Raw genomic sequence first — 221,320 nt, 5'->3', positions numbered from 1 at the left:
CGGACACCCAGCTCTACACCAGCCGCGGCACCGGTTACTGGGGTCCGCCGATGCGGGTGTTCGCACCGAGCGAGATCACCGTGCTGGTCCTGCATCCGCAGCGGTGAACGCCTGCGGCACAGTGTGTTTCGCGGGCGGCGTTCAGTTGTCGAGTCCGAGCCGGACGACGCGGTCGTCTCCGGCGGCAGGGTCGCCGCGGCCGTCGGTGTTGTTCGTCAGCAGCCACAGCGACCTGTCCGGCGCGACGGCGACATCGCGAAGGCGCCCGTACTCGCCGACGAGGAGCTCGGTCGAGTGGGCGAGGTCGTCGAGCGGGATGCGGCGTAGTCGCTCACCGCGCAGATTCGCGAGGTAGACGAACCCGTCGATATTCGTCATCCCGCTCGGGCTGGCCTCGGACGGTTTCCACTGCTGAACAGGGTCGATGAAACCGGCCCGCCCGGCGATGCCTTCGACCTCGGGCCACCCGTAATTGCCGCCGGGTTCGATGAGATTGAGTTCGTCCCAGGTGTTCTGGCCGAATTCGCTGGCGAACATGCGCCCGTCCGGGGCCCAGGTGAGGCCCTGCGGGTTCCGGTGGCCGTAGCTGTAGACGAGTGATCCCGGGGTGGGGTTGTCGGCGGGTGCCCGCCCGTCCGGTGTCATGCGCAGGATCTTTCCACCGAGGGACGCCCGATCCTGGGCCGTCGTGCGGTTGCCCGCGTCGCCGACCGTGGCATACAGCATTCCGTCGGGTCCGAAGGCGATCCGGCCACCGTTGTGGTTGGTGGCTGCGGGCAGGCCGGTGAGAATCGGTGTGCCGCCGCTCAATTCAAGGTTGCCGGGCGGTCCGGTGAGGTTGAATCGTTCGATGCGATTGTCATCGGCGGTGGTGTAATAGGCGAACAGGTGTCCCTCGCGCACCGCGATGCCGAGCAGCCCGCCCTCGCCGGACGGCTCGACATCATCGATGACCCCCACCTCGTATTGCGTTCCGTCGGGACCGATTTCGAGGATGCGGCCGCTGTCGCGTTCACTCACCAGTGCGGTGGAGCCGTGGAAGGCGATCGACCACGGGGCGTCGAGCTCCTCGGTGACGGTGGAGTCGCCGCCGGATACGCCCGTCCGGGTGGTTGCCTGCTCGGACCGCTCGCCGGGGGCGCAGCCGCACATCAGACCGATGGCCAAGCCGGACGCCACGAGAAACGCTCTGGTGCGGAACTCCATGTCTTCGAGACTAAACCCGCTCGTCGATCACCGGCCAGATGTCGCCGAGCCCGCCGAAGCCGGTGGAACCGTACCTCATCAGGCGAAGACCGTGCGAACAACAGCCTCGTCGCCCTCGATCGCGACCAGCCCGAGTGCGAGGGCATCGCCGAGAGTGATCGCGCCTGCGGCGAGGCCGAGAAGGTAGCCGGGGTCAGCGCGCACCGTGGCGTCGAGTGGGCAGCCGTCGTGCGGGCCGACCTCGAAGCCCGAGCGCGACGCGCGGAGCTGGAACAGCGAGTCGCCGATCTCGAGGCCGATCGTCGCCGAGGGACGAACCTCGACCCGGGCGTCGAGCAGGGCGGGGACGGCGAGGGCGAGCCGCCCGGGGCGGAAGGCGTCGCCGTCGGCGGGACCGCGAACCATCAACGGGGTGGACCAGCGAATCAGGCCCTCGATCGGCCGGCGCAGCTCGGCACCCCACGGCGTCAGGGCATACTCGACCACGCTGCCCTCGCCGGTCAGCCGCCGTTCGACCACGCCCGCGCGCGCGTCTGACCACGCTCGACAGCGGCGACACTGTGGCGGTCGGGAATGCCGATCGCCATCGCGCTGAATCCGCTCGATCGCTGACTACGGTCGATCAGCCGCGGCGTCGCCCGGTGCCCGGAAACAGGCTGTCCCACAGTCTCGTCGGGGTTCGCTCGGGATCCATCAAGTCGTTCTCGGCCAGGGGACTGTCCTCGTTCTCGACGGTCTCGGGTTCGAATCGCCTCAGGGTCCGGCCGTCGCCGCGCAATGCCTCGACGGTGCGCACGAGCGAGGAGGTCTCGGCGAGCGTGGCGTCGAACTTCGCGGGGTCGGTATCGAGATGTTCGCAGAGCAGCTTGCGCCGGATGCCGAGGATGGTGTCGCGCAGGAGCTCACCGTCGGCGGTGGCGCCAGTGACCTCGACGGCCAGATCGCACTCGGTGTCGAATCCCATCGAACGATTGTTGAGATTCGACGATCCCACCCGCAGCAGACGGTCGTCCATCACCAGCACCTTGGCATGGACGTAGATGGGCGCACCGGCGGCGGTGACGGGGTAGTAGACAGCGAACCGATTCTCGATGTCGGCCTCCCACAGCAGGTGCAGCAGGCGGCGCCGGGCACCGTCCATGGCCTGCTGCTCGAGCCAGCCGTCGGCGTTGCGGGGGAGCACCAACACGACCTCCGGGCCGTTCGGCTCGCGCAGGCGGGCCGCGATCGCCTCGGCGAGGGTGCGGGAGGCGAGGTACTGGCTCTCGATATAGAGGCACCTGGTGGCGCCCGCGATCGCCGCCAGATACAGCGCCTCGATCTCGCGAACTTCGGCGCGATCGGCGAGTTCGGGCAGAGTGCGCGCGATACCGACATCGACGGACCGCATCGTCGGCTCCAGACCTTCGGGCCACGGGGTGTCCCCGGCGATCTCACCGACCGCGTCCAGTTCCCGGCCGGTGGCCGCTTTCCACCTCGCCCGAGCCAACTCACCGATGGCCTTCGCCGCGTCCCCGTCGACAGCGGTGGTCGCATCGTGCCAGGGACCGTAGCTGTTGCCGTTCGGCGCGGTGCGGAAACCGTTGTCGTCGCGGTGGTCGCTGGTGTCCCAGCGATCGACCGTCATGTCGATGCCGCCGCAGAACGCGAGGCGGTCATCGATCACCACGATCTTTTGATGATGTGCCGACCCGATCGGGTGCGCGGCGTCCATTTCGAAGTGCAGCCTGCGGTCGGTCAGCCAGTTGACGATGAAGATCGGGGTCATCCCGCGGCTCATCGCCGTAAACGCGCCGATGTTCCACTTCAGCAGATAGATCTCGAGGTCCGGTCGATGCCGTGGCAGCCAGGACAGGAATGCGCCCAGCCGATCGGGTCCTTCGAGGGTTTTCCCGTGTGGTTCGAATTTTATCCGGGTGTCGAAATCCCAGCCGATCAGCACGATGCGCTGGCGGGCTTGCAACATCGCCGACTTGGCATGGCGGAAGTAGTCGGCCGCATCGACGATGCAGGCCAGCCGATCCGCCTCGGCGATCTGCCAGCAGGTTTCGCCGGGAGACAGGATCGGTTGCTCGTCGCGCATGGGTAGTCAGTTCTTTCGTCCGTCCGGCCACCCGTCCCCGCAGGTGAACGATTCACACTACTGCGTGGTCCCCCAGGTCGTGGGCCGCGGCGACTGCGGCGTTGGTGAGGGTGCCCGCGTGGGTGTTCAGGCCCAGCGCGAGACTGCGATCCTGCGCGCAGGCACGTTCCCAGCCGTTGTCGGCCAAGGCCACCACATAGGGCAGGGTGGCGTTGGTGAGTGCGTAGGTCGAGGTGTGCGGTACGGAGCCCGGCATGTTCGCCACGCAGTAGAACGTCGATTCGTGCACCGGATAGGTCGGTTCCGCGTGGGTGGTCGGGTGGGTGTCCGCGAAGCAGCCGCCCTGGTCGACTGCGATATCGACTAGCACCGAACCCGGTTTCATCTGCGCGACGAGGTCGTTGCTCACCAGCTTCGGGGCGGCGGCGCCGGGGATCAGCACAGCGCCGATCACCATGTCCGCCGCGCGGACCTGCTCCGCGATCGCCAGCTTCGACGACGCCAGGCCGCGCACACGGTTGTTGTAGCGCCAGAACGACATCCGCAACTTGTCGAGGTCGGTGTCGAGCAATGTCACGTGCGCGCCCATACCCAAGGCGATGTTGGCCGCGTTCTGGCCCGCGACGCCTGCCCCGATGATGACCACCTCGGCCTGGTCCACCCCGCCGACACCACCGAGCAGCACCCCGCGACCACCGTAGGGCTTCATCAGCGCGTGCGCGCCGACCTGTGGCGCCAGACAGCCCGCGACCTCCGACATCGGATAGAGCAACGGCAGCACACCGGACGGCAGCTGCACGGTCTCGTAGGCGATGGCCGTAACCCGTTGCGCCAGTAGCTGTTCGGTCAACGGCCGGTCTGCCGCCAGATGCAGAAAGGTGAACAGGACGAGTCCTTCGCGCAAGCGGTGATACTCCTGCGCGATCGGTTCTTTGACCTTCAACACCAGCTCCGCCCCGGCCCAGACGTCGTCGGCCGCGGCGAGGATCTGTGCTCCGGCCGCGAGGTATTCCGAATCGGGAATCGACGATCCCACTCCGGCCCCGGCTTCGACGATCACGTGATGACCGTTCGACACCAGCTCGTGCACGCCGATCGGCGTGATCGCTACACGAAATTCGTTGTTCTTGACTTCTTTGGGGACACCGATGCGCATGGAAGTTACTCCTCGAGGATATTCGGGTTCTGACAGCAGCATCGGAGATAAACGCGGCAATCAGCGATAACACCTGCACAATCGACGGAATTGCCTGCCGAAGCTGAGTATCCTGCGGTGATGGCGTCGCGACAGCAACACCGACCGCACCCCGTGCAGCCGTTCCGGGGGTCGCCGTCGAGCCTCGACGACATCGATCGTCAGCTGCTCGCCGAACTCGCCGAGGACGCGCGCGTACCCAACAATGTCCTGGCGGCACGGGTGGGTATCGCCGCGTCGACCTGTTCGCTGCGGCTACGCAGGCTCCGCGAACTCGGTGCGATCCGCGGCTTCTACACCGACATCGCCCCGGAGGCGCTGGGGCTGCCCCTGCAGGCGATGATCTCGGTCCAGGTCCAACCGGCGGCGCGGGCGCGAATCGGTGAGCTCAGTGCCAAGCTCGCCGCGCTGCCGGGCGTGGTGAACGTGTACTTCCTCGCCGGGACGGTCGACTTCCTGATCCAGGTATCGGCGGCCTCACCGGACGCGTTGCGCGAGTTCGTCACCCAGGAGCTCAGCGCGACCCGCGAATTCGCCTCGACCGAGACAAGTTTGGTCTTCGAACACCTTCGCAGCCCACAGCCCACCCGCTGAGATCGGATCACGCCGAGCCCGTCCACTGTGTCCGCGCGGACTCTCTGCGACGATGTGCCCATGAGCACCGCCACCCGACCGGGTGTGATCACGGCAGGCACGCTGGTTCTGTTGTCGTCGCTGTATTTCGCGCAAGGGCTGCCGTTCGGCTTCTTCACCCAGGCGCTGCCGGTGGTGTTGCGCGAATCGGGGTATTCGCTGGTGGCGATCAGTGCCTCGGGTGTGCTGTTCCTGCCGTGGGCGCTGAAGTTCCTCTGGGCGCCCTACGTCGATCGCTACGGCACCCGGCGCACCTGGCTGCTGGTGTTGCAACTGCTGTCGGCCGCGGTCGCGATGGTGCTGGCCTGCCTGGATCTGTCGTCCTCGCTGCGGTGGCTGTTCGCGGGCATCGTGGTGGTGAACCTGCTGTCGGCCACCCAGGACGTGGCGACCGACGGTTTGGCCGTGCGGCTGCTCGGGCCGCGTGAGCGTGGGCTCGGTAACGGGATCCAGGTCGGTGCCTATCGCGTCGGGATGATCGTCGGCGGTGGCGCCCTGCTGTGGTTGTTCGCGCTGGCGGGGTGGCGGGCGCTGTTCCTGGCCATGGCGGGGTTGATCGTGCTCACCACGGTGCCGGTGTGGCTGATGCGCGAGCGGGTCGCGGATCGGCTGCCCTCGCCGCCGCCCGCGCGGTTGCTCGGCGCCTGGTTGACCCGATTGCGTCGCCCCGGCATTCTCGCCTTCATCGCGTTGATCGGCGCCTTCAAATTCGGTGACTCGATGGCCGCGGCGCTCACCGGTCCGTTCCTGTCCGACGCCGGACTCGACCTCGGTGAGATCGCGCTGATCAAAGGCGTCCTGTCCTCGGCGGGTGCGCTGGCCGGCGCGGGGATGGGCGGCTGGCTGGCCTACCGCTACGGCCGTCGGCGGGCGCTGCTGATCGGCGGTGTCACCCAGACCGCGAGCATCGCGCTGTACCTGTTCGCCTCCCTCGGCTTCGGTGGCTTCGAGCTGCTCGTCGCGGCGAGTCTCGCCGAGCACGTCTTCGGCGGTGCCGCCACCGTCGCCGTCTTCGCGCTCATGATGGACGCCTCCGAACCCGACCACGCGGGCAGCGACTACACCCTGCTCGCCTGCGCGATCGTCGTCGTCCAAGGCGTGGCCGGGATGGCCGCGGGTCTCATCGGCGACCTGGCCGGATATCCCACGCTCTTCGCCACCGGCCTGCTTCTCTCCGGACTCGGCTGCGCCGCGATGATTCTCGGGCTGTCGCGGGGTCTCGGCCCCGCCGGCCTGCACCGAGCCCTCGCGCCGACCGACGGTGCGCGACACGGCGGGGACCGCAGCGTCGTCCGGTAGTCCGGCGGGTCCACCTGGTCGGGGAAAATCCCGGTCTCGGCATCGGCGCCGATCAGACGCCATATCGGGTTCGCTCGGCTATCTTGAGTCCGATGTGCTCGCCGGAGATCGTTCGTCTCGCCCACGAGAGTGCACCGCAGCCGAGTCGGCGGGCGGTGCTCGGTCTCGCGGGCCTCGCCGCGGTGGCCGCGGTGGCACCCGCCCCTGCCGTCGCCGCACCGCGATCCGGCGTCGTCGACCTCACGCACACGCTCACGCCGCAACTGCCGGTGTGGCCGGGTAATCCGCCGATGGTGATGGTCCCGGTGGCCTGGCACGAGTCGGGTGGATTCGGGCAGTTCGCGCTCGGGTACTGGGAGCACACCGGAACCCATCTCGACGCGCCCGCCCATCGGATCCCCGGCGCCACCACCACCGAGGCCCTCGCCGTCGACGATCTCGTCGCACCGCTGGTCGTCATCGATATCAGCGCCAAAGCCGCCGTCGACGCCGACGCGGTGGTGACCGTCGCCGATATCGACAGTTGGCGGTCGCGGCACGGTGACATCCCGGAGCGGGCATTCGTCGCGATGTATTCCGGCTGGGACCGGCGCCTCGATCGGCCGTCGACCTTCCTCAATCTCGACGAGCGCGGCACACCGCACGCGCCGGGATTCTCCGCCGACGCCGCGCAATACCTCGTCGCGCAGTGCGGGATCGTCGGTGCCGGCGTCGATACGCTCAGCCTGGACTGCGGTGCCGACCCCGAATACGGTGCGCACACAGCCTTTCTCGGTGCCGGCCGTTACGGGGTGGAGATGCTCGCCAATCTCGCCGCGGTGCCCGCGACGGGCGCGACCGTCGTCGTCGGCGCACCGAAACACGCGGGCGGCACGGGCGGACCGTGCCGGGTGCTCGCTCTCACCTGACCGCCGTCACCAGTCCGGCCGACCGATCGACAGTCGATGCTGGAACACATTTCCCGGGTCCACGGCCGTCTTGACTCGAAGCAGCCGCCGATAATTGTCGCCGTAGTAGAAGGCGTGCCACGGCAGACCGGAGGTGTTCCACTCGGCTTCGGCCAGATCCGGGTCCGGGTAGTTGATGTAGCTGCCGCCGTAGTTCTCGTTCGGCACCGGAACACCACCGGTCTCGGCGTGGACGTCGCGATACATCTCGCGCGCCCAGCGCACATACCGGTCGTCGTCGGACGGCAGCCGCCACGATGCGTGGATCAGCATTTTCATGAACGAATCCCGGGCGGGCATCGCCGTCGCGTCACCGGCGACGGCATTGATCGCGCCGCCGAACGGCAGGAATTCCAGCTGGGACTCACCGAGGAAACGGAGATCGGTGATGTATCGGTAGAAGATTCGGAGCTGCTCGGGGGAGTACGCCGTGCGCAGGTAGGCGGCTTTCACCTTGACCCGCGTGGTGTTCACGCCCTTCGCGTAATACACCTGGTTCACGGTGTCCGCGTAGGACAGCTGGGCGATCGGAGTGAGAATGGGCGGCGGGAACACACCGTCGCTCACCGTGGCGACGAATTCGTCGAAACGGGTTCGCGCGCGAGGTGTTTCGGCATCGAACAGGATCAGCATCTCGGCCGCGCCGGTGCCGGTCGTCCGGATCATCAGCGGCGCGTAGAGACCGGCGAAGTCATTACCGGGCGCGCTGTGGCGTTCGAAGAACCCGAGATAGTTGGTGAGCAACCGGACGAACGAATCCTCGGTCGTGACCGGCAGGATCAGTCGCGCGTTCAGCATGCTGCCCGGCGGTTTCGGTAGCGCGTGTGCCGGGTCCGAGCCGTCGGATCCGGGCGATCGGAGCAGAAACCTGGTCACCACACCGAAATTGCCGCCGCCACCACCGGTATGCGCCCACCACAGATCGCGGTCGGGACCATCCGCGGTCGCGACAACGAGGTTCGCCGTGCCCTCGGCATCGACGGTGACGACTTCCACCCCGGCCAGGTGATCGGCGACGAGGCCGAACCGCCGAGACAGCGGACCATAGCCACCACCGCAGACATGACCGCCCATGCCCACGCCGAGGCAGATCCCGCCCGGCACCGTGACGCCCCAGCGGTGCAAGGCGTGGTAGACGGTGCCGATGTCGGCGCCGGCGTCGACGGAGAACGCGCGGTGTCGCTCATCCCAGAACACCGCGTTCATCCGACCGAGGTCGATGATCGAACGGGTCCGGTCGTTGTCGACGAAATCATCGAAGCAGTGCCCGCCCGAGCGGGCCGCGATCGGTGAGTTCTCGGCCACCGCCCCGGCGACCGCGCGACGAACCTCCTCGGCGCTGGTGGGCACGAGGATCTTCGCGGGCCGGGCCACGAAGCGCCGGTTGTAGCCCCGCGCGGCCAGCGACTGGAACTCACCCGCGCCGAGCACCCGCTCCTCGGCGCGGCTCACGGGCATACCGAGCGCGGCCGCTGTGCCACCGGCCGCGGCCGCGGCGATCAACTGTCGACGGGAGAGCACCACCGGGTTCCTTTCGCGCCACGTTGTTCGAGGATCTGCTCGGACAGTAGCGGAATCCCCGGGTCGCGGACGGCGGAAATGCGGTGCAGTCGCCGTGGTTGTGATGTCGAGAGGCAAGCCGGTGGCGTCAGGCCGGCGGATCGGCGGGGCGCAGGTAGACGGGGTGACCACCGGTGAGGCTGTTGTACAGCACACTGAGGTCCAGGGAGTCCGTGGTCGGCTTCGTCTTCGGGGGTGCGCTGCGGTCGACCTGGCGGTGGAGGGCTTCCATCTTCTCGTCGAGCTGGGTGGCGACCTCGGCGGCCTGGGCCAGGTCGGTGCGCAGGTTCGGCGGGACCTCGCCGCGGTACTTGTAGTAGATCTTGTGTTCGAGGCTGGCCCAGAAGTCCATCGCGATCGTGCGGATCTGGATCTCGACCGGAATCCGCTCGGTGCGGTCGGAGCGGAACACCGGGATCGACACGATCAGGTGCATGCTCTGGTAGCCGTTCGGCTTGCGGTGAGTGATGTAGTCGCGCTCTTCGAGGACTGTGATGTCCTCCTGACCGGCCAGCATGTCCCGGATCGTGCCGATATCGGAGATGAAGCTGCACACCACTCTGACCCCGGCGATATCGAGCACGTTCTCGCGGATCGCCGCCAGATTCATCGCGTAGTTCTTGCGGCGGACCTTCTCGAGCACACTCTCGGGCGACTTGAGCCGCGATCCCACATGCTCGATGGGGTTGTACTCGTGGGTGTTGTTGAAGTCCTCGCGCAAGATGTTGATCTTGGTCGTCACCTCGTCGATCGCGAACTTGTAGCCGAGCATGAAGTCGACGAACTGCTCCCTGAGGATCCGCAGGTCATCGATGCCGACGTGGCCTCCGTCGCCGAGCGGGCCGTCATCGGAGCTGGGGTCGCGCTGCCACTGTTTCATCGATATCCATTGTGCCGTTCTTCCCGCGAACACCTCGGCCAGTGCGTGCGGCATCACGTTGGCACCTGTCACAGCTGCCGGGTGTTCGGTTCGTTCGGTGGCCAGAATCCGGAGATATTTCGTTTGCCCACGCGCCGGCGGGCCGAGGATGAGTGCTGGTGCAGTGCCTGACGACGGGCACCGTCACGGCACGGGGGGCCGAGACGAGCGGGCACTACCCGGCAACGTGGCCGGGCTGAGGAAAGCGCGCAGCAATGCCCAGTGATGTCGTCGATGTGTCCGTGGAGTTCTCCATCCCACGCCGGGCCCTGTGGGATGTGTTGCTCGAACCACAGAGCTATCCGCGGTTGTGGGCCGGGATCGGGGGGTGTGACCGGCTGCTCAACCCGGACGGGAGCACCGTGTGGGAGGTCAGGATCGGGGACCGGGCCGCGGGCGTGCGGCGGACGGGGCTGGCGTTGACCATCGGGCGCTGGTACGAGAGTTTCGAACTGCACAATCCCGAATCGGGCAGTTTCGCCCTGGTCCGGCTCACCGGGGATGAGCGGCGTACCCGAGTGAGCGTGACCGTCTTCGCGGCGCCGCGGCTGCACCCGACGCTGGCGCGGGTGACCAACGCGGCAATCATCGGGTGGGTCAAGGACGGGCTGCGGCGCGCCGCCGACGTCGTGGACGGCGCACGGACCTCGGTGGTGGCCAATGGCAACCGGGCGCCGATCCGGCGCAAGTCCGAAATTGTGCGCTGGTGGGTGCAGTCGGGCCAGGTGTCGCCGCCGCTGACCTCGGCAAGGCAGCTGCGCTCGCTGTACCGGTGGGGATTCAATCTGGCGGGCGGATACGCCGCGGGCGCCGCGCACAGCCCCGACCAGGTCGCGCTCATCGACGACACCAGCACCGCCACCTTCGCCGAAACCGACAAGCGGACCACCGCGTTGGCGGGCGCGATGTACGAGGTCGGGCTGCGCGCGGGGGACGCGGTGGGGCTGCTGGCCGGAAATCATTGCGGCATGGTCGAATCCATGGTCGCGGCGGGCAAGCTCGGTGTCGACGTCGCGCTGCTGAACTCGGGACTGTCGGGGCGGCGGATCGAGGACATCGTGCAGCGGCACCGGCTCTCGGCGTTGTTCGTCGATACCGATCTGGCGCATCTGGTGCAGTATCTGCACACCGATCTGCCGCGCTTCTTCACCGACGACGCACCCGCCGACCCGGCGCGGATCACGATCGAAGACCTCATCGCGATCCGCCACTCGCAGTTCCCCGTCCCGACGGTGCCGGGCCGCCAGATCGTGCTCACCTCGGGCACCAGCGGCACCCCGAAGGGAGCGCGGCGCCCGCACCCGAAGGGCTTCGACACGTTGGTGGCGCTGCTGTCGCTGATCCCGATCCACGCGGGCAGCACCATGATGATCCCGGCCCCGCTGTTCCACACCTGGGGGCTCTCGGCGCTGCAATTGAGCACCGCGGTACGGGCCACGGTGGTGCTGTCGCAGGGCTTCGACGCCGAGGAATGTCTGCGCCGCGTCGCCGAACACGGGGTGCACACGCTCATCGCGGTGCCCACGATGGTGCAGCGTCTCGTCGACCTGCCCGAGCAGGTGCGAAACCGGTACGACCTGAGCAGCCTGCGGCAGGTGATCAGTTGCGGCGCACCGCTCGCCGCGGTCACCGTCGACCGGTTCCTCGACGACTACGGCGACGTTCTCTACAACCTCTACGGGTCCACGGAGGTCTCCTGGGCCAGCGTGGCCGGGCCCGACGACCTGCGCGCCGCGCCCACCACGGCCGGGCGCCCGCCGCTGGGCACCAAGATCGCCATCCTCGACGCCGAGCACACCGCAGTGCCGATCGGCGTGGTCGGGCGGATCTTCGTCGGCAATCATATGCTGTTCGACGGCTATGTCAGCGACTCTCCACCCGAAGAAGCCGACGGCATGATGGACACCGGTGACCTCGGCTACCTCGACGCCGAGGGCAGGCTGTTCGTGGCGGGCCGCGACGACGAGATGATCATCTCGGGGGGTGAGAACGTCTTCCCGCGTCCGGTGGAGGAGGCGCTCGCGCACCTGCCGCAGGTCACCGATGTCGCGGTGGTCGGCGTGCCGGATCGCGAATTCGGTCAGCGTCTGGCCGCGTTCCTGGTCAAGCACGAAGGCTCTGGGCTGGACCCGGAGATGGTGCGCACCTATGTCCGAAACCGGCTCAGCCGCTTCTCCGTGCCGCGCGATGTCACCTTCCTCAACGCGCTGCCACGCGGCGAGACCGGCAAGGTACTCAAGCGCTTGCTGGTCGATCCGGAGGGGCTGGCCGGCTGAACCGGAGCGTGGCAGCCAGCCCCTCCGTCGGCCTCGTTACGGACGCGGGTGGTCCTGGAACAACTGCCACATCCGGTTCAGCATCTCGGTGCGCCGCGCGCCCGTCGGCCAGGAATGGCTGCCGCCGTTGTAGACCCGCCACAGCACGTCGGTGCCGGACGCGCAGTCCCAGCGCCGGGAGTCCTTGACGTCGGTGCCGCCGTCGGGCTGTTCGTTCTGGCACGGACGGTTTTCCCAGCTCCAGTACATGACATGGCTGTAGGCGATGGGCTCGATGACGGTGGCGTCGTTCGCCGAGGCGAACACGCCCCACGAGACCGCACGCGCGGGATCGCATCCGGTCGGTGGCGGTGCCGGTGCGTACACCGCGCCCGACGCGAAGACCTCGGGAGCGGTGCAGGCCGCGCGTGAGGCCATCTGACCACCGTTGGAATGACCGGTCAGGTGGATGCGATTCGGTGCCGCACAATATTTCGTGCTGACCTCGGTCACGACCTTCTTGATATGCGTGACGTCGGCCGCGTCGGCGTTCCAGCCCCACCCGGGGGTGCCGTCCGGCTTGTTCTCCGTCTTGATGCCACGCGGGTAGACGACGACGAACTTGTGCTGATCGGCGAGGGCGTTCCAGCCCGACACCGCCTCGATTCCTTCGGGCCGGTCGTAGCCACCGTGGATCGCGACTACCAGCGGCGCGCCCGCGGATACCCCGACGGGTACGTGGACGCGGTAGTACCGGCCGTCGAACGCGACGTTGCCGGGGACCGGCGTTGTCGAACATCCGGTGGCCGGACTTTCGAGAACCGTGTTGCCGGCGGAACCGGGCGCGGCCGCCGGTACCGCGAGTAGTAGGGCTGCGCAGGACGCGCCGAAGAGCGCGGCCAGGCGTTTCGTCAGAGAGGACGCCACGGAAACTCCTTGTGTGCGAACAGAATTGCACGTCGCACACTACGCGGACAGTGGTGTTCTTCGATGCCGATTCACCGACACGGGCGAGGTCCGGCGCGCCGGGAGTCTCGCGCTCAGAGGTCGAGGACCAGGCGTTTTCCCGTGCAGCGCGAGACGCATGCCAGCGTGATGCCCGCGGCGTGTTCCGCAGGGGTCAGCGCGCCGTCGCGATGGTCGGGAGCGCCGTCGGTGACGCGGACGACGCAGGTGCGGCAGAAGCCCTGCCGACACGAGTAGGGCTGGTCGGGGCGGACCGCGAGCAGCGCGTCGAGCATGGTCTGGTCGGCGGCGACGGAGACGATCTCACCGGTGCTCGCCAACTCCACCTCGAAGGCGGTGCCGTCGACAACCGGTGCGGGAGAGAACCTTTCGGAGTGGAACTCGATGCCCGGCATCGTGCGCACCGCGGCGACGAGGGTGGCCGTCATCGGGGTGGGTCCACAGCAGTAGATCGCGGTGTCGTGGTCGACACCGTCGAGAAGATCTGTGGCGCCGGGTGTTCCGTGCTCGTCGTCGGTTCGCACCACGACGTGCCCGGAGAGTTCGGCGAGCTGGTCGAGGAACGGCAGGGTGTCGCGGCTTCGCCCGCAATAGACCAGCGTCCAGTCGATACCGAGCCGGTCGGCGGCGCGCGCCATCGCCAGGATCGGGGTGATACCGATGCCGCCCGCGACGAAGTGCAGGCGTTTCGCCGAAGAACCGTGTCCCGGCGGCGCGAACGGGAACGCGTTGCGCGGTCCCCGGATCATGACCTCGGTGCCGACCGGCAGCTCGTCGTGGACCTCGATCGACCCGCCGCCGCCGTGCGGAATGCGGCGCACCGCGATGCGGTACTCGCCGGTTTCGGCCGGATCGCCGCACAGCGAGTACTGCCGCAGGCGCCCGGACGGGAGTTCGATGTCGATGTGCGCGCCCGGCGCCCATCGGGGCAGCCCGGCACCGTCGGGCGCGCGCAGGCCCAGATTGATGACGGCCTGGTCCTGCGCCACCAGCACCCGGTCGGCGACGGCCACCGGGAAGCGGGCGTCGTCGGCCCTGGTGAGGATCGGGCGGCGATTGATCAACGTCGACCAGCGAACCCGCAGAGTGGCCACGGCGTCGATCACCTTGGTGGTCGGATCGTGATCGTGCTTGCCGTACAGGTCCGGTGGGATCGCCTCGGGCGCGGGATACACCGTCACTGTGCCGCCGCCCTGGCCGCCGGGGACTTGGCGAGGTAGGCGATCGCCTGCTCGGTGGAGCCGACATCGGCCGGGTCGTAGCGCGGATCGAAAGTGGACCCGGCACTGATCAGCAGCGCCGGGATACCCGGCAGCGCACCGCGCCACATCGCCCCGAGGATCTTCCAGATCAGCGTGGGGTAGCCCATCTTCGGCAGTTCGGGGTCCTGATTGACCAGGAACTTGGTGCCGCGCACGAGCAAGCTGAGCAGGATCGGGATGACGATCAGCATCATCGCGGCACGGCGCAGGTAGCCCGCGCCGAAGTAGATCGCGACATCGTGGGCGACGCTGCGGTGTTCGACCTCCTCGGCGCCGTGCCAGCGGAACAGGTCGAGCACGCGCGGCTCGGCGCCGTGTTTTTCCAGGTCGGCGTTGAGAATCCAGTCGCCGAGCCAGGCGAAGAAATGCTCGAGGCTGGCGATGAACGCCAACCGTTCGACCAGACGGGTCTGTGCCTGTTGCGGGCTGCCCTCGCGCGCGCCGAGGGAATGACGGAAGACGTACTCCATCTGGCGGGTGTAGGGCGCGGTGTCGATGTGGTGGGCCGTGAAAACCTGGTCCAGGACCTTGGCATGGGTTTCGGCGTGCATCGACTCCTGGCCGATGAATCCGAGCATGGCCTCGCGCACCTTGGCATCGCGCACGTAGGGCAGCGCGTCGCGGTAGGTGGCGCAGAACATCCGCTCGCCTTCGGGCAGCAGCAGGTTCAGCGAGTTCACCACGTGCGAGGCGATCGGCTCGGACGGCATCCAGTGCAGTGGCGCCGAGGTCCAGTCGAACTTCACATTGCGTGCCTGCAGCGCCACATCGGGTGCGCGCACGGTCCTGGCCGTGCGACGGAACGGGAGCTTCATCGGGTCTCCTGTGCGAGGGGAGCGGAGTTGTCGTGGCCTGCGCGCAGGAACCGCCCGGTTCCCCAGTCCGTGCCGATGCCGGGCGCTACTTCACCCGCGCCGAAAACCCGGCGGCCGTTGACGACGGTGGCCACGACGGCGCGGTCGTTGCGGTTGACCATCCGGTCGAGGCCGAATTCGGGTAGTGCGGCTTCGTGGAGCTGGTGCACCTGCTCGTCGAGTCCGGCCGGATCGATGACCACCAGGTCGGCTCGACCGCCTTCGCGCAGGTGACCGGCGTCGATCTGATACCAGTCGGCGAGCTCACCGGTGAGGCGGTGGACGGCACGTTCCACGCTCAGGAACGGCTTACCGGCTTCCTGCGCCCGCAGCACCCTTTCGAGCAGCCGCAGCGGGAAGTTGTAGAACGACATGTTGCGCAGGTGCGCGCCTGCGTCGCCGAAGCCCATCTGCACGCCGGGGCTGGCGGCGAGCTTGTCGAGGTACTCGGGGCGATCGTTGGCGATCGTGGTGCGCCAGCGCAGTGCGGGACCGTACTCGACCACCATGTCGAGGTAGGCGTCGACGGGGTGCAGCCCACGCTCCTTGCCGACCTGCCCGATCGACTTGCCGACCACCGATTCATCAGGGCAGGCGATGATCTCGGCATCGAAGAAGTTCCGGTGCCAGATGCGCGGGGTGAACTTGTTGTCGTACTGCTTGCGGAACCAGCGCCGGTACGGCTCGCTCTGAAGCAGTTCGTTGCGTTCGACCTGGTCCTTCAGATGCAGGGCCGCGGCGCCGGCGCCGAACTCCTCGAACACCACCAGGTCGACGCCGTCGGCGTAGACGGTGAACGGCACGGGCAGGTGCTGCCAGCGGAAGTCGGTGCGCGCGAAGCGATTCAGCAGCGGCGCGGCGTAGAGCATGAACCACACCAGCGGCGGGTAGGCCTTGGAGTCGGCGGCCGAGAGCAGCGAGGTGCGGAGTCTGGCCCGGCCGATGCCCGCGCTGGCGAGAAAGAACTTGGCGATATTGGGGTTCAGGCTGACCGTCGGGGCACTCTGCAGGACACGGCCGCGCCTGCGCAGCACCTTGTTGAGCGCACGCACCTCCTTGCCGCGGGTGTAGGTCGACGGCAACGACCGCGACCGGTATTGCTCGCCATCGATCTTGTCCAGCTTGTTCGTCATCGACGACAAACCGAGGAATCCGGCGTCGACCGCCGCGTCGAGCAGGGTGGTCATCTGCTCGATTTCGGCGGCCGTCGGCTTGGTGTCGCGAGTGACCGCGCGGCCGAGCCCGAGCACGTGCGTGCGCAGGTCGGAGTGGCCGAGGAAGGCGGCGACATTGGGGCCGAGCGGGAGTTCGTCGAGCGCCTTGGCGTACTCGGCCGGGTCCGACCAGGTGCGGTGCCGGTCGAGAGCGCCGTGCACGGCCTCGCGCGGCACGGCCTCGACCCGGCTGAACAGATCGGCGCAGTCGGCGTTGGACGCCAGCACCGTCGACAGCGAGCAGTTGCCGACCACGACCGTGGTGACGCCGTGGCGCAGCGACTCCGACAGCGCCGGCTTGATGAGCATCTCGGCGTCGTAGTGCGTGTGCACGTCGACGAAGCCGGGCAGTACCCACTTGCCCGCGGCGTCGATCACCTCGGTGTCGGGGCCGATCGGCAGCGGTTCGGTGGAGACGGCCTCGACGATGCCGTCACGGATCCCGATGGTGCGGTGGGCGGACGCGGCTCCGGTGCCGTCGAACCAGAGACCGTCGGTGATGACGATATCGAAGTCGAGCATGGGCTTTTCTCTCCTTCGTGGTTACTTGGGCTGAGCCTGGATGAACGCGTCGGCGTATTCGGCGATCGCGGCGGGGTCGGAATAGGGCAGCCAGTGTCCGCGTGGCAGGTCGTGGCGGGTGAGCTGATCGGCCCACTGCGCGGTGTCGTCGTAGCCCGCGGGGCGCACAGCGATGTCACGGGTGTTGACCAGCAACTGCACCGGCACGGTGGTGCGTCGTTCCCGTGGCCCGACCATGCGGGCGATGATGTTGGCCCGGTAGAAGCGCAGCCCCGAGATCATGTCCTGTTTCAGGGTCGGCGCCAGGGAGATCTGCTCCGCGGAGATGCCCTCGACCACGCGAAGGAACAACTTCCAGATCTTCTCGGTGCCCACGAGCCGGAAGAACAGGTCCGGCACGATCGGCAGCATGAAGAAGGTGGTGTACGCCGAGGACAGGCACTGGCTGAGCGTGCCCCAGATCCCGCGCGGGGTCCCCGACAGCACGCCACGGCGCATCCAGGTGGCCAGGTGGTCGAGGTTGGGGCCCGAGATCGAGGTGAACGACGCGACGTACTGGTCCGCACCCGGCTCGCACACCGCTTCCCAGACCTGGACCGAACCCCAGTCGTGGGCCACGACGTGCACGGGTTCGGTGGGGCTGACGGCCTCCACCACGGCGAAGAAGTCGGTCGCGAGGCGGTTCAGTTCGTAGGCCGATACCTGAGCCGGTGCGCTGGACTGTCCGTACCCGCGGGTGTCGTAGGAGATCACGCGATATTTGTCCGACAGCAGCGCAACGACGCCGTCCCAGAGGTGATGGGTATCGGGCCAACCGTGGACGAGAACCACCGGGATGCCGTCGTGCGGGCCGAATTCGTAGACAGCGAGCGAAATGTCGCCGTTGCGCACCAGATGTGTTCTGGATGACGCTGCCCCGGGGGTGTGGTTGCCGGTTTCGCGCGTCATACGAGACTCCTTCCGGCACGGGGCTTCGTTGCTCCGTGCGCAATCAATAGTACCGCCGGTACCATTTTCTGGTACGCGGAGTACCGGGAATATCTTGAGGATCTCGACGGCCGCTGTCAACACCCGCTCGGAGTCCGCGCGCCCTACGGCGGCGGATCCCTGTCCGAACGCCGCTATCCTGGCCGTACGCGAAGGGCGGATCAGGGAGAACAGTGACTACATCGTCTAGACCGGCTCGCCGGTCGCCCGTACGGTTGCTCACCCGCGAACAGGTCATCGCGGGCGCAGTGCGGTGCGTCGACCGCGACGGACCCCACCTGAGCATGGAGGCGCTCGCCCGCGAGATGGGCGTCGCCAAGCCGCGTCTGTACCGCATGTTCGCCGACAAATCCGAGCTCGACGGCGCGGTCTCGGATTGGCTGGTCGCGCAGATCTACGCGGCCGTCGCGCCGGATCTCTCGCTCATCATGCAGCCGCCAAGGGTCACGATCCATCGGTTCCTCACCGCCTACGCCGGGGTGATCGCCGAACATCCCGACGTGTTCCGGTTCCTCGTCCTCACCCAGAGCGTCTCGGGCGCCGATCCGGCCGCTCGGCCGCTGGACATCGGCCGGCGGCTCTCGCACGATCTGGCCGATCGCAGCCGCAGCGTGCTGTCCTCGGTCGCACTCGATACCGACGGTATCGATCATCTGCTGCGCGGCATCGTCGGCTTCGTCATGGCCGTCACCGACCTGTGGCTCGACACCGATCCCGTCCCGCTGCCGGAACCGACGGCACTGTTCGTCGATCGGACGACCAATGCCGTCGTGCAGTTGTTCGACGGCTTTCTCCGCGAGAAGGGCGTCGTCATCAAGCCCGATATGTCGGTCGCGGCGACCTTGGCCACCATTACCGAGAACGCGCCGCCGCCGGACTGACCCCGGTGGCCTCCGCGAGAGGCGCGGAGGCCACCGCCGGTGCTGGGTCAGGCCTTCATCTCGTAGGTCCCGGCCAGCGCGCGCGCCCTACCGAGAACCTGGTCGAAACGGGATTCGTCGAAGGCAGGCCGGCGAACCAGGTCGAGGGCCCGGCGCTGCTGGGTGGCGGTGGCCGTCGGCTTGTTGTGCAGGTTGAGCGCGTTGGCGGAGAAGGTCCGCACGAAGCCGTCGAAGATCTGGTCGATCACTGCCCGGTCGGTGCCGTCGATGCGCGCCTGCTCCAGCACCAGCTGCGCGTAGGGCACCGCGGTGAACAGCTCACCGAACGCGAACAGGAAGTCCACGTCCTGCTGCTGCGAGGAGGTCGGCGCGGCGACCGCGAGCAGGGCCTGCAGGGCGAGTACCTGCTCGAGGAACACCGCCACATTCGGAACGTCGCGGAAGTTCTCGAACACCGGGCGCCAGTCCGCGAAGCGAATGCGGCCGAGGCCGCTGCTCGGGCCCTGCCGGAACAGGAACTCGTCGTCGGCGGTGTCGTGGCGCGAGGGCACCGGAGCGTAAGCGGCGCTGGCGAATTCGGCACGCAGCGGCTTCACGACCGCGCCCAGACGCGGGGTGATCTTGCGACTCGACCACGTCAGGGCACCCGCGACCGCACGAGTGGCTCCCTTGGGTGCCACCGAGGCGCCCGGCAGTGACTGCATCGCGGCCAGGCCGGCGTCGGCGGGGTGGAACATGTAGTTGGCCATGAACTTCAGCGACAACGCCATGTTCACGTGGACGGTGCCCTCCAGTCGCGGCAGGCCGAACATGGCCGTCATCGCGACCGGGAAGTACATGTCGTTCTCGAACCCGCGCGCGGCGATCACGTCGGCGAGGTCCTCGATCACGCGCTGTCCCTGACGGGTCACCGACATCTTCTCGATGGCGTTGAACAGCAGGTAGCGACGGTCGTCGGGCGAGGCCGAGCGCATGTAATCCACCGCGCGTGCGCTGTAGAGCTTCATCGCGGCGATGCGCGCGTAGGAATCGGTGATCAGCGCCCGCACCTGGGGGAACTCGGTGACCCTGTGCCCGAACAGAATCCGGTTCTCGGCGTGGTCGATCGCCTCGTAGAAGGAGTGCTCACAGGCGCCGACCGCACCGAAGCCGAGGTTGAACTTGCCCACGTTGACCGTGTTCATCGCCGCGTGGAACGCGTCCTCGCCGCGGTGGAGGATGTCCTCCTCGGCGACGGGGTAGTTCTCGAGATCGAAAGCCGCGACATAGATCTGGCTGTTGACGACATTCTTCTTCAGCTTGTATGCGTCGTGCTGGGAATCGGCGACGAAGAAGAGATACCCCTCGTAATCCTCCTGCGTCGGCTTGCCCCGCAATGCCGCGGCGCTGTCGATGATCGGCTTGTCCGAACGGCGCCCGAACACCGAGACCATCGAGGCCAGGTTGCCGTTGCCGATGTAGTGCTTGCCACCGGTCGCGGTGTAACCACCGTCGGGCTGCGGGTCGACGATCATGTCGGTGGAGTACACGTCGGCGCCGTGTTCCTTCTCCGACAGGCCGAACGCGAAGATCTCCCCGGAGTCGAGCTGGGCAGCGGCCTTCTTCTTGGCTACGGCGTTGTCGCTCTGCCAGATCGGGCCAAGGCCCAGGATGGTGACCTGCCAGACGTACCAGTAGGTCATGCCGTAGAAGCCGAAGATCTGGCTCAGCATGGCGTTGCGCGAGGTGTCCCAGCGCTTGTCCGGGTCACCGCCCGCCTCGGCCGCCGGGGTGAGGAAGGTGGCGAACAGCCGCTCCTTCTTGGCGAAGTCGAGGAAGTCCGAGGGCCAGACGCGGGACCGATCGTCGTCGAGCAGCTGGGTTTTGCCGCGGGTCTCGAACCAGTCGACCGTCGCGCGCAACAGCCTGCGCGTCTGCGGATCGAATTGCGCGAAGTCGGCGGTGTTCGGGTTGAAGAAATCCTGGGGCATCGTCGCTCCTCTGGCGGGCGTCCAGCACGGTCGGGCAGTTCATTCGCCACTGTAGCATTTTCGTACATCGGTGTAGGAAAGCCGGGGCGGTTGCTATGGTGGGCTCATGGGTAGCGAGACGGCACTGCAGCGGCGAGGGCGGGCCGCGCACCTCGGCCCCGAGCGGCGCAGGCCGCAGGTGCTCGACGCGGCGCTCGCCATCGCCGCCGACAACGGCATCGCCGCGGTCACCATGGGCGCGGTCGCCGACTACATGAAGGTCACCCGCCCGGTGATCTACGCCTGCTTCCCCGATCGGGTCGAGCTGATCGACGCGCTGATCCAGCGCGAGGAGAGTTTTCTGATCTCCGGAGTGCTCGACGTGCTGCCGCCACGCGCGACCAACGCCGACGAGACGGTGTTCGTCGAGGGCTTCCGCACGCTGCTCGACAAGGCCGTCGAGCGCCCCGATGCCTGGCGGCTGATCTACGGCAACCCCGACCCCGCGGTCGCGGGTTCCTTCGGACGTGGTCGTCAGCTCGCCGTGGAACGCTGCACGGCGCTGCTCCGTCCGACGTTGCTGGCCTGGGGAGTCGACGACGCCGAACGCAAATTGCCCGCGCTGGTGGAGTTATGGGTCTCGGCCGCCGAAAGCGCGGTCCGCACCCTGTTCGCCCATCGCGACGCGTGGAATCCCGATGACCTCGGCGCCTTCGTCGGCTCGGCTGTCTATCGCGCCATGCGCAGCGCGTGACGGCCGGGGCGTAAGAGGCGCATTCCGGCGAGCGAGGGCTCGATTGTTCGGCCCCGGGCCGCCGGTTGTTCGGTCAGTGCGTGGGTGAGGGTGCCCGGGTGGACAACCGCACGCTGTCGAGGAAGTCCGCGATCGTCGCCCATGTGGTGGCGCGAGCGGCCGGTCCCGCGATGATGCCGAGATGACTTCCCGGGACCTCGGTGAAGCGAACGTCCGCCGCGCCGGTGAGGACCCCGATACCCGCCGCGACCGACGCCGACGAGGCCAGCGCGTCCTTGGTGCCGCCGATCAGTTGCGTCGGCGCGGTGAGCCCGGTCAGGTCGATCTCGCGATGCGGTCCCAGATGCACTGTTCCCTTGAACATTTCGTTGCGGATGATCAATTGCCGGTAGGCCTGACGATAGAACCGGCCCGGGTAGCCCGGCATGGTGTCCATGAACCGATCCACCGATTGCATGCGGGCCAGTGCTTCGGTATCGGCGATATTGCGGGCGATGTACCAGGGCTTGGTGAGTTCACGGTCGATCGACTGGATGCGGAAACCGGCCCGCACCCCGTACTTCGGCACGCCGCCTGCCACGCGCACCGGCACGGTGACCTCGCGGCCGCCGGTGAGCTGTCCGAACTTACGGGCCAACGAGATCTGACCGTTGCGGCGCTGATCGAACGGGGTTCCCACCGCGGTGACCGACCCGATCGGCAGGTCGGCGTGCCCGGCGGCGGTGAGCACGCTGATGGTGCCGCCGAAGGACCAGCCGATCAGGTCGACGGGGGAGCCTCCGTTGCCGGCGCTGACCGCCTCGATCGCGGTGGGCACGATGTCGTCGACCCATTCCTCGAAGCCCAGATCGCGGTCCGCGTAGGTGATCTCGCCGTAATCGAGGACATACACCTCGCGCCCCAGCTCGAGCAGGAATCGCACCAGGCTCTGGCTGGGCCGCATGTCGTAGCAGGAGATCGTCACTGCCAGCGGCGGTACGAGCAGCACGGGATCGCCCGTGGCGGGCGTGGAGCGCCGGTAGCGCAGCAGCCTGCGGTGCGGTCCGTCGGAGACGATGTCCGACGGCGTCGGCGCGTACGGCTCGACGCCGTCACTGAAGAGCGCGACCACGTTGCGCAGTGCAACCGACAGGGGGCTCATGTCATTCTCCGGAACGTCGAGACGGCGGGAGAAAACTAACTGTAACTCCCCGTATCACCATATCTTGTCTCGACGTCTCCTCCGAATCCGGAGGTAACTCATCGCTCGGCCGCGGCCGCGCCCCATGCGAGCCGGGCTCGGATGGGGCGTGTCAGGCGGCCGCGTTGATCAGGGTTTGCGGGCGACGGCGCCGTAGGCCGAGATCGGCAGAACCTGGCCGACCTCGGCCACTTCCGGACGCCACTGGGTGATCGAGACGACGCCCGGCTCGACTACTTCCAGACCGTCGAAGACGCCGCGGATCTGGGCCTGCGGGCGCGGGACGTACGGTGTGCCGCCGGTGCCGGTGTAGTTCTCGCACAGGGTGACGTAGGCCTGGCTGTCGTCGGTGCCGTCCCAATAGATGAGGTGGCTGCCCGAGGGCACCGCGCCGACGACGGTGCGCACGATGCGCAGCAGGTCGTCGTAGGTTTTGGCGTGTCCGAGAACGCCCATGAACATCACCGCGATCGGCTCGTTGAAGTTCAGCACGTTGCGTGCGTCGGCGACGATCTGTTCGGGGTCGTGGAAGTCGGCGTCGATATAGGTGGTGACGCCTTCGTCGGTGGTGCTGGTGAGCAGGGCGCGCGCGTGGGCGAGCACCAGTGGGTCGTTGTCCACGTAGACCACCTTGGCCTCCGGGGTGACGCCCTGGGCGACCTCGTGGGTGTTCTGCATCGTGGGCAGGCCGGTGCCGATGTCGAGGAACTGCTTGATGCCGCGTTCCTTCGCCAGAAAGCGGACGGCCCTGATCAGGAACTGCCGCGACTGCACGGCCATGGTCGAGATGTCCGGGTCGACCGCCAGCCCCGCGTCGCCGGCGATCTTGTCGATCTCGTAGTGGTCCTTACCGCCCATCCAGTAGTTCCAGATCCGCGCGGAGTGGGGGATATCGGTCCTGATCACGGGGGTCTGCACGTCGGCCATGAGCCTTGCTCCTCTGCAACTTTGACAGTGGCGCGCCCACCCAGGGGAGAACCACCAGCGACATAGCATCTGATCTGGCTGCGACAGTACAAGATTCACACTGAAACGGTCGGGTCAATCCGTGAACGTTCACCGCTGCGTGCAACGGCCGGAATCGGGTATAGCCCCGCTATGACGACACTGCGCAGGAATGCGGTAGCCACCGCGATCGCCGCCACCGCGATCGCACTGCTCGGCACGGGCTGTGACCAGGTGGAGAAGGCGGTCAACAAGGGCGGCGACACGCCATGTAGCGAGTACACCGCCCAGACGCCGGAAGACCGGCGGACCACGGTGGTCAAGTTCCTCGAGCAGGAGCGCGGCGACAACGCGACGTCGGACCCCAACACCATCGACCTGTCCGTCGCCGCCATCGATCTGATGTGTGGCGCGCAGGCCAATCCTGACACTCCCATCCGGGAAGCCGATCTGACGGGTGTGCTCGTGCCCAAGTGACACCGAAGCCGACCCGCGGGTATCGCTTTCGGCAGCGTCGATAGTTCGATCTCACTGTGTGATCCCCATTCCAAGTGTTCACTGCGACAGAGTCGTTCGGCCGGTAGCATCGCTAACGGCTCGTAAGGGCTAGTCCAGCAAGATGTTTCGCTGCGACCTCGGAAGGCCGTGGTCCGCGAGGCGCCGGGTGATCGAGAGGTTTCACAATGGAAACGGTGACGAATCGGGTCGTAATGGACCCGACTGGGCAAGACATTCAGGGTGAGATCCTCGAGATCAGGTCGCATGGTCCCGCCACCAGGGTCGAGTTGCCGGGCGGGGTGCAGGCATGGTCGATCACCGACGCCGCGCTGCTGGAGAAACTGCTCGTCGATCCCCGGGTCTCCAAGGACGCCAGCCAGCACTGGCCCGCCTTCGTCGCCGGTGAGATCCCCCCGGATTGGCCGCTGTACCTGTGGGTTTCGGCGCCGAACATGTTCACCGCCTACGGCAGCGATCACCGCAGGCTGCGCAAGCTGGTGGCGCCCGCCTTCACCGCGCGGCGCACCGAGGCCATGCGCGCACAGGTCGAGCGCATCACCACCGAACTGCTCGACGAGCTGGCCGCCACCCCGGCCGGTCAGACCGTGGACCTGCGCGAGCAGTTCGCCTACCCGCTGCCGATCCAGGTGATCTCGGAACTGATGGGCGTGCCGGAATCGCTGAACCCCGGCCTGCGCACCTGTGTCGACGGCATCTTCGACACCACGCTCACCCCGGAGCAGTCGCAGGCCAACTACATGGAGATGTACCGGATCCTCGGCGAGCTGGTGGCCCTGCGCCGAGAACAGCCCGGCGACGACATCACGAGCCTGCTGATCGTCCAGCGCGACGAGGACGAGGGCCAGCTCACCGAGGAAGAGCTCGTCGGCACGCTGCTGCTGGTGATCTCGGCGGGTCACGAGACCACGGTGAACCTGCTCGACCAGGCCATCACCGCGCTGCTCACCCGGCCCGATGTGCTCGCGAGCCTGCGTGCGGGCACGATCACCTGGCCCGATCTGGTCGAGGAGACGCTGCGATTCGAATCGCCGGTCGCGCATCTGCCGTTGCGTTTCGCGGTGGACGACATCGACATCGACGGTGTCCAGATCGCCAAGGGCGACCCGATTCTGGCGAGCTACGCCGCGGCCGCGCGTGATCCGAAGCTGCACGGCGAGACCGCGAGCGAGTTCGATCCCACGCGAGAGAAGCAGTCGCACATGGCCTTCGGCTACGGTGCGCATCACTGCCTCGGTGCGCCGCTGGCCCGCCTCGAGGCGCTGGTGTCGCTGCCCGCGCTGTTCGAGCGGTTCACCGAGCTGAAGCTGGCCGCGCCCGTGGCCGAACTCGGCACCGTGCCCAGCTTCATCTCCAACGGCCACCACCACCTGCCGGCCTACATTCACGGCGCATAGCGCACAACTTGCTCGGCCGGCCCGTGCGGTCGGCCGAGCAAGGGGTCCGTCAGTCGCCGGGTACCACGAGCGGCGCGGTGCTCGGGAATACCACCGGCAGCCCCGCCAGCGCCCGGTGGAAAGGCCCCGGCCGCCAGACCAATTCGTCCGCCGGGACCGCGAGCTCGAGTTCGGGCAGCGCGTCGAGGAGCTGGTCGATGGCTTCCTGGGCGATCAGGTAGGCCGGGGACTTCGCCGGGCAGCCGTGCGGGCCGGTGCTCCACGCCAGGTGCGCCCGGTTGTCGAGGAAATCGCCGGTCCCGATCGCGGGATCGTTGTTGCACGCGGCCATGCTGATGACGACCGGCTGATGCGCGGGCAGCCACACATCGTCGACCAGGATCGGCTGCCGGGGATACGTGGTGCAGAAGTTGGCCATCGGCGGATCGGTGTAGAGCACCTCGTCGAGCGCGTCGCGGGTGGACAGGCTGCCGCCGAGCAAGCTGCCCGCGAATCGCTGATCGGTGAGCATCAGCCGCACCGTATTGAGAATCAGGTTGAGCATCGGCTCGATCCCCGCGCCGTACATCGTGAGTACCTGGTTCATCAACTCCTCGTCGGTGAGCCGCTGGGGATGCTGCACCAACCGGGTCGTCACGTCGTCGCCGGGTTCGCTCTGCTTGAGCCGCACCAGGTCGTAGAGCGCGTCCTCCATCATCTGCGTGCCGCTGGCCGCGGTGTCGCCACCCTCGAACATCTGCGCCATGCCGGTCGCGATGTGCCCGCCGATATCGGCGGGCACACCGAGCATCGCGTTGATGGTGGCGAAGATGACAGGAAAGGCGTACTGGCTCAGCAGATCCGCGCGGCCGTCCGCGCAGAAGGAGTTGATCACCGGCATCGCGATCTGCTCGACGGTGCGGTGCAGCTGGTACAGGTCCACGCCCGCCAGGCCCGCGACGGTGACCTGGCGATGGCGTGTGTGCTCCGCGCCGGCGGTGCGAATCGCGTTGGGGCGGTAGCGCATCATCGGAAGCACCGGGCAGTCGGCGGGGATGTCGCGCTGCCACATCTTCGGGTCGGCGGGAAAATGGTCGGGATCGTTGAGAATCTGTACCGCGGTGCGGTAGCCGATCACGAGGGTGGCGGGAACCCCGGGCACCAGATCGACCGGCACCAGCGAACCGAAGCGGTGCCGCATCTCGCGGTAGGTGCTCTGCGGGTCGGCGGCGAATTCCGGCGAGTACAGCGGCACCCGGTCCTGGCCACTGCGCGAGTCCGGCGAAACATCCAGTGTCACAGCGTGTACTCCTGAGTCGAGGATCGGTGCCTCGGCGACGCGCCGAGTTCGTGGCCGACCCTGGCGGCCAGCTCGTTCATGCGGTGGGCGATGAGCGCGAGGTCCACATCGCCGGTGGTGGCGACGCCGAGCAGGGTGCCCGCGCCCGCGGCGGTGATCAGGACCATGCCCTCGTCGTATTCGGTCATGTTCTGGCGCACGGTGTTCGCCAGTCCGCCGCAGAACTCACCGAGCACCTTGCCCAGCGAGCGCAGACCGCACGCGGCGGCCGCGAAACGCTCCGCGTCGTCGGTGCTGATGGTGCCGGAGTGCGCCACGCGTAGTCCGTCCTCGGATAACAACACCGCGAAGCGGACGCCGTCGAGCGCCAGGTCGTCCAGCAGCCACGCGAGGCGGTTGGTGCTGTTCGCGATCGGAGTACTCATCAGCTGTCGTGCCCTTTCGTCGAGCGTGCGGCCGCGGCGCGGCCGTGTCTGGAGCCGCTGTGCCAAGCCGCCGCGAGCTCCGGGCGCGCGAGCACCTCACCGGTGTCGGCGCGCTCGTCGGCCGGGGCGACGGCGCGGCGCGTGCGTTTGGGCAGCCCGCCGGTGGTGCGGTCGAGCTCGGCCATGTCCAGCTCGGGCGCCGACGCGCTGATCTCGGCAACGGGCTGCGGTGGCGCAACCGGTTCCGGCGCCTCGGCGTGCTTGGGCCGGTGCACCTCTGTGGCCGCGACGAGCAGGGCCGCGGGGACGAACACCATCGCCCTGGTGCCGCCGTAGATGTTGGGTCCGTCGACGTAGGCGGCGAAGCCGTAACGGCGCGCGAGCGCGGCGACACCGGGGAACCCGACCCGTGGCGACGGGCCGAGGGCGTTGATGTCGACGACGCGTTCGCCCGAGAGCACCTGGCGCGCCTCCTCCATCTGCTCGTGGCTCATCCGTACGCCCGCGTCATCGATGATCACGGTGACGCCGTGATGGCCCTGCTGATAGGAGATGTCGACGAACGACGACGGCGGCGAGTAGCGCAGGGCGTTGTCGAGCAGGGTCGCGACCGTGTGCACCAGCGGCTCGACCGCGCGGCTCATGACCACCAGTTCGCAGTGGCCCGTGCGCACGCGCAGGTAGTCGCGCACTCGGCCGGTGGCGCCGCCCACCACGTCGCCGACGGTCTGCTGTGGCCAGCGCCTGCCCGGCAGCCCGCCCGAGACGATGACGTAGGCCTGGGCCTGACGGATCATCTGCTGGACCGTGTGGTCGATCCTGGTGAGCGTCGCGTAGACCTCGTCGTTGCGGTTCTCCCGCAGCGCGTTGCTCACGACCTGACCCACGTCGGCGCCGAGGCTGACCACGGTGGTGCCGAACGCGCGCACCGCGTTGCTGGTGGCGGCCCTGGCATCGGCGGCGACCTGGGCGCGCGTCACCTCCTGTGCCGCCTCGACCTGGACCGCGGTGTGCTCCTCGGCGGCCCGGTCAGCGAGTGCTGCCTCGTGCTCACGCACCCGCAGCTCTTCGGCATGGGCGAGCGACATCTGCTCCATGGCTGTGTTCTTGGTGTGTAGGTCGCGCTCTGCCACCGCCAGGCGGGCGCGGATCTGACGTTCGTTGCGCAGGGCCTGCAGTGCCACAGCGACCGCGCCGAGCAGGACCAGTGTTGCGATGGAGAACAAGAAGACCGCGAGCGTCGGAGTCATCGGTTCCTTTGTCGTCTGTACCGACCGAAGAGCCGTGGTGGCCGGGTCCTCGCCGGTCTCTCCGACGAGACTTCTCGCCGCGGCCTGCCCCCACATCGTGTGCGCCGCACCACAATTGGGCACCGCGCGCGTGAGTTCGGTCGAAACCGGACTCGCAGCCCGGCGTTTCGGCGATGCGGGACACGTTAGCAGTGCGAATCGCCGAGTGCACGAAACGGGTTGCTGCAGAACGTGACTCGCATTGTTGTGGAGACCGGTGAATTGATACCGGCGGTTTACCCTCGCCGTGTACGGTTGAACAGATACAGGTCAGCCGTGGACCAGCGGCGACCAACGCGTCGTCGCCGCACTCGGCCTCGAGTCCCGGCTCATTCCTTCTCTCGTCTCCCCGCTGCGGCGCCGTCGATCGATTCGAGGAAGAACCTGCATGACCAGCGATCTCGACGACGACCCGTCCGACGTGCCACCCGCCGACCCCGAGGAAGAGGACCCGACTGTCCATTGGCCCGAGCCGAGCCCACTGCAATCGTGGTGGACCGACATCATGGGCGCGAAGAAACCACGCCGGTTCGGTCAACAGACCTGATCTCGGCAGCACGACCCACCAGGGCCGCACCGTTCTCGGTGCGGCCCTGGTCGTGTTCGAGCCGTATTCGCCGGGGTATTGACCTGGACGCTGTGTCCAACCTAAATTACATGGACACCGTGTCTCAGGTATTCGGGACACACGGCACACGGGAGTGCGTTCATGACACAGAAGGTGTTCGTCGTCGGCGTCGGCATGACGAAGTTCGAGAAGCCGGGCTCGCGGGAGTGGGACTATCCGGACATGGCCCGTGAGGCGGGGACCAAGGCGCTCGCCGATGCCGGAATCGACTACGACCAGATCCAGCAGGCCTACGTCGGCTACGTGTACGGCGAGTCCACCTCGGGTCAGCGCGCTGTCTACGAGCTGGGGCTGACCGGTATCCCGGTCGTCAACGTGAACAACAACTGTTCGACCGGTTCGACCGCGCTCTACCTGGCGGCGCAAGCGGTGCGTGGCGGGCTCGCCGAGTGCACCCTCGCCTTGGGTTTCGAGAAGATGCAGCCCGGCTCGCTTGGTTCGACCTACGACGACCGTGAGCAGCCGATGATGAAGCACCTGCTGGCGCTGGCCGAGCTGCAGGAGTTCGCGATGCCGCCCGCGCCGTACATGTTCGGCGCCGCGGGCAAGGAGCACATGGAGCACTACGGCACCACGGCCGAGCAGTTCGCCAGGATCGGGGTGAAGAACCACAAGCACTCGGTGAACAATCCGTACGCGCAATTCCAGAAGGAATACAGCCTCGAGGAGGTCCTCGAGGCCAAGCAGATCTACGGCCCGCTGACCAAACTGCAGTGCTCGCCGACCTCGGACGGTTCCGGCGCGGTGATCCTGGCGAGCGAGGACTTCGTCGACCGGCACAACCTGGCCGACCGCGCGGTCGAGATCGTCGGGCAGTCGATGGTCACCGACCTCGCCTCGACGTTCACCAGCCCGACCGCGATCGATCTGGTCGGCTCCTCGATGTCGCGTGCGGCCGCCGAAGCGGTGTACGCCGAAGCCGGTTTCGGGCCCGAGGATGTCGATGTCATCGAGCTGCACGACTGCTTCTCCACCAACGAACTGCTGACCTATGAGGCTCTGGGCCTGTGCGCGCCGGGGCAGGGCGGTCGGCTCGTCGACGACAACGCCACCACCTACGGCGGCCAGTGGGTCGTCAACCCGTCGGGCGGTCTGATCTCCAAGGGCCACCCCCTCGGCGCGACCGGTCTGGCCCAGTGCAGCGAACTCACCTGGCAGCTGCGGGGCACGGCGGACGCCCGCCAGGTCGCCGACGCGCGCATCGCCCTGCAGCACAACATCGGTCTCGGTGGCGCGGTCGTGGTGACCGCCTACCGCCCTGCCAACCGCTGACCCTTTCCCTTCCGAATCACACCAGGAGTAACCCCATGGCATCTGTCTCCGTTTCCACCGCACTTCCCGTCGCGCCCGAGCTGGCCTGGGCCCGGCTCAGCGATCTCGCCAACTGGGAGGAATGGCTGACCATCCACCAGGGCTGGCGCGGCGATCTGCCCGCCGAGCTCACCGCGGGCGCGCGCTTCACCGAGGTCGTGTCGGTGATGAACATGGCCAACAAGATCGAGTGGACCGTCGCCGAGGTCGTGCCGAACTCCTTCCTGCGCATCACCGGCGCCGGCATGGCGGGTGTGACCATCGAATTCGCGCTCAAGGTCGACGCCACCGACACCGGCTCGGAGGCCGCGTTCGACGCGAGCTTCAAGGGCGCGATGATCGTCGGCCCGATCGGCAAGGCTGTCGCCAAGCACGCCGAAGCCGACTTGAAGGAGTCGATGGCCAAGTTCACCGAGCTCGTCGGTTCGGCCGCATGACCACCTCGGAATCGGCCGGAGTCGTCTTCGACGGCTCCGCGCTGGGGGAGTGGACCGACGAAGAGCGGTTCTCGGTCACCGCCGAGCGGATCGCGCAATACGCCGCGGCGACCAATGATCCGGTCCCCGCGCACCTCTCGGGCGAGATCGCTCCGCCGGTGTTCGCGGTGGTGCCGGTGTTCACCTCGATGGCGCCCGCCGCGCTGTCGGTCGCGCCGGTGGAGCTGCTGATGAAGCTGGTCCACGGTGAGCAGGACTTCCTGTTCCACCGCCCGATCCGGGCCGGTGACGAACTGGTGGTGCGGGCCAAACCGATCGGCTACGTGGGCCGCCCGAACGGCTCGACCGTGGTCATCTACGCCGAAACCCGTGACGCGGCGGGCGACCTCGTCAACGAACAGTGGATGACCGCGTTCTTCCGCAAGGTCGACGCCGGTCCCGGGGTAGGGGAGCTCGCGCCCGGCCACCGGATCACCGACGAGGACCGGGCAGGTGAACCGGCCGCGACGGTCACCGCCCACATCGACGACGACCAGACCTTCCGCTACTCACCGGCCTCGGGTGACCCGATGCCCATCCACCTCGACGACGAGATCGCCCGCATGGCAGGGCTGCCCGGCATCATCAACCACGGTCTGTGCACCATGGCGTTCACCTCGTGGGCCGCGCTGACCGAACTCGCAGGCGGCGACACCGCGCGTCTGCGCAGGCTGGCCGTGCGTTTCGCCAAGCCGGTGCTGCCCGGTCAGGACATCACCACCACCTTCTGGCCCACCGAATCCGGTGATCCCGGCGTGCGGGCCTACGCCTTCGAAACCGAAGCCGCGGGCCAGATCGCGATCACCGACGGTCGCGTCGAAATCAACTAGGAGACAAGACTCATGGGAAAACTCGACGGTCGTGTCGCGGTCATCACCGGCGCCGGTCGTGGCATCGGCCGCGAACACGCGCTGCTGTTCGCCCGCGAAGGTGCCAAGGTCGTGGTCAATGATCTCGGTGGCGCCAACGACGGCACCGGCACCGACGCGGGCCCGGCCCAGCAGGTGGTCGACGAGATCGTCGCCGCCGGCGGTGCCGCGGTGGCCAACACCGACAACATCGCCACCTGGGACGGCGCGAAAGCGCTCGTCGACCAGGCGGTCAGCGAATACGGCACCCTCGATATCGTGGTGAACAACGCGGGCATCCTGCGCGACGCGTTCATCGCGGGCATGGACGAGTCGCAGTGGGATTCGGTCATCGCGGTGCACCTCAAGGGCCACGCCGCCACCCTGCATCACGCCGCCGCGTACTGGAAGGCGCAGTCCAAGGCCGGAACCCCGGTGTCGGCCTCGGTGATCAACACCGCCTCCGCCTCCGGCACGTTCATGCCCAACGCGGGCCAGGGCAACTACGGTGCGGCCAAGGCCGGCATCGCCGCGCTCACGCTGGTCGCCGCCGACGAACTCGAACGCTACGGCGTGCGCGTCAACGCGATCGCCCCGATCGCGCGCACCCGCCTGACCCTGGCCACTCCCGGCATGGGCGCGCTGTTCGCGGCCGAGGTGCCCGAGGGCGAGTTCGACGCGTTCTCCCCGGCCAACATCTCCCCACTGGTCGCCCACCTCGCCGAGGCCGGCTGCGCGATCACCGGCAAGGTGTTCGCCGTGCAGGGCGGGGCGATCGTCGAACTGGCCGGCTGGCACGACGTGCGCACCGTCGAGACCGACGGACCGTGGACCATCGACGAGGTGGCCGCCCAGCTGAAAGAGACCAACTAGCCATGGCGCGCAACAGTTATGAGCTCGGGGTCGGCGTCAGCGAGGACCACTCGGCCCTGGCCGACGCGGTCGCCGGTTTCGTCGAGCGGACCATCACCGCCGACGTGGTCCGGGCCGCGGTCGAATCCACCGACGCGGGCAAAGTTCTGCCGTTCTGGGATGCTCTCGTCGCCCAGGATCTGCTGAGCCTGCACATCGCCGAGGATCTGGGCGGTCAGGGCGCCGGTCTGCTGACGCTGGCCGTCGCGCTCGAACCGCTCGGGCGTGGTCTGCACACCGGCCCGTTCGTGCCGACCGTGCTCGCCGGTGCGGTGCTGGCCGCCGCGTATGACACTCTCGCCGAGGACAAACCGGCGTCGGCTCGGCTCGCCGGGCTCGCGGACGGGTCGCGCACCGGTGCGGTGGCCCTGACCTCGACCCTGACCGGCACGCTCACCGACGGCACGCTGACCGTCAGCGGAACGGCCGACGGTGTGCTGGGGGCAGTGTCGGCCGATGTCGTCATCGCGCCCGTCGCGGTGGCGGGCGAACAGCGGTGGGTCGTCTTCGAGAACATCGAACTGACCGTCAGCGCGCAGGACAGCATCGACGTGCTGCGCGGTTCGGCACGGCTGCGGGCGGATTCGCTCGAGGTCTCCTTCGATCGGGTACTCGAGGTGAGTTCGGCGCGCGTGCGGTCGGTGGCCGCGGTGGTGCTCGGCGCCGAAGCGGTCGGGGTGATGTCGTGGTGTGTGTCGACCGCGTCGGAATACGCCAAGACCCGGGTGCAGTTCGGTCGGCCGATCGGTCAGTTCCAGGGCGTCAAACACAAGTGTGCCCAGATGGGCATCGCGCTGGAGAAGGCGCGTGCCGTCCTGTGGGACGCCGCTTACGCCCTCGATCGTGACGACGACACCGCCGAGTACGCGGCAGCCGTCGCGGCGCTGATCATCCCGGACGCCGCCGTGCAGGTCGCCCAGGAGTGTATCCAGGTGCACGGCGGTATCGGCTTCACCTGGGAGCACGACGCGCACCTGTACTACCGGCGGGCGCTCGCGCTGCGCGGGCAGCTCGGCGCGCGAGACGAACGGGCCGAGGCGGTGGCCGGCTACGCGCTGTCGGGGCTGACCCTGTCCAGCGAACTGGAACTGCCCGCCGAGGCCGAGCGAATCCGGGCGGCGGTCCGGGCCGAGCTGGCCGAGATCGCGGCGATCGACGACGAGGACGACCAGCTCGTCGCGCTCGGCGACGGCGGCTGGAACCTGCCCCACCTGCCCCGCCCCTACGGGCGTTCGGCCTCGCCGCTCGAGCAGGTGGTGATCGCGCAGGAGATCAAGACCTCCGGTATCCAGATGCCGCAGTTGCTGATGGGCACCTGGGCGGTCGGCGCGCTCGTTCCGCACGGTGACGAACGGCAGAAGCAGGAACTGGTCGTGCCGACGCTGCGCGGCGAACTGGTGTGGTGCCAGCTGTTCAGCGAGCCGGGCGCGGGTTCGGATCTGGCGAGCCTGACCACCAAGGCCACCAGGGTCGACGGTGGCTGGCGGGTGACGGGTCAGAAGATCTGGACCACGGTCGCGCAGTTCTCGGACTGGGCGATGCTGATCGCGCGCACCAGCCCGGACAAGCCCAAGCACGAAGGCATCACCTACTTCGTGCTCGACATGTCGAGTCCCGGGATCACGGTGCGCCCGCTGCGGGAGATGACCGGATCGGCGCTGTTCAACGAGGTGTTCCTCGATGAGGTGTTCATTCCCGACGAGAACGTGGTCGGCGAGGTCGACGACGGCTGGCACGTGGCCCGAACCACATTGGCCGGTGAGCGGGTGGCGCTGAGCCAGAAGATGGAGGCCTACGCCACCGATACCGACCTGCTGCGCTTCGCGATCGGCCGTGATCTCTCGCCGGTGGCGCGCTACCGGCTCGGCGAACTCATGGCCGAGAGCCGCGCGGTGGATGTGATCAGTTCGCGGGTGGTGCTCAAGCAGCTGTCCGGCATCGACGTATCCACCACGTCCAGTGTCGGAAAGCTGTTGGGAATGGCACTGGGACAGGCGATTTCGGAGTACGTCGTCGCCGAACTCGGTGTGGCCGGTGTGGTGTCGGTGCCCGGTGAGCGCAGCGACCACGCGATGGAACAGCTGATCGCGGGTCGTGCCACCACCATCTACGGCGGCACCACCGAGGTCCAGCTCAATGTCATCGGTGAACGGATGCTCGGCCTGCCACGCGACGCCGCGGCACACGGGTGAGCGCCCCGGGCGTCGGGCAACCGCCCGGCGCCCGGGCGATCACCGGTGCCCGTGCGCGGCCGGATCGGTGGAATCGCTCGACTACAGTTCGTCGTTGTATTCAGTACAGCGTTTGCGCCGCCCGGGCCCGGTGAAGGAGATGATGTGACCGCACAGCGCACCGACGGCAGAGCCAGCCGCTGGGACCGTCACCGCGCCGATCGCCGCGAACTCATCCTCGCCGCCGCCCTCGAGGCCGTGCAATCCCAGGGCGCGTCGGTCGGCGTCCAGGAGATCGCCGACCTCGCCGGCGTGCCACGCTCGGTCCTGTACCGCCTGTTCAAGGACCGCCAAGACCTCGACGAACAGCTACGCACCCGCATCATCGACGATCTGATGGCGGTACTCGCCCCCACGCTGAACCCGGAGGGCACTGTCACCGAGGCGATCGCGCGTTCCGTCGACGCCTACGTGGGCTGGATCGCGACCAACCCGCGCCTGCACTACTTCCTCGGCGCCGGGTCCGGTGCCAGCAAGGATCACAACTCGCCGATCGTGTCCGGGACCAAGATCGCCATCGCGGGTACCGTGCGAGAGGTGTTCGAGAGCGCGCTGCGGGCACAGTCCGCGCCGGTGGCGGTCGCCGAACCGATGTCGTTCGGCCTGGTGAGTTTCGTCGACGGCAGTGTGAACCGGTGGCTGAGCCGGTCGATGCAGCCGATGGACGCCGCGGAACTGTCGTCGTACCTGCAAATCGCCATCTGGGCGATCATCGACGCCAGTCTGCGCGAGGTCGGGGTCACCCTCGATCCGCGCACGTCGATCGCCGAACTGACGGCGCAGAATTAGATGTAACACGCGGTAGCGTCAACGCTTGTGTGGTACCGCTGGTACCACTAAACTGGGTGTGGAACCGCACCGAGGAGACACCGATGACGCTGTCCAGCTACCACGAGGTCCTGCAGAGCCTGTCCGAAGGCTCGGTGACCAAACACTTCGATCCCTATGTCGACATCGACTGGGACTCGCCCGAGTTCGCCGTGCACTCCGACGACCCGCGCTGGATCCTGCCCGACGTGGACCCGCTCGGGCGTCACCCCTGGTACAAAGCGCAGCCTGTCGAGAAGCGGATCGCGATGGGATTGTGGCGCCAAGCCTGCATCGCGAAGGTCGGCATCGACTTCGAGCAGCTGCTCATCCGTGGGCTCATGCAGTATCTGCCGTCGGTGCCCAACGGTGACCCGGAATTCCGCTACATCACGCACGAGGCTGCCGAGGAGTGCAACCACACGATGATGTTCCAGGAGATGATCAATCGGATCGGCTATCGCGATGTGATCGGCATGGGCTCGGTCGATCGCAAGCTCACGCTGATCATCTGGCCCGCGGTGAAATTCTTTCCCGGATTCTTCTTCGCCCTGGTGCTCGGTGGCGAGGAGCCGATCGATCACCTGCAGAAGGCGTTGCTGCGCAGCGGTACCGATCCACATCCGATGGTGCACCGGGTGATGGAGATCCATGTGGCCGAGGAGGCCCGGCACATCTCGTTCGCGCACGAATATCTTCGGATCAACGTGCCCACGATGAACGTCGTGTCGAAAACCGTCCTGTCCGTGGCCTTCCCGATCATCATGCGGGTGATGCTGGCGATGATCGCGACACCGCCGAAGGAGTTCGCCGAGAAGTTCGGGATTCCGGGCGAGGTGATACGAGACGCGTACTGGCGCAACACCTACTCGCGCCACATCAAGCGCGACGTGTTCACCGATGTCCGCGCGCTCGCGACCGATATCGGCCTGATGAATCCGGTCGCCAAGCGCGTGTGGCAGCTGCTCGGCATCGACGGACCGGTCTCGCGCTACCGCAGCGAACCCGCGCGCAGGACCGCATGAGGGCCGAAAGCTGGTCCGCGCCCACGTCGATCGTGCTCCCGGACAAGGACCCGTTCTTCGCGCCGCGGCCCGGGTTCGAGAGCCTCGCCGAGGGCACGATCCTGCGTTCGCGGCCGGTCGAGCTCGCCGCGTTCGGTGTGATCGGCATGAAGGTGCGGGCCTGGCAGCTGCTGTATCGCACGACCGACCTCAACGGCATGCCCGAGGCGTGCGTCACCACGGTCGTGACGCCGATGGGCGGCGTCGCGCCCGGCGCTCCACTGCTGTCGTTCCAGTGCGCGATCGACGCCATCTCGCCGCGGTCGTTTCCGTCCTACGTGTTGCGGCGCGGCTCTCGCGCTGTCGGCACCTTCGTCCATGTCGAACAGCTGTGCTTCGCCGATGCGCTGGCCAGGGGTTGGGCGATCTCGATTCCGGATCACGAAGGCATGCTCGGCGCGTGGGGAGCGCCGCGTGAACCGGGCTACCGCGCGCTCGACGGCATCCGCGCGGCACTGGCGTTCGAGCCCGGCGGGCTCGACCCGTCGGCGCAGGTAGGTCTGTGGGGGTACTCCGGCGGCGGGCTGGCCACGGCATGGGCTGCGGAGATGGCGCCTGCCTACGCGCCGGAGCTCGACATCGCCGGTGCCGTGCTCGGCTCCCCGGTGGGCGATCTGGTGTCGACCTTCCATCGACTCAACGGCGGCCTGCACGCGGGCTTGCCGACGCTCGTCGTCGCCGCGCTGCGCCGGGTGTATCCGGCGTTCGAAGAACTCGTCGCCACCCATTTCAGTGACGAGGGTCGCGCGGTGCTCGACAAGGCCGCCCAGTCGACCACCGCCGCCGCGGTCCTGCGGTTGGCCCGCTACAACGTCGACCGGCACAGCGGCACTCCGATCGCCGAGCTGCTCGCCATGGAAGCGATGCTGGCCGTGTTCGCCGATCTCACGCTGGGGGACCGGGCGCCCGCGGTGCCGCTGCTGGTGGTGCAAGCCGTGCACGACCAGATCATCGCGGTGGCCGACATCGACGCGCTCGTGCAGCGCTACCGTGAGCAGGGCGCGCACGTGACCTATCTGCGTGACCGGGCGAGCGAGCACCTCACGCTGCTGCCGCTGTCGACGCCGCTGAGTCTGAACTGGCTCGACGACCGATTCGCGGGTGTGGCGGTGACACCGTCGCACACCCGGACGGTGCGCAGCGTGCTCGCGCTACCCGCGGGCCGTCGAGGTTTCGGCGCCCTCGTGCGGGTCGTGTTCCGGGTCCTCTTCGGGCGACCCATCACGGCCTCGTCGGCCGGTCACGGCGGGGAACGCACGGCGAGCAAGGCTCGTCGCGCAGCCTGAAGCAACAACTTACTCACTGGTAAGATATGACATGGTGGGTCTGCCGGTAGGCAGTGACTGGTGAGGTAAGGGGTTTACCGATGGGGATCGTTGCCGATCTGCCGCGCGCGGTGCGCAATGTGTGGTCGGTGTCGTTCGGCGGTGGACTCGAGTCCTACCGCCCTGCACCGTCGACGACGGTGTACGACGGCGCACACCGGCACCTGAAGCGCTACGACCGCACCACCCAGGCGCGGGGCAATCCGGTGCTGCTGGTGCCGCCGCTCGCGGTGACCACCGCCTGCTTCGACCTGCGGCCGGGGCAGAGTCTGGTGCGCTTTCTGCTCGACCGGGGCAGGCAGCCCTACGTCATCGACTACGGCGAATTCGGTTACGCCGATCGCGATCTCGGCCTCGAGGACTGGACCGACGACATCCTGCCCGAGGCCATCGCCCGGGTCAGTGCCGAACACGACGGGCAAGGCGTCGACATCATCGGCTGGTCGCTGGGTGGTGTGCTCGCGCTGCTCACCGCGGCCTCCCATGCCGACCTGCCGATCGCCTCCATCACCTGCCTGGCCGCACCGATCGACCAGGCCCGCACCGCGTTCCTGATCCCGCTACGCCTGGTCGCCAAGGTCACCGGTGGTCGCGAGATGGCCGTGGCGACCAAGGTGATGGGCGGCATCCCGCAGGAATTCGTGCGGCTCGGTTTCCGGATCCAGGCCTTCGACCGCGAGCTCGCCAAACCGATGTTTTTGGCCCGCAATGCTTTCGACACCGAAGCGCTGGCCAGGATGGAGGCCACCGACCGGTTCATGGCCACCATGCCCGGCTACCCGGGCCGCTCGTACTGGCAGATCTACCGCAGCCTGGTGCTGCGCAACGAACTCGCCGGTGGGTCGATCCGGTTGCGGTCGGATCTGGTGATCGAACTGTCGAAGGTCACCTGCCGGGTCTTGCTGGCGGGCAGCCCCAGCGACGTGGTGGTGCCCGCCGCCTCGGTGCGCCGCGGCCTCGATGTCCTGCCCAACGCCGCCGAGGTGGAGTTCGTGGAGGTGAGCGGCGGACACCTCGGACTGGTTTCCGCCGCCGACACCACCTGGCCCGCGATCGAAGAGTTCCTCAGCCGCTGACCCGCGCGAACATCTGCCCGCGGAATTTCGGCCGCGCCACCAAACCGCGGGCAGGTGCAGTCCGAACCTCTCTTCATGCCGCACGTCCGTCGTGCGGTGACCCGCACTGCCTCGATGCAGTGCATCCGGTAGACGAGAGGTTCCCGCTGGTGAGAAGAACACGCCGATCGATCCGTCCGGCAGCGGTCCGCGCTGCGCTGGTGAGCGCCTTGGCCTCGGCCTGGCTGGCGCTGCCCGCGAGTGTCGCTGCCGCCCAACCCGACACGGCCGGGGTGGTCTCGGCCGTCGATATCGACGACAGACGCCAACTGGTGAGCGTCTTCTCGCCCGCGATGAACAAGCCGATCCCGGTGCAGGTGATCCGGGCCGCCGATACCGAGACCCCGCGGCCGACGATGTATCTGCTCAACGGTTCCCAGGGCGGCCCGAATCAGAGCGGCTGGGACGCGCAGACCGACGCCGTGAGTTTCCTGCGTGACAAGGACGTCAATGTCGTGACCCCGGTCGGCGGCGCCAGCTCCTACTACACCGACTGGGTACGCGACGATGCGGTGCTCGGCCGCAACAAATGGCAGACGTTCCTCAACGAGGAGTTGCCGTCGGTGATCGAGGACTTCCTCGGGGCCGATGGCAATCGCACCATGGTCGGTGTGTCGATGAGTGGGACCTCGGTGCTGAACCTCGCGATCGCCAAGCCCGGCTTCTGGAACAGTGTGGCGTCCTACAGCGGTTGCGCGCAGACCTCGGACCCCATCGGTCAGGAATTCGTCCGGATCACGGTCGAGAACTGGGGCGGCGGGCAGAGCATCGAGAACATGTGGGGACCGCGCAACGGACCCCTGTGGCGAGCCAATGATCCGCTCGTCAACGCCGAAGGACTGCGCGGCACCGAGGTCTATCTGAGCACCGGTACCGGGATCCCCGGCGCACCCCACGACACACCGGCTGACGCGCGCGTCCAGGACGGCAGGATTCCGCTCCCGGTCCAGATCGCGTTCGGCGGCCCCATCGAAGCGGCGGTGCACTTCTGCACTGTCAACCTCGCGAACCGGCTGCGCGAGTTGAACATTCCGGTCACGCTCGACGAACGCCCGGTCGGCACCCACTCCTGGGGATACTGGGAGGACGACCTCCGCTCGTCGTGGCCGTTCCTGGCGAGGTCGGTGGGCAGCCGGACGAGCTGAGCCGACTGCGTCACCGCGCGTCGCGAATCAGGCCTTCGTGGCTACTACCAGCACATTCTTGCCGAACAGCTTGCCGGTGACGGCCTGCAGGAGCTTGCTGAGCGGGAACACCACGCGGTCGTAGAGCTTCAGCGCGCGTGTATTGATCGTGCCGTCGTCGCTACCGGCGAACTTGTAGGCCAAGGTGGCGAAGAAGCCGATCGGGTCGCAGTAGCGCGACTCCACGATCTCCAGACCCGCGTTGCGCAGGATGCGGTTGAGCTGGGTTCGGCGGTAGCGCCGGTAGTGCCCGACTTTGGTATCCATCGAGGTGAACAGCGTCTCCAGCGCGGGCACGTAGATCACCAGCCTGCCGCCGGGCCGCAGCAGCGAGGTGAGGTGTTCGGCGGCTTCCTGATCGTTCTTGATGTGCTCGAAAACGTTGAAAGAATAGATGAGGCCGTACATGTCGGATTCGGACGGCTCGGCCTCGCAATCGACTACCTTGTACCCTTTCGACAGCAGCAACTTCTGCAGATCGGCATCGGGTTCGAGACAATCCGGGATGATCTGCCGCTCGGCCAGCATGTCGGCGTAGGTGCCTCGACCGGCACCGAAGTCCAGAATGCGCAAATCCGGCGACGTGACATGTTTATCTACGCAGTCGATCAGAAATTTGTTGTAATTGACCGCTTCGGTCATCGCCTCCAGGTTGTCGCACCCGGTGTACGCGAATTCACTGCTGGTCACGCTTGATCCCCTCAATGCATCGATGGGCGGCAATGGCGGTCAGCGTAGTCCGACTACATTGCGGTGCCACGACATCGGGCAATATCGTCTGCGCGCCTCGGTCGGCGTCGGTGGCGGTTCCGTCGCGGGGAGAGGCCAGAAGGGTTGAGAGGTAACAGGTTCGGCGCACCGGGTGCGAAGCTCGCGCCCGATGCGCCGAACCTATGTCTGCGCCATCATGGTGGTGTCGTCAATCCGGCTGACCGAACCGTCGGCGGTCGGTCATCGTGGTCAGCGCGACCGGCCCGGTCCACCCGCAGGGCGACTCGCACATACCGGTCACCATCGCGGTGGTCGAGCCGTCGCTGTAATAGACGGTGTGCGTGCTGGCCCGCGCCGGATAGCCGCACGACGGGCACTTCCCGAAGTAATCGAGCACCTCGCGAATCCCGGACGCCGAGACCGGTTTCGGCGTCCACGGCAGTGCTTCTGTGCGTTCGACTGAACTGTTTCGCATTGTCGGTTCTCGAGAAAGGGAGTGTCAGTAGTGCTTGGCTCCCGGCGTGCACGGGCTCGCCGAACCTGTCGCCGTCGCCAGATCGCAGACGCCACCGGTCAGGATTTGAAACGGAGTGACGCCGAGCAGGACGATCAATCCGATGATGTCACCTTGCCCGGCCAGCAGGGCGGCCGAGTTCGCCGCGGCCGAGCCCGCATCGGCTGCCGATGAGCCGGTCTCGGCTACCGCCGTCCCCGCCGCGGTTCCGACGAGGCTTGCCACCGCGACCGAGGCTGCGGCGATTCTGAGGGTGTTGCGCATGTCGTGCTCCTTGCTGGGGAGTGGGAACTCCCTGAAAATGGGTTGGTGCAGAAGTCGCCGACAGATCAGCGCGGTGGCTTGCTCATATCGCGGTTCATCGTCGGGAGTTCGATGCTGATCGGCAGGCGCAATTCGGCCAGATAGATCAGCGCGGCCTTGCGCAGGAATTCGTCGAGGAGCCAGTAGGGATCCTCGAGCGGCGGGACCACGGTGAGCAGTCCTTCACGCACGGCGATGAACGGACCCCAAGCGACTTGGAGCAGGGGATCCCAGACCGGTTCCCTCGGAATCGAGAGCCCGTCAGCGATCTTGTCGCCGAGCAGGAAACGAGTGAATGCGCCGAGCACCGGCTTGCTCAGAATCGACAGATCGATATTGGCGCCCAGGCTGAGGAGCCGATCCGCCAGCTTGGCCCCCTCCGGCGTCGCCGCGATGATGGGATCGAGGATCTGCGCCGCTTGGGAATTGGCGTCGGGCCATGACTTGGGGATGTATTCGTCGCGCACGCCCAGCAGATGCCCGGCGACCTGCCAGGAGTGCAGGAAAGCGTCCGATTCGTGTGCCGGAATCGGCACTTTCCAGGAATTGAGGTGCTTCATCACGGTCGTCGGCAGGCTGTGCCAGGTGACCATGATGTCGTTCTGGCTGATCGGGATGTCCTCCTCCGCGGAGTGCACCCAGTGCGGGGACTGCGGCAACAGGTGACGCACCGCCGCGTGCACCAGCCGGGTTTTGACGCAGGTAACGATCATTTCCCCGTCGGGGGTATAGGCATTCGCGCTACCGATGTCATAACCGAGTTTCGCGGTTTTGGTGATGCGGTCTTTGAGATCGTGGCCGCCCTTGGAGTAATAGACCGCGCGCGCCTCTTTCGGGATGACGGTGCTCATCATGCCGCTGGCGAATCCGTACAGGACACCGAGATACAGCCCGCGCTTCTTGTTGAACGCGATCGCGGTATCCAACTTGCCCTGGTCGGTCCACTGCGGCAGCCGGCGGGCGTACTCCATGAAGTCGCGCAACTCCGACGGCAAGCCGGCGGGCAGTGCCTGACCGTTCTTGGTCCAGGTCCGCAACTGTTCGTTGATCTTGGGAACTTCGCCGCGATCGATGAGTCCGGCGACGAGTTCGTCGGCTTCGGGATCCCATACCGTCAACGGGTCGGCACCAGATCCGGATCCGGCCACCGATCCTTCCGGTGACCACGTCCACGGATCTGCCCGTGCGGTCACACCCAATCCGATGGTGCCGGCAACACCGAGCATTCCGCCGGCCTTCAGCGCATTGCGCCTATTGAGTCTATCCATGACTTTACTCCTCATTGAGCACGATCAGACTCCCAGGCCGCAGCGCGAGCACTCGATCCGCTTCACTGGAACAGCCTAGAATAGGCAGTAACTTAACAGGAGGAGGAGTGTGGTGTCCACGTTATGCGGATCGGCGCTTGATTGCGGTTCGGGTTCGAGGGGTGAGGCGCGGTGTGGAGTGTCGATAAGAATGCTCTGACCTGCTTACTCTTCCGATGTGGCTGGGCGTGTGCCCGGCTCGGTTTCGGTCGCTCCAGTCGCCGACGAATGCGGTCGATACAGCAGGGCTAGTGAGTAACTTAGCTAGACGGCGTGCTGTGGAGCCGGATCGCGGACTCCGGTCCGGCAAGTGTCGAGTCTCGTTGCCTCGGGCAGGTACTGAAGGGAAGCGCCACTGTATAGGGGCGTGTACTGGTGATGGGATGGGTCCCGGGTTGCGTCTCTGGATGGCTGATCTGCCGGAAGTTGCGAGCCAGTGAAGGAAACTATCAGGAATTGTCACTAACATAGTGGCAAAGATGCAACGCTGTGCCGCACATTTCGGATCTTGGACGTCTTACCCGGATGTATGAGAATCATGATTAACTTGTGGGACTTGTCGCCGACCGCAGGCGACAGCGAGTGAGGAGTCACAGATGTCCGCAGCGACGACGTATCGGCGTTGTGCCCTGATCACCGGAGGTTCGCGAGGAATCGGCGCGGAGGTCGCGCGGCGCCTGGCCGAACTCGGCTACGACCTCACGCTCGCTGCCCGCGACCAGGCGGTCCTGGACAGCATCGCCGGAGAGCTGCGCCTGGACCACGGTGTCGACGTAGTGACGGTGATCGCGAACATGAACGACGCCGACCAGTTGCTGCGCCTCGCCGACACTCACGCCGATCGGTTCGGACGCCTGGACGTCTTGGTGCACTGCGCCGGCACCGGCACCGCCGGTCCGGTCGCGACGATGAGCGCCGCCGGCTACCACCGCATGTTCGACATCAACGTTCGCGGCCCCCTGACCCTGGTGCAGCACTGCCTGCCCCTGCTACGCAAGACGGCGAAGGACAACCCCGGCGCTGGCGCGAAAATTATTGCGCTGGCATCGATCACCGGTGTCGCGGGCGAGCCGGGCTTGGCCGCCTACGGAGCATCGAAAGCCGCTCTGGTGTCACTCTGCGAAACCATCTCGCTGGAGGAATCCGCGAACGGCGTCAGCGCGACAGCGATCTCACCCGGCTATGTCGACACCGATATGACGGCGTGGAAGCGCGCGGAACTCGACCGCGCGGCGATGCTCACCACCGGTGACATCGCGGAACTGGTGCTGGCCATCACCCGGCTCTCCGCTAACGCCGTCGTCCCCAATATCGTCGTATCCCGGTCGGGGAGCCAGCTGTGGCGAGCATGATCGAGCGCCTATCGCCTGGTGGGTCCGCGGCAACGAGCGCGGCTCGATGACCGTGATGCGCGGCGACGTGGGAAACGCGCGCTACTTCATCCGCACGGATCGCGGCGACGCCCGTGCGCGTCGCCGCGAGGTCGTCATCGGCGCCGCGCGAGACGTCTTCGTCAGTCACGGTTTCCATGGCGCCAGCATGGAAGAGATCAGCGTCAGAGCTCAGGTGAGCAAACCGGTGCTCTACAACCACTTCACGGGCAAGGTCGACCTGTATGCCACTGTGCTGCAACGCTATCTGGACCGGATGGTGGGTGGCATCCGCGGCGCGCTCCGGACGGCCACCGGGGACGAGAACACGGTCCGGCGCATGGTGGCGGCCTATTTCGACTTCGTCGACGAGGACGACGGTGCCGGATACACGCTCGTCTTCGACACTCCGGTGCCGAGTGAGCCGAGTGTCGAGGCTCGGGTGCGTCTCGCGATGACCGAATGCGCGGCACTGGTCGGCGCCGAACTCGACGCGGCGGGCATGGACCCTTATCGCGCCCGGGCCTGCGCATTCGGTCTCGTCGGCGCCAGCCACCTGGCGGCTCGCTACTGGTTCGACGCCGGTCGCCCGATTCCCAAGATCGACGCGGTCGACACCACCGTCGCCCTGTTCTGGACGGGCCTGTCCGGACTCGGCTGATGCGAATACCGCTAGGGTCGCGGCTAGTGGGATTGCGAGCGCGTCAAAGAATCGGATCGTGTCCCCGGACAACGGCGCGGCACCCGACACCGCGAAACGGACGGCGTCCAGCGTTCCGCGTATCGGATCCCAGCGTTACCGTCTGTTGCCTCTGCTCAGATCAGATTTTTGCCCTGGGATCGACGCTCACGCATATCGTCCAGGTAGCGCTCGAAGGGCTGAGCTCGCCAAGCGTCCGGCAGCACCTCGAGTAGTCGGCCGAGCGTGCGCATCACGATTTCGAACACGCGCTGCCTGCGCGGGCTCCACGGCAGGCCCAACTCGTCACGGAACCGCTGTGGCAGAAACCCGGTGGTGAAGAAGCGATTCGCCCGACCGAACGCCACGCGGACGCCTCGACGCCATGCCGCCAACTCGACCACGTAGTTGAGCAGGTAGGTGCGGACTTCGTCATCGAAGGACAGATCGCCGAGCATCGAATCCCAGTACCGGTCGAAGGCCGCGCGGTCGGCCGGCCACAGTTCGGCCGGCATCTGCAGCGTTGTCCCGAACCTGGCGGCATCGCGATACATCGCGTCGGCATCCTGCTCGTTCATCCCGCCGAAGAGCAGGTTCACCGTATCCAGGACGCCCCGGTACAGGCAGGCTGCCACCCATAGTTGCAGCTGTGGGTCGAAGGCGTTGTACCGAACAGGACTGTGCGGTCCCGAGCGCACCTGCCGGTGCGCGGTGCCCACCGCGGCACGGTATGCCGCCTGATCCTCCTCGGTGCCGATCATCGCCACCGCGAGGTAGGTGAGCGTGGTCCGACCGCGCTTGGCCGGCCGTGTCGCGTAGCTGCCCGATTCGACGACGCTTTCCACCACGCCGCGCCCCACCGGCGGCAGGCTCAGCTGCATGATCACGTTCGCCGGGCCGCCCAGCAACGCGCCGACACCGTTGAGGTAGCGGTGTCGGCGCGCGATGTCGTCGGAGACATCGTGCGGCCGACCAGCCCTTGCTGAACGGGTCATGACCGGCCTCCGGTTCGAAAGAATGAGAGATTCATGCACTCATGTTCTCATCCGAGGTCGGACCTCCACAATGCTTTTCGGTGCTTTCGGTAGGATTAAGTTACTAACTGTTCCTGGGCAGTCTACGATCGTCATCGGCCGTCGGTGCCCAGATTCCGATCGCTTGTCCCGAGTACTCGAACCCTTCGGAGGTATCCATGCCGGTGATCCCGAGCATGCCTACGGCCCTGGTCAGAACGATGGCTGACGGCTTGTCCGCCGCCGCAGTCCTGCGCAGAAGTGGCGCGATCGAGCTGCGACACCCGGTGGAGCTGCTGCGAACCGCCAGGGATGCGACAGTGCTCGGTCCTGTCGCTACCGCGTTCGCGCACGCGGCTCGCCACGACGGTGCCGCCACGGCCATTGTCGACGAGCAGGGGCCGCTGACCTTCGCGGAGCTCGATCGCATGTCGAACGCGGTGGCCAACGGCCTTGCCGCGCGGGGGATCACGAGTGGCACTGTGCTGGGAGCGCTGTGCCGGGACCATCGGGGGATGGTCTTGTCGCTGCTGGCCGCGGGCAAGCTGGGCGCACGAATCGTGTTGCTCAATACGGGAATGGCGGGCCCGCAGTTGGTATCGGTGGCCGAGCGCGAGAACGTGGGTGCGATCCTGCTCGACGCCGAGTTCCTCCATCGCTTCGACGGCCTCCCCGCTAAGTTACTGATGATTCTGACTATGGACGACGGCTGGGTGAACCACGGGCAGCCCACGCTGGACGATGTCCGAGCGGGTCAGCCCACCCGGCCGCCGGCGAGTCCCACGCAGCCCGGCGGAATCGTGGTACTCACCAGCGGCACGACCGGCACGCCGAAAGGTGCACCGCGAGGCAAAGTGTCGCCCTTGCAATCGGCGCAGTTCCTCGACCGGATCCCCTTGCCGAAGGCGAGTACGACCGTGCTCGCGGCACCGGCGTTCCACGGCACCGGTCTCTCGCAGCTGATTCTCGGCTGGGCGCTCGGAAGCACGATCATCTTGCAGCAGCGCAAATTCGACCCACGCCGCACGCTGGCCGATATCGAACGCCATCGCGCGGGCACGCTGGTGCTGGTGCCGACGATGTTGCAGCGCATCGTCGATCTGGGTGAATCCGTACTGGCCGAATACGACACTTCCTCGCTGCGGGTGATCTTCGCGGCCGGATCCGCCATTTCGCCCGACCTGAGCAGGCGTACCGCGCTGGCGTTCGGTGAGGTGCTCTACAACCTGTATGCCTCGACGGAGGTCGCGGTGGCAGCTGTCGCCACGCCCTCCGATATGCGGGAAGCGCCCGGCACTGTGGGCCGCCCACCCGTGGGCTGCCGGGTCGCGATCTTCGATGACAATCGCCGTCGGATCACCGAACCAGGCGTGGTCGGCACCATCTTCGTTGCCAGCGCACTGAGTTTCGGCGGCTATACCGACGGCACCGGTAAGGAGATCGTCGACGGAATGCAGTCCAGTGGCGATGTCGGCCATTTCGATGCGGCGGGAAGACTGTTCATCGATGGTCGCGACGACGACATGATCGTTTCCGGCGGGGAGAACGTCTTTCCGCTCGAGGTCGAGAACCTGCTCGTAGAACGACCGGACATCCTCGAGGCGGCCGTGGTGGGGGTAGACGATCGCGACTTCGGTAAACGCCTGCGCGCGTTCGTCGTGCCCGCGCCCGGTGCGTCGTGCGACGCGCAACAGGTGAAGGACTACGTGAAAGCGACCCTCGCGCGACACAAGGTCCCGCGGGATGTGGTGTTCGTAGACGAGTTGCCACGCAATGCCACTGGCAAACTGCTTCGTCGCAAGCTCGAGAGCGCCGATCCGCAGTGAGATCCGGGCCGCGCCTTCTTCTGTGGGCGCCCTGGGCGCGGTGTGTGTCCACCCGTGGTTCACGGCGGGGTGGGTGACTCTCGGGACGTGGCGATGTCACCGGCCAACGGTGCGACCGCATTGATCACGTGGTCTGTCAGGTCTCGATCGAGCCCGGCTGCGATGAGCGCATCGGTGAGATGGCCTGCGACCAGGGTGAAATGGCCTACGGTGATGCCGCGGCCTCGATGAACGGTTCGCAGGGACGCGCCGACGTAGGGCGCGGGGCCGCCGAGTAGCGCAGCGAAGAACTCGACCTGCCGACCCTTCATTCGGGTGATGTCGGTACCGGCGAAGAACGGCGACAACCGCTCATCGGCGAGGACGCGTCGGTAGAGGTCGTCGACGACCGTCTCCACGGCATCGTGACCGCCGATCCGCTCATAGAGCGGCAGGCTGTCGCGCGATGCATCGGCATCGTTGTCGGACGCAGACGTGCTGCGGCGATCCGGTTCGTCCATGGTGGGAGCCTCGTTTCGCGAACGTCGCCGATGGGGTAGTCGGTGACAGGCGCCGGAGATGTTCAGTAGACAGGAATTGGCAGTAACTTATCTCCGATGGGTCGGCCTGTCTCGGGATTGAAGTAGTCCGCTCAGGAAGCCTGGCACTGTGGGTCTACTGGCGAAAATCTAGCTATCTGCAGCTCAATTAGCTGGATTGAGGCCACTGCCAGCGCCGGCAGTGTGTGGGTGGATGCGTACAGTGGCCGACCTCCAGCGGAGAGCGCTCGCCCGAGTCGATGGAATAGGCATTAACATAATCTTGTGTTGTCGTCTTCGGCGTGGGAGACTGCTTGCCAGCCATCGCTGCCGTGAGGCGACGTTGAACGCAGTGAGGAAGTCAAAGATGACTACCGACTATTCACCCGGAATCGATTCCGCGCGGCCCCGTGTGGCCACGGCGGAGTCCTCCCTCAGGGTCCGGGCACTCGCCGACGAGTTGGTCTCCCGAATGCTCGAGAGCATGGCTGCGCGCCCCGGTGGCGCCAACGGCGGTGTCCTGGCCACACTTCCGGCCCGTGGACGCGGCGACACCGTGCGACATCGCATCGCTGGGTCGTCACGAGCCCGTGCCGAGGTGCCCGGCGAAGTGATCGATCGGGCGATCGATCAGGGCTTCTCCACGAGTCTGGAGCTGATCGCCTCGAGTGTGGCCGGCACCGAAGAGCAGAAGCTCACGGTCGTGCGCCAACTGGCGAACGAAATGCTGGACACCGTGACGGCGGCGATATCACTCGCGTACACCGACCATCTCGAGGCCGAGGTCGTCGAGGATCAACGAGTCAGGAACGCCTTGGCGGTTGCGTTGCTCGCGGGCCGGGATACGTCGACGGTGACGCGGTGCAGTGGTTTCGAGGTCGCCGCGAGCTATTCCGTGCTGGCGGTGCACTTTCCGTCCGGTAGTGACGACAGGTCCGACACCTTTGTTACGCAGATGGATGTCCGGCGAATGATCCGAAATGTCCGGGCGGCCCTGGATCGGCACGGGTCGGTGCGTGCGTTGTCGCGGCTCGATGTGCGCGGTGGAGTCATACTCATTCCGTCGGCCGAAACACGGGATCTCGACACGTTGTTGGCTGTGCTCTCCGCCGCGGCCGGCGTCGACATGACCGCGACCTGCGCGGAGGCGCCGCCGGCGAGAGTCCCGGAAACCGTGGACCACCTGTGCGAACTCTTGGATCTCGTGCAACGAATTCAGCGGCCACCCGGCCTGTTCCGTTTCGCTGATCTGGCGGTCGAATATCAGCTGACCAGACCATCTGCCGTGCGCCGGCATCTCGATGCGATTCTGAATCCACTCGACGATCATCCGATCCTGATGGAAACCTTGTGCACGCACCTCGACAACAACCTGAACCGTCGCCGAACCGCGCGCCAGCTCAGTGTCCATATGAACACCATCGACTACCGGCTGAAGAGTATCCGCAAACTGACGGGCTTCGATCCTGCATCGGCCGATGGGCTCTGGTATCTGCAATCGGCGCTGGTCGTGCGTAAAGCGAATTATCAGGAGAAATAGAGCGGGCCGCCTGTCCAGGTTCCTGCGCTCGCGTGGAATGCGATGTGAGTCGGTTCCCGGTCCAGCATGTCGATATAGGAGGTAATGATGGGTCAGTTCAGCGTCTGGCACTGGTTGATAGTCGCGGCGGTGTTCGTGCTGTTCTTCGGTGCGAAGCGTATGCCGGATGCCGCTCGCGGTCTGGGCCGGTCGCTACGGATCTTCAAGAGTGAGGTGAGTCAAATGCAGTCCGACGACGCGGACGCGGCAAACGAGCGGTCGGCCCGCGAGAACACAGGGCTGCCTCCCTCGGCGCCGGCGCCGACGACGCCTTTCGTCGAGCCGGTGACTCGCCCGACGAAGACGCTCTGATCAAAAGGCCAGTGCCTGGCCGATCCTGACGGCACGATGTCACTGGTCCAGCATCTCCAAGAGGTGCGGGCCAGGCTGCTGATCTCGATGGCCGCTGTCGCGGTCACGACAGCGCTCGGAGTTTTTTGGTGCGTGCATGCGGTTCTCGGAGTGGGTGATGTGTTGCTCGGGCCGTATTGCGCGCTCGACCCTTCGACGCGGGCGGCCCCGGGCCTTTCAGATGTAGTCGGTGGTCTGCCACCCGGGCGGCGACGACCAGAATGATCGTCTCGCTACACCCGATGCTGCTGAACATCTCCGTAGGCTCCATCATTATCTGGGGTTGTCATCGCGGCATTCTCGCGCGACCATCGCCGATCGCAACTGCCACAGATCCGATGCCCGCGCCGGGTTGAGCCCGGTGAGCCGGGCGATTCGGCGAAGCCGGTAGTCGACGGTATTGGTGTGGATATTCAAGATCCGCGCGGTCTGCGCCCGGTTCAGGTTGTTGGCGATGTGCACCCGCAAGGTCTTCCACAATTCGGGATACTCGTCCAGCGGCGCCAGCAACTCACCGAGCAGGGAAAGGCCAAGACCTGGCCGGGAGAGCTGGTACTCCAAGGCGAGTTGATCGAATCGATAGAGGCCCGGTGCGCATTCGAGTCGCTCGACCACATCGAGTATTTCGTGTGCGGTTTTCGCGGCTGAGGCGACGTCGGCGGCAGGCGCGGACACCACCGCCGCGACGAGGTCGACGCGCGCCGCCTCCGCCATCGCGGCGACCAGCGCGTCGAGTTCGTGCTCGGCGACCGCCTCGGTCGGGATGAGCACGGTCCCGCCGTCGATCGACAGCCGTGCCAATCCCTGCCCGTCGCTGTGTTGTGTCAGAGCTTTCCGCAACCTGTGCAGGTAGTGCAAGGCAATCCCCGCGTCCGGGTTCGCGCGCATCGCGATGGCGAGCACCGAGTACGTGTCGGCGATGGATATGCCGCCTGTGCGGGCTGTGGCGGGTGCCCATTGTTCGGCCAGCAGAGCGGACATGAGAGTCCGCTCGGCGTCCTGTCCGCATGTCGCTCCGCCGTGTTCGGCGATGTACGCGTGCGACACTGTCGTGCAGAGTTGATCGTTGATGGCCATGGCGATCCGGAATCCATCGATCACCGTCTCGCGGGTGCAATCCAGGTACTGGACGAACAACTGGCCGACAACGATCCGCACGCCCTCATGGAAACCGTGCAGGACGAGGTCGATGGGTACGCTGTCGCACGCCAATCCCGCGGCGATGATCGCGAGTTCGCCGAGTTCGTGTGCGACATCGCGTCCCTCCAGCATTGCTTGCGCGATCTCGAGGGATATCCGGGTGATCGTTACGATTCTCGATGCCATCGGCGTGCCGGGCGAAATATCGCACTGCGCCACATCGTCGATGAAATGGGTGACCAATTGATCGGTCAACGTTGCCACATCGGGTAGCGATGGCCGCCATTCGGCATTGTCGGAGGGGATTGTCATCGTGGGTATCCCTTTCCGCGCCGATCAGACGCCGCAGCGGCGGCTGCTCTGGAGCAAAGCGATGGGTGGAGCTGTGGCGAATTATCGGGCGCGGTAGGGGAGATGGGTCCGCACGAGCGAACCGGCTACGTCGGCGGCCGCTCGTGCGGGTGCATCATGTTCCCATTCTCGATGCGGAATGAACAGTAACATCATTCGATGTGATGGCTGCAAGGTGAGAATGCGCAGTCGAATTCCGCGATTAATCGACACAAATAGTCGGCAACTTATTGTGATCGAATCAGCGACGGTGTGGGAGTTCATACAAATCGGCGGTGGTCTCCACGGCTCGGCTGCCGAGGAGACCACCGCCGGAATTCGCAGCGGAATCGGGTTGACTCAGCTGGTGGCTGCCGGTGTCAAGCCCGTCGAGCCGTGCAGTTTGCGCAGTTCGTGCTTGACGACCTTGCCGCCCGCATTGCGCGGCAGGGCGTCGACCACCACGAGGTCCTTCGGGTGCTTGTAGCGGGCGAGATGGGTGTTGAGGTGCGGTTCGAGGTCGGCGAGACTGATGTCGTCGGCGTCCTCCACGGCCACGATCGCGACCGGGACCTCACCCCATTTGTCGTCGACGCGGCCGATCACCGCGGCCTCTCTGATCCGCGGGTGCGCGAACAGCACGTTCTCCACCTCGGCGCAGTAGATGTTCTCGCCGCCGGAGATGATCATGTCCTTCTTGCGGTCGACGACGTAGACGAAGCCTTCCTCGTCGAGGCGCACGAGATCACCGGAGTGGAACCAGCCGCCGGCGAACGCGTCAGCGGTCGCGCGCGGGTTGTTCCAGTACTCGCGCATCAAAGTCGGTCCGCGATAGACGATTTCGCCGATCTCGCCCTGGGCGACATCGTTCATCTCGTCGTCGACGACCCGGGTGGCGATGGTGGGGATCGGCTTGCCGACCGAGCCGAGCTTGCGGATCGCGTCCTCGCCGTCGAGGACGCAGGTGATCGGCGACATCTCGGTCTGCCCGAAGACCGCCACATTGAGCGCGTTCGGGAAGGTCTGCGCCATGGCTCGCAGCACGGTGTCGGAGGCCGGGGCCGCGCCCCAGCTGATCACCCGCAGCCGCAGATCGCGCTGTGCGACAGTCGGATCGGCGCACACCACCTGCCATTGGGCGGGCACGAGGAACACCGAGGTCGCGCGCTCGCTCTCCCAGGCATCGAGCACCTCGCCCGCGTCGAACGCCTTGAGCGGATGGATCACCGTCAACGCGCCGAGGACGAAACACGATGCGACGCTGCCCAGTCCGGCGATGTGGAACAGCGGCGACGCGCAGAAGGCGATGTCGTCGGCGCTGTAGCGCATGGCGCGGATACAGGTGAGGGCCTGTGAACTCATGTTCAGGTGGGTCAGGACCGCGCCCTTGGGGTTTCCGGTGGTGCCGGAGGTGTACATGATCAGTGCGGCGGTGTCTTCGGCGATATCGCGTGGCTCGCGCGGTTCGCCGGTCTCGGCGATGAGGTCCTCGTAGCCGAGAGCGCCGTCGCCGCTCGGCGCACCGACCACGATCCGAGTACGCAGGTCAGGGGACTGGGCGGAGACCGCTGCGGCGAGGGGGGCGAGCACCGCGTCGGTGATGATTACCGCGGCGCCGCTGTCGGCGACCAGGAAGGCGATCTCGGGCGGAGTGAGCCGGAAGTTCACCGGCACCGCGATCGCGCCCAGCGTGTTGATCGCGAACACCGATTCGAGGTACTCGGTGTTGTTGAGCATCAAAATCATCACGCGGTCGCCGGGCTTGACGCCGCGGCGATCGAGCGCGTCGGACAACCGTCCCACCCGCCAGTGCAGTTCACCCCAGCTGGTGGTTTTGCCGAGGTAACGCAGGGCGGGAGCGTCCGGGATGGTGGTGGCATGGATCGCGATCTGGTTCATCCAGTGATTGCGGCGCGAGCGCAGGGGTTCTGTGGACATCGTCGTCTCCTCGAAGGCGCGGAAAGGGTTAGGCCGGTTCGGCGATCGGATGCACGGCGCCGGTGAAGTTCGGCGCGCGACGGGTGAGCATCGCGGTCATTCCTTCGAGGAAGTCCGCGGAGGTCAGCAGCTCGATCTGTCCGTCCTTCTCGCGCGCGAGTGCGGCGTCGAGTTCGGTCAGCGTCGCCGCGTTGATGGCAGCTTTCGTCAGTTGCAGCGCGCGACGGGGACCCGCCGCGAGTTGGGCGGCGACAGCCTCGATCTGATCGTCGAGTGCGGCGGCGGGTACGCATCGGGTGATCAAGCCCGCCGCGGCGGCGTCGGCGGCGGGCAGTCGAGCGCCCAGCAGCGCCATTTCCGCGGCCCTGGCACGACCCATGGCGGCGGCGACGACCGCCGTGGCGCCGCCGTCGGGCATCAGGCCGATGGAGGTGAACGGCAGCAGCAGGTAGGCGCTGTCGGCGGCGTAGACGAGATCGGCGGCCAGTGCGATCGAGGCGCCGACACCGGCGGCGGGCCCGTTGATCCGCGCGATCACCGGAGTCGGTGCGGCGATGATCGCGCGGATCAGGGCGTTGGCGGTGTCCATCACGACCTGTGGTGAGGCTTCGTTGCCGCCCGCGGCGGCGGCCGCGGCCAGGTCGGCGCCGGTGCAGAACGCTTTGCCCGCACCGGTCAGCACGATCACCCGAACGGAAGGCCGGGCCGCGGCAGCGCTGATGAGATCGCCCAGTTCGGTCATCGCTTCGAGGTCGATCGCGTTCAGCCGTGCTTGGCGGTCGATCGTCAGGCGCAGGATGCCGCCTTCTTCCTCGACCAGAATGCTCTCGCTCATCGGGCCACCGTTTCGACGATCGACGTGGCCAGGCGTCCCGCGATGAGCGTTTCGGCCTCACGCACGATCCGCGCCACCAGGTCCGCGCAGGTGGGAATGTCGTGGATCAAGCCCTGACACTGGCCGACGCTCCAGATGCCGGCGTCGAGGTCGCCGTCCTCGTAGACCTTGCGGCCGCGAGCGCCTGCGACGAGTTCGCGCACATCGTCGAACGTGCCGCCACCGCGCTCGATCTCGACGACCTGGCGGCTCACGGCGTTGTCGGCGACTCGGGCAGTGTTGTTCAAGGTCCGGAAGATCAGCTTGGTGTCGAGCTCGGTGTTGGCGACGATCTGTTCCTTGACCACGTGCGCGATGGGCGACTCGACCGTGCACAGGAACCTGGTGCCCATATTGACGCCGTCCGCGCCGAGCGCCATCGCGGCGACCAGCCCGCGAGCATCGGCGATGCCGCCAGAGGCGATCATCGGGATCTCGATCTCGCGCGCGGCGGCGGGAATCAGGACCAAGCCCGGTGTGTCGTTCTCGCCGGGATGACCGGCGCATTCGAAGCCGTCGATACTGACGGCGTCGACGCCGACCTGTTGAGCCTTGAGCGCGTGCTTGACGCTGGTGCACTTGTGCAGCACCTTGATGCCCGCGTCTTTGAGGTAGGGCAGGTGGGTCGCCGGGTTGCCGCCCGCGATCTCGACGATCGGGACGCCGCCGTCGATGATCGCCTGGCGGTACTCCGCGTAGGGCGGCGGTGTGATCGACGGCAGGATCGTCAGATTCACGCCGAACGGCTTGTCGGTGAGATCCCTGGTCCGAGCGATTTCCTCGCGCAACGCCTGGGGAGTCGGCTGAGTCAGACCGGTGATGATGCCCAGACCGCCGGCTTCTGAGACCGCGGCCGCGAGTTCGGCACGGCCGACCCACATCATCCCGCCCTGCACGATGGGGTGCTCGACACCGAATGCCTCGGTGAATCGGGTGCGCAGCATTGAGCCTCTCTCCGCTCGGGAGTTCTGCGCCGGTGCAAGGAACCCATGGCCTCTTTGCATCCGGCGAGAATCGTGATTAACTTATTGAGAATGGGTGTTAACTTAACCGAGCTGGAGCGTTCCTGTCAACGAACTCGGGCCGAGCGCGAAAACCGCTGGGTCCGCCCTGGTCGATCCGGTGATCGGGAGTGCGGAGACAGGGCCGATCCGATTCCTTTCGAAAGAAGTCGCCGATGACTGAATCCCTGGTCGCAGAGGCTGTCGACAAGCAGTTTCTCGAGACCCACCATCCTGTGACCGGTGCGGTCCTCGGCCGCTGGCCGGTCGACGACGAGGCCGCCGTGGCCGACGCCGTCGCCCGCGCTCGCGCGGCCGCACCAGGCTGGGCGGGAATGCGAGCCAAGGACAGAAAAGCCGCGCTGCGCCGCTGGGCGAAACATCTGATCGTCAACATCGACGAGTTCTGCGCCCTGATCCACCGGGAGAACGGCAAGCCGCTCGACGACGCGTTCCTCGAGGTGATCACCGCCGTCGAACACCTCGAATGGGCCGCGGGCAACGCGGGCAAGCTGCTGGCTCCCCAGCGCGTGTTCCCCGGGCTGATGATGGCCAACCACGAAGCGGTGATCGAGTATCGACCGCTCGGTGTGGTCGGCGTGATCGGCCCCTGGAACTACCCGGTGTACACCCCCAACGGTTCGATCGCCTACGCGCTGGCCGCGGGCAACACCGTGATCTTCAAGCCGAGCGAGTTCACCGCAGGCGTGGGACGCTGGTACGTCGAAGCCTTCGCTGCCGCCAATCCTGAACTGCCGGAAGGCATTCTGAGCGTGCTCACCGGTTACGGGGCAACCGGAGCGGCGCTGGTGACCTCCGGGGTGGACAAGATCGCCTTCACCGGTTCCACGGCGACCGGCGCGCGGATCATGGCCGCCGCGGCGCCGACACTGACCCCGGTACTGCTCGAATGCGGCGGCAAGGACGCGGCGATCGTGGCCGAGGATGCCGATGTCGCCGCCGCGGCCGACGGTGTCGTGTGGAACGCGATGGCGAACGCGGGCCAGACCTGCGTCGGAACCGAACGGTGCTATGTCGTGGCTTCGGTGCTCGACGAGTTCCTGGCCGAAGTTCGCAAGATCGTCGGTACGCTGGTCCCGGGATCCGACGAGTCGTCGTCCTACGGTCCGATGACCATGCCCGCCCAGATCGACGTGGTCTCCGCGCACATCGAGGACGCGCTCGAGCGCGGCGCGACAGCGGTGTTCGGTGGTCGCGATTCGGTGCGCGCGCCCTTCGTCTCACCGGTGGTGTTGCTCGACGCGCCGGAGGATTCGGCCGCGGTCCGTGAGGAGACCTTCGGGCCGACCCTGACGGTGCGCGCGGTCGCCGATGTCGCGGAAGCGATCGCGCTGACCAACGCCTCACGGTACGGGCTGGCCTCCTCGGTCTATTCGCGTAAGCGCGGCATGGAGATCGCGCGGCAACTGCGCGCCGGCGCGACCTCGGTGAACACGCCCGCTGCCTACGCCGCCATTCCCGCGCTGCCGTTCGGTGGCGTCGGCGAATCCGGGATCGGGCGCATCCACGGTGCGCAGGGGCTGCGCGAATTCACTCGAACGCATTCGATCGCTCGTCAGCGGTTCGCCATCAATTCTGTCGCATTGCAGTCATTTTCCCGGACAGCGTCGACGATGCGACTCATCCGCCGCGTCACCACGATGCGTTACCGCACCGGTAGCTGATCCTCAACCCAACGAAACAAGGGAGAACAATCACTATGGGCGTCGAATTCAGCCCGGAACAGCAGGAATTCGCGGCAGCGGTCGCCGCGTTCGCCAAGCGTGAGGCGGGCACCCGGGAGAAGCGTGACGCGCTCACCGACCACGATGCCGAGCAACACAACGCGGGTGTCTACGCCAAGATGGCCGATCTCGGCTGGCTCGGCCTGACCGTGCCCGAGCAGTACGGCGGCTCCGACGCCACGATGGTCGACATGTGCATCCTGCTCGAGGAGAGCCTGCGCGGCATGCTGCCGATCGGTGCGATCGGGCCGACCCTCATCACCGGTGGCGCCTACGCCAAGTTCGGGACCGAGGCCCAAAAGGACGTCGTCCTGCGCGGCATCGTTCGTGGTGCGTCGCAGTCGATTTCGATGTCGGAACCGGAGGCGGGCTCCGACGTCGGCAACATCACCGCCAAAGCGGAGAAGACCAACGACGGCTGGCTGATCAACGGTCAGAAGACCTGGTGCTCCAACGCGCACATCTCGGAGAACATCCTGCTGGTCGTGCGCACCGATCGCAGTGGCGGCAAACACGAGGGACTCACCATGTTCCATGTGCCCGCCAACACGCCGGGGCTCAAGATCAGCCCGATCGAGCTGATGGGCAACCAGAAGGAGACCAACGACCTGTACTTCACCGACTGTCTGCTCCCCGAGGACGCGGTGGTCGGCGAGGTGGGCAACGGCTGGCGTCAGCTGATGACCGGATTGAACTTCGAGCGGCTCATCCTGGCCGCGATGAGCCTCGGCGCTGCCGAGCGCGCCTTCGAGGACACGCTGCAGTTCATCAGTGAGCGCAAGCAGTTCGGCAGGCCGATCGGCTCCTTCCAGGCGCTGCGGCACCGGGTGGCCGATCTCGCGACCGAGATCGAGTGCACCAAACTGCTGGTCTACAGCGTGGCCGCCGCTGTCGACGCCAATCCCACCAAGACCTTCGCGCGCGAAGCATCGATGGCCAAGCTCAAGGCCACCGAGACGTCCAAGCAGGTCGCACTCGCCGGGATGCAGATGATGGGCGGCTACGGCTACGCCCGCGAGTTCGACATGGAAAAGCATGTCCGTGGTGCCCTGGTGTCCACGATCTTCGGCGGTACGAGCGAGATCCAGCGCGACATCATCGGTAAGACATTCGGTCTCTGACCAGGAGGGGAAAGGGGGCGTCCGGCCGGTCACGGTCGGACGCCCCCTTCGCTGGACGGCGCTGGTCGGCTCGCTGGCTACCGCGGCAGAGGCTGACCGAGCAGAATGGTCTCCAGCAAACGGATCACCGTCTCCTGTGGGCTGATGCCATGGTCGCCGAAGGTGCGCCCGAGGTCGACCACGAGGCTGAAGGCCGCGTGCACGAGGATGCGGGCCTCGCCGATGGACAGGTCCGGCCTCGCCTCCACCACCAACTTCGCCCATTCGGTGATGATCAACTGCTGCAGATGGCGCAGCGTCACCTGATCGGGCTGGTCTACATGGCTGAACTCGGCGTAGTAGACGAAGGTCAGCGCGCGCTCGGCGAACGAGCCCGAGACATAGAGTTCGATCAGTGTGCCGAGCGCTTCGGCAGGGGTGTCCGCGGCGGCCACCGCGGGCGCGATCGCTCCCGATACCCGGTCGGCGGCGCGCCGGAACGCGGCCACCAACAGATCGCTCTTGCTGCGGTAGTAGCGGTACACCGCCGATGCGGCCGACAGGTCCGCGGCGGCGGCGATGTCTTCCATGCTGACATTCGGATAGCCGCGCTCGTGGAACAGCTCGACGGCTTTGCCCAGCAGCAGGTCGTGCTTGAACGGCTGTGGTTGCGCACCCTTCGAACCGGCGGGTTCGGTGCGGTCCGGTCCACTGAGATCAGCGTCGATCAACGTCCAGCTGGTCGTATGGAGCAGCCGGGCGAGCGCTTTCGCCGGTACGGTGGCGTGGTGGTCGCCGATACTGCTGACCACAGCGAAGATCGAGACTGCGCGTACCGCCCGGTCGCGACCGTCCAACTCGGGTCGGACCTCGCCGATCAGCTTGCGCAGCGTGGCGATGGCCGCGGCGAATTGATCGGTGAACTCCTCGAGATCGGCCGGCTCGAGATAGCGGCGCTCCCAGCGGGCCAGTGCCACGGTCGGCCGATTGGCGATGGTCAAGCCGATGACGGCGTCGAGCACATGATCGACGCGCTGGCGTGGCGTCCAGTCGACGGCCTCGCCGGGTAGCTCGACCGCGCCGACCGCGATCCCGGACAACCGCAGAAGTTCCTCCCGGAACAGCGCGTATTTGCTCGGAAAGTGCCGATACAGCGCGGTGGAACTGATATCGAGGCGTCGCGCGATGTCGTCCATGCTGACGCCGTGGTATCCGTGCGCGCCGAAGGCGGCGGCCGATTCCGCCGCGATCTGGGCACGACGATTCTTCGGCCTGCGCCTGACTTGGCGAGTCGGCGCATCCGCGGGGGAGTCGTCTGCCTGGCTGCTCGTCGTCTTACCCTTTGTTCCGCGCGGGGACAGTGAGTTCCCGATGATCTTGCCTGTCATGCTATCGCCTGGTGGCGTGAGGTCGATCCGCCGGACCGGGTCATGGGGCGGGCGGCGAGGTCAACGGGGAGTTCACCTTCTCGACGAGCCAGCGACCGTTGTCATTGTGCAGGTTGAACACCATCGACAGCTGACCCGGCTTGGGCTTGTGCTCGGTTCCCAGACTGGAAATGGTCGTCCCGATCACCACGATCGCCTCGGCGGAGTTCTCGTCGCCGGAGCGCAGCGCGCACTGGGTATCGGTGACTTTCGAGATGACCTCACCCTGGGTGAGGGCGTCGCGCAGCTCGGTACTGGTGGAGTCGAACTGCTTCTTCCAGTCGCCCGTCGCGCCCGCGAGTACAGCCTTGAAATAGGTGTCGAGGTTTTTGCTGTCGTAGTCGGCCAAGGCGGGCGCGTAGCGGCACGCGGCCTCGCGGGCCTGCTGTTGGGCCTCGAGGAGATCGGTGCTGTTCTTGTTCTCCACGAACAGGAACACCGAGGTCGCCACCGAGGCGCCGAGGACGACCGCGGCGGCGCCGCGCAGGCCGAGCGTCTTGCGATCCATCGCCCACCACGTGGCTTTGGCGGAGGCCGGCGCCGCGACCGTCGATCCTTCCGATGGTGTTGTGCTGGTGGTTGTTTCGTCGTTGGGCATCGCTTTTCGTGCTCCTTATCTGGGTGCGGGCACCGAGGGCTGGGACAGTTCGTCACCGGTCACACCGGGCGGCGGTCCCGCACCGTTGTCGGGGCCGGCGGGTCGTGGTGCGTTCGCCGAGCCACGGACCTGCAGCGCGGGGTTGTCGGTGACGCAGTAGTTGTAGAGGCGCACCCTGGTATCGGCGGTGGCCTTGGTGGGCAGGATCGGGACAGTGTCGTAGTCGCAGGTCGGTCGCGGCCATGGATCGACGAGGGTGAAGAAGGCGTTGTCGTGAGCCGGGATGCCGATTGCCTCGGAGAAGCGGCTCAACGTCGGAAACAGCAACTCGATCGCGGGCTGACGCAATTTCGCGGCTCGGGTGATCGCGACGAAGTTCGTCACCAGGTCCGTGATCGGGTCGTGGGTGCTCGAGATGAAGCCCCCGAGAGTGGCCAGCTGCCCCGGTCCCTCCTGGAGCAGGTGCCGCAGTTCGGCATCGGCCGCGGAGAACTGCGTGAAGAGGGCACTGCCCGCGTTGGTGAGGATGCCGAGGTCGGGCTGCGCGTGCGAGGTCGTCGCGGCGATGACCTCGAGATTGCGCAGCAAATGCTCGGTCTGTGGCAGCAGATCGGTGAGACCCGCCATCGCGCGACTGATCCCGGAGATCATGTTGCGCAAGCCGTCCGGTCCGCCCGCGAGCGCTTTGTCGAGTTCGTTGACGATGACATTGAGGCGGTCGGGGTTCAAGCCGCTGACCAGCCCTGACATATTCGACAGTACCGACTGCACCTGCACGGGCACGGCGGTGTCCGCCCGGGCGACGACGGAGCCGTCGCGCAGATACGGTCCGCTGTCGGTCTCGGGGCGGAAATCCAGGTACTGCTCACCCGCGGCCGACAAGCGGGCGACGGCGACCGTACCGCCGAGCGGAATCCGGGTGCCCTCCTCGAGCTCGGCCACGGCCGCGATCCCGTCGCCGGCGACCCGCACATCGTCGACCCGGCCGACCCGGACGCCACGGAACGTCACGTCGCTGCCCTTGGTGAGTCCCCCCGAGGTGGCCAGTTCGACGGTGACGACATAGCGCTTGCTCGTCGGGTCGATCCGCAGGACCGCGCCGCCCAGGTACAGGCTGCCCAGCAGCAGGACGACGACCAGGCCGGCATTGGCGACCGCGATGCGACGGCGAACCAGCCACTCCCACAACGGTGAATTCATCGGGGCCCCTCATGGGTCGGCTGCTGCGGTGGGCTGTTGAGACGCCCGGTCACCTTGGCGATCACGTCGGTGATACTGCCGATGAACGCGGGCACATCGGTGCCGTCGGGCCAGCGGCTGCCGGCCGGATCGGTGATCGCACCGATGTCGAGGTAGGACAGGATCGCTCCGACGGCCAGGGTCGGGCCCTGCATACTGTTCATCACCGAGGGGTAGACCTGGTGGAAGCCCTCGAGCGTGCCGGTGAGGTCATCGCCCATCTGCGCGAAGCCCGACATCAGATTCTGGATGCTCTGGAACAGGCTGACGAACTGCGGCCCGTTGGTCGCGCTGAAGTCGCCGAGGGCGTCCATGGTCACCGCCACCTTGTTGATCAGGTCGACGATGGCCTGGTTGTTCTCGGCGAACAGCCCGATCAGTTGCGGGAAGCTGTCGGCCGCGGCGCCGAGTTCGGCTTTGCGCCGAGCCAATTCGCCGGTCAGCACCGACAAGCCGGTGAGCGTCGCGTCGAGGTCGCCGGTGCGCGCGTTGAGCGCGGTGATGACCGAGGTCATCTCCCCGATCAGGTGCTGCAGTTGTGGTGCCTTGCCCGCGAAGATGGAATCGAGTTCGGAGGTGACCTTGGCCGCCTGATTGAGTCCGCCACCGTTGATCAGCATCGACACCGACATCATCAACTGCTCGACCGAGGCGGCCGAGGCGGTGTGCTCGGCGCCGATGGTCGCGCCCTCACGCAGCGGTGGCCCGGCGGCCTCGGCGCTGGGCAGGGTCACGGCGACGAAGATGTCACCGAGCGGGGTCGCCTGGCGCAGCTCCACGGTGGTGCCCTGGGGCAACTGGATGTCGGTGCGGATCAGCATCTCGACGTCGGCGAGGAACGAGGTGGTCGAAATCCCGGTGACGATGCCGATATCGGTGCCGCCGATCTTGACGTGGGCGCGATCGGGCAGGTTGAGCGCGTCCCGGAAAGTGGCGTGCAAGGTGTAGCCGGGCCCGCCGATACCCGGTTCGGGCATCGGCAGCTCGGCCACCGTCATCGAGCAGCCGCTGCTCGATGCGGCCACGGCGGCGGCGCAGAAGGCCGCGGCCAACGTGGTGCGCAGAGTCATTTCGTCAGTCCCAACAGCGCGGCGGTGAGCCCGAAGTCCGGGCCCATATCGGAGATCTTGCCGGTGCGGCAGCCGTCCAGACGCATCTGGACGCGCTCGCAGAACAGTGAGACCACCTCGCTGTCGAGCACGATCTTGTCGAGCAGACCGTGCAGGCGCAGAGCCTGGTGCTCGCGGCTGATCGCATTGTCGAAGTTCTGGAACATCAGCGGGCCGACATCGATGATCTCGGTCAGATTGCGGGCATTGGCCCGCATCTGGGCGGCGATGGCGACGAACTTGGTGAGCGCGCCCGCGAGCTGATCCTGGTTCTGGCCGACCACCGAGGAGGTATTGGTGATGAAGTCGTCGAGCTGGGTCAGTACCGCCTGCAGACCGGGGGACTGCTGCCCGAACAACGCGACCAGCTCGGTGATGCGACCGCTGAAATCACGGACGGTCTGATCGTTGTCGGCGACGATCTGGGTGATCTCGCCGAGTTCGATGATGGTGTTGGCGATCTGATCCTTGTTGGCGAAAGTCAGCTCGAAGGCGGCCGACAGTTCGTCGAGCGTCTCGCGCAAACGGTCGCCGTTGCCGTCGAGCAGCGGGAAGAGCACCCGGCTCGCCATGGGCCCGCTCTGGCTGTCGCCCTTGAGCGCCTCGCCCAGTTGATCGAAGTTGGCCAGGATCCGGTCCAGCTCGACCGGTGTCCTGGTGCGCGCCAGCGGAAGATGCGCACCGTCGGCGAGCTCGGGCCCCGAACCGGTATAGGCCGGGGCGAGCTCGACATGGCGGTTGGTGATCAGCTGCGGCGACACCAGCGCTGCCATCGCCTCGGCGGGAATGCGCACGTCACGGTCGACCGACATCACCACTTCGACGTAGCTGCCGCGCGGTGTCACCGAATCGACGACACCGACCGGCACGCCGAGCACCGAGACCTCGTTGCCCGCATACAGCCCGGCCACGTTGTCGAAGTCGGCGCTGATGCGCTTCTGCTCGCCCAGCACCTGGTTACCGAGATTGGTCAGGCTGTCGGGCAGCAGGGCGCAGCCCGAGGCGAGCGTTGCGGCGAAGCAGACCGCCGCGAGCTTGCTCGTGCGTTTCGTCCTCATCAGTTGCACCCCTGTACGGCCTGTGCGAAGCACAGCCAGTTGTCCGGAAGGATCCACGGTGCCCAGATCTCGCCGTAGGGACCGTTGCCGAGCAGATTGTTGAACTGGCGCAACGTGACCGGGGCGTACTCGTAGATCCGGTCCAGGTTCTCCTTGTTCTTGGTCAGGCCGTCGGCCATCGTGTTGAGGTTGGCGATCAGCGGCCCGAGTTCACCGTTGTTCTCGATGCCCATGTCCTGAAGCAGTCTCGACATGTCGGCGACGTTGTCGAGCAGCTGGGTGAGCAGGGTCTGGCGCTTCTGCACCGCCGCCCCGATCGCTTCGCCCCTGGTGAGCAGCACCAACACGCTGTTGCGGTTGTCCGAGACCAACTGGGAGACCTGGTCCATGCTCTTGAGCAGTGTGTCGACCTCGTCACGCCTGCTGTTGATCACCTGGGCGAGCGAGCCGATGCTGTCGAGGGCCTGCACCGCCATGGCGGGTGAATCGCCCAGCTGGGCGCTGAACACATCGAGCGCGGTGCGCAGCTTCTGCGGGTCGATCCGCTCGATCCGCTCGAACGAGGAGCTGTACTGCGGATCCTGGATGACCTTGCTCAGGTTGTACGGAACCTCGGTGTTGTCGAGGTGGATCCGGTTGCCGGGTAGCTCCTTTCCGTCACCGGGCCGCAGCACGATGTGCAGCCTGCCGAGGATGGTCGACATCTTGATCGCCGCGTGGGCGTTGGCGCCGAGGCGGATGTCCTTGCGGATCCGCAGCGCCACCTCCACCCGGTCGTTGACCAGCTTCACCGCCTGCACTTCACCGACCTCGATGCCGGAGACGTCGACGGTCGCGCCCGGCCGTAGGCCGGCGGCCTGGGCGAACTCGGCGTGAACGGTCTTGTCGCCGAGTTGGACCTGGTTGATCAGACTCGAACCGCCGAGCAATACCAGTACCGCCAGGGCCGCGATCAGGCCGAGCCGCAGGTTCCGGTTGTGCCGCAGAAATGCTGGGACGCGTGGTTTGATCATCGGCACACTTCCGATTGTGAGGTGCCGCCGACCTGCGAGAACAAGCCCTCGGGCAGGAGAACGCCCCACAGGGAGACGTCGAGGCGACAGATGTAGGCATTGCCGTAGGTGCCGTATTGGGTGAACCGGGCGACACCGTTGAGGAAGTCCGGGAATTCGATTGCCGCGCGATCGAGGGCCGCGCCGTTGTAGAGCAACATCATCACGCCGGTAGTGGCGTTGCGTTGCGCGTCCGCCAATCCCGGCTTGACCTGCTCGATCAGCGAGACGAGCCCGTTCGTCGCTCCTGCCACCCGTTCGACCGAACTCTTCAGCGATTCGCCCTCGGTGTAGAGCCCGTCCATCAGGCTGCGAGTCTGGGTGATCAGGGTTTCCAGCTCGTCGCTGCGGTTGGCCAGACCGGCCATCACCGAGCTGAGATTGCTCAGCACGTCGCCGATGATCTGATCGCGTTCACCGAAGGTGCTGGCCAGCTGGGCGGCCTGGGTGATCAGCGCGGCCAGCGACACCTCGTTGCCTTGCAGTGCCTGGATGAGGGTTTCCGACAGCGAATTGATCTGGTCGGGTTGCAGGACACTGAAGAGCGGCTCGAATCCGGACAACAGCGCCGAGACGTCGAACGACGGCTCGGTCCGCTCGAGCGGGATCTGTGAGCCGGCCGGGACAACGGTGCCCTCGCCGGTGCCCGGCGCCAGCGCCAGATAGCGCTGACCGATCAGATTCTGGTACCGCACCATGGCTTTGGTGGTGTCGGTCAGGTGCTGGCGCGCCTCGATCTGGAAGTCGACCTTGGCGATGTAGTTGTCGGTGAAATCGATCTTGTCGATTCGGCCGACCCGCACACCCGCCATCCGGACGTCGTCGCCGATGCGCAGTCCGAGAACATCGGTGAAGACCGCCGAATAGCTCGTGGTGTTGCCGGGGACGCTGCGTTGCAGGGTCGACCAGATCGTGTAGGTGAGCAACGTCGCCAAGACGGCGAAGAAGCTGAACCCGAGCAGTGCTTTGCTGGATTTCACTGTTGGACACCACCTTCGGTGGCGGGGACGATGGTGATGTTGCCCAGGATCGACCCGAGCAGCAGCAGCTGACTGAACGTCGGCTTACCGCCGACCAGCGCCGACACCGCGGCGATGCCGCTCAGCCGCGGCTGAGCCGCCGGGGTGGCGGCGGGTGCGGGATCGAGGGACGCGGCGGGCGCCGTGATTCCCGGAATGGCGGGCATTCCCGGAAGGGTGGGCAGACCCGGGATCGTCGGCAGCGCGGGAACAGTCGGCACGGTGATGCTCGGCAGCGCGGGCAGCCCGGGAATCGCCGGCACGGGCGCCGGTCCGGCGGACTCGAGTCGCTTCGGCAGCATCTGTGCCGGATACTCCTGCGGCGGTGCGACTTCCGGCACGGTAGGTCCACCGCAGCGAGGTCCGGCCATGTCGCCGTAGTGCGGGCAGTCCTTGGCGGTGTACTGCTGGAACGGTGTGAACGTCACATCCATCCGCCAGGTCATCTGCTTGCTCGGGCCGAAGTTGAACACCGGCTGCAGCCTGCGGAACGAGGCGTTGAGGTTGGCCGCCGTCGACTGCAGCGCGCTGGGATCCTTGGCGATGCCACCGAGCAGCTGGTCCAGGCCGGAGACCAATTCCTTGCCCGAATCGGGATTCGCGGCGAACAGGGCATTGACCGATTCGATGGTGGAGTTGCCCTGGGTGAGCAGCTCTACCATCTGGGTGCGGTGCTCGTTGAGCGTGCGCGCAGAGGTCACCGAATCGGCCAGTACCCCGACCAGTTCCGGTGCCGACTGGCTCAATGCTGTCGCCGCCTGACCGAAGTTGCCGAGCAGATGACCGATCTCGGGGATCTGGTGGATGGTGGTCAGCCAGGTGTCGAGACGCTCCACCGTGGAACCCGGTACACGGCTGCTCGGATCGAGCGCCGCGGACAGGGTGGCCAGCACTCGGCCGAGCTTCTCGGGCTGGATGGTGTCGAGCACATCGCGCAGGGTGTTGAGCGTGGTCTGCAGCTGGATCGTGGCCTCGCTGGTGTCCTCGCGGATGGTCGCACCCTCGCGCAGCCCCTCGGCGGTCCCCCCGTTGTCCACGAGCTGGAGCGAGGAGACGCCGAAGATGTTGTCGGGTATGACGCGCACGGTGACCGTGTTGGGAATGGTCTGTGCCAGACCCGGCTTCAGTTCCAAGGTGGCGTGCTGGCGTTCGCCCTTGGCGACCATCTCCACCGAACCGACCGCGCCGACGAGCATGCCGCGGTATTTCACGTCGGCGCGCTGGGGTAGCCCGTCGCCGGTGCTGGTGAGGTCGGCACCGACCACCACCGTGTCCTCGAACTCGCCGTTGTAGCGCAGTGCGAGCAGATACAGAGCGACCGCGAACGCGGTGATCACCGCCAGTCCCGCGAGCGTGAGCTGCAGGGGTTTGGGGCCGCGGCCGCTGAGATCGAGAATCATTCGATCGACCTATCCCGAGATCCGGAATCCGGGGTCGATGCCCCAGATCGCAAGCGTGAGAAACAGATTGGTGAAGACCATGACGACGATGACCATCTTGATGGCCCGGCCCGCCGCGACGCCGACGCCTTCGGGGCCGCCGGAGGCGACGAAGCCGTAGTAGCACTGGATGAACGCCGCGATGAGGACGAACACCACCACTTTGAAGATCGAGAAGAACACGTCCCCGCCGACCAGGAACTGGAAGAAGTAGTGGTCGTAGGTGCCCGCGGTCGTTCCGCCGAGGAACAGCACCGACAGCTTGGTCGCTATGTAGGCGACCGCGAGGCCCAGCGTGTACAGGGGAATGATGGTGATCGTGGCCGCGATCATCCGGGTGGTCACCAGGTAGGGCAGCGGGCGGATCGCGATGGACTCCAGCGCGTCGATCTCCTCGGAGATCCGCATCGAGCCGAGCTGCGCGGTGAATCGGCAACCGGACTGGATGGCGAAGGCGAGCGTGCCCAGGATCGGCGCGATCTCACGGGTGGTGGCGAAGCCGGAGATGGCACCGGTCAGTGGTCCCATGGTGAGCAGGTTCAACGCGGTGTAGGACTCGACTCCGACGGTGATGCCGCCGAACGCGCACAGCGCGATGACCACGCCCACTGTGCCGCCGCCGACGATGAGCGAGCCGTTGCCCCAGCCGACATCGGCGACCAGGCGGGCGACTTCCTTGCGGTAGTGGCGCAGCGTGAACGGGATGGCGAGCAGGGCCTGGAAGAACACGATGGCCTGGTGCCCGAGGCGCTGATTGGCCTGGACGGGGATCTTGGCGGTAGCGCTGATCGCGCGGACCGGACGCAGTGCCGGTGGGATGTACTCGGCGGCCATCTCACACCACCTTCGCGGGGAAGAAGATGTTGTACAGCTGGGTGACGACGATGTTGGTGGCGAACAGCATCAGGGCCGAGGTGACCACCGCCGAGTTCACCGAGTTCGCGACACCGCCGGGACCGCCTTTGGTGTGCAGGCCGATGTCGCAGGCGATGATCGCGGTGAGCGCACCGAAGATCGCCGCCTTGAACAGCGCGGCCAGGAGGTCGTTCGCGACCGCGAACGAGGCGAACGAGCTGATGAACGATCCCGGCGTGCCCTGCTGGGCGTAGACGTTGAACATGTAGGCGGTGGCGAAGCCGACGAACACGATGAACCCACACAGCAGCATGCTCACCAGGACGGCGGCGGCCAGTCGCGGGGCGACCAGTCGGCGCACCGGGTCGACGCCCATCACCTTCATCGCGTCGATCTCCTCCCTGATCGTGCGCGAGCCCAGATCGGCGCAGATGGCCGAGCCGACCGCGCCCGCGATCATCAGCGAGGTGACCAGCGGTGCGCCCTGGCGGATGATGCCGAGCCCGGCGACCGCGCCGATGAAGGTGGTGGCGCCGACCTGATTGACCAGCGCGCCGACCTGGATCGAGACCACCACCGCGACCGGAATCGCGACGAATACGGTGGGCAACGCCGAGACGTTGGCCATGAACGCGCACTGTTTGATGAACTCCTGGAACGGAAAGCGCCGTTGCACCAGAGAGAGGAACAACTGCGCGATCGTTGCCCGACCGAGGAGGACCTGCCTGCCGAGGGTCTCGATCGACTGCTGGGGATGCCGTCGCCAGAGCCCGGTGGCGCTGTCGATGAGCCGTCCGATCTCGGACGGTTCGGTGGCCGGTTGCGGCGTCACGCTGCACCGATCCTTTCTTGCTGCGGGGGATTGTGTTCCCGGCTGCTCAGAGCGAGCTCAGCCAGTGTTCGAGGAGGACGACGAGTGCGCCGACGACCGCCAGACACAGGGCGATGACGCAGAGCAGCGCGATCCACATGCCCACTCGGAGAACAGGATTGACCTGTGTCCGCCCGCCGAGGATCTTGACGATGATCACGATGATGTCGATGATCCAAACCAGCGCCATCATCAGGTCATCGTCACATTCGCGAAGATGAGCACGGGCCAGCACACGATCGATCCGAGGAACGAGATGATCAGGTCGGCCCCGTGGAGATCACGGAGGTGGCTGGTGTGGGTGAGTGTCCAGATGACCCCCACCAGTCCGTAGGGGATGCCGATGATGATGAGCGTGCCGAGGAATTCGGACACCTTCATCTCGTAGCTGAGAAACCTGTCCAGCCGTCGCAACATGGTGGTTCCGGTGTCCTTCCTCGGGACCTTGGACGACGTCAGGCCTGTCGGCCGCCGTCGTTGGCGGTGCGATGTTGTTGTCGAGCGTTCTTCTGGGAGTGGTCCCGAAGAGCGAGCGAGTTCCCCTGAGTCGTGCGAGAAGTGCTGAGACTTCTGCTGATCGGGAAGCTGACATCGAAGATCAAGTTACTACTGATTCTCGTCGCTGTGATGAGAATTACCGGTAACATATCTCATAGATTAGGGATTGCCTATAGGGCGCCGAATCGAGTGCCGTCGCAGGTCGCGCCCGCGGCGCCCTTCTCGCCGGTCGTCCGCCTACGGGTCGGCGCGGGTCATTGCGAGGGGAGGGGTCATCGCATCGGCACCGGACGCCGCTGAGGGGTGCGTGCTGGTGCCGATGCGGCCCGCGCATCATGCCCCCAACTCACGATGCTGCGGAATCGACAGTAACATAAATCGGCAATGCGGGACCATGGTAACCGTTTAGTTGGCTACCATCTGAGGGGCAAGTGATAAGAATGGGAATTAACTTACGTGATGGATGTCGCCGCGTGGCCGGTGACCGTGCAGGAGGTTCATGATGTCAGCTGTCATCGTCGATGTGGTTCGTACACCGTCGGGTCGAGGGAAGTCCGGCGGCGGACTGTCGTCGGTGCATCCGGCCACCCTGCTGGCCGGTGTGCTGGCAGAGTTGGTCGCGCGCACCGGGATCGATCCGGTCCTCGTCGACGACGTGATCGGCGGCTGCGTCACCCAGAGCGGCGAACAGGCCAACAACATCACCAGGACCGCGGTGCTGGCGGCGGGCTTCCCGGAGTCGGTGCCCGCCACCACCGTTGATCGGCAGTGCGGTTCGAGCCAGCAGGCCGTGCATTTCGCCGCCCAAGGTGTGCTCGCCGGCGCGTACGACGTGGCGATAGCTTGCGGCGTCGAGTCGATGAGCCGCACGCCGATGTTCTCCAACACCCAGGGCAAAGACTCGCTGCGTGGCCCGCTCGCCGCGCGCTATCCGGCCGGCCTGATCGGGCAGGGGATCGCGGCCGAGATCATCGCCGCACGCTGGAAACTGGACCGCGCGGTCCTCGACGAGTTCGCGGCCCGCTCGCATCGACTGGCCGCCGCCACCGCGGCCGCCGGCGGCTTCGACGCCGAGCTCGTTGCCGCAGGCGAGCTCGTCGCCGACGAGACAATCCGCGCCGGCACTACGGTCGAAGGTTTGGCGGGCCTGCGCCCGGCCTTCACCGATCCCGCTCTCCTCGACCGGTTTCCCGAGATCAACTGGTCGGTGACCGCGGGCAACTCCTCGCCGCTCACCGACGGTGCGTCGGCGGCGCTCATCATGAGCGAGGCGATGGCGGCGAAGCTGGGGTTGATCCCCCGAGCCCGCTTCCACTCCTTCGCCGTCGTCGGCGACGATCCCACGCTCATGCTCACCGCCGTGGTCCCGGCGACGCGCAAGGCGCTCGACCGGGTCTCGCTGACGGTGGACGACATCGATACCTTCGAGGTGAACGAGGCGTTCGCCCCGGTTCCACTCGTCTGGCAACACGAGCTCGGCGCCGACCCGGCCAAGGTGAATCCGCGCGGCGGCGCGATCGCGCTCGGGCACCCGCTCGGGGGCTCCGGGACCCGATTGCTCGCGACGATGGTCAACCATCTCGAACAGACCGGTGGTCGCTACGGGCTCCAGACCATGTGTGAGGCAGGTGGACTGGCCAACGCCACGATCATCGAACGGCTCTGAGAACGCATCTGTGGACGCCCCGCCCGCCGGACACGACATGAGTCGGCGGGCGGGGTCATCGCGGAGTGCGGGATCGCGTGTCAGAGCCCGGCCTGGCTCACGAAGCGGACTCGGCGCGGTGCCGTCGCGAACCCTGCTCGGGTCATCGCGGCGACGGCACGCAACGCGGCGTCGTCCGAATCGCGTTGCCGCACACCGAGAAGATGCGCGGCCCGCTCGTGCTGCATCGCCCGTACCGCCGCGGTGGGCAGGCGCCGGACGATCCAGGCGTCGGGGCGCAGGACCTGATCGGCCAGTTCTGTTGCCGCCGGGCTCTTTCGGAGATTGCGCGTGCACGCGTCGGCGAAGTACTCGGTGAACTCGGGCCAGGTGGGCGCTAGGTTCCGATCGCTGATTCCGTAGCCGCGGTACCAATCGCAACATTGCTGGTAGAGCTGTCCGCGGGCCTGCTCCGACAACGGTGGGCCGAACACGTCGGCCGCGGTCATGAGGGTCTCGACGTAGGTGGCGTGCTGGAAGAGGAAGACGTCGGGGTTGAGGGCGTGATAGCGATGGCCGAGGTCGTCGGTTCCCTTGACGTGTTCGTGGGCGAAACGTATCGCGGAGGCGGTGTCGCGGCTGGCGCAGGCCAGGTAGATCATCTGCAGAACGGCGCGCTTCTTGTGTTCCCACAGGCGAGTCGACGCATGCTCGACCAGCGCGGGTGCGATCGACGGGTGCAAGATCTGCAGTCCGACTGCGCGCGGCAGCATCAGTAGGAAACGTCGATCGCCGAGATGTCTGCGCAGGAGTGGACCTGCCGAGGATCCGGTCTGGGATGCCGCGGACTTCATCGCGGGCGGACTCCTTCCCCCTGGGGTGGGCCACAAGGCTCGCGGCAGTGGGGGCTAAGGGCCTGGACATCCCGTGCCGCGAGCCTTGTGCTCCGGGAGCGAACTCCCGGGATGCCGCCTACCGGCGGCGGTCTTGTCCACCTACTGCAGGGCATGCCCGCTCCGCAATATTTGGTGAATGGGCATCAACTTAATGATCAGGGGGAGCGCTGTCAATCGGCTGTTGGTCAGAACTTCTGTTGCCCCTATTTCTCACTCCATTTGCGGGAATGGGCGGTAACATATCGAGTGTGCCGAGGTACTCTTGGCACCGAACCGCGTTCGCGAGGTGCGCCGGGCTGCTGTGCATCGCCTCGGCCGCTCTGTCGCGCGGCACATCTGCGAAAGGATGACGATGAGCACGGCAATCAGGCCTGGCGAACCCAATTACGTCGACCCGCACAGTGATTCCTACGTCGACGAAGGTGCCGGACCCGCGTGGCGCCGGTCGGCCACCCCGGCGGTGGAACCCGCTGCGACGGAGCGTGCGCTGACACTCGATCGGGTTCGCCTCCACATTCCCGACACGCACCGGTCCCCGCGCAAACGGCCAGCCCAGTTGGCCGATGCCCTGGACTTCTGGATGTTCGCGGGTGCTGCCGCGAATGTGGCCATGCAGTTCGCGCACCAGGGAGTCGCGGCCGGTGTGATGGAGAGTCCGGTCGAATCCGGTGCGCTCATGGTGCATCCGTGGAAGCGGTTGCGGACCACCTCCGCCTATCTCGCGGTGGCCGTTCTCGGCACCGACGAGGACAAGCTGGCCATGCGTGAGGCGGTCAATGTCGCGCACCGCCAGGTCAGGTCGCGGCCGGATTCGAAGGTGAAGTACAACGCCTTCGACCGGAACTTGCAGATGTATGTGGCCGCGGCGATCTACATCGGTTTCGAGGACACCCATCAACTGCTGTGCGGCAAGATGACCGCCGACGAGCTCGAGGCATTCTACGAGGGCTCCGACACGTTCGGCACCACGCTCCAGGTACACCCCGATATGTGGCCGAAGACGCGCGCCGAGTTCGACGAGTACTGGCTGGAGGCGTGCAAGGGGGTCGTCTGTGACGACGAATTCCGTGCCTACATCGACGATCTGCTGCACCTGCGGATGGTCCACTGGTCCGTCCGGCTGCCGTTCGGTAGCCTTCTGCAATTCCTGACCGCGGGCTTTCTGCCGCCGCATTTCCGTGAGCAGATGGCGATCGAATGGAGCGCCGCGGATCAGCGCCGATTCGAGAACCTGTTCCTGTTCGTCGGTTTCGTCAACCGCTTCATCCCGAAGTTCATCAGGTTCGCCGGCACCAACGCGATGATGCGTGATGTGCGCCGCCGCATCAGCAAGCATCGGGCGCTGATCTGATCGAACCGGCCGATGGTTCCGGCGACCGCGACGGGTGAGGTGTTCGCGTGGTCCCGAGACTCATCGGAGGCGGGAGCCTGTGGTGCCGAGGGCGGCGGCGATGAGGCAGGCGAGGGCGGCGGTGATCCAGAGGGGAGTGTAGGAGCCGTTGACGTCGCGGATCAGGCCGCCGGTGAGGGCCATCGCGCCCGCACCCAACTGGTGGAAGACGCTGATCCAGCCGAACGTGAGGGCGCTGTCGGCGCCGAAGTAGTGCCGGCACAGGGTCAATGTCGGCGGCACGGTCGCGACATCGAGAATGCCGAACACCACGGCGAAGGCGACGAGGTCGGGGGACCACCCGCTGGTGAACAGGACCGGGAGGAGGGCGAGGGACACGCCGCGGCCGAGGAAGAACACGGCCAGGAGCAGTCGCGGATCGATGCGGTCGGTGAGCCAGCCCGCCGAGACGGTGCCGAGAATATTGGCGACGCCGATGATCGCCAGCAGGCCCGACGCGGCCGTCGCGGCCATGCCGTGATCGTGCGCGGCGGGGGTGAAGTGGCTCCACATCAGGCCGTTCGTGGTCGCCCCGCACAGGGCGAACATCGAGGCCAGCACCCAGAATCGGCTGTCGCGCAGGGCACGGAGCAACGCGGTGATCGTACGGGCGAACGGGTTGACCTGGCGATCGGTGCTGTCTGATTCCGTCTCGGCATCCGCGCCGTAGCGGACGGCGCCGATCGCGGCGGGGCTCTCACGCAGGAAAAGCGCCACGCCGAACAACGCCGCCGACGCCAGGGCGCCGCACGCGAGAACAGGCGCGCGCCAGTCGGCCCGCTCGAGCAGCACCGACAGCAGCGGCAGCATCGCGAACTGACCGAATACGCCGGCCGCGGTGAGTAATCCGGTGGCCAGGCCGATCTTGCGGTAGAACCAGCGATTCGCCACAGTCGCGGCGAACACCGTGGTGATCGACCCGGTCCCGACCCCGACGGCGAAGCCGAACCACAGCACGAACCAGAAGACCGACGGGGTCCAGATCGCGGTGAGGACCGAACTCGCGATCAGCGCGAGCAGTGCGGACGACGTCACCCGGCGGATGCCGTAGCGGTCCATCATGGCCGCGGCGAACGGTCCGACCACCCCGTAGAGCACCATGTTCACCGCCACAGCGGCGCCGATCCCGGTGCGGCTCCACCCCTTCGTCTCGACCAGCGGTTCGGTGATCAGCCCCGCGATGGTGGCGAAACTCCCCGCCGCGACGAGAGCGAGGGCCGCCACGGCGACCATCGTCCACGCGGGATGAAAACGCGGCGCCCGTCGGATCGTGCGCTGCTCGATATCGACTGCGGAAATACCCACCGGAATCCTTCGCGTTGCTCGACGTCCTTATCCTCGTTTCTATCAACCAGCGAACGGGATCGACAGTATGCACAATCTTGTCCATATGGACGAATTGGATACCATCGAGCGTATGGCAACCACGGATGAAGTCCGGGCGCCGATCGTCCGAGCGATGCGGAGCTGCCCCGTCGAAGTGAGCATCGCTGTCCTCGGCGGCGCGTGGAAGATGACCATCGTCAAATACCTGCTCGACGAGCCCCTGCGCTACGGCGAACTACGCCGCAAGGTCGGCGAGGTAACTCCCCGCGTCCTCACCCGTCAACTCCGCGAACTGGAACAGGACGGCATCGTCAGCAGACTCGCCTACGCCGAAGTCCCACCACGCGTGGAGTATTCGCTCACCCCCACCGGGCAGGCGCTGCGCGGTTTCGTGTCCGAGCTGAACCGATGGGGTGCGGAATATGTCGAGGGCCTGCCGGGACGGCGACCGGCCACTGATGGGTCGTCACAGGTGGTGGTCGCGACGGGCCGCAGACTCAGGGCGGGTCGTGAGGCAGAATGTGGACGTGAGCAAGAGTAGTAAGCCGAAGTTCGGGGCGGGTGTCGCGGCGCCTGTCTGCGGTTAGTTCGATGTCGGACCAGGAAACAGGGCCGGGGTTCGCGCGCGGACCCGGCAATAGTCGATTCGATGCGGTGGAACGGCTGCGTCAGAAGCTGGCCGAGTCGAGGGCTGCCGAGACGGGTCCGCGTCAGGGCGAAGACGGGCCGTCGAACGTCGTGCGCCTGCCCAGGCCGCCGCGGCGACGTCAAGAGGATATCGGTCCAGCTCAGCGCTGGTCTCCGGTTCCCGATGGCGCCTACGATCCGGCGGCGACCCGCCCGGTGACCCGAGCGGAATTGCAGCGCGAATCAGGATCGTTGCCGGTCGACGAAGTGGTGCAGGCTGAGGCCGAGTCGGGCAAGAACACCGAGCACGATGCGAATCTCATCGACTTCGACGCGTCGCGCCGTAAACGGGTCGGCGGCGAGAACCGCCCCGCCGGCGCTCGGCGGATGGTGAGGCCGCGCAGGATCGGTTCTACCCGCAGCGATGGCGGTGACGCCGGTTCGTCGCGCCCGGACGAACCCGGCCGCTGAGTCGTTTCGACACGACCTGCGGCACCAGTGCCTCGCGCCCCGGCATCATGGTCTGATGCGAATCAGCGTCACCGGGCACACGAACATCTCTGTCGAAACGATCCCGCTCGTTCGTGCGGCCATCGCCGATCTGATCGCCGACACACCGCCGGGCCTGGTCGGTATTTCCTGCATTGCCCGCGGCGCGGACACCGTGTTCGCGGAGGTGGTCCTCGACGCGGGCGGGCAGCTCGAGGTGGTGGTGCCGTCGCGCGACTACCGGGAAGCGAAAGTGAAGCCGGACCACCTGGCGAAGTTCGACTCGCTCATCGAGCGCGCCACCACGGTTCGGATCATGGATTTCGGCAATGCGGGCCGCGCGGCATACGAAGCCGCCAACGAGGTCCTGGTCGGCGAGGCCGACCGGCTGATCGCGGTGTGGGACGGAAAACTCGGCGAGCGTGCCGGTACCGGGACCGTGGTCGCACTGGCGCGTGAGCGAGGTATTCCGGTCGACGTGGTGTGGCCGAACGGTGCTGTACGGGGATAGCCAGGACTGCAGATGGCGCCACTGTTGGGGATGGCGCGGACCCTATCGAGGTGAATTCGCCGGCTCGCCGAACCAGCGGGACAGCTGGGCGTTCAGGTCCTGCTGATGTTCGCCGATCCAGGCGATGTAGCCGTCGGGGCGTAGCAGCAGCGCTGGAACATCCAGTGCCGCAGTGGGATCGGTGATGATGTCGACCCGGTCGGACCAATGGTCGGCGGTCAGGCGTCCGGTGCGGTCCAAGACCAGGCCGCGGCCCTGACGTAGTCGGTCGTAGAGGCGGCCCTGTTTCAGGTCGAGGTCGGGCAGGCGGCGGCCGAGTAGGTCGGGGCCCGGGCCGAAGTCGTAGCGGATGTCGGTCGCGGTGATCTTCTCGATCAGGTAGCGGTTCACCTCGTCGAAGTCCATCAGTTCGGTGAGCAGTCTGCGCACGGCCTGCGGGCCCGGTTCGGTGGACGCCAGTTCGACCTGGGCGCGGGTGTTGTCGAGTACCTCCGCGGCGACCGGATGCCGTTCGGTCTGGTAGCTGTCGAGCAGTGTCTGCGGCGCCCAGCCGTGGATCTGCCCGGCCAATTTCCAGCCGAGGTTGACGGCGTCCTGAACGCCCAGATTCAGCCCCTGACCGCCGGCGGGCGGGTGGATGTGCGCCGCATCGCCAGCCAACAGCACCCGACCGACCCGATAGCGCTCGACCAACCGGGTGGCATCGCCGAAGCGAGACAGCCAGCGCGGGGAATGCACGCCGAAGTCGGTTCCGGCGATCGCGCGCAACTGCTGCTGGAAATCTTCGAGTGTGGGCGGCTCCGTGCGATCCTCGCGGACACCCGCAGCGGGCACAACGACGCTGTAGACGCCTTCTCCGAAGGGTCTGAGACTGAACACCGCGTTGGTCGCACGGATTTCGGTCACCTTGGCGACGATCTCTTCCTGCGACACACCCACTGCCATCTCGCCCATCAACGTCTCGGTCCGCGCGGGCTCACCGGGGAAACCGACACCGAGCAGTGTGCGAACCGTACTGCGCGCGCCGTCACAGCCGACGAGATACCGCGACCGTACCCGCTCCCCGCCGGCCAGTTCGACGGTCACACCCTCGTCGTCCTGCTCGAAACCGGCCACCGCGCAACCACTCCGGACCTGCGCACCCAGTTCGATCGCGTGCTCTTCGAGCAGACGATCGATGACCGGCTGCGGAATGCCCAGCTGATACGTGTACGCCGAATCCAGTCCCTCGGGCGTAGGCGTGGCGATGGCGGCGAAGACCCCGCCGACCGGACGCTGCCGTCCGCGTTCGAGAATACGGTCCAGCAGCCCACGCATCGCCATCAGCTCCAGACTGCGCACGTGCAGACTGACTACCCGGACGATCGACGACACGGGCTCGGATTCCTTCTCCAGCACGAGAACCCGCACATCGTGCAACCGCAGCTCGGCGGCCAGCATCGCACCGGTCGGCCCACAGCCCGCAATGATCACATCGAACATGAACCACCCTTCGCCCGACTCTCACCAACCCGGTCACCACGCGTCCCCACCACCGCGTACACACATCGCGCTGATTTCGGATTTCCGCAGGTCCTGGCCTCGGCCGCCCATTGTGCGGCACCCCGAGCGCTCGTCGCAAGCGATATATGCCGAGAACGCCGATGCTCACGTCGACGGCCGACGCGGTGAGGGTGTGCCGCGACAGATCTCGCAACTCATCCGGCACAGCGTGGCCTGACCTGCGATGAACACAGATGAGCCCGCGACTCTTGTGCATTGAAGGTGCGCTTCACCCTTTGCGGGTGAGGTGGCGCGACGGCCGAATCATTAGGTTGCCTGGCATGGGGTGCTACTAGCGAAGGAGTCGGTTCGTATGTCCGAGAAGTACTGGCTGGGTTCAGACGACGGCATCACCTTCACCGCCTCGGGCCAGAACCTGGCCTTCACCGAGTACTCCGACACCGTGCCGACGGAGATGAGCGACCATTCGCGCACGATGAACCCCGGTGTTTTCGAGATCGCCGGGAAGAACGTTTACCAGATCTTCGGCTACGCGCTCTCAGCGATGACCGTGGTGGTGGGTGACGACGGAGTGATCCTGATCGACCCGCCCGAAGATGTGGAGAAGGGCCGGCGAATGCTCGAAGAGCTTCGCAAGATCACGGACAAGCCGATCGCGGCGATCGTGTACTCGCACTGGCACACCGATCACTACGCGGGAGTCAAGGCGTTCGCGTCGCAGGAGCAGGTGGATGCCGGTCAGATCCAGATCATCGCCCATCGGGACTTCATGGACAACGTGATCGCCGGTTCGGTGTCCGGTGACGGACCGATCCTGACCGCGCGGGCGGACTACTCGCTCGGCACCCTGCTCGAGGTCGGGCCGCTCGGGCGCGTCAACGGTGGACTCGGCCCCGACTTCATCATGCGCACCATGTCGCTGATCCCGCCGACCGTCCTGGTCGACGACCGACTGGAGCACACCGTCGCAGGGATCCGGATGACGCATTTCTGGGCCCCCTCGGAGGCGATCGACGAGATCGTCACCTGGTTCCCCGACCTCGGCATCTTGCAATCGGCCGAAGTGATCCAGGGCGAGTCCTTCCCGAACCTGCACACCATCCGGGGAAGCCGCTACCGCGACCCGCAAGCCTGGTTCCGCTCCATCGACAAGCACCTGCGACCTCTCCCCGCGGATTTCATGATCCCCTCACACGGGCGCCCAGTCGCTGGGCGCGAACAGGTCGCTACCGTGTTGCGCGATTACCGCGACGCGATTTCCTACGTCTACGACCAGACCCTGCGGCACATGAACAAAGGACTACTGCCCGACGACCTGGTCGAGAAGGTCGCCCTGCCCGCGGCACTCGCCGCCAGCGAATGGCTCGGCGATTTCTACGGCGGAGTACCGCATTCGGTGCGGGAGATCTATGTCGGTGAACTGGGCTGGTTCGACGCGGACCCGACCACGCTGGCGCCGATACACGCGGTGGAAGCCTCCCGCCGCTACCTTGCTCTGATGGGTGGGCGTGACCGCGTTGTCGAGGAAGCGAAAAGTGTTGCCGGACAGGGTGATCACCAGCGGTCGGCGGAACTGTTGCGGCACGTGGTGCGCGTCGATCCCGCCGATGCCGAGGCTCGCCGGCTCAAAGCCGACGCGCTGGAGCAGGTCGGCTACCGGACCCCCAACAGCAACTGGCGAAACTGGTACCTCACCGCCGCCCGCGAGCTCGACGGCACGATCGACTACTCCCTGGCCATCAATATCAACGCTCCCGATCAGATCGGAGCCCTGCCTGCCGCCGCGCTCCTGGAGGGGCTACGGTTCCGGATCGACCCGGTCAAGGCCGAAGGTGCCACCGCCGCAGCGGGATTCGTGGTCACCGACACGGGCGAGACCGTCGGACTCACCATCCGCAACGGAGTCGTCGAACCCACCACAACCATCCCCACCGACACGGACTTCGTCGCCGAACTGCCCAAGCTCGTCGTCATGGGCATGCTGTTCGAAGATTTCACCGCGGTCCTGGCCAACGCCCTCGACGGCGGCAGCGCGAAACTCACCCGCGGATCGCTCGATGACGTCACCCGATTCTTCGGGTATTTCGACCCCAAGGCCACCAGCCGTATCCACCTCAGCGACCGCTGACCACCTGCCCAGGCGCCGAATGGGCTGAAAGACAACCGTGCGCTTATGCTCGAAGGTCCTCGACTCGTCGCTTGGCCGATGTCGTCGAGGTACTGGTGGTCGGTCGTGTGCATCGACCAAACTCGACCAGGACGATGCCCGGTTGCGGCTCGTCGCTGAGCCAATAGACAGCGACGGCAGGCAGTTCACAGCCATCACCTTTTCCCAACATCTCTTTCACTGCGGCAGCGTATCGATCGAACGGTCTGCAATGGGCCTGGTCGAGGCTCGGTCCGGCCGGACGAACCGCGCGAATATCGCACCAATATCTCCACGATCTCACCACATCTGGGGTCACGAGGGTGGCTAGGCTGACGCTCTGTTCGATGTTCAACCGTGTTAGGAAATCCGAATGAGGCAGTGGGGCAATTTAATTCGGAGTGCCGTGGTTGCCATCTTGCCGCTGAGCGTGATGAGGTGCGGTGTGCTGAGCGATCCGCATCCGGCTTTCCAGCCAACCGCGGTCACCTTCGTATCCGCGGACGAGGGCTGGATTCTCGGCCACCGGGAGAGTTGTGGCAAAGCTTCGTGCGGGGAGTTGTTCCACACCACCGACGGCGGGCACAGCTGGCGGAAATCGGCACCGCCGCCGTTCGGCGTGACTCGTCTCGTGTTCGCGGATTCCCGTAACGGGTGGGCTTATTACTCCGGAACGAGCGTAGGACGCGAGCGCGAGTTGTACTCGACTCATGACGGCGGTGGCAGCTGGGACCGGGTCAGCGTGCCGGTGGGTGTGGCATCGACCGAGTGGACCGACCCGGTGATCTCGGACGGCACCGTGCAGATCGCGCTGTTCGACCCGCGCATCAGCGAGGCTCGAATGCTCAGCAGTCCCGTCGGCGTCGATACTTTCACAGCCTCGCAACCGTTCCGGATCGATGTCGCCGCCTCCACTCACCGATCTGTCTACGTCGAACTGGGCCTGACGCGGGCCGGATCGTCGAGCTGGTTCGTAGTCACGGTCAGCAGCCCTGACAATTCCCAATCTCCCGCCGGCGGCGCCCGTTTCGTCGATGGCAACTGGTCGCCGTGGACATTGCCGTGCGTCAATCCGAACCCTCCGCGTCTAGCGGCGGTCTCACCGACCGACTTGTTCGTGTCTTGAGTCAAGACCTTGGCAGGAGTTGGCTGGTCAGATGATTAACGCCACGGTTGGTGAGATCGCCTGAGAACAATCGGTAATGCCGATGAGCGGCGCTGCAGGGAGTCGATGTCGAGGAGTATTAGCTTGTCGGCGCCGAGCAGGCGGTATGGCGCTAGGCGCGGGCCCGGAGTTCGCGGTGGATCCGGGCTGACCGGCGTCGAAGCCGCGATGGCGGGGAGCCGATATCGCGTGTTCAGGCTCAGTGATCGAGGTACAGCCATCGCACCGGCGATGTCTCCCGGACGTGCACGAGAACTTGGAATGCACCGAACAGCGACTCGACAGCGATGTGCTCGTCGGTATCGCGCTGCGGGGAATACATGCCGCTGATGGTCCTGGTGGTCGCCGGGCCGCGCCGCCACCGGTCGCCCGCCTCGGGCACCTCGCCCCGCAGTGCGGGGCGCCGGAAGTTCAACTTGCGGTGAGCATCTGACGCCTGACCGAACGCACCCTCATGCCGCAGACAGTGCTGCTCTACCGGCCCGCACAGGGGGCACTCGCATGCGCGGGCCGTGTCAACGCTGACGGCACCGGTTCAGGCCGGCTCGGGCAACCGGATCGAGGCAAGTTTGGCCGGGTTGATCACGATGTGAAGCGCGGCGATCCGGTCATCGGTGACGGTGAAGGCGATGACCGAGAGCGGGGTTCCGTCAGCACGCCACGACATGTGGCCAGGGATACCGTTGACCAGCACTGGTCGTTGTCGAGCGACTTCGCCGGAGAACATGCGAGCGCCAGAGGCAACCGCGGTCGCGCCCAGGGTGACGACCACACCGTCGGCAGTGTCGACAGTCAACTTCACTTGCGGGTCGAGGACGCGCAGGAGCGCTTCGAAGTCACCGGTTAGGGCTGCGGCGCGGAAGGCTTGGACGACCTCGTGGTGCTCCCGGCCGGGCCCCGCTCGACGTTCCGTGGCTTGAACCTTGCGGCGGGCGCGACTGGCGATCATTTTGCTGGCGTCGGCGGATTTGCCCAGGATCTGCCCGATTTCGGCGAACGAGACCGCGAACATATCGTGGAGGACGAACGCCAGGCGCTCGCTCGGGGTAAGCGTATCGAGCACGACAAGCAGGGCGAGCCCAACCGAATCTGCCAGCGCGACTTGCTCATCCGGTGTGGGGCCGTCGTTGGGCGTTACCACGAACCTCGGAAACTCCTGCCCATATCCGGTTTCGGGGCGGGCTTGGCGGGAGCGCAGCAGATCCAGGCTGATTCGGCCGACCACGGTGGTCAGCCAGCCCGCCAGGTTGTCAATCGCGGCTGTGTCTTGACGGATCAAGCGCAGCCACGCTTCCTGGACCACGTCCTCGGCATCGGCGTGCGAGCCCAGCACGCGATAGGCGACGGTGCGCAGCCGGTCGCGCTGGGCCTCGAACGTCTCGGCCACCAGGCCGAATGGGTGTTCGGTCACGGCTTGCGCTGCTCCCGCAGCGAGATCCGATTGCCGTCTGGGTCTGTGGCCTCGACCCGAATCCCGAACGGATATTCCTCGGGCTCGGATTCCACGAAGGTCACTCCACGACCGCGGAACACTTCGAAATCCTTTCGCAGATCATCGGACTCGAGAATCAGCGGGCCCGGCGCACCGTTTCGGGTCCCAACCACCGGCCCGTCCGCCGATTGTGGCCACAGAATGATCTGCACCGGGCTATCGGCGATTCCTACGGTGAGGAAACGCCCATCGGGCCCAGGGAAGTCGATCCGCTTGTCCAAGCCAAGGCCTTCGGTGTAGAACTCCAGCGCGCGGTCTTGATCGGTGACGTAGATCGTCACGTACATGATGTTGGTCAGCATCGGCTGCTCCACTTCGGTCGTAGATGTGAGACCGTCCGTAATCGGTCGTCGCTTCTATGACGAGTGCGGTCCGCAAAAGGTAACAGGATCGCCCCCCGAAGTGCCTCGAAACCGACAGTCCCTCTGCCGCTCTCAGGGCTTCGAGGTCAGCGAAGGGACCTGGTCCACCAAGGCTGCACCGTGCTGTCAGACCCGCAGCTGCACCGTCGCTTCGGCCAGCGCCAGCTTCAGCTGCTCGTTCTCCATCCGCAACCGCCGCTGCTCCGGCGATCCCTGCGCTCCGGCTGGGCCGCTGGGCGCCTCGTCCAGCGCCTTCGTCCCCGCCTCCAGGAACGCCTGCTTCCACTTCCCAACCGATGCCGTGCTCACCCCGCGCCGCCGCGCGGCCTCCGTGGCACTCATCTCACCGGCCAGCACCGACAACACCACTCGCACCTTGTCACCACGACGAGATCGGGCTGCTTTCGCCTGCCGGTGTTCGCAGCAACGGCTATCGCGTCTACCAGCAGGAACAACTGCTGCGGTTGCAACAGATTCTCGTGTTGCGCGAGTTGGATATGCCGCTCGATGCCATCGCGGCGGTCCTCGACGGACAGACCGACCACCTGCAGGCGCTGCGTGAGCACCACGCCAGGGTGACCCGCAAGCGTGATCGTCTCACCCGGGTGGCACGCGCGCTTGCCCGCACGATCGAGGAACTCGAGAGACAGAAGGGAACAGGATCGATGACCGAAATCAACAGGCCGGAAAACCTTTTCGAAGGTTTCGACCCGAACCAGTACGAGGCGGTACAAAGCGACGATCGGCCCGATCAGGAACAGGTCCAGCAGCGATCGCAACAGTTCATCGACTCGCTCAGTGTCGAGGACATCGAACGGATGCAGCGAGAAACGACCGCGGCGATGATTCGGATGGCGGAATTCATGGCATCCGAGACCGCGGTGGGTGACCCGTCTGTACAGGCGGAGATCGAGGCGGCGTACCAGCTCGTGCGTACCAGCTGGGACCCGGACGCTCGGGGGTTCAAGGCACTGGCTGGTGCATATGATGATCCGGCCAACGCCGAGAATTTCGACCGAATCGCTGCGGGGCTTGCGACGTACTACCGCGACGCGATGGTGGTCTTCGCCGACACCCGACTCACCTGAGGTGGGCGGCATCCGGACAGGTCACCAGCTCACGCGAGTGGCCGCAATTCGGATATTGCCGCTCGTCACGCGGTTCGGGTGTCGTGTCCCCTCGAATGTACTACGCTCGCCGACACAAACTAGAACAGGTTCTCGGGGCGGGGTGTTCGATGCGGGTGGTACAGATCGCGACATGGCGGGCGACGGTTGTCGGCGCAGTTTTCGCGCTGGTCGCGGCGTGCGCGGGTTCGGCTGCGGCAGTGCCGCTGCCGGAACAGGATTCGTTCTACGCCGAGCCCGAGGATCTCGCCGACCTGGCCGATGGGACAGTACTCGCGTCGCGGGTGATCGCCACGGAGTCGTTCGGGCAGCCGCTGCCGGCAGCGGCGTGGCAGGTGCAGTACAAGACGGTCGACAATCACGGGGCACCCCGCGCCTATGTCGCGACAGTTCTTGTACCGCACCAAGAATGGACTGGCGACGGTCCGCGCCCGCTGCTGTCGTACCAGGTTGCCGAAGACGGCGTCGGCTCGAAATGCGCACCCTCGTATGCGCTGCGTGGTGGGATCGACGGAGCCCCCAGCGGCGCGTACGCCGAGACCGGCATGATTCGGTTTGCCTTGCAACAAGGGTGGGCTCTGGTCGTACCGGACTATCAGGGTCCCGATTCCGAGTTGTTCGGCGCCGACGGGTATGTCCACGGCGTGCTGGACGGTATTCGCGCCGCCAGGGCGTTCGCGCCCGCGGCTGTCGACCCGGCGGCGCCGATCGGCATGTGGGGTTACTCCGGTGGTGCACAGGCCACCGCTATTGCCGCGCAATCGCACCCCACTTACGCCCCGGAACTGCGGTTGGCCGGTGTGGTGCTGGGCGGGGTCGTCGCTGACCTGGAAGCCACCATGTCCGGCTTCAGCGGTGGAATCGCCGGTGGGGCGGTCGTGGTCGGCCTGGTGGGGTTGAACCGGTCCTATCCGGAAGCCGATGTGGCCCACTACCTCAACGAATCCGGCCGCAGGATGCTGGCCGAAAGCCGTGCCCATTGCGTGCCCGACGCCGCGCTCGCGTATCCGTTTCTCGATGCGGCGACGCTGGAAGCCTGGCCCGGGTCGATCACGAACAACACCGAATTGAGCACGGTGGTGCGCAAGGCAAGTCCCCTGTTCCGCCCGGGTGCGCCCGCCGTCCCGGTGCTGGTCCATCACGCTGTCGCTGACGAGTTCGCACCTATCGGTGCGGCCCGGGCGCTGGCCGGAAAATACTGCGCCGCTGGGATTCCGGTGCAGCTGGTGGAGAATTCGGTCGGCGAGCACGGTACCGAAGCCATGCTGGGAATGTCGACGGCCCTGACCTATCTGGCCGACCGCTTCGCGGCGAAGCCAGCGGCAAGCACCTGCTGAGCGGCATCAGTTCTCGGCGGTCCATGGGCTCGGCGAGCAGAGCCAGATCCGGAATCTACGGTGTCGGAAACAGCGCGCCCGGCCTCCGCCCGGTCCACCCTCGCGACGCGTATCCTGACCCTCGTGCCGACTGGCGGTAGCAAACAGGTTCGGGCCGCACGCAAGCGCAAGAAGCGGATGGCGGCCGTCGCCCACGATCTCACCGACGCGCAATGGGACGCGCTCAAGACGTCCTGGGGCGGGTGCGCCTACTGCCGATCTCCCGTCACTTCACTGCAGAAGGACTGCGTACAGGCCATCTCGCGCGGCGGCCGCTACACGCTCGGCAACGTCGTGCCCGCGTGTGGGTCGTGCAACGCCAGCAAGTGCAACGCCGAAGTGACCGGCTGGCTGCGCCGCAAGAAGCTGGACGAACGCTCGTTCCTGGTGCGCCACTACGAGATCGCGACCGATCTCACCACACGGTTCGCCTAGTGGAGCGGGAAGTGTCTGGCTGTCATGGGTAGTGGAAGAAGGCCGTTCACGCGCACGCGGCGTCCCCCTCCAGCTCCTTTCCGGTCTGTGCCCGACCGATCGCGTTCGCGCGTTTCGTCGCGTGGCCTCGCGCGGGGTCGTTGTGTCAGTGTCGAATCGGCGAATTGATGTGTGGTTGCCGTCAGCGCAGATGATCGACGAGTGTGCCTTTCTCGCCGAACAGTGTTGCGGTCCAGTGCTCGAGTAGAGCGGTGTTGTCGGTGTCGTCGGGGTGGAAGCCTCGCTCGTTGTATGCCCCGGCCCGGCGCTGGACAGCGCGCGTCAGGAACGGTGAGTGGGGGATAGCGGCAAGGCTGCGTATCAGCCGGACCGGGTTGTAGCTGGCGCGGTCGCCGAGCAGCGACAGTGTTGTATTGATGACGATTGCGGTGAAGAAAGAGGCCGATATGCCGCGCATCGCCCAGATACGTCGGCGTTCTGTGCCGCCGGCGGCGCGGTAGACGTCGAAGGCGACTGCCCGGTGTTCGGATTCCTCGATCGCGTGCCACAGCAGCATCGACCGGACCTCGGTGGCGCCGAGCAGTGCCTGGGCTCGTTTGTCGGAGAGCAGCGTCTCGGCGAACACCGCGGTGAAGTGCTCGAGTGCGGCCGTGATCGCCAGGCAGGTCAGTGGCGAGAAGAAGCGCTCGTACCTGGTCAGGATGCGGCGTGTGGTGCGGTCTCCTCGCCGGGTGGGATAGCCCATGTCCTGGAGGCGCTCGTTCAGGGCGCGATGCTCGCGACCATGGGTGACTTCCTGGCCGATGAAGCCCTGTATCTGCGACTTCAGTTCGTGGTCGGTGACATCGCCGGCGAAACGGCGAACCGAGCGGACGAAGAAGTCCTCGCCTTCGGGAAACGTCGACGAGAGATACGCGATCACGTGGCTCATCACCAGATCTCCGTCGACATAATGCCGGTCGAGTGTTCCGGTGGGATAGGCGAATCGGATGCGGCGCGCACGCACGACACGCTTGATCGGATCGGTGGTGTTCATGGAGGATCCCCCCTCGGTGGTTGCTGATATTCGATTAGTGCTGCGAGACAAAGCTATTCATCGGCCGACGCTGGGCGGCTGTGCTGTGCCGAGGTACGCGCGAATCATCGCCTTGAACGCGTCGAGGACTTCGTCGGTGCGAAACGGTTCGTATCCGGGGAGCGATTGCGCTGTCGCCAGGCCGGTGAGCAGCGCGTAGACAAGATTCAGCCCGACCGCTTTGTCGAGCCGACCGGGGGCGTCGTCGGTGGCAGGGAACAGTTGCGTGTAGAGCAGTTCGCTGGCCACCATGAATTGTCGGTCGATCTCGATCATCGGAGCCGCCAAGTCCGGGTCGGTCCTGGCCGCCACCCACAACTCGTGCCACGCGATGAATGTGGGGCGCGCGTACATCGACCACAGCAGATCGATCGCCGCGTCGAGCTTGTCCGCCGCGGGATCCAGCCCGGCCATCAGCAGCCCGTAATCCTCGATCCGGCGTCCGAAGGAATGCGTCACCGCACCGGTCAGCAGATCGGCCTTCGTCGGAAAGTGGTGCAGCAGCGCACCCAGCGACACCCCGGCACGGTGCGCGACCTCGGTCGTCGTCGTGGCCTTGAATCCCACCTCCACCAAGGCGTCGAAGGTCGCGTCCAGTAGTGCGCGCCGGGTGTCGGCTGTCCGCTCTGCCTGTGTTCGCCGGATACGAGGTGATGGCATGACCTCAGCTTCACACATAAACCGTAAACCGTCTATGTTTCTTGTAAAGGGATGTCTACAGAGGTGGCATACAGGACGCCTGGGGCGGCGAGCGATCTCACCAGTCCTTGCTGACCGAGGGGATGAGCACGATTCTGCCGAACACCTCACCGGCCTCCATCTTCTGGTGCGCCAGCACGGCTTGCTCCAGTGACAGTTCCTCGTGCACAACCGCTTTCAGCTCGCCGCGCACCGCGGCCGCGAAGAGTTCGACCGTTGCGGCGCGTCGATCTGATGTAGGCACGGTGTCGGCACTGAAGGTCGCGAACGACGTCGATTTCCTGAACGCCTTGACCATCTCCACGCCGAAATCCGCCGGTGGCATGCCTGCCATGACACCGACGACCACCATGCGACCGTTGGGCTCGAGCTCGGTGAAAAACGACGGTAGATCCGCACCCGCGGCGATGTCGATGATGACGTCGTAGCCTGCGGGAGCGCTCTCCGCACCCCGGCCGGCGCGGTCGAGCACACGTGTCGCGCCGAGAGCGCGCAGGCGATCGCCGCGTTCCGGTGAGGAGGTCGTGACCGCGACCACACCGGCACCGCCACGGGCGGCGAGCTGAACCGCCACCACTCCGATTCCGCCCGCCGCGCCACGCACCAGCACCGACTCTCCGCGCGCGAAATGCGCATGGCGCAAAGCGAAGTGGGCCACCATGGCCGAGCTGCCGAGTGTCACCGCGTCGACCGCCGAGAGGGCTGCCGGGACGGGAACGAGCGTCTCAAGCGAGGCGACGGCGAGCTCGGTGTAGCCGCCGCCTTCGCCGGTGAACGCCCACACACGCTGACCGATCCATCCTGTGTCGACGCCCTCGCCGACCTCGGTCACGGTGCCTACGACCTCTTGGCCGAGAATGTGACCCGGCGTGATCCCGAAGGCGGCCAGCGCCCCGCTGCGGACAAGGGTGTCGACACCGCCGACGCCGATCGCCTCGGTCGTGATCAACACCTGTCCGGCGGCCGGATTCGGGTGGGGGAGTTCGACCACCGCGAGGACCTCGGGACCTCCGAATGCTCGGACCACTACTGCCTTCATCGGTGTCTCCGTGTTCTGTTCGAGGGGAACTGACCAGTGGGACCGTAACGGACGCCCCCGTCCGTTTAGTTAAAGTGAGAGCGGTGACCACTCGTTTGCCTCACACCCTGCGTTCGGATGCCCGGGACAACCGCGAACGCATCCTCGATGCGGCCCGCGCGGTGTTCGTCATCGATGGCCTGGAAGTGCCGATGCGGGAGATCGCCCGGCGCGCCCAGGTCGGCCCCGCCACCCTCTATCGCCATTTCCCGACCAAGGAGATGCTGGTCGCCGAGGCGTTCACCGACCAGATGCTCGCCTGCCGGACTCTCGTAGACGAGGGGCTCGCCGACCCCGATCCCTGGCACGGCTTCTGCCTCACCGTCGAGAAGCTCTGCGAGCTGCAAGCCCGCGACCACGGATTCGCCGCGGCCTTCATGTCCGCCTACCCGCACGCACTGGACTTCGCCGCGATCCGCAACTCCTCGCTCACCGGCGCCGCCGAATTGATCCGACGCGCCAAGAACACCGGCCACCTGCGCCCCGATGTCGTGGTGGACGATCTCATCCTGATGATCATGGCCAACAACGGCATCCATGCCGGCACCTCGGCAGCACGGATCGCGGCCTCTCGCCGATTCGCCGCGCTCATGATCCAGGCGTTCCGGGCCGCACCGGGGTCTGTACCGCTACCGCCGGTGCCACGATTGATGCCCTCGACGCCCCGACGCAAACCCGGCGGCACAAGCGCGGGCGGGGATGGCTGATGACGTGCGAGAGATCCAGACGCACGCACCGTGGTCGAGCATCGGGAATCCGTGTACGGATCGCGCGTACCGCGAGGTCGCCTTTGGTGGTGTCACGGCAGCCCACTGGCGTGCCGTGCGGAGGTACGGCCTGTTGTTACCTGTCGACCAGGTCGTCGCTATCGTGAACGACAAGGTCACCGTTCAGTCGCGCCTTGGCCGACCTGGCCGAGGCGACTGTTCGATCGGAAAGTGCGGCGTCGGATCATGGCAGAGGACCTGACCGTGACTCGGGGACTGGTGATACCCGCGTCCGAGTTGCGCGAGCGGTTCTCACGGTCGTCCGGCCCGGGAGGGCAACACGTCAACACCACCGACAGCCGGGTAGAGCTATCGTTCGACCTCGCCAACTCGCCCTCGGTGCCCGAGTGGCTGCGCACCCGGATGCTCGACCGACTGGCCACCCGCCTGGTCAACGGGGTGCTCACGATCGCCGCATCGGAACAACGCGCCAACTACAGAACCGCGCGGCCGCCCGCGAACGCCTGGCCTCGCTGCTACGCGACGCCGCCGCAGCCCCGCCACCCGTTCGCCGCGCCACCAAGCCCTCGCGCGGAGCGAAGGAACGACGCATCTCCGCGAAGAAGCGACGCGGCGTCACCAAACGCAACCGCCGTGCGTCCCCCGACGACTAGCCGACAGCAACCCGCAGGTCAGGGTATCGGCGGCACAATCGTTACCGAAGAGGCAGCTCGCCGGATTTGTTGAATCCGATGATCTCCCTGCACCTACTGCTGATGCACCGCGTCGAGAAGTTGTTTGGTCAGTACGGGGCGTACGGCTACGTGAACCGACGGGAGCTGGTTGGTATCAGGGGTCGAGCGGTCGATCGCACAGATGACCGTGTCGACGATCGCCCCCTGCGATCGCAACTGCTCGGTAGCGGCGACTACCGCTCCACCCGTAGTGATGACATCCTCGATCAACACGATGCGACGGCCTCGCACATCGCCGCCTTCGGCAAGTTGTTGCGTGCCATAGGGTTTGGCTGTCTTCCGATGAACAGCGAGGGCAGTCCGGTCAGCTGGCTCAGCATCGTGACGAGTGGGATGCCGCCCAGTTCGAGGCCACCGAGCATCTCGGTGTCTTCCGGTACCAGACTGGCCATCTGTTCGGTGACCCGTCGCAGCAGCTGAGGATCGGCCTCGAACAAGTACTTGTCGAAGTACTCGTCGGCAACAATTCCCGATCGCAGCTGGAAGGACCCACGCAACCGACAACGCTGATCGATGTCATGAGCAAGTGCGGCAAGGACCGGGTCGTTGCGAATATCCAGCACGACATCATGTTCGCAGACCGTCCGGGACCCAACAGCACAGCCTGTCAGCAACCCAGCTCCGCGCTGCCATCGGAGTTGAGTGACCAGGGCGTGGCAGAAGCGGACGTTCGTGGCCGCGCGCCCAGCGGCATTATCGTACGTACGCACTCACTGCCTTCGAGATGCCCGAACACAGTAGTCCCATCAGATCGAGAGTCGCCCCAATGCCCGGACCGTACTACATCACTCATGAATCACCGGCTGACCGTGATAATTCCGATCACATAGCCATGGCCAACCTCGAACCATACGGCTTTCCGCACTCACTCGAACAGCTCTGGCTCACGTCGCGGGGTGAGGATACGTTCGAGGTTGCATGCATTCCCTTCCGCGTCTACGGCCTCGCGCTCGGTGATCGCGTGAGGTTGGATCCGGCCGGTCAGCAGGTGACAGAACTGCTCGAGAAGTCCGGGCACCGCGTCTTCCGCGTCCTCCTGCTGCCGACGCTGTCAGACAACGAGGCCACACAACTGCACGGCGCCATCGACGACGCCACAACGCAATGCCACCTGAAATCGGAATGGAGCGGGGACCGCCATATCGCGATCGACCTGCCTCCCGGCAGCATCATCCATACCGTGTGGGCGCTGATCAAGGACGTTGCTGACGGCGGACGGATCGCGTGGGAGTGGGGCGATGTAGAACAGTTCCAGGCCGGCGACGCGAAGTAGACCCGCCGCCATGACCGTGGTTCGTCACCAGCGGCAGGGCACGCGACCGGACGCCCCGTAAAGCTGTTGTCCGGCTGCCCCATCGGTATGCCTGGGCGTTCGGCCGCCGAGCCACAGCTCCAGCTACCGCGCGGGTCGCGGCAGTTGAGTGCGTCGGCTTGGCCGATGTCGTCGAGGTACTCGCGCCAGCACCATGACAGGCTCGCTCATCGGCATTGCCGCGCTTCCGTGGGCGTGGTCCGTGCACGATGGTGGGGGTGTCACTCGTGGCGGGAGTCGCCGAGGTCAGTGGTCGGGAACGTGCACCGTGATTTCCCCGCCAAGGTGATACCCCTCGGCCAATCGCAGGTTGTCGCCACTCCAAAACCTGCCCGGGTCATACCAATTCGGACGTCTATTCGGCAACAAGCCCATGGCCTCATACGTCATGGCGACGATCTCCGCGCAGTAGGCGTTCTCCAGACCGGCATGATCGGACTCGCGCTCTTTCGACCGCTTCGGTACCGGCACCCGGCCCAGCAGCCAGCGCCCCGCCAGCGCGCCGGTGGAGGGGAACGGCATGCCGTCCAGCCTCGCTACCGCCCGCAGCGCTGCATCCTCCATCTCGCGGGTCACCGGCCGATCCAACTGACGCATCCACGCCTGTTGCCCGTACTCCTGAGTCCATCGGATGACCGCAGCCCGCACATCGTGTAGCTGGGCTCCGCGATGATGGCTACCCGACCAGATATCCGGCAGTGCCCGACCGAGCTCGGCATGCCATATCAGCGCCGGCAGGTCATCGATGACCACTGCCATGCCGACGTGGTTCACCGGGCTGTTGGTCAGCCCCTGTATCGCGCGATCGGCTCGCGAATGCCCGCGAAACAGCCAGAGATCTCCCGTTCGCGTCAGCTCTACTGCTTCGTCCAAGTCGACACTCATCGGCGTTTCGCGTGACACAGCGACTAGCCTAGGCGCATGCGCTGGTGGAAGATATTGGGTCTGGCCGGGACCGCGGGTGTCGCGGCAACCGGGGTGGTCATCGTTCGGGCCGAACGCAAACGTCGCGCATACACCCCGGACCAGGTCCGCGAACGGCTGCACGCGCGCCTCGGCGACGAATCCAGCCGACCGGGCCCCACCCCGCCAGTCGATGACGGCAAGTCCTGATCGAAGATCGTCGGTCGCATCCCCCTATTCGCCGGGTCGGCAACAACCTGCCATCGGCAGAAGAGCGTGTTCAGGCGACCTCATCGAGCCGCCTTGCCGGACAACCGATCAGCGGCAACTGCGGATATCCGGCGACTGTCAGTTCTCGACTCCGTAGCTCGTGAACGCGTAGATCCCAGGGAAGCGCTCCTCGACCTTCGCCGCCACTCGTGCGCCCTCCTGTTCCCAGCTGTGTTCCACGTCGGCTCGGACTTCTTCAGGCATGCCGGCATAGGCATACGAGGAGTACAGCAGGATTCCCAGCGACCTGGCCTCTTCCTCGTCGTAACCGCAGTTCGACGGTTCGACCGGAAACCCCTCACCGTCGGTCATTCTCGAGTCCAGACAAGCAGCTCGAACGAGCTCGAGCACCCGCTCCTGCTCCCGCTCCGACAAATCCGCGCCGTCCTTCCTGGAAACGAAAAGCGCTGGACCATAAGCCGACATAGATACCTCCTGATCATCAAGCCCGCATTGAATCAGAGCGGGACCGACCGAGCCTTCCTCCGCACAGCCCTGCACTCACTCGGCAGGTGCGTACGTTCGTGACCGCGCGCCCAGCGGCAAAGAGTGCGTTTCGTCTTCAGGCGCGTCCCTCAAGGCGGATACGAGCCGATCTCGGCGGTCCAGTCGTTCGCTGCGGCCGATAGGGACTCGGCATCGACCCGGCAGGAGATGACGAACGGATCGTCCGCGCGGTTATGTCGTTGCCACGGCGGCGAGAACTCCAAATCTAGACCGATGCTCAGATCGATCAGGCTCGCCTCCTCCGTGACGTAGGAGAAGGTCAAGTTCGGTTAGGTGAAACTCATTCGCGCACTGCGGGGTTCGTTGTCAGCAGATAGGTCTGTCGCATGGTGAAGCCACTGTGCCAGCGCGACGGCATCCTCCGAAGTCAATGCCGGCCAGCGGAAAGACCATGTTCCTTGTGGAGAGTGCGCAGTCCCTCTGATGATCAGCCAGCTTCGCCGGTGTTCTGGGTCGACTGCATCAGGAAATTGGTAATCCACCACTCCCAACTCCACCCCGTACCCGTCGCTTCCGATCAACTTCATCGGCCCAGCATTCCATAGCGCCCAGCCCGCGATGCGTCCCAAGCAGCGGTGCGCATCGATCGGTAATCGGCATTGCAGAGGGTCAGTGGTCGAATTGGAGGGTGACTTCGCTCGAAGCAGGGTGGGCTCGGCAGGCCAGTACCTTGCCCTCGGCGATGTCGGTACCGGTGATCGCCAAGAGCGGGTCGGGGTCCATGACGACCTGCCCGGATTTCACGGTGGCCACGCAGGTGCCGCAGGAGCCACCCAGGCACGAGTAGGGCAGGTCTTCGCGGTGCTCGATCGCGGTGGTGAGGATGGAACGGTCCCGCGCCATGCTGAACACCAGGTCGTCGCCGTATCCGGTCAAAGTCACCTGCGCGGGAGGGGTTCCCGGTTGCGCCGCAACGGGTCTGCTCTCGATGGTCTCGAACAGTTCGGTGTGGATGTGGTCGTGGTCGATGCCCCGCGAGGTCAGCACATCGACTGTTGCCCGTAGCAGGGGATCGGGTCCGCAGATGAACCAGCGGTCCGCGTCCACGCCGGTGAGGTCTGCCGGGTCGATACGACCGGGCCGATGGGTGGTCGCGTCGGTGTCCTCGGGAAGTTGTCGTTGTTCACGGGACAGGTGGTGGATGACGCGCAACCGTCCGGAGAAGCGGGTGGTCAGTGCGGCGAGGTGGGTGGCCAGCATCATGGTGTGCGCTGTGCGGCTGCCGTAGTAGATGGTGAAGGTGCTCTCGGGTTCACCGGCCAGGAGCGAGGCGATGATCGACAGGATCGGCGTGATACCGCTACCGGCGGCGACCGCGGCGTAGTGACCGGTGTGTCCGGGTTGTGGTGTGGCGGTGAAGGTTCCGGACGGCTCCGATACGTGCAGCAGTGTTCCGGGGGTGAGGTGATCGAGTGCGTAGTCCGAGAACGCCCCGCCCGGTTGGCGTTTCACCCCGATGCGGAGTACGGCGTGATCGGGGGAGTTGTACAGCGAGTAGCTGCGCCGGACCGGCTGATCATGCCGGCGTCCGCGGATGACCACGTGTTGACCCGCGAGGAACCGATACCGCTCGGCCAGCTCCGGCGGCACTGTGAGCTCGACAAGCACGCAATCCGGCCCATCGGGGTGCACCGACGCCACACGCAGCAGGTGGAATCCCCGTGCGGGAATCGCGGGCAGCGGATCGAACTCGCCCCCTGCGCGACCGGGGCTCACAGCAGCACGCAGATGCTCGATGCCCACCGCGGCACCATGGCGCAGGATCCGGCTCAGCAGCGCCGGTCGCAGCGCAGTATGCGGCCGGTCGAGCAGGCCCGCGATGCGGGAGATCTGTTGTCCGACCAGCGGATCCCGGGCGCCGATCGCGACGGCGAGCTGCGTCAGCTCACGGAACACGCGGGTGTGCGGGGGTCCCTGTGAGTCCACGTGCGGCATGGCGAGGTCGAACAGCCGGGTAATCATCCACGCGTCGTCGATGGCCTCGGCCGCGGCCGCGAAAAAGCGGCGAGCCAGATCGTGATCCCCGTGCGCGAGGACCTCACGCAAACGCAGGGCTTGCAGCGAGGAGACCGTCATTCCCTGCCCGAACGCGGGGCTGAAGCTGCACACCCCGTCCCCGAACACCAGCAGCCCCTGCGGGAACCGCGCCAGGCGCTCGTAGCGGCGGCGTTGATTGGCCAGATACCGGTAGGTGCTGATGCCACTGAGCGGTTCGGCCTCGAGTAGAGCCCGCTGCACGTCCGGCGGCGCGACCGATGCCGCGAACCGCCAATAGCCTTCCGGATCCGAGGGCGGGTGGTCGTTGCCGTACCCGATCAAGGTCAGGATGTGCATCCCGTCCTCGATCGCGAACAGCGCCAGCCCGCGTGCGGGGTCCCGGTCGGCGATGATGATCTCTTTGTCCCCACCCACCATCGCGGCGGGCAGGCGTAGGTAGCGGCTGGCGTACAGCATGTCGATGCGCACGCCTTCCTCGGCGGGCCGCTCGTATCCGAGCGCGTCGAGCCAGTCGTTGATCGGCCCGTGCCGACCCATGCAACTCACGACCAGATCGGCAGCCATCTCCAGGTGCGTGCCGTCGCGGTCGTTCTCGACCATCGCGCCGGTCACCGTCGTGCCGGTGGTGTCGGTGCGCAGGCCGTGCACGGTGTGCCGGTCCAGGATCTGCACGTTCGGCAAGGATCGAACACGCTGGCGCACACGCCATTCCAGGAACGGGCGACTGGCCTGTAGCAGTGAGTAGCCGCCGTCGGACTGGTAGAGGGTGTGCCCGGAAACGCTCATCCGCATCTCGGTCAGTGACCGGCACTGCACCGCCCCGTCGGCCATCAGTTCCGCGGTGATGCCGGGAAACAGCGCCTCGAAGTTGCGTTTGCCCCGTGCCAGCAGCGCGTGCACGTGCCTGCCCTGCGGTACCCCACGCCGGTCGCCCGGCGCCGACAGGTCATCGCGCTCGATGATGGTGACGCGGTCGAACTGCTCGCTGAGCACGCGCGCGGCCAGTAGCCCGCCCGTGCTCGCGCCCAGCACGATCGCGTGCACTCGCCGTCTGCACCGGCGGCTTGCCTGTTCGGTCTTCACCCACATCCTCCGACGTCGCTGTCCGGCTGTTCCGCACCCGCTCGAGGTGTTGTCGGCTTCCGACGCTCTCAGTACTGATACATTTGTGGAGATTAGTCTCAGTTTGTGCGACATGGCAACCACCCGATCGCGGGCCGAGAGGGACCGCGCACGTCGTGAAGGTAGAAAGGTTCATGCCCTCCACCACCAGATCCGCCGAAGCGCTCCATGTCGCGGCGCTCGAGCTGATAGCCGAGAGCGGCCTCGACGCGCTGACTCTGGTCGCGGTCGCCGAGCGGGCCGGCGTCTCACGCGCAACGGCGTACCGCGAGTTCAACGACAAGGACGGCCTGGTCGCCGCGCTCGGGCGCGCGGAAATCGCCAAAATGGTCGCGGTGGCATACGGCCAGGTCGACCTGTTCGCACCCTTGCCGCAGGTCGTGCGATCAATCACCCTGTTCGCACTGGCGTACCTGCGCGAGCACCCGGCCTTCGGCTACATCCGCCGGCACGAGCCGGCCTGGCTGCTCGACATCGCCGTCGCTCACGATGGCGCCGAGCTCAATCTCGTCGAGACCGTTGCCGCTCTCGCGGCCCCACTCATCGCGACCCGAGCCGACGCCGACCTCGCCCTGCCTGCCGTCCACGCCGGCGAAGTCGTCGTCCGTATCGTGCTGTCCCACATTCTCATTCAGCACAGCAATCTCACCGATGAGCAGATCGCCGCAACCGCCGTCCGCGCCATTACGCGCACGCCAGGCAACGAATCCGAATCTTACTGAGATCAGATATCAAATATGTCTCATGAAATAGTGCTGATTCGGGGTGTGGGCATGGCTGGAGCAACACTCGAGCCGGTCTAGTTCTCGACCACTCCTGGCAGGTGAGCCGTCCTCGGCAGGAGCGGACCTTGTGACTCGCAAGGGCACGTCACGTTGTGCCGACGGAGCTGTTCTCGCTCATGAGTTGTGTCGCGACTGCCGTCACGTGGCCGGCGAAGGCGTCGCGGTCGGTGCCGAGACTGCCTTCCGTCCACTCGACGAACAGGGAAATCAGGGCGCCGAAGAGTGCGGAAAAGCGCATGCGGACCCGGGGATCGTCGGGTGAACCGGCGACGCGATCACCGAGTACGGCTAGCGTGATAGCCGGAATGGTCTCTCGCACATAGCTTCTCAGCCGCACGTCGGCCACCGGCTCGACCAGGAGGATGCGGCAGATGCGAGGATCGTCCTCCATCAGGCGGGCGGCGGCCTCGAACATCGCATGCAGATCGCCGGATGTCACCGCGGGCGCGAGGGCTTTCTCCAAGCGCGACAGCGCCTCTCGGTAGACCGAGTGCAGTAGCGCGTCCGTGTCGGCGAAGCTCTCGTAGAAGAACCGCTGACTCAACCCCGCCGCCCGGCAGACCGATCGCATGCCGAGGGCGGAAACACCCTGCGTGCCAACTATTTCGACGCCGACGTCGATCAGGCGCGCCCGCCGGTCGGCGGCGCGGCCTTCCGCCGTCTGCCCGCTGTAGTTCCTTGACACGGGACCACTTTACAAGAACCATCATTCATCAGGAAGCACCTGCTTCCGGATGGAGAGGCGATGTTCACCGACGAGCAGTTCCAACACTCACTGCGACTTCCCCGCCTGGCACAACCGATCCCGACGGTGCTGACGAACCGTGCCGAACCGGTCGAAGTCCTGAACGAAGCCGCGCTGACCGCCATGACACAGACGTGGTTCGAGGAATACGAGAAGAAGATCGAGTTCTATGCCGACCATGGCCTCGATATCGCCTGGACCCTCGACTGGGCGAAAAAATATTGGTGGAGCTGGCAGACCCGGGACATGACCCACAACCACGAGCTCTACACTGACGATCTGCGCTACAAGGATGTGACGACACTGGGCGCGAGCATGGTCGGACTCGACGAATTCGTGGCCTACAACTTCGCGTTCTTCGATGCCATCCCCGACTGGCGCTACGACCCGATACCCGGACAGTGCTACGTCGACCTGGCGCCGAACGGTGAGGTCCGGATGGTCGTGCGCTACTACGGCAGCGGTCACCTCGTCGGGCCGCTGAAGCTGCACCCCTACGGAGCAGATGCGGCCGCCATCCCGGGCAACGGCGCGTTTGTCCAGTGCACCGCCGTGGACAGATATCACTTCAACGCCGAACACCTGATGTATGAAGGCGAAACGCTCTACGACCTGCTCGACGGCGTGCAACTAGCGGGAATCGTCCCAGGTCCATCGACCACGGCTTTCAAATGGCTCATGCGCGGCGCAGGTCACGCAACGCGGGCAATCACCCGACTCCGTCCACCCGCTACCAGGCATCGCCCGACAACCATCCGATAGTCGTCATTTCGTCGGGTCGATCCTCAGCCTGGCCGGGCCGCCACACGATAGGCGGCGGTAGTGGACGTCAGGCCAGAATGGAGCCTGTGCTGATCGAGGAGATTGCGGTCAAGATAGCGGAGAGCGTGCCCCGGTTGGGCTCGACCCGACTGGTCGCAGTAGACGGGCCCGGCGGCGCAGGCAAATCCACTCTGGCGGACCGCCTCGCCGTTGCATGCGGTGCTGAGCTGCTCCACACCGATGACTTCGCATCGTGGGACAACCAATTCGACTGGTGGCCGCGGTTGGAAAGGCAGGTGCTGGAACCGCTCGGCCAGGACCGCCCTGCCCGGTACCAGCGCTATGACTGGACAACGCGTGCCTTGTCGGAGTGGCATGAGATAGCGAGCCCGGATGTGCTGATTCTGGAAGGGGTATCGTCCGCGCGTGCGGCCGTACGCAACCGCCTGTCGCTGTCGATCTGGGTGGAAACCCCGCGCGATACGCGACTCACGCGGGGGCTGAACCGCGACGGGCTCGAAGCGCTGCCGTTGTGGCAGTGCTGGATGGCTGCCGAGGACGCCCACTTCGCTGCCGATCGGACGCCAGAGCACGCGGACGTGAAGGTCAACGGCTGGCACACCCAGGGATAAACGCTCATCGGCAGCTGTGCGATTCGCGACCGCGCGTCCAGCGGACGTCCGAGTCGAGACGGCCGTGCGGCAATCTGGAATCGTGTACGGCCAAGTTGTTGTCGCGAGCGGCTTCAGATCGGCTGGATCATGAGTTGTTCAGTGGCGGACAGGCGGTCGGATGAGTCAGTACTACGAGATGGACGGGACCACACTCTGGAATCCCTCGCACGGCGCTTCACGGCTGTTCTTGAACCAGGTGGAATTCTTGGCGGGGGAACTCGGTGTTCCCTCGGGGTTCAGCCCGATGGAATCGGACGTGTGCGCGGTCACTCCTGTTGTGCTGGAAGTGTTTTTGGCAGCCGTTCTAGCCTGGCGGGGCCATACCGGCCACGCTGTTGTGCAAGCGCTGTCTGACGGGCTTCTCGCCACATTGGTGGTCATCGCAGAGAGGGCCGGCATCACAATTTTTTGGGCGGCTCTGGTCGTCCGTGGAAGGGATGAGATGCATGACGTGCGGGTCCGCTTGAGTCCATTGCCGGGTCACGCCGGCGGGTTCGAATGGAGCGCCACTGTTCGAGAGCACGCACGGCAGCTCGACAGCTTCATGGCACGTTAGCGCGTCCGCTCGCACGATAATCGGCATTGTCGTGCGTTGGCCGAGCCGCGGTTTGCCCGACCGAACCGCGCGGGTCGCGGCATGAGAGTGCTTCGGGCCGCTAGCATTACGACCGTGGGCGACCAGGACCGGCCGAGCGAGCGGGTTGTCGAGCAGCGACTGCGAAACCGCGCGATAGAGGCACTGGAGACACTCGCCGAGGGGGACGAGGGTGTTCGTACATGGGGGTACGGGGACTACGTCAACGAGTTCTTCGACACGATTGACGACGGCGGAGCGTGGCGATGGCGCGAATGGTCGACGTTCACACCGGCAGAGGTGACCGCGCTCGACAAAGTGCAGCGAGCACTCGTTGATGCCTGTGCCGCGACACCTCGGATTTGCTCCGATGAGGAGTTCGTCGCTTCGGGGTGGCCCCGGCGTATCAAGCCGGTCGCGGCTGCGGCACTCGAACTGATGCAGTCGAGAGGTCGTTTTCGAGAGGATCGCGAGGAAGATGTGCCTTCGCGTACGAGCTGAAGTGTCGATGGGGGACCCTGGGCAGAGATGCAACCGCGCCCCGGTGTCATCGATTGTGTCGGTGACATCCGGGGCGCGGAAGGGTGTATCAGCCCACGTCCGGGTGGCCGACCCACTCGACAATCGTCCAGCCCTTCTGCGGGCTGCCCTCGAGGACGACGCGGCCGCCGTTGCGCATCGGATCGGTGCCGAGTTTGTTCTTGTCGGCGTTGTCGGCGTTCATCATCGACCAGAACATGATGGTGCCGCCGTGCGAGAAGATCACCGGGTTGGCGCAGCCGCGGCGCTGCACATCGAGCAGTGCCTGATCGACGCGGCTGTCGAACTCGTTGCCGTCGATGGAGCCTGGAATCCGTGCGTTCAGGTCGCCGGAGAGCCACTTGATCGGCGCCTGTAGGTACCCGGACAGCGCCTCGGCCTCCGGGGTGCCCTCGTACTGGCCTGCCTCGATCTCCCGGAAACCGGGCTGAATGTCGAGGCTCAGGTCCTGCTTGGCGATGGTCGGTGCCGCAGTCTGCTCGGTACGCACCATGTTGGACGCGAAGGCGCAGTCATAATTCTTGCCGGCCAGCTGGATAGCCAGATTGTCTGCCTGTGTCCGGCCTCGTGAGGTCAGGTCGGGTCCGGGCACCTTGGTGTCGATCAGGCCGGAGGTGTTACCGAGGGACTCGGCATGGCGCACCAGGGTGATGACCATGTCGCCGCTGCTGCCGGAGCTGCTGCCGGAGCTTCCGAAATCGATATCGGCGGACGCGACGCCGGTGGTAACGGTAGTGGCCGCGACCGCGGCCGCCATCACCGCAATGGACAATCGAAAAGATCGGATTCGCATGGGTGGGAATGCCTTTCATCGTGGAGAACGCCACTTCTGGTATGCCGAAGAACCGGAATTTGGGGTGGCGCGTCTCACAAAAGCAGCTATTTGCCCGAACCAAATACGGCGTATCCCATTCATCGGGATCTTTCGCGCACTGGACCGCGTGCGGGCGAAACCACCGGTAGCGGAGGTGCGAGCGGCATGTCGACTCACGCGACCCGCTCACGCGGCCGTTTCGATGACGCCGATCCTCTCAGGCGACCGAGGAAGATCACTCTGTCCCGCTCAGGCGGATCATGGCTGAACTGGCTGCTGGGCGGCCGCGGCGAGCCTGTCCAGCGGCAGGGTACACATCGACCCTATGCTTCGCGCGGACGCAGCCTGCGCGCGGACTTCACTGCCGAGTCCGACCGCACTTTTCGAGATCGTCGCCCATCGATCAGGTAGCTCGATGAACCATGGTGGCGCGCGACAATGGGCATGCGCAGATGTCTCGAACCGTAGTGAATTTCAACCGTCGGCCGAGTGCTCAGCGGCAGAAGAGGATGTTCGGGGTGGTGGGTGGAGGGACATCCTGAGCGTCACATCCAAGGTGTGGTCGACCAGCCGGATAGGGTCACGTTCATGACCGAAGACAGCCTGGCCGCTCGACTGGGGTGGGGGACTCCGACCACGTTCGTGTTGTACCGAACACTCGAGAGATGGCGGTACGCGACCTACTTCCGCGATCCCACCAGAATTCTGGACGGCGCTGTTCCTGGAGTTCCATCCACCTCGGCACCCGAACTGGCACAGGCCAAGCTACATCAGCAGACCGAGCTCGTACATGAGCGGCAGTACTACGTGAACTGGAAGGCAGCCGATGAACCCGAATGGTGGACCGGCGAGATATGCGACATGGGCCCGCTCCCCGCCAGCAGCGACTAGCGCGACGGCTTGCATAAGGCACTCGGCCTGACCGTGCGTCCCGCCAGACTCGGGCCGGCACGGCCACTTGGCCTTTCGCGGCTTGCGCTGGACGGCTGGGTCAGCGCGCCACTCGGCATTGCAGGGCGTGTTGCAAGCGAAAAGCGCAGCGTACCAACGACTATCCGGCCCAGAGGCCTATGAGGCCCTTATCTGCTGCTTTGGACTGCTGGAGCCACTCGACGATCGACTCGCCATAGCCGTGGCAGTAGTCGGGATCATCGGCAACGTTGCTCTCCTACTCCTCGAGTTTCTCGGCACAACCCTCCTTGCTCAGGGAGCCCCAGCCGTTCCACTTGTTACTGAACCTGAAGCCGACGTCACCGAGGCGTGGACCGAGCTGTCGGCAAATAAGTGTGTGTTCGCGGACGATATCCCCGCGTGCGCAGCCGCGCAGCCGAGCCCGCTCCGGCCGCTCGCGACTACTCATCCTCGGCTGCCTGGCGCTCAATTTCATCCGACCATCGCTGGTACGCGGGACTGACCAGGGAAATATAAACCGAACCAGCGCTGATTGTTGCCTCGAGAAAAAGGCTGGGAAATTCCCAGCTGAGACCTCCGGTCGGTTCGACCCACCAGCCGGTCGGCCGCTGCCGATCAGTTCGAAGATCCGCTGCACGAGCGCGTCGAAACCTCGTCTAGTTCTTGCTCCAGGTCGTCGCGGTCGAGCACCACATCACTGGCACGAAACCAGATCTGATCGATCGGGCGAGACAGCTCCGTTGCTGGTGCGTCAGCGACGTACAGCACCGCATCGGGGCGGTTCACCTCGAGATCGGTGACTATCGGTACTGATCATCGAGACCGCTGAGCGGCCAGTCGACTTGGTCGCTGAACGGTCGCAGATCATCCGTCGTCCACGTCCATTCGTACTCGGTGGCCTTGCGCACTGCCCGGGCCGCGCGTTCGATATCTGCTCGCATAGCGGGCCTACCCTTGCGGATGGCAAACGACCTCCAATCGGCAGTTGAGTGTGTTCGTCGGCTGGTGCCGCGCTCCCTGAATCGCGGGCTGCGGCATGTGCGAATGTTCGTTCAGCGGAGCGTCGTAGACAGTGTGGAGTAAACGTGCCGCCTCCGGCGTTGTGCACTTGTCGTTACAGCGATCACAACAGGCTGGGTGATGGTCCGCCCGGGAAGGAGCGGGAGCCGATGAGCCTTCGTCAGTTCGAGTATGCGCTGGCCGTAGCCGAGGCGGGGTCGGTGACGGCTGCGGCGGAGTTGCTGCATGTCGCGCAACCGTCGATGTCGCAGCAGATCCGCAACCTGGAGCGGGAACTGGGCGTGACGCTGTTCGCCCGGACGCCGACTGGGCTGGTGCCCACCGTGGTGGGTCGTGCGTTTCTGCGGGAGGCGCAGGTGGCGGTGAGCGCGGCGCGGCGGGCGCGGGCGACGGCGCGAGACGGCGCTGAGGAGCTGGTGGGCGAGTTGGTGGTCGCGGCGCAGATGGGCTTCGGCACGCGGCAGCTGCCGGTCGTGCTGAGCGCGCTGCGCCGTCGCTTCCCGCGGCTGGAGGTCACCGTCTTCGAGGAGCCGAGTTCGGCCGAGCTGGAGCGGTTGTGTCGTCAGGGCGTGCTGGACCTCGCCTTGATGGCGGCTTGCGAACGTGGCCCCGCCGACGCCCAGCACCTCGGCTACGAAGAGTTCGTCGTGGTGCTGGGCGCCGGGCACCGGCTGCTCGCCTCGGAGCGGGTCGAGCTGCGCGAGCTGGCGGGAGAATCGTGGGTGCGGTTCGACCGCGACAGCGCGCTCGACGGTGTGCTGACGGGCGTGCTGCGCGATAACGAGCTGTCCTCGGTCACAGCCGCCCGCGTGTCCCAGACTGTGACGGCCGTGCGCTGGGCCGCCCATGGGCTGGGAGTAACGCTCGTCCCCGCCTCCGCGGTGCCCCGGGGAGACGAGCACCTCGCACGCCCGGTGTTCCCGGTCGTGGCCCAGCCCGTCGTCGCCGTGGTCCGCCGAGACGCGGGTCCGGCGGAGGCGGCGCTGCTCGACCTCCTAGGTGCACAGGGCTGGTACAAGCCCTCTCAGAGCTGGGTGACACCTCCGTCCGCGACAAACTCCGTGCCGACTGCGTAAGTGGCATCGAAGGCGAGAAATGCTGCTGCCCTGGCAATCTCGTCCGGAGTGCCGAAACGCCGCATGGGATTGTCCGCGACTCGTTCGGCTTTGAATTGTGCGGCGGCCGCTGCGGTCATCGTATTCTCCAGAATTCCTGTGTCGACGGGGCCGGGGCTGATCGCGTTGACACGAATTCCGCGCGGAAGCAGCTCGCGAGACAGGCTGCGGGACATCGAGTGCAGGGCCGCTTTGCTCGCCGCATACACGCTGGTGTTCGGCAACCCCATGACGTTCGCGTTCGAGGTCGTGAGGACGACGCCCGCGCCAGGGCTGAGCAGCGGGGCGAGCTTCTGCACTGTGAAGAAGGCGCCCTTGACGTTGATCGCGAACAGCTCGTCGAACATCTGCTCGGTCGTCGACTCGAAGGGCGTGAGGGTCGCGATGCCGGCGTTGACGAACAGGGCGTCTATCGTGCCGAGTTCGGCTGTCACCCGCTCCGCCAGAGCATCAAGGTCGGATAGTGCGGCCACATCGCCTCGGACGGCAATCGCGTTCTTGCCCAGCCGCTCCCGTGCGGTGTCGAGGCTGGTGTGCGAGCGACCGGTAATCGCGACACGGGCTCCACCTGCCACCAGCAATTTCGCCAGCGCCAGACCTATGCCGCTGCCGGCACCCGTGATCACCACATTCTTGTCGCTGTATGCACCCATGTCGGGGTTCCTCCGTTCGTTGTTGCGGAACTCGTTCAGCCCCTGGGGAATTCGCCGCCATCGACGACAATGCTGCTTCCGGTCAGCCAGCTTGCCCGGGGCGACACGAGGAAAACCACCGCGTGGGCGATGTCGGCGGGCCGGCCATCACGCCCCAGCGGTGGGGTGGTGTTGTCCTGGCCGGGCCCCGCGTCCAGGCGCGCCCACTGCTCCCGCGTCGCTTCGCCGCCGGGGGTGGCGGTTCTGCCGGGAGACACGGTGTTGACGCGGATTCCGAACGGGGCCAACTCCGCCGCCAACCCGCGGCTGTAGTTCTCCAGCGCCGCCTTGGCCGTCGTGTAGTGCAGGAACGGCGGCGCCACCGTGGGGACCGCGGCCGAGGAGATGTGCACGATCATCCCCGAGCGCCGTTCCCGCATCGCCGGTGCGACCAGCGAGTCCAGCCTCACCGACGCCAGGAAGTTCAAGTCCAGTGCGTCCTGCCACGCTTCGTCCGGGATCGCCAGTGCGCCTTGGTAGGGCCCCGCCCCGCCCGCGTTGTGGACCAGGATGTCCACTCCGCCGAACATCTCCTGCGCGGCTGCGGCGAGCGCCTCCGCACCTGCTCGCGTCCGCACGTCGGCCGCCACGAAGGCGGCCCCCTCCGGCACCGTGTTCGTTTCCGATCGGGCGGTTGTCAGGACCTCGGCACCCGCGTCCAGGAGTTGGCGCACAACGGCGGCGCCGATTCCACGAGTACCACCGGTTACCAGGGCCCGCTTTCCTGCGAGTTCTCGCATTCTTGAGCTGTTCTCGACCGTGCTCATACCAGCTGTCCTCCCGGTTGCATTGTTTGTCGGCTCGACGGAAAAGAGCGCGATGTCTCCCAGCGCATGAACGTCGCGAGAATCGTGGTTGCGCACATCGTCGAGCTGTTTCACGGTATGCCGGAGAAAGAGCGAGAGGCAAAGACGAATATTCAGCAGGCGGCATAGGAATTTCCTATGCCGCCCCGGTCCTTTCGTTCGTGTCGACGCAGAAATCGGATTGTCGGACCAGCAGCTCGGTCGGCACAGCAATCCGCAACTCGGCACTACCGTGCGTTGGGTCTGGCCGAATCGCGCTTGTCGCGGCGGGAGAGTGCGTTTATGAAACAGGCCAGGTCAGTGCTCGGTCCTGGCGATTGCCAATAGGTGTGCGCTTGCGTTGATCAGTAGAGGGTCCTGCTCCAGTAGCCGTGCACACTGCAGTGCTGCTGTCACGAGGGATCGGAAGCTGTGTTGTCCGGCGTGGTCGAGTGTGGGCCAGGCCGGGCCTTCGACGCCGTAGGTCATGACATCAATGAGACCGGCTGCTTCGATCTCGGTGCGGAGCTCGTCTGCTGTATGCCAATGAGTTCGAACGAAACCGACGTGGGCGTCGTAGTCACCCGTGGCGATCACCTCGGCGACCGCGGTTGTCAGTGTGTCGTCGAGGGTGCCGTTGGTGCCGGTCTCCAGAGCCGACAGGTAGCGACTGATCGCGGCCGCGATAAGGATGCCTCCGGGACGAAGCACGCGTACGGCCTCGTACAAAGCTGTTGTCCGGTCGTCGGATTCGGTGAGGTGGTATAGGGGCCCGAGCAGCAGAACAGTGTCGAAGCTGTTGTCGGGCACGGGCAGTCGTCGAGCATCGCCCAGTTCGGCGGTCACCCCAGGTAGTGCTGCAGCCGTCTCGACGTGTTCGGGCACTGGATCGACGAGGTGCACGATGTGACCGTCGTTCGCCAACCATTCGGCGTGGACCCCGGTCCCGCCACCGACATCGAGCACTCTCATCGGAGCCGTGAGGGCGCGACGGATCAGTTCTTGTGTGCGAAGGAACTCCAGTCGGCCGTGAGGGGACCTGGACAGGCGATCGTCCTCCGAAGCGCCGGAGTAGTGCTGTACGAGATCAGAAGTCATGCCGAATACTCGATCAGCGCAGCACACGGCGGCAAGGGATTATCAGTACATGGCCGCTCGGCGTCATCGCACACAATTCGACAGCAGCGGACTTCGCCGGAAACGCGATCTGTGGCATTGCCCGCTCTGGCGAACCGGCAGTCTGGTTTTACGCTCATCGGCAGGTGCGGATATTCGCGACCACCCAGTGGGCGGCATTTGCGGATGCTGGTGGTTAGAGGCTTGTCGCTATACGGACGAGGTCGGCGATGGCTTTTGATCTGCTGTGTGGCGGCCAGGCGATGACGGTCGTGACGGACGGTGCGTCCGGCACCGGCACGGTGGCGTGCGCGTGGCGTAGTTGGGCTCGGAGTGACTCGGGCATCAGGGCGCAGGCTCGACCTAGGGTGATCAGCTGGGTCAGTTGGGTGTGGTCGCGAACCTGTGGGCCGGGGCCGTCCGGGTAACTTCCATCCCGTCGAGGCCATCGCGGCAGGGGCAGGTCTGTCAGGGCGTTGACCTCGGCCATCGACACGTGAGGTCGGTTGGCGAGGGGGTGCCCCGGGGGTAGGACCACGATCTGTTGTTCGGTGTGCAGGTCCTCGGTGTCGAATCCGGCTGTCGTGTCGTAGGGCCGGTGCAGCAGAGCGACGTCGGCACTTCCGTTGCGTAGCAGGGTTTCCGGTTCGCCGGGACCGCACAGCACCACCTCGACTGTGACAGCGCAGGGGTCAGCGGCGTAGGCGTCCAGCAACTTCGACAGCAGTTCGCTGGACGCTCCTGCCTTGGTCGCCAGCACCACACCGGGCCGGTCGGCAGCGGCGCGGCGGGTGCGGCGCTCGGCGGCTTCGACCGCTTCGAGGGCGAGCCGAGCCTCCCGCAGCAGCACCGCCCCGGCCTCGGTCAACGTGGTCGCGCGAGTAGTGCGGTGCAGCAGAACGACTCCGAGCCGCCGTTCCAGCTGCTGGATCGCCCGCGACAGCGGTGGTTGCGCCATCGCGAGCCGTTGTGCCGCCCGCCCGAAGTGCAACTCCTCGGCGACGGCGACGAAGTATCGCAACTCCCGCGTCTCCACCAGGGCATCGTATCCGGCGCTCACCACGACCGATACCCGCACGGTATTGCCGCACACCGGATCGGTCTTGGACGCCCACCCTGGCCCGCAGCATTGTCGACGGCATGAGTGAACGGACGATCGCGCTGGTGACCGGCGCGAACAAAGGAATCGGATTCGAGATCGCGGCGGGCCTCGGCGCGCTCGACTGGCGAATCGGTGTGGGCGCGAGGGATCGACAACGCCGCGACACCGCGGTGGAGAAGCTGCGCGCGGCGGGAATCGATGCGTTCGGCGTGCCCCTCGATGTCAACGACGACGCGAGCGTCGCCGCCGCGGCCGAGCTGATCGCCGACCATGCCGGAGGGCTCGACGTGCTGGTCAACAATGCCGCGATTACCGGCGGCGAGCCACAGACAGCTACCACAGTCGAACCCGCGACCGTGCGAGCTGTCATGGAAACCAACGTGATCGGCGTCATCCGGGTCACCAATGCGATGCTGCCCATGCTGCGCCGCTCGGCAGCACCGCGAATCGTCAACATGTCCAGCAGCGTGGGCTCGCTCGCGCTGCAGACCGCGCCCGGCATCGACATGGGCCCGATTTCCACTGCTTACTCGGCGTCGAAGACCTTCCTCAACGCCGTCACCATCCAATACGTCAAGGGACTGGGCGGGACCAATGTCCTGATCAACTCCGGCTGTCCAGGTTTCACCGCCACCGACCTCAACGGTTTGCGAGGGGTCCGCACACCCCAACAGGGGGCGGCGATCGCGATTCACCTCGCGACCCTGCCCGACGACGGACCGACCGGCGGATTCTTCGACGACGCCGGAAGAGTGCCCTGGTGAGAGGTTATTCGTGGGCGGCGATCGCGGTGGCGAGCCCCTGAACAGCTTTGTCGTACTGGTTGCGGTCGAATGCGGTGTAGTCACGGGTGGTGCGATACGGCTGTTCGAAACAGTCCCACACGACAAGGTCGCCGGTCAGGCTTATGCGGGTCAGTAGCGGCCAGCAGCCCAATTCCCCGCAACTGCAAGCGGGGGACATGCGGCTCCGAGGACGGGGCGGGATCATTCGGTGCTGGTGCCGGGTCGAGCGGTCACGCGGTCACGCAGCAGCGGCACGCCGGGTCCGGACAGGTCATCGCAGTACGTAGATCTGCCGGCCATTGCCATCGTCAGTGCGATTGTGGTTCCGCTGACCACTGGGCCGGCTCCGGCAGCGAACGATCCGTCGGTCGCTTCCAGTCGCAGCCCCTCGGCATTGCTGCGACTGGCAACGGTGAAGTCGCGTCCGGCGTAGAAACGCGCGACTTCGGTCGCGGCTTCCGTCGACGGCGTGCGCAGCAGTCCGAGGGGACGCCGAATGTCCTGGGCGTGGACAACGACTTCACCGAGCCAAGCTGCCGTGGGCCCGGGAGCCGCGGTGGTGCTGGTGACGACTGCCCGGAACCGTTCGAGGGTGTCGGCAGGAGTCTTCCCGCGATGCTCGGCGAGGCGCCGGTTGTTGTGCTTGTCGAAGTCGAAGCGGGCACCCAGGACGCTCGACAGCCAGCGCAGACGTCCGATGCTCGCCGCTGCGGTGAGGTGCGCGACGACCTCCTCGACCACCCAGTCCCCGCACAGTGACGGCTGGCCCCACTGCTGGTCGTCCAAGCCGGCGAGATCGTCGGCCAGGGCGGCGCGTTCGGCGTGGGCCATCGCCCAGAGGGCGTCACGGGCTGGGGCGTCCGACACGAGGTACCTCCAAACTCAGTTTTCTATCGGTCCGGTGCGCTGCGCACCCCATGGTGTACGGCGAAACGGTCGCGCGGAGCCGCTTCGTCGTTCTGTAGTGCAGACGGCACCACCTGCACAAACTCATCGGTGTTTGCGCTGGTGAATGTCGAAACCGGGGATCAGCGCCGCGTCACGCGCCGACGCAGCGGCCATATCGGATGTCCTGGGCTGTACCGGCTCGGGTCAGCATGCACTCCAGTCGGTGAGCGTCTCCACGTTGCCGCGCATGATCCGTTCCCGAACGAGATCGCACGACGCTTGTGTCGAGCACTCGTCCTCGAGCTGGTCGGCATTTTGCTGAGATGGACTTTCCGCTACCGGACTGCGCCAGACCACAGAGGACGCGGCCTACTCCCGCGACTACGCCAGCCGACGTTGCCAACCGCGCACTTGTGTGCAGGGCGGTTGGTTGGCTGCCCTATGTCAGTGCTTTCAGAACCGCGTGGGCGCGCTGGTCGAGCGGGCAGGTCAGTTCGAGGATGGGCACGTTTTCGAGTAGCTGCATGTCGTCGACGTAAACCAGTTCCAGCAGAGCATCATTCACGCTGCGCCGGAGCCCGGTCAGTTCCGGTGCGGGTAGTACACGTTCGGTCTCGGCGGTGATGGGAACGATCACCAGCAGATCGAGGGTCGCCAGTGCGGTGCGTATGGCGGTTTCGTCGATCCCGGCTTCCGCGTCGACGCCGATGGCTGACAGATAGGCGAGGAAATCGAGCGGTGTCCTGTCGAATACCGCATCGGGTGCGGGATCACCGAGTAAACGCATCGCGTAGCGCAACTGCACCCAATAGTCCGCGGCCACGGGCGGATACGCGAACTCGTATCCTTCCTCTTCGAGCAGTACGTACGGTTCCTGGACCGCTGTGTGCCCGCGCTCCAGTCGCGCACAGAGCTCTTCGACCAAGGTTGTCTTGCCGGTTCCATGCGGTCCGGAAACCCCGATGCGCAACTCTGCCCCTTCCAATGTCCGATCACTACTATGCGTCCTGCAAGGAGTCGTCCGGAAGTCAGTTGTGTGTCGTTCAGGATGCCCAGGCTGGCGGCCACCGCCGTCCTTCTTCGATACGATCGCGCCGAAAATCGCCTGTCTTCAATCAGTTCCCGATGAGGACTGTTGCCCGACGGCACCACGCCGAATCGATCAGCCCTCGCCGCACACACGCCGACGTGCACGAAGCTCGACAGCCCAGTGCGTTCGTTGGCTGGTGCCGCAGCCTTAGGATCGCGCGGATCTCGGCAGATGCGGACGTTCGTGACCGCGCGCCCAGCGGCATTTCAGTGCGTTCGACCTGGATCGACCTCGGACCGGTCTGACAGGAATTTCAAGACCAAGCCGCGCAGCTCTGGATCTTGCGCGCCGTCCATCTCGGCGATCATCACATCCGCTCGCTGGGCAATGCCTCGCACTTCAGCCAAGACCTCGGCCGAGTCCGACCATCGCTCCTCAGGAAGCCGGAGCACAGCCGCCAACAGGGCACCCGGATAAAGGTGACCGGCGGCAAGCGGATTTGCCTCCAGCTGATCAAGCGCTCGAGGCAGTATCGCCGTGGTTCCAACATTCTGCGACAACATGATTCGCAGGCCCTCGATATCCAGTTCTCCGATCGGAACCTGCCGCATCCGGTGGACTGTCCGAACCAGATAGGTGTCCTCCGGGGCGGCTGCCGGCCAAACGTCACCCTCGATGTCCTGCACCGATTGGGAGAACTCTTCGCTGTCGGCCACGCTTTTCACCGCTCTCATCTCAATGGCGCTGCTCGTTCACGTGAAGCATCGGCGCTGTCAGGACCTGCCCCACAGTAATGGTCACCGGCCTGGCCCGACGCCGTCGTTGACACGCACATCGGCAGATGCGGACGTTCGTGACCGCGCGCCCAGCGGCAATGCAGCGCCTTGCCATCAGTCACTAGGGTTCCTGTTCTGTGGCAATCTGGCGGCGTGGGTGAGTGTGAACAGGTCGGGCATGGAGGCGGCACCGAAGCGATCCTCGAGAGGGTTGCGGCCAGCAAGGTGGGTGTCGTCGGGATAGAGGTTGCCTCCGGGAGAAAGGATGGGGTTCGACCAGCAGCGCATGGCAAGGCTCGGTTTGTTTGGGTGCTCTTCTGCTGCTCGGTGTTCGTCAGTGTTTTGTTGCTGGTTCTCCTGTGCGCAGGAGTGGCCTGCTTCGGGTTCTTGATTTTCCTCCTTTAGTGGTGCTGCGACGCCACCGAACATCCCCATCGATCAGGCACGCTTATCGGCAGAAGCGGACGTTCGTGACCGCGCGATCGGTGGAAATACACATTGTCCGAAATCTGTCGGCTTGCTGTCGCCGTCGAAGACGGACCCGTAGCTCACCAGCGATAGGCGCTCGTAGGTCCGGCCGCTAGCTGATTGTGGACGAGTGCACGAGCAAGCAACACCCGATCCTGTCCAGGCAGACGCCGTATGCCGTGATTCCGCAAGTCACCCGCCGAACCCGATCTTCGGCAACCGAACAGCGGTCACCTCTTGCCGGCGGATCTTCTGGCAGGTGGAACCGACAGTCCGTCAGCGTCGGGTACGTTTCCGGATGTTTGGCAGGTGAAGACCGCGATAGGCTGGCTGTTGATTGCGACGGTATCGCGAGTTGGCGGGAGGGGTGGGCGTGGTGATCCGCGGCGGAGGGGCGATATTTCGCGACGCGGCGGCGATCCGTGACATGTCGCGCTCGAAGCGCCTGCGCGTCCACGGCGCTGTTTCTACAGCCCTGGCGCTGTACAGCGATCATGCGTTGCGCGAGCTGGTGGATGCGGCCGTGCCGCTCGGTTCCGGTATCGGTGGGACGTCATCGCTGCTGGAGATCGCCGGATCTCCGGTTTTCGTGAAGCGAGTGCCTCTCACCGATCTGGAACGGCAGCCGGAGCACGTCCGGTCCACGGGGAACCTGTTCGATGTGCCGCTGTTCTACCACTATGGTGTCGGCCTCGTGGGTGGGGCAGGCTTCGGGGCCTGGCGCGAGCTCGCCGTGCACACCATGACGACGAATTGGGTGCTCGCCGCCGAACACGAGGGCTTTCCGCTGATGTACCACTGGCGGGTGCTGCCGGACGCGACGCCGCTGTCGGCCGAGCTCGCCGACATCGATCGCGCTGTTGCCTACTGGGACGACCGTCCCCAGGTACGCCACCGGATCGAGGCCCTGCGGGACTCTTCGGCGAGTATCGCGCTGTTTCTGGAGTACATCCCGCGCACCCTGCACGAGTGGCTGAACATCCAGATCGAGGCGGGGGATGAGGCGACCGACCGGGCCTGCGCCATGGTGGAGCAGGAGTTGGCCGCCGGCACCGCGTTCATGAACGGCCGTGGGCTCCTGCACCTCGACGCGCACTTCCAGAACATCCTCACCGACGGTCGACGCCTCTACTTCGCCGACTACGGCCTCGCGCTCGCCTCCGGGTTCGACCTCTCGCCGCAGGAAACCGCGTTCTTCGACCAGAACCAGAGTTACGACCGCGGCTTCACCGCCACCTACTTGGTGAACTGGCTGCTCACCGCCCTGAACGGGCTCCGGCGGGACGACCGGGAGATACGCGCCGCGATGGTACGCGCCATCGCGGACGGCAAGCCGCCGGAGGGCATCTCCGAGGGTGCCGCCGCGGTCCTCACCAGGCACGCGCCGGTCGCCGCGGCGATGTCCGCGTTCACTCTTGCGTTCCAGCAGGCGAGCCGGAGCACCCGGTATCCGGACGAGGAGATCCGCCGCCTGCTCGACGGCCTGGCTTCCGGGTTCGTTCAGTCGGCGTGACGCTCGTGGATCTGGGTGGGGACTTGTTGCTGCTGATCGCCACTATCGGCCCGTTGGCACTGTTCGGTTGGGCGGGTGTTCGGGCGAAGCACCGTGGCCTCGGAGGGGCGTTCGTCGGGCCATTTCAAGAGATGTTCGATCCCGGTGCAGCGCGAGCGCAGATCGTCGTCGAGCAGATCGCGGAACTGCCGGATCCCGCGGACTCCGGTGACCCGGACAACGACGACGATGCGCCGAATACTGTGGTGTATAAGGGTGTTCGGCTCTACATCGACCCTGGCAGAGCTCGGCGGCGCGGAGGTGACGGGACCACCGGGCAAACTGGGTGAGTACCCGTCTGCCCAACCCCTGGCAACGCCGTCAGCGACGTGGTTGCCTCCTTCCGGGCGACCGTCACACCACCCTCCGAATTCACCGTCTGATTGTGCCGGGATCCGACTGCCCTAGGCACTCGGTGACGAAGCGGCGGTTCAGGGCGGCGAGGACGCTTCGCTGGATGCAACCTATCGTTGAGCGGTTGCCTAACGGCGTTCATAATTACAGACTATGGACGCTATGCCGAGGCGTGATCGGAAAGCGGAACGGCGTGAGGCGACGCGGCAGGAGATTGTCGAGGCCGCGTGGGAGGTCGCACGTGAGCGGGGGTTGGCGCAGCTGACGCTGCGCGAGGTCGGTGACCGGATCGGGATGCGGGCGCCGTCGCTGTACTCGCACTATGGTCCGCCGTCGCGGACCGGGCCTGGTCGATCAGCAGCTGGCCAACGACCCGGGTGGGCACAGCCGGCGCAAGCTGCTGGACCGCGCCGTGGACATGTGGGCCGACAGCGTCGGCCTTCCGCCGACGAAGGAGCCACAGAAATGACGGCCATCGAACAGGCGGCGGTGAGTCCGCGGCGCGCGAGACTCACCCACACCGACGCGATGCGGTTCGCCCGCGAGGAGTACGTGCGCTTCGCCGACGCGGTCGCATCGCTCGACGATGGCGACTGGACCACACCGACCGAGTGCACCGGGTGGACCGTGCACGACCTCGTCGTTGACGTGGTCGGCATCACCCGTGACCCGTGGATCGACTTGGCCCGGGCTACCGGGCACACGCTCGTGCTCACCGAGGAGCACGACGGGGCGATCGTGGCCGGCGTGGTCGAGGAATGGGCCGCCCGTCACGGTAGGCCCTACAACCTGCGTCTGAGGGGCGCAGCCGGAGGTCGATGGCATTGCGGCACAACGGATGAACGCCTCGACCTCGACGCAGTCGAATTCTGCCGCATCCTGTCCGGACGCGCCGAAAGCACCGGACTGCTGATCACCCACGTGCCGTTCTGACACTGCACCGAATCGAGCTGACCATGACCACCACCATCGACGAAATCGCCGCCGACATCTACCGCATCTCGACGTTCGTGCCGGGCATCGGCGAGCAGGGGCTGACGTTCAACCAGTTCCTGCTCGCCGACGATCAGCCGCTCCTGTTCCATACCGGGCATCGCGCGATGTTCGCCGACGTCGCGGCGGCGATCGCGCGGGTCACACCGGTGAACCGGCTGCGGTGGATCACCTTCGGACACGTCGAATCCGATGAATGCGGGTCGATGAACGAGTTCCTCGCCGCGGCCCCCGACGCGCAGGTCGCGCACGGCGCCGTCGGCTGCCTGGTGTCGCTGGACCACATGGCCGACCGGCCACCGAGACCGCTTGCCGATGGCGAAACCATCGAACTCGGCCGGATGCGAGTGCGCCACATCGACACCCCGCACACCCCGCACGGCTGGGAAGCGCGGGTGCTGTTCGAGGAGACCACCCAGACTCTGCTGTGTGGAGATCTGTTCACCCACCTCGGCCACGGCCCAGCCCTCACGACAGGCGACATCGTCGACCCCGCCGTTCACACCGAAGACCTCTTCGCCTATTCGTCGCTCGCACCGACGACCCCGGTCATCGTCGACCGACTCGCCGAGCTCGCACCGAGGACGCTGGCCCTGATGCACGGTTCGTCGTACACCGGCGACGGCGGCGCCGCACTGCGCGCATTGGCCGACAGCTACCGCCATCGCATCGGCGACGCCACGGCCTGACGGCTCGGCGCAGGCGACATCCGACGGCGATCAGCCGGGCACCTGGGAGGCTGTCGCCACAGGTGCGTCCGGAGCAGGCCGTGCGCGCGGCACGGTGAAGGTCGCCAGGACCGACGCGATCGCGACGGCGAAGCAAACCGCTGTGTACCAGAGGTTTCCGATGGGGTCGCCATTGGCTGTCTCGCCGTTGACCGCGGCGAAGAAGTCGGGGAGGGCGGCGATCCAGAGGGCGGCGAAGACAACCAGGTAGAGGGTGGCGAATCGTTGGACGAAAGGGTCTTCGTACTGCGGGGGTGTCGCGGTTCCTCGGCGTAGTTCGGTCCACTGGCGGACCAGCACGAACCCGGCGACGACCGCGAGCACGGCCAGTTCCAGCGCGTAGACGATGCCGCGCACAGTGGTGCTGCTCAGGCCGATGACGGTGGCGGGCAGGGGGAGCAGGAAGGTGCCGACCGAGGCCAGCAGGCCGATGACGATGGTGCGCCAGGTCAATTCGACGCCCGAGAAGTGTCGGCCGTCGTCGACGTGGCGGCCCACGAAATACTGCACGCAGAAGGCCAGCGACATCGGCCACAGGGCCGCGAAGACGACGACGCTGCCCATCGGGACCGAATCGAACATCGGCTGGTTGAGCGGATTGTCGATCGACCATTCCCACCAGCGCAATTGGGGTCCGAGGTGGTCGAAGATCTCGTAGAAGGCGTGGTGGACGAAGCCGACGCAGGTGGCGCCTATCAAGGTGCCGTAGCGGCGGAAGATGCCGAGCATCCGGACGATACCGAACGCCATCGTCGCCATCAGCGGGTAGATCGCGATGATGTAGATGGGTAGCCGGCCCCACAGGAAGTCCACGGTGAAGACGTTGTGCGCGAACATCGTGTCGACGTGTTCCTCGATGCCGAACGCGGCCGGGAAGTACAGCGGCGGTTCGATGACGAACAGATAGGCGGTGGCGCCGAACCACAGCACGAGATTGGTCGGGTCGCCGTGCCGGCGCAGGCGCACGATCGCGTACCAGAGCGCGAGAATCGCGCCGACGACGATGGTGAGTTCGAGGACCGCCAGGGTCCAGTTCTCGAGGGCGAACGGATTGCGGAACTCGACGAGTCCGCCCGCCTCCTCGCAGGAGAAGCCGAGTTCGTGAGCGAGTTCGGCGAAGGTGGGGGAGCAGTGGTCGGCCATCGGACTACCTTCTACGAGCTGACGGAATCGGCGGTGTACCAACGGGTTACGTCGTAACCTTCGTCGTAGCGGCGGAACCATTCGTCGGCGAGGGCGGGCAGCTTCTCGTGCGCCGGATTGTGCCCGGGCGTCTGGCTGCGGATGATGCCGCCCAGCGCGACGAGCTGTTCGCGCAGACCGAGATCGTCGAACGCGCGCGGCATCGTGCCGTTGTCGGCCGGCTGCAGGAACGGCAGCCACCGGCGCAGGGTCTGCCCGCGGCGGTAGTTGGCGAACATCGACAGCGCGTCGACCTGTCGATCCTCCAGCGGCACATGCTCGTTGAAGCCTTCGCACGCCACCCGGATCACCTGCAGCACGTGCCGGAAGATCGACGCCGCCACCCGCATCCGGTACAGCTCGCTGTCGACCACCGAGTTGAAGATGATCAGTGCCGAGCTGCGGTGCTCGACTTCCTCGACGAAATGCCAGATGAACAGCGAGGCGACGCGGTCGTCGCCCGGGGCGAACAGATTCTTGTCGTTGTCGAGCATCAGCTTGAACACCGGTGTGAACGTCGCTTCGAGGTCGGCGGTGTAGGCGAGTCGGTACTTCACCGGGGTCTCGGCGGTGAGCTTGTCGAACTCGCCGATCACCGCGTCGAGGGTCTGCTGCAAGCCGGGATACCGGCGGATCAGCGCCTTGACGTGCTGGCGATGCGCCGTCGAATGCTGGCCCTCCTGGCGCATGAAGGCGTCGGCCTCTGCGGCCACTTCGGGGTCGGTGATCTGCGGTTTCGCCTGCGTGATCAGCTGCACGATCATCTTCTCGAAGCCGATCGCCAGGAACGAGACGGCATTGGCCATCGACGAGAACGCGGGGTTCTGTGGATTCCACAGGAACGGCACGTCGTAGTCGGAGAACGCGAAATCCATTTTGCGGACGTGAAGGTCGGTCACGGTGAGTTACCTCGTTGTTCGGCCACGGTTGATGGAGCAATCATACGAGTCGACTGTCGAGTGTATGATAACTTTTGAGGAATTCGCCCTGACCTGGGGTTGTGCTAGCGTCCACCTGGTGGCGCGTAGACGTGGGTGGGGCGGCAGTCCGCCGGGTGACGATGCGGAGGCGACGCGCCGGATCATCGCTGCCGCAGTCGAACTCATCGGCCGGACCGGTGCCGAGATCAGCATCGCCGACGTGGCGGAGTCGCTGGGCATCATCCGTCAGACGGTCTACCGGTATTTCCCCAGCGCCGACGCGCTCATGACCGCATCGGCCATCGCCTCGGTCGACGATTTCCTCGATCGACTCACCCGTCAGGTCAGCGGCCTCGGTAACCCCGTCGAAGCGATGACAGAGGCCGTCGTCTTCACCCTCACCGATGTCCGCCGCACCCCCCACCTGGGGATTCTGTTGTCGAGCTCGTACTCCAACGCCCACCCGGAAAGCATGACCTCCGACGAGGCCCAAGCCTTCGGCATGACCATGATCCGCCGCTTCGATGTCGACTGGGCCGCGCACGGCTACGACGAGCCCGCGCTGCGCGAACTCGTCGAATTCGTTCTGCGCACCATGCAGTCGTTCTTCTTGTCGCCGGGCAACCCGGCCCGCTCCGACGACGAACTGCGCCGATACCTGCGGCGCTGGATGGGGTCGGCGATCGGTGCGCAGCAGAAGGGCTGAACGGCGGACGTGCCCGCCCGGAAATCCGGACGGGCACGTGCGGGATCCTCAGCGCGCGGCGGCGATCCTGCGCGGCTCGAGCGCGGCGGCGAGCAGGTAGCTGCCGCCGCCGGCCAGTGCCAGCGCCCAGTACAGGTACGCGCCGTCGAGAAACAGTGCGGCCGTGGAGCTCACGGCCAGCCAAGCGCCGAGCGTGTACTGCAGGACGTCGCGGTACGCGGCGCCGCCCGCCAGGTAGAGCAGTCCGACGATCAGCCCGGACCCGGTCGGCCAGAGAGTCGCGGCGGTGTCGGGGCTCAGCGTGGAACCGAGCGCGGTGATCAGGAAGAACAGGGCCGCGAACCCGATCAGCCACGAAGCGCCGAGCAGATTGCCCACGACCGCTTCCCGTCCCGTCGCGCCCCGCTGGGCTCGGAGGGAGACGACGGTCGTCACGATCATGGCCGTCAGCAGGCCGAGTCCCAGCAGTGTGGTCGGCACGAATCCGGGGAGATCGAGCAGCGGGTTCGGACCATGGCTGAGAGCGAAGGTGCCGTGACCGACCAGCCAGGCGAGGCCGAAGCTCAGATAGATGGGGCGATTGTCGAGGACGGTGCGAACGGGCTGGGAAACGTACATGAGCGATCTCCAGTGTGTGAGCGGGGTCAGGCGCTGACGAGGACGACTTTGCCGGTGACGGTGCCGGATTCGGCGAGCTCCAGCGCTCGGGCGGCATCGGTGAGAGTGATCCGTGCCGCCACCTGGGCCGTGACGGTGCCCGCGGCGGCGAGCGAGAAGACCTGGGCCAGATCCTCGGCGATCCGAGCACGGAAGCGGGCGATGTTGCGCTTGCCCGCCCACAGGTTGTAGAAGTGCGCACTTCGCTTGTTGGGCAGCATGTTCCACCACAGCAGGCGGGCGAACAGTTTCAGGACCGGCAGCCGGGAGTCGCCTTCGTCGTTCTTGGTGGCCGCCGTTCCGTAGGAAACGAGGGTGCCCCCGTCGGCGAGCAGGTCGAACGAATCGGCGATGCCGGGTCCGCCGACGTGATCGAACACCGCGTCGACACCGCGCGGGGCGATGGCCCGGACCTGGTGTGGCACATCGGCGCGGTAGTCGATCCAGGTGGCGCCCAGTGCGGCGACCGCGTCGGCATGGCGGGCGGACGCGGTGCCGATCACGTGAATGCCCGCGGCGCGGGCCAATTGGACCAGGGTCGAGCCGACGCCGCCGTTGGCGCCGTGAACGAGGATCGTCTGGCCCCGCTGAACATCGGCAACGCGATGCAGCATCTGCCAGGCGGTGATGCCGTTCACGACAAAGGTTTCGGCATCGGCGGCGTCCAGGGTGTCCGGTACGGGGATCAGATCGGCGGCGTCGAGGTCGACGTGGCTGCTCCAGCCGCCGGTCTTGGTCAACGCGGCGACCCGCCGGCCGATCAGCGTCGCGTCATCGGCCTCGATCACCGTGCCGACCAGGTCGTAGCCGGGCACGAACGGAAACGGTGGCTGGTCGTAGTACTTGCCGCGGCGCATCTGCTGCTCGGCGAAGGACACCCCGGAGGCATCGACGCGAACCAAGGCGCGACCGGGTGCGGGCGCGGGGAGTTCGCGTCGGGTGACCAGCAGCCCGCTGGGGTCGACCCGGCCGGGCAGGACGATTTCGGTAACGGTGGTGGTGTTCATCAGAAGCTGCCTTTCATAGTGTGTGACTGGTCAATCACTCTTGCTGCAAAAGAAAGCTCCACCCTGAGAAGGCTGGAGCGAAGGGGTCAGTGGGCCTTGGGGTGGCGCATTCCGGTGGTGAGGGCGGTGGCCCACGCGCTGTCGTTGCCGTCGAGCCCGAGGGTGGTGACGAGGTGGCAGAGCTGGCCGTAGGCGATGAAGTACTGGATCTGTTCGGGGGTGCCGCCGGAGCGGCGCTGCGCGAACGTGGTCACCTTGGCCAGACCCCGGCGCAAGGCGTCGGCGATGTCGGGGATATCGGTGGCGGACTGAGCGTGTACCTGCAACATGAGCAGGCTCTTGTCGGCGATGAGCTCGGCGTAGGCGCCGCCCATGTCGTGCAGGATGCCGGCCGGGTCCGTCGCGGTGGAATTGGCCGCGCCCGTGGACATCGCGCGTTCGACGAGGTCGAAGCAGTGATCGAGCGCGGCGACGAACAGGGCGACCTTGCCGGGGAAGAGTTTGAAGACGTAGGCGGGGGAGATGTCGGCGCGCGCGGCGACGGTGTTGATCGGGGTGCCGTGGTAGCCGGTCTTGGCGAACTCGATGATCGCGGCGTCGACGACCGCGTCACGCCGGACGTCCGAGGTGGAGAGGGTGGCACCGCGCTTGGTCATGTGAGTGACTGTACACTCACTCTTTGGCGAGCGTCAACAGGTGACCGCGGATCCAGTGCAGATCGGCGAGGGCGGTGTTCACGTCCGGGCCGGTCAGGCTGTGCCGAATACTGCGCATGACCAGCCGCAACGGTCGCGGGCAGTCTTGGACGGTGGAGAAGCGATCGGTTGCCACGACGCGCGCCGGTGCGGCGAGGTGGTCGCGGACCCGGGTCATGAGCTCGTAGCGGCTCAGGGTTTCCGCGCCGGCGATGTGCACGACGCCCGCCTCGTCGGCGAGCTGCGCGAGCGCGGGCGCCAGGCTGGGCAGATACAGCGGATTGCAGACGATATCGGTGCGTGCCTGGATCTCGGGTGTGGCGAAGCGGGCCAGGAACTTGTTCGACAGCGGGCTGGGCCCGTAGACGAGCGGCAGGCGCACGACCAGGTGCCGGTCGCGTTCGAGGACCAGATCCTCGGCGGCCACCTTGGTCTCGCCGTAGACGTTGATCGGTGTGCGCGTTGCGCTTTCGTCGTAGTGCTCGGCCGTGCCGTCGAAGACATTGTCGGTCGACAGGTAGACGAGCTTGGCGCCCGCGTCGCCGATGGCGTCGAGCAGCGGCACCATCGGTGCGACGTTCGCCGCGTAGGCCGCTACGGGATCACGTTGCGCCGCACCGAGATCCACGACACCGGCGGTGTGGACGACGATGTCGAAACCCTGTCCGACGAGTGCGCGCACCGCACCGGTGTCGGCGAGATCCACCGGGACGAGCCCGTGCCCGCCCCGGCTGGTCCCGACGACCTCGTGGTTCGCGGCGAACTGCGCGTGTAGCGCGCTGCCGACGAACCCGGAGGCGCCGAGGATCAGGATCCGCATGTGTCAGCGCGCCTGCCAGTTCGGCTTGCGCTTCTGCGCGAAAGCGATGGCGCCTTCGCGCATGTCCTCGGTCTGGGCGACCGTCATGATCTCGCGGTTGGTCTGGTCCCAGGCGGCATCGTCGGCGAGCTTGCCGTCGATCAGGCCCAGTGCCACCCGCTTGCTCGCCTGCACGGCCAGCGGCGCGTTCTCGGCGATCCGCCCGGCCAGCGCGAGCGCGGCCTCGAGGACCTCGGCGGCGGGCACGACACGGTTGATCAGGCCCAGCTCGAGCGCGCGGGCCGCGGTGATCGGCTCGCCGGTGAGGATCATCTCCATCGCGACCTTGCGCGGGAGCTGTTCGGGCAGGCGGAACGCGCCACCGGCCGCGGCGAACAGGCCACGAGCGACCTCGGGAAGGCCGAAGGTGGCGGTCTCGGCGGCGACCGCGAGATCGCTGGCCAGAACCAGCTCGGTGCCGCCGCCGAGGGCGAAACCGTTCACCGCGGCGATGGTCGGCTTGCTGATCGGGTGCCGGACGTACCCGGCCAGGTTCCAATCCTCGTGCCCCGGGGCGAGAATCGACTCACCGCGGCTCAGCGCCTTCAGATCCGCGCCCGCACAGAACGCGCGCTCACCCGCACCGGTGAGGACCACCGCGCGGATCTGCGGATCGGCCTCGGCTCGCTCGAGTGCCTCGCCGACCCCCGTACTCACTTCGGCGTTGACCGAGTTCATGGCCTCGGGCCGATTCAGCACGATGACGAGCACATGCTCGCGTTGCTCGACGAGAACTGCGCTCACGAGTGACTCCTTCGCTAGGTGGCTATCAGCATGACAAACCTCGTCGATCTGTATCACGCCGGACGATCTTGAATACCCGAATCGGGGATTCGTGTCCGTCGTCGTCGCGCGCACCCTGCCCGCGTCGTAGGCTGCCGAACACTCGCGAAAAGAATTTCCGGCCGGGTGTCGATCCGCAGCGGTGCCCGTTCGACCTAGGGATGAACGCAGGGCCCGGCAGGCGGGCCCACACCGATCCGAGGAGACGAAACCATGAAGTTCATGCTGATCATGCGCGCCACCGACGAAGCCTGGGCCGCGGCGGCCGATATCGACTTCAACGAGATGCTCGAGACCATGGGCAAGTTCAACGACGAGTTGATCAGCGCCGGGGTGCTGGTCGCCGCCGAGGGGCTCGACGACGCGGCCCAGGGCGTCGTCGTCGACTACTCGTCGGAGACCCCGGTCGTCACCGACGGGCCCTACGGGGAGACGAAGGAACTGTTCGGCGGGTTCTACATTCTCAACGTGGCCTCTAAGGAGGAGGCGATCGAGTGGGCCAAGCGCATGCCGGTCGTCGTGCCGGGCACCAAGACCGAGATCCGCCGGGTCCCGAGCATCGATGAATTCCCGCAGGACAATGTCTGGATCGTGAAGGAGCGCGCCTGGCGTGAGGCCACCGGCCAGCTCTGAACCACGATGAGCGACCACACCGGCCGCGAGGCCGTCGCCGCCGTCTGGCGGATCGAATCGGCCCGGATCGTCGGCGCGCTCGCGCGCTACACCCGTGATTTCGCGATGGCCGAGGATCTCGCCCAGGAGGCCTTCGCCGAGGCACTGGTGACATGGCCACGCGAAGGCGTGCCACGGCAGCCGGCCGGCTGGTTGCTCACCGTCGGCAGACGCCGGGCCATCGACGCGTTCCGGCGTCGCGCCGCCCTCGACGACCGCTACACCGCCCTCGCCGCGGACCTCGGCGAGGGCGATGCGCTCACCGGCGGCGATCCTGTGCGTGCCGGGCAGGACGTGCTGTGGGATCCCGATCAGATCGACGACGACGTGCTCGCGCTGATGTTCATCTCGTGTCACCCGGTGCTCTCGCGGGAGGCGCGGTTGGCCTTGACGCTGCGCGTCGTCGGCGGTCTGACCAGCGACGAGATCGCCAAAGCGTGTCTGGTGCCGACCGCGACCGTGCAGGCACGGATCACCAGGGCGAAGAAGACCCTCGGCGCCGCCGAGGTCCCTTTCGAGGTGCCGCCCGCCGCGGAGCGCCGGACCCGGCTGGGCTCGGTGCTCGGGGTCATCTACCTGATCTTCACCGAGGGGTCGTCGGCCAGCACCGGCGACCACCTCATCCGCTTCGATCTCGCGGGGGAGGCCCAGCGGCTGGCCCGCGTGCTGTCGCGGCTGATGCCCGACGAACCCGAGGTCTACGGACTGCTGGCGCTGCTCGAACTGACCGCGGCGCGGTTCCCCGCCCGCACCGGTCCCGACGGTGAGCCGGTCCTGCTCGAACAGCAGGATCGCCGCCGCTGGGACCGCTCGGCGATCCGGCGCGGCCGGGCGGCGCTGGCGCGAGCCGGTGCGGTCGGGCGTGGACTGGGCGCCTATGGCCTTCAGGCCGCGATCGCCGAATGTCACGCTGTCGCACCGTCGGTCGAGCGGACCGACTGGGAACGGGTGGTCGTGCTCTACGAGGCACTGGGCAGACTCGCACCGTCGCCGGTGGTGGACCTCAACCGGGCAGTCGCGGTGTCGATGGCCGACGGGCCCGCGGCGGCCCTGCCGATTGTCGACGAGATCACCGCATCCGGCGCCCTGTCCACCTCGCACCTGCTGCCCAGCGTGCGCGGTGAACTACTCACCCGGCTCGGCCGCACCACCGAGGCTCGTGCGGAGCTCACCGAAGCCATCCGCCGGTGCGGCAACGAACGCGAAAAGACCGTCCTCGCGAACAAACTCGCCGCCCTCGCCTGACGAGTTCATCCGGGCTCGCCGCAGGGCAGAGCCCGGTGTAGCGCGTTGCCCGTCGCAGGACCCCATTCGCGCAGTACAGCGGCGGTAAAGCGCAGTCTTCGCGCGCTCGTAACGTTTGCTCGCAAAGAGGTCGGGTATTCGTGAAAGGCGACGACGAGAGGGTGTTGTGGATGTCAAGGGAATCGAAATCGGTGCTGCACCGGGCAATCGGTGCGTCGGCGATCGGTAATGCGGTCGAATGGTTCGACTATGGTGTCTACGCTTATCTGGCGACATATATCGCAAGGTCGTTGTTTCCCGGTGACGGTGAGTCCGGGATGGTCTACACGCTGCTCGGTTTCGCCGTATCGTTCCTGATCCGGCCGGTGGGCGGCATGATCTGGGGCCCGCTCGGTGACCGCATCGGGCGCAAGCGGGTGCTCGCGACGACGATTATTCTGATGGCCGGATCGACCCTCGCCGTCGGCCTTATCCCGAGCTTCGACATGATCGGCATCGGCGCCCCGATTCTGCTGTACGCGCTGCGCATGATCCAGGGACTTTCCGCCGGTGGTGAATACGGTGGCGCCGCGACATTCATGGCCGAATACGCGCCCGATCGTAAGCGTGGTTTCTACGGCAGTTTCCTTGAGGTCGGCACGCTCGCGGGCTTCACGCTCGGTAACCTGGTCGCCCTGCTGCTGGTGAATGTCCTCGACGACGCGTCGATGAATTCGTGGGGCTGGCGCATTCCGTTCATGATCGCCGGTCCGCTCGGCCTGATCGGCATGTACCTGCGTAGCCGGGTGGAGGACACCCCGGTGTTCCGTGAGGTCGACAGCAAGGACGAGACCGAGGAGGTCTCCGGCGTCTACCGCGATCTGGTGACGAAGTACCTGCGCCCGGTGCTGACCCTGTTCGGCCTGGTGATCGCGCTGAATGTCGTGAACTACTCGTTGATCAGCTACACCCCGACCTACCTCGGTTCCGCGCTGGGTATGGACAAATCCGATGCGTTGCTCGTGCCACTGATCGGCCAGATCGCGATGCTGTGCACCCTGCCGTTCCTGGGTGCCCTCTCCGACCGGATCGGGCGCAAACCCCTGTGGATGTTCTCGTGTGCGGCGATGATGGTCGCGGTGATCCCGGTCTACCATCTGATCGGTTCTTCGCTCACCGGCGCGATTGTCGGCTTCGCGATCCTGGGCATGCTCTACGCGCCACAGCTGGCGACGATCTCGGCCACGTTTCCCGCGATGTTCCCCACCATCGTGCGGTTCGCCGGTGTGGCGATCGGCTACAACGTGGCCACGTCGATTTTCGGTGGCACCGCCCCGGTGATCAACGAGGCGATCATCAGCGCGACCGGCAACAGCATGGTTCCGGCCTACTACATGCTCGCTGCGTGTGCGGTCGGCCTGATCGCGTCCTTCTTCCTGATCGAGACCAAGGGTGTCTCGTTGCGCGGCACTCAGGTGCCGGGGACCCCCGAGGCGATCGAGGAACAGCGTGAACTGGGCGAGCCCGCCGAATTCGTCGCGGTGAAGTAGATCGTGCACCGAGGGCGCGGCGTCGAGACGGCGTCGCGCCCTCGGTGTCTTCGGGGCTAGTTCTTCGCGGCCGCGTGAAAGACAGCGAGAGCTTCCTCGCCGAGGTGCGGTCCGCTGACCTCGACCGGCACGTTCGAACTCGCGACGACCTCGGCGCAGCTGAGTCCGAAGGTGATACCCGGGGGCATGATCGGCCCGAATTCGGCTGCGGCCGCAGCGAAGACGATGCGGCCGACCCCGGCCCACACCATCGCGGCGGCGCACATCGGGCACGGTTCGCCGCTGGCGTAGACGGTGGCGCCACGCAGTGTCGCCGCGTGGCCTGCGGCGGTCGCGAGGGTGATCGCGACCAGTTCGGCATGGGTGGTGACATCGCCGGTGGTGTTCACCGCGTTCACGCCCTCGGCCAGGACCGCACCGTCGTGGCCGACAGCGACCGCGCCGAAAGGGCGGTCGCCGAGAGCGGTGGCGTGCCCGGCGAGGTCGATGGCACGGCGCAGATGGGTGATGTCGATATCGGTCAGTTCGATCATGAGGTGAGATCCACTTCCGTTCCGATGCCGTTGGCGCGGGCCTTGTCGATGAGCAGGCGGGCGGCGGCCAGATCCTGCAGGCCGATGCCCACCGAATTGAACAGGGTGATGTCGCGGTCGTCGTGACGGCCGGCTGCCCGGCCCGCGATCACCTCGCCCAGCTCGGTGCCCACCGCGTCCTGGCTGATCGCGCCTTCGGCGATCGCCATCAGGGTGTCGCCGGACTTGGTGAGCGTGGTGCCGATCGAGTCTACGACGACCCTTGACCGGCGCATGGCCTCGCCGTCCACCTCGCGGTGATCCGCCCTCGGCGGTGCGCCCACCGCGTTGACGTGCAGACCGTCGCCGAACCAGGCGCCGTGAACGATCGGCTCGCGTGAGGGCGTGAGGGTGCACAGTACGTCGGCGGCGCGGGTGACCGCCTCCGGGCTGTCGAGGGCGCGCACCTCGAGTCCGAGATCGGCTGTCGCACTGCGGAATCGGTCGATCGTAGCCGCGGTACGCGACCAGACCAGTACGGCCTCGAGCTCGCGCACGGTCGCTATCGCGCGGGTGTGCTCGACGGCCAGGTTGCCCGCACCGATGACACCGAGCACCGAACTCGATTGCCGGGAAAGGTATTTCGTCGCCACCGCGCTGGCAGCCGCGGTACGGACGGCGGTGACGAGGCGTCCGTCGATCAGCGCCTCGCACGAACCGTCGGCCGCCGAGGTCACCACGATCACCGACCGCTGCACCGGCAGCCCGCGTTCGCGATTGGCGGGCAGGTCGGCGAGTAGCTTCACGGCAGCGGCACCTGCGGATTCGGCGGCGGCGACCATGGGCACGAAGGCCGCGCCGCCCAGGGTCATCGCCGGTGGGGCGGGGACGAAGGCGGTACCCGATGCCAGCTCGGCGTGCGCGCGCTCGACGGCGGCGAGCACCTCGCCGCGAGCGAGGACGGCGGTCACATCGGAGTGCGACAGGATCAGAGTCAACGGTGGCTCCTGCGAAAGTAGTGGCGGGTCAGGAAGTTCGGGCGAAGGCGACGGTGAGGTCGCGCGGCGAGCGGCTGTTGCCGACCAAGCCGCTGACGGCGACGATCGCGATCAGATAGGGCAGCATCACCAGCAACGCGAACGGCACATCGACACCGAGGGCGGGCAGCGCGAACTGCAGCGCCTGGGCGAGGCCGAAGAACACCGATGCCCAGATCACCCCGAGCGCACGCCACCGGCCCGCGATCACCGCGACCACGGCGAGATAGCCGATGCCGCCGGTCATGTTGTCGCTGAACGAATGCACCTCCGACAGCGCCAATTGCGCGCCCCCGAGGCCCGCGGCGAAGGCGGCGAGCAGCACACAGCCGTAGCGGACGGCCCGCACGGGCAGACCGGTGCGGTCGGCGGCGACAGCGTCCTCGCCGATCGCGTCGATCACCAGGCCCAGCTTGGTGCGGCGGGAGAACACGAACGCCAGGACGGCGACGACCGCGACGCACAGATAGCCGAGGGCGGTCTGCCCGAACAGGGCGGGACCGATGACCGGGATATGGTGCAGCACAGGGATGCGCAGGGCGTCGAAACCGGGAACGCTGTGGCCCTTGCCGTCGGCGAGCAGCAGTCGCGCGCCGTAGGTGGTGGCGCCGAGTGCCAGGGCGTTGCTCGCGATGCCGACGACGATCTGGTCGGCCCGCAGGCCGATACTCCAGATCGCTTGCAGCGCGCCGAAGATCAGGGCGGCGAGTACCGCGGTGGCCGCACCGAGGACCGGCGAACCGGTGGTGACGGCGCCGAGCACACCGGCGAACGCGCCCGTCAGCATCATCGCCTCGAGGCTCAGGTTGAGCACGCCCGCGCGCTCGCTGACCAGCTCACCGCTCGCGGCGACGAGAATGGGCAGGGTGAAACCGATGCCGCTGGTGGCGATATCGGTGACGGTGTCGAGGCTCATCGCGGCGCTCCCGCCAGCTCGGCGGTGTCCACCGAGGAAACCGGTTGGGGTGGGGCGGGTTCGGCCTTGCGTCGGCGATAGGTCCAGACGGCGGCGCCCGCGATGAACACGATCATCAGCGACTCCACGACCGAGATGGTCGAGGCGGGCACATTCGCGGCCAGCTGCAGGTTGATCCCGCCGGAGACCAAGAAGCCGAGCAGCAGCGACACCGCGACGACGGCGGCCAGTGAGCCACGTGCCAGCAGGCCGACGACCAGACCGGAGAATCCGTATCCGGAGGAGAACCCTTCGGCGAGGACGAACGGCGCCGTCGCCACCAGCAGCCCGCCCGCGACGCCGGAGAACGCGCCCGCCGCCGAGAGGCTCAGGAAACGCAACCGCTGCACCGGCAGCCCGAGCCGCGCCGCCGCGTCGGGATTGAGCCCGACCGCTCGCAATCGGGTGCCGAGTGCGGTGTGGCGCACCAGGATCGCGGTGCCGAACGCGGCCACCACGGCGATCCACAGCGCAATGGTGGCGGGGGAGCGTTCGATGCCGAGCAGCGGCAGATGCGCCGCCGCGGTGAGCTGCTCGGACTGCGGCAGAGTCTCCGAGGACGTCACCGGCTGGCGCAGCAGCGCGGGCTCGTGCACGACGAGCAGCACCAGCGCCAGGCCGACGAAGTTGAGCAGCAGCGTGGTGATGATCTCGCTGGTGCCGCGCGCGACCCGCAGATACGCCGCGATGGCGGCCCACAGCCAGCCCGCGGCCGCCGCCCCGATCAGCACCGCGGGCAGGGTGATCGCGGCAGGCGCGCCGGTGAGCGTGGTGCCGATCGCGGTGGCGGCAATGCCACCGGCACAGATCTGGCCCTCGCCACCGACATTGACCAGCCCGGCGCGGTGGGCGATGGTGAAGCCGACGGCCACCAGCATCAGGGTGGCCGCGACATTGAGTGAGGCGCCGATCGCGTAGTCGCTGCCGAACATGCCCTCCCACAGTGCTGTCATCGTGGCGCCGGGCGCGGCGCCCGCGACGGCGGCCAGGATCAGCCCGATCACCCCCGCCGCGAGCATCGCCGCCACGGCGACGACGATCGGGTGGTGAGCCCACTGCCGCAGGACTGCCGGACTCGGCCTCGCGGAGAACTTGTCCATCATGCCGCGACTCCCATCATCAATTCGCTGATCTGTTGTGCCGCGGCGGGATCGGAGGTCTCCACCGGTCCGGCGAGGCAACCGCGATACGCGACGAACACCCGGTCGCACAGCGCCAGCAATTCGGGTACCTCGCTCGACACCACCAGCACCCCGCAGCCGTCAGCGGCCGCGCGACGCAGCTGGGTGAGCACGAAATCGACTGCGCCGATGTCCAATCCGCGTGTCGGCTGGGCGGCGACGAGGCAGCGCAGGTTCGCGGCGGACAGTTCGCGGGCCAGCACCACCTTCTGCTGATTGCCACCCGAGAGCGAGCCCATCGGCACCCACGGACCGGCCGCGCGCACATCGAAGCGGTCGAGTTCGGCCTGGGCGGCGCGGCCCATCGCCTGTTTGTCGAGGAGGCCGAAGCGACGGAAGCGGCCCAGCTGTCCCAGGAAGAGGTTCTCCGCCAGGGTCATCTCGGCGACCATCGCGTCGCGGTGACGATCCTCGGGCACGACGCCGAGGCCGAGCCCGGTGCGGGTCGCGGGACTCGCGGTGGTGATGTCGGTGCCGGCGAGTGTGACGCTGCCCCCGCTCACCGGCGTGCCGCCGGCGAGGACCGCGACGAGCTCGCTCTGCCCGTTGCCTTCGACGCCGGCGATCCCGACGATTTCGCCGGGCCGCACGACCAGACGCGCGTCGTCGAGCGCGGCGCTGCCGTCGGCGCGATGCACCCTGACCCGGTCGATGGTGAGAACCGGCGCGGGGGAACCGGAGTCGGTTGACAGGAGGCGGGCATCCGGTGGGGCGGTGGCGGGTTCTTCGGTGAGATCCGTTGCGGGTGAGCCTGGTCCGGCGTCCGTGTCGGGCCCGCTGACGGACCGTGCCGCGTCGGCGGGATCCAGGCCGATGGTCGCGGCGACGGTCGGGTCGAGGTCGGCGGCGGTACGCCCCACCATCGCGGTGAGCAACTGGGCGATGGTGGTGTTCGACATCCGTCCGCCACCGGCGACCGTGCCGCGGCGCAGCACGGTCGCGGCATCGGCGACCCTGGCCACCTCGCCGAGTTTGTGCGTCACCAGGACTACCGCTTTGCCGTCGGCGGCGATGGCACGGCAGGTGTCGATCAACGCGTCGATCTCGGCCGGATCGAGCACTCCCGTCGGTTCGTCGAGCAGGATCAGCGCCGGATCGCGCAGCAAGGCCTTGACGATCTCGACCTTCTGCCTGGCGCCGACCGGCATCGTCGCGACCTGCTGGTCGAGGTCGACGCGCAGGCGGTAGCGCTGCGCGATCTCGTCGAGCCGGTCGGCCAGCTCCTTGCGGCGCGACCGGAATCCGTGCTGGGTGAGCAGCAGGTTCTCCCCGACGGTCATGGTGGTGACCAGGCTGAAGTGCTGGTGCACCATGGCGACGCCGGAAGCCATCGCGGCGGCGGGGGAGTCGGGCCGGAAGTCCTTGCCACCCAGCTGTATACGTCCGGTGTCGGGTTGGTAGCCGCCGAAGACGAGATTGCACAGCGTGGACTTGCCCGCGCCGTTCTCGCCGAGAACGCAATGGACAGTGCCGGATTCGACGGTGAGGTCCACCTCGTGCAGCGCCTGCACGTCACCGAAGCGCTTGCCGACCCCGTGCAGGGTCAATGCGGGAGTGCTCATCGCGGATCAGTACGGCTTGACCGCGCCGGTGGACAGGGCCGTTTTCGCCTTCGTGAGCGCGTCGGCGACCTCGGAGTCCTTGCTGCACAACACGAAATCGGTGCCGTCGTTGGGCGAGGTCAGCCCGAAGCGCACATTCTCGGCCTTCCACGAGTCGTCCAGCACGGCCTTCACCGCGAACTCGACCTCGGCGCCGATATCGGTGTGCACGTAGCCCAGGTACGCGGGGTTGGTGCAGTCGCCGGGGATCGGACCGCCGACCATCGTGGCATTGGACTGGGTCGCGGCCTGCTCCATGCCAGCCTTCCCCAGGTTGACGATCTGGCCGAGTGTGCCCGCGCCGGCGCCGTAGTCGGCCAGTGCGGCCTGCTTGGCCTTGGCGGGGTCGTTGAAGTCGCCGACGTACTGCGGGGTGAGCACCTTCACGTCGGGCACGGCGAACCGTGCGCCGTTGCCGAAGGCGTTGGCGGCGTTGACGATCGCGGGCAGTTCGACGCCGCCGACGAAGGCCACCGCTCCCGACTTCGACCCCGCCGCCGATACCGCGCCGCTGAGGAATTCGGCTTCGGCCTGCTGCGGGTCGTAGTAGGCGAGGTTGGCGAGGGGTCGGGCGTCGGCCGGTCCGCCGATCTCGACGAACTTCACGTTCGGGAATTGCGGCGCCACCTTGCGCACATCGGCGTCGGTCTGGCCGCCGAGGGAGATCACCAGATCGTTGGTCGAGGCGAAGCGGACCAGGGCCTGCTGATAGTCGCTCGCGGCGACCTGTTCGACCTTGCTGAGTTCCACCTTGTCACCCAGCGCGTCGGCGATGCGCTGGTAGCCGAGATATCCGGACTGCATGAAGCCGGTATCCGACAGTGAGCCGGGGAAGAACACGCCGACCTTCAGCTTGCCGCCCGACGCCGTAGTGTCGGCGGAACCGCAGGCCGACAGGAGGGCAGCGGCGGCGAGGGCAGCCGAGCCGAAGGCGATCGCGCGCCGAGTGGACTTGTGCACGGGTACTCCTTGATCGAACGAACCGCTCACTTAGCGGTATACCGTTAAGTGTCAGCCTGGGGCTCGCAGATGACGGGCGGATTACCGAAACGTAAGAAACGGTCGCATGCCGCGAGCGGACTACCGTGGTGGCGTGCAGGAGCAGAAGGATGATGCGGTGGCAGACGAACCGGCGAAGAAGTCGCTGCGGGATCGGGCCTACGAGGAGTTACGCGACCGGATCATCGATCTGCGCTTGAGCCCTGGTCAGCGGCTGGTGGAACGCGACCTCGCCACCGAGCTGGCCATCTCGCGGATCCCGCTGCGCGAGGCGTTGCAGATGCTCGAACGCGAAGGGCTGGTCGTGATCGTGCCGAGGCAGGGCGCGATCGTCGCCCCGTTCACGGTGGCCGATGTGCGCGACCTCTTCGATGTTCGCGAGAGCCTCGAGGTGCTCGCGGCCCGCCTCGCCGCCGAACGCGCCGAACCGGCCGATCTCGCCGCCCTGCGTGCGCAACTGACCGCGGCCCGTCAGGCCACCGCCCGTGGCGACCAGGCCGCGATCGCCGCCGCGAACGCCGGCTTCCATGCGGTCATCGTCGAAGTCTCCGGCAACCCGCTGCTGCAATCGTTGTTGCGGCCCTTGGAATCCCGAGTCCGCTGGCTGTTCCACCTGACCAAGGAACGCGACCCCGGCACCCAGTGCGACGAACACGAAGCCCTCTACGCCGCCATCGCCGCCAACGATCCCGGCTCGGCGGCCGAAATCGCCTATCGCCATGTGGCTTCCGGTCGTGAACCCAGTCTTGCCCTGTCGGCGCAATGGTCCATGCCCACCATCGACCCCGTCTCGGCTACCCGCACCCGCCAGCGCGGCAAGAGCGCCTGACTTGGTCGATCGGGATCACAGCCGGCGGACTCCGCGCGCGACCTCGGCGAACGACGAACCGGTTCGGAGCCCTGTACGCAGTGCCGGGTGGCATGCGCCGAGGTCGACCATCACGGCGTAGGTCAGGCCGTGGTCGCGTCGTTCGGCGAGCTGGTCGAGTACCTCTGCCGGTGTGCCGACCTGGAAGACTTCGCGGATCAGCGACCGGGGTGCGCGACGACCGTAGTCCAGCGCGGTGGCTTCGTCGATGGTCTGCGGGAGAATGTCCTGTGCACCGGAGAACGTGGGGCCCAGCGGATGCTCGACACCGTGGCGTGCCCAGGCCCGCGCGGACGCGGCGAGCGCGTAGGCGCGGATCACGGCCGAGTCGAGGATCTCGTCGACAATCGTCTGCGTCTTCGCGGTCACGATCCAATGCCAGCCGGCCGCTCGGACCGCAGCCGGGTCGCGCCCTGCATCCGAGGCGGCGGCCCGGACGATGTCGAGCTTGTCGCCGTACTCGGCCGGGCTGCTCGGAAAGGCAGGCAGCCACGCATCGGCGAATCGGCCGGTCACCCTGAGCATGCGCGGCCCGTGCGCCCCTATCCAGAGCTCCGGCCGGGTGCCGCGGTGCGGCGGCAGGGCGAAGACCGCGTCGCGCAGCGGGAAGAATTCCGAATCCCGGGAGATCGGCTCACCGTTGGATTCCCACAGTGCCCGAATAGTCGCGACAGCTTCCTCGAAGCGCGCCACCGGGCGTTGCCAATCGACACCGTAGGGCTCATTGTTCTCGCGTTCGCCCGGACCGATCCCGAGAATCGCTCGCCCCCCGCTGAGCAGATGTAAGGTCGCGGCGGCCTGTGCGGTCACCGCCGGATGCCGGCGAGCGGCGTCGGTGACTCCCACACCGAGCCGCAGCCGGCTCCACCGATTCCGTGCCGACGCGCGCCCGAGCAGGGTCCACGGTTCGTAGAACGCGTCCGCGGCGGGAGCGATCCGCGCGCCGCCGGCATGGCTCGGTTTCCACACCGACGAGGGAAAAAGCCCGATCAAATGGTCGATGACCCACAGGGAGTCGGCACGGGTCGTCGCCGCGACGAACTTCGCCGTGCGCTGGGTGAAATCCGGCGCATAGCGCGAATGCAGGCCTGGATCGACAATTCCGGTCTTGACTCGTGCCATGGGTTTCTCCTTCACACGACCACCTCGATTGTCCCACCGGTCGGCAGGGGCCGGGTATTGCTATCCCGCGGCGTGCAACGCGACGCGGGCGGCGTGGATGGCGGGATGTAGGCCGGTGCCGTTCCGATAGACGAGCTGAGTGTGGCGGCGGATCGGCAGGGGAGTGAGAGTGATGTGTTCGGGGGGCGCGTAGAGGGCCAGGGCCGGGACTATCGCGGTGCCCGCGCCCGCGGCGACGAGGGTGAGGACGGTGTCGAAGTCGTCGGCGTGGTGGCGGATATGGGGGGTGAATCCTGTTGCCTGGCAGGCTCGGATCGTCAAGGTGTGGCACAGGGTTCCCGGAGTTCCCGCGATCCACGGGGATCGGCGGTGCGCGGCCAGTGAGTCCTTGGTGGGCACGGGCGTTCGCGTGGCGAGGTAGACGGTTTCGGTGTGCAGGGGTTCGGACTGCAAAGACGCGTCGGCGTCGGCGGGGACCAGGTCGTAGTCGTGGGTGAGCGCGATATCCAAGGTGCCGGCCCGTAAGGCATTCGGGATGTCGGCGGGGTCGATTTCGGTGACGGTGAGTTCCAGGCGCGGATGATCGGTGCTCAGGGTGACCAGCGCGGGGGACAGCAGGGTGCGCGCGGCGGTCGGGAAGGTACCGATGCGCAAGGTTCCCGCCAGTTCGTCACGGGTACAGGACAATTCGGCGTCGGCGTGTTCGAGGGCGGCCAGGATCGTCTCGGTGTGACCGACGAGGAGCTGGGCGGCGGGGGTGAGCGTGACGCGGCGGCCCGAGCGTTCGAGCAGCGAGACGCCCGCTTCGCGTTCGAGGGCGGTGAGCTGTTGGGACACCGCCGAGGGCGTATAGCTGAGTGCCTCGGCGACCGCGGCGATGGTGCCGCGATGGGCGAGTTCGCGGAGCAGGCGAAGTTTGCGGACATCGAGCATCAGTTCAGCTTACGGTCAACGTTATGAATGTGAACTAGACCTGATGATATGTCCGGCTCGATGATGGAGCCATGACATCGCTACACGGCCTCTTCGTCCCCCTGATCACGCCGTTCACCGCTGAGGGGGAACTCGATCCCGCCTCCCTCGAACGCCACGCGCACGCCGTCCTCGACGCGGGCGCGACCGGCCTCGTCGCGCTCGGCACCACCGGCGAACCCTCCGCGCTCACCGGCGCCGAACGCGCCCGAGTCCTCGACATCTGCGCGAGCGTCTGCGCCGACCGCGGCGCACCACTGATCGCCGGTGCGGGAGGCAACGCCACCACCGAATCGGTCAGGGCGATCGCCGAACTCGCGCGGCCGGTCGCGGCCGTGCTGGCGGTGGTGCCGTACTACGTGCGACCGAGCGAAGAAGGGGTGATCGCGCACTTCACGCAGTTGGCGGCGATCAGTCCCGCTCCGCTGCTCGTCTATGACGTGCCGCACCGCACGGGCCGCCCACTGAGCGGCAGCACGCTGATTCGGCTCGCGAACACGCCGAACATCGCCGGCTTCAAGCACGCCGTCGGCGGAATCGACGCGGCCAGTGTCGAACTGATGGCCGCACACACCCCGGCGACAGTGCTCAGCGGCGACGACCGGTTCGCCTCCGCGCTGCTCGCTCTCGGCGCGCACGGTGCGATCCTGGCCGCGGCCAATATCGCGCCCCGCGAATACGCCGATCTCATCGAGGCATGGCACGTCGGCGACATCATCAGGGCCCGCGCCATCGGCAACAGTCTCGACGCGCTCGGTGCCGCGCTGTTCGCCGAGCCCAACCCGACGGTCATCAAGGCCGTGCTCGCCGAGCGCGGACAGATTTCCAGTGCGGCCGTCCGGCTGCCGATGCTGCCCGCGTCGAGCGGCGCGACGAGGGCGGCGCTGGCCGCGAGCGAGGCGGCAACGATCACGCGGGTGTGACATCGACCAGATCACGAACAGAAGATTTCACTGGTCATCAGGAGCGAAAGGTGCTTGGGTTAACCGGTGACGAAACCTCCGGATATCGGTGCCGCCGCGCCCGACCGCACTCCTGACAAGCTGGATGCCGCCGTACTGAAGGTGGCGGGCGTGGTCGTCCTCGGCGCGGTGATGTCGATTCTCGACATCACCGTGGTCACCGTGGCGATCCCGACGTTCATGCAGGACTTCAACGCCTCCGTCGAGGTCGTCGCCTGGACCATGACCGGCTACACCTTGGCGCTGGCCTCGGTGATCCCGATGACCGGCTGGGCCGCCGACCGCTTCGGCACCAAACGCCTCTATATGGCGGCGCTGACCTTCTTCATCATCGGGTCGGTGCTGTGTTCGATGGCGTGGAGCATCGAGTCGCTGGTGGCGTTCCGCGTCATCCAGGGCATCGGCGGCGGCATGCTCATGCCGCTGGGCATGACGATCATGACCCACGCCGCGGGCCCGCAGCGGATCGGGCGCGTGATGGCGGTACTCGGCGTGCCCATGCTGCTGGGCCCGATCTGTGGCCCCATCCTCGGTGGCTGGCTCATCGACTCCTTCAGCTGGCACTGGATCTTCCTGATCAACCTGCCGCTGGGCATCGTCGCGCTGATCCTGGCCTGGGTCGTGTTCGCTCCGGACAAGCCCAAGCCCTCGGAATCGTTCGACTTCCTCGGCATGCTGCTGGCCTCGCCGGGCCTGGCGCTGTTCCTGTTCGGTGTCTCCTCCATTCCGGAGAAGGGCACCGTGATGGCCGCGCGCGTGCTGATTCCGGCGATCATCGGCGCGGCGCTGCTGGTGGCGTTCGTGTTCCACGCGCTGCGCACCGAGCATCCGCTGATCGACCTGCGGCTGTTCTCCAACCCGTCGCTGCGCTACTCGGTGCTCACCATGTCGCTGTTCGCGACGGCGTTCTTCGGTGCGGGCTTCCTGTTGCCGAACTACTTGCAGCAGGTGCGCGGTGAGACGGCGTTCGACTCCGGTCTGCTCATGGCGCCACAGGGGATCGGCGCCATGCTGACGATGCCGATCGCGGGATTCCTGGTCGACAAGATCGGTCCCGGCAAGATCGTCATGTTCGGCATCACCTTCATCACCCTCGGCCTGGCCGGGTTCACCCAGCTGGGCGCCGACACTTCGTACCTGTTGATCGGTGGCGCGCTGTTCGTGATGGGTCTGGGCATGGGTTGCACCATGATGCCGGTGATGACCGCCGCGATCCAGACGCTCTCGCACGCACAGGTCGCGCGCGGTTCGACATTGATGAACATCGTCAACCAGACCGCGGCGTCGATCGGCACGGCGACGATGTCGGTCGTGCTGGCCGCTCAGCTCAACGATCATCCGGCGGCGAAGCTCGCGATCGGCGCCACCGCCAGACCCGACCTCGCCGCGCAGGTTCCACCGTCGGTCATCGAGCAGGGACTGGACCTGGCGGCGACGGCGTTCAGCAACACCTACTGGGTCACCGTGGTGCTCGCGCTGCTGACCCTGATCCCGGCGTTCTTCCTGCCGCGGACCAAGCCGAAGGCGCCGATCGACGCCGACGCTGTGGCGCTGGCCTGATCGCTCGTACACGAAAGCCCGGACCGAACACCGCGGTTCCGTCCGGGCTTTCGCGTCGGGATTCAGCCGTAGAGCTTGACGAACATTTCCAGCGAGCGCTCGATATCGCCGCGCAGGGCCTTGGCGACGGCGGACCCGATCGGGCCGAACAGCGGCGCGCCGCCCAGATCGATGTCGACGCTCACCTTCGATCCGCTGCCGCTCGGCTCGACGAGCAGGCCGAGGCCGAACTTGGTGCCGCCGATGCCGGTGCCGGTGAGCGCGAGCTTGCGCGGCGGTTCGGCGGTGCGCACGGTCCAGGTGACCTTGTTGCGGAAGCCCTTCACGCGGGCGATGCCGGTCAGAACGGTGCCCGGCGTCAGCTCCTCGGGCAGCGTCCCGCGCCACGCCTCGTGAATGGTCAGCCAATCGCCGAGGTGCGGAAGGTCGGACGCGTGCGCCCAGGCCTGGTCCGGCGGGACGGGGACATCGACGGAAAGCTTCAGTTTCGCCACGCCGGGATAATATCCGGTACCCGGGGTTCCGCGAGTATCGGCTCGAGGCATAGCGAACCAGAATAGATCAGCTGTCCAGTAGTGTGTCGTGTTTCGAGCGGGAAACATGATGTCGGACAGTAAGATCCGTGTCGCGATCGTTACGTGTGCTGCTAATGTGTGCGGGTCGCTGGAAACGGGGCGTGTGAATCGGGTATTCGAAATCACTCCGCGGTAGAAAGCGAATGCCTCGGCGGGCCGGCCGGCGAGGGCCATCGGCAACAGTGCCGTGTGGTCGAGGACGACGAAAGATCTGATGAACTCAGGAATTGCGGTGCTGTTGCTCGTCATCGGTGCGCCGCTGTTACTGCTCGCGATCGCGGTCAGTGTATTGGCCATGCGCAACGAGCGCCGACAGCGGCAGCGGGCCGACGCCGCTATCCGGGAACGCCTCGCCTGCGAGAACGCCTTGATGCAGCTGACGCAGAACACCCTCCCCGCGATCACCGCCGCGGTGCGCCGCCACGAGATCCCCTCGGTCGCGGTAGATCTGCCGGTGGAACTGGGTGATTCGCAGTTCGGCCAGGCGCTGCAGTGGATTGCCACGGGTCACGCCGAGGACCTGCGCGTGGTCGCCGAGGAAACCAGGGCGATGGTCGAACGTTATGGCGAACAACGTCGCCTCGCCGAGATACAGGACGCCCGGGACCAGACCCGCGGCGAGCTCTCGGCATCCTCGCGGGCGGCCACGAGTGCCGCGGTGCGCTCCTTCGGCACCTCGGTGGTGAGCCTGGGCACCGACCTCGGACAGGTCGTCAGCGCCGCTCTGCGCGAACATCGCGACGATGCCATCTATGAAACGCTCACCCGGATCGACCACACCGTGCAGCAGATGATCCGGCAGGCGCAGTCCTATGTGATCGTCTCCGGCGGTCTGCCCGGTCGCCGGTGGCCACAGCAGTCGCTCACCGATGTGGCGGGCGGCGCGACCGGACGAGTCAGGGAGTTCCTGCGGGTACGCGCGGCGCAATCGGACCGGATCGTGATCAGCCGCGCGGTCGAGCCGCTCGTGCACACCATGGCGACCCTGCTCGACAACGCGCTGCGCTACTCGCCGCCGTCGTCGTTCGTCGAGATCGGTTTCCAGGAAGGCCATCACGGCGTCACCGTGATCATCGACGACGCGGGCATGCGGATGAGTCCCGAGCAGCTCGAGGACGCACGCCTGGTGCTCAGCGGCGAACGTCCGGTCGACATCCACGATCTCGGTCCCGCGCCGAAGGTCGGCTTCCCCGGTATCGCGGCGCTGGCCCGGCGCTACGGATTCTCCGTGCACGTCGACGGGCCCAATATCTTCGGTGGCATGCGGGCCATGGTGTACGTCCCGTCGGCGCTGCTGGTGAGTGGGGACGCGCCGCGGCTGCCCGAGCCCGAACTCGCCGCGCCCGCCCACATTCCCGTGCCGGTCGCCGAGATCGAATCGCCCGGCGCCGACGTCCACGAGATCACCAGCGGCGGGCTGCCCAAGCGCCGCCGCAGACCGGTCGCCCCGGATTCGGCGGGGGTAACAACCGAGTCGGGGCAGGCACGCCCCGACCTCGCCGCTGCCTGGCGCAGCGGATCCCGCAGCGGTCGTGCCGCTGCGGCCGAGCGAACCACGGAAGGAACAGCCGATGAGCACACCGGTAGCCGATAGCACCAACCGATTGGCGTGGCTGCTCGAGGATCTCGAGATCCCCGGCGTCCGCTTCGCGGTCCTGCTGTCCGAGGACGGACTGCGCATCGCCCACTCCCGTGGCGTGATCAAAGACGACGCCGAGCGGTTCGCCGCGGCCGCCTCGGGCCTGCGCTCGCTCGGCAAGGCCCTCGGTGAGTTCTGCGGCGGCCCGTCGAACACGGTGCGCCAGAACATGACCGAGTACGACGAGGGCATGATCATGATCACCGCCGCCGGTGCGGGCGCACTGCTCGGCGTCGCCACCACCGCCGACGTCGACGTGGCGCTGGTGGCGCATCGGATGAACGAACTGGCCTCGCGCGTCGGCCACGAGATCGGCAGCGCGCCCCGCCTAGGCGGGAGGAATTGAGCCGCGGCAGGCGCGATCCGGACCTGGTGCGGTCCTATGTGCGCACCGGCGGGCGGGTGCGTGCCGCCCATGACCTGGATCTGGTGACCCTGGTCCGTGCCGTCGAGGACGCACGTCCCGATCACCGCCCCGACGAACGCCGCCTGCTGGCCCTCACCAGCCGCCGCGGCGCCCTGTCGATCGCCGAGCTGTCGGCCTATCTCGACCTGCCCGCCTCCGTCGTGAAGATCATCGTCTCCGATCTGCTCGACAGCGGTCACCTGCACTGCCCCACCCCGGCACAGGTGAAGCCGGAACTCGCATTGATCAAGGAGGTGCTGCATGGCCTCCGCGCCATCGCGGGATGAGGTCGACTACGTCGCGGAAACCGTGACACGGTCGGTGAAGATCCTGGTCGCAGGAAATTTCGGTGTCGGCAAAACCACCTTCGTGTGCGGGGTGTCCGAGATCAGGCCACTGCGGACCGAAGAGACGATCACCGAGGCCAGCATCGGTGTCGACGACATGGCCGGCCTCGGCAGCAAGGTGTCGACGACCGTCGCACTGGATTTCGGCCGCATCACCCTGAATCCCCAACTGGCGCTGTACCTGTTCGGTACGCCGGGCCAGGAACGGTTCGCCCCGCTGTGGGAGGAACTGGCTCGTGGCGCCCTCGGCGCGCTGGTGCTCGTCGACACCCGGCGCATCGAGAAGGCCGACGACGTGCTCTCGGCGCTGGAACAGCGCGGGGTGCCGTACGCGGTGGCGGTGAACGAATTCGAAGGATTCCGGCGCTACCCGCTCGAGGAGGTGCGCGAGGCGCTCGACCTCGCGCCCGAGACCCCGGTTATCGCACTCGACGCCCGTCGTCGTGATCAGGGCCTGCGCGCGCTGATCACGTTGGCGGAATATCTCTTTCGCAGACAGGAAGCAACAGCGTCATGACGGTCGATATCGCCGCCGACGAACGGGTGGCGATGTGGGCACCCGAGTTCGCCGCCGATCCGCAGGCGGCCTACCAGCGGATGCGGCGCCGGTTCGGCTCGGTGGTACCGGTGGAGTTGTCGCCGGGCATCCGGGCCACGCTGGTGATCGGCTATCACACCGCCGTGCGCATCCTCAACGATCCGGAGCACTTCCCGGCCGACCCCCGCATGTGGGAACGCGACATCCCGCCGGACTGCCCGGTGCTGCCGATGCTGCAGTTCCGTCCGGCCGCGCTGCGCACCACCGGGGCCGAGCACACCCGATACCGGCAGGCCAATGTGGCGGGCATCGCCGGGGTGGATCTGTACGCGATGCACAGCACCGTCGAACAGTTCGCCATCCCGCTGATCAACAGTTTCTGCGCGACCGGGTCGGCGGACCTGTTGAGTCAGTACGCGTTTCCGCTGGTGTTCCAGGCGCTGAACTCGATGCTCGGGTGCACACCCGAGATCGGGCAGCAGGTCGCCACCGGGATGGCGCAGATCTTCGAAGGTGACGACGCCGAGGCGGGCAACAACCTGCTCGCCTCCGCGCTGGCCGACCTGGTGGGGTTGCGTCAGCGCGAACCCGGTGACGATGTCGCCACGAGGTTGCTGCAGCACCAGGCGGCGCTGACCGACGAGGAAATGGTGCACCAGCTGCTGGTGCTCTACGGTGCGGGCATCGAGCCGATGCTGAACCTGGTGGTCAACACCTTGCGCCTGATGCTGACCGACGACCGCTTCGCGGGAAATGTGCTCGGCGGCAGCCTGTCCACGCGCGACGCGCTCGACGAGGTGCTGTTCACCGACCCGCCGCTGGCCAACTTCTGCATGACCTATCCGCGTCAGCCGATTTTGGTCGAGGACACCTGGCTGCCCGCGCACGAACCGGTCGTCATCAGCATGTCGGCGTGCAACAACGACCCGGCCATCGCCGGGCGCGATGTCGTCGACAACCGGGCACACCTGGCGTGGAGCGCGGGTCCGCACGGCTGTCCGGCCAAACCGGTGGCGTACCTGATCGTGCAGGACGCGATCGACCAATTGCTCGACGCGCTTCCGGAATTGAGTCTCGCGGTGCCCGTCGAGGACCTGGTGTGGCGGCCGGGCCCGTTCCACCGCTCGCTCGCGGCGCTGCCCGTGAGATTCCCGCAGACACCACCGTTGCCGATGCCCTGAACCCGCTCGTGAGGTGCGCCGGAGTGCGGAGCGGGACAGGTTCGCAGGACGCTTCCTGAATCGTCGGCGCACTCAGGCTGCGAGCCGAGCGAGCAGGCGTCTGAGGACCGTGGCTTCTTCCGTAGCCAGGGTCGAGTGCAGGAACTGATCCTCGGCAACTCTGATGCGTTCCTTGGCCTGTGCGTACAGACCACGTCCGCTCTCGGTCAGTGCCACGGTGCGCTGACGCTTGTCACTCGCACGAGAACGCGTGACGAGCCCGCGCACGGTCAGATCGTCGAGGTGCTTGCCCAATCGTGTCGGATCGCGCCGGGTGCGGCGCGACAGCTCGACCTGTGAAACGCCCTGTGCCGATGTCAATTCGCTCATGATCGCGTACTCCCACATCGACAGCCCCGCCTCACGCAGGATCGGTTCTTCCACTGCCGCCAGCTGCGGAAACACGCGAGCCATCAACGCCGCCAGATCTGGCTCGTCGGTCGCGTCGCCCTGCTCTGCCATGGACACCCTTTCCAATATCGTCTACCGTGGTAGAGGATCTAGCGCATACACGCCCGATGCGTTCAGCATCTCCTACCGGACCGGCGACAGTGGAAGCGAGACATGCGGTGGATGTATCCGTGCTGCACACCCTGACCGAAGACCTGGCCTCGTTCCTGTCCGAGGTCACCCACGGCGACCTCGGGTGCCGAGTGGCACACGGCGCGGGGGACATCGGTGATCTGTACCTGCGCCTGATCGATCAGAACGTCAGCGTCGCCACGGCGACTGCAGGCGCGGCGATGCCGCACGGGCAGTCGATCGGGCCGATGGACAGAGCGTCCCTCGGTGTCTCCGTGGACATTCGCTACGGCGATGCCGGACTCGACGTGGGCTATCGACGGACTGCCCGGCTCATGGAGAACGCGTTCGCCTCGGTGAGGGACGCGAGCCGGCTCGTTCGAACAAGGGGGGCCCGAGGGGCGGTCGACATCGCGACCCTCTACGAGGAACAGATCAGTAGCGCGGTTGTTCACACCTGGGACATCGCCCAGGCGCTCGGGGGCTTGCCCTATCAACCGGCCACCGACGTCACCCAGCGGATCCTGCGGACAACTGTCCTCCGGATGACGCAGACTTCCGCCACGCCTGGTCAGGGCGAGGCGGCCGATGATGCGGGCGCCTTCGCGTGTGTGCTCAGCCTGGCGGGGCGTGTGCGCTGACGTGTTCGGTGCGGTGTCGGTGACCGCAGGCGAACACGTGGTGATTCAGGCGATTTCGGAGGGCGCAGTCAGTGCGGCCTGCATGGCCACACCGTCGACGTAGGTGTGCTTCGCCTTGACCGCGCCGTCCTCGACGGTCACCATGTCCGCGATATCCACGTCGACGGCGCCACCGGTGACGGAGGTGCCCGACAGCTTCCAGCGCACCACCCAGAAGTCGTCGCCGACGCGCAGGTCGACCTGGGTGAAGGTCAGGTCGGGGACGAGGGCGAAGGTCTCCGCGGCGGCGGTTCGGATTTCCGCGCGCCCGTGCGCGGGTGCGCTCCCGGAATGCAGGTGGAAGACCGAATCGGGGGTGTGTAGCGCCGCGATCCGGTCGGGGTCGCGCTCGGCCCAGCAGGCGTGATAACGCTCGAACAGATCCTTGGTGGCATCGGACATGGTCGCCAAGCCCTTCCAATATACAAACAGGTTGACTGTATGTTCCCGAATCCGATGCGGCCGGTCAAGGGTCGAAGGGCCTCGGATCTGCCGTGGCCCTCGTTCTGCCCTAGACTTCGACGTCGCCATGAACCCTGATCGCCGGACCCAAGCCGAACGCTCGGCCTCCACGCGTGCCGCGGTGATCCGTGCCGGGCGAGAACTGTTCGGGCAGTTCGGGTACGGCGCGGTGAGCACGATCGCGGTGGCCGAGGCCGCCGGGGTCAGTCGCGGCGCGCTCTATCACCAGTTCGGTGAGAAGCGGGATCTGTTCGAGGCGGTGTTCGAGGATCTCGAGCGCAGTCTGGTCGAGGTGATCGCCACCGCCGTTGCCGAGGCGCGCGCCGAGGATCCGATCGCGAGCCTGATCGTGGGTTGCCTGGCGTGGTTGCAGGCCTCGACCGCGACCGAGGTGCGCCGGATCGCGCTGCTCGACGCACCCGCGGTGCTCGGGTGGAGCCGGTGGCGCGAGATCGAACTGCGCCACACCATCGGTCTGGTGGAGAATGCAATGATCGGCGCCATGGCCGCCGGCCGGATCGCGAAGCAGCCGGTGCGTCCGCTGGCGCTGGTGGTGGTGGGTGCGCTGGACGAGGCGGCGCAATACCTGGCGCATTCGGCGGACGCGGGGGATATCGTCGCTGTCCGCGCGGTGATCGAGCAGCTCATTTCCGGCCTCGCTGTCGATCAGGGCGGTTAGTTCGAGACTCACTAGGTTAGGCTTGCCTAATGACGACTGGGACTGTGAATCGACCGGCCATGGTCTACGCGCCACTGACGGTTCGTCGCGCGGTACGGCTGACGCCGCGCATGGTGCGGGTAACCCTCGGCTGTCAGGACCCGGCCGCCCTCATCGACGTCGGGCCAGACCAGTACACGAAGCTCTTCTTCCCGCTCCCGGGCAGCCCGCGTCCGGTCGTGCCGCCACCTCTGCAGGACGCGGGCAGCGTAATGAGCTGGTACCAGCGCTATCTCGCGATGCCCGACGAGATCCGCCCGCCGATGCGGACCTACACGGTCCGCGCGCAGCGGCCCGAACTCGGCGAACTCGACATCGACTTCGCCCTGCACGCCGAGCACGCGGGCCCCGCCTCGGACTGGGCGTCGACCGCGGCGCCCGGCGACGAGATCGGCCTGCTCTGCCCGCCGCACGCGCTCTACGACCCGCCCGCCGACCCCGAGTGGCAGCTGCTCGTCGGTGACGAGACCGCCGTTCCCGCGATCGGCGCGATCATCGAACGCCTCGGTGCGGGAGCGCGGGTGCGAGCATTCATCGAGGTCGAGGGCCCGGCCGACGAGCAGAGCTTCGAGACCGGCGGCGACGTGCGGATCGAGTGGGTGCATCGCGGCGATCGCCCGCACGGCGACGCGGTGGTCGACGCGGTCCGCGCCGCCGTGCTCCCCGCGAGCGTGCCCTACGCGTGGATCTCCGGTGAGGCCGAGTTGGTGAAGCTCACCCGGCGCAATCTGGTCCGCGACCGCGGTGTCGACAAGCGCGCGATCACCTTCACCGGCTACTGGCGTCAGGGTCGCACTGAGGAGGACAACGGCCGCGAGAAGGTGCGCCGCGCCGCCGCCGGTGAGTCGCTGGTCGTCGACGAGGACTGACGCGGCCCGTCCCGTCACCCAACTGTGACGCCACTAATAGTTATTGCACTAACTATTAGTGGCGTAATAATGTGTGGGCTAAGGAAGGTGGTGGACGATGCAGGAGCTCGACGACCCGTTGCGGCTCGACCGGCAGGTGTGCTTCGCCCTGGCGGTGGCCAACCGATCGGTGCTGGCGGTCTACCGGCCGCTGCTCGAACCGCTCGGCCTGACACATCCGCAGTATCTGGTGATGCTCGCCCTCTGGGGTGAGGCGCCGATGTCGGTGAAAGCCGTCGCCGAGGCGATCCAGCTCGACTCCGCGACATTGTCACCGCTGCTCAAGCGTCTCGAATCCGCCGGTCTCATCACCCGCCGCCGTGATCCGCACGACGAGCGCACGTTGCACATCGATCTCACCGAGATGGGCCGTGACCTGCGTGAACAGGCCGAGCAGATCCCACCCGCCGTCGTGGCACGCCTCGGCGTGAGCCTGGCGGACCTGGAAGAATTACGCGATGTCCTCGGCCGGGTGAACGCGGCCGCGCGACGCGCGTCCGACGTGAGGGAGCGGCAATGAGCAACTCGACCCCGAATCTGTGGCAGCGCGTCCGCTACATCACCGGTGGCACCCTGCCGCCGTCGATGTCGGACTGGGTGCTGACCGACCTCACCGGCCCCGGCGCGACCCGCCGATACCTGATGCGCTTCCTGCTGCCGGTGCTCCCGGTGCTGTGCCTGTTCTTGCTGGTGCCGGGCCCGCTGTGGATCGGGCTGTCGATGATGGCGCTGCTGTACCTGCCGCTGGTCTACTTCACCGTGGCGTTGGTCTACGTGTACCGGCGCCACCGCCTGGTCAGCCATGGCTTCGATCCCGAGTTGGCGAACGAGGCCGAACGCCGCCGGACCGAAGCCGAGCGCGTTGCCTACGAGAGTCGTCACCACCGCGGCTGAGCTGCGTCCCGCCGGACCCCGTGACGAGCGCGCACCGCTCGGTCCCGCGTATCGGCCGGCGCCGGCCGGGCCCGGGGGAGTCAGCCCGCGCGCAGGGTCGGCCCGACGAATCGTTCGACCAGGTGACGTTCCGCCGCGGCATCGGGCAGTGGCCAGGTGAGCAGCGACAAGACGACCCGCACCACCCAGCCCGCGGCTTCGTCATCGGGGGCGATGCTGGTCAGCGCGGTCGCGAGATGACCGAGTTCCGGTGCGCCGGCGAGGAATTCATCGGTGTCGGGGGAGCGGTGCCGGATCAGCCACTGACGCAGCACCGGGTCGGCGCGGATCGCGGCGACGGCGGCCAGGATCGCTTCGACGGGTCGTCGGGCGGGTGGCACCGAGTCGACGACCGCCTCGACACGCGCGACCACGGACTCGGCGGCCCTGACCATCACCGCGCGCACCAGGCGGGGTTTGCCGCCGACGTAGCGGTACAGCGTCGCGCGCGAGCAGCCGGCGGCCGCGGCGATATCGTCCGCGGTGACGTTGTCGATGCCGTGTTCGAGGAACAGCGTGAGGGCGGCGCGCTCGATGCGGTCGACCGCTATGGTGCGTCGGTCACCGCCGGTCAACCAGTCCACGTGGTCGGTCATCGGCGAATCCTCCCACGGATCTGTCTCAGCGTGAGACGGTCGAACACATCTGTCTATCCGAAGTAGGCAAGTCAAAGGAGCTTTTCGAAGCCGTACCGGCGCCGACGGCAGCGCCCCGCCGTCTCATCCTGAGACAGTCATTGACCGCGTGCTTCTCGGCGATGCACCGTGAGCGCCGACAGCCTGACCAGGAAAGGCGGCGGCCATGACCACGGACCTCGAAGCGATCGACCTGTTCGACTCGGCGGTACTCGACGACCCGTACCCGATGTATCGCACCCTGCGCGAGCACGCGCCCGTCTACCGGGTACCCGGCACCGACTTCTTTCTCGTCGCCTCGTGGGCCGCGGTCACCGAGGCGACCCGGCGCTCCGCGGAATTCTCCTCGCATCTGACCGGCGTGCTCGTCGCCCGGCCGGGGGCGACGCCGATGACCTTCGATCTCGACGCGACCGGGCAGGGCGTTCACGTGCTCGCCACAGCCGACGGCGACATCCACGCCGCGCACCGCGCCATCGTCGGGCCGGCGCTGGCCAAACGCGTTCGCACGCTGGCCCCGGTCGTCACCGCACTGACCGAACAGCTGTGGACGGCGGAACTCGACGGCGACCGGATCGACTGGGCCACCGGGGTCGCCGATCGATTGCCGCTGGCGCTGATCGCCGAACTCCTCGGACTGCCGGGCGCCGACGTGCCGACACTGCTCGCGCTGGCCTACGACTCCACCGAGATGCTGGGCGGTGTCGTCGCCGACGGTCGGATGGCTGCGCTGATCACCTCGGCGGCCGAGCTCGCGCACTACGCGTACCGGGCGATCAGCGACGCGAAGGATCGAATGGACGACGGCGATTCGCCGCGGACGCTGCTCGAAGTACTCGTCGCGGCGATAGCGGCGGGCACGATCGATGAACAGCAGGCGGTGCTGATCGTGGTGCAGCTGATCGGCGCGGGCGGGGAGTCGACCGCGGGTCTGATCGCTTCGGCGGCGCGACTGCTCGCCACCGACCCCGACCTGCAGACGCACCTGCGTGACCGCCCCGAACTCGTTCCCGCGTTCCTCGACGAAGCGTTGCGCCTGGAATCGCCCTTCCGTGGCCACCACCGCCACGTCGTCACCGCGACGCAGCTCGCCGGCGTCGACCTGCCCGCCGGGAGTCACCTGCTGTTGCTGTGGGGAGCCGCCAACCGCGATCCCGCGGCCTACCCGGATCCCGACGTCGTCGACCTGGACCGCCCGCGTGCGCGTGCCGGTACGGCGTTCGGTGCGGGCGCCCACTTCTGCATCGGGTCCACCCTGGCCCGACTGGAAGCAACCGCCGCGCTCACCCTGCTTCTCGACCGCACCGAGCGCTTCAGCCTCATCGACGCGGAGCCACCACGCTGGCTGCCCAGCCTGTTCGCCCGGCGCCACGCGACTCTGCCCCTGCGTATCACCCGCCGCTGACCTCGGTTGGGGCGGAGATCCGCTGCACGAACATCCGGGATTCGTGTGATCTATAAGGGAATACGCGGCGAACTGCGGGCTGAGACCGACACACTGCTCACCTGCAGCATGTTGTTGGTGCTGCTGTCCCTGCGCCGCGCTGGAATCTTCGGCGCAGGCGTGGCTAGTTCTGCGCGCGCCGAACAGCGCGACTCATTTCCGGTGGGCAGTCTGTGGCACCGTGTCAGGGTGCGCCTTCGCTTGTTCCTGCCCGCCTGCCTGCTCGCGGCGACAGCGCTGTTCGCCGGGTGCGCGTCCACCACCATGGACGAGAGCCCGGCGACGTCGACCGCGACGGCCGTTGCCTCGGAGGGTTCCGTGCCACCGACTTCGCCTGCCGTGCATCGCACTGTCGTCCTCGATCCCGGTCACAACGGCGGCAATGCCACCCATCTCGCGCAGATCAACGCACCGGTACCTGACGGGCGCGGTGGCACGAAAGCCTGCAACACCACCGGGACCTCGGCCGCGAGTGGCTATACCGAGCACGAGTTCGCCTGGGACGTCACCGTGCGAGTGCGCGACCTGCTCGCCGCACACGGTGTCCGGGTGATCCTCACGCGCGCCGACGACGCCGGCGTGGGACCGTGTGTCGATGAGCGCGCCTCGATCGCGAATCGGTCGGGCGCCGACGCGGTGGTCTCGATCCACGCCGACGGCAATACGGGTGCGGACGCGCACGGATTCCACATCGCCTACGCCGAACCTCCGCTGAACCCGGTGCAGGCCGAGGCGGGGACGCGACTGGCGAGGGCGTTGCGTGATGCGATGGTCGCCGGCGGCGTGGTGCCCTCGACCTATGTGGGGTCGGCGGGACTGGATCCGCGGGCGGATCTGGCCGGGCTCAATTTGGCGGAGCGGCCGAGCGCGCTGGTCGAATGCGGGAACATGCGCTCGGCGACCGATGCCGCGCTCATCGAGACCCCGGAGGGCCGGGCCCGCTACGCCGAACTCGTCACGGCCGGAATCCTGGCGTTCCTCGGCTGATTCGGGGGCCCGCCTGCCGATTTCGAAGGAGTCGCGCAAAGTTCGCCAGGCCCCCTGTTGCGGGTGGTGCCGCCCCAACGGTAAGGCAGCTTGTTGTCAGCATGGGTGACGAGGCCGGCGAAACGGTTCGTGTGTTCTCCCACCATCGGTCCCGCGATGGGGTGAGGATGGGACCGACTCGCCGGCCTCGCGTTCGGTCGGCCCCGCAGCACAAGGACGTGAGAAATATGAGTGACTGGAAATTCGCCATCACCGTTGCTGCCCTCGGGACGGCGATGCTGGCCGCGACGCTCGGCGCACCCACGGCCTCGGCCGGTGTTTCGCAATTGACGGTGAAACCCAATCTCAGTGTCGGCTCGGCAACCGACTATGGCACCGGATGCACTCATCAGTTGCTGGCCAGGCTCAGCGTCGGCATCATTCCTGTCGCCTTCTACGACAACGGCGCGCTGCTGGCCGTGGTCGCTCCGACCGACGGCGTCGCCATGTTCAACTGGGTGCCGTCCTACACCGGCGCTCACACCATGACCGCCGTCCAGGACGGCATCGCCAGTAGCTCGAATGTGACGGTCGGCCGGGGCTTCCGCCTCGGGGAATCGTGCGTGGTCACCGGCGGCTGATCCCGACAAGACGGTGGCCCGGTTCGCAGGAACCGGGCCACCGTCGCGTCGTCGATCCGCTACTTCGACGCGAGCTTCTTGTCGTCACCCTTCTTGCTCGCGGTCTTCTTGGCGGGTTTCTTCGCCGGCTTCTTCGTCGCGGGAGCGGGCGCCGAACCATTGGTGTCGGGCTTACCCGCCGGGTTCACCGCGGAGACGACCAGATCGTCGTCGGCGGTGTCGACCTTCACCGTGCCGCCGGGGTCGAGCCCGCCGTCGAGAAGCAGGCGCGAGACCCGGTTGTCGAGCTCCTTCTGCACCGTGCGACGCAACGGCCGCGCACCGAACTCGGGCTGGAAACCGCGCTCGCTCAACCAGTCCACCGCGGACTGACTGATCTCGAGTTCGATGTCCTGGGCGGCGAGCATGCGCCGGGTGCGATCCAGGATCAGTTCCACGATCTGTTCCAGCTGCTCCTTGTCCAGGCGATGGAACACGATCTGCTCGTCGATCCGATTGAGGAACTCGGGCCGGAAGTGCCGGCGCAGTAGCTCTTCGAGCTGCGGCACGATCGAGTCGAGGTCACCGGGAGGTGCCTCGAGGATCACGTGCGACCCGATATTGGACGTCATGATCACGATCGTGTTCTTGAAATCGACTGTGCGGCCCTTGGAATCGGTGACGCGCCCGTCGTCGAGCAATTGCAGCAGCACATTGAACACATCGGGGTGCGCCTTCTCGACTTCGTCGAACAGGATCACCGAATACGGCTGACGTCGCACCTTGTCGGTGAGCTGCGCGGCATCGTCGTAGCCGACGTATCCGGGCGGGGCGCCGACCAGCCGCGAGACCGTGTGCTTCTCCTGGAACTCGCTCATGTCGAACCGGATCAGCCGATCCTCGTCGCCGAAGACCGCTTCCGCGAGGGCCTTGGCGAGCTCGGTCTTGCCGACGCCGGTGGGACCGAGGAACAGGAACGACCCGATCGGCCGGTTCGGATCCTTGAGCCCGGCCCGTGCCCTGCGCACCGCCTCGGCGATCGCGACGATCGCCTCGTTCTGCCCGATCACCCGCTTGTGCAGGACGTCTTCGAGCTGGAGCAGGCGCTGCTTCTCCTCGGCGGTCAGATCGGCCACCGGAATGCCGGTGCGCCGGGAGATCACCTCGGCGATGTCGACGACATCGACGATCGGCTCCGAGGACGTCGCACCGGATTCCTCCAGCTCCGCCTCGGCGGCGGCGATGTCGGCCTTGAGCGCCTTGGCTTTCTCGTAGTCCTCGTTGTCGACCGCGGCGTCCTTCTCCCGGTACAGCCGCGCGATCGCCTCGTCTCTGGCCTTCACCGCCGGGTCGGGGGTGCCCGAACGGAGCCGGACCCGGGCGCCCGCCTGGTCGATCAGGTCGATCGCCTTGTCGGGCATGAACCGGTCGGTGATGTAGCGATCCGACAGCTGCGCGGCCGCGACCAGCGATTCGTCGGAGTAGCGCACCTGATGGTGTTCCTCGTACACATCGGCGAGCCCGCGCAGGATCTCGACGGTGTCCTCCACCGAGGGCTCCGAGACCATCACCGGCTGGAACCGGCGTTCCAGCGCGGCGTCCTTCTCGATGTATTTGCGGTACTCGTCGATGGTGGTCGCGCCGACGACGTGCAGATCGCCGCGAGCCAGCGCGGGCTTGAGCAGGTTGCCCGCGTCCATCGAGCCCTCGCCGCCGCCCCCGGCGCCGACGATGGTGTGCAGCTCGTCGATGAAGATGATCAGCTCGTCCTTGTGCGCGCGGACCTCGTCGAGGATCTTGGTCAGCCGCTCCTCGAATTCGCCGCGGTACTTGCTCCCGGCCACGAGCGAGCCGACATCGAGCGCGATGACGCGGCGGTCGGCGAGGGTGACCGGCACGTCCCCGTTGACGATGCGCTGGGCCAGCCCCTCCACGATCGCGGTCTTGCCCACCCCGGGATCACCGATCAGCACGGGGTTGTTCTTGCGCCGTCGCGACAGGATCTCGATGGTCTGCTCGATCTCCTCGGCGCGGCCGACGACCGGGTCGATCAGGCCCTCGCGGGCCTCGGCGGTGAGGTCGCGGCCGTATTCGTCCAGGGTGGGAGTGTCGGATTCCGGCTGCTGCCGCTTCGACGGCGCGGTCGCCATCGGGGTTCCCGGGGCGGGTACGCCGCCGCTCTGGGTGGCCGCGATCCCGGCCACCAGCGCCTGCGCCGCGACGCTGTCGGGGAGTGCGGCGATGCCGAGCAGGATGTGCTCCGGGCCGATGTAGCTGCTGCCTGCCTGGGCTGCCTGGCGTTGGGCCGCGCGGAGCGCGAGCTTGGTGGCGGGGCTGAGCGTGATGTCGGCGAGGTCGTTCTCGCTGGGCCTGCCGGTGTCGAGGTAGTCCTCCATCTGCTCGGCAACCTGGTCGGGATCCAGGCTGAGCTCGGCGACGATGCTGCGCCCGGGTTCTGCTTCGGTGGCCGCGTACAGCAGGTGCTCGGGAGTGATTTCGGGATTGCCCCATTCCTGGGCCGCCTCGCGCGCGGTACCGACCAGCAACTTCGCGTTGTCGGTCATCAGCTTGCCCAGATCGATGCGTTGTACCGGTGGCTTCGAGGACATTCCGGAACTGAAGAACCGCTGGAAGATGTCGTCGAAAGGATCGCGAGAACTCGGCCAATTCGCTGTCATGCCCACACCTCTTCGCTCGTCGCGCCGTGGCTCACGGCGACTCATGCAGATCGGGGTCGGTACTGCCAGCAATACTTCGGCATCCTCGAAAGGTGTGCAAGGGATTGGACAGTTTCACATCGGCGATGTCGGCAGGTGTGGCGCACAAACCAAAATCCGGTCGAAACGCTCCCGAACCACCGGTTTTGTCTGATTCTTGATGACAGGGCGCCGCAGCCGGGTAGCGTGGCGACCCGCGAGGTGGTATCGGCCGCAGCGCCCATTTTTGCCCGCCGACCAACTGGGTCGAACAGGCCGACGGGAAGTAGAGCACGGAGTTTGGTCAACGACGTCATCGATGTCAGCGCGGATTTCACGATCGCGCGTCAAGCGTTGTGGGATGTACTGCTCGATCCCCAGAGTTACCCACGCATGTTCACCGGGATCGGCAGTTGCGAACCGGTGGAACGCCCCGACGGCGCGGTCCACTGGCAGGTACGGGTCGGATCGGCCGACGGCGGTATCCGCACGCACGAGTTCATTCTCGTGATCGGCCGCTGGTACGAGAGTTTCGAACTGCGCAGCCCGGTCCTCGGCAGTTTCGCCGCGATCCGCTTGCGTGGCGACCAGCAGCGGACGCGTCTGGACATCACCCTCTTCGCGACCGCGCGGATTCATCCGCTGCTCGAACAGGGCGGCAACTCACTGGTCACCGACTGGGTGAAGGCGGGGCTGCGCCGGACCGCCGACTCGATCGCGGGCACCCGTTCCTCGGTGGTGGTCAACGCCGAACGCTCGATGGTGCGTCGCAACGCCGGGGTGGCGCGCAGCATCGCGGCGACCGGGCTGATGCGGCCCGAGCCGGTGTCGATCGTGCGACAGCTTCGCTCCCTGTCGAAGTGGGGCTTCAACCTGGCCGGCGGCTATGCGGCGGGCGCGGCGTACGAGCCCGATCGGCTCGCGCTGATCGATGCGGGCGGGCACCGCACCTTCGCCGAGGTCGACGCCAGATCCACCGCGCTGGCCGCGGCGATGCACGCTATCGGATTGCGCAAGGGCGACGCCATCGGCCTGCTGGCGCGCAATCACGCGGGCATGGTCGAAACCATGGTCGCCGCAGGCAAACTCGGCGTCGACGTGGCGCTGCTCAACGCGGGGCTGTCGGGGCGGCGGATCGAGGAGATCGTGCAGCGGCATCGCCTGAGCGCGGTCTTCGTCGACGGTGCGCTGGAAACGCTGATCCGCTACCTGCACAGCGAGGTGCCGCGCTACACCACCGACAACTGTCCGCCCGACCCCGATCGCACCACGATCGACGACCTGATCACCCAGGCGCACAACGACTTCCCTATCCCCGCCCATCCCGGCCGCCTGATCGTGCTCACCTCCGGCACCAGCGGTTCGCCCAAGGGCGCGCGCCGCCCGCACGCCAAGGGTTTCGGCACTATCGCCGCGCTGCTCTCGCGGATCCCGTTGCGCGTGGAAGAGGTCATGCTCATTCCCGCGCCGCTGTTCCACACCTGGGGTCTGGCCGGGTTGCAGCTGAGCACCGCGTTGCGCGCCACCGTGGTGTTGTCGGACGGTTTCGACGCGATGGACTGCCTGCGCGCGGTCGTCGAACATCGGATCACCACGTTGATCGTGGTTCCGACGATGGTGGAACGCCTGCTCGAGGTACCCGACGAGGTCCGGGCGGGCCTGGACCTGTCGTGCCTGCGGTTCGTGGTCAGCTGTGGTGCGCCGCTGGCCGGAGCCACCGTGCTGCGATTCCTGGACAGCTACGGCGACGTGCTCTACAACGTGTACGGCTCCACCGAGGTCTCGTGGGCCAGCGTCGCCACCCCCGACGATCTGCGGGTGTCGCCGACGACCGCGGGTCGCCCGCCGCTGGGCACCCGGGTCGCGGTGCTCGGTCCCGACCTGCGGCCGGTGCCGGTCGGCTCCACCGGACACATCTTCGTCGCCAATCACATGCTCTTCGACGGTTATGTGAACTCCGCGCCGCCGGAGGAGGCCGACGGCATGCTCGACACCGGCGACCTCGGCTATCTCGACGCCGCGGGACGGCTGTTCGTGGCGGGCCGCGACGACGAGATGATCATCTCCGGTGGCGAGAACGTCTTCCCGCGACCGGTCGAGGAGGCGCTCGCCCACCTGCCGCAGATCAGCGAGGTCGCGGTCGTCGGTGTCCCGGACCGGGAGTTCGGTCAGCGACTGGCCGCGTTCGTGGTGAAACGCGAAGGGGCGGGACTGGATTCGGACATGGTGCGGACCTACATCCGCAACCGGCTGAGTCGCTTCTCGGTGCCCCGCGATGTCACGTTCCTGAGCGCGCTGCCACGCGGGGAGACCGGCAAGATCCTCAAGCGGGTGCTCGTGCCGGGGTCAGCGTTGAGCGAGTAGCAACCCCACCGCGCGCTCGATCGTCGCCGACGCCTGCTCGCCCGACAGTCCGCGCCGGTCCTGTAGATGGTGGCGCGTCGGCCAGGCCAGGGCGCCGTCGACCAGATCGAGCAGCCCGTCGTCGAGTTCACCGTCGGGCCGGGACAGTTCGGGTGCGAACAGCGCGGCCAGCACGGCGCGGATACGTTCGTCGGTGCGCCGCATCCGTTCGTCGATCGCGGCGATCGATCGAGATTCCTGCAGACCGGGCAACCGGGGCACGCGCTGCAGGTCGAAGATCGCGGCGCTCTGGCGCACCGCGACCGTGATCCGCTCGGCCAGGGCGGGCGAGGGATCCGCGACGACCAGGCACGCCTCGACCATCTCGGACTGGCGCTCTGTCGCGGCCACCAGCAACGCTTCCCGATCGGGGAAGTGCACGAAGACACTGCGTTCGGAGGTGCCCGCTCTGGCGGCGATCTCGCGCGCGGTCGGTGCGAAATCGCCCGCCGTCACCGCGGCGAGCAGTCCGTCGATGATCGCTTCACGCGTTTTCGCCGGATCCCGCCGCCGCCGCGGCGCGCGCGCCTGCCTCGCGCTCGCCGCGGCGTCCTGCTCCGATCTCATCGACCCATCACAGCACAGTTCGCCGCCGGCCTACGTGCTCGGCTCCGGTGCGGTCCGGTTCATCACCGAATGCTGGCGCGAATACGCGAAGTACACGATCAGGCCGACCGCGAGCCAACCGGCGAAGCGCACCCAGGTCTCCCACGGCAGCGACCAGATCAGGTAGGCCGAGAAGCCGATCCCGACCAGCGGGATCACCGGCATCAACGGCAGCCGGAACGAACGCGGGGCGTCGGGCCTGGTGCGCCGCAACACGATCACCGACAGACACACCACGATGAACGCCATCAGAATGCCGATATTGGTGAGCTCGGCGACGGTGTTGATCGGCAGCACACCGGCCAGGATCGCCGCGCCGAAGCCGACGATCCAGGTGACCCTGGTCGGCACCTTGCGGGTGGGGTGGGTCTTGGCGAACCAGATCGGCAGCAGCCCGTCGCGGCTCATCGCGAACCACACCCGGGTGACGCCGAGCATGAAGGTGAGCACCACGGTGATGATGCCGACGATCGCGCCCACCGCGATGATGTTGGCGACGCCCGGCATCCCGACCGATTCGAACGCGGTGGAGAACCCGCTGGTCGGACTGATCTCGGTGTACTTCTGCATGCCGGTGAGCACGAGCGTGGCCAGCACGTAGAGCACCATCGCGATCGCCAGGGAGTAGATGATCGCCTTGGGCAGGTGCTTGCGTCCGTCGATGGATTCCTCGGCGGCGGTGCTCATCGCGTCGTAACCGAACACGGCGAAGAACACCGTCGCCGCGCCCGTCCACACCGCGCCGGTGCCGAACGGGAAGTACGGGTCGTAGTTGGCGCTGTCGATGTGGAACACGCCGAGCACCACGATGAGCACGACCAAGGCGACCTTGATGCCGACCGCGACGGTTTCGAACCGGCCGACGCTGCCGATACCGCGTGAGAGAACCCACGCGGTGCCGAGACAGAACAGCACCGCGAACAGGTCGACCACCCGGCCGTCGCCGGTATCGGGCGCGCCGAGCATCCATTCCGGCAGGGTCAGGCCGACCTGGTCGAGCAGGAACCCGAAATACCCCGAGACTCCGATCGCGACCACCGCCGCCACCGCGATGTACTCGAGCAGCAGATCCCAGCCGATGAACCAGCCCGCGAGCTCACCGAGCGAGACGTAGCCGTAGGTGTAGGCCGAGCCCGCTTTCGGGACCATGCCGGCGAATTCGGCGTAGCACAGCGCTGCCGCGGCACTGGCGACACCGGCGATCAGGAACGAGATCAGCACCGCCGGACCGGTGACCGAGTGCGCGACCGAGCCCGCCAGCGTGAAGATGCCCGCACCGATGATGCCGCCGACACCGATGGCGGTGAGCTGCCAGAGGCCGAGCGATTTGGCGAGGCGCTCGTCACTGGGGACCTCGTCGTCGACCTCCGTCAAGGGTTTGCGGCGCAACATCTGGGTGCGCAGCTCTGCGAAAGACATTCGCGTTTCCTTCCATCGGCGCCCACCGCCGCGTCACGGTGCGCTCATCCGAGTACACCGCCACGCGCAATCACGGACGTCGAGAGTGAATAATGTTCAGCGGCGATGATCGTTGGGCAGGGCTGGTCATCGGCCGCGCGCGCCGGCCATCGCGCGCAGGAAGAACCTGAGGTTGGCGGGCCTTTCGGCCAGCCTGCGCATGAAGTACCCGTACCACTGGTCGCCGTAGGGGACATACACGCGAACATGGTTGCCCGCGGCGGCGAGCCGGTGCTGTTCATCGACGCGAATGCCGTACAGCATCTGGTACTCGTACTCCTCGGTCTTGCGTTGCGCCGACTGCACGCCCACCCCGGCCGCGGTGATCACCGCCGGGTCGTGCGAGGCGATCATCGGATAGCCCGCGCCCGCGGTGAGTACGCCCAGGCACCGCATGTACGACGCGTCGACCTCGGCCTTGTCGCGGAAGGCGACCGACTCGGGTTCGTCATAGGCGCCCTTGCACAGCCGGATGCGCGAACCCGGGCCCGCCAACGCGCGGCAATCGTCCTCGGTGCGGCGCAGATACGCCTGCAACACCGTGCCCAGCCACGGGTAGTCCGCGCGCAGTTCGCGCACGATCGACAGCGTCGAATCCGTGGTGGTGTGGTCCTCGGCATCGACGGTGACCCAGATCCCCGCGGCCTCGGCGGCGGCACAGATCTGGCGAGCGTGCTCGCGGGCGATGGCGTGCCCGTCGCTCGGCAGGGCCTGCCCGAGTGCGGACAGTTTCACCGAAACCTCCAGTGGCCGAACAGCTCCCGTCGCCACCTCGGAGTGGGGGAGGGCGCCGAGCGCGGCGATCAAGGCCCGGTACTGTGCGACGGTCGCCTCCGCGTCGGCCAGGTCGGTGGTGTCCTCACCCAGATAGTCGATGCTGACGAAACATCCTGAGCGCAACAGTGTTTCGGTGGCCCGCACCGCCTCCTCGGTGCTGGTGCCCGCGACGAAGCGGGCCACCACCGCCCGGCTGACCGGCAGCCGGGTGACGGTGCGCTCCAGCCGGGGTGACCGCGCGGCGGCGAGCATGGTCGAACGCAGCAGAGCAGACATCAGCCGGCCTCCGGAGCCTGGTGGGGGTAGCGGTGCTCGGTGGGTGGAACGAAGGTTTCCTTGATCGTGCGCGCGGAGGTCCAGCGCAGCAGATTCTGCTGGGAGCCGGCCTTGTCGTTGGTGCCGGACGCGCGCCCACCGCCGAAGGGTTGCTGGCCCACGACCGCCCCGGACGGTTTGTCGTTGATGTAGAAGTTGCCGGCGGCGAAGGTGAGCCGGTCGGTCGCCGCGGTGATCGCGGTGCGGTCCTGCGCGATGACCGAGCCGGTGAGCCCGTAGGGGCTGCCGGTGTCGACGAGGTCCATCGCGTCGGCGAAGGCGGTCGGGGTGCTGTCGTCGTAGACGTGCACCGCCAGGATCGGGCCGAAGTACTCGGTGCGGAAGACCTCGTCGGCGGGATCGTCACCGACCACGATGGTCGGGTCGATGAACCAGCCGACACTGTCATCGCTGTGCCCGCCCGCCACCACGGTCAGGCCCGGGGTGGCCTTGGCGCGCTCGAGCGCGGTGATGTTGCGGTCGAAGGCGCGTCGATCGATCAGCGCCCCACCGAAATTGGTGAAATCGGTGACATCGCCATAGCGCAGGTTCGATGTCCGTTCGATCAGGTCTTCCGACATCGTCGCCCACACCGAACGCGGGATGAAGGCTCGCGAGGCGGCCGAGCACTTCTGGCCCTGATAGTCGAACGCGCCGCGCACCAGCGCGGTGGTGAGCACAGCCGGATCGGCCGACGGGTGCGCGAGCACGAAGTCCTTGCCGCCGGTCTCGCCGACCAGTCGGGGATAGGTGCGGTAGCCGTCCACATGCCGCGCCACCTCGCGCCACAGGTGCTGGAAGGTGGCCGTCGACCCGGTGAAATGCACCCCGGCCAGGCGTGGATCGGCCAGCACGACATCGGAGATCACCGGCCCCGGCCCGTTGACCAGGTTGATCACCCCGGGCGGCAGGCCGGCCGCCTCGAGCAGTCGCATCGTCAGATAGGCCGCCACCGCCTGGCTCCTGGCCGGCTTCCACACCACGGTGTTGCCCATCAGCGCGGGCGCGGTGGGGAGATTGCCCGCGATCGCGCTGAAGTTGAACGGCGTCACCGCGTAGACGAACCCCTCGAGTGAGCGGTACTGCATCCGATTCCACACCCCCGGTGTGGAGATCGGCTGCCCGGCGAGGATCTCGCGGGCGAACGAGACATTGAACCGCCAGAAGTCGATCAGCTCGCACGGTGCGTCGATCTCGGCCTGGTAGGCGGACTTGGATTGCCCGAGCATCGTCGCGGCCGCGATCTTCTCCCGCCACGGCCCGGAGAGCAGGTCGGCGGCGCGCAGGAAGATCGCGGCTCGATCGTCGAACGACATCGCCTGCCAGGCGGGCGCCGCGGCGCAGGCGGCTTCGACCGCGGCGGCGGTTTCGCCGGTGCTCGCCTCGTGCAGGGCGCCGAGGACGGCGGCGTGCCGATGCGGTTGGACCACGTCGAAGGAAGGGCCGTCGCCGGGCAGGTGGCGACCGCCGATCACGTGGCTGATCTGGGTGGGGGAGGCGGACAACTCGGCGAGCGCGGTCTGGAGGCGGCTGCGTTCCGGGCTGCCCGGAGCGAAGGTGCCGACGGGTTCGTTGACCGGCGGCGGGGTGGTCGCGATGGCATCCATGAGTGCGGCTCCTGCGTTGTGAGGGATAGCGGGATGTGACGTAGTCAACACCGATCGGCAGCAGTCATAATCGTCTGATCGGATGAATATCCGTGCGAGCCTTTGTTCGATCGACCAAACCGGAGGTGCGCGATGTCCGACGGGTCCACCACGCTGCGTGAGCTGCTCGCCGCCCTCGACCACACCGTCGCGACCCTCGTCGACGCGCCGGCGGGCAAGGAGATCGCGGTGCGAACAGTCGCGTTGGCCGAGCCTGCCGACCTGCCCGAACACCTCGATACGCAGGGCACGCTGCCCGCGGTGTACCTACTGGTCGGCGTCGACGCCGACGCGACCGAGCGCTGGTTGCGCGAAGTCGGCGACCGCGACCCCGCGCAGCGACCGCGTGTACTGATGACCAAGAGCGCCAACGACTCACCCGCGGTGCGCGCCGCCGCCCACACCGCAGGCGTCGCGCTGGTGCACGTGCACCGGCAGGCGCGCTGGGACCAGGTGTTCTCGCTGATCCGGCGGATGCTGGCCCGTTCACCCGGTCAGCGCGCCGCGTCCGGCGAGCACGACCTGCTCGCCCCCGACACCGACCTGTTCGGGCTGGCTCAGGTGCTGGCCAGGGAAACCGGCGGCATGGTCTCGATCGAGGACCCCCAATCGCACGTCCTGGCCTACTCGGCCTCGGACGCGTCGGCCGACCAGCTGCGCATCCAGTCGATCCTCGGGCGGGAAGGCCCGAGCGACTACCTGCGGATTCTGCGGGAATGGGGCGTGTTCGACCGGGTGCGGCGGGGTGACGAGGTCGTCGACGTGCCCGAGCATCCCGAGCTCGATATCCGCCGCAGACTCGTCGTCGGCATCCGGCGTGGCGCGGGCGGTGCGCGATCCAGAATGCTCGGGACCATCTGGTTGCAGCAGGGTGCGGGGCCGCTGCGACCCGACGCGGCGCAGGTGCTGCGCGGCGCGTCGGCGGTGGCGGCCAGGATCATCGCGCGACGGCTGGACGCGCCCTCGACCGAGGCATTGCTCGTCCGCCGGCTGTTCGGCGCGCACGGCGCGGGTGTCGATGTGCCCTCGGTGGCCGCCGCGCTGAACCTGCCGACGACCGGCCCCGCCGCGGTGATCGGCTTCGCGCCGATCGGCCCCGCCGCGGGACTGGCCGCGTCGAGTGGCTTGATCCGTTTGCACGCCAGCGCTTTTCGTGACGATTCGGTGACCGAGTCGATCGGCGAACGGGTCTATGTCCTGTTGCCCGCCTACCATTCCGAGCGCAGCGTCGGCTCGTGGGTGCGCAAGCTGGTGGGCCAGCTCGAGCAGACGCGCGAACTGGTCGTGCGGGCCGCGATCGCCGCACCGGTCGCCGGGCTCACCGCGGTCGCGGGTGCGCGCGCGGAGGTCGACCGGGTGCTGGACAGCCCGGTCGCCGACTCCACGGGCAGCCGGGTCGCCACGCTGGCCGATGCGAGGACCGCGGTGCTGCTGGCCGAGATCATGGAGCTGATCCGTGAGCGCCCGCGCCTGCACGATCCGCGCCTGGCCGACCTCGACGCCTACGATCGAGCCCATGCCGCTGACCTGCGGGTATCGGTTCAGGCCTATCTGCGGGCGCACGGTGAGGTCCGCGCCGCCGCGGCCGTGTTGCGGGTGCATCCGAACACGCTGCGCTACCGGCTGCGGCGGGTGGAGGCGATTCTCGGCATCGATCTGACCGACCCCGAGGACCGGCTGCTGCTCGATATTCAGCTGGCCGCGCTGCCCGGTACGGCGATTGCTCAGAAATAACACAGATATTGCAGTTAGACTGCAATAGTCGTTCGGGTCGGACGGTCGTGGAACGAAGGAGCAACGGTGAGCAGTGCACACACGGGTCGGGGCGAGCTGTCGCGGCGCGGGATGCTGGGTGTCGGAGTCGGCGCGGCCGCCGCGGTAGCGGTCGGTGCGACCCTCACCGGATGTGGTGACCAACCGGAGGGAGTCACCCCGTCGAGCACCCAGACCGACCCGACCGAGGCCATCCTGGAGGCCAACCGCGCGCTGGCCGACACCCTGCCCTTCGGCGATACCGCCGACTTCGCCGACGCCGACCGCGGCTGGATCGCCTCCCTCGAACCGGGCACGGTGACCGACCCGTCGGGGAAAGTGGTGTGGGACAACGACTCCTACGACTTCCTCGCCGGCTCCTGTCCGCAGTCGGTGAACCCGAGCCTGTGGCGGCAGTCCCAGCTCACCGTCAAGCAGGGCCTCTACGAGATCGCGCCGGGCTTCTATCAGATCCGTGGCCTCGACCTGTCGAACATGACGCTGATCGAAGGCGAGACCGGCGTGGTCGTCATCGATCCGCTGGTCTCGGCGGAGACCGCGGCCGCCGGGCTCGCGCTCTATCGCAAGCATCGCGGCGACCGGCCGGTCACCGGACTGATCTACTCCCACTCCCATGTCGACCACTTCGGCGGCAGCTACGGCGTCATCACGCCCCAGGACGTCGCCGCCGGGCGCTGCCCGGTGATCGCGCCGTCGGGATTCATGGAGCACGCCGTCGCCGAGAACATCTACACCGGCACGGCGATGGCCCGCCGCGCCGCCTACATGTACGGCGCCGCCCTGCCTCGCGGCCCGAAAGGCCAGGTGGGATCCGGTCTCGGGCAGACCACTTCGGTCGGCACGATCAGCCTGATCCCGCCCACCGTGCACGTCACCCGCACCGACCAGGAAGAGACCGTCGACGGCGTGCGGATGGTCTTCCAGCTGACGCCGGGCACCGAGGCGCCGTCGGAGATGAACTTCTACTTCCCCGATCGCCGCATCCTGTGCATGGCCGAGAACGCCACCCACACCATGCACAACATCGTCACCCTGCGCGGCGCGCTGGTGCGCGACCCGCATGTCTGGTCGAAATACCTCACCGATTCGATCAACCGCTACGGCCGTCGGTCCGATCTGGTGTTCTCCTCGCACCACTGGCCCCTCTGGGGGACCGATCGGATCGTGGAGTTCCTGTCGCTACAGCGCGACATGTACGGCTACCTCAACGATCAGACGCTGCGACTGCTGAACCAGGGCTACGTCGGCGCCGAGATCGCCGAAATGCTGCGGATGCCGCCCGCGCTGACCGCGTCGTGGTCCACGCACGGCTACTACGGCTCGGTGAGCCACAACGTCAAAGCCGTGTACCAGCGGTACATGGGCTGGTTCGACGGCAACCCCGCGCACCTGTGGGAACACCCGCCGGTGGAGAACGCGCGCCGTCACGTCGACGCGATGGGCGGCGCCGACGCGGCGCTGCGCACGGCGCAGAAGGCCTACGACGCCGCCGATTACCGCTGGGTCGTCCAAGTCGTGAACTACGTGATCTTCGCCGACCCCACCAACAAGACGGCGAAAGACTTGCAGGCCGGCGCCTTCGAGCAACTCGCCTACGGCGCGGAGAACGCCACCTGGCGCAACTTCTATCTCAGTGGCGCCTACGAACTGCGCCACGGCTCCTTCGGCACGCCGACAACGGCCAACTCCGCGGCGATGGCGAACGCGCTGAGCGTGGAGCAGGTGTTCGACGCGGTGTCGCTGCGCATCGACGGCCCGAAGGCCTGGGACGTCCGGATGAGCACCGACTGGCGGATCAGCAACGAGGACAACCGTGTTCACCGCGTCGAACTGCGCAACGGCGTCCTCGTGCACTACGACCGATTCCCCGGTGACGCGCTGCCCGCGCCCGACGCGACGATCACCCTCACCCGTCAGACCCTGATCGCCACTCTGGTCGGTGGCGCCGACCTGCGCAAGGGCGTCGCGAGCGGTGACATCGCCATCGACGGCGATGTCACCGCACTGGCGAAGCTGCCCGGCCTGATCGACAAGCCGGACCCGAACTTCGCCATCGTCACGCCGTAGTCAGGACCCGGTGGGCACCTCGCCGACCGCCTCGGCCGGATCGATCACGCCGAACACCTCACCCTGGGGCGCCTGCAGAATGCCCATCCGGCCGAACGGGCTGTCGTCGGGGCCCATGATCACCGATGCGCCCAGCTCGGTGGCCGCGGCCAGGGAGCCGTCGGCGTCGTCGACCTGGATCCAGGTGAGCCAGTAGGGCGGGGTGCTCAGCGCTGAGGCGTCCATCATGCCGCCGACCTCGTGGGCGTCCCCGGGCAGCGCGAAGGTGGAGTAGGTGAAGGATTCCCCGTCGCCGATCTCGTTGTACTGCCAGCCGAACACCTGGTGGTAGAACTCGTGGGCCTGGTCGTAGGCGGGGGTGTGCAGTTCGTTCCAGCAATAGGCGCCGTGCTGGTTGAACACGCCGGCACCGTGGTGGGCCTTGGCTTCCCATACGCCGAAGACCCCGCCTGCCGGGTCGCCGGCGATGAACATCCGTCCGACGTCGAGGACATCGAACGGCGGCATGAACACCTGCCCACCCGACTTGCTCACCCGTTCGGCGATCTCGTCGGCGCGTTCGGCGGCGAAGTAGGTGGTCCAGACGGACGGCATCTCGCCCATGCCCTCGGGTTTGGGCCCGATGCCCGCCGCCGGTCGGCCGTCGAGCGTGGCCATGAGATAGCCGCCGGCTTCGGCGGGACCGTCCTGGATCTCCCAGCCGAACAGCGTGCGGTAGAAATCGCGGGCGGCGGCGGTGTCGTCCACCTGACAGTCGATCCAGCAGGGAGTTCCCTGCGGCCAAGCTTCGTCGCGTGTCGGCATTGTCGAACGTCCTCCTCGGCGATGGATGAAAGCCGGCCCCAACGCACCGGCACGGGCCAAGTCAACCACCAGCCACCGACACGACCGTGTAGCCCGCGACCGCGCTGAACTGGAATAACGTGTATTCACAGCGACAGTCCGAGCGGGCCGACGCTCACCCGGCAAACTCGTTACTCCTGTTACGGTTTCCGCGCCGATCGTGCGGTGGCTTGGTCAACGTTGGAGACGAACCGGTCGGGAGCGACTCATGGTGGTAAGAGGTTCGGAACGCGGGTTGATCCGGATTCTGGTGACGATCCTCGCGGTCGTCGTCGTGCTCGGCTGCGGCGGCGGTCCCGCCGGCGCACAGCCGCCGGACGCGCCGTCCGCGCGATGGACCGCCCAGCACGACGGCCCGGGGGCCTACCCCGAGGTGCGGGTGGAGCGCGGCGTCCAGATCGCGATGAGCGACGGCGTGGTGCTCAAAGCCGACGTCTACCGTCCGGCCGACGCCGCGGGCGTGATCGAGCAGAAGCCGCTGCCGGTGATCGTCAGTCTGACGCCCTATTCGAAACTCATGACCGGGCTGATCGAATCGGCCGCCGCGATCCCGGGCCTGCAGTCCACCGCTGTCGACATCGTGCGCAGACTGAACCTGTCCACCACCCCGATCAGCGGTTTCGGCGACCTCATGCAGGCACTGGACGGCGGCATGATCCAGACCATGCTCGGCGTCGATCGCAAACTCGTCAGCGCCGGTTACACCGTGATCGTCGCCGATGTGCGCGGAACCGGCCTGTCGCAGGGCAAATGGGACACCCTCGGCGCACGCGAACAACTCGACACCCGCGAGGTGATCGACTGGGCGGCCACGCAGCCGTGGTCGAACGGGCGCATCGGGATGAGTGGCGGCTCCTACTCGGGGATCAACCAGTTGCGCGCCGCCGAGAACGCCCCGCCCGCGTTGCAGGCGATCTTCCCGGTCGAGCCCGGCAGCGACCTCATGCGCGACGTGGTCGCCCCCGGCGGCGGCGTCGGCACCACGTTCCTGCCGATGTGGCTGAACTCGGTCAACCAGCTCAAACTCGTTCCCGACGTGGCCTCGATGGTCGACGGCAGCTTCGACTGGACCTGGTTCAACGATCGCCTCGCCGACCCGACCACCAACTTCGACCTGCTCGCCCAGTCGCTGCTCACCCCGTCGTTGTCGAATATGCCGCCCGCGCTCGACGGCGCGCTCGACGACACCTCGGCGTTCCGTGAGGCGATCATGGGCCATCCGGAGAACGTCACGGTGCCCACCTTCGTCTACGGCGGCTGGCACGATATCTTCGCCAACAGCGCGACCAAGCTGTACGAGCAGATCCCGTTGCCCGCCGGGCGCAAGCAGCTCGTCGTCGGCGACACCTATCACGCCAATCCCGGTGCGGGCACCGGTGTTCCCGGCGCGCCCCCGCGCCTGGACGTGCTGCAGCGGGCCTGGTTCGACAAGTGGCTCAAGGACATCGACAGCGGCGTCGAGAGATTCGGACCGGTCACGGTGAAACAACAAGGTGGCAGCTGGGTGACACTGCGAGAGTTCCCGCAGCCCGGCGTCACCCATCGCCGTGTCTACCTCTCCGCCGCGCCGAGTGGCAGTACCGAGGACAGTCTGCACGACGGATCGCTCACTGCCACAGGACCTTCCGCTACCGAAACACTGACCGTCGCACCGGGTTTGAATCAGATCTGCTCGCGTGACGCGGCACAGGGCTCGGCGGGCATGACGGCCGCGTTCGACACCTGCGCGAAGGACTCCCGCATCGCCGAACGCAACGGCCTCACCTTCACCAGCGCCCCGCTGACCGAACAGACGGTGATCTCGGGCCCGATCAATGTGCGGCTCAACACCATTCACGACGCCACCGACGGATTCTGGAACGTCACCGTGAACGATGTGGCACCCGACGGGACCTCGACGGTGCTCACCACCGGCCAGCTCACCTCGTCGATGCGGGCGGTCGACGAGCGTCGCAGCGCGCGCTCGATCAACGGCGACTTCACCGCGCCCTTCAACCCACTCACCGTCGATCGGCTGCTCCCGGTGGTTCCCGGCGCTCCCACCGATATCGATGTGGCCGTCATCCCGACCCAGGCGGTGCTGGCGCCGGGCCACCGGCTGCGCATCGACGTCTTCGCGGGCAACGCGCCCAAGGCGTTGCCGTTCCGGCCGATGCTGAACGCCAGCGGCCTCGAGCCCCAGCACGTTCGGCTCGACCCCGCGTCGCCGAGCTTCGTCAACCTGCCCACCGACCGTCCGATTCCCTGATCGACGCTGGGGAATCCGTCGCCCCCGCTACCCTCGGTCGGGCAGGACGGGTGTGCGTGCTGTGGAGTTCGTTCCGACGAGGAGGTCGCTGTGGTCGAACCTGTCATCGTGGTGATGGGGGTGTCGGGGTGCGGGAAGACGACCGTCGGCGCGCTGACCGCCGACCGGCTCGAAGTCCCGTACGCCGAAGGTGACGACTTCCATCCGCAGGCCAATATCGACAAGATGGCCGCGGGTATCCCGCTCACCGACGAGGATCGGCTGCCCTGGCTCGACACCGTCGCGGACTGGCTCGCCGACCACCAGGCGAAGGGCGGGGTCGCGACCTGCTCGGCGTTGCGGCGGGTGTATCGCGACCGCCTGCGCGAGAAGGCGCCGCAGACCTACTTCGTCCACCTGGCCGCCACCCGCGAGGAACTGCTCCGCCGGATGACCGGCCGACTCGGTCACTTCATGCCGACGATCCTGCTCGACTCCCAGCTCGACACCCTCGAACCGCTGGGAGCCGACGAAGCGGGCGTCACCCTCAACGCGTTGCAGCCGCCGAGCACGCTCGTCACCGAGGCCGTCGACTACTGGATCGCCGATCACCGCTGAAGCAGCGGATGTAGCTCTTCGACCGGGGCCAGCATCAGCATCGCGCCCACGACCAGCGCCGCCAGGCAGACAGCGCTGAAGAACAACACCCACAGCACCGCGGGCAGATGGGTCAACCGGGCCAACTGGTCCGCGTCGGAGTCCGTCCGCCCCGGTTGCCTGCGTCGGCTGCGTTGCAGTTCGAAGACCGGCCGCACTCCGGCGGCCAGCAGGAACCACGCCGCGAGATAGGCGAACGCGGCCTGCAGCAGATCGCTGCCGAACCACGACACCCCGAACACCAGTGCGCCCAGCACGAACACGGTGAGCAGCCCGTACACATTGCGCACCTTGATCAGCACCGCCGCCAGCATCACCAGCGTCGCCCACAGCATCACCGTGACCCGGCCCGTTCCGAGCAGCGCCGCATAGCCGAGCCCGAGCAGCGCCGGCGCCGGATACCCGGCGGCCGCGGTGAGAATCATGCCGGGACCGCTCGGTTTGCCGCTCGACACCGTCAGTCCCGACGTGTCGGTGTGCAGGGTGATCGCGTGCAACCTGCGCCCGGTGAGCAGCGCGACCAACGCGTGACCGCCCTCGTGCGCGACGGTCACCGCGGCGCGGGTCAGCCGCCACAGCGGTCGGTAGCCGACCAGAATCAACGCCACCGCGGCGGTGGCGAGCACCAACCACCAGGCGGGCGCGGGCTGGGGTGCGAGGAGACGATCGAGCAGCGTGCTGGCGGATCCGGTGTTCACCGCCGCACTTTAGCTGTCCGTGGGCCGGTGCGTCGCCGACCGTGGAACCGGACTGCCGCAGCACTGCCTGCGGTGCGTCCGTTCCGTCACCGGGCCCATGGCGACGCGCATCGTGGTAGCAATGGGCATGCAGATGCGCCCTCACCGCTGGACTCCGCCGCGCCCCACCGCCCGTGCGCGCCAGACCCGGAGCGATCCGCCGATGCCGCCGACCCGACTGCTTCCGCTGCCGGGTAACGGCCCGGAGGATGTCGTGGTGCTGCCCGACGGCCGGATCGTCACCGGGACCGACGACGGCGCGATCTGGCGCGTCGATCCGGCCGACGGCACGGTCGAGCGGATCGCCGACGCCGGTGGCAGGCCACTGGGCATGCACGTCGAGGCCGACGGAGCCCTGCTGATCTGCGTCGCGGGTCGAGGCGTCCTGCGGCTGGCCGAGGCGGGCGCGGAACTCGAGGTTGTCGTCGGCGAGATCGACGGTGTCCCGATCGCGTTTCCCAGCAACGTGATCCGTGATGACGATGGCACGATCTATTTCTCGATCTCGTCGCGGCGGTGGCCGTTCGAGGAGTGGATGACCGACATTCTGGAACATTCCGGCAGCGGGCAGCTGGTCCGCCGCGATCCGGACGGACACCTGGAGGTGCTCGTCGACGGTCTCCAGTTCGCCAACGGTGTGGTACTGGCACCCGACCGTTCCTGTCTGCTGGTCGCCGAGACCGGCGCCTACCGGATCACGCGCTACTGGCTGACGGGTCCGCGCGCGGGCACCACCGACTACGTCGCCGAGAACCTGCCCGGCTCACCCGACAACATGCTGGTCGGCAGCGACGGGCTGGTGTGGGTCGGCATCGTCTCCCCACGTAACCCGTTGCTGGACAGGCTCTTCCCGCTCCCCGGGATCCTGCGACGACTGGTCGACGCGCTCCCGGATCGCCTGACGCCCGCGCCCGTCCGTTCGGTCTGGGTGCTCGCGTTCGACTTCGACGGCACCCTCGTGCACGACCTACAGCGAGACGGCGCCGACTACGCGTTGGTCACCGCGGTGGCCGAACACAACGGCACCCTCTACCTCGGCAGCCTGTCCGAGCCGGCGATCGCGGTCACCTCGGTACCGGCGACCTGACCTCAGCGCCGCACGGTGGACGGCACCGGATGGTCCGGCTCGAGCGCGGGCAGCCCGTCGATGCTGGTGGAATTGTCGCCGGCGATACGGCGGGCGAAATCGGCATCAGTGCGGCGGGTATGGGCTTCGTCGAGGATCGAGCGTTCCTCGATGAGCTCGAGTTTCGGCACCGACCAGCCACACGAGTCGGCGATCCGGTCGACCGAGATCACCACCGCCGAACGGATACCGGTGTGGCCGGTGCCGAAATGTTCACGCAGCGTGTCGAATTCGTCGGAGTCCGGGCGGACCACGCGGCCCGCGCCGAAGAGTCGCAGGATGCGGGTGGTGCGGGTGAACGAGCAGAACATCACGGTGATCCGGCCGTTGTCGCGCAGGTGGGCAATCGTTTCCGAGCCGCTGCCGAACAGGTCGAGGTAGGCGACGGTGTGGTCGTCGAGCACGGCGAAGGTGTCGCGATAGCCCTTGGGAGAGACATTCACGTGTCCGCCGGCGGACGGCGCGGTACCGATGAAGAACATCGGCTGTTCGGTGATGAATGCCCGCAACTTGTCGTCGATCCGATCGAACACCTTGCCCATGACGCACTCTCTTCGTCCCACCAGTCGGTGGGCTCCCCGCGTCCACTGTATCGACCGGCCGCGCCGGGTCCGCCGTTCGGTTCACGGTGAGGGTTACCGCAGACGGCCGCGGCGCGTTGGCCGACGATGTCCCTATGACGCAGACCGCACCGAGCCCCGCCCACCCCGTCCAGCAGCGTTACGCGGACCCGGCCACCGAGATTCCGGCCCAGTGGAATCCGGTGCTCGAGGTGCTGCACGCGCACAAGTCGGTGCGCCGCTATCTCCCGGATCCCGTATCGCCGGACACGATTCGGCTGCTGGTCTCGGCCGCGCAGTCGGCGGCGACCTCGTCGAACCTGCAGGTGTGGAGCGTCATCGAGGTCCGTGACCCGGCGCGCCGGGCCAGGCTGGCCGCGATCGCGGGCGGTCAGGCCCATATCGAGCAGGCACCGGTGCTGTTGGTCTGGACGGCCGACTTCGCCCGGTTGCGTCAGCTGGCCGACGATCACGGCGCACCGCTGGAGGGCGCGGACTATCTCGAATCCAGCTACGTCGGCTTCGTCGACGCGGCGCTCGCCGCACAGAACGCGGTGGTCGCCGCCGAATCCCTCGGCTTGGGCACCGTCTACATCGGCGCGCTGCGCAACGACCCGGAAGCGGTGGCGGCCGAGCTGAATCTGCCCGATCACGTCTTCGCGGTCTTCGGCCTCGTTGTCGGCCACCCGGACCCGGCGGAGGGCACCAGGGTCAAGCCGCGCCTACCCCAGGCGGCGGTGCTGCATCACGAGACCTACGACCTGGCCGTCCAGCGCGAGCCGGTCGCCGAATACGAACAGCGGATCGGCGAGATCTACACCGATCAGGGCCTGCCGTTCTCGTGGACCGAGCGCACCCTGGCTCGGCTGGCCTCGGCGGCCTCCCTCAACGGCCGTCACCGGTTGCGGGAGTCCTTGGCCGCCAGAGGGTTCCGGCTGCACTGAGACAGGGGCCGCTCAGCCGTCGATCGCCTTCTTGGTCAGGTCGAGCGACCGGATGCGGGCGTCGAGGTCGTAGACGAGGGTGTTGAGCATGAGCTCGTCGGGGGAGGTGGCGTCGAGCAGTTGCGCGGCTTGGGCCCGGACCGTTTCCGGCGAGCCCTGCAACTGCGCGGCCCGGCGCTGTGCGGCGAAGTGGCGTTCGGCGTCGGTGCCGGGGAAGCCCGCGGCCTGCTCCGGGGTGGCCAGTGCCTGCGGGCGACCCGAGCGCAGATTGGCGAAGGCGAGATCGCGGGGTGCGGCGAGGCGGTCGGCCTCGGCGTCGGTGTCGGCGCAGATCGCGGAGGCGGCCACGATCGTGTACGGCTCGCGCAGCGTCTGTGACGGACGGAAATTGTCGCGGTAGAGCGTCAGCGCGGCGACGGTGTTGTCCGGGGCGATGTGATGGGCGAACGCGAACGGCAGACCCAGCACCGCGGCGACCTGCGCGCTGTACCCGCTCGAGCCGAGCAGCCACACCTGCGGTTCCGCGCCGCGGCCGGGGCTTGCCACGATCCCGCTCGGATCGGCGCCACGGAAGAAGCCGATCAGCGCGGTGAGTTCCTGGGGGAACTCGTCACCACCGAGTCCTTCGGCACTGCGGCGCAGTGCGCGCGCGGTGACCGGATCGGTGCCGGGTGCGCGGCCGATCCCGAGATCGATCCGTCCGGGGTGCAGCGACTCGAGCGTGCCGAACTGTTCGGCGACCACCAGCGGCGGATGATTGGGCAACATCACCCCGCCCGAGCCGACCCTGATCCGCGAGGTGGACGCGGCCAGATGCGCCAGCACCACCGCGGGCGCGGCACTCGCGATGCCGGGCATGTTGTGGTGCTCGGCCACCCAGAACCGGCGAAACCCCTGCTCCTCGGCGTGTTGGGCGAAGCGGGTAGTCGCGTGCAACGCCGCACCGGCCGTCGCATCGGATTGCACCGGTGCCAGATCCAGAACCGACAGCGTGACGGCGCTCATGAGCCTCCTCGAGATGTGTATTACCCCTATGGAGGCCAACCCGCGCCGGGCTGCGGGTATTTCCGCGTGCCGGTGGTGGTGACACCGGCCACGGTTGCGGGGCGGTAGCGTGCACGACTGATCGACGCGAGGAAGGACTGTTTCCATGTCAGCCGATGGCTCCGGCCTATCCACCGATGCCCCCGTGGCGTCCGTCCCTCCGGCCGATTCGGAGGGATACGAACGCGGCCTGAACCCGCGCACCATCCAGATGATCGCCATCGGCGGTGCGATCGGCACCGGCTTGTTCTACGGCTCCGGTGCGGCGATCGAGCAGGCGGGCCCGTCGCTGATCCTGGCCTATCTCGTCGCGGGTCTGGCGATCTTCGTCATCATGCGCGCGCTCGGTGAGTTGCTGACCTACCGTCCGGTCTCGGGCAGTTTCGCCGAATACGCGCACGAATTCCTCGGCCGGTTCGCCGGGTTCGCGACCGGGTGGTCGTATTGGGCGGTGTGGGTGTCGACCTGCATGGCCGAGATCACGGTGGCGGGACACTACGTGCAGTACTGGTTCGATATTCCGCAGTGGGTGACCGCGCTGGTCGTGCTCGCGGTGCTGTTCACCGCGAACCTGATCTCGGTGCGGTTCTTCGGTGAGGGCGAGTTCTGGTTCTCGGCCATCAAGGTGACCGCGATCCTGGCGATGATCTTGATCGGTATCGGGGTGCTGGTGTTCGGCTTCGGCCACGCCGCCGATCCCACGGTGACCAACCTGTGGGCCGACGGAGGCATGTTCCCGCACGGGTTCGGTCAGACCCTGCTCGTGCTGCAGATCGTCGTGTTCGCCTACGTCGGTGTCGAACTGGTCGGCGTGACAGCGGGAGAAGCCCGCGACCCCAAGACCACGCTGCGCAGGGCGATCAACACCCTGCCGTTCCGAATCGGTCTGTTCTACGTCGGTGCGCTCGTGGTGATCATGTCGGTGGCGAGCTGGCGCAGTTTCCATGCCGGGCGCAGCCCGTTCGTCGAGGTCTTCGAACAGATCGGCATCCCCGCCGCGGCGGGCATCATCAACTTCGTGCTGCTCACCGCGGCACTCTCATCGTGCAATTCGGGTATCTACTCCACCGGTCGGATGCTGCGCAGCCTCGCCCTGCGCGACGAAGCGCCCGCGAAATTCGCGACCTTGAGCAAGCAGTCGGTGCCGTTCACCGGCATCTGCGCCTCGGCGGGCGCGATGGTCATCGGGGTGGTCGTCAACGCCATCTCGCCGGACAAGGCCTTCGCCTACATCACCTCGGTGAGTACCGTCGGGATCATCGTCGTGTGGAGCGTGATCCTGGTGTGCCACATCAAGTATCGCGCCAAGGTTGCGGCGGGCGAGCTGCCCGGCAGCGACTACCGGCTGCCCGGTGCTCCCGTCACCACGTGGGCCGCGCTCGGATTCCTGGGGTTGGTCGTGGTGCTGCTGCTGTGGACCGGCGGTGGGCGCACGGCACTGGTCGTCGGGGCGGTCTGGGCGGCACTGGTCTGTGCGGGCTACTACGCCTTCGGCCGTCGCGACGCGGTGCGCGCCGGATAGCTCCGTTTGCTGGAAAGCCGCTGGCAGAGAGCCATTTTCTGTCGTACCCCCTCGGTATCGTCGAAGTGTCACACAACCAGCCCGGACGCGAGTGTGGCCGGGCGGTGCGAGAACGGGGGCACACGAGATGAGTGACGAGAACCGCGGCGATCTGCGGCCGCCACGCCAGCACGGAACCACCTGGCGGGAATCGGAATACCGGATACTGGCCGACGATCTGCGCGCGGGCGCCGATCTGGCTCGCACGGCGATCACGGTCGGGCGCACCGAATCGGCGGTGCGCACCGCACTGCGCAACTTCGTGCCGCCGGAGGACCGGGTACCGACCGCCGAACGGGAACGCTGGATCCGCACACGCCTTGTCGCCGAACCGGAATGGGACTGGTGGGCGGTGGTGATCGACCATCACCGCCGCTCCCGCAGCGGCCTGTGGTTCACCCGCCACGAGCACTGCGTCCGGATCGGCTGGCGCCGCCGCACCCCCATGCCCGCGCTGGCCCAGGAACTGGCCACCTCGGAACTGTCGGTCGCCGAGCTGCTGCGTGCGCTGGGGTTGGTCGAGAGCATCGAGGAAGCCGCCGACCGGCTCGGCGCCACCCCGGGCCTCGCCCTGGCCAAACGGGTCACCGCCCGCCGTGACGAAGCTGTGGGCGCCCGCTGGATCCTGGTCGTCGACGGCGCCGCGGGCACCACCCGGCCCCGCAACGCCCCGGTCCGGCGCCAGCTGTCGCTCCACGAGACCCGCGCCGACGCCGAAGCCGAACGCGACCGAATTCTGTCCTGGCACACCCGCATCGGCCCGGAAGAACCCGACTCACCCGTGTGGTGGACCATCGCCGAACGCGGCCTGGGCGCAACAGTCGGCCACACCCGCTGTGGCACGCACGATCGCACCGCCACCGGCGGCCGAATCCGCGCCGAAGCCCTCACGGTCGGTGACATCATCCGTGTCCCGGTTCCCGACGGCGGCTTCCTCCAGGACCGCATCACCGCGATCACCCAACCCGCCGCGGGCGCACCGATCGTCGTGGATTTGGCACCGGTCGCCAACTCGAGGGTCCGCCGAGTCGTCGAATTCGCCTCCGACGAGGTCGTCGATGTGGTGCGCCGATCGGAGGAACGCTCGGCATAGCGGGGTGCGACAGTCGAATCCGGGCATGGCGGCAACGACTGCAGGCCCGGTGAACCCCGCGGTCCGGCGCGGGGTTCATGTGTGTCGGTGATCGGCGCTCATCGGGGTGTATTCGCGCGCCGGACCGTGCGGATCACCTCGGTGCGCAGGGGGAAGTCGAACTCGCCCTCGGCGGTTTCCGGTGTCGCACGCAGGTAGTCGAGGATCCGGCCCAGCACTTCGGCTCGTTCTCGCGCGGAGATGACCACGGTGTGTGAGTTGGTGCCGATGGACGCCGTCAGCGATTCGGCGGTCCGCCGCTGGCTGTGTGTGAACTCGGCGTACTCGAACGGTGCGAACAGCGGATGCGCGGGCAGCGCGTCATCGGACGACGACGGCGGAAACGACGCCGACGAGCGAGAGACATCCCGGAGCCCCGCAACCCACTCGACCTTGTTGTCGTCGTTGTTCCAGAACGCGGCGAACACCCCCTCCGCCCGCAGCACCCGCGCGATTTCGGGAAAGGCGCGGGTCTGATCGAACCAGTGGAACGCCTGGCCGGCGAGCACCGCGTCCACCGACCCGTCGGCCAGCGGAATCGCCTCCGCCGCACCGGAAAGCGCAGTGACCCCGGGGTAGAGCCGAACGAGTTCGGCCCTCATCCCCTCATCGGGTTCCACCGCGATCACCTCGACCCCCGCGGCGAGCAACCCTCCGGTGAGCTTGCCCGTCCCCGCCCCCAAATCCAGCACGACAGTCCCCTCGCCACCACCGACTGCCTCCAGCGCCCACCGAATGCCCGCCTCGGGATAGTCCGGCCGATGCTCGGCGTAGACGGCTGCCTGCGCGCCGAACGAGCCCGCCCGCCGCTTCCGCCGCCGGACCTCGTCCGCGGTCCGATCCTCGGAACTGCCGATTCCCACCATGGTACGAAGCTACTACCGCCGGCGCGCTGGGGTAGGACCGCGCGGGTGGTGAATTGTGCTGGGGTGCAGAGAGAATAGTCACCATGGATTGGACCAATGTGGCGGTTGCCTCGATCACTGTCGCCGGAACGCTCGGTGGCGGCATCGTGACCCAGGTTTTCGCGATTCGTAGCAAGCGAATCGATGCGAAGGCGCAGCGCGACAATCGGGCGGAGGAATTGCGGGAGCTCACCCGGAAAGAGGCCACCGACGAGAAGCGGGCGGTCTACGCGAGCCTCAACACCACGGCGCATTCCTGCCGAGCGGCCGTCCGCCACTACCTCGACGAGAAGTGCGGCGGGCGCACCCCCGATCTCGCCAAGTTCGAGGCAGCGCGGGAGGCGTTGCGCGACAGCTATTCCCGTGCGCAGATGGTGGTGTCGGACCGAGCCCTCGATTTCGCGTCCGAGGTGAATCGGTGCCTCGACATCGGCCATCGCACAGCGCTCGAGCTCGACGAGAACGATCCCGTGGCGGTCGAGGCGCTCTATCGCTTCGTGGACGACTCGCTGGGCTTCGGTGTGCGTCTGCTGCGTCGAGCGATTCGAGAGGATCTCGGGATCGAACCCGGGGTCGATGCCGATCTCGGCGACCACCTCGTCTCGCTCAGGGGCATGCGCCACGAGTTTGTCGGGCGGGACACCGCCGACGCGGCCGCCCAACAGCTCGACCTCCTCGATTGAGGCGGGTACGCCCGAGTTTCCGCTGCGCGTCACGGTGATCCGTGCGCAGACGATCGTGGCGTTCAGAACGCGGGTGTCACGCTGTGGCGTCGCCTCGGCGGTCGAGCGGAAAGAGGATCGGGCTGAGGAGGTATTCCGAACGATCCGCGGTGGCCGCGTTGTCGAGGTGGGGTGTGATCGCGGCGCGCATGTCGGTGATCAGCCGGGCCAGTTCGCCGGGGTCGAGCCACAGTGAGTGCTGGCGGTAGCCGACGAGATCGTCGACCGGGTCGGCGCGTTCGCCGGTGATATAGGCGTCGAATTCGGCGAGCAGGGTGGCCATCGCGGCGACGAAGATCCGGCGATGGTCCGCCGGTGTCACGGTGGCGGCGTCGATGCTCGCGCGCTCGCGGCGCAATCGGTAGCGCCGTTCGACCGCCCCGCGCACGCGTCGTTCTTCGACGACCTCGAGCACGCCACCGGAGGTCAGCAGATCGACGTGGCGGTACACCGTCGCCTTCGAGGACTCGGGCACCAGGGCGCACAGCTGCGCGGTCGTGTGCGTCCGGCCGCCCGACATCGCGTGCACGATGCGCAAGCGCACCGGGTGTGTCAGTAGCTCCAACGAGTCCATGCGTCGATGTTCTCACATGTGCTACCTTTCGCAAAGATGAGAACAATGAAAGGTAGGACACCCCATGGTCGGCAACGAGACGGCGCGTTCAGGCATCGAGTCGTGGCAGCTCCCGGACTACGTGAACCCGGAGGTCTTCGCTGATCGCGAGGTCACCGTCGGCTCCGGCGAGCTCGCTGTCGCGGGTGTCCTGAGCGTGCCGCTGGCTCCCGGCCCGCATCCGGCGGTCGTGATCCTGGCCGGTGGCGGTGGGTTCGACCGGGACGGAACCGTCGGGCCGAACCGGATCTACCGGGACATCGCGTGGGGGCTGGCCTCGCGTGGCATCGCGGTCCTGCGCTTCGACAAGGTCACCCTCACCCACGCCGACGCGGTCGCTGCGACAGCGGGGTTCACGGTGCGCGACGAGTACCTTCCCCATGCTCTGGCCGCTGTCGAAATCCTCAGGGCGACAGCGGGTGTCGACGCGCAGCGAATCCACGTGGTCGGCCACAGTATGGGCGGAAGGATGGCTCCGCGCGTGGCCGATGCCGCCGGCGAGGTCGCCGGGATCATCACGATGGCCGGTGACACGGCGCCGATGTGGTGGGCTGTGGTGCGAGTTCTGCGCCACCTCGCCGAGGTGGATCCGGTCGCGGTCGCGGCACTGCCCTCTGTGGAGACGGCGATCGAGCAGGCGAAACGGGTGGACAGCCCCGAGCTCTCACTCGAGACACCGGCCGAGGACCTCCCGTTCGGCCAGTCCGCCGCCTACTGGCTGGACCTGCGCGCGTACGACCCGGTCGCGGTCGCGGCGACCCTCGACATCCCGATGCTGATCCTGCAGGGCGAGCGCGACTATCAGGTCACCGTCGAGGACGATCTCGCGCAGTGGCGAGCGGGCCTCGCCGGCCGAGCGAACGTCGACATCCGCACCTACCCCGCCGACGACCACCTGTTCTTCCCCGGCGACTCACCCTCGATGCCCGCGGATTACGCGCGGGCGCGGCACGTCGACGGTGAGGTCGTGGCCGACATCGCGCAATGGATCACGGCGCACTGATCGTCGAGGCGACGTGGCCGCGGCCCGGCATGGTCGCGGCGGCGGCGAGCATGACGACGGCCATGGCGAGCATCGCGAGGAAGACCAGGTGGATGCCGTCGGCGAGTTCGCCCGGTGAGGGGTGGTCGGGGTTGTGGATGCCGGCGTTGACGATGGCGCCGAACACCGCGACGCCCAGTGCGCTGCCGAGGGAACGGGCGAACATGTTGGCGGAGGTGACCACGCCGCGTTCGTGCCATTCGGCGCTGGCCTGGGCGGCGATGAGGGTGGGGGAGGCGACCAGGCCCATCCCGCAGCCGATGAGGAAGCAGGAGGCCGCGATCTGCCACGGGCTCGACTGCGGTCCGACGAGCAGCGTGGTCGCGCAGCCGAGGGCGGCGATCGTACTGCCGACGACGCCGCTGATGCGGAATCCCCAGCGCAGGTACAGCCTTCCGGACAGAGTCGCGGCCAGCGGCCAGCCGAGTGTGAGTCCGCCTACGGTGAGTCCGGCCACCAGGGCGGTGGTCCCGAGCACGCCCTGGGCGAAAGTGGGTACGTACGACGTCAATCCGAGGATGACGGCGCCGACCAGCAGAGAGACCGTGCTGCTCGCGATCACCACGCGCCGGGTGAAGATCCACAGCGGCAGAATCGGATTCGCCGTCCGCAGTTCGACCACCACGAACAGCGCCAGCACCGCCACGCTGCCCACGAACAGGGTGAGCGAGACCGGCGAGGTCCAGTCCCAGGCCTGACCGCCCTCGAGCAGGGCGAGGATCAACGCACCCGCACCGACGGTGAGCAGGATCGCGCCGAGATAGTCGATGCGCTGGGTGCGGCGCACCGCCGATTCGGTGAAGTGGCGCACCAGCATCCACGCCGCGACCGCGCACAGCGGAAGATTGATCAGGAAGATCCACCGCCAGCTCAGATGGTCGGCGAACAAGCCGCCCAGCAGCGGGCCGAGTACGGCCGAACTCGCCCACACCCCGGCCAGGTACCCCTGGACCTTGGCGCGTTCGGCCAGTGTGTACAGATCACCGGCGATCACCATTGTCATCGGCTGGATCGCGCCCGCTCCGATGCCCTGGATCGCCCGGAAGGCGATGAGCGCCACCATGCTCGTGGCCAGCCCGCACAGCAGTGACCCCACCGCGAACGCCGCGATCCCGAACAGGATCACCGGCTTGCGCCCGACCATATCGGCGAGCTTGCCGTAGATCGGCACCGTAACAGCCTGTGCGAGAAGGTAGATGGAGAACAACCACGGGAACATCGCGAACCCGCCGAGAGTGTCGGTGATGGTGAGGACCGCGGTCGCGATGATGGTCGAGTCGAGCGCCACCAGCCCGGTGGCGAGCATGAGCGAGGCGAGGATCGAACCTCGTTCGGAACGCAGACCGACAGCCGGGCTCGCGGTATCGGTAGCCACCGGGGTCCTTTCGTTGCATCGACTAACCACTCGGTTCACGGTATCGGGGGCGCGACCGTTTCCGCGCGGCATTTTCCGAGGGTGTGACGCGATCGGTGGCGAGCGGGTCTTCAGTCGGCGGCGAACCTCGCGGCGATATCGGCCGCGGTGACCTTGGCCAGTTCCACGAAGAACGGCACCCGCTCATCGATCATCAGCGTCGCGGGCCCGCGCATACCGAGGGCGAAACGGCAGCGACCCTGGCCATCGAGGATCGGCAGGCCGATGGTCCGGAATCCTGGGTCGAGTTCGCGATCGTTGAACGCGTAGCCGCGCTCGCGGGTGGTGATCAGTTCCGCGCGCAGTTCCTCCGGGCTCGACACCGAACGCTCGGTGCCCTCTTCGTAAGGCAGCGATCGCAATTCGTCATCGGTGGCCTCCGACCACGCCAGCAGTGCTTTGCCGAGTGCGCTGGCGTGCAACGGCAGTCGCACGCCCTGGAGCTTGTGCCCGTCGCTCTCGCGCCACCGGCTGGTGCCCAGCAGCACGGCGTGGATGCCGTGGCGGGTGGCCACCGACCCGGTCGCGCCGGTGGTGGCGGCCAGTTGCTCGAGGTAGGGCTCGGCCAGGTAGATCCGGTGCTGGCGATAGGCGATCTGACCGTATTCGGCCAGCGCTCCGCCCATCCGGTAGCGACTGGACTCGGCGTCCTTCTCCAGGAACCCGGCCTGGACGAGCGCACCGAGCAGGCGGTGGGTGGTGCTGACCGCCAGGCCCTGGGCGCGGGCGACTTCGGAGACCCCACGCTCCTCGCCGCCACGGAAGCAGTCGAGTACCGAGAGGGCCCTGGTCACGGTCTGCACGCTGGAGGTCTCCACAGCGCCGACGGTAACACAGGTGTTCGAGCGTGCGACCGCTCGAACTTCCGTTATGTGGAAAGCGGGCGCCGGTGAACCCCCGTCACGTGCCATAGAACGACAAGTCCACCGCTGTCAAGCTTTCCGATCCGTGGAAAGGCATACCTCGTTCGAGACCACACCCGCTCCTACGCTGCGAAGGCATCAACCCCCCAGCCCCGAACAGGAGCCCCGATGTCCCGCAGGCTGCCGGCCTTCTCGCGGATCGCTCTCGCGATCGTCCCCGTCGTAGCCCTCGTCGCGGCGTGTGGCTCCGACTCCACGCCGGAACAGGGGGCGCAAGCCTCGTTCGTTCTCAAGGTCACCGATCCGGGCAACAGCGGCCCGCTCGCGGTCGGCAAGCGCGACGGCACTTTCGACAAGGCACTCGCCCCGCTGGGCGCCAAGATCCAATGGGTCAGCACCACACCGGGTTTCAGCTCCATGTTGAAGTTGTTCAACACGAGCGAACTCGACGTCTCCGGCGCCGCGTTCAGCCCCGTGGTCGGCGCGCTGTCCAAGGACGTCGGTGTGAAGATCGTCGCCGTGGCCGACCCGGCGGGTCAGGATCAGAGCGGCATCGTGGTGACCCCGGAGTCGGGCGTGACCACCGTGGCCGGCCTGGTGGGCAAGCGGATCGCGGTGAATCCCGCGGGCAAGGGCGAGTACATCACGCTCAAAGCGCTGGCCCAGGCAGGCATTCCGGCCGACAAGGTGACCCGGGTGCCCCTGCAGCAGAAGGACGCCGCATCGGCCTTCGCGACCGGCAAGGTCGACGCGTGGGCCTCGTTCCTGGTGCCTTATCAGGAGGCCAAGGCCGCGGGCGCCAAGGAGATCGCCACCGAGAAGTCCGTCGGCTCCAAGGACAACACCGTGGTGGTGTTCCGCACCGAGGTCCTCGACCAGCGCCCCGATATCGCCGCGAAGTACCTGGAGGTACTGCAGGGACTCACCGCGAAGCAGAAGGCCGCGCCCGCCGACTTCGAGAACGTCTTCGAGAAGTCCGGCCCGCGTGCGCTGACCGGTGACCGGCTCGCCGACGCGGTCCGGGTCGGCGGTGAGGTCACCGTGCCCCGCCTGCCCGCCGAGTCCGATGCCATCGACCTGGCCGACGTGGTGAACACCTTCGCCGACAACGGCGTCATCTCCCGCCGGATCACCGCCGCCGACATCTTCTACGACCTGAAATCCAAGCTCACCCCCGACCAGCTCGCCGCGTTGAAGGGCAAGTGACGATGAGCACCCTCGCCTTGGCCCCGCCCCGGGCGCGCGTCGCCCGGCAGCGGCCGCGATGGTTGTCACTGGGCCTGCGTGCTGTTCTGCCCGCCGCGATCGTGCTGGTCTGGTGGGTGGGTTCGGCGAGCGGCGCGATCTCGCCGCGGGTGATCGCGGGCCCCGGCGCGGTCTGGTCGGCGTTCGTCGAACTGTTCGACAGCGGCCAGCTGGTGGATTTCGCGCTCGCCTCGTTCGGGCGCGCGGCCGCCGGGGTCGCGATCGGCGTCGCGGTCGGGCTGGTGCTCGGCCTGCTGTCGGGCTTGTCCAGCCTCGGGGAGGAGCTGGTCGATTCGACCATGCAGATCGTGCGGGCGGTGCCGTTCCTGGCGCTGGTTCCGCTGTTCATCGCCTGGTTCGGGATCGACGAGCTGTACAAGATCCTGCTCATCGCGGTGGCGACGACGGCGCCGATGTATGCCTACACCTATCTCGGCGTGCGCAACGTCGACCGCAAGATGGTCGAGGCGGCACGCAGTTTCGGGCTCACCGGCACCCGGCTGGTCGTCGAGGTGATCGTGCCCGCCGCCCTGCCCGGGATCCTGATGGCGCTGCGCGTGTGCCTGTCGATCAGCATCACCGCGCTCATCGCCGCCGAGCAGGTCGGCACCCAGGAGGGCGTCGGCTACCTGGTGACCCTCGCTCAGGAATACAACCGCACCGACTACATGGTGCTGTGCGTCGTCCTCTACGCGCTGCTCGGTCTGGTGTTCGACGCACTCGTGCGGCTCGCGGAACGCTACGCGATGCCATGGCGGAAGCAGGTGGCGATCCGATGACGACGACAGCAGCCGCGCCGGTCCAGATCCAGACCGAAGCTCCGGCCCCGGTCGCGGTATCGATCACCGGTCTGCGCAAGGCGTTCGGTGAGAAGACAGTCCTCGACGGAGTCGACCTGACCATCCGCCGCGGCGAGTTCGTGGTGCTGCTCGGCCCCAGCGGCACCGGCAAGACCACCCTGCTGCGTCTGCTCACCGGGCTCGAAACCCCCGATGCCGGTGAGGTGCTGGTGCCCGCCCGTCGCACGACGGTCTATCAGGAGCCCCGGCTGATCCCGTCGAAGCGGGTGCTGGCCAACGTGATCGTCGGCTTGCGGCGCGGCAAGGCGCAACGTGAAGCCGGTCTGCGCGCGCTGAACGAAGTCCACCTCGACGGTAAAGCAGGCCAGTGGCCCGCCACGCTGTCCGGTGGCGAAGCCCAGCGCGCCGCCCTCGCCAGAGCGCTGGTGCGGGAACCGGAACTGCTGCTGCTCGACGAACCGTTCGCGGCACTGGACGCCCTCACCCGGCTCCAGATGCAGGACCTGGTCGGCGATCTCGTCGCCCGGCACCGGCCCGCCGTCCTCATGGTCACCCACGACGTCGACGAGGCGATCCGCCTCGCCGATCGGGTGATCATCCTCGATCACGGGCGTTTCGCCGTCGACGAGGTCATCGACCTACCCCAACCGCGCGATCACGCGGCACCCGAAACCCTCGGTTACCGCACGCAATTCCTCGCCCAGCTCGGCGTCGGACCACACACCAGGAGCCTGTCATGACCGAAACCCTGTGGTACACCCGCTGCCCCGTGCCGACCGCGAGCGGTCTCGCGCACAGCCTCGGCTGGCTCGGCGAGACCGCCGCGAGCGCGGGTCTCGAGTTCGGCGTTCTCCAGGACGCGGGCCCCGAGCTCGCCGGCCACCACTTCCTCCACGACCTGTCGGGCCTGATCCGCGAGGGCGGCAATGTGCCCGCCCTCGCCGCTCGTGCGCAGGGTTCGCCGACCCGCCTGATCGGGCTCACCTGGATCGACGAGTCCCAGGCGATCCTGGTCGGCCCCGATTCGCCGGTCGCCGACGCGGCGGGCCTGGCCGGTCTGCGCGTCGGTGTTCCTGCGTGGGCGCAGGACCAGGCGCGCAGCTTCCCGCGTGCGATGGCGTTGCACGGCTTCGCCAACGCGCTGCGGCCCGCCGGGCTGACCCTGGCCGATGTCCGGGTCGTCGAGCTCGACGTCGAGCGGGATCCGCAGGTGCGCACCGTCATTCAGAGCGCACGGCGCTCGACGACGTGGGGTGTCGAGGAACTCCTCGACGGCAAGGTCGACGCCATCTACGTCAAGGGCGCCCGCGCTCAGGAAGTGGCGACAGAGAACGGTCTGCGTGTCGCGGTCGACCTCGATGCCTCGGCCACCAAGCACCTGCGGGTCAACAACGGCACCCCGCGACCCATCACGGTGCACGCCGACCTGCTGGAATCGCGGCCCGAGGTCGTCGTCGGATTCCTCGCGCAGAGCCTGCGCGCCGCCGACTGGGCAGCCGGTGATCTCGACGGCGTCCGCACGGTGCTGCAGCGCGAAACACAGTCCGGGCCCGACGGTGTCGTCGCGGCCTACGGTGACCAGTTCCATCGCGGACTGCACCCCTCGCTCACCGCCGAACGCGTCGAACTGCTCGGCGTGCAGAAGCAGTTCCTCTACACCCACGGCTTCCTGGCCGCCGACTTCGATCTCGAATCCTGGGTCGCCGCCGAGCCGTTGGCTCGGGCACGCGAACTCGTCGCCGCCGAGCGGGTGCTCGCATGACCGAATTCCTGTGGCGGCTGCCCAGCCGTGGCGACGGTCGGCGCGCCGACCCGGGTCTGCGCGGTCGCGGTGGCTTCGGCCCGCCGGCACCGCCGCTCGAGACCACCGATGTGCGTCCGGGCCGCTTCGGTCCGTTCGACGATCTCGCCCAGATCGTCGACGCCGCCGAACTGAACGGCTTCGACGGTGTGCTCGCGCCCTACGACCCGCTCGGCGAGGAATCCTGGATCGTGGCGGCCGCCGCCCTGCGGGCCACCCGCTACACGCGAGTCACGGTCGAATTCCAGCCCGCTTTCGGCACACCGGTCTACGCGGCCAAGGTGTCGGCGACCCTGCAGCGGCACTCGGCGGGCCGGCTGAACTGGCGACTGGCGGTCGACACCGACGACGCCGAGGCCCGCGCGCGCGGCGATCGCGTCACCGGCGACGAGCGCTACGACCGCGCCGCGGAATTCCTCACCGTCGCGCGCGGCGTCTGGAACGAGAACGACATCGGCGCAGCGGGTTTCGCGGGCACCGGCTTCGACTACGCGGGCCGGTACTACGACGTCGTCGACGGGGGATTCCGCGGCATCCTGTCCGGTCTGCCGTTCCCGACCGTCCACCTGAGCGGCACGTCACCCGCCGCGCTGGCCTTGTCGGCCGCGCACGGTGACGTCCACCTCTTCGGCGAGCACGCCGACGGAATCGCCTCCGCCGTCACCGAATTGGGGGAGCGGTCCGCTGCCGCGGGGCGCCGGGTGCGGGTCGGTCTCGAGCTGCCGATCATCGCCAGGGAGACCGAGGACGAAGCCTGGGCCAGGGTCCACCGCCAGTGGGACGAGCTCGACCGCCCCGGTACTGTCGCCGAACACGCGCTGGGTGATGGACGCTGGGCGGGCTTCGACGCATTCGGCTACGACCGGCCGATCGGCTTGGTCGGCAGTTACGAGCAAGTGGCGCACCAGCTCTCGGCCTACCAGGCGGCAGGCGTACAGACCTTCGTGTTGTCGGGCCACCCCAACATCGAGGAAATCCACCGCGCGGGCGAACACCTGCTGTTCCTCGCCGACCCGGCCGGCCGCACCCTCACCACCGCGCAGGAGCTCACCGCATGACCATCGACGTCTACTGGCGCATCGGCATGGAAGGCGACCACGCCTCCCTGCGCGCCCCGCGCCGCTACAACCGGGGCAACGCGGGCGGCTACGGGCCCGGCAACATCGCACCGGCCGTTCGCGACGGCGCACTGGATCAGTACAGCTATCTCGACCATGTCGCCGCGGTCGCCAAGGCCTCGGAATCGGCGGGCTTCCTCGGCGGATTGCTGCCCTCGTTCCCGGTGACCGACGACCCGTGGGCGGTGGCCGCCGCACTCGCCGCCGAGACCACCACCTACCGCTTCATGGTGGCCTTCCAGCCCGGCTTCCTCCATCCCGTGCAGGCGGCGAGGATGTCGGCGAGTCTGCAGCGCGCCACCGGCGGGCGACTGGTCTACAATATCATCAGCGGTGGCGGCGGACCGGCCCAATTGTGGTGGGGCGACAAGGTTTCCCACGACGACCGCTACGCACGCACGAGCGAGTTCCTCGACGTGCTGCGCGGGGTATGGGACGGCGAACCCTTCGACCACGACGGCCGCTTCTTCGGCACCGAGGGCGCCGCCCTCCCGCCGGGTCTGGCCGGACAGCCCTTCCCCGAGGTGTACTTCTCCGGTTCCTCGGGTGCCGCCGTGGCCGCCGCGGGCCGCCACGCCGACTACTATCTGTCCTGGCTCGAGCCCTACGCCGACCTGCGCGCGAAGTTCGACGGCGTCCGCCGCAACGCCGAAACCACGGGCCGCACACCCAAGTTCGCGGTCCGCATCGACATCGTCGCCCGCCACACCGAGGAAGCGGCCTGGGCCGAGATCGAGAAGGGCTGGGCCTTCGTCGACCGCGACGCCGCCAACCGCGCCGCCCAGGGCGACTCCGTCGGTGCTGCCCGGATCAAGGGCTGGGTGCCCGAAACCATCACCGGCTACCGCGATCTGGAAGTCCAGCCCAACGTCTGGTGCGGATTCAGCCTGATCCGTGGTGGCCCGGCCTTCGGCCTGGTCGGCAGCTATGAACAGGTCGCCCAGCGGCTCGACGAACTGATCGACCTCGGTGTCGACGCCTTCATCCTCGCGGGCAACCCGCACCTGGAAGAGGCCTACCGGGTCGGCGAGGAAGTACTGCCACTGCTGGGCCGTTCCCGGCTCACCACCCCGTCCACCGACGCCGTCCTCGCGACGGCCCGATAACGCAGGAGCCATCTTGACCACCACCGAAACCCGTCTGCCGGAGGCCGTCACCGCTTTCGTCGATGCGGTCACCCGCGACGCCGACACCGCGTTCCGGGTATTCCGGGAGACCGGAACCGTCACCGGCAACGGCACCGTCAACTTCGTCGAGCGCGTGCCCGGCGAGGAGATCGCCGTCGCCCTCAACGAGCCGGGCCCGTGGGCCGACGACCGGACCGTCGAGCCCGTCGTCGCCACCTTCGACGGAGAAGTACTGTCCGGCAAGGGATCCGCCGGATTCGTCACCGGCTACGCGAAGGTGTTCCGCGCGCACCCCGAGATCACCTCCGTCGTTCACATCCACACCCCGTGGCTCGGCGGCTGGGCCCAGACCCACCGCACCCTGCCCATCCGCTACGCCGCCTCGCAGCGACTCACCCTGTCGCGCGAGATCCCGCCGCACATCGACCGCACGATCGGTGCGGGCGATTTCATCCTCGGCCGCCTCGAGGCCGACCCGCACCTGGTCGCGATCTTCGAGGCCAACGGCGGCGCGAATGTGATCGGTCGCGCCGGTCTGCTGGAACTGGCGAAGTTCGTCGTGCTGCTCGAGGAGGGCGCACAGTATCAGGCGATCGCCGAAACCCTCGGCGGCTCCGTCGAATTCGATCCGTCGAATCTCGCCGTGCAGTGGCAGCGCAGCGGTCTGGCCGACGAGGCCCGTCGCCTCGGCCTGATCGGAGACGCGCGATGAGCATCCGGGTCGGCTACTTCCCGCACAACAATTCGCTGTTCGTCCTGCGCCATCGCGGGATCCTGGAACGCCTGCTGCCCGAGGTCGAATGGGTCGACCTGCGCGCTCTGCCACACCCCGACCGCGTGGATCCGAAAACCGGGCTGCCGGGCGAACATTCGGACTGGCTGTTCACCGAGGGCGGCTACGACATCATCGGCACCGGCTTCACCCCGCCGCTCACCGCACTCGCCAACCAGCGCGACATCGTCTACCTGGGGATCTCGGGCCCGCGAGTGGAGAACGGCAGGCTGGTCGCGACCGCGGCGAGCGGCATCACCTCCGCCGCGGACCTGAAAGGCAAGCGGGTCGGGATCGCCCACGGCTCGTGGCAGACCACGCTGTTGCTGTTCGCCCTCGACCAGGCCGGTCTCACCTGGGCCGACGTCGAACCGATCGACGTCGACGTGCGCGGCGGCGGTGCCGCGCTGCTGGCCGGTGAGCTCGATGCCTGGGTCGGCACCTACCCCGGTCTGCAGGAGGTGGAGGCGGCCACCGAGCTCACCACGCTGGTCGACACCGCCTCGGTCTTCAGTCACCCGTCGCTGTGGTTCACCCGCCGCGACCTGGCCGAAGGCAACCGCGCCGCGGTGGAAGCGGTGCTGGCCGCGCTGCAGGAATCCGACGCCTGGATCGCCGCGAACCCGCGTGCGGCGGCCCAGTACTTCGTCGACGACGCTCAGGCGCGCGGCATCCCCGCCGACCTGGATGCCTGGGAAGCCGCGCTGCGCGGCCGTCCCTTCGGCGTGCATCCGGTGAGCGAGGACTTCCTCGACGAACAGCAACGCGCCGCCGACCTCCTCGCGGTCAACGGGCTGCTCCCGCGCACGATCGAGGTGCGGTCCGCGGTGCTGCCCTGGATCGGTGAGGTCATCAGCGAACAGTCCGCTGCCACCGTCTGAGCCGGCATCGAGTTCAGTCGCGCCGTGACCCGGTGACCCACACCGGCCCGGTGAGCAGCCAGATCACGGTGATCACGCCGAGGCTGCCGAACACTCCCATCAACTGCTCGCGTTGAGCGGCATCGGCGACGGTGTAGCTCAACGCGAGGGTGAGAGCGCCGGCGATGGCTGCCGCGCCGAGCCAGCGGGAGAAGTCGGCCCATTCCTTGCGGGTGCGTTCGGGCCCGTACTTCGGGACCTTCACCGGGACCGGCCCACCGGCGAATCGGCGGGCGAATCGCTCGTCGGCCCACCGGATCATCCGGCCACCGAACATCACTGTGCAACCGAGATAGATCCCGGCGACACGATGGGCGAAGCTCACCTCGCCACCCCGGTGGAGATCGATCGCCACCGCCGCGACCAGCACCACATCCAGCACCGGCACCAAAGCCAACGTCACGGTGCTCGCACGCGGCAATCGGATCACATACCGCAGCAGCAATCCGCCGACCACCAGCACCCAGAAACCGACTTCGCACGCGGCGATCGTCAGTAGTACGGGGTTGCTCAGTTCGTTCATTCCTTCACTGTGCCGGGCACGTCGGTCCGCCGTCGTCCCGCTTGTGGTCCGTCGCCGGTCCGCCTTTCGGGGGACCCGGCCCGTACCGGCGATGTGCTGAAATGGGGCATGCCCACGTCCCGCACGCTCCTGAGCCGGCTCGCGGACGTGCACGACAGCTCGACCGCGGCCGCCGTCGGCGTGTTCCTGGTGGGCTTGCTGTTGTGGGCGGCGGGTGGCTGGGCGGTCGTGGTCGACCGCGACCTGTACCCACCACCGGCGAAATTGGCGCTGTTGTGCGCGGCGTTCGCGATCCAGCTGACCGCGCAGCGCAGGCCCGCGCTCGCCTTCGGCCTGATGGTCGCGCTGCTGGCCGGTGACTTCGTGCTCGGTCCGTCGCTGCCGCTGTGGATCGCGCTGACCGACGTGATCTTCCTGGCCGTCAGCACCGGATCGGACCGGCTGGGCGCGGTGGTCGGCTGGTTCTCGCTGACGGTGACCCTGGGTGGATCGTTGCTGGCGCTGACCGTGTTCGGGGTCAGAGCGGCCTTCTACACCGGTTTGATCGGCGTCGCGCTCACGTGGTCGCCGCTCGGTTACGCCCGCGCGGTGCGGGCCTCGCGTCGCACGGTCGAGGCCGAACGGGCCGCGGCCCGCGCCGAGCTCACCGCCCGCGATGCCGAACGGTCCGCGGCGATCGGCGAGGAGCGGCGGCGATTGGCTCGTGACCTGCACGACGCGGTGGCGGGCCACGTCTCCGCCGTCGCCATCCTCGCCGAAGTCGCGCTCAAAGATCCCGGTAACACCGCGGTGCTGGCGACGATCCGCTCGGGCAGCCTGGCCGCGGTGGAGGAGATGCGCACGACCATCGAACTGCTCACCGCCCCCGACGACACCGCGGTGACCACCCGGCTGGCCTCCCTCGACGGCCTGATCGACGCGGCCGAGGCGGCGGGCGGCTCGGTGACGTTACGCAGGCCCGCCGATCTCGAACTGCCCACCGCGGTCGAGGCCGTCGTCACCCGGATCCTGAGCGAGACTCTCGCCAACGCGACCAAACACGCCCCCGGCAAGCCCCTCGATATCGAATTGCGCCGCGACGCGACACGATTGGTGGTGACCGCGATGAATCCGATCCCGCCCGGAATCCTGCAAGGGCAGGGAAACGGTTTGCGCAACATGACGTTTCGCGCGGAATCGGTCGACGGCACCATCACCGCGGGCGCACAGGACGGCACCTGGCGCGTGTGCGCGCGCATTCCCCTGGGAGACAAGTGACAGTCACAGTGCTGGTAGCCGACGACCACGCCACCATCCGCGCGGGTTTGCGGATGCTGCTCGAAGTGTCCGGTGTGGTGCGGGTGATCGGTGAAGCGGCCGACGGCGCCGCCGCGGTTCGCCAAGCCAGGGCACTGAGCCCGGATGTGGTGCTGATGGACGTGCGGATGCCGCGCGTCGACGGGCTGGAGGCGACCGCCGCCGTCGTCGCGCAGACCAGCGCGAAAGTGCTGGTGCTCACCACCTTCGCGATCGATGAATACGTCCTCGGTGCGCTCTCGGCCGGTGCGAGCGGATTCCTGCTCAAGTCCGTCGGCGGCGACGACCTGGTCAGCGCCGTGCTGGCGGTGGCAGAAGGGGACGCGGTCCTCGACCCGAAGGTGACGCGCGCGGTGATCGCCGCGCTGCCCCGCGTGGCCGACGTCGCGCCCCCGCCCGACCTGTCCGCGCTCACCGACCGCGAACGTCAGGTGCTCGCCGGTCTCGGCGCCGGTCTGTCCAATATCCAGATCGGTACGCGCCTGCGTATCGGTGAGGCCACGGTGAAAACGCACGTTTCCCGGGTGCTGAGCAAGCTCGGTGTGCAGTCGCGGGTGCAGGCCGCGGTGATCGCGTCGCAGTCCGGTCTCGATCTGCCCTGACCGCGATCGGGCGCGAAACCGACGATGTCCCGGTACCGCGCCGGGTACCGGGACATCGGGTCGGAACAGGGCTCAGCGTGCAGGTTGCGGGTCGGACTGTTCCGGACGGATCCGGCGTGATTCAAACCAATAGGTCAGGGAAACGGTGGCGTAAGAAGCCACTACCACTGCTCCGGTTGCCAGAAGAAACGCGACGAACAAGGGAATCAGGAAAGCCATGGTGCCCTCCTCGCGGTACGGTAGTCGTGCGATGAAGGTGGTGGTCAGCGCCTCGTCGCGCCGAATCTGAACGAGCCCCGCACGCTCGATACTAGGGGCACGGCGCGACGCGGGCACGGATCCGCGGCTGTGACTGCGGTCATGGTCGACGCGGAGTGTCGCCCACGTCACCGAATCGCCCATGAGGTTGAATGTTCAACATATCTGGGTTCTACCGCGTCACGAGTTCTCGACATCGGCTTCACCACGAACAACCGACGAAGGAGCACCGATCGTGAGCATGATCCTGGCCGCAGTGCATGACACCTATAACGTCGTTGTCGCCCAGGTGGGCAATCCCACGCCGGAAGCGCCGCCGATGGCCGACAAAGTGATGCAGCTGGGCCGGTATTTCACCTGGATGATCCTGTTGTCCGGCGTCACCGCCATCACCTACGGCGGTGGCCGCTTCGCCTGGGAGAAGTGGAACGGCGGCGGCCTGCAGTCGCCGAAGATGATCGCCAGCGCCATGGCGGGCGGCGCGGTCGCCACCAGCGCGGGCACCATCATGAACGCGGTCATCGGGGCCTGATCGACTGCCCCGCTAGTGTCGGGGTTGTGCGTATCTTTCTCGCGGGCGCCACCGGCGTCATCGGATCACGGTTGCTGCCACTGCTGGTCGGCGCCGGTCACGAGGTGGCCGGCCTGACCCGCTCCCCGGGTAAGGCGGCGGCGGTCCGTGCGACCGGAGCCACCGCGGTGGTCCACGACGTCTACGACGCCGACGGCCTCACCACCGCGGTGCTCGACTTCGCCCCCGACCTCGTCCTGCATCAGCTCACCGACCTCCCCGACGATGTGGCGCGACTGGCCGCCTCCGGTGAGGCGAACTCGCGTATCCGCACCGAGGGCACCGCCAATCTGCTCGCGGCCGCCACGGCCTCCGAGGCGAAACGCTTTCTCGCCCAGAGCATCGCCTGGACGCCGCCGGCGGGCCGCGGCGACGCCATCGCGACCCACGAATCCGCCGTCCTCGCCGCGGGGGGCGTCGTCCTGCGCTACGGCCAGTTCTACGGTCCCGGAACGTACTACGAGGCGACCCCACCGGCGCGACCCCGCATCCACGTCGACACCGCCGCCGCGCGCACGCTCGACGTGCTCGAAGCGCCGAGCGGCGTCGTGGTCGTGGTCGATCCCGAGTAGAGGCGCCGCGCCGAATAGGGAACAGTGAGGGGATGGCTGTTGACGTAGACACCCTGCACGGCGACGACGACCTGCACGCGGCGGGCGCGTTGTTCCGCGCGGCGATGGTGGGATTGCCGCCGCTGCCGCCGCATCGCGACCACCTGTCCGAACCGGGCCGCACGCTCGGCGCTCGCATCGATGGCAGGCTGGTCGGCACCGCGGAGTCCTACACCAGCTGGCTGGTCGTCCCCGGTGGCGCGCGCGTCTCGCACGCCGCGGTCACCCATGTCGGCGTGCTGCCCACCCACACCCGGCGCGGCGTGCTCACCGCCCTGCTGCGCCGACAGCTCGACGACATCGCCGAGCGGGGCGAAGTGGTGGCGACCCTGCGAGCGTCGGAGGCCTCGATCTACGAGCGTTTCGGGTACGGCCTGGCGAGTTCGTTCGCGCGCCTCGACCTGCACCGTGGCCGAGCCCGCCTGCGTGAGACAGTGCCACCGTCGGGTCCGGTGCGGTTCGTCGAACCGGCCGACGCGTGGAAACTGTTTCCGCAGATCTACGCGACCGCCGCGATCTCCTGGACCGGCGCCATCGACCGGCCCGACTACTGGTGGAAGCTGAAGCAACGCACCGCGGCCGAGCCGGTGTACGCCGTGACGCACGGCCCGGTCGGCGCCGAGGACGGGTTCGCGCGCTACCATCCGGTCGACACCGCGAACTGGTTCACCACCCGCGAGCGCACGATCGTCGTCGACGATCTCGTCGCGACCACCCCGCAGGCCTACCTCGGCCTGATCCGGCACCTGCTCTCGGTCGATCTCGTCGACAAGGTGAGCTTCGCGTTCGCGCCGGCGGATGCGCCGCTGCGGCATCTGTTCACCGACGACCGCGCGGTCGGCGTCGCGGGGGTGCACGACGAAACCTGGCTGCGCCTGGTCGATGTCCCCGCCGCGCTGGCCCGCCGGACCTACCGCGACGCGCCGCCGGTGATCGTCGAGGTCGAGGACGCGATCCGCACCGCCAACACCGGCCGGTACCGGATCGGCGCCGAGCAGGTGCTCAGAGTCGATGATCCCGCCGATGTCACCGTCGACGTCGCGACCCTCGGCGCGATCTACCTCGGCGGGTCGACCTGGCGCCAGCTCGCCCTCGCCGGTCGTGTGGTCGAGCACCGCGCGGGTGCCGTCGACGCCGCCGACCACCTTTTCGCCACTCCCACACTGCCTTTCAGCGGGACCTACTTCTGATCGGCGTCGCTCGTCCGGTCAGGGCCGGAAGAGCCGCCCGGCGGGCGGCAGTGGGCCCAGGGTGCCGGAGATCTGGGCGACCAGCTGCCACGGGCGATCGAGGTCGGTGCTCGCTTTGCCGTTGGTCAGAACGGCGCCCGACAGGCCACGATCGGGGTCGGCCCAGCCGTACTGGGTGGTGAGACCGCTGCGACCGAAGTGCGACCCGGTATCGCGGCCGAACTTGGACCGGCGGGCGCCGAGCTCGAATCCGGCGCGGCTGACGCGACCGGCCAGCCCGAGCATGCGGTCGGCGGGGGCAATCGCGTCGCGCAGAGTACCGGTCCCGATGATTCTCGTGCCGTCCAATTCGCCACCACGCGCGAGGATTTCGTAGAAGCGGGAGAGTTCGTAGGCGGTGGTGACCAGGTTGCCGGAGGGGAGTTCGGCGGCCAGGAAAGCGTCATTGGTCGCCTTCGACGCCTTGTCCAGATGGCCGCCGAGGGCCTTGTTCGCCAGGAATCGGGCCAGGCGCGGTTGGGGTGGGCCGGTCTTGACGCTCGGCACGACCTTGTCGACATCGGCGGGATCGACGCCGAAGTTGTTCCAGCGGAAGCCGAGTGGGGTCAGGACCTGTTCGGCGAGGTGTTCGCGCATCCGCTTGCCGGTGGCGCGCTGGACCAGCAGGCGCTGGATCAACCCGCTGGTCAGCGCGTGGTAGACGCGAAAACGGCCGGGCGCCCAGCTCGGCACCAGGTCGGTGAGAGCGGCGAGGGCGAGTTCCTCGTCGAGGACCGCCGCGGTTCCGCTGTGCGGTGCGGTGATGAACGGAATACCCGCCGAATGCGACAGCACGTCGCCGACGGTGATCACGCCTTTGCGGTGGGCCGCGAACTCGGGAATGTAGTCGGCCACCCGGTCTTCCAGCCCGAACGCGCCCTGTTCGATGAGCATGAACATCAGCGTGGCGGCGACGCCCTTCGCGGTGGAGAACCCGCAGAACAGCGTCTCCGGTGTCGCCAGGATCTTCTCGGCATCCGGTCCGTCGCTCGGTGCGTTGCCCCAGCCGTGCCCGATCGTCCGGTTCAGCACGATCCCGCCGTTGCGGCGCAGACACACCTGGATGGCGGGCGTCGTGCCCATCGCGTACCACGTGCGCACCGACGCCCAGATCGCCTCGACGTCGGCCCGCGAGGACCCGACGTCGGCCGGATCGTCCTCGTGGCCGATCGTCGTCACCGCGTCCAGGTCGTCGGTGACGGTCACCAGCGTGGCAGGAAAGGCGCTCATCGGGCCAGCCTACCGACGGCGAGCTGTGATAATCCTGAGCGCGCTGCCCGGTGAACGCCGACACAGCGACCCCGACGGGTCCGCGAAACCCCGGGTGCGCCGACCGGGATCCCCGGTCGCGGGGGCCAGGTCGCCGAGGTGCTCGCCGGCGTTCGACCGCTGCGGGCCGGACCCCGCGCCTGCTGCCCGAAGGGGCGATCGCGCCGCATCCGCGCTGCGGCAACGCCCCGGCGAGTTGATCACCTCCCGGCCTCGGCCAGTTCCGCGTCGGCGCGCATGGCGTCGACCGGGGTGCGACCCGCGGCGGTCACCGCCCGGCGGGCGTAGGCGCGGACATCGGCGTCGGGATCGGTGATCGCCGACTCGAGCGCGTCGAGGGCGGTGGCGCTACTCGGCCAGGTGGACAGGGCCAGCACCGCCGCCTTGCGCACATCGAGGTGACGGTCGGCGAGCGCCTCGCTCAACGGTGCCACGCCCGTCTCCGGGGTAGCGCCCGCCAGGCCACGCGCGGCGCCGACACGCACCTGCCAGGCGGAGTGGCTCAGTGCCGCAACAAGTTCGGCGATATCCTCGTCCGCGGTGCCCAAGGCGGCGTAGGCGGTGAGGGCGGCAGCGCGGACCAGCGGATCGGGATCGCCCGTCAGCACGCGGATCACCTCGACGCCGCCGCCACCGATCGAGGCGAGTCCGTGCGCGACCGCGATGCGCACCTCGCGGTTGACATCGCCGGCGATCGTGGACACCGCGTCGGCGTCGTCGAGCGAGACCAGCGCGCGCACCGCCTCGATCCTGACGCGATGATCGGTATCACCGAGTGCCGCACGGTAATCCGAGGCAGACCCGGCCCGCAGAGCCCGCAGCAGATCGACGACGGTCGCGCGGACGAGGGGATCGGGGGAGCTGAGATGTTCGCTGAGCGCACCGGCCCCCGCCAGCACCTCCACCAGTTCCCGCAGGCTCTCGGTGGCTGCCCGGCGCACCGAGGCGGCCTCGTCGCCCAGCGCCCCGATCAGCTCATCGGCGAAACCGTCCGGGGTGTTCTCGGTGAGTACCGAGAGCGCGGCCACCCGCACCACCGGATCGGGATCGGTCAGATAGCTCGAAAGGTCTTCGACCGCAGGCGAATCCAGCGCGAGCAGGGTGACCAGCCGAGGCGAGGACGGCGACTTCGGCGCCGCCTCGCTGCGCACCGGGGCTTCGCGCTGCGGGGCTCGCGTTCCCACCAGCTCGGGTTGGGCGATCACCTCGACGATCGGCTCGGCCGACGGCACATCATCGAGGCCGGGTACCGGCACCAGATACGGTGCCACCGACCGCTTGACGAACTCCATCTCGCCCTCGACCGTCTTGCGCAGGTTCAGATGGAAGTTCCACGACTCGTCGTCGCGATCGGGCAGGTCCGCGCGGTCGTGATAGAGGCCCCAGCGGGACTCCGTCCGCGTCAGCGAACTGCGCGACGCCATCTCGGCGCAATCGCGAATGAACTGCACTTCGACCGCACGCATGAGTTCGTGGGGTGTCTGCGCGCCGATCCCGTCGACTTCGGCGCGCATCCGCTCGAAGGTCTCGACGGCGATCGACAGCTTGGCGGCCGTCTTCGGCGGCGCCACATAGTCGTTCACGAACCGGCGCAGTTTGTACTCGACCTGCGGCTGCGGCGGTCCTTCCGGCTGGCGCAACGGTCGGTAGATCAGTTCGTGTGCTTCGGCGAGCTGATCCTCGGGCAGTTCGGCAGGCGGATCGAGCTCGGTCGAGGTGGCGGCCGCGTGTGCACCGGCCAGATCGCCGTAGACGAACGCCCCGATCATGTAGTTGTGTGGCACGCACGCGAGATCGCCGGCCGCGTACAGGCCCGGCACGGTGGTTCGCGCGTTCTCGTCCACCCAGACCCCCGACGCGGAATGCCCACCGCACAAACCGATCTCGGAGATGTGCATCTCGATGTCGTGGGTGCGGTAGTCGTGGCCCCGGTTGGCGTGGAAAGTCCCGCGAGTCGGCCGCTCGGTGGTGTGCAGAATCGATTCGAGCGTCGACAGCGTCTCGTCGGGCAGGTGGGAGACCTTGAGATAGATGGGCCCGCGGGCGGATTCGATCTCCTGCTTGACCTCGGCCATCATCTGACCCGACCAGTAGTCGGAGTCGACGAACCGTTCACCCTCGGCGTTGACCTGGTAGCCGCCGAACGGGTTGGCCACATACGCGCAGGCGGGACCGTTGTAGTCCTTGATCAGCGGGTTGATCTGGAAGCACTCGATACCGGAGAGTTCGGCACCGGCGTGGTAGGCCATCGAGTAGCCGTCACCGGCGTTGGTGGGGTTCTCGTAGGTGCCGTAGAGATAGCCCGAGGCGGGCAGACCGAGCCGGCCGCACGGACCCGTCGCCAGAATCACCGCGTTCGCGGCCACCTCGACGAATTCGCCGGTGCGCGTATTCAACGCGGCAGCGCCCACCGCGCGTCCGCCCGCGGTGAGCACCCGCACCGGCATCAGCCGGTTCTCGATGCGGATCTTCTCGCGCATCTTCCGCTGGCGCAGTACGCGATAGAGCGCCTTCTTCACGTCCTTGCCCTCGGGCATCGGCAACACATACGACCCGGACCGGTGCACGCGGCGCACCGCGTATTCGCCGTATTCGTCCTTCTCGAACTTCACCCCGTACCGCTCGAGGCGCTGCACCATCGCGAAACCCCGTGTCGCCGTTTGATACACGGTGCGCTGGTCGACGATGCCGTCGTTGGCGCGGGTGATCTCGGCGACGTAGTCCTCCGGCTCGGCCTTGCCGGGGATGACGGCGTTGTTCACGCCGTCCATGCCCATGGCCAGCGCACCGGAATGGCGCACATGCGCCTTCTCGAGCAGCAGCACGTTCGCGCCGGACTCGGCGGCGGTGAGCGCGGCCATGGTGCCGGCGGTGCCGCCGCCGATGACGAGCACATCGCAGTCGAGCCGAACGCGGTCGGACAGGTCGGGAATGTTCACAGCGACTCCAGGATTCGGGCCCGCAGGGCGCTCCGGTCCACCGGTTCGCGCGGGTCGGGTACCTCGACGACCGCGCGCAGCGAACCCGCGCCGAGCACGGCGATCCGGTCGCCGAGCAGCAGGGCTTCGTCGAGGTCGTGGGTGACGAAAACGATCGTGGTCGGGTGTGCGCGCCAGGTGTCGACCAGCAGGCGCTGCATTTCCGCACGGGTCTGGCTGTCGAGCGCGCCGAACGGCTCGTCCATGAGCACCGCGCGCGGCGAGCCCGCGAGGCTGCGGGCGAGCTGAACCCGTTGCCGCATCCCGCCGGACAGATCGCGCGGCAGATAGTCGGCGTAGCCGCTGAGCCCGACCTCGTCGAGCCAGCGCTGCGACCGTGCCGCACGGTCACTGCGCGACACGCCCCGAAGGCGCAGCGCCAGGTCGATATTGGCGCGAGCGGTGCGCCACGGCAGCAGCGCGTCGTCCTGGAACACCAGCGCGCGATCGGCCGACGGACCGGTGACGGTGTCCTCGTCGGCGCGGATCACCCCGGCCACAGGCTTGCGCAGCCCGGCGATCGCGCGCAACAGGGTCGACTTGCCGCAGCCGGATTTGCCGACCAGGACCAGGATCTCCCCGGCCGCGACCGTCAGATCGAGGTCGTGCACCACGGTTTTGCGGCCGTAGCTGATCCGCACGGACTCGAGGTCCAATCGCATGCCGACCGAGACGGCGGGCGCGGCGGTGGTCGTGGTCATGAGGCAACCTCTCGCGGCAGCCAGCGGGTCACCCGACGGCCTGCCAGTTCGACGATTCCGGAGGTGAGGAAACCGAGCACACCGATGGTGATCATCCCGACGAACACGGCCGGGTAGTCGACGATGGTGTAGGACTGCCAGGTGCGGTAGCCGATGCCGAGTCGCCCGGAGATCATCTCCGCCGAGATCAGGCAGATCCAGGCCACGCCCATTCCCACCGACAACCCGCTGAACACCCCGGGCAGGATGCCGGGCACGACGACCCTGGTCAGCACCTCCCGCCGCGACGCGCCCAGCGTGCGGATCGCGTCCTCCCAGATGGTCGGCAGCGCCCGCGTCGCATGCCGGGTGCTCACCAGCACCGGGAACAGCGACGCGGTGAACGTGATGAACACGATGCCGGACTCGTCGCTGGGGAACAGCAGGATCGCCACCGGCACCAGCGCGATCGCCGGAATCGGCCGGATCAGCTCGGCCAGCGATCCGAACACATCGGCGAGCAGTCGCGATCGACCCAGGCCGATGCCGGCCAGCACGCCGACGACCGCGGCCAGCCCGAATCCGGTGACGATCCGGATCAGCGACTGCGCCACATCGAGGTAGTACTGGCCGGTGCCGAGGTGCTCGCCGAACTCGGCGACGATCTCGGTCACCGTCGGCAAGGTGTCGAACCGCAGCCCCGCGCGCACATCGCCCACGGTGAGCAACTGCCACAGGCCGATCGCGGCCGCCACCGAGGCGACCCGGATCGTCCGCGACACCCACACCGACCTGGCGGGCACGTCGTGATCGGGCGAGACGGCGGAGTCGGCACGCGAATCGCCGTCGACGACAGGGGTATCGTCCGGCCGACCGGACGCCACAGTGCGGGATGGGGCCGCGTGGACATTCTCGTCGGTCTCGATCGCGGCGACCTGCCCGGAAACCGTGCTCATCCGCGGACTTCCGTCACGGCCTGCTCATAGGAGAGCGGCGCGGCGGCGGGATGGGTAGCGCGGTAGCGGTCGGCCGCTGCCTGCGTGGTGAACGGCAGGTACTGCGCGCCCTCGCGCAGCCAGATGGCCTTGTCGGCGAACCAGCGAGTACCCAGTTCGGCGTCGGGGACGTACGCCGCGCGAATCGTCTTGCCCTGCGCCTTCGCTGCCTGCACCGCCCGCAGCAAGCAGCCGGGGTTCGCGGCGGGTTCGGGCTTGTTCGCGCCGTCGACCCAGACTTCACCGGCCAGCGCCGGATCACTCACCGCCACCGCGCAGATCGGATCGGTCCCGGTCACCTTGCTCGGGTTGACCCCCGACGCCAGCTGCGCGTCGTAGTTGCCACGGCCGGTCTCGGCGAAGGCTTGCCGCAGCGGGCCGTCCTGGACGAAGGCGTCGATGTCGAGGTCGGCGAAATCGCCGATCGACTTCAGGTAGTTCACGTCGTCCTTGAACGCCGCGATCAGGTTCGCCTTGAGCGTGGTGTCGAAACTGGTACCGCCGGGGCCGTTGTAGAGATACACGACCTCCTGCGGCAAACCGGAGCCCTTGGCGACGAGATCGGCTGCCTCGAACGGCTTCTCGTTGAGGAACGCGGTCGCGTCCAGCTGCGCCGCGAGGAACGCCTGCAACACCTCCGGATGATCGGCCGCGTAGGTCCGGCGTGCCACCACGCCGTGGAAGGTCGGCACATTCAGCTCGGCGCCGTCGTAGAGCAGTTTCGCCTTGTTCTGCTGCACCAGCAGACCCGGCCACGCCACGAACTGCGACAGTGCGCTCACCTGGTGCGATTCCAGCGCGGTCGCGCCGACCTGCGGCTGCTGGTTGAGCACTTCCACACCCTTGGCCGGGTCGATCCCGGCCCGGCTCAGCGCCTGCACCAGGGTGCCGTGGCCCGCCGAACCCACGCTGGCCGAGATCTTCTGCCCGGCCAGATCTTTCAGCGAACGAGCAGGTGAATCATTGGGCACCACCACCATGTTCAGCGCGCCCTTGGGGTTGTAGCCGGTGATCGACACCAGCTCGGTCCGTGCGCGTTCATTGGCCTGCGTGCGAGATCCGTTGATCAGCAAGGGGTAGTCGCCCATCGAGCCGATATCGATCTTCTCGGCCACCATCTGAGCGGTGATCGGTGCGCCGGTGTCGTAGTCCTGCCACTCCACCTGGTACTTCGCGCCACCGCCGTCGGTGATCTTCTGGAGCCGCTGCTCCAGGTAACCCTGCGCTTTCAGCAGCGTACCCGCGGTGACGGTGTTGATGGTCTTGGACTGGTAGCCGATGACGACCTTGACGGTGCCCGCCGGTGCGGCGTCGGAACTTTCTAGCGAGCAGCCCGCCGCGGTGAGCGCGAGAGCCAAAGCGACAGGGGCGAATCGAGTGATCTTCATGCGTGGGATTCCCGGTTTCAGCGAAGCAGATAGGGCATGTTGACGGTGACGGCGCCGGTGGGGCAGCGGGCCGCGCACGGCCCGCAGTACCAGCACTCGTCGACGTGCATGTAGGCCTTGCCCGAATCATCGTGAATGGCAAGGGAATCGAGCGGACACATGTCCACGCAGAGAGTGCAACCGGTGATGCACAGTGATTCGTCGATCGTCACCGGGACGTCGGCGCGCTGAGGGACCAGTGCCATTACAGGACCTTCCATTCGGGGGTGCTGCGGGTGAGGCTGCCGCGCATCGTGATGCGGTCACCGCGCATGCGGATGTATTCGAGGTCGACGGGACGGCCGTCGTCGAGGTGGGTGAGGCGTTCGAGCATCAGCAGCGGCGCGCCGGCCGGGGTATCCAGGGTGGTCGCGGTGTGCGGGTCGGCCGCGACGGCTTCCAGCGCCAGGTCGGCGGCGCCCAGCGACCGGCCGGTGACCTGTTCGAGGAGCACGAACACGTCGGTGGTCTCGAGATCGTGGGCGAGCACTTCGGCGCCGACATCGGGCGCGAGATAGGTGAGGTCCAGGCTCAGCGGCAGATCGGCGAGAAACCGCAGGCGTTCGATGTAGACGACCTTGTCGCCCGGCGCCAGCTCGAGCCGGCGCGCGACGGCCGGGGGAGCGGTGATGGTGGTGGCGGCACGGACCTCGTTGCGGACGGTGCCGTGCCCTTTGAGGGTCTCCTGCAGGCCCAGCAGGGCATCGAGACCGTGGTCGAACTTGCGGGCGGCGACCCGGGTGCCGAGTTTCGGGGCGCGATCGATGAGGCCCTCGTCGCGCAGCAGCGCCAGCGCTTCACGGACGGTATTGCGGGAGGTGCCGTGCTCGGCGGCGAGTTCCTGCTCGCCGGGCACTGTGCCCGCCACCGCGCCCGCCAGGATCTGGTGGCGCAGGATATCGGCGACCCGGCGCGCCCGATCGGCGCGCTGACCGCGGATCGGGGTGGGCTCCGTAGCCCCTGTTTTCTCGCTGACCTGCATGAACAGCGACGATAGCGGCGATTACGCGGCACTCTGCGCGCCGCGATTCCGGGGCGAATTCAGCGGATGTTTCTACGCCGGGTGGCGGTTCGCGCGACCTGCGGGTATCCGCGGCGAAACCGCTATTGCGCCACCTCGCGCCCCGCCGCCGACATTGCGATCACGTCGATCGCAATGTCGGCGCGCGGTCACGGCTGGCCGGGGTTGAGCACGATGAACAGACCCTTGGCCTCGGCGCACAACCGTTCGCCGTCGTGCAGCGTCGCCCGCAGATACACCTTGCGGCCCTCGACGCGCTCGGTCCACGCGCGCACCGTCAGCTCGCGATTGAGGGGCGTGATCGAGCGGTAGTCGAGGGTGAGCGAGGCCGTGCGGGTCACCGACCTGGTGGACAGCGCGGCGGTCATGCCGATGATGTCGTCGAAGGCGAGTGCGATGTGCCCACCGTGGGCGGCATTGTTGCCGCCCAGGTGGAAGGTGCGGAAGGTGACCTTCGCGGTGACGCCGTCGCGGTCACCGCTGACCACTGTGTACGGCGGTAACGTGATGTTGCCGCGCGCGGGTAGATCGGTGCGGGTCCAGCTGGGCGAGGACCACTCGTCCACCACGGCCTCGTCGAGGCGGGCGTTGAGCTGTTCGAGGGTGGCGATGGCCTCTTTGGCGAGCTCGTCGGAGGGATTGACCAGCCGGGCCCGGTCCATCAGCGCGCGGACCTGATCGATCAGCTCGCCGTAGTGCGGTCCGCCCACCGTGTTGTCGGCGCCGCGGTCCTTGCGTGCTTGGATCAGCTCGGCAACCGGCCGGAATCCGCCTTCGTGATGCTTCTCGTCCGGGAGCGAGCTGCCGACCTGTGTATCGTCCATATGCAACACGTTATCGCTGCCGAGCTGGATGTTCGCGTCGGGGATCGGTGTCAGGTCAACTACGCTGGATCCCGATCACCGAGTAGGTCCTACGTACCGGAGCGTCGGCGCACCACCGGAGGTGCCCCTCCGGGTGAGCGGCGAAAGGCTGAACGCATGGGTATCGCGGCGGTTGTGTTCGACATGGACGGCGTGCTGATCGACTCCGAGCCGATCTGGGAACAGGTCAGGCACGACTACGTGGTCCTCAAAGGTGGCCGGTGGCAACCGGATTCGCAGAAGAAGATGATGGGGATGAACACCGTCGAGTGGTCGTCGTACCTGGCCGACGAGCTGGGGGTGGCCGAACCCGCCGACGAGGTGGCTGCCGCCGTCATCGATCTGATGGCCGACAGATACGCGCACCACGTCCCGCTGCTGCCCGGCGCGGTCGACGCGGTGCGGCGATGCGCGGGTTCCTGGAAACTGGGCCTGGCCAGCTCGTCACCGGCCACCCTGATCGATCTGGTGCTCGCGAAGTCCGGCTTGCTCGACTACTTCGCCGTGGTGCTGTCCACCGAGGAGGTCGGACGCGGCAAGCCCGCACCCGACGTCTATCTCACCGTCGCGCAGCGACTCGGCGTGGAGCCGAACGACTGTACGGCCGTGGAGGATTCCACCAACGGTCTGCGCTCCGCCCACAACGCCGGGATGCGCCTGATCGCGGCGCCACGCCCGGAATTCCCGCCGCTGCCCGACGCCCTCGCCCTGGCCGACGTCGTCATCGACGATCTCGGCGAACTCACCCCTGACTCGGTGACCGGCGACGCCTGACTCAGAAGCTGCCGGTGACGCCGTCGATCCGCTCGCGCAGCAGGTCGGCGTGGCCGTTGTGGCGGGCGTATTCCTCGATCATGTGCAGGTACACCCAGCGCAGCGTGTACTCGTCGCTGCGCCACGGCACGTGGAACACGTGGTCGAGGGAGAGTCCGGCGACGGCGGCGTCACAGGCGGCGACCTCGGCGTGAAAGGCCGCGAACACCTCGTCGGCGGGTAGCGAGGCGAGGTCGTCGAAATCGGCGTCGGGCTCCACCTCCGAGCTGTAGATCGGCTCGACCGCCTCACCCGCGGCGGACAGCCGGAACCAGCCTCGCTCCACCTCGGTGAGGTGCCGGACGAGGCCCAGCAGCGACAGCGAGGACGGCTCCACCGAGCGCGCGCTGAGCTGTTCGCCGTCGAGTCCGCCGCATTTGCCGAGCAGGGTCTGGCGATGAAAGTCCAACCAGGACTGCAACATCGGCCGCTCATCCGCGCCCACCAGCGTCCTGGTCGGCTGGAGTTCGGGAGCTGTCCACGTCATCGGTGCGAGGCTACCCGCCGTCATGGTTAGGTGCAGTGCGATTCTCAGTTGCTGGTGAATCGCGCCGCCGACTCGCCGTCGAGACGGCCCGGGGGGAGTTTTCGCCCGCACAGGACGAGCAGCAGGTCCTGCGCACGTCCCGACAGCACCTCGCCTTCGCCGTAGCTGAAGTCGAGATCGTCAGCCCGCAAGGCGATTCCCGCGAGGTCGACGCCGAAATACCCGGCCGAGCGTGGGTTGAGCGCTTCCAGCACCATGCGCATCCGGTCGAGAGGGATCGGATCGGTGTGGCCGAGCGCAACCGTGATGTCGAGGCCGTGGATCACGTCGTGGCTCAACGCGCCCGCGAAGCCGCCGCCCGGTGGTTTCCACGGGTGCTCGGTGTTGTCGCCGATGGCGGCGACCAAGTCGGCGGTGCTCAGCCGCGCGGCGTCGGCGCGGGCCGCACGGTCGGCCAGGCGATCGAAGTTGCCGCGCGCGGTGATCATGCCGATGACGAACCGCGGGAGCGAGGTCCGGTACGGCATGCTCAGGTGCGCGGCGACCTCGCGCACCCGCCAGCCGGCGCACAGTGTCGGCGCGTCCCAGGCGGCCTCGTCCAACCCCGCCAAGAACTCCGCCGTCTCGGCGCGCTGCCGTGCGGTCTCGGCTCTGACTTCGTTTTCGCGCACTGTGGAGCCTCTCTGTCGACAGAAATCCTGCTGTCGATGTAGACGCTGTACGCGTCACCGATTCATCGGTCCGGCTGTTCGGGCCGTTCGCCGGTCCGGCACACTGGCCCGATGGGTGCCCAGCGCGACGACCAGCCCGAAGTCGTAGTCCACGTCGGTGACGGCTCGCAGGAGCCGCACCCCGTCGACCCCGCCCGTCCCGGCGCCTCCGCCACCGATCCGGCCCCCGAACACCCCTTCCTCCTCCTCACCCGCACCCCCACCGACTCCATTCAGGCGCGCTACCTCGACGACGGCACCTACGAACTCGAGCACACCACCGGCGCCGAACATCGCCAGCTGTTCACCACCGATGCCCTGCTGGTCCGCGACATCGTCTGGTCCTGGATCCAACGCGACACCTGGTGGTCCGACACCGTTGCCTGGACCACCGTCGACCCCGCCATCGCCGAACTCCACGCCCTGCACACCGAGCTGTCCGGGATGCTCGACGGCATGTCCCTGATGGACACCGTCACCGACGAACTGGACCGAGCGCTCTCCCGAGCCGACGAACTCCTCGACAACTTCGACGCCGATTTCGAAGTCTCGGATGACGCACCCTGACATCCTCGCGGCCCGAAACCTCATCGCCGCACTGGGACTGAGCATTTCGGCCACGGTTCCCGAGACGCAGAACGCGGAGTACGGAGCATCCGTGGCCGAGGTCGGCCGCGGCGCGGTGAGATTCCGGGTGGGCAAGCGGACTCCGGCAAAGCCGGGTTTGTTCGTGTCCGTGTGGCAGCGCGCCGAGGACGGCTCGACCGAGCCATGCGCCGTGGAGGACGGTGTCGACCTGCTGGTGATCACCGTTCGCGAGGAATCGCGTGCCGGACAGTTCGTCTTCCCGCGAAACGCCCTCGTCGAACACGGAATCGTGTCCGTAGCCGGTCGGGGCGGCAAGCGCGGGTTCCGCCTGTACCCACCGTGGTCGGTGACCCGCAACAAGCAAGCGCACAAGTCGCAACAGTGGCAGTGCGCCTATTTTCTCGACCTCGACAACGTCGACCCGCAGCACGCACGCAACCTGTACGAACCGATCCTGCCTCCCGCTGTCCCATCGCACAGCGGCAATGCTCGCTGACGTGGATTACAGTGGCGCCGTGGGGTTTACCGACTACGGCCCGGGCGATGTCGTGTATTTCCCGGCGGGTCCGTTCAGCGGCATCTGCGGGGTTGTCCGCGAGGTCGACGCGCGGCGCGCGGAATTGCGCATCGAGTTCGGCGAGGGAACCGTCCACCGTGAGGGGAATGTCCTACGCGAGCGCCGGCACAAGCTGACCGTCGGATTCGACGAGGTCGAACTGGTCTAGCCGACCGGAATTCGTATTGCGACGTTGGCTGCCGATGGGCAATGATTGCGTCCAGCATGCTGAATGCCGATCCTGCTTTCGACAGTCTTCAAGGCCTTTCTGTCGGTGATGCGCTCGGCGCGCAATTCTTCGTTCCCGGTAGTTCCGTTCCTGATCTTCTTGCGGGTCGACCGCCGTCGGCACCATGGTCGTGGACCGACGACACCGAAATGGCGTGTTCGGTGTATGCGGAAATCCGCGATCGCGGCAGCGTGGACCGTGAGGCTCTCGCGGGCGCGTTCGCGCAGCGGTGCGAACCGTACCGTGGCTACGGTCCCGGCACAGTTGTTGTGCTGCACGAGATTCGAGACGGTCGTCCGTGGCGCGAGGCGGCCGGTGCTGTCTTCGGGGGGAGTGGATCGTGGGGGAACGGGGCCGCGATGCGAGTCGCGCCGCTCGGTGCGCATTTCGCCGGAAATCCGGATCGCGCCGCGGCGCAGGCGGCGCTGTCCGCCGAGATCACCCATCGGCACCCGGAAGCGATCGTGGGGGCGATGGCAGTGGCGGTTGCCGCCGCACACGCCGCGGAAACACGGGGAAAGGGCTGCGCGCCCGATGAATTGCTGCGGGCGGTCGGACCGTATCTGGTCGACGGGCGCACCGCGCACGGAATCCGTCGAGCTCGGGAGCTGCTCGGCCGAACGGTAGCCGAAGCCGCCTACGAACTCGGCAACGGGGCGCGGGTCAGTGCTCAGGACACGGTGCCCTTCACCTTGTGGGCTGCCGCCACCTACCTCGAGGACTATCCGCGCGCCGTTACCGCGTGTGTGGAAGCCGGTGGCGACGTCGACACCACCGCCGCGATCGTCGGCGGGATCGTGGCCGCCCACACCGGTGCCGGAGCCCGCGGTGCGACCCGCGGAATTCCGGAGCGGTGGCTCGCGGCGCGTGAAGTGTTGCCCGGGTGGGCATCCGGTGGTCAGCGGGCGCGGGCGCTCCAGCGGCCGTCGTAGCGGACTTCGATCGGGTGGGCGAAGGCGGTGGAGACGTGGTCGGTGGTGATGACGTCGGTGGCGGGGCCCGCGGCGACGGTGTGGCCGTCGGCGATGAGCAAGGCGTGGGTGGTGGTGCTCGGGAGTTCCTCGAGGTGATGGGTGACCAGGATCGAGGCGACCTCGGGATGGGTGCGATCGAGGGTGTCGATGGTGGTGAGGAGTTGCTCGCGGGCGGCCAGGTCGAGGCCGGTCGACGGTTCGTCCAGGAGTAGGACATCGGGGTCGCTGATCAGGGCCCTGGCGATGAGGGTACGGCCGCGTTCGCCCTGGGACAGGGTCGGCTAGATGTCGTCGGCCTTGCCGGACAGGCCGAGGGTGTCGATGATCGCGTCAGATCGATCTCGCGAAGCGGGTGCAGGAATACACCGACGACACCGGCGCGGAGATCACCGCCAAGGAACTGTTCACGCTGTTCGAACAGGCGTACACCGCCCCCGATCAGCGAATCGCGCTGGTGCAGTGGCAGATCGCCATCGGCGCCACCGAGATCGACCTCGCCGCACACGGCAGTGAACGACACTCGGTGCACCATGAGGTGGGCCCGGTCGAGGCACTGACCGCCGCACTCGACGGGGCGGGCTGTCCCATCGAGATCCTCGGCCTGACCCAGCACTCGGTGGACGAAGGCGCGGGCAGCGCTGCCGTGAGTTACGTCGAGTACCGAGCGGCAGATCGCACCGGCTGGGCATTCGGTCGCGACACCTCGGTCGTCGCGGCCTCGCTGGCAGCGGTGATGAACGCCGTCAACGTGACGGAACAGGTCGGTCGGGCGGTCGCACCGGCGGCCGCCCCATCGCCTGGCGAGTCAGTCCGCGTCGCCCTCACACCAGTCGTCGAACGCGTCGAACTCCGGCTCGTACTGGGGCGGAATCGAGTCCTCGATGGCATTCTCGATCGGGTCCCACCTCGCGTTGCACCACTCGGGGGCGGGCGGCCACGACTCGATGTACTCGACCAACGGCGACGAAGGTGGCTCGGCTTCCTCGGCCGCCGCGACACCCGCGGCGACCAGGGTCAATGCCGCGGCGGCACCCGCGGTGGCGATGATCCGGTAAACGCTGTTCATGACATCCTCCTGTCCGCGCCGACATGCGATGTTCCAGCAATCCTAGCTCCGCGACGCGGCCTGATCAGGTCCGCGCACTCGCCGGTGGGGCTGTTGCCGTCAACACCAGCCGGTCAGGTACATCAGCCCGAGGCTGGTGGTGCCCAGGATCAGGCCGAGGGTGCCACCGAGGACCAGGGGGCGGATGCCCGCGGTGCGCAGGCGGGCGATGCTCAGTGAGGTGCCGATGGCGGCGAGGACGGCGGCGATCAGCCAGCCGCTGAGGGTGGCGAGCGGTGCGGTCAGCTCGACCGGGATGATGCCGAGACCGGCGATGACGGAGGCGGCCAGGAACAAGATCACGAAAAGGGGGACGGCCCGGCGCAGGGAGGCCTGGGCGAGTTCGGTGTCTTCGGCGATGTGGCGGCGGCCGACGTGCAGGCCCACGCAGAGCGGGATGATGGCGAGGCTGCGAACCATTTTCACGATCACCGCGAACTGGGCCGCGCCCGCGCCGAAGATGACGCCCGCGGCCAGGACGGACGACGTGTCGTTGATCGCCGTGCCCGCCCAGAGGCCGAACGCCTCCTGCGACAAACCGAGTGCGCGGCCCAGTGGCGGATACACCAGCACGGCCGTGACATTGAAGAGGAAAATGGTGCACAGGGCGTAGGCGACCCGTTGCTTGTCGGGCCGCAGGACCGCGGTGGCGGCGGCGATCGCGGACGCGCCGCAGATCGTGGTGCCCACGGCGATCAGGGTCGCCGACTCCTTGTCCACCGCGAGCATCCGTCCCACGAAGAACGCCGCCACACCGCCGACGAGCAGCGTTGCGATCAGCACCACCGCCGTCTCGCGCCCCACGCTCATCACCGACCCGAGCGGCAGGCCGAGCCCCAGCAGCACGATCGCCAGCCCGAGCAGACGCTGCCGGGCGATGTCGAGTCCGGGGCCGAAGGTCTCGCCCGTCGCGTCCTTGCGGCGCAGCACCATCCCCGCGACGGCGCCCGCACCGAGCGCGAGCACCGGCGCGCCGACCATCGGCAGCGCCTTGCCGAGCGGCGTGGCCACGGTAGCCAACAGCGCGGCGAGGATCAGGCCGGGAGCGAGAGCGAGTACGCGGTTCACTCCTTCACCCTCGTCGTACGCAGGATCGCGAGGTAGAGACCGAATTCGCAGGTGGTCATAATTTCGGCTTATGGCCCTGTCGGCGGGGTGTGTGGTTTGCTGGAGACGTGCGGAAACGAACCCGGCTGACGATCGCCACCGGTGTCGGATTGATGCTGTGGGGCGAATGGGCGAACCGACGCGCCTCTCGTCGAGGCGTCGGACCCCCACGCTCGGGGTCGGAGGCCGTCGTGGTCCTCGGGTACCGCAACACCGGTGCACGCGCCAACGGCATGAACCGGTGGCGTGTGCGTGCCGGTCTCCGGTCCATCGATCCGCGCGCGCCCGAGACGCGTCTCGTCCTGTGCGGAGGTGCCTGCGCCGGCCCGGAGACCGAGGCGGCGCTGATGGGCCGCTACGCCGTGGAAACCCGTGGCTACGCGGGCGAACTCGTCCTGGAGGAGTCGAGCCGGTCCACCTGGGAGAACATCGCGTTCGCGATCCCGTACCTGAAGGACGTCGACCGGATCAAGATCGTCTCGCTGCCGACGCACGCCGAGACCGCCCGCGTCTACCTCGCCGAACAGAGCCCGGAACTGGCCGCACGACTGGTCCCCGGCCGGGAATACCGGTTCGGCGAATGGATGCCGCTCAAGCCGGTGTTCGCCCTCTACGGCGTGGCGAAGACACTGCGCGGCCGATTCGGTCCCGAGCGCGGCGGCTGCGGTGCCTGATGCGGTGTCGTGCCGCCCGTCGCCCATAATCGGGCCATGGCGCTGCCGCCCGGAACCCCCGACCTGGAGGTCCTCGATCTCCTCGTGTCGGTGGCCGAGCTGGGCAGTCTGGGCGCCGCCGCCCGTCGACACGGGGTCAGCCAGCCGGCCGCGAGCATGCGGATCAGCGCACTGGAACGCCGCCTGCATGTGAAGCTGCTCGACCGTGCGCCGACCGGCTCCGAACTCACCGACGCCGGTCGCGCCGTTGTCGCCCATGCGCGCACCGTCTTGGCCGCCGTCACCGACCTCGTGGACGACGTGGCGCGGCTGCGCGCCGCGCATGCCCCGCGCCTGCGCATCGCGGCCTCCAAAACCATTGCCGACCATCGCATTCCGCATTGGCTCGCCGCATTGCGTGCCGATCACCCCGAAGTCGTGATCTCCCTCGACGTCGAGAACTCGACCCAGGTCGCGGGCCTGGTGCGCGACGGCACCGCCGATCTGGGCTTCGTGGAAGGACCGCATCCACCGGCCGGACTCGGCAGCCGCGTGCTCGGCGCCGACGACCTCGTCGTGGTCGTGGCGCCGAATCATCCCTGGGCGCAACGGAAGACCCCGGTCACGCTGACCGAGTTGGCAGACACCGCCCTGCTGTGGCGCGAACCGGGTTCGGGCACCCGCGACACCGTGTGGGACCTGCTCGCCACCGCGGCGTCACCCGCGGGCCCGGCCGCCGAACTCGGGTCGACCGCCGCGATCGTGGCCGCCGCTCGAACCGGCATGGCACCCGCGGTTCTGAGTCGATTGATCGCCGCACCCGACCTCGTCACGGGCACTCTGGTGGAAGTCCCCTCGGCCGATGCCGCCCGGCTGACCCGCAAGTTCCGGGCCATCTGGCGTCGCAACACCCCGCCGACCGGGCCGGGCGAACTGCTCGTCGAGCGGGCCGCGTTGCTCGAGAACGCGCGCGGGTGAGCGGGCGCGGTTTTATCCGAGCGTCTCGAGCACGGCGACGGCCTTCGCCGCGCCGCCGTAGTCGCTGATGCTGGTGGCCAGCTGTTCGGCGGACGAGGCGAAGCTGCTGTCGCCGAGGATCTGTGTGGCGGTTTGTGCGATCACCTCGCTGCTCGTGTCGGGCATCAGCATCAGGCCCGCGCCGAGGGTTCGGACCTGCTCTGCGTTGAAGAACTGATCGCGGCCCATCGGGGTGCACAGCAGCGGCACGCCACGACCGAGCGCGGCCATGGTGGTTCCGAGCCCCGCGTGGGTGATCACCAGTGACGCCGAAGGAAGGATTTCGGCGTGTGGGGCGTACCGCACAACCTGGGTGTTCATCCCCGCCCGTATTGTCGCCGGGTCGATCGCCGCGCCCGTTGTGACGATGGCGCGCACGGGCATCTGTGCGACCGCGTCGACACAGCGCTGCAACAGATCGGCCTGACCTTGCTCGCTCGTGCTCAGCGCGACCAGCACCAGTGGCTCGGTACCGTCGCCGACATCGACCTCGTCGATCTCGCGCGACAGCGCGGGTGCGTCGAGCACCGGCCCGATGCGCACCACGTTGGCGGCATCCGGGATGTCGGGCTCGAACTCCTCGGGCACCGCGACGAGCGCTTGCGCGCACGCGTCGTGGATCTCGGCGAGGCTCTCGATCGCGGGCAGGTCAAGTTCCGCGCGTGCCGCGTTCGCGAGCGCGATGCCCGGCGTGAACATCTCGACCAGTGGTCCGCCCCGAAAGATGGTGTAGGCCGTGTGGAACAGCGTCGCGGTCGGTGTGCCCGATGCCAGCGCGACGTCGATCGCGGTGAAGAGCAGGCAATCGACGATCACCGCATCAGCGGGTTCGCGGTCCAGCTCCTGTGCGAGGTCGCGGGCGATGGCCGAGCTGAAGCAGAGCTCTTCGATCATGAGCTTCACCTCTGCTTCGAAGTCGTCCGGGGTGTCCATCGCGTCCCAGCCTTCGCCCTGCGTCAAGGTGACGAAGCGGGCGCCGACATCGGCGCATCGTTGCGCGATCGTCTCGTGGCCGAGTATGCGGACGTCGTGGCCGCGATCGACCAGGGCGCGTGCGATGCCGAGAGTGGGGACGAGGTTTCCCGCGCCGTCCCAGGTGGTGATCAGGTAGCGAGCCATGACGTTCCTCCTCGAGGATTACTTGACAGCTTGTAAAGTACGGTATGGTTGACAGCGTGTCAAGTAGTGGACGTCCCCAAACCCGGACTCAGATTCTCGAGTCGGCGCGCGCGATGTTCGAGGAACACGGCTATCACGGCGCCGGACTCGGAGCTGTCGCGAAGGAGGCCGGGGTCTCACGCCAGGCCATCTACCTGCATTTCCCGTCGAAGGTCGAGCTGTTGACGGCCCTGCATCTGCACGTCTACGCCACCGATGTCGTTCCGGTCCTCGAACGGCACCCGATCACGGACACGATGACCGCGTGGGAGGCACTCGACGCGTCCATCGCCGCCGATGTCGACGTCGCGTCCAGGGTGTGGCGGATCCACGAGGCGCTGGTGATGGCTCGGCGCCAGCATCCGGAAGTCGAGGAGACATTGCGGGTGCGCGAGGCGGATCGCTACAGCGAGCTGCTCGCTCTCGGGCGCCGGCTCGAGCGAGCGGGCGCACTGCCGCCGAAGATCGACGCCGATGCGGTGGCCGACATGCTGTGGGGCCTGGTCAACACCGGTACCTACGGCAATCTCGTCAACGAACGAGGGTGGTCGCTCGACCGGTACCGGTGCTGGGTGCGCGACACGATCCACCTCCATCTCGGTGCGCGGTGATCGCACACGAGGCAGGCGGGCACCGGGTTCGCCACTGCGGTAGTGGGGGATTCGCAGGTAGGGCAGTGACGCCAGGTCAGCCCGGCGCGCGCTCGAGATCGCGGCGAAATAGTGCGTGAGCGGAGCTGACGGCTCTAGTCTGTTAGCGCTACGCACTGTGGAGGTTGGATCACATGACGGTCGAGATCGTGACCGAACCGGCGCCCGAGAACCTGTGGACCGGATCGGGCCGGGCGACCGGGGCACCGCCGACGTCGATGATCGAGCGGATGACGCTCATCCTCGACGCGTTCGACGCCGCCACACCCACGTTGACCCTGCTCGGCCTCGCCGAACGCACCGGGCTGCCGCGCTCGACCGTGCATCGCATTCTCGACCAGATGATCCGGCTGCGCTGGCTCGCGCACACTCCCGGCGGCTACCGGCTGGGGCTGCGGGTGCTCGAACTGGGCGGGCTCGCGGCCGAGCAGAACGAACTGCGCGAAGTGGTGGGGCCACTGCTCTACGAGCTCAGTCAGCGCACCGGGCTGGTGGGGCACCTCGCGGTGCTCGACGGGCGCGAGGTGCTGTTCCTGGATCGTTCGGGGGGCCGCGGACGGGTGGTCATCCCGACCCGCGTCGGCGGCAGGCTGCCCGCGCACTCCACGGCGGTGGGCAAGGCGCTACTGGCCACGCTCGAGCCCGGCATCGCCGAGGCCGCGCTGCGGGGCAACGCCGTGGCACGCACCGCCCGCACGATCGTCGACCGGGCCGAACTGCACCGCGAACTCGCCCGCATCCGCAACCGTCAGGGCGTGGCCGTGGACACCGAGGAGTCGTTGCCCGGCGTCGGGTGCGTGGCGGTGCCGATCCGTGGCCGCGGTGTCGCGGTGGCCGCGATCTCGTTGTCGGGCACGGTCAAAGGCGAGCGCACCGCGCTCGACACCGCACGGCTGGCCCGGGCGCTGGCCGAGGTGGCCAAGGAAGCGTCACGCACCCTGGCCCCCCGGCACCCGCACTAGGCCTCGCGCCGCGCCATCGCCCGACCGGCCGCGCGACCCGAGAAGATGCACCCGCCCAGGAACGTGCCCTCCAGCGCGTTGTAACCGTGCACGCCGCCACCGCCGAACCCGGCGACCTCACCGGCCGCGTACAGCCCGGGCAACACCGAGCCGTCCGGGCGCAGCACCTGCGAATCGAGGTCGGTCTGCAGCCCGCCGAGGGTCTTGCGGGTCAGCACATTCAGGCGCACCGCGATGAGCGGGCCGTGCGCCGGATCGAGGATGCGATGCGGTTTGACGACGCGGACCTTGTCGCCGAGGTACTTGCGGGCGCTGCTGATCGCGGTGACCTGCGCGTCCTTGGAGAAGGAGTTGGCGACCTCGCGGTCGCGGCCCACGATCTGGTGTTCGAGGGCGGCCACGTCCAGCTTCGGTCCGCGAGCGATCTCGTTCATGCCGTCGACGAGCTCGGCCAGGGAGTGGGCGACCACGAAGTCCACGCCGTGCTGCTTGAACGCCTCCACCGGTCCCGGTGCGCCCTTGGCGAGCCTGCTGCGGACCGTGAACTTCAAGTCCTTGCCGGTGATGTCGGGGTTCTGTTCCGAACCCGACAGCGCGAACTCCTTCTCGATGATCGACTGGTTCAGGACGAACCACGAGTAGTCGTAGCCCGTCGACAGGATCTGGCGCATGGTCTCGTTGGTGTCGAAACCGGGGAAACACGGTGCGGGCATGCGGTTTCCGTTCGCGTCGAACCACAGCGACGACGGCCCGGGGATGATGCGGATGGCGTGATCGGGCCAGATCGGATCCCAGTTGTGGATGCCCTCGGTGTAGTGCCACATCCGATCACGGTTGACCAGCGCCGCCCCGGCCTCCTCGGAGATCCCGAGCATCCGGCCGTCGACATAGGCGGGAACGCCGGAGATCATGTGTTGCGGGCACGGGCCGAGACGTTCGGTGGGCCAGTTGCGGCGGATGAGGTCGTGCGCGTGACCGATGCCACCCGAACTCACCAGGACCGCAGGGGCTTCGACGGTGAACTCGCCCACCACCTCCCGGTTCGAGGCCTGACCGCGGTCGGTGTCGGAGGGGGCCAGAACGCTGCCGCGCACGCCGGTCACGGCGCCGTCGTCGACGATCAGCTCGTCGACGCGGTGCCGGAAACCGAAGCGGACCAACCCTTTCGCCTCACCGGCGAGCACCGGCTCGCGGAACACGCGCAGTACTTCGGGTCCGGTGCCCCAGGTGAGGTGGAACCGCGGCACCGAGTTGCCGTGCCCGCCCGCCAAACCACCGCCCCGCTCGGCCCAGCCGACCAGCGGCGTGAAACGCAGACCCAGGGCGTGCAGGTAATCCCGCTTCTCGTCGGTGGCGAACCGCACGTAGGCCTTCGCCCACTCGCGGCCCATCCGGTCCTCGTCCTCGCGGTCGAAACCGGCCGAACCCAGCCAATCCTGCAGTGCCAGTTCGTAAGAGTCCTTGATGCCCATCCTGCGCTGCTCCGGGCTGTCGACGACGAACAGCCCGCCCAGCGACCAGAACGCCTGCCCGCCGAGGTTGGCGCGATTCTCCTGATCGAGCACCAGTACCTTGCGTCCGGCGAGCACCAACTCGTGCGCGGCGACCAGGCCCGCCAGTCCGGCGCCGACGACAATCGCGTCGGGGGTGAAATCTTCGGTGGGCTCAGGCGCTGTGCTCGACATGCCTGGAACGTAGCATTGGTTCGTCGGCAGGCGGGGGCAAGTTCTGGAAAACACCCTGACCTGCGACATTTCATTCGATGAAAGGCTCGACACCCTCATGAACGTCCGAACCCGTACCGGCGCTGCCGTCCTCGCGCTCGCTGTCGTCGCCGGCCTCGGCGCCACATCGTGCTCCAAGTCGCGCTGGTGTGAACGCGATCAGGGCGACGTTCACGTCGCGGACTCCTACTGCGAGCGTGGTGTCGCGGGCTACGAGTGGGAGCCCGATCACGACAAGCCGAAGTACAAGAAGAAGCCCAAGAAGCACTGAGACCGGGCAACGGCGTTGTGCCGCAGGCGATCCGAGATGTAACCGTGGCGCAGCCGATGCCGAGTTCGTGCCATGTCTTTGCAGGTCAGCGGGTATTCCACCACTGAGCACACCGAATGCCTTCGGGCAGGAGGTGAATCGCTCTTTCTCTATTTCTCACAACGGCGTGAGTGGGTGGGCACGATGATCTATCGGAAGGCAATTCGTATCGTCGCAAGGCAGACAGCGCGAGCGCTGTCGGTGTTGCTACTGGCCGCGGGAATCGGGACAGCGATGTCCCCGGGACTGACAGCGTGGGCGCAGGCTTGCGCCACGCTCGACGTCGTGATCGCCCGCGGCACAGCGGAACCCGGCTATCTGGGAGCCGTGATCGGCGACCCGCTCTACGCGGTATTGAGTGCGCAACTACCGGTGGATACCTCCGCCCATCGCGTGGAGTACCCCGCCGATCTGCTGGTACCGAGCTCGATGCCCGACGGTACCCGGGCCATGACCGGCCACCTGCTCGAGCAGGCCGCCGCCTGCCCCGACCAGCGTTTCGTTCTCGTCGGCTACTCCCAGGGCGCGGTGGTCACCCACGGTGTCCTCGGCTCCGTCCCGCTGCCCGGCGCGTGGGTGCTGCCGCCGGAGCTGTCCTCGCGCGTCGTCGCGGTGCTCCTGTTCGGTGACCCCCTGCGATTGATCGGCGGCCCGGTCGCACCGCTGTACGCCGACCGCACCGCGAACTATTGCGCCGCAGGCGATCCGGTGTGCGCGGGCGGGGTGTTCCCGGCCGCGCACGGCAGATACGAGTGGTCGTTCACGGCCGCGGCCGGACAGGTGGACGCGCGGTTGTGAGCCCGCTCAGAGAGCGGGCATGACCCCCGACAGGACAGCGCCGACCTGCGCCACCGCGCGGTCGACGCTGCCTGTCGGCTGAAACAGATGACTCAGCGTCAGCCGGACCATGATCTCGACGACCGAGGTCAGCTCGTCATCGGTGAGGGACGCGAATTCGTACTGCTCGCGGACGGTGGCGCTGAGGGCGGCGACGGCCCGCCCGAGCACCGGTTCCGGATCGCTCACCAGGGCGGGCAGTAGGGCGGTATCGCCGTCCTGGCGAGCGGAGAGCACCGCCTTGATCAGGGTGTTGTCGCCCGCGGTGCGCAGCGTGTACTCGGCGGCGGCGGTCATGCCCGCGAGCGGGTCGGCCGGGTGGTCGGCCAGCGTCTCGGCGATGCCGGCCAGGTAGATGCCGGTCTCGCGCTCGATGAGGGCATCCGCGAGCGCCTGTTTGGTGCCGATCTCCTTGTAGAGGACCGGCCTGCTGATGCCGACTTCCTTGGCCACCCGCGACATGTTGACCGCGCCCCAGCCCTCGGTGACGACCATCGTGCGCGCGGCGTCGATCATCCGGTCGCGGAGCAGTTGGCGCATTTCTGCCTGAAAGTTCGGTGGTTCGGCCACGTGATCATCCTACATGTGCCCATCGATGTGCTTGTTCGTTGACAATCTGCGTAGTTCTGTATTCAATCGGAACAACACGCGCTAAAGTGTAAACGAAGGCGACTTCGAGCGGATAGGTGTCCGAAGTCTCGGTGATCAGGAGAACGGCAATGACGACATCTCGAATCGGTGACCACGCGGAATCGACGGCACCGCCGCAGTGGCGAGATCCCAAGCGATACCTGTGGTTGTTCGGCCTCATCGCCCCCAGCGCGACGCTGCTGGCGAGCGGGTTCGTGTGGGCCTTCAACCAATTCGGGTGGCAGGCCGTCGCACCCGTGTGGTGGTGGCTCGGGCCGATCCTGCTGTACGTGCTGCTGCCGACCCTTGACCGGTTCTTCGGGCCGGACGGCAAGAACCCGCCCGAGGAGGTGATGGAGCAGCTGGAGAACGACAGGTACTACCGCTACTGCGTCTACGCCTACATTCCGTTGCAGCTGTTCAGTCTGGTGTTCGCCTGCTACCTGTGGACCGCGGACAACCTGTCCTGGCTCGGCATCGACGGTGGTCTGAGCCTGATCTCCAAGATCGGCCTGGCCTTCACGATCGGCACGATGGGCGGTGTCGGCATCAACACCGCGCACGAACTCGGCCACAAGAAGGACGAACTCGAACGGTGGTTGTCGAAGATCACGCTGGCCCAGACCTTCTACGGCCACTTCTACATCGAGCACAACCGCGGCCACCACGTGCGTGTCGCCACGCCGGAGGATCCGGCCAGTGCGCGCTTCGCCGAATCGTTCTGGAGCTTCCTGCCGCGCAGCGTGTGGGGCAGTTTGACGTCCTCGTGGGAGCTGGAGCGCACCCGCATGCAGCGGCTGGGCACGAGCACGTTCTCGCTGCGCAACGACGTGCTCAACGCCTGGCTCATGTCGGTCGTGCTGTGGGTGGGGCTGGTCGCGGTGTTCGGTCCGTCGATTCTGCCGTTCCTGGTGATCCAGGCGATCTACGGTTTCTCGCTGCTGGAGACGGTGAACTACCTCGAGCACTACGGTCTGCTCCGGCAGAAGACCGCCTCGGGCCGCTACGAGCGCTGCACCCCCGAGCACAGCTGGAACTCCGACCACATCGTCACCAACATCTTCCTCTACCACCTGCAGCGGCACAGCGACCACCACGCCAACCCCACCCGCCGCTACCAGATCCTGCGGCACATGGACGGCGCGCCAGAGCTGCCCAGCGGCTACGCGAGCCTGATCGGCCTGGCCTACGTGACGCCGCTGTGGCGCAAGGTGATGGATCATCGCGTGCTGGCCCACTACAACGGCGACATCACCCGGGTGAACATTCAGCCCAGCAAGCGTGCGCGGGTCCTGGCGAAGTACGGAGTGAACTGATGGCGTATCTCTGCCCGATCTGTGACTACGTCTACGACGAGCGATTCGGTGCTCCCCGTGAGGGTTTCGCGCCCGGCACGGCCTGGTCGCAGATCCCCGACGACTGGTGCTGTCCCGACTGCGGTGTGCGCGAGAAGGTCGACTTCGAACCGAAGGAAGGTGCGTCCCGATGAGTGATTACCGACTGTTCCAGTGTGTCCAGTGCGGCTTCGAATACGACGAGGCACTCGGCTGGCCCGAGGACGGCATCGAACCCGGCACCCGCTGGGACGACATCCCCGACGACTGGTCCTGCCCCGACTGTGGTGCGGCCAAAGCCGATTTCGACATGCGGGAGGTGAGCCGCGGATGAGGGAACGGATCGTCATCGTCGGCACCGGTGTCGCCGGTGCCACCGCCGCCCAGACCCTGCGACGCGAGGGCTACGCCGGTGAGCTCGTGCTCGTCGGGGCGGAACCCGACCTGCCCTATCGCCGGCCCGCGGTCTCCAAGGAGTTGCTCGCGGGCACTACACCGTTCCAGCGCGCGGTGCTGAAGCCGATGAAGTTCTGGGCCGACAACGCGGTCGATCTGCGCCCGGCCACGCTGGTGCGCGCGATCGACACCGACAGTGCGACAGTGCGTGTGAGCACCGGGGAGGTGCTCGGCTACGACAGCCTGCTGCTCGCCACCGGAGCCAGAGCGCGCACGATCGATACCGTATCCACCCGCGTGCACACCTTGCGCGGGCAGTCCGACGTCGCCGCACTGCAAGCCGCGATCGACAGGGGCGGCTCGCTGCTCATCATCGGTGGCGGGCTGATCGGCTGCGAAGTCGCCGCCACCGCTCGCGGCCTCGGCGCCGACGTGACGCTGTTGAACGCCGGGCCGGGATTGCTCGATCGGGTAGTGCCGTCGGCCGTGGCGGACCTGGTCTGCGACATCCACCTCGAGCACGGCGTCGTAGTCGAGAACAGTGTCACCACCACGCGACTCGTCGACACCGCCACAGGTGTCACCGCCATCACCACCGACGGCCGTACGTTCACCGCGGCCACCGCCCTGGTCGCCATCGGCTCTGTCCCCGACACCACCCTGGCCGAATCCGCCGGCATCGCGGTGAACGACGGCATCATCATCGACCAGCACTACCGCACCTCGGCCCCTGGCGTCTTCGCCGCGGGCGACGCCACCACCGCATTCAACCCTCGACGTGGCGAATACGAACGCGGCCAGCACTGGAACACGGCGATGTCGGACGGCGCCGCGGCCGCGAAAGCCATCCTCGGCCACCCTGCCGCCCCCGCCGAAGTCCCCTGGGGCTGGACCGATCAGCACGGCCTGTCGATGCACTTCGCGGGCTGGCTCCACCCCCACGACGACCTGGTCATCGACGGTGACCTCGACTCCCGGGACTTCCTCGCGATCGCCCTGCGCAACGGCCACCCCGTCGGCGCCGTAGCCATGGCACGACCGAGGGAACTTCGAGCCACCCGCGCCCTCATCGCCGCCGGGGAGCCGTGGTTACCGAACGCTTCCCTCGAGCTGGTTCGCTCACGCTGACCTGAGAGCCGGCGAATTCGGTGAAATCTGCCGGCTGTTGCGGTCAGGAACTGGCCGCGACGGGTTCTAGCGTGGAGCTATGGGACTGAGAGAGGACGCGAAGAAGGTTGTTGTCACGACACCGGTCGGGCATGTAGGGGCTCGGGTTGTGCAGTTGCTGGTGCAGGCGGGGGTCCGGCCGACGGTGTTGATGCGCGATCCGGGGCGGCTCGATGCCGCGATGCCGGAGTTCGTCGACGTTGTGCGGGTTGATCAGGGGGATTCGGATGCGGTGGTGCGGGCCACCGTGGGGACCGACCGGCTGTTCTGGGTGGATCCGCCCACACTGGTGGATGGTGATCCGGTGGCGGGGTACGCGCGGATGGGGGCGTCGGCGGCGCGTGCTGTCGTCGAGAACGGGATCGAGGCGACGGTGTTTCTCAGCAGCCAGGGTGCCGAGAAGCGGGATGGAGCCGGGGAGATCGACGGGCTGGCGCGGACCGAGGAGTTGCTCGACGAGACCGGGGCGAATGTGGTGCACCTGCGGTGCGGCTACTTCTTCACCAATCTGCTGACCCAGCTCGACGAGATCCGGGCCGGCACGCTGTCCACGCCGTGGCCGCTCGACCATGCGATGGCCTGGGTGGATCCGCGCGATATCGGTGAGGTGGCGGCGGCCCGACTGCTGTCGGACGGGTGGTCGGGGCGAGTCGTGCAGGCCGTGCACGGGCCGCGGGATCTGACGTTCACCGAGGTCGCCGAGATCCTCGGTCGGCAGTTGGGCCATGCGGTCACCCCGATCCACCTCGCCGGCAACGAGTTCCGGGAAGTGCTGCGATCGGCGGGGCTGGGGCAGGGGCAGATCGACGGAATCGCCGGGATGTCAGCGGGGTTGAGTTCCGGATTCGTCGCGGAGAACCCGCGAACCGTGCTCACCACCACCCCGACGACCCTCGCCGCGTGGGCGAGCACCTCCCTGCGGTGAACAGAACCGGGGGGGGGGGGCGCGCCGCCGGGGGGCGCCGGGGGGGTGGGGGGGGTGGGCCCGGGAACCCCCGGCGCCCCCCCCCCCCGCGCGGCCGCCCGGGCGG

230 protein-coding genes and 5 pseudogenes (1 of these 235 only partly in view) are annotated in these 221,320 nt (G+C 67.3%); 118 read left to right on the top strand and 117 right to left on the bottom strand.

The features are described 5' to 3' along the window. Positions 1-107: the 3' end of a metallophosphoesterase gene (locus ACFWFP_RS11195; protein WP_379294594.1), read on the top strand. It extends 997 nt beyond the left edge of the window; 107 of the gene's 1,104 nt are visible here — the last part of the coding sequence; its start codon lies beyond the left edge, outside the window; it ends in the stop codon at positions 105-107. A gap of 34 nt (positions 108-141) precedes the next feature. Here ACFWFP_RS11195 and ACFWFP_RS11190 read toward each other — a convergent pair whose 3' ends face one another. From ACFWFP_RS11190 to ald, 4 genes are all read right to left on the bottom strand, one after another. Then, complete coding sequence (locus tag ACFWFP_RS11190; protein ID WP_379294593.1) at positions 142-1,206, bottom strand: PQQ-dependent sugar dehydrogenase; 1,065 nt, start codon at positions 1,204-1,206, stop codon at positions 142-144. A 78-nt stretch (positions 1,207-1,284) separates the two neighbouring features. Next, positions 1,285-1,725 carry a transcriptional regulator gene (locus tag ACFWFP_RS11185; RefSeq protein ID WP_379294592.1) on the bottom strand — a complete coding sequence of 147 codons (441 nt, stop codon included), beginning with the start codon at positions 1,723-1,725 and terminating at the stop codon, positions 1,285-1,287. 103 nt (positions 1,726-1,828) lie between these two features. Continuing rightward, the gene (locus ACFWFP_RS11180; protein WP_379294591.1) at positions 1,829-3,289 is read right to left on the bottom strand and encodes a phospholipase D-like domain-containing protein; all 1,461 of its coding nucleotides are present in this window, start codon (positions 3,287-3,289) and stop codon (positions 1,829-1,831) included. A gap of 52 nt (positions 3,290-3,341) precedes the next feature. Next, a complete protein-coding gene (gene ald, locus ACFWFP_RS11175; protein WP_379294590.1) occupies positions 3,342-4,445 on the bottom strand; it encodes an alanine dehydrogenase in 1,104 nt (367 codons plus the stop codon). A 120-nt stretch (positions 4,446-4,565) separates the two neighbouring features. Here ald and ACFWFP_RS11170 point away from each other — a divergent pair, with 120 nt between their 5' ends. The 3 genes from ACFWFP_RS11170 (at position 4,566) to ACFWFP_RS11160 (ending at position 7,324) form a co-directional block, all read left to right on the top strand. After that, on the top strand, positions 4,566-5,078 hold the full coding sequence (locus ACFWFP_RS11170) for an Lrp/AsnC family transcriptional regulator (protein WP_379294589.1): 513 nt from the start codon (positions 4,566-4,568) through the stop codon (positions 5,076-5,078). 60 nt (positions 5,079-5,138) lie between these two features. Then, positions 5,139-6,416, top strand: coding sequence for an MFS transporter (locus ACFWFP_RS11165; protein ID WP_379294588.1), 1,278 nt, complete (start codon positions 5,139-5,141; stop codon positions 6,414-6,416). A 92-nt stretch (positions 6,417-6,508) separates the two neighbouring features. Beyond that, positions 6,509-7,324, top strand: coding sequence for a cyclase family protein (locus ACFWFP_RS11160; protein ID WP_379294587.1), 816 nt, complete (start codon positions 6,509-6,511; stop codon positions 7,322-7,324). A gap of 6 nt (positions 7,325-7,330) precedes the next feature. On the opposite strand, the gene ACFWFP_RS11155 is transcribed toward ACFWFP_RS11160, so the two are convergent. Together ACFWFP_RS11155 and ACFWFP_RS11150 are read right to left on the bottom strand one after the other, a co-directional pair. Further along, on the bottom strand, positions 7,331-8,884 hold the full coding sequence (locus ACFWFP_RS11155; protein WP_379294586.1) for an FAD-binding oxidoreductase: 1,554 nt from the start codon (positions 8,882-8,884) through the stop codon (positions 7,331-7,333). 127 nt (positions 8,885-9,011) lie between these two features. Continuing rightward, positions 9,012-9,803 carry a GTP pyrophosphokinase family protein gene (locus tag ACFWFP_RS11150; protein ID WP_379294585.1) on the bottom strand — a complete coding sequence of 264 codons (792 nt, stop codon included), beginning with the start codon at positions 9,801-9,803 and terminating at the stop codon, positions 9,012-9,014. Between the two features lie 254 nt (positions 9,804-10,057). Between ACFWFP_RS11150 and ACFWFP_RS11145 the strand changes: the two genes are divergently transcribed. Next, entirely contained in the window at positions 10,058-12,118 is a 2,061-nt protein-coding gene (locus ACFWFP_RS11145; RefSeq protein WP_379294584.1) for an AMP-binding protein, read from the top strand. 36 nt (positions 12,119-12,154) lie between these two features. Here ACFWFP_RS11145 and ACFWFP_RS11140 read toward each other — a convergent pair whose 3' ends face one another. The 5 genes from ACFWFP_RS11140 to ACFWFP_RS11120 form a co-directional block, all read right to left on the bottom strand. Further along, positions 12,155-13,024: an alpha/beta hydrolase family esterase gene (locus ACFWFP_RS11140; RefSeq protein WP_379294583.1), complete on the bottom strand. Its 870-nt coding sequence runs from the start codon at positions 13,022-13,024 to the stop codon at positions 12,155-12,157. 113 nt (positions 13,025-13,137) lie between these two features. Further along, positions 13,138-14,244 carry a PDR/VanB family oxidoreductase gene (locus ACFWFP_RS11135; RefSeq protein WP_379294582.1) on the bottom strand — a complete coding sequence of 369 codons (1,107 nt, stop codon included), beginning with the start codon at positions 14,242-14,244 and terminating at the stop codon, positions 13,138-13,140. Next, the gene (locus ACFWFP_RS11130; protein WP_379294581.1) at positions 14,241-15,140 is read right to left on the bottom strand and encodes a metal-dependent hydrolase; all 900 of its coding nucleotides are present in this window, start codon (positions 15,138-15,140) and stop codon (positions 14,241-14,243) included. The genes ACFWFP_RS11135 and ACFWFP_RS11130 overlap by 4 nt, the downstream gene beginning before the upstream one ends. Then, positions 15,137-16,915: an amidohydrolase family protein gene (locus ACFWFP_RS11125; protein ID WP_379294580.1), complete on the bottom strand. Its 1,779-nt coding sequence runs from the start codon at positions 16,913-16,915 to the stop codon at positions 15,137-15,139. Before ACFWFP_RS11125 ends, ACFWFP_RS11130 begins: the two co-directional genes overlap by 4 nt. Before the next feature lie 21 nt (positions 16,916-16,936). Further along, a complete protein-coding gene (locus ACFWFP_RS11120) occupies positions 16,937-17,863 on the bottom strand; it encodes an alpha/beta fold hydrolase (RefSeq protein WP_379294579.1) in 927 nt (308 codons plus the stop codon). A 212-nt stretch (positions 17,864-18,075) separates the two neighbouring features. Here ACFWFP_RS11120 and ACFWFP_RS11115 point away from each other — a divergent pair, with 212 nt between their 5' ends. After that, positions 18,076-18,783 (top strand): TetR/AcrR family transcriptional regulator, encoded by a 708-nt coding sequence (locus tag ACFWFP_RS11115; RefSeq protein ID WP_379294578.1) that lies wholly within the window; start codon positions 18,076-18,078, stop codon positions 18,781-18,783. Between the two features lie 47 nt (positions 18,784-18,830). Here the strand turns inward: ACFWFP_RS11115 and ACFWFP_RS11110 are convergent, their stop codons facing one another. Beyond that, positions 18,831-20,753, bottom strand: coding sequence for an acyl-CoA dehydrogenase family protein (locus tag ACFWFP_RS11110; RefSeq protein WP_379294577.1), 1,923 nt, complete (start codon positions 20,751-20,753; stop codon positions 18,831-18,833). A gap of 106 nt (positions 20,754-20,859) precedes the next feature. Here ACFWFP_RS11110 and ACFWFP_RS11105 point away from each other — a divergent pair, with 106 nt between their 5' ends. Then, positions 20,860-21,486 (top strand): TetR/AcrR family transcriptional regulator, encoded by a 627-nt coding sequence (locus ACFWFP_RS11105; RefSeq protein WP_379294576.1) that lies wholly within the window; start codon positions 20,860-20,862, stop codon positions 21,484-21,486. Between the two features lie 73 nt (positions 21,487-21,559). On the opposite strand, the gene ACFWFP_RS11100 is transcribed toward ACFWFP_RS11105, so the two are convergent. Beyond that, positions 21,560-22,627 carry an alpha/beta fold hydrolase gene (locus ACFWFP_RS11100; protein ID WP_379294575.1) on the bottom strand — a complete coding sequence of 356 codons (1,068 nt, stop codon included), beginning with the start codon at positions 22,625-22,627 and terminating at the stop codon, positions 21,560-21,562. Positions 22,628-22,795: 168 nt separating this feature from the next. After that, positions 22,796-23,593, bottom strand: a complete 798-nt coding sequence (locus ACFWFP_RS11095) for an SAM-dependent methyltransferase (RefSeq protein WP_379294574.1) — start codon at positions 23,591-23,593, stop codon at positions 22,796-22,798. 171 nt (positions 23,594-23,764) lie between these two features. Between ACFWFP_RS11095 and ACFWFP_RS11090 the strand changes: the two genes are divergently transcribed. Both ACFWFP_RS11090 and ACFWFP_RS11085 read left to right on the top strand, forming a co-directional pair. Then, positions 23,765-24,088 (top strand): hypothetical protein, encoded by a 324-nt coding sequence (locus tag ACFWFP_RS11090; protein ID WP_379294573.1) that lies wholly within the window; start codon positions 23,765-23,767, stop codon positions 24,086-24,088. A 206-nt stretch (positions 24,089-24,294) separates the two neighbouring features. Further along, positions 24,295-25,524: a cytochrome P450 gene (locus ACFWFP_RS11085; RefSeq protein ID WP_379294572.1), complete on the top strand. Its 1,230-nt coding sequence runs from the start codon at positions 24,295-24,297 to the stop codon at positions 25,522-25,524. A 49-nt stretch (positions 25,525-25,573) separates the two neighbouring features. Here ACFWFP_RS11085 and ACFWFP_RS11080 read toward each other — a convergent pair whose 3' ends face one another. Genes ACFWFP_RS11080 through ACFWFP_RS11070 form a run of 3 tightly spaced genes read right to left on the bottom strand, consistent with a single transcriptional unit; the run spans position 25,574 to position 28,478 of the window. Next, positions 25,574-26,797, bottom strand: coding sequence for a cytochrome P450 (locus tag ACFWFP_RS11080; protein WP_379295122.1), 1,224 nt, complete (start codon positions 26,795-26,797; stop codon positions 25,574-25,576). Positions 26,798-26,799: 2 nt separating this feature from the next. Further along, positions 26,800-27,228, bottom strand: a complete 429-nt coding sequence (locus ACFWFP_RS11075; RefSeq protein ID WP_379294571.1) for a roadblock/LC7 domain-containing protein — start codon at positions 27,226-27,228, stop codon at positions 26,800-26,802. Beyond that, the gene (locus ACFWFP_RS11070) at positions 27,228-28,478 is read right to left on the bottom strand and encodes a sensor histidine kinase (protein WP_379294570.1); all 1,251 of its coding nucleotides are present in this window, start codon (positions 28,476-28,478) and stop codon (positions 27,228-27,230) included. Before ACFWFP_RS11070 ends, ACFWFP_RS11075 begins: the two co-directional genes overlap by 1 nt. 427 nt (positions 28,479-28,905) lie before the next feature. Between ACFWFP_RS11070 and ACFWFP_RS11065 the strand changes: the two genes are divergently transcribed. The 11 genes from ACFWFP_RS11065 (at position 28,906) to ACFWFP_RS11015 (ending at position 40,379) form a co-directional block, all read left to right on the top strand. Further along, the gene (locus ACFWFP_RS11065; protein WP_378989807.1) at positions 28,906-29,064 is read left to right on the top strand and encodes a hypothetical protein; all 159 of its coding nucleotides are present in this window, start codon (positions 28,906-28,908) and stop codon (positions 29,062-29,064) included. A gap of 162 nt (positions 29,065-29,226) precedes the next feature. Then, positions 29,227-30,417: a lipid-transfer protein gene (locus ACFWFP_RS11060; protein WP_379294569.1), complete on the top strand. Its 1,191-nt coding sequence runs from the start codon at positions 29,227-29,229 to the stop codon at positions 30,415-30,417. Positions 30,418-30,452: 35 nt separating this feature from the next. Next, positions 30,453-30,893 carry an SRPBCC family protein gene (locus ACFWFP_RS11055; protein ID WP_379294568.1) on the top strand — a complete coding sequence of 147 codons (441 nt, stop codon included), beginning with the start codon at positions 30,453-30,455 and terminating at the stop codon, positions 30,891-30,893. Beyond that, entirely contained in the window at positions 30,890-31,762 is an 873-nt protein-coding gene (locus ACFWFP_RS11050) for a MaoC/PaaZ C-terminal domain-containing protein (RefSeq protein WP_379294567.1), read from the top strand. Before ACFWFP_RS11055 ends, ACFWFP_RS11050 begins: the two co-directional genes overlap by 4 nt. Before the next feature lie 12 nt (positions 31,763-31,774). Continuing rightward, on the top strand, positions 31,775-32,653 hold the full coding sequence (locus ACFWFP_RS11045; RefSeq protein WP_379294566.1) for an SDR family oxidoreductase: 879 nt from the start codon (positions 31,775-31,777) through the stop codon (positions 32,651-32,653). Between the two features lie 2 nt (positions 32,654-32,655). Beyond that, on the top strand, positions 32,656-34,884 hold the full coding sequence (locus ACFWFP_RS11040; RefSeq protein ID WP_379294565.1) for an acyl-CoA dehydrogenase: 2,229 nt from the start codon (positions 32,656-32,658) through the stop codon (positions 34,882-34,884). 144 nt (positions 34,885-35,028) lie between these two features. Beyond that, a complete protein-coding gene (locus tag ACFWFP_RS11035; RefSeq protein ID WP_379294564.1) occupies positions 35,029-35,712 on the top strand; it encodes a TetR/AcrR family transcriptional regulator in 684 nt (227 codons plus the stop codon). An 83-nt stretch (positions 35,713-35,795) separates the two neighbouring features. Further along, positions 35,796-36,755 carry a diiron oxygenase gene (locus tag ACFWFP_RS11030; protein ID WP_379295121.1) on the top strand — a complete coding sequence of 320 codons (960 nt, stop codon included), beginning with the start codon at positions 35,796-35,798 and terminating at the stop codon, positions 36,753-36,755. Next, entirely contained in the window at positions 36,752-38,080 is a 1,329-nt protein-coding gene (locus ACFWFP_RS11025) for a lipase family protein (protein WP_379294563.1), read from the top strand. Before ACFWFP_RS11030 ends, ACFWFP_RS11025 begins: the two co-directional genes overlap by 4 nt. A gap of 80 nt (positions 38,081-38,160) precedes the next feature. Further along, entirely contained in the window at positions 38,161-39,195 is a 1,035-nt protein-coding gene (locus tag ACFWFP_RS11020; protein WP_379294562.1) for an alpha/beta fold hydrolase, read from the top strand. A gap of 149 nt (positions 39,196-39,344) precedes the next feature. Next, positions 39,345-40,379, top strand: coding sequence for an alpha/beta hydrolase (locus ACFWFP_RS11015; protein WP_379294561.1), 1,035 nt, complete (start codon positions 39,345-39,347; stop codon positions 40,377-40,379). Between the two features lie 27 nt (positions 40,380-40,406). Here the strand turns inward: ACFWFP_RS11015 and ACFWFP_RS11010 are convergent, their stop codons facing one another. From ACFWFP_RS11010 to ACFWFP_RS10995, 4 genes are all read right to left on the bottom strand, one after another. Beyond that, on the bottom strand, positions 40,407-41,141 hold the full coding sequence (locus tag ACFWFP_RS11010; protein ID WP_379294560.1) for a methyltransferase domain-containing protein: 735 nt from the start codon (positions 41,139-41,141) through the stop codon (positions 40,407-40,409). 196 nt (positions 41,142-41,337) lie between these two features. Then, a complete protein-coding gene (locus ACFWFP_RS11005) occupies positions 41,338-41,604 on the bottom strand; it encodes a hypothetical protein (protein ID WP_379294559.1) in 267 nt (88 codons plus the stop codon). A gap of 24 nt (positions 41,605-41,628) precedes the next feature. After that, positions 41,629-41,907 (bottom strand): hypothetical protein, encoded by a 279-nt coding sequence (locus tag ACFWFP_RS11000; protein WP_379294558.1) that lies wholly within the window; start codon positions 41,905-41,907, stop codon positions 41,629-41,631. 65 nt (positions 41,908-41,972) lie between these two features. Further along, entirely contained in the window at positions 41,973-43,214 is a 1,242-nt protein-coding gene (locus tag ACFWFP_RS10995; protein WP_379294557.1) for an oxygenase MpaB family protein, read from the bottom strand. Positions 43,215-43,849: 635 nt separating this feature from the next. On the opposite strand from ACFWFP_RS10995, the gene ACFWFP_RS10990 reads away from it, so the two are divergent. Beyond that, a complete protein-coding gene (locus ACFWFP_RS10990; RefSeq protein WP_379294556.1) occupies positions 43,850-44,605 on the top strand; it encodes an SDR family NAD(P)-dependent oxidoreductase in 756 nt (251 codons plus the stop codon). 46 nt (positions 44,606-44,651) lie between these two features. Then, a complete protein-coding gene (locus tag ACFWFP_RS10985) occupies positions 44,652-45,284 on the top strand; it encodes a TetR/AcrR family transcriptional regulator (RefSeq protein ID WP_379294555.1) in 633 nt (210 codons plus the stop codon). A 155-nt stretch (positions 45,285-45,439) separates the two neighbouring features. Here ACFWFP_RS10985 and ACFWFP_RS10980 read toward each other — a convergent pair whose 3' ends face one another. Continuing rightward, entirely contained in the window at positions 45,440-46,297 is an 858-nt protein-coding gene (locus ACFWFP_RS10980; RefSeq protein ID WP_379294554.1) for an oxygenase MpaB family protein, read from the bottom strand. Positions 46,298-46,536: 239 nt separating this feature from the next. Here ACFWFP_RS10980 and ACFWFP_RS10975 point away from each other — a divergent pair, with 239 nt between their 5' ends. Then, entirely contained in the window at positions 46,537-48,141 is a 1,605-nt protein-coding gene (locus ACFWFP_RS10975; RefSeq protein WP_379294553.1) for an acyl-CoA synthetase, read from the top strand. Positions 48,142-48,200: 59 nt separating this feature from the next. Here ACFWFP_RS10975 and ACFWFP_RS10970 read toward each other — a convergent pair whose 3' ends face one another. Continuing rightward, positions 48,201-48,641 carry a group 1 truncated hemoglobin gene (locus ACFWFP_RS10970; RefSeq protein WP_379294552.1) on the bottom strand — a complete coding sequence of 147 codons (441 nt, stop codon included), beginning with the start codon at positions 48,639-48,641 and terminating at the stop codon, positions 48,201-48,203. A 616-nt stretch (positions 48,642-49,257) separates the two neighbouring features. On the opposite strand from ACFWFP_RS10970, the gene ACFWFP_RS10965 reads away from it, so the two are divergent. The 3 genes and pseudogenes from ACFWFP_RS10965 to ACFWFP_RS10955 all read left to right on the top strand — a co-directional run. Next, entirely contained in the window at positions 49,258-50,199 is a 942-nt protein-coding gene (locus ACFWFP_RS10965; protein ID WP_379294551.1) for a PucR family transcriptional regulator, read from the top strand. A gap of 87 nt (positions 50,200-50,286) precedes the next feature. Continuing rightward, the gene (gene tatA / locus ACFWFP_RS10960) at positions 50,287-50,550 is read left to right on the top strand and encodes a Sec-independent protein translocase subunit TatA (protein ID WP_379294550.1); all 264 of its coding nucleotides are present in this window, start codon (positions 50,287-50,289) and stop codon (positions 50,548-50,550) included. 36 nt (positions 50,551-50,586) lie between these two features. After that, positions 50,587-50,754: pseudogene (locus tag ACFWFP_RS10955) on the top strand (twin-arginine translocase subunit TatC); the annotation flags it as partial. A 108-nt stretch (positions 50,755-50,862) separates the two neighbouring features. Here the strand turns inward: ACFWFP_RS10955 and ACFWFP_RS10950 are convergent. The 4 genes from ACFWFP_RS10950 to ACFWFP_RS10935 all read right to left on the bottom strand — a co-directional run bounded on the left by ACFWFP_RS10950 (position 50,863) and on the right by ACFWFP_RS10935 (position 55,815). Then, positions 50,863-52,041 (bottom strand): PucR family transcriptional regulator, encoded by a 1,179-nt coding sequence (locus ACFWFP_RS10950; protein ID WP_379294549.1) that lies wholly within the window; start codon positions 52,039-52,041, stop codon positions 50,863-50,865. 378 nt (positions 52,042-52,419) lie between these two features. Beyond that, positions 52,420-53,997, bottom strand: a complete 1,578-nt coding sequence (fadD5, locus tag ACFWFP_RS10945; protein WP_379294548.1) for a fatty-acid--CoA ligase FadD5 — start codon at positions 53,995-53,997, stop codon at positions 52,420-52,422. 28 nt (positions 53,998-54,025) lie between these two features. Beyond that, the gene (locus ACFWFP_RS10940; RefSeq protein WP_379294547.1) at positions 54,026-54,832 is read right to left on the bottom strand and encodes an enoyl-CoA hydratase-related protein; all 807 of its coding nucleotides are present in this window, start codon (positions 54,830-54,832) and stop codon (positions 54,026-54,028) included. Beyond that, on the bottom strand, positions 54,829-55,815 hold the full coding sequence (locus ACFWFP_RS10935) for an NAD(P)H-dependent flavin oxidoreductase (protein WP_379294546.1): 987 nt from the start codon (positions 55,813-55,815) through the stop codon (positions 54,829-54,831). Before ACFWFP_RS10935 ends, ACFWFP_RS10940 begins: the two co-directional genes overlap by 4 nt. 233 nt (positions 55,816-56,048) lie before the next feature. Here ACFWFP_RS10935 and ACFWFP_RS10930 point away from each other — a divergent pair, with 233 nt between their 5' ends. Together ACFWFP_RS10930 and ACFWFP_RS10925 are read left to right on the top strand one after the other, a co-directional pair. Next, entirely contained in the window at positions 56,049-57,557 is a 1,509-nt protein-coding gene (locus ACFWFP_RS10930; RefSeq protein ID WP_379294545.1) for an aldehyde dehydrogenase family protein, read from the top strand. Between the two features lie 35 nt (positions 57,558-57,592). Then, positions 57,593-58,738 (top strand): acyl-CoA dehydrogenase family protein, encoded by a 1,146-nt coding sequence (locus ACFWFP_RS10925; RefSeq protein ID WP_379294544.1) that lies wholly within the window; start codon positions 57,593-57,595, stop codon positions 58,736-58,738. Between the two features lie 77 nt (positions 58,739-58,815). Here the strand turns inward: ACFWFP_RS10925 and ACFWFP_RS10920 are convergent, their stop codons facing one another. From ACFWFP_RS10920 to ACFWFP_RS10865, 12 genes are read right to left on the bottom strand one after another with little or no spacing between them, the layout of a single operon-like run. After that, positions 58,816-60,105 (bottom strand): TetR/AcrR family transcriptional regulator, encoded by a 1,290-nt coding sequence (locus ACFWFP_RS10920; RefSeq protein ID WP_379294543.1) that lies wholly within the window; start codon positions 60,103-60,105, stop codon positions 58,816-58,818. 40 nt (positions 60,106-60,145) lie between these two features. After that, entirely contained in the window at positions 60,146-60,742 is a 597-nt protein-coding gene (locus ACFWFP_RS10915) for a hypothetical protein (RefSeq protein WP_379294542.1), read from the bottom strand. A gap of 15 nt (positions 60,743-60,757) precedes the next feature. Then, the gene (locus tag ACFWFP_RS10910) at positions 60,758-61,942 is read right to left on the bottom strand and encodes an MCE family protein (RefSeq protein ID WP_379294541.1); all 1,185 of its coding nucleotides are present in this window, start codon (positions 61,940-61,942) and stop codon (positions 60,758-60,760) included. Further along, entirely contained in the window at positions 61,939-63,051 is a 1,113-nt protein-coding gene (locus tag ACFWFP_RS10905; RefSeq protein WP_379294540.1) for an MCE family protein, read from the bottom strand. Before ACFWFP_RS10905 ends, ACFWFP_RS10910 begins: the two co-directional genes overlap by 4 nt. After that, positions 63,048-64,148 (bottom strand): MCE family protein, encoded by a 1,101-nt coding sequence (locus ACFWFP_RS10900; RefSeq protein WP_379294539.1) that lies wholly within the window; start codon positions 64,146-64,148, stop codon positions 63,048-63,050. The genes ACFWFP_RS10905 and ACFWFP_RS10900 overlap by 4 nt, the downstream gene beginning before the upstream one ends. Continuing rightward, positions 64,148-65,161 carry an MlaD family protein gene (locus ACFWFP_RS10895; RefSeq protein WP_379294538.1) on the bottom strand — a complete coding sequence of 338 codons (1,014 nt, stop codon included), beginning with the start codon at positions 65,159-65,161 and terminating at the stop codon, positions 64,148-64,150. The genes ACFWFP_RS10900 and ACFWFP_RS10895 overlap by 1 nt, the downstream gene beginning before the upstream one ends. Then, entirely contained in the window at positions 65,158-66,180 is a 1,023-nt protein-coding gene (locus tag ACFWFP_RS10890) for an MCE family protein (RefSeq protein WP_379294537.1), read from the bottom strand. Before ACFWFP_RS10890 ends, ACFWFP_RS10895 begins: the two co-directional genes overlap by 4 nt. Then, positions 66,177-67,619 (bottom strand): MCE family protein, encoded by a 1,443-nt coding sequence (locus ACFWFP_RS10885; protein WP_379294536.1) that lies wholly within the window; start codon positions 67,617-67,619, stop codon positions 66,177-66,179. Before ACFWFP_RS10885 ends, ACFWFP_RS10890 begins: the two co-directional genes overlap by 4 nt. 9 nt (positions 67,620-67,628) lie before the next feature. Next, on the bottom strand, positions 67,629-68,492 hold the full coding sequence (locus ACFWFP_RS10880; protein WP_379294535.1) for an ABC transporter permease: 864 nt from the start codon (positions 68,490-68,492) through the stop codon (positions 67,629-67,631). A gap of 1 nt (position 68,493) precedes the next feature. Further along, positions 68,494-69,345 (bottom strand): MlaE family ABC transporter permease, encoded by an 852-nt coding sequence (locus ACFWFP_RS10875; protein WP_379294534.1) that lies wholly within the window; start codon positions 69,343-69,345, stop codon positions 68,494-68,496. A gap of 46 nt (positions 69,346-69,391) precedes the next feature. Then, a complete protein-coding gene (locus ACFWFP_RS10870) occupies positions 69,392-69,577 on the bottom strand; it encodes a hypothetical protein (RefSeq protein ID WP_379294533.1) in 186 nt (61 codons plus the stop codon). Continuing rightward, complete coding sequence (locus tag ACFWFP_RS10865; RefSeq protein ID WP_379294532.1) at positions 69,577-69,801, bottom strand: hypothetical protein; 225 nt, start codon at positions 69,799-69,801, stop codon at positions 69,577-69,579. Before ACFWFP_RS10865 ends, ACFWFP_RS10870 begins: the two co-directional genes overlap by 1 nt. A gap of 580 nt (positions 69,802-70,381) precedes the next feature. On the opposite strand from ACFWFP_RS10865, the gene ACFWFP_RS10860 reads away from it, so the two are divergent. After that, positions 70,382-71,548 carry a thiolase family protein gene (locus ACFWFP_RS10860; protein ID WP_379294531.1) on the top strand — a complete coding sequence of 389 codons (1,167 nt, stop codon included), beginning with the start codon at positions 70,382-70,384 and terminating at the stop codon, positions 71,546-71,548. Between the two features lie 80 nt (positions 71,549-71,628). Here ACFWFP_RS10860 and ACFWFP_RS10855 read toward each other — a convergent pair whose 3' ends face one another. Continuing rightward, complete coding sequence (locus ACFWFP_RS10855) at positions 71,629-72,381, bottom strand: oxygenase MpaB family protein (RefSeq protein WP_379294530.1); 753 nt, start codon at positions 72,379-72,381, stop codon at positions 71,629-71,631. Between the two features lie 394 nt (positions 72,382-72,775). Between ACFWFP_RS10855 and ACFWFP_RS10850 the strand changes: the two genes are divergently transcribed. Then, positions 72,776-73,774, top strand: a complete 999-nt coding sequence (locus tag ACFWFP_RS10850; protein WP_379294529.1) for an oxygenase MpaB family protein — start codon at positions 72,776-72,778, stop codon at positions 73,772-73,774. 60 nt (positions 73,775-73,834) lie between these two features. Here the strand turns inward: ACFWFP_RS10850 and ACFWFP_RS10845 are convergent, their stop codons facing one another. Further along, entirely contained in the window at positions 73,835-75,118 is a 1,284-nt protein-coding gene (locus tag ACFWFP_RS10845) for an MFS transporter (RefSeq protein WP_379294528.1), read from the bottom strand. Between the two features lie 112 nt (positions 75,119-75,230). Here ACFWFP_RS10845 and ACFWFP_RS10840 point away from each other — a divergent pair, with 112 nt between their 5' ends. Genes ACFWFP_RS10840 through ACFWFP_RS10830 form a run of 3 tightly spaced genes read left to right on the top strand, consistent with a single transcriptional unit; the run spans position 75,231 to position 76,766 of the window. Continuing rightward, positions 75,231-75,680 carry a winged helix-turn-helix transcriptional regulator gene (locus tag ACFWFP_RS10840; RefSeq protein WP_379294527.1) on the top strand — a complete coding sequence of 150 codons (450 nt, stop codon included), beginning with the start codon at positions 75,231-75,233 and terminating at the stop codon, positions 75,678-75,680. Positions 75,681-75,700: 20 nt separating this feature from the next. Beyond that, positions 75,701-76,237 (top strand): hypothetical protein, encoded by a 537-nt coding sequence (locus ACFWFP_RS10835; RefSeq protein WP_379294526.1) that lies wholly within the window; start codon positions 75,701-75,703, stop codon positions 76,235-76,237. Between the two features lie 55 nt (positions 76,238-76,292). After that, complete coding sequence (locus ACFWFP_RS10830; RefSeq protein ID WP_379294525.1) at positions 76,293-76,766, top strand: hypothetical protein; 474 nt, start codon at positions 76,293-76,295, stop codon at positions 76,764-76,766. 42 nt (positions 76,767-76,808) lie between these two features. Here the strand turns inward: ACFWFP_RS10830 and rox are convergent, their stop codons facing one another. After that, positions 76,809-78,248: a rifampin monooxygenase gene (gene rox / locus ACFWFP_RS10825; protein ID WP_379294524.1), complete on the bottom strand. Its 1,440-nt coding sequence runs from the start codon at positions 78,246-78,248 to the stop codon at positions 76,809-76,811. 373 nt (positions 78,249-78,621) lie between these two features. Between rox and ACFWFP_RS10820 the strand changes: the two genes are divergently transcribed. Together ACFWFP_RS10820 and ACFWFP_RS10815 are read left to right on the top strand one after the other, a co-directional pair. Continuing rightward, entirely contained in the window at positions 78,622-80,397 is a 1,776-nt protein-coding gene (locus ACFWFP_RS10820; RefSeq protein WP_379294523.1) for an alkyl sulfatase dimerization domain-containing protein, read from the top strand. Positions 80,398-80,788: 391 nt separating this feature from the next. After that, positions 80,789-81,541: a WD40/YVTN/BNR-like repeat-containing protein gene (locus tag ACFWFP_RS10815; RefSeq protein ID WP_379294522.1), complete on the top strand. Its 753-nt coding sequence runs from the start codon at positions 80,789-80,791 to the stop codon at positions 81,539-81,541. A 238-nt stretch (positions 81,542-81,779) separates the two neighbouring features. On the opposite strand, the gene ACFWFP_RS10810 is transcribed toward ACFWFP_RS10815, so the two are convergent. From ACFWFP_RS10810 to ACFWFP_RS10795, 4 genes are all read right to left on the bottom strand, one after another. Next, positions 81,780-81,995, bottom strand: coding sequence for a hypothetical protein (locus ACFWFP_RS10810; RefSeq protein WP_379294521.1), 216 nt, complete (start codon positions 81,993-81,995; stop codon positions 81,780-81,782). Positions 81,996-82,115: 120 nt separating this feature from the next. Beyond that, positions 82,116-82,991 (bottom strand): sigma-70 family RNA polymerase sigma factor, encoded by an 876-nt coding sequence (locus tag ACFWFP_RS10805; protein ID WP_379294520.1) that lies wholly within the window; start codon positions 82,989-82,991, stop codon positions 82,116-82,118. Next, positions 82,988-83,374, bottom strand: coding sequence for a VOC family protein (locus tag ACFWFP_RS10800; RefSeq protein ID WP_379294519.1), 387 nt, complete (start codon positions 83,372-83,374; stop codon positions 82,988-82,990). The genes ACFWFP_RS10805 and ACFWFP_RS10800 overlap by 4 nt, the downstream gene beginning before the upstream one ends. 186 nt (positions 83,375-83,560) lie before the next feature. After that, positions 83,561-83,809, bottom strand: a complete 249-nt coding sequence (locus tag ACFWFP_RS10795; protein ID WP_379294518.1) for a transposase — start codon at positions 83,807-83,809, stop codon at positions 83,561-83,563. Here ACFWFP_RS10795 and ACFWFP_RS10790 point away from each other — a divergent pair. From ACFWFP_RS10790 to ACFWFP_RS10780, 3 genes are all read left to right on the top strand, one after another. Further along, positions 83,731-84,522, top strand: coding sequence for a TipAS antibiotic-recognition domain-containing protein (locus tag ACFWFP_RS10790; protein WP_379294517.1), 792 nt, complete (start codon positions 83,731-83,733; stop codon positions 84,520-84,522). The two genes, ACFWFP_RS10795 and ACFWFP_RS10790, sit on opposite strands and share 79 nt — an antisense overlap. 149 nt (positions 84,523-84,671) lie before the next feature. After that, positions 84,672-85,898, top strand: coding sequence for a lipase family protein (locus ACFWFP_RS10785; protein WP_379294516.1), 1,227 nt, complete (start codon positions 84,672-84,674; stop codon positions 85,896-85,898). Positions 85,899-86,021: 123 nt separating this feature from the next. Beyond that, positions 86,022-86,372 (top strand): HNH endonuclease, encoded by a 351-nt coding sequence (locus ACFWFP_RS10780; protein WP_379294515.1) that lies wholly within the window; start codon positions 86,022-86,024, stop codon positions 86,370-86,372. 181 nt (positions 86,373-86,553) lie between these two features. Here the strand turns inward: ACFWFP_RS10780 and ACFWFP_RS10775 are convergent, their stop codons facing one another. The 3 genes from ACFWFP_RS10775 to ACFWFP_RS10765 form a co-directional block, all read right to left on the bottom strand. After that, a complete protein-coding gene (locus ACFWFP_RS10775; protein ID WP_379294514.1) occupies positions 86,554-87,408 on the bottom strand; it encodes a metal-dependent hydrolase in 855 nt (284 codons plus the stop codon). A gap of 57 nt (positions 87,409-87,465) precedes the next feature. Beyond that, positions 87,466-88,107: a TetR/AcrR family transcriptional regulator gene (locus ACFWFP_RS10770; protein ID WP_379294513.1), complete on the bottom strand. Its 642-nt coding sequence runs from the start codon at positions 88,105-88,107 to the stop codon at positions 87,466-87,468. Between the two features lie 97 nt (positions 88,108-88,204). Beyond that, positions 88,205-89,185, bottom strand: coding sequence for a zinc-binding dehydrogenase (locus tag ACFWFP_RS10765; RefSeq protein WP_379294512.1), 981 nt, complete (start codon positions 89,183-89,185; stop codon positions 88,205-88,207). A gap of 83 nt (positions 89,186-89,268) precedes the next feature. Here ACFWFP_RS10765 and ACFWFP_RS10760 point away from each other — a divergent pair, with 83 nt between their 5' ends. Both ACFWFP_RS10760 and arfB read left to right on the top strand, forming a co-directional pair. Beyond that, the gene (locus ACFWFP_RS10760) at positions 89,269-89,931 is read left to right on the top strand and encodes a TetR/AcrR family transcriptional regulator (RefSeq protein WP_379294511.1); all 663 of its coding nucleotides are present in this window, start codon (positions 89,269-89,271) and stop codon (positions 89,929-89,931) included. A 246-nt stretch (positions 89,932-90,177) separates the two neighbouring features. Beyond that, a pseudogene (gene arfB, locus ACFWFP_RS10755) lies at positions 90,178-90,605 on the top strand (alternative ribosome rescue aminoacyl-tRNA hydrolase ArfB). Positions 90,606-90,698: 93 nt separating this feature from the next. Here the strand turns inward: arfB and ACFWFP_RS10750 are convergent. After that, positions 90,699-90,899: a hypothetical protein gene (locus ACFWFP_RS10750; protein WP_379294510.1), complete on the bottom strand. Its 201-nt coding sequence runs from the start codon at positions 90,897-90,899 to the stop codon at positions 90,699-90,701. Further along, complete coding sequence (locus ACFWFP_RS10745) at positions 90,893-91,249, bottom strand: hypothetical protein (protein ID WP_379294509.1); 357 nt, start codon at positions 91,247-91,249, stop codon at positions 90,893-90,895. The genes ACFWFP_RS10750 and ACFWFP_RS10745 overlap by 7 nt, the downstream gene beginning before the upstream one ends. A gap of 203 nt (positions 91,250-91,452) precedes the next feature. On the opposite strand from ACFWFP_RS10745, the gene ACFWFP_RS10740 reads away from it, so the two are divergent. Next, positions 91,453-91,959: a DUF4265 domain-containing protein gene (locus tag ACFWFP_RS10740; RefSeq protein WP_379294508.1), complete on the top strand. Its 507-nt coding sequence runs from the start codon at positions 91,453-91,455 to the stop codon at positions 91,957-91,959. A gap of 285 nt (positions 91,960-92,244) precedes the next feature. On the opposite strand, the gene ACFWFP_RS10735 is transcribed toward ACFWFP_RS10740, so the two are convergent. Next, a complete protein-coding gene (locus ACFWFP_RS10735; protein WP_379295120.1) occupies positions 92,245-92,883 on the bottom strand; it encodes a hypothetical protein in 639 nt (212 codons plus the stop codon). A 36-nt stretch (positions 92,884-92,919) separates the two neighbouring features. Between ACFWFP_RS10735 and ACFWFP_RS10730 the strand changes: the two genes are divergently transcribed. Continuing rightward, positions 92,920-93,111 carry a hypothetical protein gene (locus tag ACFWFP_RS10730; protein ID WP_379294507.1) on the top strand — a complete coding sequence of 64 codons (192 nt, stop codon included), beginning with the start codon at positions 92,920-92,922 and terminating at the stop codon, positions 93,109-93,111. Between the two features lie 138 nt (positions 93,112-93,249). On the opposite strand, the gene ACFWFP_RS10725 is transcribed toward ACFWFP_RS10730, so the two are convergent. The 3 genes from ACFWFP_RS10725 to ACFWFP_RS10715 form a co-directional block, all read right to left on the bottom strand. Then, positions 93,250-93,483 carry a hypothetical protein gene (locus tag ACFWFP_RS10725; protein WP_379294506.1) on the bottom strand — a complete coding sequence of 78 codons (234 nt, stop codon included), beginning with the start codon at positions 93,481-93,483 and terminating at the stop codon, positions 93,250-93,252. 263 nt (positions 93,484-93,746) lie between these two features. Beyond that, positions 93,747-93,941 (bottom strand): hypothetical protein, encoded by a 195-nt coding sequence (locus tag ACFWFP_RS10720; RefSeq protein ID WP_379294505.1) that lies wholly within the window; start codon positions 93,939-93,941, stop codon positions 93,747-93,749. 346 nt (positions 93,942-94,287) lie between these two features. Then, a complete protein-coding gene (locus tag ACFWFP_RS10715; RefSeq protein WP_379294504.1) occupies positions 94,288-96,759 on the bottom strand; it encodes a 2Fe-2S iron-sulfur cluster-binding protein in 2,472 nt (823 codons plus the stop codon). A gap of 173 nt (positions 96,760-96,932) precedes the next feature. Here ACFWFP_RS10715 and ACFWFP_RS10710 point away from each other — a divergent pair, with 173 nt between their 5' ends. After that, positions 96,933-97,520: a TetR/AcrR family transcriptional regulator gene (locus tag ACFWFP_RS10710; protein WP_379294503.1), complete on the top strand. Its 588-nt coding sequence runs from the start codon at positions 96,933-96,935 to the stop codon at positions 97,518-97,520. Positions 97,521-97,668: 148 nt separating this feature from the next. Here the strand turns inward: ACFWFP_RS10710 and ACFWFP_RS10705 are convergent, their stop codons facing one another. Beyond that, entirely contained in the window at positions 97,669-98,268 is a 600-nt protein-coding gene (locus ACFWFP_RS10705; RefSeq protein WP_379294502.1) for a TetR/AcrR family transcriptional regulator, read from the bottom strand. A gap of 60 nt (positions 98,269-98,328) precedes the next feature. Here ACFWFP_RS10705 and ACFWFP_RS10700 point away from each other — a divergent pair, with 60 nt between their 5' ends. From ACFWFP_RS10700 to ACFWFP_RS10685, 4 genes are all read left to right on the top strand, one after another. Then, positions 98,329-99,090 carry a nuclear transport factor 2 family protein gene (locus ACFWFP_RS10700; RefSeq protein ID WP_379294501.1) on the top strand — a complete coding sequence of 254 codons (762 nt, stop codon included), beginning with the start codon at positions 98,329-98,331 and terminating at the stop codon, positions 99,088-99,090. Positions 99,091-99,176: 86 nt separating this feature from the next. Beyond that, positions 99,177-99,722 (top strand): uridine kinase, encoded by a 546-nt coding sequence (locus tag ACFWFP_RS10695; RefSeq protein ID WP_379294500.1) that lies wholly within the window; start codon positions 99,177-99,179, stop codon positions 99,720-99,722. Positions 99,723-99,882: 160 nt separating this feature from the next. Beyond that, on the top strand, positions 99,883-100,320 hold the full coding sequence (locus tag ACFWFP_RS10690) for a DUF6086 family protein (protein WP_379294499.1): 438 nt from the start codon (positions 99,883-99,885) through the stop codon (positions 100,318-100,320). Between the two features lie 114 nt (positions 100,321-100,434). Further along, positions 100,435-100,839: a hypothetical protein gene (locus ACFWFP_RS10685; protein WP_379294498.1), complete on the top strand. Its 405-nt coding sequence runs from the start codon at positions 100,435-100,437 to the stop codon at positions 100,837-100,839. A gap of 88 nt (positions 100,840-100,927) precedes the next feature. Here the strand turns inward: ACFWFP_RS10685 and ACFWFP_RS10680 are convergent, their stop codons facing one another. Next, complete coding sequence (locus ACFWFP_RS10680; protein ID WP_379294497.1) at positions 100,928-101,536, bottom strand: histidine phosphatase family protein; 609 nt, start codon at positions 101,534-101,536, stop codon at positions 100,928-100,930. Here ACFWFP_RS10680 and ACFWFP_RS10675 point away from each other — a divergent pair. Beyond that, positions 101,535-101,960 (top strand): hypothetical protein, encoded by a 426-nt coding sequence (locus ACFWFP_RS10675; protein WP_379294496.1) that lies wholly within the window; start codon positions 101,535-101,537, stop codon positions 101,958-101,960. The genes ACFWFP_RS10680 and ACFWFP_RS10675 overlap by 2 nt on opposite strands. A gap of 320 nt (positions 101,961-102,280) precedes the next feature. Further along, positions 102,281-102,583, top strand: coding sequence for a hypothetical protein (locus ACFWFP_RS10670; RefSeq protein ID WP_379294495.1), 303 nt, complete (start codon positions 102,281-102,283; stop codon positions 102,581-102,583). An 821-nt stretch (positions 102,584-103,404) separates the two neighbouring features. Here the strand turns inward: ACFWFP_RS10670 and ACFWFP_RS10665 are convergent. Beyond that, a complete protein-coding gene (locus tag ACFWFP_RS10665; RefSeq protein ID WP_379294494.1) occupies positions 103,405-103,545 on the bottom strand; it encodes a hypothetical protein in 141 nt (46 codons plus the stop codon). A gap of 228 nt (positions 103,546-103,773) precedes the next feature. Between ACFWFP_RS10665 and ACFWFP_RS10660 the strand changes: the two genes are divergently transcribed. Beyond that, entirely contained in the window at positions 103,774-104,700 is a 927-nt protein-coding gene (locus ACFWFP_RS10660) for a LysR family transcriptional regulator (protein ID WP_379294493.1), read from the top strand. Here ACFWFP_RS10660 and ACFWFP_RS10655 read toward each other — a convergent pair. The 4 genes from ACFWFP_RS10655 to ACFWFP_RS10640 form a co-directional block, all read right to left on the bottom strand. Further along, on the bottom strand, positions 104,649-105,392 hold the full coding sequence (locus tag ACFWFP_RS10655) for an SDR family oxidoreductase (protein WP_379294492.1): 744 nt from the start codon (positions 105,390-105,392) through the stop codon (positions 104,649-104,651). The two genes, ACFWFP_RS10660 and ACFWFP_RS10655, sit on opposite strands and share 52 nt — an antisense overlap. A 35-nt stretch (positions 105,393-105,427) precedes the next feature. Further along, entirely contained in the window at positions 105,428-106,312 is an 885-nt protein-coding gene (locus ACFWFP_RS10650; protein ID WP_379294491.1) for an oxidoreductase, read from the bottom strand. A gap of 222 nt (positions 106,313-106,534) precedes the next feature. Beyond that, complete coding sequence (locus ACFWFP_RS10645; protein ID WP_379294490.1) at positions 106,535-107,314, bottom strand: class I SAM-dependent methyltransferase; 780 nt, start codon at positions 107,312-107,314, stop codon at positions 106,535-106,537. Positions 107,315-107,528: 214 nt separating this feature from the next. Further along, a complete protein-coding gene (locus tag ACFWFP_RS10640; RefSeq protein ID WP_379294489.1) occupies positions 107,529-108,368 on the bottom strand; it encodes a LysR family transcriptional regulator in 840 nt (279 codons plus the stop codon). A 104-nt stretch (positions 108,369-108,472) separates the two neighbouring features. Here ACFWFP_RS10640 and ACFWFP_RS10635 point away from each other — a divergent pair, with 104 nt between their 5' ends. Further along, a complete protein-coding gene (locus ACFWFP_RS10635) occupies positions 108,473-109,198 on the top strand; it encodes an SDR family NAD(P)-dependent oxidoreductase (RefSeq protein WP_379294488.1) in 726 nt (241 codons plus the stop codon). Positions 109,199-109,202: 4 nt separating this feature from the next. On the opposite strand, the gene ACFWFP_RS10630 is transcribed toward ACFWFP_RS10635, so the two are convergent. From ACFWFP_RS10630 to ACFWFP_RS10610, 5 genes are all read right to left on the bottom strand, one after another. Beyond that, positions 109,203-109,397: a hypothetical protein gene (locus ACFWFP_RS10630; RefSeq protein WP_379294487.1), complete on the bottom strand. Its 195-nt coding sequence runs from the start codon at positions 109,395-109,397 to the stop codon at positions 109,203-109,205. Positions 109,398-109,420: 23 nt separating this feature from the next. Next, the gene (locus ACFWFP_RS10625) at positions 109,421-110,050 is read right to left on the bottom strand and encodes a maleylpyruvate isomerase family mycothiol-dependent enzyme (protein WP_379295119.1); all 630 of its coding nucleotides are present in this window, start codon (positions 110,048-110,050) and stop codon (positions 109,421-109,423) included. Between the two features lie 496 nt (positions 110,051-110,546). Next, a complete protein-coding gene (locus ACFWFP_RS10620) occupies positions 110,547-111,077 on the bottom strand; it encodes an AAA family ATPase (RefSeq protein ID WP_379294486.1) in 531 nt (176 codons plus the stop codon). Positions 111,078-111,403: 326 nt separating this feature from the next. Continuing rightward, positions 111,404-111,853: a contact-dependent growth inhibition system immunity protein gene (locus ACFWFP_RS10615; protein ID WP_379294485.1), complete on the bottom strand. Its 450-nt coding sequence runs from the start codon at positions 111,851-111,853 to the stop codon at positions 111,404-111,406. A 174-nt stretch (positions 111,854-112,027) separates the two neighbouring features. Continuing rightward, positions 112,028-112,348 (bottom strand): hypothetical protein, encoded by a 321-nt coding sequence (locus tag ACFWFP_RS10610; RefSeq protein ID WP_379294484.1) that lies wholly within the window; start codon positions 112,346-112,348, stop codon positions 112,028-112,030. Between the two features lie 460 nt (positions 112,349-112,808). Between ACFWFP_RS10610 and ACFWFP_RS10605 the strand changes: the two genes are divergently transcribed. From ACFWFP_RS10605 to ACFWFP_RS10580, 6 genes and pseudogenes are all read left to right on the top strand, one after another. Beyond that, positions 112,809-113,894 (top strand): protein kinase family protein, encoded by a 1,086-nt coding sequence (locus ACFWFP_RS10605; protein ID WP_379294483.1) that lies wholly within the window; start codon positions 112,809-112,811, stop codon positions 113,892-113,894. 23 nt (positions 113,895-113,917) lie between these two features. Then, positions 113,918-114,223, top strand: a complete 306-nt coding sequence (locus ACFWFP_RS10600; RefSeq protein WP_379294482.1) for a hypothetical protein — start codon at positions 113,918-113,920, stop codon at positions 114,221-114,223. Positions 114,224-114,440: 217 nt separating this feature from the next. After that, positions 114,441-114,560, top strand: a pseudogene (locus tag ACFWFP_RS10595) (hypothetical protein); the annotation flags it as partial. Between the two features lie 49 nt (positions 114,561-114,609). Beyond that, positions 114,610-114,756, top strand: a complete 147-nt coding sequence (locus tag ACFWFP_RS10590) for a hypothetical protein (RefSeq protein WP_379295142.1) — start codon at positions 114,610-114,612, stop codon at positions 114,754-114,756. Beyond that, positions 114,753-115,220: a maleylpyruvate isomerase N-terminal domain-containing protein gene (locus ACFWFP_RS10585; RefSeq protein ID WP_379295118.1), complete on the top strand. Its 468-nt coding sequence runs from the start codon at positions 114,753-114,755 to the stop codon at positions 115,218-115,220. Before ACFWFP_RS10590 ends, ACFWFP_RS10585 begins: the two co-directional genes overlap by 4 nt. Before the next feature lie 23 nt (positions 115,221-115,243). Continuing rightward, positions 115,244-115,969, top strand: coding sequence for an MBL fold metallo-hydrolase (locus ACFWFP_RS10580; RefSeq protein ID WP_379294481.1), 726 nt, complete (start codon positions 115,244-115,246; stop codon positions 115,967-115,969). A gap of 30 nt (positions 115,970-115,999) precedes the next feature. Here ACFWFP_RS10580 and ACFWFP_RS10575 read toward each other — a convergent pair whose 3' ends face one another. Together ACFWFP_RS10575 and ACFWFP_RS10570 are read right to left on the bottom strand one after the other, a co-directional pair. Then, positions 116,000-117,151 carry a hypothetical protein gene (locus ACFWFP_RS10575; RefSeq protein ID WP_379294480.1) on the bottom strand — a complete coding sequence of 384 codons (1,152 nt, stop codon included), beginning with the start codon at positions 117,149-117,151 and terminating at the stop codon, positions 116,000-116,002. A gap of 11 nt (positions 117,152-117,162) precedes the next feature. Further along, positions 117,163-118,089, bottom strand: a complete 927-nt coding sequence (locus ACFWFP_RS10570; protein ID WP_379294479.1) for a metal-dependent hydrolase — start codon at positions 118,087-118,089, stop codon at positions 117,163-117,165. Positions 118,090-118,207: 118 nt separating this feature from the next. Here ACFWFP_RS10570 and ACFWFP_RS10565 point away from each other — a divergent pair, with 118 nt between their 5' ends. Then, positions 118,208-118,816, top strand: a complete 609-nt coding sequence (locus ACFWFP_RS10565; protein ID WP_379294478.1) for a TetR/AcrR family transcriptional regulator — start codon at positions 118,208-118,210, stop codon at positions 118,814-118,816. 48 nt (positions 118,817-118,864) lie between these two features. On the opposite strand, the gene ACFWFP_RS10560 is transcribed toward ACFWFP_RS10565, so the two are convergent. The 5 genes from ACFWFP_RS10560 to ACFWFP_RS10540 form a co-directional block, all read right to left on the bottom strand. Beyond that, complete coding sequence (locus ACFWFP_RS10560; protein ID WP_379294477.1) at positions 118,865-119,434, bottom strand: ABC transporter permease; 570 nt, start codon at positions 119,432-119,434, stop codon at positions 118,865-118,867. A 26-nt stretch (positions 119,435-119,460) separates the two neighbouring features. Beyond that, a complete protein-coding gene (locus ACFWFP_RS10555; RefSeq protein ID WP_379294476.1) occupies positions 119,461-120,480 on the bottom strand; it encodes a medium chain dehydrogenase/reductase family protein in 1,020 nt (339 codons plus the stop codon). 86 nt (positions 120,481-120,566) lie between these two features. Continuing rightward, complete coding sequence (locus tag ACFWFP_RS10550) at positions 120,567-121,136, bottom strand: TetR/AcrR family transcriptional regulator (protein WP_379294475.1); 570 nt, start codon at positions 121,134-121,136, stop codon at positions 120,567-120,569. Positions 121,137-121,152: 16 nt separating this feature from the next. After that, entirely contained in the window at positions 121,153-121,995 is an 843-nt protein-coding gene (locus ACFWFP_RS10545; RefSeq protein ID WP_379294474.1) for an SDR family oxidoreductase, read from the bottom strand. Positions 121,996-121,998: 3 nt separating this feature from the next. After that, complete coding sequence (locus tag ACFWFP_RS10540; protein ID WP_379294473.1) at positions 121,999-122,778, bottom strand: crotonase/enoyl-CoA hydratase family protein; 780 nt, start codon at positions 122,776-122,778, stop codon at positions 121,999-122,001. A gap of 252 nt (positions 122,779-123,030) precedes the next feature. Here ACFWFP_RS10540 and ACFWFP_RS10535 point away from each other — a divergent pair, with 252 nt between their 5' ends. The 3 genes from ACFWFP_RS10535 to ACFWFP_RS10525 all read left to right on the top strand — a co-directional run bounded on the left by ACFWFP_RS10535 (position 123,031) and on the right by ACFWFP_RS10525 (position 126,263). Further along, a complete protein-coding gene (locus ACFWFP_RS10535) occupies positions 123,031-123,450 on the top strand; it encodes a YciI family protein (protein WP_379294472.1) in 420 nt (139 codons plus the stop codon). Positions 123,451-123,456: 6 nt separating this feature from the next. Continuing rightward, entirely contained in the window at positions 123,457-124,734 is a 1,278-nt protein-coding gene (locus ACFWFP_RS10530) for an RNA polymerase sigma factor (RefSeq protein WP_379294471.1), read from the top strand. A gap of 170 nt (positions 124,735-124,904) precedes the next feature. Next, complete coding sequence (locus ACFWFP_RS10525) at positions 124,905-126,263, top strand: MFS transporter (protein ID WP_379294470.1); 1,359 nt, start codon at positions 124,905-124,907, stop codon at positions 126,261-126,263. Positions 126,264-126,319: 56 nt separating this feature from the next. Here ACFWFP_RS10525 and ACFWFP_RS10520 read toward each other — a convergent pair whose 3' ends face one another. From ACFWFP_RS10520 to ACFWFP_RS10495, 6 genes are read right to left on the bottom strand one after another with little or no spacing between them, the layout of a single operon-like run. Then, a complete protein-coding gene (locus ACFWFP_RS10520) occupies positions 126,320-126,796 on the bottom strand; it encodes a nucleoside deaminase (RefSeq protein ID WP_379294469.1) in 477 nt (158 codons plus the stop codon). Further along, a complete protein-coding gene (locus tag ACFWFP_RS10515) occupies positions 126,793-127,773 on the bottom strand; it encodes an ornithine cyclodeaminase family protein (protein WP_379294468.1) in 981 nt (326 codons plus the stop codon). The genes ACFWFP_RS10520 and ACFWFP_RS10515 overlap by 4 nt, the downstream gene beginning before the upstream one ends. 28 nt (positions 127,774-127,801) lie before the next feature. After that, entirely contained in the window at positions 127,802-128,728 is a 927-nt protein-coding gene (locus ACFWFP_RS10510) for an ABC transporter permease (RefSeq protein ID WP_379294467.1), read from the bottom strand. Continuing rightward, on the bottom strand, positions 128,725-129,870 hold the full coding sequence (locus tag ACFWFP_RS10505) for an ABC transporter permease (RefSeq protein WP_379294466.1): 1,146 nt from the start codon (positions 129,868-129,870) through the stop codon (positions 128,725-128,727). The genes ACFWFP_RS10510 and ACFWFP_RS10505 overlap by 4 nt, the downstream gene beginning before the upstream one ends. Beyond that, complete coding sequence (locus tag ACFWFP_RS10500) at positions 129,867-131,510, bottom strand: ABC transporter ATP-binding protein (RefSeq protein WP_379294465.1); 1,644 nt, start codon at positions 131,508-131,510, stop codon at positions 129,867-129,869. Before ACFWFP_RS10500 ends, ACFWFP_RS10505 begins: the two co-directional genes overlap by 4 nt. Positions 131,511-131,516: 6 nt before the next feature. After that, positions 131,517-132,509, bottom strand: a complete 993-nt coding sequence (locus tag ACFWFP_RS10495; protein ID WP_379294464.1) for a BMP family protein — start codon at positions 132,507-132,509, stop codon at positions 131,517-131,519. A gap of 184 nt (positions 132,510-132,693) precedes the next feature. Here ACFWFP_RS10495 and ACFWFP_RS10490 point away from each other — a divergent pair, with 184 nt between their 5' ends. Continuing rightward, positions 132,694-133,377: a GntR family transcriptional regulator gene (locus ACFWFP_RS10490; RefSeq protein ID WP_379295117.1), complete on the top strand. Its 684-nt coding sequence runs from the start codon at positions 132,694-132,696 to the stop codon at positions 133,375-133,377. Positions 133,378-133,392: 15 nt separating this feature from the next. Here ACFWFP_RS10490 and ACFWFP_RS10485 read toward each other — a convergent pair whose 3' ends face one another. Together ACFWFP_RS10485 and ACFWFP_RS10480 are read right to left on the bottom strand one after the other, a co-directional pair. Beyond that, positions 133,393-134,538 (bottom strand): LLM class flavin-dependent oxidoreductase, encoded by a 1,146-nt coding sequence (locus ACFWFP_RS10485; protein WP_379294463.1) that lies wholly within the window; start codon positions 134,536-134,538, stop codon positions 133,393-133,395. A 60-nt stretch (positions 134,539-134,598) separates the two neighbouring features. Continuing rightward, entirely contained in the window at positions 134,599-135,471 is an 873-nt protein-coding gene (locus ACFWFP_RS10480; RefSeq protein WP_379294462.1) for a LysR family transcriptional regulator, read from the bottom strand. A 71-nt stretch (positions 135,472-135,542) separates the two neighbouring features. Between ACFWFP_RS10480 and dapA the strand changes: the two genes are divergently transcribed. Beyond that, the gene (gene dapA / locus ACFWFP_RS10475; RefSeq protein WP_379294461.1) at positions 135,543-136,433 is read left to right on the top strand and encodes a 4-hydroxy-tetrahydrodipicolinate synthase; all 891 of its coding nucleotides are present in this window, start codon (positions 135,543-135,545) and stop codon (positions 136,431-136,433) included. 66 nt (positions 136,434-136,499) lie between these two features. After that, positions 136,500-138,032: a DHA2 family efflux MFS transporter permease subunit gene (locus ACFWFP_RS10470; RefSeq protein ID WP_379294460.1), complete on the top strand. Its 1,533-nt coding sequence runs from the start codon at positions 136,500-136,502 to the stop codon at positions 138,030-138,032. A gap of 62 nt (positions 138,033-138,094) precedes the next feature. On the opposite strand, the gene ACFWFP_RS10465 is transcribed toward ACFWFP_RS10470, so the two are convergent. Next, positions 138,095-138,526 carry an SRPBCC family protein gene (locus tag ACFWFP_RS10465; RefSeq protein WP_379294459.1) on the bottom strand — a complete coding sequence of 144 codons (432 nt, stop codon included), beginning with the start codon at positions 138,524-138,526 and terminating at the stop codon, positions 138,095-138,097. Positions 138,527-138,821: 295 nt separating this feature from the next. Between ACFWFP_RS10465 and ACFWFP_RS10460 the strand changes: the two genes are divergently transcribed. The 5 genes from ACFWFP_RS10460 to ACFWFP_RS10440 are packed head-to-tail and all read left to right on the top strand — an operon-like array spanning position 138,822 to position 142,718. Next, positions 138,822-140,201 carry a sensor histidine kinase gene (locus ACFWFP_RS10460; protein ID WP_379294458.1) on the top strand — a complete coding sequence of 460 codons (1,380 nt, stop codon included), beginning with the start codon at positions 138,822-138,824 and terminating at the stop codon, positions 140,199-140,201. Then, on the top strand, positions 140,179-140,592 hold the full coding sequence (locus ACFWFP_RS10455) for a roadblock/LC7 domain-containing protein (RefSeq protein ID WP_379294457.1): 414 nt from the start codon (positions 140,179-140,181) through the stop codon (positions 140,590-140,592). The genes ACFWFP_RS10460 and ACFWFP_RS10455 overlap by 23 nt, the downstream gene beginning before the upstream one ends. Further along, the gene (locus ACFWFP_RS10450; RefSeq protein ID WP_056817094.1) at positions 140,589-140,939 is read left to right on the top strand and encodes a DUF742 domain-containing protein; all 351 of its coding nucleotides are present in this window, start codon (positions 140,589-140,591) and stop codon (positions 140,937-140,939) included. The genes ACFWFP_RS10455 and ACFWFP_RS10450 overlap by 4 nt, the downstream gene beginning before the upstream one ends. Continuing rightward, positions 140,914-141,516, top strand: a complete 603-nt coding sequence (locus ACFWFP_RS10445; protein WP_266289261.1) for an ATP/GTP-binding protein — start codon at positions 140,914-140,916, stop codon at positions 141,514-141,516. The genes ACFWFP_RS10450 and ACFWFP_RS10445 overlap by 26 nt, the downstream gene beginning before the upstream one ends. Continuing rightward, positions 141,513-142,718: a cytochrome P450 gene (locus ACFWFP_RS10440; protein WP_379294456.1), complete on the top strand. Its 1,206-nt coding sequence runs from the start codon at positions 141,513-141,515 to the stop codon at positions 142,716-142,718. The genes ACFWFP_RS10445 and ACFWFP_RS10440 overlap by 4 nt, the downstream gene beginning before the upstream one ends. A gap of 72 nt (positions 142,719-142,790) precedes the next feature. On the opposite strand, the gene ACFWFP_RS10435 is transcribed toward ACFWFP_RS10440, so the two are convergent. Continuing rightward, entirely contained in the window at positions 142,791-143,219 is a 429-nt protein-coding gene (locus tag ACFWFP_RS10435) for a MarR family winged helix-turn-helix transcriptional regulator (protein ID WP_379294455.1), read from the bottom strand. 119 nt (positions 143,220-143,338) lie between these two features. On the opposite strand from ACFWFP_RS10435, the gene ACFWFP_RS10430 reads away from it, so the two are divergent. Next, complete coding sequence (locus tag ACFWFP_RS10430; protein WP_379294454.1) at positions 143,339-143,920, top strand: hypothetical protein; 582 nt, start codon at positions 143,339-143,341, stop codon at positions 143,918-143,920. A gap of 45 nt (positions 143,921-143,965) precedes the next feature. On the opposite strand, the gene ACFWFP_RS10425 is transcribed toward ACFWFP_RS10430, so the two are convergent. Beyond that, entirely contained in the window at positions 143,966-144,361 is a 396-nt protein-coding gene (locus ACFWFP_RS10425; RefSeq protein ID WP_379295116.1) for a nuclear transport factor 2 family protein, read from the bottom strand. 127 nt (positions 144,362-144,488) lie between these two features. Between ACFWFP_RS10425 and ACFWFP_RS10420 the strand changes: the two genes are divergently transcribed. The 4 genes from ACFWFP_RS10420 to ACFWFP_RS10405 all read left to right on the top strand — a co-directional run bounded on the left by ACFWFP_RS10420 (position 144,489) and on the right by ACFWFP_RS10405 (position 146,941). Further along, positions 144,489-145,100 carry a TetR/AcrR family transcriptional regulator gene (locus tag ACFWFP_RS10420; RefSeq protein ID WP_379294453.1) on the top strand — a complete coding sequence of 204 codons (612 nt, stop codon included), beginning with the start codon at positions 144,489-144,491 and terminating at the stop codon, positions 145,098-145,100. A gap of 29 nt (positions 145,101-145,129) precedes the next feature. After that, entirely contained in the window at positions 145,130-146,008 is an 879-nt protein-coding gene (locus tag ACFWFP_RS10415; RefSeq protein ID WP_379294452.1) for a siderophore-interacting protein, read from the top strand. A 97-nt stretch (positions 146,009-146,105) separates the two neighbouring features. Then, positions 146,106-146,567 carry a MarR family winged helix-turn-helix transcriptional regulator gene (locus tag ACFWFP_RS10410; RefSeq protein WP_379294451.1) on the top strand — a complete coding sequence of 154 codons (462 nt, stop codon included), beginning with the start codon at positions 146,106-146,108 and terminating at the stop codon, positions 146,565-146,567. Next, complete coding sequence (locus ACFWFP_RS10405) at positions 146,564-146,941, top strand: DUF5313 family protein (protein WP_379294450.1); 378 nt, start codon at positions 146,564-146,566, stop codon at positions 146,939-146,941. Before ACFWFP_RS10410 ends, ACFWFP_RS10405 begins: the two co-directional genes overlap by 4 nt. 80 nt (positions 146,942-147,021) lie before the next feature. Here the strand turns inward: ACFWFP_RS10405 and ACFWFP_RS10400 are convergent, their stop codons facing one another. Continuing rightward, positions 147,022-147,576 carry a TetR/AcrR family transcriptional regulator gene (locus ACFWFP_RS10400; protein ID WP_379294449.1) on the bottom strand — a complete coding sequence of 185 codons (555 nt, stop codon included), beginning with the start codon at positions 147,574-147,576 and terminating at the stop codon, positions 147,022-147,024. A gap of 205 nt (positions 147,577-147,781) precedes the next feature. Here ACFWFP_RS10400 and ACFWFP_RS10395 point away from each other — a divergent pair, with 205 nt between their 5' ends. The 3 genes from ACFWFP_RS10395 (at position 147,782) to ACFWFP_RS10385 (ending at position 150,666) form a co-directional block, all read left to right on the top strand. Next, the gene (locus ACFWFP_RS10395) at positions 147,782-149,020 is read left to right on the top strand and encodes a cytochrome P450 (RefSeq protein ID WP_379294448.1); all 1,239 of its coding nucleotides are present in this window, start codon (positions 147,782-147,784) and stop codon (positions 149,018-149,020) included. A 228-nt stretch (positions 149,021-149,248) separates the two neighbouring features. Next, a complete protein-coding gene (locus tag ACFWFP_RS10390) occupies positions 149,249-150,046 on the top strand; it encodes an N-acetylmuramoyl-L-alanine amidase (protein WP_379294447.1) in 798 nt (265 codons plus the stop codon). A 227-nt stretch (positions 150,047-150,273) separates the two neighbouring features. After that, on the top strand, positions 150,274-150,666 hold the full coding sequence (locus tag ACFWFP_RS10385; protein WP_379294446.1) for a hypothetical protein: 393 nt from the start codon (positions 150,274-150,276) through the stop codon (positions 150,664-150,666). Between the two features lie 59 nt (positions 150,667-150,725). On the opposite strand, the gene ACFWFP_RS10380 is transcribed toward ACFWFP_RS10385, so the two are convergent. Continuing rightward, entirely contained in the window at positions 150,726-153,323 is a 2,598-nt protein-coding gene (locus tag ACFWFP_RS10380) for an ATP-dependent Clp protease ATP-binding subunit (RefSeq protein ID WP_379294445.1), read from the bottom strand. A gap of 318 nt (positions 153,324-153,641) precedes the next feature. Between ACFWFP_RS10380 and ACFWFP_RS10375 the strand changes: the two genes are divergently transcribed. Beyond that, on the top strand, positions 153,642-155,705 hold the full coding sequence (locus ACFWFP_RS10375; protein WP_379294444.1) for an AMP-binding protein: 2,064 nt from the start codon (positions 153,642-153,644) through the stop codon (positions 155,703-155,705). On the opposite strand, the gene ACFWFP_RS10370 is transcribed toward ACFWFP_RS10375, so the two are convergent. The 4 genes from ACFWFP_RS10370 to pruA all read right to left on the bottom strand — a co-directional run bounded on the left by ACFWFP_RS10370 (position 155,688) and on the right by pruA (position 160,507). Beyond that, complete coding sequence (locus ACFWFP_RS10370) at positions 155,688-156,311, bottom strand: TetR/AcrR family transcriptional regulator (RefSeq protein WP_379294443.1); 624 nt, start codon at positions 156,309-156,311, stop codon at positions 155,688-155,690. The genes ACFWFP_RS10375 and ACFWFP_RS10370 overlap by 18 nt on opposite strands. Positions 156,312-156,341: 30 nt before the next feature. Then, positions 156,342-157,769 (bottom strand): amino acid permease, encoded by a 1,428-nt coding sequence (locus tag ACFWFP_RS10365; RefSeq protein ID WP_379294442.1) that lies wholly within the window; start codon positions 157,767-157,769, stop codon positions 156,342-156,344. 126 nt (positions 157,770-157,895) lie between these two features. Next, on the bottom strand, positions 157,896-158,861 hold the full coding sequence (locus ACFWFP_RS10360; protein ID WP_379294441.1) for a proline dehydrogenase family protein: 966 nt from the start codon (positions 158,859-158,861) through the stop codon (positions 157,896-157,898). Next, complete coding sequence (gene pruA / locus ACFWFP_RS10355; RefSeq protein WP_379294440.1) at positions 158,861-160,507, bottom strand: L-glutamate gamma-semialdehyde dehydrogenase; 1,647 nt, start codon at positions 160,505-160,507, stop codon at positions 158,861-158,863. The genes ACFWFP_RS10360 and pruA overlap by 1 nt, the downstream gene beginning before the upstream one ends. A gap of 132 nt (positions 160,508-160,639) precedes the next feature. Between pruA and ACFWFP_RS10350 the strand changes: the two genes are divergently transcribed. Both ACFWFP_RS10350 and ACFWFP_RS10345 read left to right on the top strand, forming a co-directional pair. Continuing rightward, a complete protein-coding gene (locus ACFWFP_RS10350) occupies positions 160,640-162,280 on the top strand; it encodes a PucR family transcriptional regulator (RefSeq protein ID WP_379294439.1) in 1,641 nt (546 codons plus the stop codon). A gap of 111 nt (positions 162,281-162,391) precedes the next feature. Next, positions 162,392-164,386, top strand: a complete 1,995-nt coding sequence (locus ACFWFP_RS10345) for an alkyl/aryl-sulfatase (RefSeq protein WP_379295115.1) — start codon at positions 162,392-162,394, stop codon at positions 164,384-164,386. On the opposite strand, the gene ACFWFP_RS10340 is transcribed toward ACFWFP_RS10345, so the two are convergent. Further along, a complete protein-coding gene (locus ACFWFP_RS10340) occupies positions 164,387-165,190 on the bottom strand; it encodes a VOC family protein (RefSeq protein ID WP_379294438.1) in 804 nt (267 codons plus the stop codon). Positions 165,191-165,437: 247 nt separating this feature from the next. Here ACFWFP_RS10340 and ACFWFP_RS10335 point away from each other — a divergent pair, with 247 nt between their 5' ends. Both ACFWFP_RS10335 and ACFWFP_RS10330 read left to right on the top strand, forming a co-directional pair. Then, on the top strand, positions 165,438-167,477 hold the full coding sequence (locus tag ACFWFP_RS10335) for a CocE/NonD family hydrolase (RefSeq protein ID WP_379294437.1): 2,040 nt from the start codon (positions 165,438-165,440) through the stop codon (positions 167,475-167,477). A gap of 114 nt (positions 167,478-167,591) precedes the next feature. Further along, positions 167,592-168,074: a gluconokinase gene (locus tag ACFWFP_RS10330; RefSeq protein ID WP_379295114.1), complete on the top strand. Its 483-nt coding sequence runs from the start codon at positions 167,592-167,594 to the stop codon at positions 168,072-168,074. Here ACFWFP_RS10330 and ACFWFP_RS10325 read toward each other — a convergent pair. Further along, positions 168,065-168,811: a M50 family metallopeptidase gene (locus ACFWFP_RS10325; RefSeq protein WP_379294436.1), complete on the bottom strand. Its 747-nt coding sequence runs from the start codon at positions 168,809-168,811 to the stop codon at positions 168,065-168,067. The two genes, ACFWFP_RS10330 and ACFWFP_RS10325, sit on opposite strands and share 10 nt — an antisense overlap. 121 nt (positions 168,812-168,932) lie before the next feature. Here ACFWFP_RS10325 and ACFWFP_RS10320 point away from each other — a divergent pair, with 121 nt between their 5' ends. After that, positions 168,933-169,937 (top strand): SMP-30/gluconolactonase/LRE family protein, encoded by a 1,005-nt coding sequence (locus ACFWFP_RS10320; RefSeq protein ID WP_379294435.1) that lies wholly within the window; start codon positions 168,933-168,935, stop codon positions 169,935-169,937. Positions 169,938-169,939: 2 nt separating this feature from the next. On the opposite strand, the gene ACFWFP_RS10315 is transcribed toward ACFWFP_RS10320, so the two are convergent. Beyond that, a complete protein-coding gene (locus tag ACFWFP_RS10315) occupies positions 169,940-170,518 on the bottom strand; it encodes a pyridoxamine 5'-phosphate oxidase family protein (protein ID WP_379294434.1) in 579 nt (192 codons plus the stop codon). Between the two features lie 134 nt (positions 170,519-170,652). Here ACFWFP_RS10315 and ACFWFP_RS10310 point away from each other — a divergent pair, with 134 nt between their 5' ends. Then, complete coding sequence (locus ACFWFP_RS10310; protein WP_379294433.1) at positions 170,653-171,480, top strand: NADPH-dependent oxidoreductase; 828 nt, start codon at positions 170,653-170,655, stop codon at positions 171,478-171,480. A 12-nt stretch (positions 171,481-171,492) separates the two neighbouring features. Here the strand turns inward: ACFWFP_RS10310 and ACFWFP_RS10305 are convergent, their stop codons facing one another. After that, positions 171,493-172,485 carry an LLM class flavin-dependent oxidoreductase gene (locus ACFWFP_RS10305; protein WP_379294431.1) on the bottom strand — a complete coding sequence of 331 codons (993 nt, stop codon included), beginning with the start codon at positions 172,483-172,485 and terminating at the stop codon, positions 171,493-171,495. Between the two features lie 145 nt (positions 172,486-172,630). Here ACFWFP_RS10305 and ACFWFP_RS10300 point away from each other — a divergent pair, with 145 nt between their 5' ends. Both ACFWFP_RS10300 and ACFWFP_RS10295 read left to right on the top strand, forming a co-directional pair. Continuing rightward, positions 172,631-174,046 carry an amino acid permease gene (locus ACFWFP_RS10300; RefSeq protein ID WP_379294429.1) on the top strand — a complete coding sequence of 472 codons (1,416 nt, stop codon included), beginning with the start codon at positions 172,631-172,633 and terminating at the stop codon, positions 174,044-174,046. Positions 174,047-174,173: 127 nt separating this feature from the next. Beyond that, complete coding sequence (locus ACFWFP_RS10295; protein ID WP_379294427.1) at positions 174,174-175,178, top strand: hypothetical protein; 1,005 nt, start codon at positions 174,174-174,176, stop codon at positions 175,176-175,178. A gap of 98 nt (positions 175,179-175,276) precedes the next feature. Here the strand turns inward: ACFWFP_RS10295 and ACFWFP_RS10290 are convergent, their stop codons facing one another. After that, on the bottom strand, positions 175,277-176,083 hold the full coding sequence (locus tag ACFWFP_RS10290; RefSeq protein ID WP_379294425.1) for a class I SAM-dependent methyltransferase: 807 nt from the start codon (positions 176,081-176,083) through the stop codon (positions 175,277-175,279). An 83-nt stretch (positions 176,084-176,166) separates the two neighbouring features. Between ACFWFP_RS10290 and ACFWFP_RS10285 the strand changes: the two genes are divergently transcribed. Next, complete coding sequence (locus tag ACFWFP_RS10285) at positions 176,167-176,805, top strand: hypothetical protein (RefSeq protein ID WP_379294423.1); 639 nt, start codon at positions 176,167-176,169, stop codon at positions 176,803-176,805. Between the two features lie 76 nt (positions 176,806-176,881). Here the strand turns inward: ACFWFP_RS10285 and ACFWFP_RS10280 are convergent, their stop codons facing one another. Further along, the gene (locus tag ACFWFP_RS10280; RefSeq protein ID WP_379294421.1) at positions 176,882-177,418 is read right to left on the bottom strand and encodes a helix-turn-helix domain-containing protein; all 537 of its coding nucleotides are present in this window, start codon (positions 177,416-177,418) and stop codon (positions 176,882-176,884) included. Between the two features lie 64 nt (positions 177,419-177,482). Between ACFWFP_RS10280 and ACFWFP_RS10275 the strand changes: the two genes are divergently transcribed. Next, positions 177,483-178,460 (top strand): alpha/beta hydrolase family protein, encoded by a 978-nt coding sequence (locus ACFWFP_RS10275; RefSeq protein WP_379294420.1) that lies wholly within the window; start codon positions 177,483-177,485, stop codon positions 178,458-178,460. On the opposite strand, the gene ACFWFP_RS10270 is transcribed toward ACFWFP_RS10275, so the two are convergent. Together ACFWFP_RS10270 and ACFWFP_RS10265 are read right to left on the bottom strand one after the other, a co-directional pair. After that, a complete protein-coding gene (locus ACFWFP_RS10270) occupies positions 178,447-179,874 on the bottom strand; it encodes an MDR family MFS transporter (protein ID WP_379294418.1) in 1,428 nt (475 codons plus the stop codon). The genes ACFWFP_RS10275 and ACFWFP_RS10270 overlap by 14 nt on opposite strands. Before the next feature lie 110 nt (positions 179,875-179,984). Then, the gene (locus ACFWFP_RS10265) at positions 179,985-180,731 is read right to left on the bottom strand and encodes an IclR family transcriptional regulator (protein WP_379294417.1); all 747 of its coding nucleotides are present in this window, start codon (positions 180,729-180,731) and stop codon (positions 179,985-179,987) included. Positions 180,732-180,944: 213 nt separating this feature from the next. Here ACFWFP_RS10265 and ACFWFP_RS10260 point away from each other — a divergent pair, with 213 nt between their 5' ends. The 8 genes from ACFWFP_RS10260 to ACFWFP_RS10225 are packed head-to-tail and all read left to right on the top strand — an operon-like array spanning position 180,945 to position 188,520. Beyond that, the gene (locus ACFWFP_RS10260; protein ID WP_379294416.1) at positions 180,945-181,982 is read left to right on the top strand and encodes an NrtA/SsuA/CpmA family ABC transporter substrate-binding protein; all 1,038 of its coding nucleotides are present in this window, start codon (positions 180,945-180,947) and stop codon (positions 181,980-181,982) included. 2 nt (positions 181,983-181,984) lie between these two features. After that, positions 181,985-182,800 (top strand): ABC transporter permease, encoded by an 816-nt coding sequence (locus ACFWFP_RS10255; protein WP_379294414.1) that lies wholly within the window; start codon positions 181,985-181,987, stop codon positions 182,798-182,800. Continuing rightward, a complete protein-coding gene (locus ACFWFP_RS10250) occupies positions 182,797-183,561 on the top strand; it encodes an ABC transporter ATP-binding protein (RefSeq protein ID WP_379294413.1) in 765 nt (254 codons plus the stop codon). The genes ACFWFP_RS10255 and ACFWFP_RS10250 overlap by 4 nt, the downstream gene beginning before the upstream one ends. After that, complete coding sequence (locus tag ACFWFP_RS10245) at positions 183,558-184,583, top strand: ABC transporter substrate-binding protein (protein ID WP_379294412.1); 1,026 nt, start codon at positions 183,558-183,560, stop codon at positions 184,581-184,583. Before ACFWFP_RS10250 ends, ACFWFP_RS10245 begins: the two co-directional genes overlap by 4 nt. After that, positions 184,580-185,680, top strand: coding sequence for an LLM class flavin-dependent oxidoreductase (locus tag ACFWFP_RS10240; protein ID WP_379294411.1), 1,101 nt, complete (start codon positions 184,580-184,582; stop codon positions 185,678-185,680). The genes ACFWFP_RS10245 and ACFWFP_RS10240 overlap by 4 nt, the downstream gene beginning before the upstream one ends. Further along, positions 185,677-186,846 (top strand): LLM class flavin-dependent oxidoreductase, encoded by a 1,170-nt coding sequence (locus tag ACFWFP_RS10235; RefSeq protein ID WP_379294410.1) that lies wholly within the window; start codon positions 185,677-185,679, stop codon positions 186,844-186,846. The genes ACFWFP_RS10240 and ACFWFP_RS10235 overlap by 4 nt, the downstream gene beginning before the upstream one ends. A gap of 13 nt (positions 186,847-186,859) precedes the next feature. After that, positions 186,860-187,579 carry a class II aldolase/adducin family protein gene (locus tag ACFWFP_RS10230; protein WP_379294409.1) on the top strand — a complete coding sequence of 240 codons (720 nt, stop codon included), beginning with the start codon at positions 186,860-186,862 and terminating at the stop codon, positions 187,577-187,579. Next, entirely contained in the window at positions 187,576-188,520 is a 945-nt protein-coding gene (locus ACFWFP_RS10225; RefSeq protein WP_379294408.1) for an ABC transporter substrate-binding protein, read from the top strand. The genes ACFWFP_RS10230 and ACFWFP_RS10225 overlap by 4 nt, the downstream gene beginning before the upstream one ends. A gap of 13 nt (positions 188,521-188,533) precedes the next feature. On the opposite strand, the gene ACFWFP_RS10220 is transcribed toward ACFWFP_RS10225, so the two are convergent. Next, complete coding sequence (locus ACFWFP_RS10220; protein ID WP_379294407.1) at positions 188,534-189,082, bottom strand: hypothetical protein; 549 nt, start codon at positions 189,080-189,082, stop codon at positions 188,534-188,536. 108 nt (positions 189,083-189,190) lie between these two features. Between ACFWFP_RS10220 and ACFWFP_RS10215 the strand changes: the two genes are divergently transcribed. Together ACFWFP_RS10215 and ACFWFP_RS10210 are read left to right on the top strand one after the other, a co-directional pair. Continuing rightward, a complete protein-coding gene (locus tag ACFWFP_RS10215; protein WP_379294406.1) occupies positions 189,191-190,339 on the top strand; it encodes a sensor histidine kinase in 1,149 nt (382 codons plus the stop codon). Further along, positions 190,336-190,980 carry a response regulator gene (locus ACFWFP_RS10210; protein WP_379294405.1) on the top strand — a complete coding sequence of 215 codons (645 nt, stop codon included), beginning with the start codon at positions 190,336-190,338 and terminating at the stop codon, positions 190,978-190,980. Before ACFWFP_RS10215 ends, ACFWFP_RS10210 begins: the two co-directional genes overlap by 4 nt. A 72-nt stretch (positions 190,981-191,052) precedes the next feature. Here ACFWFP_RS10210 and ACFWFP_RS10205 read toward each other — a convergent pair whose 3' ends face one another. Beyond that, positions 191,053-191,382: a hypothetical protein gene (locus tag ACFWFP_RS10205; protein WP_379294404.1), complete on the bottom strand. Its 330-nt coding sequence runs from the start codon at positions 191,380-191,382 to the stop codon at positions 191,053-191,055. A gap of 97 nt (positions 191,383-191,479) precedes the next feature. Here ACFWFP_RS10205 and ACFWFP_RS10200 point away from each other — a divergent pair, with 97 nt between their 5' ends. From ACFWFP_RS10200 to ACFWFP_RS10190, 3 genes are read left to right on the top strand one after another with little or no spacing between them, the layout of a single operon-like run. Next, on the top strand, positions 191,480-191,770 hold the full coding sequence (locus ACFWFP_RS10200) for a hypothetical protein (RefSeq protein WP_211300305.1): 291 nt from the start codon (positions 191,480-191,482) through the stop codon (positions 191,768-191,770). A 26-nt stretch (positions 191,771-191,796) separates the two neighbouring features. Beyond that, on the top strand, positions 191,797-192,381 hold the full coding sequence (locus ACFWFP_RS10195; protein ID WP_379294403.1) for an NAD-dependent epimerase/dehydratase family protein: 585 nt from the start codon (positions 191,797-191,799) through the stop codon (positions 192,379-192,381). Positions 192,382-192,413: 32 nt separating this feature from the next. Further along, entirely contained in the window at positions 192,414-193,610 is a 1,197-nt protein-coding gene (locus ACFWFP_RS10190; RefSeq protein WP_379294402.1) for a GNAT family N-acetyltransferase, read from the top strand. Positions 193,611-193,628: 18 nt separating this feature from the next. Here ACFWFP_RS10190 and ACFWFP_RS10185 read toward each other — a convergent pair whose 3' ends face one another. The 8 genes from ACFWFP_RS10185 to ACFWFP_RS10150 all read right to left on the bottom strand — a co-directional run bounded on the left by ACFWFP_RS10185 (position 193,629) and on the right by ACFWFP_RS10150 (position 202,843). Continuing rightward, positions 193,629-194,879 carry a serine hydrolase domain-containing protein gene (locus ACFWFP_RS10185; protein WP_379294401.1) on the bottom strand — a complete coding sequence of 417 codons (1,251 nt, stop codon included), beginning with the start codon at positions 194,877-194,879 and terminating at the stop codon, positions 193,629-193,631. Between the two features lie 239 nt (positions 194,880-195,118). Then, positions 195,119-197,857, bottom strand: a complete 2,739-nt coding sequence (locus tag ACFWFP_RS10180) for a fumarate reductase/succinate dehydrogenase flavoprotein subunit (RefSeq protein ID WP_379294400.1) — start codon at positions 197,855-197,857, stop codon at positions 195,119-195,121. After that, positions 197,854-198,597: an ABC transporter ATP-binding protein gene (locus tag ACFWFP_RS10175; protein ID WP_379294399.1), complete on the bottom strand. Its 744-nt coding sequence runs from the start codon at positions 198,595-198,597 to the stop codon at positions 197,854-197,856. Before ACFWFP_RS10175 ends, ACFWFP_RS10180 begins: the two co-directional genes overlap by 4 nt. Beyond that, positions 198,594-199,532 (bottom strand): ABC transporter permease, encoded by a 939-nt coding sequence (locus ACFWFP_RS10170; protein ID WP_379294398.1) that lies wholly within the window; start codon positions 199,530-199,532, stop codon positions 198,594-198,596. Before ACFWFP_RS10170 ends, ACFWFP_RS10175 begins: the two co-directional genes overlap by 4 nt. Beyond that, the gene (locus tag ACFWFP_RS10165; protein ID WP_379294397.1) at positions 199,529-200,959 is read right to left on the bottom strand and encodes an ABC transporter substrate-binding protein; all 1,431 of its coding nucleotides are present in this window, start codon (positions 200,957-200,959) and stop codon (positions 199,529-199,531) included. The genes ACFWFP_RS10170 and ACFWFP_RS10165 overlap by 4 nt, the downstream gene beginning before the upstream one ends. Before the next feature lie 17 nt (positions 200,960-200,976). Then, positions 200,977-201,204, bottom strand: coding sequence for a ferredoxin family protein (locus ACFWFP_RS10160; RefSeq protein WP_056816936.1), 228 nt, complete (start codon positions 201,202-201,204; stop codon positions 200,977-200,979). Beyond that, complete coding sequence (locus tag ACFWFP_RS10155; RefSeq protein ID WP_379294396.1) at positions 201,204-201,980, bottom strand: GntR family transcriptional regulator; 777 nt, start codon at positions 201,978-201,980, stop codon at positions 201,204-201,206. Before ACFWFP_RS10155 ends, ACFWFP_RS10160 begins: the two co-directional genes overlap by 1 nt. A 188-nt stretch (positions 201,981-202,168) precedes the next feature. Continuing rightward, entirely contained in the window at positions 202,169-202,843 is a 675-nt protein-coding gene (locus ACFWFP_RS10150) for a PaaI family thioesterase (RefSeq protein ID WP_379294395.1), read from the bottom strand. A gap of 156 nt (positions 202,844-202,999) precedes the next feature. Between ACFWFP_RS10150 and ACFWFP_RS10145 the strand changes: the two genes are divergently transcribed. Then, positions 203,000-203,656, top strand: coding sequence for an HAD family hydrolase (locus tag ACFWFP_RS10145; protein WP_379294393.1), 657 nt, complete (start codon positions 203,000-203,002; stop codon positions 203,654-203,656). A gap of 1 nt (position 203,657) precedes the next feature. Here ACFWFP_RS10145 and ACFWFP_RS10140 read toward each other — a convergent pair whose 3' ends face one another. Further along, complete coding sequence (locus ACFWFP_RS10140) at positions 203,658-204,182, bottom strand: DinB family protein (protein ID WP_379294392.1); 525 nt, start codon at positions 204,180-204,182, stop codon at positions 203,658-203,660. Between the two features lie 44 nt (positions 204,183-204,226). Then, positions 204,227-204,853, bottom strand: a complete 627-nt coding sequence (locus tag ACFWFP_RS10135) for a maleylpyruvate isomerase family mycothiol-dependent enzyme (protein WP_379294391.1) — start codon at positions 204,851-204,853, stop codon at positions 204,227-204,229. Positions 204,854-204,964: 111 nt separating this feature from the next. Here ACFWFP_RS10135 and ACFWFP_RS10130 point away from each other — a divergent pair, with 111 nt between their 5' ends. Genes ACFWFP_RS10130 through ACFWFP_RS10115 form a run of 4 tightly spaced genes read left to right on the top strand, consistent with a single transcriptional unit; the run spans position 204,965 to position 207,197 of the window. After that, on the top strand, positions 204,965-205,459 hold the full coding sequence (locus ACFWFP_RS10130; protein ID WP_379294390.1) for a hypothetical protein: 495 nt from the start codon (positions 204,965-204,967) through the stop codon (positions 205,457-205,459). Next, the gene (locus ACFWFP_RS10125; protein ID WP_379294389.1) at positions 205,446-205,976 is read left to right on the top strand and encodes a MepB family protein; all 531 of its coding nucleotides are present in this window, start codon (positions 205,446-205,448) and stop codon (positions 205,974-205,976) included. Before ACFWFP_RS10130 ends, ACFWFP_RS10125 begins: the two co-directional genes overlap by 14 nt. Before the next feature lie 19 nt (positions 205,977-205,995). Beyond that, on the top strand, positions 205,996-206,205 hold the full coding sequence (locus ACFWFP_RS10120; protein ID WP_266289138.1) for a hypothetical protein: 210 nt from the start codon (positions 205,996-205,998) through the stop codon (positions 206,203-206,205). A 41-nt stretch (positions 206,206-206,246) separates the two neighbouring features. Further along, positions 206,247-207,197, top strand: a complete 951-nt coding sequence (locus ACFWFP_RS10115; protein WP_379294388.1) for an ADP-ribosylglycohydrolase family protein — start codon at positions 206,247-206,249, stop codon at positions 207,195-207,197. Here the strand turns inward: ACFWFP_RS10115 and ACFWFP_RS10110 are convergent. Next, positions 207,164-207,571: pseudogene (locus ACFWFP_RS10110) on the bottom strand (ATP-binding cassette domain-containing protein); the annotation flags it as partial. The gene ACFWFP_RS10115 and the pseudogene ACFWFP_RS10110 overlap by 34 nt on opposite strands. 20 nt (positions 207,572-207,591) lie before the next feature. Here ACFWFP_RS10110 and ACFWFP_RS10105 point away from each other — a divergent pair. Next, a pseudogene (locus ACFWFP_RS10105) lies at positions 207,592-207,978 on the top strand (alpha-isopropylmalate synthase regulatory domain-containing protein); the annotation flags it as partial. Between the two features lie 66 nt (positions 207,979-208,044). Here ACFWFP_RS10105 and ACFWFP_RS10100 read toward each other — a convergent pair. Continuing rightward, entirely contained in the window at positions 208,045-208,305 is a 261-nt protein-coding gene (locus ACFWFP_RS10100) for a hypothetical protein (RefSeq protein ID WP_379294387.1), read from the bottom strand. Between the two features lie 99 nt (positions 208,306-208,404). After that, positions 208,405-209,412: a YeiH family protein gene (locus ACFWFP_RS10095; protein WP_379294385.1), complete on the bottom strand. Its 1,008-nt coding sequence runs from the start codon at positions 209,410-209,412 to the stop codon at positions 208,405-208,407. A 107-nt stretch (positions 209,413-209,519) separates the two neighbouring features. Here ACFWFP_RS10095 and ACFWFP_RS10090 point away from each other — a divergent pair, with 107 nt between their 5' ends. Both ACFWFP_RS10090 and ACFWFP_RS10085 read left to right on the top strand, forming a co-directional pair. Beyond that, complete coding sequence (locus tag ACFWFP_RS10090; RefSeq protein WP_379294384.1) at positions 209,520-210,125, top strand: YdcF family protein; 606 nt, start codon at positions 209,520-209,522, stop codon at positions 210,123-210,125. A gap of 36 nt (positions 210,126-210,161) precedes the next feature. Continuing rightward, the gene (locus ACFWFP_RS10085) at positions 210,162-211,082 is read left to right on the top strand and encodes a LysR substrate-binding domain-containing protein (RefSeq protein WP_379294383.1); all 921 of its coding nucleotides are present in this window, start codon (positions 210,162-210,164) and stop codon (positions 211,080-211,082) included. 12 nt (positions 211,083-211,094) lie between these two features. On the opposite strand, the gene ACFWFP_RS10080 is transcribed toward ACFWFP_RS10085, so the two are convergent. Next, the gene (locus ACFWFP_RS10080) at positions 211,095-212,240 is read right to left on the bottom strand and encodes a glycosyltransferase (RefSeq protein ID WP_379294382.1); all 1,146 of its coding nucleotides are present in this window, start codon (positions 212,238-212,240) and stop codon (positions 211,095-211,097) included. A gap of 56 nt (positions 212,241-212,296) precedes the next feature. On the opposite strand from ACFWFP_RS10080, the gene ACFWFP_RS10075 reads away from it, so the two are divergent. Next, on the top strand, positions 212,297-212,890 hold the full coding sequence (locus tag ACFWFP_RS10075; protein WP_379294381.1) for a TetR/AcrR family transcriptional regulator: 594 nt from the start codon (positions 212,297-212,299) through the stop codon (positions 212,888-212,890). 173 nt (positions 212,891-213,063) lie between these two features. After that, positions 213,064-213,891, top strand: a complete 828-nt coding sequence (locus ACFWFP_RS10070; RefSeq protein ID WP_379294380.1) for an IclR family transcriptional regulator — start codon at positions 213,064-213,066, stop codon at positions 213,889-213,891. On the opposite strand, the gene ACFWFP_RS10065 is transcribed toward ACFWFP_RS10070, so the two are convergent. Beyond that, positions 213,888-215,576, bottom strand: a complete 1,689-nt coding sequence (locus tag ACFWFP_RS10065) for an FAD-binding dehydrogenase (RefSeq protein WP_379294379.1) — start codon at positions 215,574-215,576, stop codon at positions 213,888-213,890. The two genes, ACFWFP_RS10070 and ACFWFP_RS10065, sit on opposite strands and share 4 nt — an antisense overlap. 97 nt (positions 215,577-215,673) lie before the next feature. On the opposite strand from ACFWFP_RS10065, the gene ACFWFP_RS10060 reads away from it, so the two are divergent. Together ACFWFP_RS10060 and ACFWFP_RS10055 are read left to right on the top strand one after the other, a co-directional pair. Next, a complete protein-coding gene (locus ACFWFP_RS10060; RefSeq protein ID WP_379294378.1) occupies positions 215,674-215,886 on the top strand; it encodes a hypothetical protein in 213 nt (70 codons plus the stop codon). 183 nt (positions 215,887-216,069) lie between these two features. Beyond that, the gene (locus ACFWFP_RS10055) at positions 216,070-216,723 is read left to right on the top strand and encodes a cutinase family protein (RefSeq protein ID WP_379294377.1); all 654 of its coding nucleotides are present in this window, start codon (positions 216,070-216,072) and stop codon (positions 216,721-216,723) included. A gap of 6 nt (positions 216,724-216,729) precedes the next feature. On the opposite strand, the gene ACFWFP_RS10050 is transcribed toward ACFWFP_RS10055, so the two are convergent. Continuing rightward, positions 216,730-217,332, bottom strand: coding sequence for a TetR family transcriptional regulator (locus ACFWFP_RS10050; RefSeq protein WP_379294376.1), 603 nt, complete (start codon positions 217,330-217,332; stop codon positions 216,730-216,732). Between the two features lie 149 nt (positions 217,333-217,481). Between ACFWFP_RS10050 and ACFWFP_RS10045 the strand changes: the two genes are divergently transcribed. From ACFWFP_RS10045 to ACFWFP_RS10025, 5 genes are all read left to right on the top strand, one after another. Continuing rightward, complete coding sequence (locus tag ACFWFP_RS10045) at positions 217,482-218,708, top strand: alkane 1-monooxygenase (RefSeq protein ID WP_379294375.1); 1,227 nt, start codon at positions 217,482-217,484, stop codon at positions 218,706-218,708. Next, a complete protein-coding gene (locus ACFWFP_RS10040; RefSeq protein WP_379294374.1) occupies positions 218,708-218,881 on the top strand; it encodes a rubredoxin in 174 nt (57 codons plus the stop codon). The genes ACFWFP_RS10045 and ACFWFP_RS10040 overlap by 1 nt, the downstream gene beginning before the upstream one ends. Beyond that, a complete protein-coding gene (locus ACFWFP_RS10035) occupies positions 218,878-219,060 on the top strand; it encodes a rubredoxin (RefSeq protein WP_266289085.1) in 183 nt (60 codons plus the stop codon). The genes ACFWFP_RS10040 and ACFWFP_RS10035 overlap by 4 nt, the downstream gene beginning before the upstream one ends. Next, positions 219,057-220,250, top strand: coding sequence for an NAD(P)/FAD-dependent oxidoreductase (locus ACFWFP_RS10030; protein WP_379294373.1), 1,194 nt, complete (start codon positions 219,057-219,059; stop codon positions 220,248-220,250). The genes ACFWFP_RS10035 and ACFWFP_RS10030 overlap by 4 nt, the downstream gene beginning before the upstream one ends. Positions 220,251-220,329: 79 nt before the next feature. Further along, the gene (locus tag ACFWFP_RS10025) at positions 220,330-221,214 is read left to right on the top strand and encodes an NAD(P)H-binding protein (protein WP_379294372.1); all 885 of its coding nucleotides are present in this window, start codon (positions 220,330-220,332) and stop codon (positions 221,212-221,214) included. Positions 221,215-221,320 lie beyond the last annotated feature (106 nt).

It is taken from the genome of Nocardia sp. NPDC060249, assembly GCF_042728755.1.
Lineage (GTDB): Bacteria > Actinomycetota > Actinomycetes > Mycobacteriales > Mycobacteriaceae > Nocardia.
Note: the sequence above shows the minus strand (reverse complement) of the source record. Positions and strands in the feature narration are given on the sequence as shown.

Coding starts and splice junctions, on each gene's coding strand:
- ACFWFP_RS11190 (WP_379294593.1), bottom strand. CDS start 1,206: ATGGAGTTCCGCACCAGAGCGTTTCTCGTGGCGTCCGGCTTGGCCATC.
- ACFWFP_RS11180 (WP_379294591.1), bottom strand. CDS start 3,289: ATGCGCGACGAGCAACCGATCCTGTCTCCCGGCGAAACCTGCTGGCAG.
- ald (WP_379294590.1), bottom strand. CDS start 4,445: ATGCGCATCGGTGTCCCCAAAGAAGTCAAGAACAACGAATTTCGTGTA.
- ACFWFP_RS11170 (WP_379294589.1), top strand. CDS start 4,566: ATGGCGTCGCGACAGCAACACCGACCGCACCCCGTGCAGCCGTTCCGG.
- ACFWFP_RS11165 (WP_379294588.1), top strand. CDS start 5,139: ATGAGCACCGCCACCCGACCGGGTGTGATCACGGCAGGCACGCTGGTT.
- ACFWFP_RS11160 (WP_379294587.1), top strand. CDS start 6,509: ATGTGCTCGCCGGAGATCGTTCGTCTCGCCCACGAGAGTGCACCGCAG.
- ACFWFP_RS11150 (WP_379294585.1), bottom strand. CDS start 9,803: ATGAAACAGTGGCAGCGCGACCCCAGCTCCGATGACGGCCCGCTCGGC.
- ACFWFP_RS11145 (WP_379294584.1), top strand. CDS start 10,058: ATGCCCAGTGATGTCGTCGATGTGTCCGTGGAGTTCTCCATCCCACGC.
- ACFWFP_RS11130 (WP_379294581.1), bottom strand. CDS start 15,140: ATGAAGCTCCCGTTCCGTCGCACGGCCAGGACCGTGCGCGCACCCGAT.
- ACFWFP_RS11125 (WP_379294580.1), bottom strand. CDS start 16,915: ATGCTCGACTTCGATATCGTCATCACCGACGGTCTCTGGTTCGACGGC.
- ACFWFP_RS11120 (WP_379294579.1), bottom strand. CDS start 17,863: ATGACGCGCGAAACCGGCAACCACACCCCCGGGGCAGCGTCATCCAGA.
- ACFWFP_RS11110 (WP_379294577.1), bottom strand. CDS start 20,753: ATGCCCCAGGATTTCTTCAACCCGAACACCGCCGACTTCGCGCAATTC.
- ACFWFP_RS11105 (WP_379294576.1), top strand. CDS start 20,860: ATGGGTAGCGAGACGGCACTGCAGCGGCGAGGGCGGGCCGCGCACCTC.
- ACFWFP_RS11100 (WP_379294575.1), bottom strand. CDS start 22,627: ATGAGCCCCCTGTCGGTTGCACTGCGCAACGTGGTCGCGCTCTTCAGT.
- ACFWFP_RS11095 (WP_379294574.1), bottom strand. CDS start 23,593: ATGGCCGACGTGCAGACCCCCGTGATCAGGACCGATATCCCCCACTCC.
- ACFWFP_RS11090 (WP_379294573.1), top strand. CDS start 23,765: ATGACGACACTGCGCAGGAATGCGGTAGCCACCGCGATCGCCGCCACC.
- ACFWFP_RS11085 (WP_379294572.1), top strand. CDS start 24,295: ATGGAAACGGTGACGAATCGGGTCGTAATGGACCCGACTGGGCAAGAC.
- ACFWFP_RS11075 (WP_379294571.1), bottom strand. CDS start 27,228: ATGAGTACTCCGATCGCGAACAGCACCAACCGCCTCGCGTGGCTGCTG.
- ACFWFP_RS11070 (WP_379294570.1), bottom strand. CDS start 28,478: ATGACTCCGACGCTCGCGGTCTTCTTGTTCTCCATCGCAACACTGGTC.
- ACFWFP_RS11065 (WP_378989807.1), top strand. CDS start 28,906: ATGACCAGCGATCTCGACGACGACCCGTCCGACGTGCCACCCGCCGAC.
- ACFWFP_RS11060 (WP_379294569.1), top strand. CDS start 29,227: ATGACACAGAAGGTGTTCGTCGTCGGCGTCGGCATGACGAAGTTCGAG.
- ACFWFP_RS11055 (WP_379294568.1), top strand. CDS start 30,453: ATGGCATCTGTCTCCGTTTCCACCGCACTTCCCGTCGCGCCCGAGCTG.
- ACFWFP_RS11050 (WP_379294567.1), top strand. CDS start 30,890: ATGACCACCTCGGAATCGGCCGGAGTCGTCTTCGACGGCTCCGCGCTG.
- ACFWFP_RS11045 (WP_379294566.1), top strand. CDS start 31,775: ATGGGAAAACTCGACGGTCGTGTCGCGGTCATCACCGGCGCCGGTCGT.
- ACFWFP_RS11040 (WP_379294565.1), top strand. CDS start 32,656: ATGGCGCGCAACAGTTATGAGCTCGGGGTCGGCGTCAGCGAGGACCAC.
- ACFWFP_RS11030 (WP_379295121.1), top strand. CDS start 35,796: ATGACGCTGTCCAGCTACCACGAGGTCCTGCAGAGCCTGTCCGAAGGC.
- ACFWFP_RS11025 (WP_379294563.1), top strand. CDS start 36,752: ATGAGGGCCGAAAGCTGGTCCGCGCCCACGTCGATCGTGCTCCCGGAC.
- ACFWFP_RS11020 (WP_379294562.1), top strand. CDS start 38,161: ATGGGGATCGTTGCCGATCTGCCGCGCGCGGTGCGCAATGTGTGGTCG.
- ACFWFP_RS11005 (WP_379294559.1), bottom strand. CDS start 41,604: ATGCGAAACAGTTCAGTCGAACGCACAGAAGCACTGCCGTGGACGCCG.
- ACFWFP_RS11000 (WP_379294558.1), bottom strand. CDS start 41,907: ATGCGCAACACCCTCAGAATCGCCGCAGCCTCGGTCGCGGTGGCAAGC.
- ACFWFP_RS10995 (WP_379294557.1), bottom strand. CDS start 43,214: ATGGATAGACTCAATAGGCGCAATGCGCTGAAGGCCGGCGGAATGCTC.
- ACFWFP_RS10990 (WP_379294556.1), top strand. CDS start 43,850: ATGTCCGCAGCGACGACGTATCGGCGTTGTGCCCTGATCACCGGAGGT.
- ACFWFP_RS10985 (WP_379294555.1), top strand. CDS start 44,652: ATGACCGTGATGCGCGGCGACGTGGGAAACGCGCGCTACTTCATCCGC.
- ACFWFP_RS10980 (WP_379294554.1), bottom strand. CDS start 46,297: ATGACCCGTTCAGCAAGGGCTGGTCGGCCGCACGATGTCTCCGACGAC.
- ACFWFP_RS10975 (WP_379294553.1), top strand. CDS start 46,537: ATGGCTGACGGCTTGTCCGCCGCCGCAGTCCTGCGCAGAAGTGGCGCG.
- ACFWFP_RS10970 (WP_379294552.1), bottom strand. CDS start 48,641: ATGGACGAACCGGATCGCCGCAGCACGTCTGCGTCCGACAACGATGCC.
- tatA (WP_379294550.1), top strand. CDS start 50,287: ATGGGTCAGTTCAGCGTCTGGCACTGGTTGATAGTCGCGGCGGTGTTC.
- ACFWFP_RS10950 (WP_379294549.1), bottom strand. CDS start 52,041: ATGACAATCCCCTCCGACAATGCCGAATGGCGGCCATCGCTACCCGAT.
- fadD5 (WP_379294548.1), bottom strand. CDS start 53,997: ATGTCCACAGAACCCCTGCGCTCGCGCCGCAATCACTGGATGAACCAG.
- ACFWFP_RS10940 (WP_379294547.1), bottom strand. CDS start 54,832: ATGAGCGAGAGCATTCTGGTCGAGGAAGAAGGCGGCATCCTGCGCCTG.
- ACFWFP_RS10935 (WP_379294546.1), bottom strand. CDS start 55,815: ATGCTGCGCACCCGATTCACCGAGGCATTCGGTGTCGAGCACCCCATC.
- ACFWFP_RS10930 (WP_379294545.1), top strand. CDS start 56,049: ATGACTGAATCCCTGGTCGCAGAGGCTGTCGACAAGCAGTTTCTCGAG.
- ACFWFP_RS10925 (WP_379294544.1), top strand. CDS start 57,593: ATGGGCGTCGAATTCAGCCCGGAACAGCAGGAATTCGCGGCAGCGGTC.
- ACFWFP_RS10920 (WP_379294543.1), bottom strand. CDS start 60,105: ATGACAGGCAAGATCATCGGGAACTCACTGTCCCCGCGCGGAACAAAG.
- ACFWFP_RS10915 (WP_379294542.1), bottom strand. CDS start 60,742: ATGCCCAACGACGAAACAACCACCAGCACAACACCATCGGAAGGATCG.
- ACFWFP_RS10910 (WP_379294541.1), bottom strand. CDS start 61,942: ATGAATTCACCGTTGTGGGAGTGGCTGGTTCGCCGTCGCATCGCGGTC.
- ACFWFP_RS10905 (WP_379294540.1), bottom strand. CDS start 63,051: ATGACTCTGCGCACCACGTTGGCCGCGGCCTTCTGCGCCGCCGCCGTG.
- ACFWFP_RS10900 (WP_379294539.1), bottom strand. CDS start 64,148: ATGAGGACGAAACGCACGAGCAAGCTCGCGGCGGTCTGCTTCGCCGCA.
- ACFWFP_RS10895 (WP_379294538.1), bottom strand. CDS start 65,161: ATGATCAAACCACGCGTCCCAGCATTTCTGCGGCACAACCGGAACCTG.
- ACFWFP_RS10885 (WP_379294536.1), bottom strand. CDS start 67,619: ATGATTCTCGATCTCAGCGGCCGCGGCCCCAAACCCCTGCAGCTCACG.
- ACFWFP_RS10880 (WP_379294535.1), bottom strand. CDS start 68,492: ATGGCCGCCGAGTACATCCCACCGGCACTGCGTCCGGTCCGCGCGATC.
- ACFWFP_RS10870 (WP_379294533.1), bottom strand. CDS start 69,577: ATGATGGCGCTGGTTTGGATCATCGACATCATCGTGATCATCGTCAAG.
- ACFWFP_RS10865 (WP_379294532.1), bottom strand. CDS start 69,801: ATGTTGCGACGGCTGGACAGGTTTCTCAGCTACGAGATGAAGGTGTCC.
- ACFWFP_RS10860 (WP_379294531.1), top strand. CDS start 70,382: ATGATGTCAGCTGTCATCGTCGATGTGGTTCGTACACCGTCGGGTCGA.
- ACFWFP_RS10855 (WP_379294530.1), bottom strand. CDS start 72,381: ATGAAGTCCGCGGCATCCCAGACCGGATCCTCGGCAGGTCCACTCCTG.
- ACFWFP_RS10850 (WP_379294529.1), top strand. CDS start 72,776: ATGAGCACGGCAATCAGGCCTGGCGAACCCAATTACGTCGACCCGCAC.
- ACFWFP_RS10840 (WP_379294527.1), top strand. CDS start 75,231: ATGGCAACCACGGATGAAGTCCGGGCGCCGATCGTCCGAGCGATGCGG.
- ACFWFP_RS10830 (WP_379294525.1), top strand. CDS start 76,293: ATGCGAATCAGCGTCACCGGGCACACGAACATCTCTGTCGAAACGATC.
- rox (WP_379294524.1), bottom strand. CDS start 78,248: ATGTTCGATGTGATCATTGCGGGCTGTGGGCCGACCGGTGCGATGCTG.
- ACFWFP_RS10820 (WP_379294523.1), top strand. CDS start 78,622: ATGTCCGAGAAGTACTGGCTGGGTTCAGACGACGGCATCACCTTCACC.
- ACFWFP_RS10815 (WP_379294522.1), top strand. CDS start 80,789: ATGAGGCAGTGGGGCAATTTAATTCGGAGTGCCGTGGTTGCCATCTTG.
- ACFWFP_RS10800 (WP_379294519.1), bottom strand. CDS start 83,374: ATGCTGACCAACATCATGTACGTGACGATCTACGTCACCGATCAAGAC.
- ACFWFP_RS10790 (WP_379294517.1), top strand. CDS start 83,731: ATGCCGTGCTCACCCCGCGCCGCCGCGCGGCCTCCGTGGCACTCATCT.
- ACFWFP_RS10785 (WP_379294516.1), top strand. CDS start 84,672: ATGCGGGTGGTACAGATCGCGACATGGCGGGCGACGGTTGTCGGCGCA.
- ACFWFP_RS10775 (WP_379294514.1), bottom strand. CDS start 87,408: ATGAACACCACCGATCCGATCAAGCGTGTCGTGCGTGCGCGCCGCATC.
- ACFWFP_RS10770 (WP_379294513.1), bottom strand. CDS start 88,107: ATGCCATCACCTCGTATCCGGCGAACACAGGCAGAGCGGACAGCCGAC.
- ACFWFP_RS10765 (WP_379294512.1), bottom strand. CDS start 89,185: ATGAAGGCAGTAGTGGTCCGAGCATTCGGAGGTCCCGAGGTCCTCGCG.
- ACFWFP_RS10740 (WP_379294508.1), top strand. CDS start 91,453: ATGCCCGGACCGTACTACATCACTCATGAATCACCGGCTGACCGTGAT.
- ACFWFP_RS10735 (WP_379295120.1), bottom strand. CDS start 92,883: ATGAGTGTCGACTTGGACGAAGCAGTAGAGCTGACGCGAACGGGAGAT.
- ACFWFP_RS10730 (WP_379294507.1), top strand. CDS start 92,920: ATGCGCTGGTGGAAGATATTGGGTCTGGCCGGGACCGCGGGTGTCGCG.
- ACFWFP_RS10725 (WP_379294506.1), bottom strand. CDS start 93,483: ATGACCGACGGTGAGGGGTTTCCGGTCGAACCGTCGAACTGCGGTTAC.
- ACFWFP_RS10710 (WP_379294503.1), top strand. CDS start 96,933: ATGCCCTCCACCACCAGATCCGCCGAAGCGCTCCATGTCGCGGCGCTC.
- ACFWFP_RS10700 (WP_379294501.1), top strand. CDS start 98,329: ATGTTCACCGACGAGCAGTTCCAACACTCACTGCGACTTCCCCGCCTG.
- ACFWFP_RS10690 (WP_379294499.1), top strand. CDS start 99,883: ATGAGTCAGTACTACGAGATGGACGGGACCACACTCTGGAATCCCTCG.
- ACFWFP_RS10675 (WP_379294496.1), top strand. CDS start 101,535: ATGTCGCCGCTGCTGCCGGAGCTGCTGCCGGAGCTTCCGAAATCGATA.
- ACFWFP_RS10680 (WP_379294497.1), bottom strand. CDS start 101,536: ATGGTCATCACCCTGGTGCGCCATGCCGAGTCCCTCGGTAACACCTCC.
- ACFWFP_RS10670 (WP_379294495.1), top strand. CDS start 102,281: ATGACCGAAGACAGCCTGGCCGCTCGACTGGGGTGGGGGACTCCGACC.
- ACFWFP_RS10665 (WP_379294494.1), bottom strand. CDS start 103,545: ATGCGAGCAGATATCGAACGCGCGGCCCGGGCAGTGCGCAAGGCCACC.
- ACFWFP_RS10660 (WP_379294493.1), top strand. CDS start 103,774: ATGAGCCTTCGTCAGTTCGAGTATGCGCTGGCCGTAGCCGAGGCGGGG.
- ACFWFP_RS10655 (WP_379294492.1), bottom strand. CDS start 105,392: ATGGGTGCATACAGCGACAAGAATGTGGTGATCACGGGTGCCGGCAGC.
- ACFWFP_RS10645 (WP_379294490.1), bottom strand. CDS start 107,314: ATGACTTCTGATCTCGTACAGCACTACTCCGGCGCTTCGGAGGACGAT.
- ACFWFP_RS10635 (WP_379294488.1), top strand. CDS start 108,473: ATGAGTGAACGGACGATCGCGCTGGTGACCGGCGCGAACAAAGGAATC.
- ACFWFP_RS10630 (WP_379294487.1), bottom strand. CDS start 109,397: ATGTCCCCCGCTTGCAGTTGCGGGGAATTGGGCTGCTGGCCGCTACTG.
- ACFWFP_RS10625 (WP_379295119.1), bottom strand. CDS start 110,050: ATGGCCCACGCCGAACGCGCCGCCCTGGCCGACGATCTCGCCGGCTTG.
- ACFWFP_RS10610 (WP_379294484.1), bottom strand. CDS start 112,348: ATGGGGATGTTCGGTGGCGTCGCAGCACCACTAAAGGAGGAAAATCAA.
- ACFWFP_RS10605 (WP_379294483.1), top strand. CDS start 112,809: ATGTCGCGCTCGAAGCGCCTGCGCGTCCACGGCGCTGTTTCTACAGCC.
- ACFWFP_RS10590 (WP_379295142.1), top strand. CDS start 114,610: ATGGTCCGCCGTCGCGGACCGGGCCTGGTCGATCAGCAGCTGGCCAAC.
- ACFWFP_RS10585 (WP_379295118.1), top strand. CDS start 114,753: ATGACGGCCATCGAACAGGCGGCGGTGAGTCCGCGGCGCGCGAGACTC.
- ACFWFP_RS10580 (WP_379294481.1), top strand. CDS start 115,244: ATGACCACCACCATCGACGAAATCGCCGCCGACATCTACCGCATCTCG.
- ACFWFP_RS10575 (WP_379294480.1), bottom strand. CDS start 117,151: ATGGCCGACCACTGCTCCCCCACCTTCGCCGAACTCGCTCACGAACTC.
- ACFWFP_RS10560 (WP_379294477.1), bottom strand. CDS start 119,434: ATGTACGTTTCCCAGCCCGTTCGCACCGTCCTCGACAATCGCCCCATC.
- ACFWFP_RS10555 (WP_379294476.1), bottom strand. CDS start 120,480: ATGAACACCACCACCGTTACCGAAATCGTCCTGCCCGGCCGGGTCGAC.
- ACFWFP_RS10550 (WP_379294475.1), bottom strand. CDS start 121,136: ATGACCAAGCGCGGTGCCACCCTCTCCACCTCGGACGTCCGGCGTGAC.
- ACFWFP_RS10545 (WP_379294474.1), bottom strand. CDS start 121,995: ATGCGGATCCTGATCCTCGGCGCCTCCGGGTTCGTCGGCAGCGCGCTA.
- ACFWFP_RS10535 (WP_379294472.1), top strand. CDS start 123,031: ATGAAGTTCATGCTGATCATGCGCGCCACCGACGAAGCCTGGGCCGCG.
- ACFWFP_RS10530 (WP_379294471.1), top strand. CDS start 123,457: ATGAGCGACCACACCGGCCGCGAGGCCGTCGCCGCCGTCTGGCGGATC.
- ACFWFP_RS10525 (WP_379294470.1), top strand. CDS start 124,905: ATGTCAAGGGAATCGAAATCGGTGCTGCACCGGGCAATCGGTGCGTCG.
- ACFWFP_RS10520 (WP_379294469.1), bottom strand. CDS start 126,796: ATGATCGAACTGACCGATATCGACATCACCCATCTGCGCCGTGCCATC.
- ACFWFP_RS10510 (WP_379294467.1), bottom strand. CDS start 128,728: ATGAGCCTCGACACCGTCACCGATATCGCCACCAGCGGCATCGGTTTC.
- ACFWFP_RS10505 (WP_379294466.1), bottom strand. CDS start 129,870: ATGATGGACAAGTTCTCCGCGAGGCCGAGTCCGGCAGTCCTGCGGCAG.
- ACFWFP_RS10500 (WP_379294465.1), bottom strand. CDS start 131,510: ATGAGCACTCCCGCATTGACCCTGCACGGGGTCGGCAAGCGCTTCGGT.
- ACFWFP_RS10485 (WP_379294463.1), bottom strand. CDS start 134,538: ATGGCACGAGTCAAGACCGGAATTGTCGATCCAGGCCTGCATTCGCGC.
- ACFWFP_RS10480 (WP_379294462.1), bottom strand. CDS start 135,471: ATGCTCGATGTCCGCAAACTTCGCCTGCTCCGCGAACTCGCCCATCGC.
- dapA (WP_379294461.1), top strand. CDS start 135,543: ATGACATCGCTACACGGCCTCTTCGTCCCCCTGATCACGCCGTTCACC.
- ACFWFP_RS10460 (WP_379294458.1), top strand. CDS start 138,822: ATGAACTCAGGAATTGCGGTGCTGTTGCTCGTCATCGGTGCGCCGCTG.
- ACFWFP_RS10455 (WP_379294457.1), top strand. CDS start 140,179: ATGAGCACACCGGTAGCCGATAGCACCAACCGATTGGCGTGGCTGCTC.
- ACFWFP_RS10445 (WP_266289261.1), top strand. CDS start 140,914: ATGGCCTCCGCGCCATCGCGGGATGAGGTCGACTACGTCGCGGAAACC.
- ACFWFP_RS10440 (WP_379294456.1), top strand. CDS start 141,513: ATGACGGTCGATATCGCCGCCGACGAACGGGTGGCGATGTGGGCACCC.
- ACFWFP_RS10435 (WP_379294455.1), bottom strand. CDS start 143,219: ATGGCAGAGCAGGGCGACGCGACCGACGAGCCAGATCTGGCGGCGTTG.
- ACFWFP_RS10425 (WP_379295116.1), bottom strand. CDS start 144,361: ATGTCCGATGCCACCAAGGATCTGTTCGAGCGTTATCACGCCTGCTGG.
- ACFWFP_RS10420 (WP_379294453.1), top strand. CDS start 144,489: ATGAACCCTGATCGCCGGACCCAAGCCGAACGCTCGGCCTCCACGCGT.
- ACFWFP_RS10415 (WP_379294452.1), top strand. CDS start 145,130: ATGACGACTGGGACTGTGAATCGACCGGCCATGGTCTACGCGCCACTG.
- ACFWFP_RS10410 (WP_379294451.1), top strand. CDS start 146,106: ATGCAGGAGCTCGACGACCCGTTGCGGCTCGACCGGCAGGTGTGCTTC.
- ACFWFP_RS10405 (WP_379294450.1), top strand. CDS start 146,564: ATGAGCAACTCGACCCCGAATCTGTGGCAGCGCGTCCGCTACATCACC.
- ACFWFP_RS10400 (WP_379294449.1), bottom strand. CDS start 147,576: ATGACCGACCACGTGGACTGGTTGACCGGCGGTGACCGACGCACCATA.
- ACFWFP_RS10395 (WP_379294448.1), top strand. CDS start 147,782: ATGACCACGGACCTCGAAGCGATCGACCTGTTCGACTCGGCGGTACTC.
- ACFWFP_RS10385 (WP_379294446.1), top strand. CDS start 150,274: ATGAGTGACTGGAAATTCGCCATCACCGTTGCTGCCCTCGGGACGGCG.
- ACFWFP_RS10380 (WP_379294445.1), bottom strand. CDS start 153,323: ATGACAGCGAATTGGCCGAGTTCTCGCGATCCTTTCGACGACATCTTC.
- ACFWFP_RS10370 (WP_379294443.1), bottom strand. CDS start 156,311: ATGAGATCGGAGCAGGACGCCGCGGCGAGCGCGAGGCAGGCGCGCGCG.
- ACFWFP_RS10365 (WP_379294442.1), bottom strand. CDS start 157,769: ATGTCTTTCGCAGAGCTGCGCACCCAGATGTTGCGCCGCAAACCCTTG.
- ACFWFP_RS10360 (WP_379294441.1), bottom strand. CDS start 158,861: ATGTCTGCTCTGCTGCGTTCGACCATGCTCGCCGCCGCGCGGTCACCC.
- pruA (WP_379294440.1), bottom strand. CDS start 160,507: ATGGATGCCATCGCGACCACCCCGCCGCCGGTCAACGAACCCGTCGGC.
- ACFWFP_RS10350 (WP_379294439.1), top strand. CDS start 160,640: ATGTCCGACGGGTCCACCACGCTGCGTGAGCTGCTCGCCGCCCTCGAC.
- ACFWFP_RS10345 (WP_379295115.1), top strand. CDS start 162,392: ATGCTGGGTGTCGGAGTCGGCGCGGCCGCCGCGGTAGCGGTCGGTGCG.
- ACFWFP_RS10340 (WP_379294438.1), bottom strand. CDS start 165,190: ATGCCGACACGCGACGAAGCTTGGCCGCAGGGAACTCCCTGCTGGATC.
- ACFWFP_RS10335 (WP_379294437.1), top strand. CDS start 165,438: ATGGTGGTAAGAGGTTCGGAACGCGGGTTGATCCGGATTCTGGTGACG.
- ACFWFP_RS10330 (WP_379295114.1), top strand. CDS start 167,592: ATGGGGGTGTCGGGGTGCGGGAAGACGACCGTCGGCGCGCTGACCGCC.
- ACFWFP_RS10320 (WP_379294435.1), top strand. CDS start 168,933: ATGGGCATGCAGATGCGCCCTCACCGCTGGACTCCGCCGCGCCCCACC.
- ACFWFP_RS10315 (WP_379294434.1), bottom strand. CDS start 170,518: ATGGGCAAGGTGTTCGATCGGATCGACGACAAGTTGCGGGCATTCATC.
- ACFWFP_RS10310 (WP_379294433.1), top strand. CDS start 170,653: ATGACGCAGACCGCACCGAGCCCCGCCCACCCCGTCCAGCAGCGTTAC.
- ACFWFP_RS10305 (WP_379294431.1), bottom strand. CDS start 172,485: ATGAGCGCCGTCACGCTGTCGGTTCTGGATCTGGCACCGGTGCAATCC.
- ACFWFP_RS10300 (WP_379294429.1), top strand. CDS start 172,631: ATGTCAGCCGATGGCTCCGGCCTATCCACCGATGCCCCCGTGGCGTCC.
- ACFWFP_RS10295 (WP_379294427.1), top strand. CDS start 174,174: ATGAGTGACGAGAACCGCGGCGATCTGCGGCCGCCACGCCAGCACGGA.
- ACFWFP_RS10290 (WP_379294425.1), bottom strand. CDS start 176,083: ATGGTGGGAATCGGCAGTTCCGAGGATCGGACCGCGGACGAGGTCCGG.
- ACFWFP_RS10285 (WP_379294423.1), top strand. CDS start 176,167: ATGGATTGGACCAATGTGGCGGTTGCCTCGATCACTGTCGCCGGAACG.
- ACFWFP_RS10280 (WP_379294421.1), bottom strand. CDS start 177,418: ATGGACTCGTTGGAGCTACTGACACACCCGGTGCGCTTGCGCATCGTG.
- ACFWFP_RS10275 (WP_379294420.1), top strand. CDS start 177,483: ATGGTCGGCAACGAGACGGCGCGTTCAGGCATCGAGTCGTGGCAGCTC.
- ACFWFP_RS10260 (WP_379294416.1), top strand. CDS start 180,945: ATGTCCCGCAGGCTGCCGGCCTTCTCGCGGATCGCTCTCGCGATCGTC.
- ACFWFP_RS10255 (WP_379294414.1), top strand. CDS start 181,985: ATGAGCACCCTCGCCTTGGCCCCGCCCCGGGCGCGCGTCGCCCGGCAG.
- ACFWFP_RS10250 (WP_379294413.1), top strand. CDS start 182,797: ATGACGACGACAGCAGCCGCGCCGGTCCAGATCCAGACCGAAGCTCCG.
- ACFWFP_RS10245 (WP_379294412.1), top strand. CDS start 183,558: ATGACCGAAACCCTGTGGTACACCCGCTGCCCCGTGCCGACCGCGAGC.
- ACFWFP_RS10240 (WP_379294411.1), top strand. CDS start 184,580: ATGACCGAATTCCTGTGGCGGCTGCCCAGCCGTGGCGACGGTCGGCGC.
- ACFWFP_RS10235 (WP_379294410.1), top strand. CDS start 185,677: ATGACCATCGACGTCTACTGGCGCATCGGCATGGAAGGCGACCACGCC.
- ACFWFP_RS10225 (WP_379294408.1), top strand. CDS start 187,576: ATGAGCATCCGGGTCGGCTACTTCCCGCACAACAATTCGCTGTTCGTC.
- ACFWFP_RS10220 (WP_379294407.1), bottom strand. CDS start 189,082: ATGAACGAACTGAGCAACCCCGTACTACTGACGATCGCCGCGTGCGAA.
- ACFWFP_RS10215 (WP_379294406.1), top strand. CDS start 189,191: ATGCCCACGTCCCGCACGCTCCTGAGCCGGCTCGCGGACGTGCACGAC.
- ACFWFP_RS10205 (WP_379294404.1), bottom strand. CDS start 191,382: ATGGGCGATTCGGTGACGTGGGCGACACTCCGCGTCGACCATGACCGC.
- ACFWFP_RS10200 (WP_211300305.1), top strand. CDS start 191,480: ATGATCCTGGCCGCAGTGCATGACACCTATAACGTCGTTGTCGCCCAG.
- ACFWFP_RS10190 (WP_379294402.1), top strand. CDS start 192,414: ATGGCTGTTGACGTAGACACCCTGCACGGCGACGACGACCTGCACGCG.
- ACFWFP_RS10185 (WP_379294401.1), bottom strand. CDS start 194,879: ATGAGCGCCTTTCCTGCCACGCTGGTGACCGTCACCGACGACCTGGAC.
- ACFWFP_RS10175 (WP_379294399.1), bottom strand. CDS start 198,597: ATGACCACGACCACCGCCGCGCCCGCCGTCTCGGTCGGCATGCGATTG.
- ACFWFP_RS10170 (WP_379294398.1), bottom strand. CDS start 199,532: ATGAGCACGGTTTCCGGGCAGGTCGCCGCGATCGAGACCGACGAGAAT.
- ACFWFP_RS10165 (WP_379294397.1), bottom strand. CDS start 200,959: ATGAAGATCACTCGATTCGCCCCTGTCGCTTTGGCTCTCGCGCTCACC.
- ACFWFP_RS10160 (WP_056816936.1), bottom strand. CDS start 201,204: ATGGCACTGGTCCCTCAGCGCGCCGACGTCCCGGTGACGATCGACGAA.
- ACFWFP_RS10155 (WP_379294396.1), bottom strand. CDS start 201,980: ATGCAGGTCAGCGAGAAAACAGGGGCTACGGAGCCCACCCCGATCCGC.
- ACFWFP_RS10150 (WP_379294395.1), bottom strand. CDS start 202,843: ATGGACGATACACAGGTCGGCAGCTCGCTCCCGGACGAGAAGCATCAC.
- ACFWFP_RS10145 (WP_379294393.1), top strand. CDS start 203,000: ATGGGTATCGCGGCGGTTGTGTTCGACATGGACGGCGTGCTGATCGAC.
- ACFWFP_RS10140 (WP_379294392.1), bottom strand. CDS start 204,182: ATGACGTGGACAGCTCCCGAACTCCAGCCGACCAGGACGCTGGTGGGC.
- ACFWFP_RS10130 (WP_379294390.1), top strand. CDS start 204,965: ATGGGTGCCCAGCGCGACGACCAGCCCGAAGTCGTAGTCCACGTCGGT.
- ACFWFP_RS10125 (WP_379294389.1), top strand. CDS start 205,446: ATGACGCACCCTGACATCCTCGCGGCCCGAAACCTCATCGCCGCACTG.
- ACFWFP_RS10115 (WP_379294388.1), top strand. CDS start 206,247: ATGATTGCGTCCAGCATGCTGAATGCCGATCCTGCTTTCGACAGTCTT.
- ACFWFP_RS10100 (WP_379294387.1), bottom strand. CDS start 208,305: ATGAACAGCGTTTACCGGATCATCGCCACCGCGGGTGCCGCCGCGGCA.
- ACFWFP_RS10085 (WP_379294383.1), top strand. CDS start 210,162: ATGGCGCTGCCGCCCGGAACCCCCGACCTGGAGGTCCTCGATCTCCTC.
- ACFWFP_RS10080 (WP_379294382.1), bottom strand. CDS start 212,240: ATGGCTCGCTACCTGATCACCACCTGGGACGGCGCGGGAAACCTCGTC.
- ACFWFP_RS10070 (WP_379294380.1), top strand. CDS start 213,064: ATGACGGTCGAGATCGTGACCGAACCGGCGCCCGAGAACCTGTGGACC.
- ACFWFP_RS10065 (WP_379294379.1), bottom strand. CDS start 215,576: ATGTCGAGCACAGCGCCTGAGCCCACCGAAGATTTCACCCCCGACGCG.
- ACFWFP_RS10060 (WP_379294378.1), top strand. CDS start 215,674: ATGAACGTCCGAACCCGTACCGGCGCTGCCGTCCTCGCGCTCGCTGTC.
- ACFWFP_RS10055 (WP_379294377.1), top strand. CDS start 216,070: ATGATCTATCGGAAGGCAATTCGTATCGTCGCAAGGCAGACAGCGCGA.
- ACFWFP_RS10045 (WP_379294375.1), top strand. CDS start 217,482: ATGACGACATCTCGAATCGGTGACCACGCGGAATCGACGGCACCGCCG.
- ACFWFP_RS10040 (WP_379294374.1), top strand. CDS start 218,708: ATGGCGTATCTCTGCCCGATCTGTGACTACGTCTACGACGAGCGATTC.
- ACFWFP_RS10035 (WP_266289085.1), top strand. CDS start 218,878: ATGAGTGATTACCGACTGTTCCAGTGTGTCCAGTGCGGCTTCGAATAC.
- ACFWFP_RS10030 (WP_379294373.1), top strand. CDS start 219,057: ATGAGGGAACGGATCGTCATCGTCGGCACCGGTGTCGCCGGTGCCACC.
- ACFWFP_RS10025 (WP_379294372.1), top strand. CDS start 220,330: ATGGGACTGAGAGAGGACGCGAAGAAGGTTGTTGTCACGACACCGGTC.